This is a genomic window from Pilimelia terevasa (genome assembly GCF_014647915.1).
GTDB lineage: Bacteria > Actinomycetota > Actinomycetes > Mycobacteriales > Micromonosporaceae > Pilimelia > Pilimelia terevasa.
In genome coordinates, this window is sequence record NZ_BMQC01000007.1 from 1 (window position 1) to 225,376 (window position 225,376).

General features: G+C 76.0%; 214 protein-coding genes, 3 tRNA genes and 2 pseudogenes (1 of these 219 cut by a window edge). 150 read left to right on the forward strand and 69 right to left on the reverse strand.

The genetic code is table 11. The annotated features are described in order from the left end of the window. On the forward strand, nt 1-381 hold a 381-nt coding region (locus tag IEY75_RS20870; protein ID WP_229789564.1), incomplete at its 5' end, for an amidase domain-containing protein. Between the two features lie 25 nt (nt 382-406). Next, the gene (locus IEY75_RS11170; RefSeq protein WP_189114227.1) at nt 407-838 is read left to right on the forward strand and encodes a hypothetical protein; all 432 of its coding nucleotides are present in this window, start codon (nt 407-409) and stop codon (nt 836-838) included. A gap of 149 nt (nt 839-987) precedes the next feature. Here the strand turns inward: IEY75_RS11170 and cofC are convergent, their stop codons facing one another. Then, nucleotides 988-1,653: a 2-phospho-L-lactate guanylyltransferase gene (gene cofC / locus IEY75_RS11175; protein WP_189114228.1), complete on the reverse strand. Its 666-nt coding sequence runs from the start codon at nt 1,651-1,653 to the stop codon at nt 988-990. After that, entirely contained in the window at nt 1,544-2,341 is a 798-nt protein-coding gene (locus tag IEY75_RS11180; protein ID WP_189114229.1) for a dTMP kinase, read from the reverse strand. The genes cofC and IEY75_RS11180 overlap by 110 nt, the downstream gene beginning before the upstream one ends. A 169-nt stretch (nt 2,342-2,510) precedes the next feature. Between IEY75_RS11180 and IEY75_RS11185 the strand changes: the two genes are divergently transcribed. From IEY75_RS11185 to IEY75_RS11195, 3 genes are all read left to right on the forward strand, one after another. Further along, entirely contained in the window at nt 2,511-3,914 is a 1,404-nt protein-coding gene (locus tag IEY75_RS11185; protein WP_189114230.1) for a class II fumarate hydratase, read from the forward strand. Continuing rightward, nucleotides 3,911-4,603: an HAD family hydrolase gene (locus IEY75_RS11190; RefSeq protein WP_189114231.1), complete on the forward strand. Its 693-nt coding sequence runs from the start codon at nt 3,911-3,913 to the stop codon at nt 4,601-4,603. Before IEY75_RS11185 ends, IEY75_RS11190 begins: the two co-directional genes overlap by 4 nt. Before the next feature lie 114 nt (nt 4,604-4,717). After that, a complete protein-coding gene (locus IEY75_RS11195) occupies nt 4,718-5,503 on the forward strand; it encodes a sulfite exporter TauE/SafE family protein (protein WP_189114232.1) in 786 nt (261 codons plus the stop codon). A gap of 68 nt (nt 5,504-5,571) precedes the next feature. Here the strand turns inward: IEY75_RS11195 and IEY75_RS11200 are convergent, their stop codons facing one another. Continuing rightward, nucleotides 5,572-6,222: an IclR family transcriptional regulator gene (locus IEY75_RS11200; RefSeq protein ID WP_189114233.1), complete on the reverse strand. Its 651-nt coding sequence runs from the start codon at nt 6,220-6,222 to the stop codon at nt 5,572-5,574. Nucleotides 6,223-6,351: 129 nt separating this feature from the next. Between IEY75_RS11200 and cysS the strand changes: the two genes are divergently transcribed. The 4 genes from cysS (at nt 6,352) to IEY75_RS11220 (ending at nt 9,594) form a co-directional block, all read left to right on the forward strand. Beyond that, complete coding sequence (gene cysS / locus IEY75_RS11205; protein ID WP_189114234.1) at nt 6,352-7,764, forward strand: cysteine--tRNA ligase; 1,413 nt, start codon at nt 6,352-6,354, stop codon at nt 7,762-7,764. After that, the gene (gene rlmB, locus IEY75_RS11210; protein ID WP_189114235.1) at nt 7,764-8,891 is read left to right on the forward strand and encodes a 23S rRNA (guanosine(2251)-2'-O)-methyltransferase RlmB; all 1,128 of its coding nucleotides are present in this window, start codon (nt 7,764-7,766) and stop codon (nt 8,889-8,891) included. The genes cysS and rlmB overlap by 1 nt, the downstream gene beginning before the upstream one ends. Before the next feature lie 12 nt (nt 8,892-8,903). Next, nucleotides 8,904-8,980, forward strand: a tRNA-Thr gene (locus tag IEY75_RS11215). A 107-nt stretch (nt 8,981-9,087) separates the two neighbouring features. Next, entirely contained in the window at nt 9,088-9,594 is a 507-nt protein-coding gene (locus IEY75_RS11220) for a hypothetical protein (protein ID WP_189114236.1), read from the forward strand. A gap of 61 nt (nt 9,595-9,655) precedes the next feature. Here IEY75_RS11220 and IEY75_RS11225 read toward each other — a convergent pair whose 3' ends face one another. After that, nucleotides 9,656-10,192 carry a hypothetical protein gene (locus tag IEY75_RS11225; RefSeq protein ID WP_189114237.1) on the reverse strand — a complete coding sequence of 179 codons (537 nt, stop codon included), beginning with the start codon at nt 10,190-10,192 and terminating at the stop codon, nt 9,656-9,658. Between the two features lie 139 nt (nt 10,193-10,331). Here IEY75_RS11225 and IEY75_RS11230 point away from each other — a divergent pair, with 139 nt between their 5' ends. From IEY75_RS11230 to paaN, 9 genes are all read left to right on the forward strand, one after another. Next, a complete protein-coding gene (locus tag IEY75_RS11230; protein ID WP_189114238.1) occupies nt 10,332-12,116 on the forward strand; it encodes an NAD-binding protein in 1,785 nt (594 codons plus the stop codon). 41 nt (nt 12,117-12,157) lie between these two features. Next, nucleotides 12,158-13,207 carry a glycerophosphodiester phosphodiesterase family protein gene (locus tag IEY75_RS11235; RefSeq protein WP_189114239.1) on the forward strand — a complete coding sequence of 350 codons (1,050 nt, stop codon included), beginning with the start codon at nt 12,158-12,160 and terminating at the stop codon, nt 13,205-13,207. A 35-nt stretch (nt 13,208-13,242) separates the two neighbouring features. Next, complete coding sequence (locus IEY75_RS11240; protein ID WP_189114240.1) at nt 13,243-14,013, forward strand: phosphatase PAP2 family protein; 771 nt, start codon at nt 13,243-13,245, stop codon at nt 14,011-14,013. A 207-nt stretch (nt 14,014-14,220) separates the two neighbouring features. Beyond that, complete coding sequence (locus IEY75_RS11245; RefSeq protein ID WP_189114241.1) at nt 14,221-15,006, forward strand: DeoR/GlpR family DNA-binding transcription regulator; 786 nt, start codon at nt 14,221-14,223, stop codon at nt 15,004-15,006. Between the two features lie 77 nt (nt 15,007-15,083). Next, nucleotides 15,084-16,121: an ABC transporter ATP-binding protein gene (locus IEY75_RS11250; RefSeq protein WP_189114242.1), complete on the forward strand. Its 1,038-nt coding sequence runs from the start codon at nt 15,084-15,086 to the stop codon at nt 16,119-16,121. After that, nucleotides 16,118-17,125: an ABC transporter permease subunit gene (locus IEY75_RS11255; RefSeq protein ID WP_189114243.1), complete on the forward strand. Its 1,008-nt coding sequence runs from the start codon at nt 16,118-16,120 to the stop codon at nt 17,123-17,125. The genes IEY75_RS11250 and IEY75_RS11255 overlap by 4 nt, the downstream gene beginning before the upstream one ends. Then, a complete protein-coding gene (locus IEY75_RS11260) occupies nt 17,122-17,541 on the forward strand; it encodes a DUF3263 domain-containing protein (RefSeq protein WP_189114244.1) in 420 nt (139 codons plus the stop codon). Before IEY75_RS11255 ends, IEY75_RS11260 begins: the two co-directional genes overlap by 4 nt. A gap of 372 nt (nt 17,542-17,913) precedes the next feature. Further along, the gene (locus IEY75_RS11265) at nt 17,914-19,023 is read left to right on the forward strand and encodes a GNAT family N-acetyltransferase (protein ID WP_189114245.1); all 1,110 of its coding nucleotides are present in this window, start codon (nt 17,914-17,916) and stop codon (nt 19,021-19,023) included. A 34-nt stretch (nt 19,024-19,057) separates the two neighbouring features. Next, nucleotides 19,058-20,743: a phenylacetic acid degradation protein PaaN gene (gene paaN / locus IEY75_RS11270; protein WP_189114246.1), complete on the forward strand. Its 1,686-nt coding sequence runs from the start codon at nt 19,058-19,060 to the stop codon at nt 20,741-20,743. Between the two features lie 63 nt (nt 20,744-20,806). Here the strand turns inward: paaN and IEY75_RS11275 are convergent, their stop codons facing one another. Together IEY75_RS11275 and IEY75_RS11280 are read right to left on the reverse strand one after the other, a co-directional pair. Then, entirely contained in the window at nt 20,807-21,367 is a 561-nt protein-coding gene (locus IEY75_RS11275) for a GNAT family N-acetyltransferase (RefSeq protein WP_189114247.1), read from the reverse strand. A gap of 145 nt (nt 21,368-21,512) precedes the next feature. Then, nucleotides 21,513-22,406 carry a hypothetical protein gene (locus IEY75_RS11280; RefSeq protein ID WP_189114248.1) on the reverse strand — a complete coding sequence of 298 codons (894 nt, stop codon included), beginning with the start codon at nt 22,404-22,406 and terminating at the stop codon, nt 21,513-21,515. A gap of 380 nt (nt 22,407-22,786) precedes the next feature. Here IEY75_RS11280 and IEY75_RS11285 point away from each other — a divergent pair, with 380 nt between their 5' ends. From IEY75_RS11285 to IEY75_RS11300, 4 genes are all read left to right on the forward strand, one after another. Then, nucleotides 22,787-22,990 carry a cold-shock protein gene (locus IEY75_RS11285; protein WP_121157415.1) on the forward strand — a complete coding sequence of 68 codons (204 nt, stop codon included), beginning with the start codon at nt 22,787-22,789 and terminating at the stop codon, nt 22,988-22,990. A gap of 175 nt (nt 22,991-23,165) precedes the next feature. Beyond that, entirely contained in the window at nt 23,166-24,356 is a 1,191-nt protein-coding gene (locus IEY75_RS11290; RefSeq protein WP_189114249.1) for a hypothetical protein, read from the forward strand. 342 nt (nt 24,357-24,698) lie between these two features. After that, nucleotides 24,699-26,321: a chaperonin GroEL gene (groL, locus tag IEY75_RS11295; RefSeq protein ID WP_189114250.1), complete on the forward strand. Its 1,623-nt coding sequence runs from the start codon at nt 24,699-24,701 to the stop codon at nt 26,319-26,321. 214 nt (nt 26,322-26,535) lie between these two features. Then, nucleotides 26,536-27,777, forward strand: coding sequence for a dipeptidase (locus IEY75_RS11300; RefSeq protein WP_189114251.1), 1,242 nt, complete (start codon nt 26,536-26,538; stop codon nt 27,775-27,777). On the opposite strand, the gene IEY75_RS11305 is transcribed toward IEY75_RS11300, so the two are convergent. Next, a complete protein-coding gene (locus tag IEY75_RS11305) occupies nt 27,764-30,163 on the reverse strand; it encodes a S8 family serine peptidase (protein ID WP_373290256.1) in 2,400 nt (799 codons plus the stop codon). The genes IEY75_RS11300 and IEY75_RS11305 overlap by 14 nt on opposite strands. A 125-nt stretch (nt 30,164-30,288) precedes the next feature. Between IEY75_RS11305 and IEY75_RS11310 the strand changes: the two genes are divergently transcribed. From IEY75_RS11310 to IEY75_RS11320, 3 genes are all read left to right on the forward strand, one after another. After that, entirely contained in the window at nt 30,289-32,076 is a 1,788-nt protein-coding gene (locus IEY75_RS11310) for a glycerol-3-phosphate dehydrogenase/oxidase (protein WP_189114252.1), read from the forward strand. 38 nt (nt 32,077-32,114) lie between these two features. Next, nucleotides 32,115-32,636, forward strand: coding sequence for a hypothetical protein (locus IEY75_RS11315; protein WP_189114253.1), 522 nt, complete (start codon nt 32,115-32,117; stop codon nt 32,634-32,636). Nucleotides 32,637-32,707: 71 nt separating this feature from the next. Further along, nucleotides 32,708-34,054, forward strand: coding sequence for a PrsW family intramembrane metalloprotease (locus IEY75_RS11320; protein ID WP_189114254.1), 1,347 nt, complete (start codon nt 32,708-32,710; stop codon nt 34,052-34,054). Nucleotides 34,055-34,087: 33 nt separating this feature from the next. Here the strand turns inward: IEY75_RS11320 and IEY75_RS11325 are convergent, their stop codons facing one another. Then, a complete protein-coding gene (locus tag IEY75_RS11325) occupies nt 34,088-34,426 on the reverse strand; it encodes a GroES family chaperonin (protein WP_189114255.1) in 339 nt (112 codons plus the stop codon). Nucleotides 34,427-34,639: 213 nt separating this feature from the next. Here IEY75_RS11325 and IEY75_RS11330 point away from each other — a divergent pair, with 213 nt between their 5' ends. Next, the gene (locus IEY75_RS11330; RefSeq protein WP_229789602.1) at nt 34,640-35,785 is read left to right on the forward strand and encodes an AI-2E family transporter; all 1,146 of its coding nucleotides are present in this window, start codon (nt 34,640-34,642) and stop codon (nt 35,783-35,785) included. A 99-nt stretch (nt 35,786-35,884) separates the two neighbouring features. Here the strand turns inward: IEY75_RS11330 and IEY75_RS11335 are convergent, their stop codons facing one another. Beyond that, a complete protein-coding gene (locus tag IEY75_RS11335) occupies nt 35,885-37,795 on the reverse strand; it encodes an ATP-dependent DNA helicase (protein WP_189114436.1) in 1,911 nt (636 codons plus the stop codon). A 272-nt stretch (nt 37,796-38,067) separates the two neighbouring features. On the opposite strand from IEY75_RS11335, the gene IEY75_RS11340 reads away from it, so the two are divergent. From IEY75_RS11340 to IEY75_RS11360, 5 genes are all read left to right on the forward strand, one after another. Continuing rightward, nucleotides 38,068-38,607 carry a DUF402 domain-containing protein gene (locus IEY75_RS11340; protein WP_189114257.1) on the forward strand — a complete coding sequence of 180 codons (540 nt, stop codon included), beginning with the start codon at nt 38,068-38,070 and terminating at the stop codon, nt 38,605-38,607. Nucleotides 38,608-38,790: 183 nt separating this feature from the next. Further along, nucleotides 38,791-39,417 carry a DUF47 domain-containing protein gene (locus IEY75_RS11345; protein WP_189114258.1) on the forward strand — a complete coding sequence of 209 codons (627 nt, stop codon included), beginning with the start codon at nt 38,791-38,793 and terminating at the stop codon, nt 39,415-39,417. A 4-nt stretch (nt 39,418-39,421) separates the two neighbouring features. Beyond that, nucleotides 39,422-40,426, forward strand: a complete 1,005-nt coding sequence (locus tag IEY75_RS11350) for an inorganic phosphate transporter (RefSeq protein WP_189114259.1) — start codon at nt 39,422-39,424, stop codon at nt 40,424-40,426. A gap of 61 nt (nt 40,427-40,487) precedes the next feature. Further along, entirely contained in the window at nt 40,488-41,333 is an 846-nt protein-coding gene (locus IEY75_RS11355) for an NUDIX hydrolase (protein ID WP_373290257.1), read from the forward strand. A gap of 270 nt (nt 41,334-41,603) precedes the next feature. Continuing rightward, nucleotides 41,604-42,011 carry a hypothetical protein gene (locus IEY75_RS11360; protein WP_189114260.1) on the forward strand — a complete coding sequence of 136 codons (408 nt, stop codon included), beginning with the start codon at nt 41,604-41,606 and terminating at the stop codon, nt 42,009-42,011. 9 nt (nt 42,012-42,020) lie between these two features. Here IEY75_RS11360 and pstB read toward each other — a convergent pair whose 3' ends face one another. The 6 genes from pstB to IEY75_RS11390 form a co-directional block, all read right to left on the reverse strand. Next, entirely contained in the window at nt 42,021-42,785 is a 765-nt protein-coding gene (gene pstB, locus IEY75_RS11365; protein ID WP_229789604.1) for a phosphate ABC transporter ATP-binding protein PstB, read from the reverse strand. Between the two features lie 126 nt (nt 42,786-42,911). Further along, nucleotides 42,912-43,811, reverse strand: coding sequence for a phosphate ABC transporter permease PstA (pstA, locus tag IEY75_RS11370; protein WP_189114261.1), 900 nt, complete (start codon nt 43,809-43,811; stop codon nt 42,912-42,914). Then, the gene (pstC, locus tag IEY75_RS11375) at nt 43,808-44,854 is read right to left on the reverse strand and encodes a phosphate ABC transporter permease subunit PstC (protein WP_229789565.1); all 1,047 of its coding nucleotides are present in this window, start codon (nt 44,852-44,854) and stop codon (nt 43,808-43,810) included. Before pstC ends, pstA begins: the two co-directional genes overlap by 4 nt. Before the next feature lie 130 nt (nt 44,855-44,984). Beyond that, nucleotides 44,985-46,043 (reverse strand): phosphate ABC transporter substrate-binding protein PstS, encoded by a 1,059-nt coding sequence (gene pstS / locus IEY75_RS11380; RefSeq protein ID WP_189114262.1) that lies wholly within the window; start codon nt 46,041-46,043, stop codon nt 44,985-44,987. Nucleotides 46,044-46,727: 684 nt separating this feature from the next. Continuing rightward, the gene (gene mshD / locus IEY75_RS11385) at nt 46,728-47,618 is read right to left on the reverse strand and encodes a mycothiol synthase (protein WP_189114263.1); all 891 of its coding nucleotides are present in this window, start codon (nt 47,616-47,618) and stop codon (nt 46,728-46,730) included. Nucleotides 47,619-47,640: 22 nt separating this feature from the next. Continuing rightward, nucleotides 47,641-48,348, reverse strand: a complete 708-nt coding sequence (locus IEY75_RS11390) for a winged helix-turn-helix transcriptional regulator (protein ID WP_189114264.1) — start codon at nt 48,346-48,348, stop codon at nt 47,641-47,643. Nucleotides 48,349-48,454: 106 nt separating this feature from the next. Between IEY75_RS11390 and IEY75_RS11395 the strand changes: the two genes are divergently transcribed. From IEY75_RS11395 to IEY75_RS11405, 3 genes are read left to right on the forward strand one after another with little or no spacing between them, the layout of a single operon-like run. Next, entirely contained in the window at nt 48,455-49,474 is a 1,020-nt protein-coding gene (locus IEY75_RS11395) for a hypothetical protein (protein WP_229789566.1), read from the forward strand. Nucleotides 49,475-49,506: 32 nt separating this feature from the next. Continuing rightward, nucleotides 49,507-50,283, forward strand: coding sequence for an LmeA family phospholipid-binding protein (locus tag IEY75_RS11400; RefSeq protein WP_189114265.1), 777 nt, complete (start codon nt 49,507-49,509; stop codon nt 50,281-50,283). A gap of 25 nt (nt 50,284-50,308) precedes the next feature. Beyond that, nucleotides 50,309-50,821 carry a hypothetical protein gene (locus IEY75_RS11405; RefSeq protein WP_189114266.1) on the forward strand — a complete coding sequence of 171 codons (513 nt, stop codon included), beginning with the start codon at nt 50,309-50,311 and terminating at the stop codon, nt 50,819-50,821. A 31-nt stretch (nt 50,822-50,852) separates the two neighbouring features. On the opposite strand, the gene IEY75_RS11410 is transcribed toward IEY75_RS11405, so the two are convergent. Continuing rightward, nucleotides 50,853-51,215 (reverse strand): DsrE family protein, encoded by a 363-nt coding sequence (locus tag IEY75_RS11410; RefSeq protein ID WP_189114267.1) that lies wholly within the window; start codon nt 51,213-51,215, stop codon nt 50,853-50,855. Nucleotides 51,216-51,281: 66 nt separating this feature from the next. Between IEY75_RS11410 and mtfM the strand changes: the two genes are divergently transcribed. Together mtfM and IEY75_RS11415 are read left to right on the forward strand one after the other, a co-directional pair. Further along, complete coding sequence (mtfM, locus tag IEY75_RS21270) at nt 51,282-51,383, forward strand: small membrane protein MtfM (RefSeq protein ID WP_268244346.1); 102 nt, start codon at nt 51,282-51,284, stop codon at nt 51,381-51,383. Nucleotides 51,384-51,438: 55 nt separating this feature from the next. Further along, complete coding sequence (locus IEY75_RS11415; protein ID WP_189114441.1) at nt 51,439-52,011, forward strand: heme-binding beta-barrel domain-containing protein; 573 nt, start codon at nt 51,439-51,441, stop codon at nt 52,009-52,011. A gap of 45 nt (nt 52,012-52,056) precedes the next feature. Here the strand turns inward: IEY75_RS11415 and IEY75_RS11420 are convergent, their stop codons facing one another. Next, nucleotides 52,057-52,914 (reverse strand): aminotransferase class IV, encoded by an 858-nt coding sequence (locus tag IEY75_RS11420; RefSeq protein WP_189114268.1) that lies wholly within the window; start codon nt 52,912-52,914, stop codon nt 52,057-52,059. A gap of 214 nt (nt 52,915-53,128) precedes the next feature. Here IEY75_RS11420 and ygfZ point away from each other — a divergent pair, with 214 nt between their 5' ends. From ygfZ to IEY75_RS11455, 7 genes are all read left to right on the forward strand, one after another. Beyond that, nucleotides 53,129-54,241: a CAF17-like 4Fe-4S cluster assembly/insertion protein YgfZ gene (gene ygfZ, locus IEY75_RS11425; RefSeq protein ID WP_189114269.1), complete on the forward strand. Its 1,113-nt coding sequence runs from the start codon at nt 53,129-53,131 to the stop codon at nt 54,239-54,241. A gap of 259 nt (nt 54,242-54,500) precedes the next feature. Then, entirely contained in the window at nt 54,501-55,154 is a 654-nt protein-coding gene (locus IEY75_RS11430; protein WP_189114270.1) for a DUF4360 domain-containing protein, read from the forward strand. Between the two features lie 83 nt (nt 55,155-55,237). Continuing rightward, on the forward strand, nt 55,238-56,197 hold the full coding sequence (locus tag IEY75_RS11435; RefSeq protein WP_189114271.1) for an asparaginase: 960 nt from the start codon (nt 55,238-55,240) through the stop codon (nt 56,195-56,197). 94 nt (nt 56,198-56,291) lie between these two features. After that, nucleotides 56,292-56,714 (forward strand): helix-turn-helix domain-containing protein, encoded by a 423-nt coding sequence (locus IEY75_RS11440; RefSeq protein WP_189114272.1) that lies wholly within the window; start codon nt 56,292-56,294, stop codon nt 56,712-56,714. Beyond that, complete coding sequence (locus tag IEY75_RS11445; protein ID WP_189114273.1) at nt 56,711-57,070, forward strand: hypothetical protein; 360 nt, start codon at nt 56,711-56,713, stop codon at nt 57,068-57,070. Before IEY75_RS11440 ends, IEY75_RS11445 begins: the two co-directional genes overlap by 4 nt. Nucleotides 57,071-57,135: 65 nt before the next feature. Next, the gene (locus IEY75_RS11450) at nt 57,136-57,462 is read left to right on the forward strand and encodes a DUF2516 family protein (RefSeq protein WP_189114274.1); all 327 of its coding nucleotides are present in this window, start codon (nt 57,136-57,138) and stop codon (nt 57,460-57,462) included. After that, the gene (locus IEY75_RS11455; RefSeq protein ID WP_189114275.1) at nt 57,459-58,346 is read left to right on the forward strand and encodes an alpha/beta fold hydrolase; all 888 of its coding nucleotides are present in this window, start codon (nt 57,459-57,461) and stop codon (nt 58,344-58,346) included. The genes IEY75_RS11450 and IEY75_RS11455 overlap by 4 nt, the downstream gene beginning before the upstream one ends. 29 nt (nt 58,347-58,375) lie before the next feature. Here the strand turns inward: IEY75_RS11455 and IEY75_RS11460 are convergent, their stop codons facing one another. Next, nucleotides 58,376-59,143, reverse strand: a complete 768-nt coding sequence (locus tag IEY75_RS11460; RefSeq protein ID WP_189114276.1) for a maleylpyruvate isomerase family mycothiol-dependent enzyme — start codon at nt 59,141-59,143, stop codon at nt 58,376-58,378. Nucleotides 59,144-59,248: 105 nt separating this feature from the next. Between IEY75_RS11460 and IEY75_RS11465 the strand changes: the two genes are divergently transcribed. Continuing rightward, on the forward strand, nt 59,249-60,310 hold the full coding sequence (locus IEY75_RS11465) for a UDP-N-acetylmuramate dehydrogenase (protein WP_189114277.1): 1,062 nt from the start codon (nt 59,249-59,251) through the stop codon (nt 60,308-60,310). 54 nt (nt 60,311-60,364) lie between these two features. Here the strand turns inward: IEY75_RS11465 and IEY75_RS11470 are convergent, their stop codons facing one another. Both IEY75_RS11470 and IEY75_RS11475 read right to left on the reverse strand, forming a co-directional pair. After that, complete coding sequence (locus IEY75_RS11470) at nt 60,365-61,159, reverse strand: class I SAM-dependent methyltransferase (RefSeq protein ID WP_189114278.1); 795 nt, start codon at nt 61,157-61,159, stop codon at nt 60,365-60,367. Next, nucleotides 61,156-61,920 (reverse strand): SDR family oxidoreductase, encoded by a 765-nt coding sequence (locus IEY75_RS11475; RefSeq protein ID WP_189114279.1) that lies wholly within the window; start codon nt 61,918-61,920, stop codon nt 61,156-61,158. Before IEY75_RS11475 ends, IEY75_RS11470 begins: the two co-directional genes overlap by 4 nt. Nucleotides 61,921-62,055: 135 nt before the next feature. Between IEY75_RS11475 and mshA the strand changes: the two genes are divergently transcribed. The 4 genes from mshA (at nt 62,056) to IEY75_RS11495 (ending at nt 67,587) form a co-directional block, all read left to right on the forward strand. After that, a complete protein-coding gene (gene mshA / locus IEY75_RS11480) occupies nt 62,056-63,408 on the forward strand; it encodes a D-inositol-3-phosphate glycosyltransferase (protein WP_229789568.1) in 1,353 nt (450 codons plus the stop codon). Continuing rightward, nucleotides 63,405-63,905, forward strand: a complete 501-nt coding sequence (locus tag IEY75_RS11485; protein WP_189114280.1) for a type III secretion system chaperone family protein — start codon at nt 63,405-63,407, stop codon at nt 63,903-63,905. Before mshA ends, IEY75_RS11485 begins: the two co-directional genes overlap by 4 nt. A 668-nt stretch (nt 63,906-64,573) precedes the next feature. Beyond that, a complete protein-coding gene (locus IEY75_RS11490) occupies nt 64,574-65,323 on the forward strand; it encodes a phosphoglyceromutase (protein ID WP_189114281.1) in 750 nt (249 codons plus the stop codon). 458 nt (nt 65,324-65,781) lie between these two features. Then, entirely contained in the window at nt 65,782-67,587 is a 1,806-nt protein-coding gene (locus tag IEY75_RS11495) for an RICIN domain-containing protein (RefSeq protein WP_189114282.1), read from the forward strand. Nucleotides 67,588-67,690: 103 nt separating this feature from the next. Here the strand turns inward: IEY75_RS11495 and phoU are convergent, their stop codons facing one another. Then, nucleotides 67,691-68,383, reverse strand: a complete 693-nt coding sequence (phoU, locus tag IEY75_RS11500) for a phosphate signaling complex protein PhoU (RefSeq protein WP_308425700.1) — start codon at nt 68,381-68,383, stop codon at nt 67,691-67,693. Nucleotides 68,384-68,536: 153 nt separating this feature from the next. Here phoU and IEY75_RS11505 point away from each other — a divergent pair, with 153 nt between their 5' ends. The 3 genes from IEY75_RS11505 to IEY75_RS11515 are packed head-to-tail and all read left to right on the forward strand — an operon-like array spanning nt 68,537 to nt 71,110. Next, entirely contained in the window at nt 68,537-69,823 is a 1,287-nt protein-coding gene (locus IEY75_RS11505) for a sensor histidine kinase (RefSeq protein WP_373290258.1), read from the forward strand. 35 nt (nt 69,824-69,858) lie between these two features. Beyond that, on the forward strand, nt 69,859-70,542 hold the full coding sequence (locus IEY75_RS11510; RefSeq protein WP_189114283.1) for a response regulator: 684 nt from the start codon (nt 69,859-69,861) through the stop codon (nt 70,540-70,542). Between the two features lie 37 nt (nt 70,543-70,579). After that, nucleotides 70,580-71,110 (forward strand): mycothiol transferase, encoded by a 531-nt coding sequence (locus tag IEY75_RS11515; protein WP_189114284.1) that lies wholly within the window; start codon nt 70,580-70,582, stop codon nt 71,108-71,110. 22 nt (nt 71,111-71,132) lie between these two features. Here the strand turns inward: IEY75_RS11515 and IEY75_RS11520 are convergent, their stop codons facing one another. Together IEY75_RS11520 and IEY75_RS11525 are read right to left on the reverse strand one after the other, a co-directional pair. Beyond that, a complete protein-coding gene (locus IEY75_RS11520) occupies nt 71,133-71,342 on the reverse strand; it encodes a hypothetical protein (protein WP_189114285.1) in 210 nt (69 codons plus the stop codon). Nucleotides 71,343-71,345: 3 nt separating this feature from the next. After that, nucleotides 71,346-71,579 (reverse strand): hypothetical protein, encoded by a 234-nt coding sequence (locus IEY75_RS11525; protein ID WP_189114286.1) that lies wholly within the window; start codon nt 71,577-71,579, stop codon nt 71,346-71,348. A gap of 267 nt (nt 71,580-71,846) precedes the next feature. On the opposite strand from IEY75_RS11525, the gene IEY75_RS11530 reads away from it, so the two are divergent. From IEY75_RS11530 to IEY75_RS11545, 4 genes are all read left to right on the forward strand, one after another. Beyond that, a complete protein-coding gene (locus IEY75_RS11530; RefSeq protein WP_189114287.1) occupies nt 71,847-72,662 on the forward strand; it encodes a GntR family transcriptional regulator in 816 nt (271 codons plus the stop codon). A 121-nt stretch (nt 72,663-72,783) separates the two neighbouring features. Beyond that, a complete protein-coding gene (locus IEY75_RS11535) occupies nt 72,784-73,389 on the forward strand; it encodes an HD domain-containing protein (protein WP_189114288.1) in 606 nt (201 codons plus the stop codon). Nucleotides 73,390-74,222: 833 nt separating this feature from the next. After that, nucleotides 74,223-75,440: an NsdA family TPR-like regulatory protein gene (locus IEY75_RS11540; RefSeq protein ID WP_189114289.1), complete on the forward strand. Its 1,218-nt coding sequence runs from the start codon at nt 74,223-74,225 to the stop codon at nt 75,438-75,440. 237 nt (nt 75,441-75,677) lie between these two features. Next, a complete protein-coding gene (locus IEY75_RS11545) occupies nt 75,678-75,881 on the forward strand; it encodes a hypothetical protein (RefSeq protein ID WP_189114290.1) in 204 nt (67 codons plus the stop codon). Nucleotides 75,882-75,949: 68 nt separating this feature from the next. Here the strand turns inward: IEY75_RS11545 and IEY75_RS11550 are convergent, their stop codons facing one another. The 3 genes from IEY75_RS11550 to IEY75_RS11560 form a co-directional block, all read right to left on the reverse strand. Further along, complete coding sequence (locus IEY75_RS11550) at nt 75,950-76,924, reverse strand: restriction endonuclease (RefSeq protein WP_229789571.1); 975 nt, start codon at nt 76,922-76,924, stop codon at nt 75,950-75,952. 26 nt (nt 76,925-76,950) lie between these two features. Continuing rightward, nucleotides 76,951-77,844: a DUF3109 family protein gene (locus IEY75_RS11555; RefSeq protein ID WP_229789573.1), complete on the reverse strand. Its 894-nt coding sequence runs from the start codon at nt 77,842-77,844 to the stop codon at nt 76,951-76,953. Nucleotides 77,845-77,932: 88 nt separating this feature from the next. Beyond that, on the reverse strand, nt 77,933-79,855 hold the full coding sequence (locus tag IEY75_RS11560; protein ID WP_229789574.1) for a polysaccharide biosynthesis protein: 1,923 nt from the start codon (nt 79,853-79,855) through the stop codon (nt 77,933-77,935). Nucleotides 79,856-80,034: 179 nt separating this feature from the next. Between IEY75_RS11560 and IEY75_RS11565 the strand changes: the two genes are divergently transcribed. Beyond that, complete coding sequence (locus IEY75_RS11565; RefSeq protein WP_189114292.1) at nt 80,035-81,468, forward strand: tyrosine-protein kinase domain-containing protein; 1,434 nt, start codon at nt 80,035-80,037, stop codon at nt 81,466-81,468. On the opposite strand, the gene IEY75_RS11570 is transcribed toward IEY75_RS11565, so the two are convergent. Beyond that, the gene (locus tag IEY75_RS11570) at nt 81,452-82,039 is read right to left on the reverse strand and encodes an arsenate reductase/protein-tyrosine-phosphatase family protein (protein WP_229789575.1); all 588 of its coding nucleotides are present in this window, start codon (nt 82,037-82,039) and stop codon (nt 81,452-81,454) included. The genes IEY75_RS11565 and IEY75_RS11570 overlap by 17 nt on opposite strands. Nucleotides 82,040-82,129: 90 nt before the next feature. On the opposite strand from IEY75_RS11570, the gene IEY75_RS11575 reads away from it, so the two are divergent. Genes IEY75_RS11575 through IEY75_RS11585 form a run of 3 tightly spaced genes read left to right on the forward strand, consistent with a single transcriptional unit; the run spans nt 82,130 to nt 84,551 of the window. Next, nucleotides 82,130-83,281 carry a DegT/DnrJ/EryC1/StrS family aminotransferase gene (locus tag IEY75_RS11575; protein WP_189114293.1) on the forward strand — a complete coding sequence of 384 codons (1,152 nt, stop codon included), beginning with the start codon at nt 82,130-82,132 and terminating at the stop codon, nt 83,279-83,281. Further along, nucleotides 83,278-83,904 (forward strand): sugar transferase, encoded by a 627-nt coding sequence (locus tag IEY75_RS11580; RefSeq protein WP_189114294.1) that lies wholly within the window; start codon nt 83,278-83,280, stop codon nt 83,902-83,904. The genes IEY75_RS11575 and IEY75_RS11580 overlap by 4 nt, the downstream gene beginning before the upstream one ends. Continuing rightward, complete coding sequence (locus tag IEY75_RS11585) at nt 83,901-84,551, forward strand: NeuD/PglB/VioB family sugar acetyltransferase (protein ID WP_189114295.1); 651 nt, start codon at nt 83,901-83,903, stop codon at nt 84,549-84,551. The genes IEY75_RS11580 and IEY75_RS11585 overlap by 4 nt, the downstream gene beginning before the upstream one ends. Before the next feature lie 133 nt (nt 84,552-84,684). On the opposite strand, the gene IEY75_RS11590 is transcribed toward IEY75_RS11585, so the two are convergent. After that, complete coding sequence (locus IEY75_RS11590; protein WP_189114296.1) at nt 84,685-85,923, reverse strand: glycosyltransferase family 4 protein; 1,239 nt, start codon at nt 85,921-85,923, stop codon at nt 84,685-84,687. Between the two features lie 178 nt (nt 85,924-86,101). On the opposite strand from IEY75_RS11590, the gene IEY75_RS11595 reads away from it, so the two are divergent. The 5 genes from IEY75_RS11595 (at nt 86,102) to IEY75_RS11615 (ending at nt 91,759) form a co-directional block, all read left to right on the forward strand. Further along, nucleotides 86,102-87,349: a hypothetical protein gene (locus IEY75_RS11595; protein WP_189114297.1), complete on the forward strand. Its 1,248-nt coding sequence runs from the start codon at nt 86,102-86,104 to the stop codon at nt 87,347-87,349. Then, nucleotides 87,336-88,580 (forward strand): O-antigen ligase family protein, encoded by a 1,245-nt coding sequence (locus IEY75_RS11600; protein WP_189114298.1) that lies wholly within the window; start codon nt 87,336-87,338, stop codon nt 88,578-88,580. Before IEY75_RS11595 ends, IEY75_RS11600 begins: the two co-directional genes overlap by 14 nt. After that, the gene (locus tag IEY75_RS11605; RefSeq protein ID WP_189114299.1) at nt 88,577-90,439 is read left to right on the forward strand and encodes a DUF4012 domain-containing protein; all 1,863 of its coding nucleotides are present in this window, start codon (nt 88,577-88,579) and stop codon (nt 90,437-90,439) included. Before IEY75_RS11600 ends, IEY75_RS11605 begins: the two co-directional genes overlap by 4 nt. Before the next feature lie 58 nt (nt 90,440-90,497). Continuing rightward, complete coding sequence (locus IEY75_RS11610; protein ID WP_189114300.1) at nt 90,498-91,034, forward strand: peptidase; 537 nt, start codon at nt 90,498-90,500, stop codon at nt 91,032-91,034. 170 nt (nt 91,035-91,204) lie between these two features. Beyond that, the gene (locus IEY75_RS11615) at nt 91,205-91,759 is read left to right on the forward strand and encodes a TIGR03086 family metal-binding protein (RefSeq protein ID WP_229789576.1); all 555 of its coding nucleotides are present in this window, start codon (nt 91,205-91,207) and stop codon (nt 91,757-91,759) included. Nucleotides 91,760-91,793: 34 nt separating this feature from the next. Here IEY75_RS11615 and IEY75_RS11620 read toward each other — a convergent pair whose 3' ends face one another. Further along, nucleotides 91,794-92,348 (reverse strand): AMIN-like domain-containing (lipo)protein, encoded by a 555-nt coding sequence (locus IEY75_RS11620; RefSeq protein WP_189114302.1) that lies wholly within the window; start codon nt 92,346-92,348, stop codon nt 91,794-91,796. A gap of 208 nt (nt 92,349-92,556) precedes the next feature. Between IEY75_RS11620 and IEY75_RS11625 the strand changes: the two genes are divergently transcribed. Then, nucleotides 92,557-93,498 carry a Ppx/GppA phosphatase family protein gene (locus tag IEY75_RS11625; RefSeq protein WP_189114303.1) on the forward strand — a complete coding sequence of 314 codons (942 nt, stop codon included), beginning with the start codon at nt 92,557-92,559 and terminating at the stop codon, nt 93,496-93,498. A 126-nt stretch (nt 93,499-93,624) separates the two neighbouring features. Further along, nucleotides 93,625-94,353 (forward strand): sugar phosphate isomerase/epimerase family protein, encoded by a 729-nt coding sequence (locus tag IEY75_RS11630; RefSeq protein ID WP_189114447.1) that lies wholly within the window; start codon nt 93,625-93,627, stop codon nt 94,351-94,353. 53 nt (nt 94,354-94,406) lie between these two features. On the opposite strand, the gene IEY75_RS11635 is transcribed toward IEY75_RS11630, so the two are convergent. Continuing rightward, entirely contained in the window at nt 94,407-94,937 is a 531-nt protein-coding gene (locus IEY75_RS11635; RefSeq protein WP_189114304.1) for a CGNR zinc finger domain-containing protein, read from the reverse strand. 98 nt (nt 94,938-95,035) lie between these two features. On the opposite strand from IEY75_RS11635, the gene IEY75_RS11640 reads away from it, so the two are divergent. From IEY75_RS11640 to IEY75_RS11660, 5 genes and pseudogenes are all read left to right on the forward strand, one after another. After that, a complete protein-coding gene (locus tag IEY75_RS11640) occupies nt 95,036-95,956 on the forward strand; it encodes a proline dehydrogenase family protein (RefSeq protein ID WP_189114305.1) in 921 nt (306 codons plus the stop codon). 192 nt (nt 95,957-96,148) lie between these two features. Next, complete coding sequence (locus IEY75_RS11645; RefSeq protein ID WP_189114306.1) at nt 96,149-96,361, forward strand: helix-turn-helix domain-containing protein; 213 nt, start codon at nt 96,149-96,151, stop codon at nt 96,359-96,361. Between the two features lie 294 nt (nt 96,362-96,655). Continuing rightward, entirely contained in the window at nt 96,656-96,757 is a 102-nt protein-coding gene (locus tag IEY75_RS11650) for a 30S ribosomal protein bS22 (protein WP_007465623.1), read from the forward strand. A 76-nt stretch (nt 96,758-96,833) separates the two neighbouring features. After that, a pseudogene (locus IEY75_RS11655) lies at nt 96,834-97,911 on the forward strand (NAD-dependent epimerase/dehydratase family protein); the annotation flags it as partial. Then, nucleotides 97,898-98,767, forward strand: a complete 870-nt coding sequence (locus IEY75_RS11660) for a lysophospholipid acyltransferase family protein (protein ID WP_189114307.1) — start codon at nt 97,898-97,900, stop codon at nt 98,765-98,767. The pseudogene IEY75_RS11655 and the gene IEY75_RS11660, both read left to right, overlap by 14 nt. 25 nt (nt 98,768-98,792) lie before the next feature. Here the strand turns inward: IEY75_RS11660 and IEY75_RS11665 are convergent, their stop codons facing one another. From IEY75_RS11665 to IEY75_RS11680, 4 genes are all read right to left on the reverse strand, one after another. Next, nucleotides 98,793-100,067 (reverse strand): hypothetical protein, encoded by a 1,275-nt coding sequence (locus tag IEY75_RS11665; RefSeq protein WP_189114308.1) that lies wholly within the window; start codon nt 100,065-100,067, stop codon nt 98,793-98,795. After that, nucleotides 100,064-100,912, reverse strand: coding sequence for an HAD family hydrolase (locus IEY75_RS11670; RefSeq protein WP_189114309.1), 849 nt, complete (start codon nt 100,910-100,912; stop codon nt 100,064-100,066). Before IEY75_RS11670 ends, IEY75_RS11665 begins: the two co-directional genes overlap by 4 nt. Nucleotides 100,913-101,083: 171 nt before the next feature. Beyond that, nucleotides 101,084-102,202 carry a DUF5667 domain-containing protein gene (locus tag IEY75_RS11675; protein ID WP_189114310.1) on the reverse strand — a complete coding sequence of 373 codons (1,119 nt, stop codon included), beginning with the start codon at nt 102,200-102,202 and terminating at the stop codon, nt 101,084-101,086. Between the two features lie 172 nt (nt 102,203-102,374). After that, a complete protein-coding gene (locus IEY75_RS11680) occupies nt 102,375-103,229 on the reverse strand; it encodes an ECF subfamily RNA polymerase sigma factor, BldN family (RefSeq protein ID WP_373290264.1) in 855 nt (284 codons plus the stop codon). A gap of 538 nt (nt 103,230-103,767) precedes the next feature. Here IEY75_RS11680 and IEY75_RS11685 point away from each other — a divergent pair. The 8 genes from IEY75_RS11685 to hemB all read left to right on the forward strand — a co-directional run bounded on the left by IEY75_RS11685 (nt 103,768) and on the right by hemB (nt 111,808). Continuing rightward, nucleotides 103,768-104,961: a class I adenylate-forming enzyme family protein gene (locus tag IEY75_RS11685; RefSeq protein WP_189114311.1), complete on the forward strand. Its 1,194-nt coding sequence runs from the start codon at nt 103,768-103,770 to the stop codon at nt 104,959-104,961. A gap of 1 nt (nt 104,962) precedes the next feature. Beyond that, a complete protein-coding gene (locus IEY75_RS11690; protein ID WP_189114312.1) occupies nt 104,963-105,211 on the forward strand; it encodes a glutaredoxin family protein in 249 nt (82 codons plus the stop codon). Beyond that, a complete protein-coding gene (locus IEY75_RS11695) occupies nt 105,208-105,852 on the forward strand; it encodes an HAD family hydrolase (RefSeq protein WP_189114313.1) in 645 nt (214 codons plus the stop codon). Before IEY75_RS11690 ends, IEY75_RS11695 begins: the two co-directional genes overlap by 4 nt. Before the next feature lie 216 nt (nt 105,853-106,068). After that, nucleotides 106,069-106,812 (forward strand): redox-sensing transcriptional repressor Rex, encoded by a 744-nt coding sequence (locus IEY75_RS11700; RefSeq protein WP_189114314.1) that lies wholly within the window; start codon nt 106,069-106,071, stop codon nt 106,810-106,812. Then, on the forward strand, nt 106,809-108,182 hold the full coding sequence (locus IEY75_RS11705) for a glutamyl-tRNA reductase (protein WP_189114315.1): 1,374 nt from the start codon (nt 106,809-106,811) through the stop codon (nt 108,180-108,182). The genes IEY75_RS11700 and IEY75_RS11705 overlap by 4 nt, the downstream gene beginning before the upstream one ends. Beyond that, entirely contained in the window at nt 108,179-109,177 is a 999-nt protein-coding gene (hemC, locus tag IEY75_RS11710) for a hydroxymethylbilane synthase (protein ID WP_189114316.1), read from the forward strand. Before IEY75_RS11705 ends, hemC begins: the two co-directional genes overlap by 4 nt. Beyond that, nucleotides 109,174-110,784, forward strand: a complete 1,611-nt coding sequence (locus IEY75_RS11715) for a bifunctional uroporphyrinogen-III C-methyltransferase/uroporphyrinogen-III synthase (RefSeq protein WP_189114317.1) — start codon at nt 109,174-109,176, stop codon at nt 110,782-110,784. The genes hemC and IEY75_RS11715 overlap by 4 nt, the downstream gene beginning before the upstream one ends. A gap of 4 nt (nt 110,785-110,788) precedes the next feature. Further along, nucleotides 110,789-111,808 (forward strand): porphobilinogen synthase, encoded by a 1,020-nt coding sequence (gene hemB / locus IEY75_RS11720; protein ID WP_189114318.1) that lies wholly within the window; start codon nt 110,789-110,791, stop codon nt 111,806-111,808. Nucleotides 111,809-111,829: 21 nt separating this feature from the next. Here hemB and IEY75_RS11725 read toward each other — a convergent pair whose 3' ends face one another. Next, nucleotides 111,830-112,831, reverse strand: a complete 1,002-nt coding sequence (locus IEY75_RS11725; RefSeq protein ID WP_189114450.1) for a GNAT family N-acetyltransferase — start codon at nt 112,829-112,831, stop codon at nt 111,830-111,832. Between the two features lie 67 nt (nt 112,832-112,898). Then, nucleotides 112,899-113,882, reverse strand: a complete 984-nt coding sequence (locus tag IEY75_RS20875; RefSeq protein WP_189114319.1) for a lytic transglycosylase domain-containing protein — start codon at nt 113,880-113,882, stop codon at nt 112,899-112,901. Between the two features lie 270 nt (nt 113,883-114,152). Between IEY75_RS20875 and IEY75_RS11735 the strand changes: the two genes are divergently transcribed. The 3 genes from IEY75_RS11735 to IEY75_RS11745 are packed head-to-tail and all read left to right on the forward strand — an operon-like array spanning nt 114,153 to nt 119,706. Beyond that, on the forward strand, nt 114,153-116,870 hold the full coding sequence (locus IEY75_RS11735; RefSeq protein WP_229789579.1) for an ATP-binding protein: 2,718 nt from the start codon (nt 114,153-114,155) through the stop codon (nt 116,868-116,870). A gap of 56 nt (nt 116,871-116,926) precedes the next feature. Next, nucleotides 116,927-118,612, forward strand: a complete 1,686-nt coding sequence (locus IEY75_RS11740; protein WP_189114320.1) for a hypothetical protein — start codon at nt 116,927-116,929, stop codon at nt 118,610-118,612. Then, nucleotides 118,609-119,706: a hypothetical protein gene (locus IEY75_RS11745; RefSeq protein WP_189114321.1), complete on the forward strand. Its 1,098-nt coding sequence runs from the start codon at nt 118,609-118,611 to the stop codon at nt 119,704-119,706. The genes IEY75_RS11740 and IEY75_RS11745 overlap by 4 nt, the downstream gene beginning before the upstream one ends. 16 nt (nt 119,707-119,722) lie before the next feature. On the opposite strand, the gene IEY75_RS11750 is transcribed toward IEY75_RS11745, so the two are convergent. After that, nucleotides 119,723-120,781, reverse strand: coding sequence for a 2-oxoacid:ferredoxin oxidoreductase subunit beta (locus IEY75_RS11750; RefSeq protein WP_189114322.1), 1,059 nt, complete (start codon nt 120,779-120,781; stop codon nt 119,723-119,725). Then, nucleotides 120,774-122,597 carry a 2-oxoacid:acceptor oxidoreductase subunit alpha gene (locus IEY75_RS11755; RefSeq protein ID WP_373290265.1) on the reverse strand — a complete coding sequence of 608 codons (1,824 nt, stop codon included), beginning with the start codon at nt 122,595-122,597 and terminating at the stop codon, nt 120,774-120,776. Before IEY75_RS11755 ends, IEY75_RS11750 begins: the two co-directional genes overlap by 8 nt. A gap of 434 nt (nt 122,598-123,031) precedes the next feature. Here IEY75_RS11755 and IEY75_RS11760 point away from each other — a divergent pair, with 434 nt between their 5' ends. Together IEY75_RS11760 and IEY75_RS11765 are read left to right on the forward strand one after the other, a co-directional pair. After that, complete coding sequence (locus tag IEY75_RS11760) at nt 123,032-124,726, forward strand: alpha/beta fold hydrolase (RefSeq protein ID WP_189114324.1); 1,695 nt, start codon at nt 123,032-123,034, stop codon at nt 124,724-124,726. A gap of 97 nt (nt 124,727-124,823) precedes the next feature. Then, nucleotides 124,824-125,198 carry an NADH-quinone oxidoreductase subunit A gene (locus tag IEY75_RS11765; protein ID WP_189114325.1) on the forward strand — a complete coding sequence of 125 codons (375 nt, stop codon included), beginning with the start codon at nt 124,824-124,826 and terminating at the stop codon, nt 125,196-125,198. Nucleotides 125,199-125,249: 51 nt separating this feature from the next. Here IEY75_RS11765 and IEY75_RS11770 read toward each other — a convergent pair whose 3' ends face one another. Together IEY75_RS11770 and folP are read right to left on the reverse strand one after the other, a co-directional pair. Then, the gene (locus IEY75_RS11770; RefSeq protein WP_189114326.1) at nt 125,250-125,846 is read right to left on the reverse strand and encodes a hypothetical protein; all 597 of its coding nucleotides are present in this window, start codon (nt 125,844-125,846) and stop codon (nt 125,250-125,252) included. 139 nt (nt 125,847-125,985) lie between these two features. Next, complete coding sequence (folP, locus tag IEY75_RS11775) at nt 125,986-126,855, reverse strand: dihydropteroate synthase (RefSeq protein WP_189114327.1); 870 nt, start codon at nt 126,853-126,855, stop codon at nt 125,986-125,988. Nucleotides 126,856-126,923: 68 nt separating this feature from the next. On the opposite strand from folP, the gene IEY75_RS11780 reads away from it, so the two are divergent. The 5 genes and pseudogenes from IEY75_RS11780 to IEY75_RS11800 all read left to right on the forward strand — a co-directional run bounded on the left by IEY75_RS11780 (nt 126,924) and on the right by IEY75_RS11800 (nt 130,597). Then, entirely contained in the window at nt 126,924-127,676 is a 753-nt protein-coding gene (locus tag IEY75_RS11780; RefSeq protein ID WP_189114328.1) for a DivIVA domain-containing protein, read from the forward strand. Beyond that, complete coding sequence (locus tag IEY75_RS11785; protein ID WP_189114329.1) at nt 127,676-128,170, forward strand: SRPBCC family protein; 495 nt, start codon at nt 127,676-127,678, stop codon at nt 128,168-128,170. Before IEY75_RS11780 ends, IEY75_RS11785 begins: the two co-directional genes overlap by 1 nt. 101 nt (nt 128,171-128,271) lie before the next feature. After that, nucleotides 128,272-128,919 carry a DNA-3-methyladenine glycosylase I gene (locus IEY75_RS11790; protein WP_189114330.1) on the forward strand — a complete coding sequence of 216 codons (648 nt, stop codon included), beginning with the start codon at nt 128,272-128,274 and terminating at the stop codon, nt 128,917-128,919. Between the two features lie 23 nt (nt 128,920-128,942). Continuing rightward, nucleotides 128,943-129,146 (forward strand): annotated as a pseudogene (locus IEY75_RS11795) (hypothetical protein); the annotation flags it as partial. Between the two features lie 224 nt (nt 129,147-129,370). Continuing rightward, nucleotides 129,371-130,597 carry a S8 family peptidase gene (locus IEY75_RS11800; RefSeq protein ID WP_189114331.1) on the forward strand — a complete coding sequence of 409 codons (1,227 nt, stop codon included), beginning with the start codon at nt 129,371-129,373 and terminating at the stop codon, nt 130,595-130,597. Between the two features lie 131 nt (nt 130,598-130,728). On the opposite strand, the gene IEY75_RS11805 is transcribed toward IEY75_RS11800, so the two are convergent. Together IEY75_RS11805 and IEY75_RS11810 are read right to left on the reverse strand one after the other, a co-directional pair. After that, a complete protein-coding gene (locus IEY75_RS11805) occupies nt 130,729-131,538 on the reverse strand; it encodes an enoyl-CoA hydratase-related protein (protein ID WP_189114332.1) in 810 nt (269 codons plus the stop codon). 1 nt (nt 131,539) lies between these two features. Continuing rightward, nucleotides 131,540-132,340 carry a PaaX family transcriptional regulator gene (locus IEY75_RS11810; RefSeq protein ID WP_189114333.1) on the reverse strand — a complete coding sequence of 267 codons (801 nt, stop codon included), beginning with the start codon at nt 132,338-132,340 and terminating at the stop codon, nt 131,540-131,542. 190 nt (nt 132,341-132,530) lie between these two features. Between IEY75_RS11810 and IEY75_RS11815 the strand changes: the two genes are divergently transcribed. Continuing rightward, nucleotides 132,531-132,698: a DUF3117 domain-containing protein gene (locus tag IEY75_RS11815; RefSeq protein ID WP_189114334.1), complete on the forward strand. Its 168-nt coding sequence runs from the start codon at nt 132,531-132,533 to the stop codon at nt 132,696-132,698. Between the two features lie 211 nt (nt 132,699-132,909). Continuing rightward, entirely contained in the window at nt 132,910-134,292 is a 1,383-nt protein-coding gene (locus tag IEY75_RS11820; RefSeq protein WP_229789611.1) for a leucyl aminopeptidase family protein, read from the forward strand. A gap of 47 nt (nt 134,293-134,339) precedes the next feature. Here the strand turns inward: IEY75_RS11820 and IEY75_RS11825 are convergent, their stop codons facing one another. Further along, a complete protein-coding gene (locus IEY75_RS11825; RefSeq protein WP_229789581.1) occupies nt 134,340-134,957 on the reverse strand; it encodes an O-methyltransferase in 618 nt (205 codons plus the stop codon). Nucleotides 134,958-135,182: 225 nt separating this feature from the next. Between IEY75_RS11825 and IEY75_RS11830 the strand changes: the two genes are divergently transcribed. Next, entirely contained in the window at nt 135,183-136,520 is a 1,338-nt protein-coding gene (locus IEY75_RS11830; RefSeq protein ID WP_229789583.1) for a S1C family serine protease, read from the forward strand. A 92-nt stretch (nt 136,521-136,612) separates the two neighbouring features. Beyond that, nucleotides 136,613-137,074 (forward strand): twin-arginine translocase TatA/TatE family subunit, encoded by a 462-nt coding sequence (locus IEY75_RS21405; RefSeq protein ID WP_189114336.1) that lies wholly within the window; start codon nt 136,613-136,615, stop codon nt 137,072-137,074. A 148-nt stretch (nt 137,075-137,222) separates the two neighbouring features. Here the strand turns inward: IEY75_RS21405 and IEY75_RS11840 are convergent, their stop codons facing one another. From IEY75_RS11840 to IEY75_RS11855, 4 genes are all read right to left on the reverse strand, one after another. After that, nucleotides 137,223-138,365, reverse strand: a complete 1,143-nt coding sequence (locus tag IEY75_RS11840) for an Mrp/NBP35 family ATP-binding protein (RefSeq protein WP_189114337.1) — start codon at nt 138,363-138,365, stop codon at nt 137,223-137,225. A gap of 76 nt (nt 138,366-138,441) precedes the next feature. Next, on the reverse strand, nt 138,442-140,538 hold the full coding sequence (locus tag IEY75_RS21275; RefSeq protein WP_189114338.1) for an MMPL family transporter: 2,097 nt from the start codon (nt 140,536-140,538) through the stop codon (nt 138,442-138,444). 130 nt (nt 140,539-140,668) lie between these two features. After that, on the reverse strand, nt 140,669-141,214 hold the full coding sequence (locus tag IEY75_RS11850) for a DUF1003 domain-containing protein (RefSeq protein WP_189114339.1): 546 nt from the start codon (nt 141,212-141,214) through the stop codon (nt 140,669-140,671). Then, nucleotides 141,211-142,476 (reverse strand): magnesium transporter MgtE N-terminal domain-containing protein, encoded by a 1,266-nt coding sequence (locus IEY75_RS11855; RefSeq protein ID WP_189114340.1) that lies wholly within the window; start codon nt 142,474-142,476, stop codon nt 141,211-141,213. Before IEY75_RS11855 ends, IEY75_RS11850 begins: the two co-directional genes overlap by 4 nt. Nucleotides 142,477-142,520: 44 nt before the next feature. Between IEY75_RS11855 and IEY75_RS11860 the strand changes: the two genes are divergently transcribed. Continuing rightward, on the forward strand, nt 142,521-143,432 hold the full coding sequence (locus IEY75_RS11860) for a PhzF family phenazine biosynthesis protein (RefSeq protein ID WP_189114341.1): 912 nt from the start codon (nt 142,521-142,523) through the stop codon (nt 143,430-143,432). 57 nt (nt 143,433-143,489) lie between these two features. Here the strand turns inward: IEY75_RS11860 and IEY75_RS11865 are convergent, their stop codons facing one another. From IEY75_RS11865 to IEY75_RS11875, 3 genes are all read right to left on the reverse strand, one after another. Then, a complete protein-coding gene (locus IEY75_RS11865; protein WP_373290260.1) occupies nt 143,490-144,026 on the reverse strand; it encodes a hypothetical protein in 537 nt (178 codons plus the stop codon). Nucleotides 144,027-144,042: 16 nt separating this feature from the next. After that, entirely contained in the window at nt 144,043-144,741 is a 699-nt protein-coding gene (locus IEY75_RS11870; RefSeq protein WP_189114343.1) for an HAD family hydrolase, read from the reverse strand. 126 nt (nt 144,742-144,867) lie between these two features. Then, nucleotides 144,868-145,461 (reverse strand): DUF4190 domain-containing protein, encoded by a 594-nt coding sequence (locus IEY75_RS11875; protein WP_189114344.1) that lies wholly within the window; start codon nt 145,459-145,461, stop codon nt 144,868-144,870. Nucleotides 145,462-145,640: 179 nt separating this feature from the next. Between IEY75_RS11875 and IEY75_RS11880 the strand changes: the two genes are divergently transcribed. Further along, the gene (locus IEY75_RS11880) at nt 145,641-146,462 is read left to right on the forward strand and encodes an SDR family NAD(P)-dependent oxidoreductase (protein ID WP_189114345.1); all 822 of its coding nucleotides are present in this window, start codon (nt 145,641-145,643) and stop codon (nt 146,460-146,462) included. A 102-nt stretch (nt 146,463-146,564) separates the two neighbouring features. Here IEY75_RS11880 and IEY75_RS11885 read toward each other — a convergent pair whose 3' ends face one another. Then, nucleotides 146,565-147,479: a hypothetical protein gene (locus IEY75_RS11885; protein WP_189114346.1), complete on the reverse strand. Its 915-nt coding sequence runs from the start codon at nt 147,477-147,479 to the stop codon at nt 146,565-146,567. Nucleotides 147,480-147,613: 134 nt separating this feature from the next. Next, complete coding sequence (gene trxA / locus IEY75_RS11890; protein ID WP_189114347.1) at nt 147,614-147,973, reverse strand: thioredoxin; 360 nt, start codon at nt 147,971-147,973, stop codon at nt 147,614-147,616. Between the two features lie 144 nt (nt 147,974-148,117). Here trxA and IEY75_RS11895 point away from each other — a divergent pair, with 144 nt between their 5' ends. The 9 genes from IEY75_RS11895 to IEY75_RS11935 all read left to right on the forward strand — a co-directional run bounded on the left by IEY75_RS11895 (nt 148,118) and on the right by IEY75_RS11935 (nt 154,421). Continuing rightward, nucleotides 148,118-148,528, forward strand: coding sequence for a thiol-disulfide oxidoreductase DCC family protein (locus IEY75_RS11895; protein ID WP_189114348.1), 411 nt, complete (start codon nt 148,118-148,120; stop codon nt 148,526-148,528). Between the two features lie 507 nt (nt 148,529-149,035). Beyond that, a complete protein-coding gene (locus tag IEY75_RS11900) occupies nt 149,036-149,698 on the forward strand; it encodes a TrmH family RNA methyltransferase (protein WP_189114349.1) in 663 nt (220 codons plus the stop codon). Between the two features lie 128 nt (nt 149,699-149,826). Next, a complete protein-coding gene (locus IEY75_RS11905; RefSeq protein ID WP_373290266.1) occupies nt 149,827-150,474 on the forward strand; it encodes a DUF6758 family protein in 648 nt (215 codons plus the stop codon). A 357-nt stretch (nt 150,475-150,831) separates the two neighbouring features. Further along, a complete protein-coding gene (locus IEY75_RS11910) occupies nt 150,832-150,990 on the forward strand; it encodes a hypothetical protein (RefSeq protein WP_189114350.1) in 159 nt (52 codons plus the stop codon). 6 nt (nt 150,991-150,996) lie between these two features. After that, on the forward strand, nt 150,997-151,956 hold the full coding sequence (locus IEY75_RS11915; protein ID WP_189114351.1) for a PH domain-containing protein: 960 nt from the start codon (nt 150,997-150,999) through the stop codon (nt 151,954-151,956). A gap of 5 nt (nt 151,957-151,961) precedes the next feature. After that, complete coding sequence (locus IEY75_RS11920) at nt 151,962-152,576, forward strand: MarC family protein (RefSeq protein ID WP_189114352.1); 615 nt, start codon at nt 151,962-151,964, stop codon at nt 152,574-152,576. Between the two features lie 183 nt (nt 152,577-152,759). Then, a complete protein-coding gene (locus IEY75_RS11925; RefSeq protein ID WP_189114456.1) occupies nt 152,760-153,596 on the forward strand; it encodes a RecB family exonuclease in 837 nt (278 codons plus the stop codon). Nucleotides 153,597-153,610: 14 nt separating this feature from the next. Further along, nucleotides 153,611-154,087: a DUF2231 domain-containing protein gene (locus IEY75_RS11930; RefSeq protein ID WP_189114353.1), complete on the forward strand. Its 477-nt coding sequence runs from the start codon at nt 153,611-153,613 to the stop codon at nt 154,085-154,087. A 133-nt stretch (nt 154,088-154,220) separates the two neighbouring features. Next, nucleotides 154,221-154,421, forward strand: coding sequence for a hypothetical protein (locus tag IEY75_RS11935; RefSeq protein WP_189114354.1), 201 nt, complete (start codon nt 154,221-154,223; stop codon nt 154,419-154,421). A gap of 79 nt (nt 154,422-154,500) precedes the next feature. On the opposite strand, the gene IEY75_RS11940 is transcribed toward IEY75_RS11935, so the two are convergent. Further along, nucleotides 154,501-154,860 (reverse strand): FmdB family zinc ribbon protein, encoded by a 360-nt coding sequence (locus IEY75_RS11940; RefSeq protein WP_189114355.1) that lies wholly within the window; start codon nt 154,858-154,860, stop codon nt 154,501-154,503. Nucleotides 154,861-154,909: 49 nt separating this feature from the next. Beyond that, nucleotides 154,910-155,566 (reverse strand): 5-formyltetrahydrofolate cyclo-ligase, encoded by a 657-nt coding sequence (locus tag IEY75_RS11945; RefSeq protein WP_189114356.1) that lies wholly within the window; start codon nt 155,564-155,566, stop codon nt 154,910-154,912. A gap of 199 nt (nt 155,567-155,765) precedes the next feature. Here IEY75_RS11945 and IEY75_RS11950 point away from each other — a divergent pair, with 199 nt between their 5' ends. The 9 genes from IEY75_RS11950 (at nt 155,766) to bluB (ending at nt 166,188) form a co-directional block, all read left to right on the forward strand. Beyond that, entirely contained in the window at nt 155,766-157,940 is a 2,175-nt protein-coding gene (locus IEY75_RS11950) for a diguanylate cyclase (RefSeq protein ID WP_189114357.1), read from the forward strand. A gap of 9 nt (nt 157,941-157,949) precedes the next feature. Beyond that, nucleotides 157,950-158,918 (forward strand): UTP--glucose-1-phosphate uridylyltransferase, encoded by a 969-nt coding sequence (locus tag IEY75_RS11955; RefSeq protein ID WP_189114358.1) that lies wholly within the window; start codon nt 157,950-157,952, stop codon nt 158,916-158,918. After that, entirely contained in the window at nt 158,915-160,177 is a 1,263-nt protein-coding gene (locus tag IEY75_RS11960) for a molybdopterin molybdotransferase MoeA (protein ID WP_189114359.1), read from the forward strand. The genes IEY75_RS11955 and IEY75_RS11960 overlap by 4 nt, the downstream gene beginning before the upstream one ends. A 25-nt stretch (nt 160,178-160,202) precedes the next feature. Next, nucleotides 160,203-160,877 (forward strand): GNAT family N-acetyltransferase, encoded by a 675-nt coding sequence (locus tag IEY75_RS11965; RefSeq protein ID WP_189114457.1) that lies wholly within the window; start codon nt 160,203-160,205, stop codon nt 160,875-160,877. Between the two features lie 137 nt (nt 160,878-161,014). Next, a complete protein-coding gene (sepX, locus tag IEY75_RS11970) occupies nt 161,015-161,785 on the forward strand; it encodes a divisome protein SepX/GlpR (protein ID WP_189114360.1) in 771 nt (256 codons plus the stop codon). A gap of 59 nt (nt 161,786-161,844) precedes the next feature. Further along, nucleotides 161,845-161,918: transfer RNA gene (locus IEY75_RS11975), tRNA-Ala, on the forward strand. A 126-nt stretch (nt 161,919-162,044) separates the two neighbouring features. Further along, complete coding sequence (locus tag IEY75_RS11980; RefSeq protein WP_189114361.1) at nt 162,045-162,449, forward strand: MmcQ/YjbR family DNA-binding protein; 405 nt, start codon at nt 162,045-162,047, stop codon at nt 162,447-162,449. A 553-nt stretch (nt 162,450-163,002) separates the two neighbouring features. Beyond that, on the forward strand, nt 163,003-165,405 hold the full coding sequence (locus tag IEY75_RS11985; protein ID WP_189114362.1) for a M28 family peptidase: 2,403 nt from the start codon (nt 163,003-163,005) through the stop codon (nt 165,403-165,405). A gap of 138 nt (nt 165,406-165,543) precedes the next feature. Then, nucleotides 165,544-166,188, forward strand: coding sequence for a 5,6-dimethylbenzimidazole synthase (gene bluB / locus IEY75_RS11990; RefSeq protein ID WP_189114458.1), 645 nt, complete (start codon nt 165,544-165,546; stop codon nt 166,186-166,188). A 286-nt stretch (nt 166,189-166,474) separates the two neighbouring features. Here the strand turns inward: bluB and IEY75_RS11995 are convergent, their stop codons facing one another. Further along, a complete protein-coding gene (locus tag IEY75_RS11995) occupies nt 166,475-167,626 on the reverse strand; it encodes an RICIN domain-containing protein (protein WP_189114363.1) in 1,152 nt (383 codons plus the stop codon). A gap of 410 nt (nt 167,627-168,036) precedes the next feature. Continuing rightward, a complete protein-coding gene (locus IEY75_RS12000; protein ID WP_373290261.1) occupies nt 168,037-169,581 on the reverse strand; it encodes a dolichyl-phosphate-mannose--protein mannosyltransferase in 1,545 nt (514 codons plus the stop codon). Between the two features lie 88 nt (nt 169,582-169,669). Here IEY75_RS12000 and rsmI point away from each other — a divergent pair, with 88 nt between their 5' ends. Beyond that, entirely contained in the window at nt 169,670-170,530 is an 861-nt protein-coding gene (gene rsmI, locus IEY75_RS12005) for a 16S rRNA (cytidine(1402)-2'-O)-methyltransferase (RefSeq protein ID WP_229789585.1), read from the forward strand. Between the two features lie 67 nt (nt 170,531-170,597). Here rsmI and IEY75_RS12010 read toward each other — a convergent pair whose 3' ends face one another. Next, a complete protein-coding gene (locus IEY75_RS12010; RefSeq protein WP_189114365.1) occupies nt 170,598-171,452 on the reverse strand; it encodes a hypothetical protein in 855 nt (284 codons plus the stop codon). Between the two features lie 273 nt (nt 171,453-171,725). Here IEY75_RS12010 and metG point away from each other — a divergent pair, with 273 nt between their 5' ends. Further along, nucleotides 171,726-173,504, forward strand: coding sequence for a methionine--tRNA ligase (gene metG / locus IEY75_RS12015; RefSeq protein WP_189114366.1), 1,779 nt, complete (start codon nt 171,726-171,728; stop codon nt 173,502-173,504). Nucleotides 173,505-173,752: 248 nt separating this feature from the next. Continuing rightward, entirely contained in the window at nt 173,753-176,230 is a 2,478-nt protein-coding gene (locus IEY75_RS12020; protein ID WP_189114367.1) for a carboxypeptidase-like regulatory domain-containing protein, read from the forward strand. Nucleotides 176,231-176,276: 46 nt separating this feature from the next. On the opposite strand, the gene IEY75_RS12025 is transcribed toward IEY75_RS12020, so the two are convergent. Continuing rightward, entirely contained in the window at nt 176,277-177,518 is a 1,242-nt protein-coding gene (locus tag IEY75_RS12025; RefSeq protein WP_189114368.1) for a hypothetical protein, read from the reverse strand. A gap of 140 nt (nt 177,519-177,658) precedes the next feature. On the opposite strand from IEY75_RS12025, the gene IEY75_RS12030 reads away from it, so the two are divergent. The 3 genes from IEY75_RS12030 to IEY75_RS12040 all read left to right on the forward strand — a co-directional run bounded on the left by IEY75_RS12030 (nt 177,659) and on the right by IEY75_RS12040 (nt 180,559). Then, complete coding sequence (locus IEY75_RS12030; protein ID WP_189114369.1) at nt 177,659-178,561, forward strand: TatD family hydrolase; 903 nt, start codon at nt 177,659-177,661, stop codon at nt 178,559-178,561. After that, nucleotides 178,558-179,466 carry a 16S rRNA (adenine(1518)-N(6)/adenine(1519)-N(6))-dimethyltransferase RsmA gene (rsmA, locus tag IEY75_RS12035; protein ID WP_229789587.1) on the forward strand — a complete coding sequence of 303 codons (909 nt, stop codon included), beginning with the start codon at nt 178,558-178,560 and terminating at the stop codon, nt 179,464-179,466. Before IEY75_RS12030 ends, rsmA begins: the two co-directional genes overlap by 4 nt. A gap of 145 nt (nt 179,467-179,611) precedes the next feature. Next, nucleotides 179,612-180,559: a 4-(cytidine 5'-diphospho)-2-C-methyl-D-erythritol kinase gene (locus IEY75_RS12040; protein ID WP_189114370.1), complete on the forward strand. Its 948-nt coding sequence runs from the start codon at nt 179,612-179,614 to the stop codon at nt 180,557-180,559. 79 nt (nt 180,560-180,638) lie between these two features. Here the strand turns inward: IEY75_RS12040 and IEY75_RS12045 are convergent, their stop codons facing one another. Continuing rightward, nucleotides 180,639-182,450, reverse strand: coding sequence for an ABC-F family ATP-binding cassette domain-containing protein (locus IEY75_RS12045; RefSeq protein ID WP_189114371.1), 1,812 nt, complete (start codon nt 182,448-182,450; stop codon nt 180,639-180,641). A gap of 145 nt (nt 182,451-182,595) precedes the next feature. Here IEY75_RS12045 and IEY75_RS12050 point away from each other — a divergent pair, with 145 nt between their 5' ends. The 3 genes from IEY75_RS12050 to IEY75_RS12060 all read left to right on the forward strand — a co-directional run bounded on the left by IEY75_RS12050 (nt 182,596) and on the right by IEY75_RS12060 (nt 184,106). Continuing rightward, nucleotides 182,596-182,919, forward strand: a complete 324-nt coding sequence (locus IEY75_RS12050) for an SCO4225 family membrane protein (protein ID WP_189114372.1) — start codon at nt 182,596-182,598, stop codon at nt 182,917-182,919. 128 nt (nt 182,920-183,047) lie between these two features. Further along, the gene (locus IEY75_RS12055) at nt 183,048-183,476 is read left to right on the forward strand and encodes a DUF4383 domain-containing protein (protein WP_189114373.1); all 429 of its coding nucleotides are present in this window, start codon (nt 183,048-183,050) and stop codon (nt 183,474-183,476) included. A gap of 81 nt (nt 183,477-183,557) precedes the next feature. Next, on the forward strand, nt 183,558-184,106 hold the full coding sequence (locus tag IEY75_RS12060) for a DUF4383 domain-containing protein (protein WP_189114374.1): 549 nt from the start codon (nt 183,558-183,560) through the stop codon (nt 184,104-184,106). A gap of 29 nt (nt 184,107-184,135) precedes the next feature. Here the strand turns inward: IEY75_RS12060 and IEY75_RS12065 are convergent, their stop codons facing one another. After that, nucleotides 184,136-184,741, reverse strand: a complete 606-nt coding sequence (locus IEY75_RS12065) for a TetR/AcrR family transcriptional regulator (RefSeq protein WP_189114461.1) — start codon at nt 184,739-184,741, stop codon at nt 184,136-184,138. Between the two features lie 202 nt (nt 184,742-184,943). On the opposite strand from IEY75_RS12065, the gene IEY75_RS12070 reads away from it, so the two are divergent. The 6 genes from IEY75_RS12070 (at nt 184,944) to IEY75_RS12095 (ending at nt 191,264) form a co-directional block, all read left to right on the forward strand. Continuing rightward, nucleotides 184,944-185,015, forward strand: a tRNA-Gln gene (locus IEY75_RS12070). 122 nt (nt 185,016-185,137) lie between these two features. Continuing rightward, on the forward strand, nt 185,138-186,622 hold the full coding sequence (gene glmU / locus IEY75_RS12075; RefSeq protein WP_308425702.1) for a bifunctional UDP-N-acetylglucosamine diphosphorylase/glucosamine-1-phosphate N-acetyltransferase GlmU: 1,485 nt from the start codon (nt 185,138-185,140) through the stop codon (nt 186,620-186,622). Nucleotides 186,623-186,732: 110 nt separating this feature from the next. Then, complete coding sequence (locus IEY75_RS12080) at nt 186,733-187,713, forward strand: ribose-phosphate diphosphokinase (protein WP_189114375.1); 981 nt, start codon at nt 186,733-186,735, stop codon at nt 187,711-187,713. A 266-nt stretch (nt 187,714-187,979) separates the two neighbouring features. After that, the gene (locus IEY75_RS12085) at nt 187,980-188,576 is read left to right on the forward strand and encodes a 50S ribosomal protein L25/general stress protein Ctc (protein ID WP_189114376.1); all 597 of its coding nucleotides are present in this window, start codon (nt 187,980-187,982) and stop codon (nt 188,574-188,576) included. 97 nt (nt 188,577-188,673) lie between these two features. Next, nucleotides 188,674-189,264 carry an aminoacyl-tRNA hydrolase gene (gene pth, locus IEY75_RS12090; protein ID WP_189114377.1) on the forward strand — a complete coding sequence of 197 codons (591 nt, stop codon included), beginning with the start codon at nt 188,674-188,676 and terminating at the stop codon, nt 189,262-189,264. A gap of 140 nt (nt 189,265-189,404) precedes the next feature. Beyond that, nucleotides 189,405-191,264 carry a sugar transferase gene (locus tag IEY75_RS12095; protein ID WP_308425703.1) on the forward strand — a complete coding sequence of 620 codons (1,860 nt, stop codon included), beginning with the start codon at nt 189,405-189,407 and terminating at the stop codon, nt 191,262-191,264. 10 nt (nt 191,265-191,274) lie between these two features. Here IEY75_RS12095 and galE read toward each other — a convergent pair whose 3' ends face one another. After that, nucleotides 191,275-192,240, reverse strand: coding sequence for a UDP-glucose 4-epimerase GalE (galE, locus tag IEY75_RS12100; protein WP_189114378.1), 966 nt, complete (start codon nt 192,238-192,240; stop codon nt 191,275-191,277). 97 nt (nt 192,241-192,337) lie between these two features. Here galE and trpS point away from each other — a divergent pair, with 97 nt between their 5' ends. The 14 genes from trpS to IEY75_RS12170 all read left to right on the forward strand — a co-directional run bounded on the left by trpS (nt 192,338) and on the right by IEY75_RS12170 (nt 205,164). Further along, nucleotides 192,338-193,363 carry a tryptophan--tRNA ligase gene (gene trpS / locus IEY75_RS12105; protein WP_189114379.1) on the forward strand — a complete coding sequence of 342 codons (1,026 nt, stop codon included), beginning with the start codon at nt 192,338-192,340 and terminating at the stop codon, nt 193,361-193,363. A gap of 214 nt (nt 193,364-193,577) precedes the next feature. Further along, on the forward strand, nt 193,578-194,096 hold the full coding sequence (locus tag IEY75_RS12110) for a 2'-5' RNA ligase family protein (RefSeq protein ID WP_229789589.1): 519 nt from the start codon (nt 193,578-193,580) through the stop codon (nt 194,094-194,096). Continuing rightward, nucleotides 194,093-194,932 carry a YihY/virulence factor BrkB family protein gene (locus IEY75_RS12115; RefSeq protein WP_189114380.1) on the forward strand — a complete coding sequence of 280 codons (840 nt, stop codon included), beginning with the start codon at nt 194,093-194,095 and terminating at the stop codon, nt 194,930-194,932. The genes IEY75_RS12110 and IEY75_RS12115 overlap by 4 nt, the downstream gene beginning before the upstream one ends. A gap of 4 nt (nt 194,933-194,936) precedes the next feature. Further along, nucleotides 194,937-195,845, forward strand: coding sequence for an AEC family transporter (locus IEY75_RS12120; protein WP_189114381.1), 909 nt, complete (start codon nt 194,937-194,939; stop codon nt 195,843-195,845). Between the two features lie 65 nt (nt 195,846-195,910). After that, complete coding sequence (locus tag IEY75_RS12125) at nt 195,911-196,351, forward strand: hypothetical protein (protein WP_189114382.1); 441 nt, start codon at nt 195,911-195,913, stop codon at nt 196,349-196,351. 29 nt (nt 196,352-196,380) lie between these two features. Continuing rightward, nucleotides 196,381-196,629 (forward strand): SCO4848 family membrane protein, encoded by a 249-nt coding sequence (locus IEY75_RS12130; protein WP_189114383.1) that lies wholly within the window; start codon nt 196,381-196,383, stop codon nt 196,627-196,629. Nucleotides 196,630-196,655: 26 nt separating this feature from the next. Continuing rightward, on the forward strand, nt 196,656-197,000 hold the full coding sequence (locus tag IEY75_RS12135) for a hypothetical protein (RefSeq protein WP_189114465.1): 345 nt from the start codon (nt 196,656-196,658) through the stop codon (nt 196,998-197,000). A gap of 125 nt (nt 197,001-197,125) precedes the next feature. Beyond that, complete coding sequence (locus tag IEY75_RS12140) at nt 197,126-198,199, forward strand: BMP family lipoprotein (RefSeq protein ID WP_189114384.1); 1,074 nt, start codon at nt 197,126-197,128, stop codon at nt 198,197-198,199. Nucleotides 198,200-198,208: 9 nt separating this feature from the next. Then, complete coding sequence (locus IEY75_RS12145) at nt 198,209-199,765, forward strand: ABC transporter ATP-binding protein (RefSeq protein ID WP_189114385.1); 1,557 nt, start codon at nt 198,209-198,211, stop codon at nt 199,763-199,765. Next, a complete protein-coding gene (locus IEY75_RS12150; RefSeq protein WP_189114386.1) occupies nt 199,762-201,057 on the forward strand; it encodes an ABC transporter permease in 1,296 nt (431 codons plus the stop codon). Before IEY75_RS12145 ends, IEY75_RS12150 begins: the two co-directional genes overlap by 4 nt. Further along, complete coding sequence (locus IEY75_RS12155; RefSeq protein WP_229789590.1) at nt 201,054-202,325, forward strand: ABC transporter permease; 1,272 nt, start codon at nt 201,054-201,056, stop codon at nt 202,323-202,325. The genes IEY75_RS12150 and IEY75_RS12155 overlap by 4 nt, the downstream gene beginning before the upstream one ends. Before the next feature lie 40 nt (nt 202,326-202,365). Continuing rightward, a complete protein-coding gene (locus tag IEY75_RS12160) occupies nt 202,366-203,094 on the forward strand; it encodes a cytidine deaminase (RefSeq protein ID WP_189114387.1) in 729 nt (242 codons plus the stop codon). Continuing rightward, nucleotides 203,067-204,365 carry a thymidine phosphorylase gene (locus IEY75_RS12165; RefSeq protein WP_229789591.1) on the forward strand — a complete coding sequence of 433 codons (1,299 nt, stop codon included), beginning with the start codon at nt 203,067-203,069 and terminating at the stop codon, nt 204,363-204,365. Before IEY75_RS12160 ends, IEY75_RS12165 begins: the two co-directional genes overlap by 28 nt. A 118-nt stretch (nt 204,366-204,483) precedes the next feature. Then, nucleotides 204,484-205,164 carry a DUF4272 domain-containing protein gene (locus tag IEY75_RS12170; protein WP_189114388.1) on the forward strand — a complete coding sequence of 227 codons (681 nt, stop codon included), beginning with the start codon at nt 204,484-204,486 and terminating at the stop codon, nt 205,162-205,164. Nucleotides 205,165-205,190: 26 nt separating this feature from the next. Here IEY75_RS12170 and IEY75_RS12175 read toward each other — a convergent pair whose 3' ends face one another. Then, nucleotides 205,191-206,084 (reverse strand): putative RNA methyltransferase, encoded by an 894-nt coding sequence (locus IEY75_RS12175; protein ID WP_189114389.1) that lies wholly within the window; start codon nt 206,082-206,084, stop codon nt 205,191-205,193. 72 nt (nt 206,085-206,156) lie between these two features. Between IEY75_RS12175 and IEY75_RS12180 the strand changes: the two genes are divergently transcribed. The 5 genes from IEY75_RS12180 to IEY75_RS12200 all read left to right on the forward strand — a co-directional run bounded on the left by IEY75_RS12180 (nt 206,157) and on the right by IEY75_RS12200 (nt 212,459). Beyond that, nucleotides 206,157-207,332 (forward strand): adenosine deaminase, encoded by a 1,176-nt coding sequence (locus IEY75_RS12180; RefSeq protein WP_189114390.1) that lies wholly within the window; start codon nt 206,157-206,159, stop codon nt 207,330-207,332. 518 nt (nt 207,333-207,850) lie between these two features. After that, nucleotides 207,851-211,048, forward strand: a complete 3,198-nt coding sequence (locus IEY75_RS12185) for a sensor histidine kinase (RefSeq protein ID WP_189114391.1) — start codon at nt 207,851-207,853, stop codon at nt 211,046-211,048. Further along, nucleotides 211,045-211,449, forward strand: a complete 405-nt coding sequence (locus IEY75_RS12190) for a roadblock/LC7 domain-containing protein (protein WP_189114392.1) — start codon at nt 211,045-211,047, stop codon at nt 211,447-211,449. The genes IEY75_RS12185 and IEY75_RS12190 overlap by 4 nt, the downstream gene beginning before the upstream one ends. A 55-nt stretch (nt 211,450-211,504) precedes the next feature. Then, nucleotides 211,505-211,870 carry a DUF742 domain-containing protein gene (locus IEY75_RS12195; RefSeq protein ID WP_189114393.1) on the forward strand — a complete coding sequence of 122 codons (366 nt, stop codon included), beginning with the start codon at nt 211,505-211,507 and terminating at the stop codon, nt 211,868-211,870. Nucleotide 211,871: 1 nt separating this feature from the next. Continuing rightward, entirely contained in the window at nt 211,872-212,459 is a 588-nt protein-coding gene (locus IEY75_RS12200; RefSeq protein ID WP_189114394.1) for a GTP-binding protein, read from the forward strand. Between the two features lie 87 nt (nt 212,460-212,546). On the opposite strand, the gene IEY75_RS12205 is transcribed toward IEY75_RS12200, so the two are convergent. The 5 genes from IEY75_RS12205 to deoC form a co-directional block, all read right to left on the reverse strand. Next, complete coding sequence (locus tag IEY75_RS12205; protein ID WP_189114395.1) at nt 212,547-214,676, reverse strand: amino acid adenylation domain-containing protein; 2,130 nt, start codon at nt 214,674-214,676, stop codon at nt 212,547-212,549. Between the two features lie 60 nt (nt 214,677-214,736). Continuing rightward, entirely contained in the window at nt 214,737-215,654 is a 918-nt protein-coding gene (locus IEY75_RS12210; protein WP_189114468.1) for a SatS C-terminal domain-containing protein, read from the reverse strand. 128 nt (nt 215,655-215,782) lie between these two features. Beyond that, nucleotides 215,783-216,628 carry an aldehyde dehydrogenase family protein gene (locus IEY75_RS12215; protein WP_189114396.1) on the reverse strand — a complete coding sequence of 282 codons (846 nt, stop codon included), beginning with the start codon at nt 216,626-216,628 and terminating at the stop codon, nt 215,783-215,785. Continuing rightward, on the reverse strand, nt 216,621-218,048 hold the full coding sequence (locus tag IEY75_RS12220) for an aldehyde dehydrogenase family protein (protein WP_189114397.1): 1,428 nt from the start codon (nt 218,046-218,048) through the stop codon (nt 216,621-216,623). The genes IEY75_RS12215 and IEY75_RS12220 overlap by 8 nt, the downstream gene beginning before the upstream one ends. A 1-nt stretch (nt 218,049) precedes the next feature. Further along, nucleotides 218,050-219,087, reverse strand: coding sequence for a deoxyribose-phosphate aldolase (gene deoC, locus IEY75_RS12225; protein ID WP_189114398.1), 1,038 nt, complete (start codon nt 219,085-219,087; stop codon nt 218,050-218,052). Between the two features lie 59 nt (nt 219,088-219,146). Here deoC and upp point away from each other — a divergent pair, with 59 nt between their 5' ends. Together upp and IEY75_RS12235 are read left to right on the forward strand one after the other, a co-directional pair. Beyond that, complete coding sequence (gene upp, locus IEY75_RS12230) at nt 219,147-219,791, forward strand: uracil phosphoribosyltransferase (protein WP_189114399.1); 645 nt, start codon at nt 219,147-219,149, stop codon at nt 219,789-219,791. Between the two features lie 115 nt (nt 219,792-219,906). After that, a complete protein-coding gene (locus tag IEY75_RS12235) occupies nt 219,907-220,632 on the forward strand; it encodes a GOLPH3/VPS74 family protein (protein WP_189114400.1) in 726 nt (241 codons plus the stop codon). 54 nt (nt 220,633-220,686) lie between these two features. On the opposite strand, the gene IEY75_RS12240 is transcribed toward IEY75_RS12235, so the two are convergent. Both IEY75_RS12240 and IEY75_RS12245 read right to left on the reverse strand, forming a co-directional pair. Further along, nucleotides 220,687-222,312 (reverse strand): phospho-sugar mutase, encoded by a 1,626-nt coding sequence (locus IEY75_RS12240; RefSeq protein ID WP_189114401.1) that lies wholly within the window; start codon nt 222,310-222,312, stop codon nt 220,687-220,689. Nucleotides 222,313-222,352: 40 nt separating this feature from the next. Then, a complete protein-coding gene (locus IEY75_RS12245) occupies nt 222,353-224,161 on the reverse strand; it encodes a serine/threonine-protein kinase (protein ID WP_189114402.1) in 1,809 nt (602 codons plus the stop codon). A 417-nt stretch (nt 224,162-224,578) separates the two neighbouring features. On the opposite strand from IEY75_RS12245, the gene IEY75_RS12250 reads away from it, so the two are divergent. Then, nucleotides 224,579-225,376, forward strand: partial view of an acyl-CoA mutase large subunit family protein gene (locus tag IEY75_RS12250; protein ID WP_189114403.1) — the 5' portion only. The gene runs 789 nt beyond the window's last position; only the first 798 of its 1,587 coding nucleotides appear in the window; it begins with the start codon at nt 224,579-224,581; the stop codon falls past the right edge of the window.

Genomic DNA, 225,376 nt, shown 5'->3' on the forward strand with positions numbered 1-225,376 from the left:
AAGCCCGTCAAACCTCCAACGACGACACCATCACCTGGTCACGCTGGCGCCGCCGACGACCATGGCAAGCCCGACAATGCCACTACCGGCGACGCGAGGCGATCCCATAACTGCCGTTGCAGTACTAACCCGTGGTCACAATTCGCAATGCGGCGCATGTGGTCGATGAAGAGCGTCTGGGACATGAATGTGGGCGACATCTTGCAGTACGACTACACGGGCGATCGTGACCCCAAGAACCACACCATGTTCGTCACCAAGAAGACGAAGAACGACATCTTCTTGACGTACCACACCAAGAATCGCAAGGACCGCTCACTGCGAGAAATGCTCAAGGAGAACAACCGTGGCTACGTCTGGTACGCGTACGGCTATCGCTAACCGCATCGCACGGCCAGCACTGGGCTTGGCTCTGCTGATGGTGGGAGCTGTCGGGTGCAGCAATGACAACGCGCTCGAAGACCCTGCGGCTCAACAGAAGCCAGTCAAGGCGTACGTTGACGCTGTGCAGGCCAAGGACGTTGACCGCGTATCCGAACAGGCTGAGCCGGGGGTTGATGGTCGAGCCTTCGCTCAGGCGAAGGTGACCGAGTTCGGTGGAAGGTTCACCTCCCACGTGAAGGTCGACGTGAAGCGAGGCGACGCCAACCTGGCCAACGCGACGATCACGGCAACCGACGGTCAGCAGCGGTTCGTAACGGACACGGTTGGACTCACCTACTCCTCATCGGAAAAGAAGTGGTTCGTGGCGATGAACACCGCTCCGCCGAGCAATGACGGCACCGGGCCTAGCCCAGCGGCGTCGGCGTTGCCAGCGAGAAACCCTCCACCTCGATAGAGACGCAATGACCGAACGACGGAGCTGGCCGCGGCGGGCGTGAATGACCCTGTCCGCGAAAGGCGGCGAGCATGTCGGCCCCGCCCGCCGAGTTGGCCGATCTGATCATCGAGGCGGCGAGATGGGCCAAGGAGCACGCTGGCCGACCGCTATCCGCTGGCCGGGACGTCGCGCAGCGGGCCGAGCCGCTCCGCGGGCATCGCACTTGCCGCCGCGCCGCCGGACGCCGCCGCGGGGGCGTCCGGCCACGCCTGGGCCGTCGCCGGCCCGACGCCCAGCGCCACAGCCGCGCGCAGGTCGGCGAGGGTGTCCACGTCGCGGCGCAGGCCGGGTGCGGACAGCCGTGCGGTGAGGTCCGCCGCGCCGGCCGCGCGGTGGCGCAGGCGGGACCGCGCGCCGAACGCCGGCCGCAGGCACCCCGGCGCCGTCGCCGCCAGCAGCGTGGTCCCGTGGCCGGCGGCGTCGGCGACGAGCGCCCACGGGTGGGCGGCCGCCAGCTCCAGCGCCGAGGCCAGCTCGGCCGCGCGCAGGGCCGGCAGGTCACCCACCAGTACGGCCACCGGACTGTCGGCCGACGCGGCGGCCGACGCGGCGGCGTTCAGCCCCGGCGCCGGCTCGGCGCGCACCGGCGCCCCCAGGCACCGCCAGTAGGGGTCGGCGGTCACCACCACCGGCCGGGCGACCGCGGCGACCGCGGCCAGGACGTCACGCAGCATCGCCTCGACGAGGGCGGCCCGCCGGGCCGGCGGCAGCGCCAGCCTGCTCTTGGCGGTCGCGCGGGGCTTCGCCGGTACCCACACCGTCCACGCCGTCACCGGCCCACCCTAGGGTGTCCGCGCCACCGCGGGTCGCGGGCGGCGGGCCGGCGTCCCGCGGGCGCGGGACCGGCAGCGCCTCGGTGATCGCCGCCTGGATCGCGCCGAGCACTTCCGTCGGCGTGCCGTCGGCCGGGACCACCCGGAACCCGGCCGCCTCGGGCAGCGCGCGGTAGGCGGCGTCGAGGGCGTGCAGGTACGCCAGTTCCTCGCTGTCGGTGCCGCGGGCGACGATCCGGGCGTGTGCCGCGGGCGGGCTGACGTGCAGGAAGCACACGAGGTCGGGCTGCGGGAACAGGGCGTAGGCCACCCGGGCGAGCCGGTGCCCGCGGTCGCCGCGCGCCCGCATCGCCGCGTACTGGCAGTACGTGTACCGGTCCATCACCGCGGTCCGGCCGGTTAGCCGGGCGTGCAGCAGCGACCGGGCGATGGCCAGCCCGCGCAGCGTCACCTCGGCGGCGACGAACCCCCGGCGGCCGAGCAGGTGGACGGCGTCGCGGCGGCCCAGGCGCCGGCCGAGCCGGCCGAGCGCGACCCGCCCGCCGGGGTTGCGGCAGTGCGCCGCGGGCACGCCCCGGTCGCTCAGCCAGCGGGAGAGCGCGGCGGCGTGGCTGGTCTTGCCCGCGCCGTCGATGCCCACGAGGGCGATGACGGGAGGGCGCCGGCGCGCGACCGGGGGGCGGTCCATGCGCCGACCATAGCCAGCGCGGACCACGGGCGGCACCTCCGCCCGGCCGGGACCGGTCCGCGGCCGGGCGGAGGTGCCGCGGGTCCGCCGGCCAATCCGGGCCACAGGCCAACCTGGTCGCCGGCCAATCCGGGCCACCGGTACCGGCGGCCGCCCGCCACGCGGCAGGATGGGGGGCGTGACGACAACCGAGCAGTACCGCGTGGAGCGGGACACGATGGGCGAGGTCCGGGTGCCGGCGGCGGCCCGCTGGCGCGCCCAGACCCAGCGGGCGGTGGAGAACTTCCCGGTCTCCGGCCGCGGGCTGGAGCCGGCGCACGTACACGCGCTGGCCCGGATCAAGGGCGCGGCCGCCCGGGTCAACGCCGACCTCGGCGTGCTGGAGGCCGACGTCGCCGCGGCGGTCGCCGCGGCCGCCGCCGAGGTGGCGGCCGGCCGGCACGACGACCAGTTCCCGGTCGACGTGTTCCAGACCGGTTCGGGCACCTCGTCGAACATGAACGCCAACGAGGTCATCGCCACCCTGGCCAGCGCGGCCCTGGGCCGGCCGGTGCACCCGAACGACCACGTCAACGCGTCCCAGTCCAGCAACGACGTCTTCCCGTCCTCGATCCACCTCGCCGCCGCCGCCGCGGTCGTCGGGGACCTGACGCCCGCCCTGGCCGGCCTCGCCGACGCGCTGACCGCCAAGGCCGCCGAGTTCGCGCAGGTGGTCAAGTCCGGCCGGACGCACCTCATGGACGCCACGCCGGTCACCCTCGGCCAGGAGTTCGGCGGGTACGCCGCGCAGGTGCGGTACGGCGTGGAGCGGCTCGACGCCGTCCTGCCCCGGCTGGCGGAGCTGCCGCTGGGCGGCACCGCCGTCGGCACCGGCGTGAACACCCCGCCCGGGTTCGCCGCCGCGGTCGTCGCCGCCCTGCGCGCCGAGACGGGGCTGCCGCTGACCGAGGCGCGCGACCACTTCGAGGCGCAGGGCGCCCGCGACGCGCTGGTCGAGACCTCCGGCCAGCTCCGCACGGTCGCCGTGGGGCTCTACAAGATCGTCAACGACATCCGGTGGATGGGCTCCGGCCCGCGCGCGGGCCTGCGCGAGCTGCGCCTGCCCGACCTCCAGCCCGGGTCGTCGATCATGCCCGGGAAGGTCAACCCGGTCGTCCCCGAGGCCGTCCGGCAGGTCTGCGCGCAGGTGATCGGCAACGACGCCGCCGTCGGGTTCGCCGGCACCCAGGGCGACTTCGAGCTGAACGTCATGCTCCCGGTCATGGCCCGCAACCTGCTGGAGTCCATTCGGCTGCTGGCCGCCGCCGCCCGGCTGCTCGCCGACCGCTGCGTGGCCGGCCTGGTCGCCGACGCGGACGTGTGCCGGGCCTACGCCGAGGGCTCGCCGTCGATCGTCACGCCGCTCAACCGGTACCTCGGCTACGACGAGGCCGCCGCCGTCGCCAAGGAGGCGCTGGCCAGCGGCCGGTCCATCCGCGCCGTGGTCGTCGACCGCGGCCACGTCGCCGCCGGCACCCTGACCGAGCGGCAGCTCGACGAGGCACTGGACGTCCTGCGCATGACCCGGCCGTGAACCGGATCCGCGCGGTCGTCTTCGACGCCGACGGCACCCTGCTGGACCTGCTCCCCGGCATCCGCGGCGCCGAGTCCGCGGTGGTCGCCCATGCCGCCGCCCTCGGCCTCGCCCTGTCCGCCGCCGACCTCGCCGCCGACGCCCGCGCCGAGTGGGCGGTCCGGCACGGGGAGCCGCCCTGGCAGATCCGCCGGCACGCGCTGCGCCGCTCGCTGGAGCGGGTCGGCCGGGCGGACCTGCTGGACGAGGTCACGGACGTGTACTTCGCGCACCGGCTGCGGCTGACCCGGCCGTACCCGGAGGTGCCGGGCGCGCTGGCGGCACTGCGGGAGCGGTACGTCCTGGGCTACGCCACCAACGGCAACAGCCGGGCGTACCGCTGCGGGCTGGCCGACCAGTTCGGCTTCGAGCTGTACGCGCACATCAACGGCCTCCCGCCGAAGCCGTCGCCGGCCTTCTTCGCGGCGGTCCTGGCCGCGGCCGGCGGGCCGGACCCGGCGAGCGTGCTGTACGTGGGGGACGAGTGGGCGTACGACATCGCCCCCGCCCGCGACGCCGGCCTGCGCACCGCCTGGCTGCGCCGCACCGCGCCCGCCTCCGTCGCCGACCCGGCGGCGCCGCCGGAGGCCGCGGCCGACCTGCTGCTCACCAGCCTGGCCGAACTGCCCGCGGCGCTCCGCGGCGGATAGTTACGATCATCACTGCGATGCGCGGCCGCCCCGCGCGCGACCAGCCGCCGAGGAGCGACCCGTGACCCGCAGCCCCACCGGCCAGGCCACTCCCGCCGACGGCGCGGGCCGGCGGTGATCGCGGCCTGCGGGCTCGGCGCGCTGATCGGGGTACTCCTGGGCCTGCTCGGCAGCGGCGGCTCGATCCTGGCCGTGCCGGCCCTGCTGTACGGCGCCGGTATGCCGCTGTCGGCCGCGATCCCCAGCTCGCTGGTGGTGGTCGGGGCGTCGGCGGCGACCGGACTGCTCCCGCGGCTGCGCAGCGGCCTGATCCAGTGGCGCATCGCGGGCGTGGTCGGCCTGGTCGGCGGGCTGGCGGCGTTCGGCGGCGCGGCGGTCAACCGGCTCCTGCCGCCGACCGCCGTCCTGGTCGGGTTCGCGGCCGTGATGGCCGCCGCGGGGGTGCGGATGCTGCGCGGCGGCGCCGCGTCCGGGGCCGCCGGCTGCTACCGGCCCGACGGGCGCGTGCGCTGGCGCTCCTGCGCACCGCGCTCGGCGGCGACCGGCGCCGGGGTGGGCTTTCTGACCGGCCTGTTCGGGGTGGGCGGCGGATTCCTCATCGTGCCGGCGCTGGTGCTGCTGCTGGGCCTGTCGATGGAGATGGCGGTGGCGACGTCGCTGGTGGTGATCGCCCTGAACTCGGCGGCCGGGTTCCTCGCCCACGCGCCGACCGGCGACCTGGACTACCCCGTGGTGGGCATGTTCACCGCCGCGGCCGTGGCCGGGTCGCTGGGCGCGGCCCGCTTCGGGCGCCGCCTGCCGGCCGATCGGCTGCGCCGCTGGTTCGCGTACCTGGTCCTGCTGGTCGCGGCGGCGGTCGCCACCCAGGCGCTTCTCTTCCCCCACCTCGCCGACCACTGACCCACCCGGGCCGGCCCCGGCGAATGTGGACGTGTGCCGGCCGGGCGGGGCGGGTTACCGGGTCGGGGTCAGCTCAGGGCGGCGGCGATCGCCGCGGCGGCGGCGCGGACCGCCTGCCCCGCCGCCCGCGGGTCCAGCGGACCGAGCGCGACCACGCCGACGCTCGCCTCCAGCGCCTCCACGCCCAGGACCGGGGCCGCGACCCCGTACGCCTCCGCCTGCAACTCGCCCGCGGAGGTGACCGGACCGGCGAGCCCCGCGCGGCCGGCGAGGATCGCCTGGCCGGCGGCGCCGCGGTCCAGCGGGTGCCGGGTGCCGCTGCGGTACGCCACGTGCATACTCGTCCAGCTCGGCTCGACGACCACCAGCGCCGTCGCCTCGGCGCCCTCGGCCACCGTCAGGTGCGCGGTCGCCCCGACCTCCTCGGCCAGGCGGCGCAGGGCCGGTCGCGCGGCGTCGGCGATCAGCGGGCGGGCGCGCCGGGCCAGGTGCAGGATCCCGACGCCCAGGCGCAGGCCGCCGTCGCGGTCGCGGCGCAGCAGGCCGTGGGCGGTCAAAGTGCCGATCAGGCGGTACACGACGGTCCGCCCGACGCCCAGCCGGGCGGCCGCCTCGGTCACGCTGAGGCCGGGCACCTCGCCGACCAGCGCCAACAGCCGCAGGCCGCGGTCCAGGGTCTGGGCGGTCTCCCCGCCGCCCCGCGCGCCCGCCCCGCTCATTCCGGCAGCGTATCGGCCGCGGGGCCGCGGCCGGCCGGGACCTCGAACGCGGGCGCGCGGGCGGGGTCGGCCGGAGAGCGGGACCTCCCGGGGGAGGGTCCGGGGCCGCGGAATCGGTACGCTGTGGGCGTGGCTATGCGGTTGTACGACACAGCGGTACGCGCGGTGCGGGATTTCGTCCCGCGTGTCCCGGGACAGGTGGGCATCTATCTGTGCGGATTGACCGTGCAGGCGGGTCCGCACATCGGGCACCTGCGGTCGGCGGTGAACTACGACGTGCTGCGGCGGTGGTTCCTGCACCGCGGGTACGCGGTCACCTTCGTCCGCAACATCACCGACATCGACGACAAGGTGCTGGCCAAGGCCACGGCCGCCGGCCGCCCGTACTGGTCGATCGCCTACGCCAACGAGATCCTGCTGGCCGCCGACTACCGCCGGCTCGGGGTGCTCCCGCCGACGTACGAGCCGCGGGCCACCGGGCACGTCCCCGAGATGCACGCCCTGATCGCCGAGCTGATCGCGGCCGGCCACGCGTACCCCGCCGCCGACGGCTCCGGGGACGTCTACTTCGACGTGCGCTCCTTCCCGGCGTACGGCGACCTGTCCGGCCAGCGGCCCGAGGACATGCGCGGGACGCCGGACGGCCCGGCCCGCGCCAAGCGCGACGCGCACGACTTCGCCCTGTGGAAGGGCGTCAAGCCGGACGAGCCGGGCGACGCCTACTGGACCAGCCCCTGGGGTCCGGGCCGGCCCGGCTGGCACATCGAGTGCTCGGCCATGGCCCGCCGGTACCTCGGCGCCGAGTTCGACATCCACGGCGGCGGGCTCGACCTGACCTTCCCGCACCACGAGAACGAGATCGCCCAGTCCCGGGCCGCGGGCCTGCCCTTCGCCCGGTACTGGGTGCACCACGCGCTGCTGAATCTCGGCGAGGCCAAGATGAGCAAGTCGCTGGGCAACGTGGTGGACCTGGAGTACGTGGCGTCCCTGGGCGTGCGGTCCGCCGAGCTGCGCTACTACCTGGCCGCCCCGCACTACCGGTCCCGGATCGACTACTCCGACGACGCGCTGCGCGAGGCGGCGGTGGCGTACCAGCGCCTGGAGAACTTCGTCCACCGGGCGGCCGAGCGCGTCGGCCCGGGCGCTCCCGGCGAGCTGCCGGCCGACTTCGTGGCCGCGATGGAGGACGACCTGAACACCTCGGCCGCGCTGGCGGTCGTGCACGAGTCGCTGCGCACCGGCAACAGCGCACTGGCCGCGGCCGACGACGCCACCCTGCGTGCGGCTCTGGCCGCGGTCCGTGGGATGCTCGACATTCTCGGCGTCGATCCGCTGGCCGCGCCCTGGCACGACGGGAGCACCGGCGGCGACCTCAGGGGCGTGGTCGACGCACTGGTCGCCCTGGCGCTGGAGCAGCGGGCGCAGGCCCGCAGCCGCAAGGACTGGGCCGCGGCCGACGCCGTGCGCGACCAGCTCAAGCAGGCCGGAGTGGTCGTCGAGGACACCGCGCACGGCCCCCGATGGACGGTAGGCGAGCAGTAATGCCGGGCAACTCCCAGCGACGCGCCAAGCGCACCACCAGCAAGAAGGGCGCCGTGGGCGGCTCCGGCGGCAAGAACAAGAGCGGCCTCAAGGCCCGCGGCCGGACGCTGCCGGCCGACGAGCGGCCGTGGCACAAGGGCTACTCCGGCACCGAGAAGCTGCCGATGAAGACGGCCTGGAAGCAGGACAAGGAGCGCCGCGCGGCGGAGGCCGAGGGGCGCGCACCGAAGATCGGCAAGCCCGGCACCAAGGACACCACCTGGGGCCGCGGCGGTGGCCGCGACCCGGACGCGCCGCGCGGCGGCGGCGGTCGCGGCGCCCGACCGGGCGCCCCGCGCGGCGGCCCGCGGGTCGCGCCGGGCCGGCGCTCCACCCCGCCGCGCGACGCCCCTGAGCTGATCGTCGGCCGCAACCCGGTCGTCGAGTCGCTGCGGGCGCACGTGCCCGCCACCGCGCTGTACCTGGCGCACGGCATCGAGATCGACGACCGGGTCAACGAGGCGGTCCGCACCGCCGCGGACAAGGGCATCGCGATCCTGGAGATCGGCCGCGGCGAACTGGACCGGATGACCGGCGGCGTCCTGCACCAGGGCATCGGCCTCCAGGTGCCGGCGTTCGCGTACCAGGCGTTCGACGACGTCCTGGCCGCCGCGGCGGAGCAGGCGGCGCCGCTGCTAGTGGCGCTCGACGGCGTCACCGACCCGCGCAACCTCGGTGCCGTCATCCGGTCCGCGGCGGCCTTCGGGGCGCACGGCGTGTTCCTGCCGGAGCGGCGGGCGGCGGGGATCACCGCGACCGCCTGGCGCACCTCGGCCGGCGCGGCGGCCCGGGTACCGGTGGCGCAGGTCACCAACCTGACCCGGGCGCTGAAGGCCTGCCAGCGCGAGGGCTGGACGGTCGTGGGCCTGGACGCCGACGGCGAGGTCAGCGTGTACGAGCTGGCCGTGTCCGTCGGGCCGACCGTGCTCGTGGTCGGGTCGGAGGGCCGCGGGCTGTCCCGCCTCGTGGGCGAGACCTGCGACCTGCTGGCCGGCATCCCGATGTCGTCCGAGGTGGAGTCGCTGAACGCGAGCGTGGCGGCGGCGGTGGCGCTCGCCGAGATCACCCGGCGGCGCGCGACCGGGTAGGCTGGCGGCCGCGCCCCTGTAGCTCAGTTGGCTAGAGCACCCGTCTTGTAAACGGGAGGTCGCCGGTTCGAGCCCGGCCGGGGGCTCCACCGCACAGCCCGCTGACCGGGTGATCGCAAAGCTATCTAAACCGGACAGGTGACCTGCCCGTCGCCGGCCGCGTCGTTGTCCCTGGCATCCGATGCCGGGAGGTCCGATGCAGCCAGATGTGCAGGAACAGCCGCTACCGACAGCGCCGCCGCACCCCTACCCCCGGCACGCGCGGCCGGGCGCGGGCCGGCTCGGCTGGCTGATCCCGCTGCTGGTGGCCGGGGCAGTCCTGGCTGTCCTGGCGGTCGCGGCGGTCACCGTGCTCGTGCTGGTCCTGCGTACGCAGTCGCCGCCCCCGCCCGTGCAGCTCACCGTCAGCGGGACGATGCTCGTGCGCAAGTCGTGCTTCGCCATCGAGGTGCTGGACAGCACGGGCTACGGGGACGTTCCCGGCTCGCAGGTGCGGATCACCGACGGCGCGGGCAACCTGCTCGGGATCGGCGACCTGCCCCGCTCGGGTACGCCCAGCGGGGGCGCCTGCGCCTACCCGTGGTCGGTCTCGGGCGTCGACCCCGGGCACGAGTTCTACTCCGTCGAGGTCGGCCGGCGCGGGAAGCTGAGCTACCCGCGCGCCGACCTCGACCGGCCGGTCAGCACCTCGCTGGGGAGCTGACCGGCCGGACCGGCCCCGCACCGCCGCCCGAGGCGGCGCGGGGCCGGTCCGCGTCCCCGGTTCAGGCCGCGGCGCCGTGGCCGTCCTCGTCGAACAGCTCCGGGTGCGCGGCGGTCAGCTCCTCCCAGATCACCGCGGGCAGCGGGGCGTGCCGGTCGCGGGCGTGCCACACCCCGAGCAGGTCCACCCGCATCCCCTCGGGCTCGCGCATCCGCGGCACCCGGGCCCGCCCGCGGGCCGGCGCGGGGTCGGCCAGGGGCGCCAGCGGTACCGGCCGCAGCAGCGTCTCCGCGGCCGCGGGGGCGCCGTCCCCGCCGCCGTGCCGGTCCGGGGCCGGGCGGTCACTGATCGCCAACGGGCGGCGTCTGGTCGTCGGTTCGCTCATGGCCACCTCCGGGTGCGCGTGCGGACGGGTCAGGACGGGCGTGGCGGCCACCGCGCAGGCGCCGCCGTGGTACGCCCGGGGCGCGGGCGCGCCGGGCAGGCTGTCGGGGAGCCGGTGGGCGCCGACCGGGCTGAGGAGGGCGTGGAGGATGTCCGGTGTGTGGTCGCCGGGCGCCGGGGCCGGGCGGTCCGTGCGCGCGAACTTCTTGTCCATGCTGGATCCATTCGAATCTACGTACCGGTGAACGCCGGGCCAGCTTCGCGCCAACGCGGCAGGAGAACTCGTCTATTTCGGTCAACGAGCCACTGTGGATCCTCGTTCCGCCCGGGCGGCCGGAACATAGAATCCGTCCATGTCCACAGACGACGTCCGGGACCGGGGGCTGCGGGCGCTGGCCGACCGGGTGACCGCCGGCCTGTGGGGCCCGCCGGGAGTCGGGCCGCGGCTGGTGGTCTGCGGCGACACGAAGCTGGCCCACGAGCTGATCCGGGAACTGCAGCGCGGCGACGCCCGGGTCACCGCGGTCGTACCGCGGCAGAAGGGTCCGCGCTCGGCGGACGTCCGCGGCATCCGCGGCATCCGGGTGGTGGCCGTCGACCGGCTGGACGCGGCGGCCCTGCGGCTGGCCGGCGTCGCCGAGGCGGAGGCGCTGGCGCTGACCGACTCCGACGACGTGGCCAACCTGCACGCCGCGTTCTGCGCCCGCGAGGTGAACCCGCGGGTCCGGCTGGCGATCAGGATGTTCCACTCCCAGCTCGCCGCCGGTACCCGCAAGCTGCTGGCCGACTGCGTGGTCCTGTCCGACGCCTCGATGGCGGCCCCGGCGTTCGTGGCGGCGGCGCTGGGCGCGGTGGTACCGGAGCACTTCCGCCTCTCCGGGCGCACGCTCACCGTGGCGCGCCGGGTCGACGTCCGGCCGGAGGACGTCGTCTGCGGCCTGGCCGGGCCTGGCCCGGACGGGCGCACCGCGTTGCTGCCCGCCGACGAGTCGCGGGCCGACCTGGTGCTGGCGGAGGCCGGCGGCGGGCGGCCCGGCGGCGCGGAGCGGGAGGTGCGCCGGCTGGCCCGGATCGGCCGCTGGCGGCGGCCGTTCGCCGACGCCTGGTGGACGGCGCGCGGGGTGCTGCGCCGCGGGACGACGGTCGCGCTGCTGACCTGCGTGCTGGCGGTCGCGGTGGCGAGCTGGGTGCTGGCCCGCGCCCAGCCGGGACCGCACGACTTCCTGCCGTCGCTGTACCTGGCCCTGCTGACCACGGCCGGCAACGCCGAGATCGACCCGGCGGCGACGGGCGCGACGAAGGCGGCGCAGGTGGTGCTGGCGCTGGCGGGGCTGGCGTTCGTCCCGCTGCTCACCGCGGCGATCGTGGACACGCTGGTGACCGTCCGGCTGGCCCGCGAGTCGCGCCGCCTGCGGCACCCGTGGCAGGACCACGTCGTCGTCGTCGGGCTCGGCCACGTGGGCATCCGGGTGATCCGCCAGCTCCACGACCTCGGGGTGGAGCTGGTCGCGGTGGAGAAGGACCCGACAGCGCACGGTGTCGAGGTGGCCCGGCAGCTCGGCATTCCGGTGATCATCGGTGACGCGTCGCAGGAGGAGGTACAGCGCTCGGGGCGGGTCGCCGAGTCCCGGGCGCTGGTCGTGCTGTCCACCGACGACGTCGCCAACCTGGAGACCGCCCTGGTGGCCCGCGCCGCGCGGGCCGACCTGCGCGTGGTGCTGCGGCTGTACGACGGGGACTTCGCGACCCGGGTGCAGCGCACCTTCCAGATCGGCATCTCGCGCAGCGTGTCGATGGTGTCGGCGCCGATGTTCGCGGCGAAGCTGCTGGAGCGGGAGGTGTTCGCCACGATCCCGGTCGAGCGGCACGTGCTCCAGGTCGCATCGGTGACCGTCGAGCCGGGCGCGGCCCTGGCCGGGGCGGGCGTCGCGGCGGCGGCGCGGCCCGGCGCCGTACGGGTGCTGGCGGTCGCCCGCGGCACCGAGCGGTGGTGGAACCCCGACCCGGGCCTGCGGCTGCAGGTCGGCGACCGGGTGGTGGCGGTCTGCCGGCGGGCGGGGCTCGCCGAGCTGGCCGGCCGGGCGCAGGCGCCGCCCCCGCTGCCCGAACTGCACGTCGAGCGGCGCGGGGGAGCCTGACGGAGGGCCCGCGGCCGGCCGCACTGTGGCACCCTGCCGGGATGACCGACGAGCCCGCACCGCCGGCGGACGAGCCTGCCCCGCCGGCCGGCGAGCCCGCCCCGCCCGCGGGCGCCCGTCGCCGATTCCGGCGGCGCACCGTGATCCTGGCCGTGCTCGCCCTGGCCGCGGCGGGGCTGTACGCCGGCAACAGCTCCCGGCTGGCCGGCCCCGGCACCGGGCGGCCGTTCCTGCTGGCGCACCGCGGCCTCGCGCAGACGTTCGACCTGGCCGGCGTCACCGACGACACGTGCACGGCCGGGCGGATCCACCCGCCGCGGCACGCGTACCTGGAGAACACGCTGGCCGGGATGCGGGCGGCGTTCGACGCGGGCGCCGACGCGGTCGAGTTCGACGTCCAGCGCACCGCCGACGACCGGCTGGCCGTGTTCCACGACGCCACGCTCCAGTGCCGCACCGACGGGCGCGGGAAGGTCCGCGACCACCCGCTGGCCGCGCTGCGCCGGCTGGACCTGGGCTACGGGTACACCGCCGACGGCGGCGCGACGTTCCCGCTGCGCGGCCGGGGCGTGGGGCTGCTGCCCACCGTGGAGGAGGTCGTCGCCGCGTTCCCCGGCCGGGAGCTGCTGCTGCACGTCAAGGGCGCCGACCCGGCCGAGGGCGAGGCGGTGGCCCGGTACCTGGCCACCCTGCCCGCCGACCGGCTGGCCACGATCACGGTGTACGGCGGCGACGCGGCCGTGGACGCGGTCGCCGCCCGCCTTCCCGGGCTCCGGGTCACCTCGAAAAGAATCATGGTCGCCTGCCTGGGCCGGTACCTGGGGACGGGGTGGAGCGGGTACGTCCCGGACGCCTGCCGGCACCGGCAGCTCCACCTGCCGCACGTGTACGGCCGGTGGCTGTGGGGGTGGCCGCACCGGTTCGCCGCCCGGATGCACGCCGTGGACACCCGCGTGGTGATGGTGGCCGGCTCCGGTGGCTTCTCCGCCGGTTTCGACCGGCCGGCGGACCTCGCCGGCCGGCCCGCGGGCTACACCGGCGGCGTCTGGACAAACCAGGTGGACGTCGTGGCCCCCCTGCTGCGCCGCTGACACCCCGACTGGTGGTCGGCGGCTACGGTGGCCGCATGGCGGAGGAGACGCGCGCAGGGGACAGGCCGCGCGGCGGCTGGGCGGTCGACGGGGCGCTCGTCGCGGTCCTGTGCGGCGGTACCGCGCTGCTGGCCACCGGCCACCTGGTCCCGGTCGACCTGGCCGTCCGCGGGTGGGTGTCGGCCCACCAGGTCGACCCGGCGTGGTGGGCGGCGCGGATCCTGAACTTCCTCGGCCAGGGCGGCCCGCTCACCGTGCTCGCGCTGGCCCTGGCGGGCTGGCTGGCGTGGCGCCGGGGGTCGGTCCGGCCCGTGCTGCCGGTGGCGTTCGTGTACCTGGCGCTGGTCCTCACCGTGGGGCCGGTGAAGGTGTGGACGCGGCGGCCGTTCCCCCGCGAGGACCAGGTGGCGGACCCGGCGGCCTTCTTCAGCGACGCGCAGCACCGCCTCGCCTACCCGTCCGGGCACACCGCCAACGCGGTCGCCTGGATCGGCGTACTGGTGCTGCTGGGACTTGCCCTGCGGCGGGCGTACGGCGCGGCGGCTCCACCGGCCGGGGCCGTCCGGGCGCTGCGGGTCGGGGCGCCGCTGGTCGTGCTGGTGACCACCGTGTACCTCGGCCACCACTGGCTGAGCGACTCGGTGGCAGGGGTGCTGATCGGGGTGCTGGTCGACCGGCAGCGGCGGCGGATCCCGTGGGACGCCCTGCCGCTGCCCGGCGTCCCGGCCCGCTGGCGCGGCCCCGGCCTGGCGGAAGCCGCCCGTGCGCCGGCCCCGGCGCCGACCCCGCTGGGCGGCCGCGCCTGACCGCCCACCCGCCGCGCGCGGCCCGACCTGGCCCGCGGCGGTCGCCCGGGGGCGGGTCGGCCGAACGGGCGGGGCTGCCGGGAAATGAGCGCCACGCGCGCCGACGTTTGCCAGGCGCCGATTTCGCGCACTAGGGTGCGCGCATCAACCGTGTTTCGCGCAGCAACAGGGCGCGAAACTACTCGGCGGTACGGGCAGGGGAGGCACGTGGACCGGTACGCGCGGTGGAACGCGCTCCTGGAACTGCTCGCCGAGTCCGGCCGGACGACGGTCGAGCAGGCGGCGGAGCGGCTCGCCGTGTCGCAGGCCACGATCCGGCGCGACTTCGACCAGCTCGCCCAGCAGCAGATGATCACCCGTACCCGCGGCGGCGCCGTCGCCAACGGCGTCTCCTACGACCTGCCGCTGCGGTACAAGACGGCCAAGCACTCGGCCGAGAAGCAGCGCATCGGCGCGGCCGCGGCGGCGCTGGTCGCCCCCGGGATGGTCGTCGGCCTCAACGGCGGTACCACCACCACCGAGGTCGCCCGCGCCCTCGCCGCCCGCGCCGACCTGGCCAGCGGCGCCGAGCACACGCCGCTGACGGTCGTCACCAACGCGCTCAACATCGCCAACGAACTGCTCGTCCGCAGCCGGATGAAGATCGTGGTGACCGGCGGCGTGGTCCGGCCGCAGTCCTTCGAGCTGGTCGGCCCGCTCGGCGGCGGGATCCTGCGGGAGGTCACCCTCGACCTCGCGCTGCTCGGCGTCGACGCCCTCGACGTGCGCCTCGGCGCGGCCGCCCACCACGAGGGCGAGGCGGCGATGAACAGCCTGATGGTGCAGCGCGCCCGCCGCGTCGTGATCATCGCGGACTCGTCCAAGCTGGGCGGACACGCCTTCGCCCGGATCTGCCCGGTCGACCGGATCGAGACCCTGGTGACCGACTGGGGCGCCCCGGAGTCCGTGGTGGCCACGTTCCGTGAGGCCGGTGTGACGGTGGTCCAGGCCTGAGTGACCCGCGCGTCCGGTGCACCCACGAGACGGGCGTCGATGGGTAGGGTGGCCAGGATGAGGCGGAGCGGGGTCGCATGACGGCCGTGGTGGAGATCGACGGGCTGCTCAAGACCTACCGGCGGCGAGGCCGGCGGCACCGCGCGCTCGCCGGCTTCACCATGACCGTCGAGCAGGGACAGGTGCACGGCTTCCTCGGCCCCAACGGCTCGGGCAAGACCACGACACTGCGCGCGCTGCTGGGCCTCATCCAGGCCGACGGCGGCGCGATGCGGATGTTCGGCCGGCTGGTCCCGGGCGCGCTGCCCGACGTGGTCGGCCGCGTCGGCGCGGTCGTCGAGAACCCGCGGTTCTTCCCCGGCTTCACCGGCCGGGACACCCTGCGCCTGCTCGCCGACGCGGGCGGCGTGCCGCCCGGCCGGGTGGACGCGAAGCTGGAGCTGGTGGGCCTCGCCGACCGCGCGCGCGACCGGGTGCGCACGTACTCGCTCGGGATGCGGCAGCGGCTCGCCGTCGCCTCCGCGCTGCTCAAGGACCCGGAGCTGGTGATCCTCGACGAGCCGGCCAACGGGCTGGACCCGGCCGGGATCCGGGAGATGCGCCAGCTCATGCGGGACCTGGCCGACGGCGGTACGACGGTCCTGTTCTCCAGCCACCTCCTCGCCGAGGTCCAGCAGGTCTGCGACGCCGTCACGATCATCGCCGGTGGCCGGCGGGTCGCCGCGGGGCCGGTGGAGGACGTGCTCGCCTCGCACACCGAGGACGCGGTGCGGGTGCGGCTGGCGGCCGGCGAGCTGGCCCCGGCGGCGCAGGTGCTCGTCCGGGCGGGGGCCACGGTCCGGCAGGAGGGCGGCCACCTGCTGGTCGGCAACGTGCAGCGCCCGGCCTGGGTCACGTACGTCCTGGCCGAGCACGGGCTGTTCCTGGAGGAGCTGGTACCGGCGAAGGTGGACCTGGAGAGCGTCTTCCTGGCGCTGACCGGGGCCGGCCCCGACGGCCCGCCCGCGCGCGCGGCGGGCGGCCCCGCCGACCGCCGCGCCGGTGAGCCCGAACCCGGCAGCGGCGACCGCGACGGGGACGCCGCGGACCGGGCGCGCGCGGAGGTGGACGCGTGAGACTCCTGCGCGCGGAGGTGCGCCGGTTCGCCAAGCGCCGGCTGATCCGCTGGACGGTCGGCGTCTTCGTCCTGCTCCTGGGCCTGGTCCTGGCCGGCGCCAGCTACCAGAGCCGCCCGGTCACCGCCGCCGCGCTGGCGACGGCGCAGGCGCGGGCCGGTACGCAGCTCGCGGAGGCCCGGGCCGCACACGCCGAGCGGGTCGCGCCGTGCGTCGACGCCGTCCGGCAGGGCCGGCCGCCGCCGCCGGAGTTCACCGCCGACTGCGACGCGGCCGCCGCGCCGTCGCCGGACTGGTACCCGGTCGCGGAGTTCCTGCCGTACCAGCTCAGCTTCCGCGACGAGGTCGACGGGTACCTGCTGCTCTACGGCGCGCTGCTGGCCCTCGTCGCGCTCCTGGTGGGCGCGTCCTTCATCGGCGCCGAGTGGAGCTCCGGGGCGCTGGCGAACCTGCTGGTGTGGCGCCCGCAGCGGGGCCGGGTCCTGCTGACCAAGCTCGTGGTCGCCGTCGGCGCGATCCTGGCACTGGGTACCGCGACCGCCGCGCTCTGGCTCGGCGGGGTCTACGCGGTTGCCCGGTTCGACGGCACGGTGCAGGGCACGACGGCGGGCCTGCTCCAGTCGGCCGGGCTCGGGGCCGTCCGGGCGGTGGGGCTCGCCGCGCTGGTCGGCGCGTTCGCGTTCGCCCTGGCCTCGATCGGGCGGCACACGGCGGCGGCGTTCGGCGCCGTGATCGGCCTGGCCCTGGTCTCCGAGGTGGGAATGGCGTTCGCCGGTTCGGTGCTGCGGCTGCGGTACCCCGGGGCCTTCCAGCTCTCCACCTACGGCCAGGCGTGGGTGACCAGGAGCGTCACCCTGGACCCGGTCGTCTGCGCCATGGGCGCGACGTGCCGGGCCGACGCCCGCGACATCACGTGGCTGCACGCCCTGGGTGTGTTCGGCGCGGGCACGGTGCTCGCGCTGCTGGTGGCGTTCGTGGTCCTGCGGCGGCGGGCGATCACGTGACCGCGACGGGGGAGGGTACGACCGGCGCGCGGGCCCCGGCACCGCAGCCGCGCGCCGGGGCCGGCGCGGACAGCGGGCTGTTCCCCGCCCCGTCCCCGCCGCCGGCCGCCGGGGACGAGGACGGCACGGGCGACGGCGCCGCGCGCCTGGCGGACGGCGCGCCCGCCGGGGAGCTGACGCCCCGGGAGCGGGAGATCCTGGACTTCGAGCGGCGGTGGTGGCGCAGTCCCGGAGCCAAGGAGCAGGCGATCCACGACGCGTTCGGGCTGTCGGCGACGCGGTACTACCAGGTGCTGCGCGGCCTGCTCGACCGGCCGGCCGCGCTCGCCCACGACCCGGTGCTGGTCGGCCGCCTGCGCCGGCTGCGCGGCCGGCGCGGTCGGGGGACCGCCGTACCGGTGACACGCGAGCGCTGATGCCCCGCTACGGGCGCTTCATGCCTGATTGTGGGGTAACAACCCCCGAACGGTCCGGCTTAACGGGCCCGAACCGCTGAGCCCTCGTTGCACTCGGTGAGGGTGAATTTGCCGTGCGTTGAGGAATGCCCTCCAAAAAGTCTTGACGCACCGTTTCTCTCCGGCGCACCATTTCAGTGCGGGGGGATGCACCGCCGTTAAGACCAAGAGCCGCAAGACTCACCAGTCCTCGCGTACCCAGCACCGACGTGCGTCGAGCCGAAGGTGCTGAGCGGGCATCCCTCCGACCAACGTGCGCGGCACGGTCCCTCCTCTCGCGCGGCCGCCGAAATCCGGTCGCGCGAACCGTGTGCCCGGACGCACCCTGGGGTCATGCCTCTGGAGATCACCCCGGCCGCGCCGGCCGACGACGCGCTGTACGCGCTGTACGAGCTGGACGAGGCCGTCGACCGCGGCGCCGACCTGCCCCTGTTCACCCGCCCCGCGCACCTCGCCTACCACCGCCACCCCCCGCCCGCGCAGGAGGTCCGGTACGGCCTGGCCCGCCTCGACGGCGAGCTGGTCGGCTACACGACGCTGCTGTTCCCGCAGCGCGACAACCTGCGCACCGTCGAGGTCGGCACCGTGGCCGTGCACCCCGAACACCGCCGCCGCGGCATCGGCCGGGCGCTGGCGGACTTCGCCGTCGCCGAGGCCCGCCGCCGCGGGCGGAGCACCCTGATCGGCGCGTCGGCGCGCGCGCTGCCCGGCGGCCCGGCGCGCGACCCGGCCGGCGGCGCCTTCGCCCGGGCGCTCGGCGCCACCTGCGCGCAGACCGAGGTCCGCCGCCGGCTCGACCTGACCGCGGCCCCGGACGCCGCGCCTGCGGCCGCCGCGACCCGGGCCACCACGGCCCCGGACAGCACGGCCCCGGACGGCCTGGCCCCGGACGGCGCCATCGCGGACGGCGCCGCCCCGGACGGCGCCCGCGGCGGGGCGCGGGCGGGCAGCGCCGGCTACTCGCTGGTCCGCTGGGCGCTGCGGGCGCCGGCGGACTGCGTCGACGACGTCGCCTACCTGGACGGCCGGCTGCTCGTGGACGCCCCGCTGGGCGACCTCGCCTGGGAGCCGCAGCGCCTGGACGCCGCCCGGGTGCGCGCGAACGAGCACCGGCTCGCGGCCGCCCTGCGCCGCCCGTACAACGTCGCCGCCCGGCACGACGCCACCGGCCGGCTGGTGGCCTGGACGCAGATCCTGTGCGCGGACAACGCCGACGGGCACGCCTGGCAGCAGATCACCATCGTCGACCCGGCCCACCGCGGCCACGGGCTGGGTCTGCTGGTCAAGGTGGCCAACCTGCGGTACGCGCGGGCACACGAGCCGGGCCTGCGGGTGGTGGACACGTTCAACGCGGCCGAGAACGGACACATGATCGCCATCAACGAGCGGATGGGCTACCGCCCGCTGGACGCCTGGGAGAACTGGCAGCGGACACTCGACTGACCGCGCCCGGCGGCGGGTGCGGCATGATGGCGACATGACGCAACCGCCTGCCCCGGCCGCCGACTTCAGCACGGCGCACGCCGACACCCTCCAGCGCGCTCTGACCGCGATCACCGAGCGGTCGTACTGGTCCCAGTACCCGGAATCGCCGAGCCCGCGGGTCTACGGCGAGAGCGCCGCCGCCGACGGCCAGGCCGCCTACGAGGCGCTGCGCGGCGCGCGGTTCGCCCTCGACGGGCAGCCCGCCGACGGGACCTGGGTCGCCACCGAGCGCAGCCCGTTCGGCGTGGACCTGGGGGTGGAGTACCCGCACGCGGGCGCCGACGCCCTCGTCGCCGCCGCCCGCGCGGGCATGACCGCCTGGCGCGACGCCGGCCCGCGCGCCCGGGTGGGCGTCTGCCTGGAGATCCTCGACCGGATCCACCGGCACGTGTTCACGCTGGCCAACGCGGTGCAGTTCACCACCGGCCAGGCGTTCGTGATGGCCTTCCAGGCCGGCGGCGCGCACGCGCTGGACCGGGCGCTGGAGGCCGTCGCCTACTCCTACGCGGAGATGACGCGGCACGCCGCGACCGCCGACTGGGACAAGCCGGCGGGCAAGGGCGCGACGCTGTCCATGACCAAGACCTTCCACGTCGTACCGCGGGGCGTCGCGCTCGTCGTCGGCTGCCGCACCTTCCCGACCTGGAACTCCTACCCGGGCCTGTTCGCCTCGCTCGCCACGGGCAACCCGGTGCTGGTCAAGCCGCACCCGGGCGCGGTGCTGCCGCTGGCGCTGACGGTCCGGTACGCCCGGGAGGTCCTCGCCGAGGCCGGCTTCGACCCGAACCTGGTCCAGCTCGCCGCCGAGGCGCCGGGGGAGGGCCTGGCCACGACGCTGGCCACCCGGCCCGAGGTGCGGATCGTGGACTTCACCGGCTCGTCCGAGTACGGCGACTGGCTGGAGGAGCACGCCCGCCAGGCGGCGGTCTACACGGAGAAGGCCGGCCTCAACACCGTCGTCGTGGACTCGACCGACGACTTCGCCGGGATGTGCCGCAACATCGCGTTCTCGCTGACCCTGTACTCCGGGCAGATGTGCACCACCTCCCAGAACCTGCTGATCCCCGCCGCCGGCATCGAGACCGAGGCCGGGCACAGGTCGTTCGACGAGGTGGCCGGGGGCATCGCCGGTGCCGTGGCCAAGCTGACCGCCGACGACGCCCGCGCGGTCGAGCTGACCGGCGCCATCGGCGACGAGCGGGTGCTGGACCGGATCGACGCCGCCCGCAAGGTCGGCGCGGTGGTGCTGGACTCGCGCACCCTGACCCACCCGGCGTACCCCGACGCGGTGGTCCGCTCGCCGCTGCTGGTCCGGCTCGGCGCCGGGGACGCCGAGGTGTACGGCAGCGAGTGGTTCGGCCCGATCACCTTCCTCGTGGCGGTGGACTCCACCGACGCGGCGATCGACGTCTTCCGCCGGACCGTCGGCGAGCGGGGCGGCTTGACGGCCGGGGTGTACAGCACCTCCGAGGCGGTGCTGGCGGCGGTCGAGGAGGCGGCGCTGGAGGTGGGCGTGCACCTGTCGGCGAACCTGACCGGCGGGGTGTTCGTCAACCAGTCGGCGGCGTTCAGCGACTTCCACGGCAGCGGCGCGAACCCGGCCGCCAACGCCGCGCTGACCGACGGCGCGTACGTCGCCAGCCGGTTCCGCATCGTCCAGTCCCGCCGCCACCGCTGACCCGCGCCCGGCGACGCCCGGCGCGGTGGGGCGGGGGTGCCGCGGGTGCGGGGCGCCCCCCGCTCAGCGTGCCGGGACCGGGCGGCGCAGCCGCAGCTCGGTCTCGCCGGGCTTCGTGGGGTGGGGGAGCAGCTCCAGCGGGGTGAAGCCCAGCCGCCGGTACGCCCGCAGTGCCCGGTCGTTACCAGTGATCACTTCGAGTTGGAGCAGGGTGGCGCCGCGGCCGCCCGCCCAGTCCTCGACCGCCCGCATCAGGGCCGCGAGCACGCCCGTGCCCCGGTGCGCGGGCGTGACGTAGACGCCGTACACCCCGACGGTGTCCGCGGGCGCGTCGACGAAGCCCGCCGTGGCGATGCCGGCGAACGGGCCCCCGGCGGCGTCCGCGGCGCGGGCCACGAACTGCGCGACGCGGTCGCCCCCGGCCCGCTCGGCGAGCGCCGCCGCGAGGTCGGCCCGGGGCCGGGCCGCGAAGTCGGCGGCGGTCTCCAGGTAGGCGTCGGGGCTGTCGGTCAGCATCTCCAGCCGGATCGCCCGGGTGCCCTCCAGGTCCGCCGGGGTGACCCGGCGCACGTCGAATGCGGACCCGGTGCGCGGCGGCGCGCCGCCGCCGGTGCCTGCGCTCATCCCGGCATCGTGCCACCCGCGGCACGCACCCGCCGCGGGACCCGGCGGGCGGGACTCATGCGAGACCAACGGGACCCGGCGCGGCCGGCGGGACTCATGCGAGACCCGGTGGGGACCCGGCGAGACCGGCGGGACCCGGCGAAACTCAGCGGCGGACCAGCGCGGCGCCGACGGTCCGACACAGCTCCTGGCCGTGCGCGAGGCCGAGGTGGCGCGGGTAGCGGGTCAGGACGCCGAGTACCCAGTCCGGCGCGACGGCCAGGCAGGTGACCTGCCAGACGCCCTCGTCCTCGGCGAGCAGCCAGCCGTTGGCGATGCCGACGCCCGTCGCGGCGCCCGCGGGCAGGGCCGCCCGGATGCCGAAGTCGCCCAGTCCGCGCACGCCGCGCATCTGCGCGAGAACCCACCCGGTCCAGCGCGGGCCGGCCGCCCGGCCGTCCGCCACGCACAGGCCGATGCGGGCGGCGTCGCGGGCGGAGGTGACGGTCGCCCGCCAGCGGCCGGCCGCCGGCCAGGTCTCGGTGAGGCCGCAGGCGGCGATCATCCGGCGCAGCGACGCGTCCCGCCCCAGGGTCGCGTACAGCTCGTCGGCCGGCGCCTCGGTGGCGGCGGTGGCGTCGCGCAGCATCGTGCCGAGGCGCGCCAGGCGCGCCGCCCCGGGTTCGCGCGCGCGGGCGAACTCCCGGCGCAGGAAGTCCGCCGCCAGCCAGAGCCGGACCAGGGGCGGGGTGACCCGGGTGCTGGCCTGCCGGGGTGAGGTGGTGAGCCGCCCGCTGTGCCGGTCGATGTACGTCCACGTGGTACTCCCCGGGCCGTCCGCCCCGACCGGGGGCGGGGCGGGTGTCGCGTCGGTCCCGCCCGCCGGGGTCGGGGCTACGACGATCCGGGGCACTCGTTCGTCGTCACCCACCACGGCGTAGACGGTGGCGCTGAGTCCGATCACGACCAGCAGCGCGCCGGCGGCGTAGAGGACCTGGCGCAGGTGGGCAGGGGTCTCAAGAGGACGCCGGTGGGCCGGTGAGTGCAGAAGCGGGGACACGGGGGCCTAACGAGCACGCGTCGAATACGGCCACGGTGTCCGCTTTGGGGCTGTGCGGGCCTGAGTTGCTCGTGTAGCGTGCGTGGTCTGCCGCCGCCGCGTCGCGGAGGGGCGACAGGGAGTGATGTGACAGTGGAGTGAACCGGGCGGTTCCGGGGTACGAACCGCACAAGCAGCGACTGTGTTCGATGCGGCCGGCAGCGTCGGTCCTATGTGGACGCAGGGTGGAATGGGTAGTTTCGATGCGGGGCAGTGTCGGGGCGGGTGTACGCGTCGCGCCGGCACGCGGCGGGCGCTCAGGCGAACGGGCGGCCCCGGCGGGCGGCGGCGCCCGTTGGGTGGTACCGCGGCCCGGCACCATCACAGTGAGGAAGTGCACCGTGGCACAGGGCACCGTTAAGTGGTTCAACAGCGAAAAGGGCTACGGCTTCATCGCGGTCGACGGCGGCCAGGACGTCTTCGTCCACTTCTCGGCGATCGAGATGGACGGCTACAAGGCGCTGGACGACGGTCAGCGGGTGGAGTTCGAGATCGCCCAGGGACAGAAGGGCCCGCAGGCCGAGAAGGTGCGGCTCCTCGCCTGAGCCGGTGCCTGCCGCGCCAGGTGCGCCGGGACGGACGTGCGACGGGGACGTCGGTGGGCCGCCGCCGACGTCGTCCCACCCCGCGCCGCGGTCCGCAGGCGCCGGGGCGTGAAACCGGGCGGGTGCCGGTGCCGCGTTACCCCTTGCGGCGGCGCGGCTCTTGTTAGATGGGGCCATGACGACACCGCCGCCAGACCCCGGCCCGCCGCCGTCCGAGCCGCCGGCCGACCGGCCGCAGCCGGTCCCGCCCCCGCACCCGGGGCACCCGCCGAACGGCTCCGCCGACCCGGCCTCCGCCGCCCCGGGCGCGGACGCGCCGCCCGGCACTGCCGGACCATCTGCGGACTCCCCCGGCCACCCCGGCGCGGTGCCGGCCCCCGGCCAGCCGCCCGCCGGTTATCCCGTTCCGGGGTTCGGGGCCCACGGCTACCCGCCAGCGGGCTACTCCGGCCCGGGCGTCCACGGGTACGGCGACCCGGCCTCCGGCGCGCCGGTCGGCTACTGGCCCGCCGGCCCCGGGGACGCACTGGTGAATCCGCCCCACGCCGGCTTCGGCGGCTGGTGGGCGCGCGTGGTCGCCGTGTGGCGCGGCACCCTCGGCCGGCTGCTCGCCATCGCCGCGCTGACCCAGCTCCTGCCGCTGGCGGTGTTCGGCGGGATCGGCGTGGTGCTGGTGCTGCCGCGCCTCGACGCGCTGCCGGTCCGCGGCGACTCGGTGGCCGCCGACCCGACCGAGGTACTGACCGCGTTCCTGCCGCTGCTGGGCCTGGGGGTCGTGGCCGGCATCGGCTTCCTGCTGGCCGGCGCGGTCGCCACCGGCGCCACCATGCGGCTCGTCGTCGGCTACGCGGCGGGGCAGCAGTGGGGGGTCGGCGACGCCGTGCGGTACGGCGTGCGGCGGATGTGGGGCGTGCTCGGCTGGACGGTCGTCGTCGGTCTGGTGAACCTCGGTTTCGCGCTGCTCTGCCTGGTGCCGGTCCTCTACTCCGCGTTCGCCACGAGCCTGGTGATGATGGCGTACCTGTGCGAGCGGCACAGCCCCGTCGGGCGGTCCTGGAAGCTGACCCACGCGCGGTTCGGGGACGTCCTGGGGCGCGTGGTCGTGGTGGTCGCCGTACTCGTGGCCGCCAGCGCGGTCGTGGGCATCATCGGCACGGTGCTGTCCCTGCCCTTCTCGTGGACGCCGGGCGACCGCCCCGACGCCGTCGCGGTCCTCGGCCAGGCCGGGGTGTACTTCGTGCAGCAGGTGCTCGCCCTTCCGGCGGGGACGTTCGCCGCGGTGGCCATCGCCGCGGTGTACGCCGAGGCCCGCGCCGCCGAGGCGCCCGTCTCGGCGGCCTCGCTCGCCGCCGAGATGGACCGCTGAGGGCGCCCCGCCGGGACCGTGAGCCGCCCCACGTGTGGCCCGTACGGGTTCCCACCCGCTTGCACTCGACCAGGGAGAGTGCTAAACAAGGTACTGGCACTCAATGCTGTCGAGTGCCAGTTCTGAAGACCGTACAGTTCTGAAGACCGCACTACTCATGGTCGGGACGGTGGGGCCACCGCCAGGCGTTCCACGCCTCGCGGCGGCCGGTCGTCGCGGGCTATCCGGCCCGGCCGACGGCCCGTCGCCTGTACGGCGACGCGGTCGAAGGTGAGCGGAGCGTCGCCCACATCCGGGCGGCGCGGTCCGCAGTGTCGTTGATGTCCAGGAGGACAACGCCAGATGGCCAAGATCATTGCGTTCGACGAGGAGGCCCGCCGCGGCCTCGAGCGGGGTATGAACCAGCTCGCCGACGCCGTCAAGGTGACGCTCGGCCCGAAGGGCCGCAACGTCGTGCTGGAGAAGAAGTGGGGCGCCCCCACGATCACCAACGACGGTGTGAGCATCGCCAAGGAGATCGAGCTGGAGGACCCCTACGAGAAGATCGGCGCCGAGCTGGTCAAGGAGGTCGCCAAGAAGACCGACGACGTCGCCGGTGACGGCACGACGACGGCGACCGTCCTGGCCCAGGCGCTGGTCCGCGAGGGCCTGCGCAACGTCGCGGCCGGCGCGAACCCGATGGCCCTGAAGCGGGGCATCGAGGCCGCCGTCGCCAACGTCGCCGAGGAGCTGGCCAAGCTCGCCAAGGACGTGGAGACCAAGGAGCAGATCGCCTCCACCGCCTCCATCTCCGCCGGTGACTCCACCGTCGGCGAGATCATCGCCGAGGCGATGGACAAGGTCGGCAAGGAAGGCGTCATCACCGTCGAGGAGAGCAACACCTTCGGGCTGGAGCTGGAGCTCACCGAGGGTATGCGCTTCGACAAGGGCTACGTCTCGGCGTACATGATGACCGACGCCGAGCGCATGGAGGCCGACCTGGAGGACCCCTACATCCTCATCGTCGACTCCAAGATCTCCTCGGTGAAGGACCTGCTCCCGATCCTGGAGAAGGTCATGCAGGGCGGCAAGCCGCTGCTGATCATCGCCGAGGACGTCGAGGGCGAGGCCCTGGCGACCCTGGTCGTCAACAAGATGCGCGGCACCTTCAAGTCCGTCGCCGTCAAGGCCCCGGGCTTCGGCGACCGCCGCAAGGCGATGCTGAACGACATGGCCATCCTGACCGGCGGCCAGGTCATCAGCGAGACCGTCGGCCTCAAGCTGGAGAACGTCGGCCTGGACATGCTGGGCCGCGCCCGCAAGGTCGTCATCACCAAGGACGAGACCACCATCGTCGACGGTGCCGGCGACGCCGAGCAGATCCAGGGCCGGGTCAACCAGATCCGCGCCGAGATCGACAACAGCGACTCGGACTACGACCGCGAGAAGCTCCAGGAGCGCCTCGCCAAGCTGGCCGGCGGCGTCGCCGTCATCAAGGTCGGCGCGGCCACCGAGGTCGAGCTGAAGGAGCGCAAGCACCGCATCGAGGACGCCGTGCGCAACGCGAAGGCGGCCGTCGAGGAGGGCATCGTGCCCGGCGGCGGCGTCGCGCTGGTGCAGGCCGGCAAGACCGCGTTCGACAAGCTGGACCTGGTCGGCGACGAGGCCACCGGCGTCAACATCGTCAAGGTGTCGCTCGACGCCCCGCTGCGGCAGATCGCCGTCAACGCGGGCCTTGAGGGCGGCGTGGTCGTCGAGAAGGTGCGCAACCTCCAGGCCGGCCACGGCCTGAACGCCGCCAACGGCGAGTACGTCGACATGCTGGCCGCGGGCATCATCGACCCGGCCAAGGTCACCCGCTCGGCGCTGCAGAACGCCGCGTCGATCGCCGCGCTGTTCCTCACCACCGAGGTGGTCGTGGCGGACAAGCCGGAGAAGACCCCGGCGCCGGCCGCCCCGGGCGGCGACGGCGGCATGGACTTCTGATCCGCCGCTGAAACACCACGCCCCTCAGGGCGACGGACGGCCGGGCACCCCTCCAGGGGCGCCCGGCCGTTCCGCGTTCCCCCGGACCTGCCGACCCCCGCCCCGCCGATCCGCCGCCGCAGGTGCGGGCCGGCGGCGTACCTCCACGAGTCCGTGGGGTCGCGGCGCGGGTCCGTCCCTTCAGGTCGGAGGCGGACGGCGGTAGCGTCGGAGGATGACCCTTGAGCGGATCCGCGCGCTGCTCGCCGCCGCGCCCGTCCTGGACGGCCACAACGACCTCGCCTGGGAGATGCGGGTCCGGGTCGGGTACGACACCGGACGGATCGACCTCCGCCGCGACCAGCGCGCCACCGGCCTGCACACCGACCTGCCCCGCCTGGCCGCGGGCGGCGTCGGCGCCCAGGTCTGGTCCGTGTACGTGCCCGCCGAGCTGCCGCCCGGGCGGCACGTCGCCGCGACCCTCGAACAGGTCGACTTCGTCCGCCGGTGGGTCGCCGCCAACCCCGACCGCTTGGCCCTGGCGACCACCGCCGACGGCGTCGAGGCGGCGCGGGCCGCCGGCCGCGTCGCCGCGCTGCTGGGTGCCGAGGGCGGCCACAGCATCGGCAACTCGCTGGCCACCCTGCGGATGCTGGCGGAGCTGGGGGTCCGGTACCTCACCCTCACCCACAACCGCAACGTGCCCTGGGCCGACAGCGCCACCGACGTGCCGGCGACCGGCGGGCTGACCGCGTTCGGCCGCGAGGTCGTCGGCGAGCTGAACCGGCTCGGCCTGCTCGTCGACCTGTCCCACACCGCCGTCGGCACCATGCACGCCGCCCTCGACGCCAGCCGCGCACCGGCGTTCTTCTCCCACTCCAACGCCCGGTCCCGCTGCGGCCACCCGCGCAACGTCCCCGACGACGTGCTCGTGCGGGTGCGCGACAGCGGCGGAATCGTCATGGCCACGTTCGTCCCCTGGTTCCTCACCGAGGAGTGCCGGGACTGGGCGCGCGAGGCGCTGCCGGCCGCCGACCGGGCGGCCGCCGGCCACACCGAGGGCACGGCCGCGCACCGCGCCGCCCGCGACGCCTGGCTGGCCGCGCACCCGATGCCGCCCGTCGGCCTCGCCGACGTCGCCGACCACCTCGACCACCTGCGCGAGGTGGCCGGCGTCGGCGCGGTCGGGCTCGGCGGGGACTTCGACGGCACGCCGGTGACGGTCGCCGGCCTGCCGGACGTCGCCGCGTACCCCGCGCTGCTGGCTACCCTCGCCGACCGCGGCTGGTCCGACGCCGAACTGGCGGCGCTGACCTGGCACAACGCCCTGCGGGTCCTGCGCGAGAGCGAGTCGGTGGCGGCCGCGCTCCAGCGCGAGCGCGGCCCGTCGCTGGCGACCTTCGAGGAGTGCGACCGGCCCGCGCGGCCGGACCCGTCGGGTCGGGGCGGGAGCGCCCGCCGGCTCAGGTCGCGCTGACGGCGGCCAGGGCGTCCACCAGACCGGCCCCGGTCGTGTTGCCGGCGGCGCCGCAGGTCGGGCTGCCGGCGGAGATCGGGGCCGCGGTGCGGGCCAGCAGCGCGCGGGTGCCGGCGATGTCCCCGATCAGCGCCGGCCGGGCCGACCACAGCAGTGCCACCACACCGGCCACGTGCGGCGTGGCCATCGACGTGCCGTCGTGCGCGGCGTAGCCGCCCCCGGGCGCCGCCGAGACGACGTCCGCGCCGGGGGCCAGCACGTCGGGCTTCACCCGGCCGTCGGGCGTGGGGCCCCGGCTGGAGAAGTCGGACACCCGGCGCTGCCGGTCGACCGCCCCCACGGTGAGGCTGTCGGCGTAGGGGGCCGGCGGGTCGTCGAGGCTGCCGCAGCGGGGACCCTCGTTGCCCGCCGCCACGACGAAGAAGATGCCGGCCGCGGTCAGGGCGCGCACCGCCGGTACCAGGGACGCCTGGTCACAGCCCTCGGTCGGCGGGCAGCCCCACGAGTTGGTCAGCACGTGCGGCGCCCGCGCCGGCCGCCCGTCCCGCCACGGGTCGCCGCCCGGCGGGAAGGGCGCGAGCATGTACTGGAGGCAGTCCAGGTACCGGGCCGGGTTGCCCAGGTTGCGGTCCAGGTTGACGCAGCCGACCCAGGTGGCGCCGGGCGCGACGCCGATGTTCGCGCCGCCGACCGCGGTACCGAGGGTGTGGGTGCCGTGGCCGCCGTGGTCGGTCGGGGCGCGGCTGCCGTTCCACGGGTCGTACCACGAGTCGTCGCCGCCGCGGTAGCGCGACGCCAGCGCCGGGTGGGCGCCGTCCACCCCGGAGTCGGAGGTGCCGACGGTGACGCCCGCGCCGGTCACGCCGCGGGCCCACATCTTGTCGGCCCCGACCATGGCGACGTTCCACACCGGGGCACGCGGGGCGGGCGCGTCGCCGCGGACGGTCGGCACCGGCGCCGGCAGCGGGCGCAGCCGCGGGCTCAGCAGTACCCGCGCCACGTCGGCCCGGCGCTCCAGCACGGGGCGCAGGGCCGGGCCGGCGTGTACCTCCACGGCGTTGACCAGGTAGTACGGCGTGTACGCGACGCCCCAGCCGGCCAGGGTCCGCCGCAGGCCGGCCTGGCTGCGGGTGGCGTGGGCGACCAGCGCGTCGCGCACCGCGCCGACCCGGGCGGGGCGCGCCGCGGGTCCGGTCGCAGCGGTCACGCCGCTCAGGTCGGCCTGGTCGCGCAGGACCACGAACAGCCGGTCGCCGTGGAAGCCGGGCTGCCCGAGTCCCAGGTGGACGCCGGCCGCGCCGACCAGGGCCGCGACCGCGAGGACGGCCGCGGTCACCGGCCGCGGGGACGGCGCCGCCAGCCCGGCGCACAGCCCGCCCGCCAGCCAGGCGGCGACGACGGCCGCGCCGGTGGCCACCAGTGCCCAGAACGGGACGTCGCGGTCGAGCAGGAACAGCGTCACCTCCTCGCCGTCCACTCCGGCCAGCGGGCCGCACGCCGCCAGGGCGACGACGGCCGTGACCGCGCCGCGGGTGCGCAGCGCCGCGGCGGCGAAGCCGGCGGCGGCGAGGACGGGCAGGACGGCGAGGTGCGGCCCGGCGGTACCGGCGCCGGCGCCCAGCACCAGCAGCGCGACGCCGGCCACCGACCCGGCCGCCAGGACGCGGCGCGCGCGCCCCCCGGCGTCGTACGCCGGCCACAGCCGCAGGTGCAGCAGCCCGGCGGCCAGCACGCCGACGGCGAGCGCGGCGAGCGCCGCCAGCCCGGTCTCCAGCGGGCCGCCCGCGGCGCCGAGCCACAGCCACGGCAGCAGGATCAGCAGCCCGGCCGCCACCCCGAGCAGCGGACCGGCGACGCCTGCGGCCGCGCCGCGGGCCGCACCGGCCGCCGACGGGCCGCCGGCAGGCGCGTCCGCGGGCGCCGCGGGGCGGAGCCGCCGCAGCGCCAGGGCGGCCGCGGCGGCCAGGGCGGTCAGCAGCAACAGGTAGCGCTCCGCCTCGGCCGGCGGCACCAGGCGGGCCAGGCCCAGCCAGGCCAGCAGCGCCGCGGCGGCGGTCCAGGTCCAGCCGGCGGCCCGCGCCCACGCCGGCCGGGCCAGCGTGGCCAGCAGGACCGCCGGCACCGCCACCAGCAGCGCGGTGCCCAGCGCCCCGCCGGCCCACAGCGGGTACGGCAGCGCGAACCCGGACGCGAGCGACGCCTGGTCGACGAACCAGCCCACCGCCTGCCCACCCGCGACGACGCCGACGGTCCAGAGGGCGACGAGCACCGTCCCCACCACGCCGCCGGCCCGGCCCGGCGACACCGGCGGCGGCGTCACGTACCGGGGCGGCCCGTACCCCGGCGGCGTCGAGATGTGCGGCGGCTGGCTCCACGGTGCGCTCACCCGACCGACCCTACGCGGCGGCGTCCGCTGCCGGGCGCCGCCCGCGGCCGGCCGTCGATCGGCGGCCGGCCGCCTCGACGGGAAGATCGAGGGCGGCGCGGGCCGGCGGTCGCTACCGTGGGGGCGTGCGGGCAGCCACCGAGTCGCGGACCACGGCCAGCGCCCTGTCGCCCCAGCGGCGCCGGGCGGACCTGCGGCGCCTGGGCGAGGAGGAGTACGACGTCGTCGTGATCGGCGGCGGCGTCACCGGCGCGGGGGCGGCGGTCGACGCGGCCTCCCGCGGCCTGCGGGTGGCGCTGGTGGAGGCGCGCGACTTCGCCGCCGGCACGTCGAGCCGGTCGAGCAAGCTGATCCACGGCGGACTGCGCTACCTGGAGCAGTTCGAGTTCGGGCTGGTGCACGAGGCGCTGACCGAGCGCGGGCTGCTGGCGACGCGGCTGGCGCCGCACCTGGTCCGGCCGGTGCCGTTCCTGGTGCCGCTGGCGGCCCCGCCGGGCGTGCGGGGCTGGCCCGCGCGGGTCGGCCGGCGCGCGTACTACGGCGCCGGCCTGGCCCTGTACGACGCGTTCGCCACCGCGTTCGGCTCCGGCCGCGGGATGCCCGTGCACCGGCACCTGTCCCGCGGCGCCGCCCGGCGGCTGATGCCGAGCCTGCGCCCGGACGTGCTCACCGGCGCCATCCGGTACTTCGACGCGCAGATGGACGACGCGCGGATGGTCGTGGCCCTGGCCCGGACGGCGGCGTCGCTGGGCGCGACCGTGCTGACCAGCGTCCGCGCCACCGGAATCGACCGGACGGCGCGGGAGGTCACGGGCGTGCGGGTGCGCGACGTGGAGACCGGCGTGGACTACGCGGTCCGCGCGCGGACCGTCGTGGCCGCCACGGGCGTGTGGAGCGACGACATCTCCGGCCTGCTGCGCGACATCGGGGTCCGGCCGGGGCTGCGGGTGCGGGCCTCCAAGGGGGTGCACCTGGTGGTGCCGCGGTCGGCGATCTCCGGTACCGCCGGCCTGATCCTGCGGACGCCGCGCTCGGTGCTGTTCGTGATCCCGTGGGGCGGGCACTGGATCATCGGCACCACCGACACCGACTGGACCTTCGACCGCGAGCGCCCGGCCGCCACCGCCCGGGACATCGCGTACCTGCTGGACCAGGTCAACCCGGTCCTGGACCGGCCGCTGACCACCGACGACATCGAGGGCGTGTACGCCGGCCTGCGCCCGCTGCTCAGCGGCGACTCGGAGGCGACCTCGGCGCTGTCGCGGCGGCACGCGGTGGTCGAGCCGATGCTCGGCCTGCTGCTGGTGGCCGGCGGCAAGTACACGACGTACCGGGTGATGGCGGCCGACGTCATCGACCGGGCGGCCCGGCGCCTGCACCGGCCGGTACCGGCCTCGCGCACCGACCAGCTCCCGCTGCTGGGCGCCGACGGGTACGCCGCCGCCTGGCGGGACCGGGCCGACCTGGCGCGGCGGTACGAGGTCAGCGTCGGGGTGGTGGAGCACCTGCTGGAGCGGTACGGCGCGACGACGCCGGACCTGCTGCGGATGGTGGTCGGCGACCCGACACTGGGGCTGCCGCTGCCGGGCGCGCCGGAGTACCTGGGGGCCGAGGTGGCGTACGCCGCCGCCGCGGAGGGCGCCCTGCACCTGGACGACGTGCTGACCCGCCGGACCCGGATCGGCATCGAGACCGGGCACCGCGGCCTGGCCACCGCCGAGGCCGCGGCGGAGCTGATGGGCGGCGTGCTCGGCTGGGACGCGTCGGCCCGCGCCCGCGAGGTCGCCTGCTACCGCAGCCGGGTGGACGCCGAGCGGCGTTCGCAGACGATGCCCGACGACGCGGCGGCCGACGCGGTCCGCCGGACCGTGGCCGACGTGCGGACCCCGGCGGGGAACCCCGGCGACGGCTGAGCCGTCGCATAGACATGAATCGAACAGTTGCTACCGTCGTGGCTGTCGCGGCCCTGACGGCGACCGCGGCCGCGGCCGGCTGCGACGACGGCGCGGCGCCCGCGGCCCGCAACGTCGCCGCGACCGGCGCGCCGCAGCCCGCACCCACCGGCTCCGGCGGGGGGCCGGCCGGCGGCGCGGCCCTGCCGGCGCCCGGGGACCCGGCGGCGACCCCCGGCCGGCTGCGCGCGGGCGTCACGCTGCGCCGCTCCGGCGGCTTCGCGGCGCACGACGACACGCTGGCGGTCGGGGCCGACGGCGCCTGGACCTTCACCTCCAACCGCCGCCTCCAGGAGGGCCGGCTCACCGCGGCCCGGGTGGACCGGCTGCGGGACCTGCTGGCGACACCGGCGTTCGCGGCGGAGGCCGCGCGCGTCTTCCGGGAGTCCTGCACGGACGGACTGGAGCTGACGCTGACCACCGGCGACCGCACGGTCACCTGGCGCGACTGCGGCCAGGCCGGCCGGCCCGGGACCGCCGCGGCGATCGTGGACCAGCTCGGCGCCTGGACCCCCTTCTGACCGGCCCGCGGCGGCCGGCGGGCCGGCACCAGGGCCTACGCGCGGGGCACGCCGCCCTCTAGGCTGGCGGGGTGGTCGATCACGCTGCCCCCGCGCCGCTCCCGCCTCCGCCGCAGGAGTGGGCGCCGCGGCGCGGCGGCTGGCGGCGGGCGCTGCTGCTCGCGGCGGTCGTCGGCGGCATCGCGCTGTGCGCGGTGGGGATCCTCGGGTACCTCGGGCTGCGGATCGGCCCCGGCGCGCTGGCGATCGGCGTCGGCGCGGCGGTCCTGCCGGTCCCGGTGCTGGTGGCCTGCTTCCTGTGGCTGGACAGGTTCGAGCCGGAGCCCGTGAAGTACCTGGCGTTCTGCTTCTGCTGGGGGGCCTTCGTCTCCACCGGCGCGTCGCTGGTGGTCAACAGCGGGGCGAGCGCCCTGCTCGGCCGGGTCGACCTGCCCGACTCGCTGGTGGCGGTGCTGGTGGCGCCGTTCATCGAGGAGCTGACCAAGGCGCTGGGGCCCCTGCTGCTGCTGTGGCGGCGGCGCCGCGAGATCTCCGGGATCACCGACGGCATCGTCTACTGCGGACTCGCCGCGACCGGCTTCGCCATGGTCGAGAACATCCTCTACCTGGGCGGGCACGGGTACGCCAGCAACGCCGACGAGTACGGCCCCGCCTCGGGCGCGCAGGCCGTGCTGGCGATGTGGATCGCGCGGATCCTGTTCACCGGCTTCGCCCACCCGTTGTTCACGGCCATGACGGGCGTCGGCGTGGGCCTCGCGGCCCGGACCCCGCACCGGTGGACGCGGTGGACCGCCCCGGTGGCGGGCCTGCTCGTGGCGATGATGCTGCACGGCGCCTGGAACCTCATGGCCACGCTGGCCGCCGACTCGGCGGAGCCGGCGTTCCTGCTCTACGGGTACGTCGCCGTCATGATGCCGATCTTCCTCGGCATGGTCGGCTTCGCGCTGACGCTGCGCTCGTGGGAGGGGCGGCTCACCGAGCGGATGCTGCCCTACTACGTGCGGTCGGGCTGGCTGAGCCCGCCGGAGGTCGCCGCCCTCAGCACCCTCGCCCGCCGGCACGCCGGCCGGGTGTGGGCGCGCCGGGTCGCCGGGGAGCCGGGGCTGCGGGCGATGCGGGCGTTCCAGTACGCGGCGGTCCGGCTGGCGCTGCTGCGCGACGGCGTCCAGCGCGGGCTGGACGCGACACCGGCCCAGGCCGCCGCGACCGCCCGCGAGGAGAGCACGCTGCTGACCACGATGATGGCGTACCGGCAGGTGTTCACCGGCCGCGACCCGCTGGCCCCGCCGGCCCGCTGGGACGGCGCCCGGTACCTGATCGAGTTCCCCGACGGGGTCGCGCGGACGGTCGACCCGCCCGCCGAGCCGGTGGTGCCGCTGCCGATGGTCCCGGTGCCCCCGCCCCACCCGTACCGCTGACCGCCGCGGCCTGCCTACAGGTCGGCCGCGGGCCTACAGGTACAGGCCGGTGGCGTCCGGCTCGACCCGGCTGGCGGCGACGGCGTGCACGTCCCGCTCGCGCAGCAGCACGTACTGCCGCGCCTGTAGTTCGACCTCGGCCTTGTCCTCGGGGTCGAACAGCACCCGGTCGCCGTTGACCACGGCGCGCGCGTGCGGTCCGACGCCGACCACCGTGGCCCACGACAGCCGCCGCCCGACCGAGGCGGTGGCGGGGATCACGATCCCCGCCGACGAGCGGCGCTCGCCCTCGGCGCCGTCCAACTGGACCAGGACCCGGTCGTGGAGCAGTCGGATCGGCAGGCCCGAGTCGATCTTCGCATGGGTGGTCACGCGAAAGACGGTACATTGCGGCGCCGCGGCCGGCCGGGGGAGTCGCGCACGACTACGGTGGAGGACGGCGGAACCAGGTGGGAGGACAGCGACGTGGGCGCACTCGGGGACCGGTGGCGACGCTGGCGCGAACACCTCGGCAGGACCGGCGACACCGACCCGGACTACGGCGACGCGCCCGACGGTCCCGCGGTCACCGACCGGCCGCGCGCGCTGGCGCAGGAGCGGGCGGCCGCCGTCGGGCCGGCGCAGGTCGATGCCGCGCTGCCGTACGCCCACCTGCCGTACGGCCTGCGGGTCGCCGGCGCCTGGGCCTGGCGGCTGCTGGCCATCGGCGTCGTCAGCTTCTACGTGCTGGACCTCATCGGCGTGCTGCGCATCGTCGTCATCCCGCTGGTGGTGGCGCTGCTGCTGACGGCGCTGCTGGCGCCGGCCGTGCGCGCGCTGCGCGAGGTGCGGGCGCCCCGGTCGTTCGCCGCCGGCATCGTCCTGGTCGGCGGCCTCAGCACCGTGGTGGCGACGCTGACGGCGGTGGTGACCCAGTTCGTCCGCAACGTGCCGGCGCTCAGCCGCAACGCCGCGGCGGGCGTCGACGAGATCCGGGAGTGGCTGCGCTCCGGGCCGCTGCACCTGTCGGACCGGCAGCTCGACCAGGCGATCGACACCGGCCAGGAGTGGCTGGACAAGAACACCGCCTCGCTGACCAGCGGCGCGGTGTCCACGGCGGCGACGCTGTTCGAGATGCTCACCGGCGCGGTGCTGGTCCTGTTCGCCACGTTCTTCTTCCTGCGCGACGGCGAACGGATCTGGGCGTTCCTCGTGCGGCTGTTCCCCCGGGCCGCCCGCTCCCGGGTCCGCACCGCGGGCGACGCCTCGTGGGTGAGCCTGGGGGCGTACGTGCGCGCGACCGTCCTGGTCGCCTTCATCGACGCGATCGGCATCGGGCTGGCCCTCTCCCTGCTCAAGGTGCCGCTGGCGTTCCCGCTGGCGGCGCTGGTGTTCCTGGGTGCCTTCGTGCCGATCGTCGGCGCGGCGCTCTCCGGTACGGTCGCCGTCCTCGTCGCGCTGGTCGACGCCGACGGCGGGCCGGTGAAGGCGCTGCTGGTGCTCGGCGCGGTGATCCTGGTCCAGCAGTTGGAGGGCCACGTGCTCCAGCCGCTGATCATGGGCAAGGCCGTGGCGCTGCACCCGCTCGCGGTGATCATCGCCATCGCCGCGGGCGTGGTCCTGGCCGGCATCGTCGGGGCGCTGATCGCGGTACCGCTGGTGGCGGTCCTGAACACCGGCGTGCGGCAGCTCGTCCAGCGGCACCCGGCCGCGCCCCCGGACGCGGTGGTGGTCAAGGCACCCGCGAACTGACCGCGGCGCCCGCCGAACCTGACCGGGGCGGCCGCGTGAGTTGACCGCGGGGCCTGCGTGACCTGACCCGGGAGCGCCCGGGACCGGGGCGCCGTCGGGTCAGGTGCCCGCCAGGCGCTCCAGCGCGGCGCGGGCCACCTCGGCGCGGGTCGTGTACCAGAAGGGCGGCAGCGACCCGCGCAGGAACCCGCCGTACCCGCGCGCCGTCTCCAGCCGCGAGTCGAGCACGGCGACGACCCCGCGGTCGCCGCCGGCCCGGATCAGCCGGCCGGCGCCCTGGGCGAGGCGGATCGCCGCGATCGGCACGCTCACCGACGCGAACCCCGAGCCCCCGGCGGCGTCCACCGCGGCCGCGCGCGCCGCCGCCAGCGGCTCGTCCGGGCGGGGGAACGGCAGCCGGTCGATGACCACGAGCTGGCACGCGTCGCCGGGTACGTCGACGCCCTGCCACAGCGACATCACCCCGAACAGCGAGGTGCGGCGCTCGGCCCGGAACCGCTTGACCAGCAGCGGCAGCGCCTCCTCGCCCTGGAGCAGCACCGGCAGGTCGGTCCGGGCGCGGACCGCGTCGGCGGCCTGCTGGGCGGCCCGCCGCGAGGAGAACAGCCCCAGCGTCCGGCCGCCCAGCGCGCCCATGAGCGCGATCAGCTCCTGCGCGCCGGCCTCGGACAGGCCGCTGGCCGTCGGCCGGGGCAGGTGCGCGGCGACGTACAGGATGCCCTGCTTCGGGTAGGCGAACGGCGAGCCCACGTCCAGCGACCGCCACGGCGGACCGGCCGGCGCCGCGCGTCCGGCGGCCGCGTCGACCGGCTCCGGCGGCAGGCCCAGCGACCGCGCCACGACGTCGAACCGCCCGCCCAGGGTCAGCGTCGCCGAGGTCGCCACGACGGTCCGGTCGGTGTACAGGTGGCCGCCGAGCGTGCCGGCGACCGACAGCGGCGCGACCACCAGCGCCTCCCGGCCGCCGCCGTAGCTGGCCCGCTCCACCCAGGTCACGTCGTGCGCGTCGGCGGCGAGCAGCCGCTGGGCCGTACCCGACAGCTCGTCCAGCGCGGCGCGGGCCGCCTTCTTGCGCAGGGCGTCGGCGTCGTCGGCCTTGATGTCGCCGAGGTCGTCCAGCGCGGCCCGGGTGGCGGAGTCCAGCAGGGTGCACGCCCCGGCGAGCGCGGGGGGCAGGCCCCCGGTGAGCCGGCCGGCGGCGGTCTCGGCCAGGCCCAGGGCCAGCGCGTCGCCGGCCTCGACCAGCGCGTCGCCGGCCTGTCCGGGCACCACGGGCCGGACCCGCCGGGCCGCGCGGGCGACCGCGTCGGGCGTCACCTCCGCCTGCGCGGCCGAGGACACCCGGTCGGCCAGTTCGTGCGCCTCGTCGATCACCAGGAGCCGGTGCGGCGGGATGATGTGGCCCTCGGCGATCATGTCCACGGCGAGCAGGCTGTGGTTGGTGACGACGATGTCCGCCTCGCGGGCGCGGGCGCGCGAGGCCTCCGCGAAGCACTCGTCGCCGAACCCGCACCGGCTGGCGCCGACGCACTCGCGCGCCGGCATGGAGACCAGCCGCCACGCCTGGTCGTCCACGCCCGGGTCGAGTTCGTCGCGGTCCCCGCGGGTGGTGCGCCCGGCCCACTCGCGCAGCCGCTCGACCTGCTTGCCGAGGCGGCCGGCCTGGCCCAGCCACTTCGTGGCGCCCGCGGTGGCGGCGTCGAACAGGACGTCGTCGGGCTCCTCCTCGGCCGAGGACTCCAGCCGGGACAGGCACAGGTAGTGGTGTCGTCCCTTGAGGACGGCGAAGGTGGGCCGGCGGCCGAGCACCGGCTTCACCGCGTCGGCGAGGCGGGGCAGGTCGTGGTCGACGAGTTGGGCCTGGAGCGCGAGCGTGGCGGTGGAGACGACGACCGGGCCGTCCACCAGCAGGGCGGGGGCGAGGTACGCCAGAGACTTGCCGGTGCCGGTGCCCGCCTGGACCAGCAGGTGCTCGCCGCGGTCGACGGCGGCGGCGACGGCCCGGGCCATCGCCTGCTGGCCCGGCCGGGCCGCGCCGCCCGGTACGGCCCCCACGGCCGCGGCCAGCACGGCGTCGACCTTGCCGGTGTCGACACCGGCGGCATCGACAGCGGCGGTGCCGACCCCGCCGGTGTCGGTCCCGTCCGGCGGGTTGACCGCGCGCGCCTCGACAACCACGCCACGACGCTACCGACCGCCGCCGACACCGCCGCCCGCGCCCCGGGCCGGCCGCCGCGGCGTGGGGACGGGGGACGGCAGCCGGCGCGCGGTTAGATGGAGGCATGGGCGACGTGGTGCGGGTGGTCTACACCAAGTACGACGGTGGGGCGCACCGGGACTACCCGGCGCGCCGCCTGGCCGAGGACGACCACGGCACCTGGCTCGGGATCAGCGCCGGCACCGCCTCGATCTACCACGGCCGCCCGCTGCGCCAGCAGTACCCGTACGTCGTCCTGGTCCCCCGGGAGCGCTGGTGGACGGCCATGTTCAACCCGCCGCCGCGCACCGCGGAGGTGTACTGCGACATCACCACCCCCGCCCGGTGGATCGGCCGCGACGAGGTGCACCTGGTCGACCTGGACCTCGACGTGGTGCGCCGCCGCGGCACCGGCCTGGTGCAGTTGCTGGACCAGGACGACTTCGCCGATCACCTGGACGGGTTCGGCTACCCGGCGGACCTGGTGGTGGCCGCGCGGCGGGCGGCGGGGTGGCTGTTCGGGGCGCTGGGCGACGGCACGGAGCCGTTCGCCGCCGGGTACCGCCGCTGGCTGGAGCACCTGGCGAACCCCGGGCGCGCCCCCGGCGGCGGTCGGGGCGAATAGCGCAGTTCGGCCGGCGGCGCACGGTTCCGGTGTGAACCTTGGGTGAACAGCGCGTGAAGGTGGGCGGCGGTCGGGGTCCTGGCTGTCCAACGCCCGCCGGGGTTACCTAGCATTCGCGGTGAGTTCATCCGACCTTCGCGCCCGGCCGGGCGCGGGACCCATCCCGCTAAGAGGTGCCCTGCGGTGAAGTTCTCCTTCCGTCCGTCCGAGGGCGTCTTCTACGAGCTGTTCACGAAGGCGGCGCACAACCTCGTCCGGGGTACGGACCTGCTGCTGGAGCTGGCCCTGCCCGGCGTCAACGTGCAGTCGGTGAGCGAGCGCCTGGTCGAGGTCGAGCACGACAGCGACGAGATCACGCACGAGCTGTACAACAAGATCAACTCCACCTTCATCACGCCCTTCGACCGGGAGGACATCTACCGGCTCGGCTCGCTGCTGGACGACGTGATGGACCACATGGAGGCCGCCGGCAGCCTGATCTACCTGTACGGCCTCACCGACCTGCCGTCGCTGCCGCGCGAGCTGCACGAGCAGGTGAACGTCCTCGACCAGTGCGCGAAGATCACCGCGCAGGCGATGCCGCGGCTCAAGTCGATGAAGCAGCTCTCCGACTACTGGGTCGAGATCAACCGGCTGGAGAACGAGGGCGACCGGGCGTACCGGATGCTGCTGGTCCGGCTGTTCTCCGGCGAGTACGACGCGCTGACCGTCCTGAAGATGAAGGAGGTCGCCGACGAGCTGGAGGCGGCCTGCGACGCGTTCGAGCACGTGGCGAACACCGTCGAGACCATCGCGGTCAAGGAGTCCTGACCCCGTGAGTCCCGAGTTCATCGCGGTCGGGGCGGTGATCCTGGCGGCGCTGGTGTTCGACTACACCAATGGCTTCCACGACGCCGCCAACGCGATCGCCACGTCGGTGTCCACCCGCGCCCTCACGCCCCGGGTGGCGCTGGGCATCGCGGCGGTCGGCAACCTGGCCGGCGCGTTCCTCGGCGAGCACGTCGCCAAGACCGTCGGCAGCGGGATCGTCGGCCTGCCGGCGGGCCTGGAGAGCCTGGGCATCGTCCTGGCCGGTGTCGTCGGCGCCATCGCCTGGAACCTCATCACCTGGTACTTCGGCCTGCCCTCCTCCTCGTCGCACGCGCTCATCGGCGGCCTCGTCGGCGCGACGATCTTCGCGTCGTCCGGCGAGGTGAAGTGGCCGGGCATCGTCGAGAAGGTCGTCGTCCCGATGGTCGCCTCGCCGCTGGTCGGCGTGGTGCTGGGCGCGGCGGTCATGCTGGCGATCATGTGGATCTTTCGGCGCGGCAACCCGACGAAGCTCAACCGCGGCTTCCGGGTGGCGCAGTCGCTGTCGGCCCTGGCGATGGCGTTCGGCCACGGTATGCAGGACGCCGCCAAGACCATGGGCATCGTCGTCCTCGCGCTGTTCGTGGGCGGGTACCAGACGAGCGACTCGCACATCCCCGTCTGGGTGATCGTGAGCTGCGCGACCGTCCTGGCGCTGGGCACGTACGCGGGCGGGTGGCGGATCATCCGCACCCTCGGCCGCCGGGTGATCCACCTGGGCCCGCCCGAGGGCTTCGCCGCGGAGGCGGTGGCCGCCTCGGTGCTGTACACGGCGGCGAGCTTCGGAATGCCGATCTCCACCACCCACACGATCACCTCGGCGATCATGGGGGTCGGGGCGACCAAGAAGTTCTCCGCGGTCCGGTGGGGCGTGGCCGGCAACATCGTGACGGCCTGGGTGCTGACGATCCCGGGCGCCGCGCTCATCGCCTGCCTGGTCCACCTGGCCATCGCGCCCCTGTACTGCTGACCCCGCCCGGCCCGCGACCCGGCGGGCGGGGGCGGGGGACGGACGACGAGGAGGAGCGCCCGTGGGCAACGAGGTGTCGGCACTGCGGTGGCCGCTGCCGGCGGCGCTGGCGGCGAAGGCGGCCGAGTTCGCCGCCAGCGGCGCCGCCCCGGCCGTGCCGCGGGTGGCCGCGACGGTCGTCCTGCTGCGGCCGGCGGAGTCCGGCGGCGGCGTGGAGGCCTACGTCCTGCGCCGGGCGGCGAGCATGGCGGCGTTCGCCGGCATGTACGCCTTCCCGGGCGGCGGCGTGGACCCGGCGGACGCGGACGCCGAGGTCGGCTGGGCCGGCCCCGACCCGGCGCGGTGGGCGCGGCGACTGGCGCTGCCCGAGCCGCAGGCCCGCGCGGTGGTGGCGGCGGCGGTGCGCGAGGTCTTCGAGGAGGCGGGCGTCCTGCTCGCCGGGCCGGACGCGCACGCGGTCGTGGCGGACGTGGACACCGCGGCCTGGGAGGCCACCCGGCAGGCGCTGCTGCGCCGCGAGCGCAGCCTCACCGGCGTCCTGGCCGACGCCGGCCTGGTGCTGCGGTCCGACCTGCTGGTGCCGTGGTCGCGGTGGATCACCCCGGACTTCGAGCCGCGCCGGTACGACACGTACTTCTTCGTGGCCGCGCTGCCGGCCGGGCAGCAGCCCCGGCACGTCTCCGACGAGGCCGACCGCGTGCACTGGGTGACGCCCGGGTCCGCGCTCGCCGCCTGGCACGCCGGCACGATGGCGATGCTGCCGCCGACGGCGTCCACGCTGGAGTCGCTGGCCGAGGCCCCCTCGGTGGCCGCGGCGCTGGCGGCGGCGCGGCACGGGGACCCGTCGCGGCCCGTGATCCCGCGGCTGGAGACGGTGGACGGCCAGCCGTACGCCGTCGTCGACTGACCTTTGATCCGCACCGACCGGCGGTTCTTTGTTGGCAATGGATGTCGTTAACTCTAAGGTGGGTGGCGCGGGCGGTTCGGGGGGAGCGTCCGCACCCGGGATCGTGGGCCGGCCGGCGAGGGGTGCCGCCCGGCCCGCGACCCCGCCCGGGCCTCGCGGTGGCCCGGCCGCGCTAGGCTCGGCCCGCCCGCCGTACCGGCGCCGCCGCGCCCGCCCCGGGTCGCGCCCGGCCCGTCGCCGGCCCGTCCCCGACCCGCCAGGAGCGCCGCGATGCCCCCCGCCGTCAAGACCGTTCGGACGATGCTGTGGTTCCAGTGCGGGCTGTACCTGCTCGGCCTGATGCTCGCCCTCGTGGCGCTGTTCGCGCTCGGTGACGCCGGTGCGAGCCCCGCCCCCGCGATCGGCCTGGCCGTCGTCGCCGCGCTGACCACGGGCCTGCTGGCGTTCCTCGCCTCCCGGGTGCCCGGCCGCGCGCCCTGGGTGTTCTGGGCGGTGCTGGGGGTGGAGCTGTTCGTGATCGTCGACCGGGTGGTCGGCGTGGCCACCGGCGGCGGCCCCGCCGGCCTGATCGGCGCCCTCCTGGCCGTCGTCGTGGTCGTCAAGCTGGCCGGTGCCGAGGGCCGGGCGTGGTTCCGCCCCGCCGCCCGGGCGGGTGCCGCGGGCGACGGGGCGGTGTAGCGGGGCGGATCAGCCGAAGCGGCCGGTGATGTAGTCCTCGGTGCGCTTGTCGACGGGGTTGGTGAAGATCCGGCCGGTCTCGCTGAACTCCACCAGGCGCCCGTGCCGCACGCCGTTGGCGTCCACCTCGGCGGTGAAGAACGCCGTGTGGTGGCTGACCCGCGCCGCCTGCTGCATGTTGTGCGTGACGATGACGATCGTGAACTGGCCCGCCAGCTCGTGCATCAGGTCCTCGACCTTGCTGGTGGCGATCGGGTCCAGCGCCGAGCACGGCTCGTCCATCAGGATCACGTCGGGCTGGACGGCGATGGTCCGGGCGATGCACAGGCGCTGCTGCTGGCCGCCGGACAGCGCCAGGCCGGAGGTCTTCAGCTTGTCCTTGACCTCGTCCCACAGGGCGGCGCCGCGCAGGGCCTGCTCGACGCGGCCGGCCACGTCGTCCCTGATCTGGTTGACCTTGAGCCCGTAGGCGACGTTGTCGAAGATGGACTTCGGGAACGGGTTGGGCTTCTGGAACACCATGCCGATCCGGCGGCGGACCTGGATCGGGTCCACGTCGCGCTCGTAGATGTCCTGGCCGTGGTACGTCACGCCGCCGGCCACCCGGGCGCCGGGGATGAGGTCGTTCATCCGGTTCAGCGAGCGCAGCACGGTGGACTTGCCGCAGCCCGACGGGCCGATCATCGCGGTGATCTGGTGGGTGTGCACGGGCATCGTGGTGTTGCGGACCGCCTCGTAGCTGCCGTAGAAGACGCTGACGTCGGTCAGGTTCATGACCGGCGCGGCGGCCGGCGCCTGGCGCGGGTCGGGGACGAGGCCGGCGCCCTGGGGCGCGGTCGTGAGCGGCCGGTGGTCCGGGAAGGTCATCTGGTTCACCTGTGTTTCCTCCTGCCGACCGGGTCAGCGGTCTTTGACGGCGAAGCGGCCCGAGATGAGGCGGGCGATGACGGTGGCCGCGAGGACGAGCACCACGAGGGTGATGGCCGCACCCCAGGCGCGGCCGTTCGCGGCGGCGAACGGCTCCGAGGCGTTCTTGAAGATCAGCGCGGGCAGTGCGGTGTTCGCGCCGGACAGCGACCAGTTGGACTGGTACACGATGCCGGTGGTGAAGATCAGCGGCGCCGTCTCGCCGGCCGCGCGGGCGACGGCGAGCATCGCGCCGCTGGTGATCCCCGAGACGGCCGCGGGCAGGACGACCGTGACGATCGTGTACCACCGCCGCGCGCCCAGTGCCGCGCTCGCCTGCCGCAGGTCGTCGGGGACCAGCCGCAGCACCTCCTCGGTGCTGCGGATGACCACCGGCAGCATCAGGCAGGCCAGCGCCAGCGCCCCGGCCAGCCCGGACTGCTGCTGGAGCGGGATCACCATGATCACGTAGATGAACAGGCCCATCACGATCGACGGGACGCCGGTCATGACGTCGGCCATGGTGCGGATGAACTTCGCCAGCGGCCCGGACTTGCCGTACTCGTTGAGGTAGACCGCGCCGAGTACGCCCAGCGGGATCGCCAGCAGCGCGGCCGTACCGGTGATGACCAGCGTGCCGACGATCGCGGGGGCGATGCCGCCGCCGGCCCGGCGGGCCGAGTTCGGGATGTCCTCGGTCAGGAACTCCCAGCTGATCGACCCGGCGCCCTTGAGCAGCACCTGGTAGCAGATCAGCGCCAGCGGTACGGCGGCCAGCGCCAGCGCGGCGACCATGCCGCCGGTGGCGACGGTGTTGCGCCAGCGGCGGGTCGCCGGCAGGGCGGCGCGGGTCAGGTCCAGCGGCGCGGTCGGCCGCGGCGGTGCGACCGTCATGCGGCGGCCCCCCTCATGCGGATCTCCGCGCGGCGGACGAGGAAGCGCGCCGCGACGTTGATCAGGACGGTGATGACGAACAGGACCACGCCGAGGCCGATGAGCGACGCGCGGTGCAGCGGCCCGGACTCGCCGAACTGGTTGACGATGACCGCGGGCAGCGCGTCACCGGAGGCGAACAGGTTGGCCGTGACCTGGACCGAGCCGCCGATCACCAGCGCCACCGCGATCGTCTCGCCCAGCGCCCGCCCCAGGCCCAGCATCACGGCGCCGACGAGGCCGCCGAAGCTGTGCGGCAGGACGGCACCCTTGATCATTTCCCAGCGGGTGGCGCCGAGGGCGTACGCGGCCTGCATGTCCGCGGCCGGGACGGTGGTGAAGACCTCCCGCGCCAGCGAGGTGATGATCGGGACGATCATGATGGCGAGGATGAGGCCGGCGGTCATGTAGCCGCGGCCGGTGCTGACCGGCTCGCCGAACAGCGACCCGAGCCCAGGGATGCCGCCCAGGGCGCCGTGGATCCCGTCGTACACCGGGGCCAGGGCGGGCGCGACGACCAGGATGCCCCACAGGCCGAAGACGACCGACGGGATCGCGGCCAGCAGGTCGATGACGGTGACGGCGGGGCCGCGCAGGCGCCGGTGCGCCACCTGGGTCAGGAACAGGGCGATCGCCACGGCCACCGGCACGGCGAAGACGAGCGCGATCGCCGAGACGACCAGCGAGCCGTAGATGAACGCGAGGGCCCCGAAGGTCGCCTTCCGCGGGCCGGGCCCGTCGGGGTCGTTCGGGATCCACGCGCTGTCGGTGAGGAAGCCCAGCCCCGACTCGCGCAGCGCGGGCCAGCTCTGCTGGAGCGTGGAGAGCAGGATCAGGACGAGGGTGGCCAGGACGGCGCAGCCGGCGGCCAGGCAGAGGTAGCGGAACAGGCGGTCGCCGAGTACGTCGCGGCCTCGGCTGGCCAGGGTCGGGCGGGGGGTCGGGTCGCTCCGCTGGTGCCGACCCGGCGCGGTCGGGCCGGGCGGTGCAGGGGGACTGGTCACAGGACTGGCTCCATCGGCGTCGCGCTCACCAGCGGCGGGCCGGGCCGCTGTGGGGTGTGGTGTGGTGGCCCGGGCGGGGGCGGCCGGCCGGCCACCCCCGCGGTGCGGAAAACCTGTGCGGCGGTCGCCGTCAGATCTTGTCGAGCTGGGCGAGCGCCTTGGCCTTCAGCGCCTCGGGCAGGACCGCGAAGTGCACCTCGGCGGCGGCGGCGCGGCCGTCGGTCAGCAGGTACTTCACGAAGCCCTTGACGAGCTTGGCCTTCTCCGCGTCGGCGTACTTGGCCTTGACCAGCAGGAAGGTCGGCGCGGTGATCGGGTAGGCGCCGGCGCCGGCGCTGTCGAGCGGGCTGTAGCTGAGGTCGGCGGCCACCGTCGCGCCGCCGAGCGCGGCGGTGGCGCCGGCCAGCGTCGGGGCCACGAACTCGCCGGCCTTGTTCTTGACCGAGGCGAACGTCAGCTTGGTCTCGGTGGCGTCGCTGAGGTCGACGTACCCGATCGCGCCCTTGCCCTGCTGGATGAGCTGGGCGACGCCGGTGTTCTTGTTGCCCGCCTGGGTGTCGGCCGGCCACGCGACCGTGTCGCCGCTGCCGAGCTTCCACAGTGGCGAGGCCGCCGCCAGGTACTTGGTGAAGTTGCTCGTCGTACCCGAGCCGTCGGCGCGGTGCACCACCGTGATCGGGGTCGCCGGCAGCGTGACGCCCGCGTTGTCGGCGGCGATCTCCGGGGCGTTCCAGACCTTGACCGTCCGCTGGAAGATCTTGGCCAGGGTGTCCGGGCTCAGCTTGAGGGCGGCGACGCCGTCCAGGTTGTACGAGACGGTGATCGGGGCGGCGACGGTCGGGACGTACAGGAACTCGCCGGGCTTCGGCCCCTGCCCGTCCTTGACCAGGCTGTCGGTGCCCGCGAAGTCGGTCAGGCCCTTGCCGAACTCCTCCTTGCCGGTGCCCGAGCCCACCGCGTTGTACGTGACGGTCACCTTGGGCGCGGCGTCCTTGAACGTCGCGATGACCTCCTGGTAGTACGCGTCCGGGAAGCTGGCGCCGGAGGCCTTCAGCTCGCCGGTCAGGTCGCCGTAGCCCCCCGTGGCCGCGTCGCCCTTGGCGCTGTCGCCGTTCGCGCAACCGGTCAGGGCCAGCGCGGCAAGCGCGACGCCGGCCAGGCCGGCGCGGTAGCGCGTGTTGCGGTTCACCTCGGTGTGCCTCTCTGTCAGGGAGAACCAGCGTGTTCACTGGCCCATCGAGAGCGAACGTAGGGGCGCGAGATGGCCGGCGAAGCCGTCGAGAATGAACTGGCGGTTAACAGCCGAAACCGTGTGTGTTGCCTGGTCACGAGGCGTATGTGTCCGTTACGTGAACCGATTCCCGACATCATTGTCAACGGGTAAATCGGTCATCCACCACGTCGGTGCGGTGAAGGGAACGCCACTGATCGGCGAATGGTTACGGCACGCGCGGACGTAATAGGGAAAAGGCGTCGGGCGGACCCCGAAAGCGGGTCCGCGCGACGCCGTGCGGCGGGTGCGCGGGGTGCCGGCCGGCGGCGGGCGGCCGAGTGCGGCCGGGGAGCGGTCCGTGTCAGGCCGCTCCCCGGCCGCTGGTGGCACGCGAACCGGCGTGCGGCTGACACCTCCGTCGTCGCGGCCGCCGGGACCTGGCGGCGGGTGAACGGGCGCCCGGCCCGCGGGTTGACCATCCGGGACCAGGTATCACCAGGTTAGGCAAATAACAGCAAATCGGACAGTCGGCGGATCGTGCACCGATCCACGCCGGCCAGCGCCGACGCCCCGCCACGCGGACTAATCCCTGCGGGCACCGCGAAACCGTGCGGCGCGCGAAACCGTGCGGGCACCCCGGATCCGCCCAGGGGAGCGGCGTCAGCGGCGGTACTGCACGTCGGTCGTGTGCCGCGCGAAGCCCAGCCGCGCGTACAGCGCCGTCGCCGCCCCGTTGGACTCGTCCACATAGAGCATCACCTGCGCGACCCCGCGCCCGCGCAGGTGGCGCAGGCCCGCCAGGGTCAGCGCCCGCCCCAGGCCCCGGCCGTGGCCCGCCGGGTCGACGCCCAGCACGTACACCTCGCCCAGCGGCGGCGCGCCCGCCCGGGTGTGCACCTTGGTCCAGTGGAAGCCCAGCAGCGCCCCGTCGGCCACCCGCTCGGCCAGCAGCAGGCCGGCCGGGTCGAACCACGGCTCGGCGCGGCGGCGCAGCAGGTCGGCGGCCGTCCAGCGGCCCTGCTCCGGGTGGTCGGCGAAGGCCCGCGCGTTCAGCCGCAGCCACGCCTCGTCGTCGGCGTCCGGCCGGAACGCGCGCAGCCGCACCCCGTCGGCCCAGCGCGGCGCCTCGACGTCGTCGGACAGCGGCCGGCGCATCTGCCACAGCTCCCGCACCCGGGCGAAGCCCAGGCGCAGGGCCAGCGCGCTCGCCGCCGGGTGGTCGCCGTGCGCCCACACGGCCAGCCGCGGCCCGGCGTCCCCGCCGGATGCCGCGAGCGCCGCCTCGGCCAGCCCCCGGCCGATGCCGCGGCGCCGCCAGGCCGGGTGTACCACCCACTCCGCGCCCCCGCCGGCCAGGTGGGCGTACCCGACCAGGTCGGCGCCGGACCGGGCCACCAGGTGGGCGCCGTCGCCGTGGCGCAGCGCGAGGAGCGTCGCCTCGCTCAGCGGGGCCACCCCGTCGGCGGTGTCGGCGGCCTCGGCCAGCGCGGTGACGGCGGCGACGAGGTCGGGTGCGGGGCGGTCGGCGGGCTCGACGGCGAAGGCGCTCACCCCGACACCGTAGCGCCCGCGCTCAGGCCCGGGCCGGCTCGCCGTCGGCGAGGGCCCGCGGCGGCGGGGTGACGAACTTGTACCCGACCTGCCGGACCGTCCCGATCATCGACTCGTACTCCGGCCCGAGCTTGGCGCGCAGCCGCCGCACGTGCACGTCCACCGTCCGGGTACCGCCGAAGTAGTCGTACCCCCACACCTCGCGCAGCAACTGCTCCCGCCCGAACACCCGGCCCGGGTGCTGGGCGAGGAACCGCAGCAGCTCGAACTCCTTGTACGTCAGGTCCAGCGGGCGCCCCCGCAGCCGGGCGGCGTACGTCTGCGGGTCGATGGTCAGCTCGCCCGCCCGCACCGCCGCGTCTTCGGCGCCGGGGCCGGCGACCTCCTCGCCGCGGCCGGCGGCCAGCCGCAGCCGCGCCTCCACCTCGGCGGGACCCGCCCCGGCGACCAGCACGTCGTCGACGCCCCAGTCGGCCTGGACGACGGCCAGCCCGGCCTCGTCGAACACCGCCACCAGCGGCGCGGCCAGCCCGGTGCTGCGCAGCATCCGGCAGGTCGCCCGGGCCTCGGCCAGGTCCGCGCGGGCATCGAGGAGGATGACGTCGGCGTCCGGGTCGGCCAGCAGCGCCCGCACGTCGCGGGCGGCGGTGCGGACCCGGTGCGCCAGCAGATCCAGGGCCGGCAGCACGGCGGCGCCGTCGACCGCCGCCGTCAGGACCAGCAGCCGCACCCGTCACCACCTCCGTCTCCCGCGCCGGTGGCCGGAAGCTCAGACGTCGAGAATAGCCGCCGCGCCGCTACCGGCCCGCCGCCGCGCGTCTGGCACCATCGACGGTGTGACCCCCCCGAGAAGTGGCGACGCCGACGCAGATCCCTGGACCGAGGACGACAGCGGACGGGCCGGCGCGCCCGGCGGCGGGGCCGGCCGGGGCGGCGCCGCGGAGGATCCGCGGGTGACGGCCGAGGCCGCCCGGGTCGAGGCCGCGCAGCAGGCGCGGACCGCCGAGGCGGTGCCGGTGGACCGGGCGCTGTCGGTCTCGGTGGCCGGGTTCGCCGCCCTGCTCGCGGTCGGGCTCGTGCTCGGCGCCCAGGGGATCGGGCTCGGTGCCGGGCGGCTGCCGTACGTGGCGGTCATCCTCGGCGTCCAGCTTCTGTTCATCCTGGCCTCGACGATGGCGATGCGGCCGCCGGCGATGCCCGCCGTGGCGGGCGTCTCGGTGCTCGTGGCGCTGGGCGCCGACCTGGCCGCCGTCCTGCCCGACGAGGCGTCGCTGGCCAAGCTGGGCCTGGTGGCGGCGGCGGGCTTCGGGCTGTCGGTCCTCGCCCAGCTCCTGCGGCCCAGCGACCGGGAGCGGGTCACCGAGTCCCTCGGCGCCACGCTGATGATCGTCATCGGCGTCGTGGCGTTCGCCACGCTCGTGGTGCTCACCCGCAAGCCCGGCGGCACCCAGACCCTCACGCTGTGCCTCACCGCGGCGGGCGTCGCGCTGGTCGTGGCGCGCCTGGTCGACCCGGTCTCCGCGTCGCCGCGGCTGGCCCCGCAGGTGCCGCGCGGCGCGCTCGGCGTCGTGCTCGGGGCCATGCTCGGTACCGCGGCCGGCGCCGTGCTCGGCAGCAGCCTGGTGGCGCCCTTCACCCCGACCAACGGCGCGGTGCTCGGGCTGCTGTGCGCCTGCGCGGCGGTCCTCACCGACCTGGGCGCCAACTATGCCGAGGCGGGCCGGCTGATGGCCGGGGACCCGCCGACGTTCTGGATCGCCCGGCACATGCAGGGGCCGATCGCCGGGCTCGCCCTGGCCGCTCCGGTGGCGTACGTGGGGAACGTCCTGTTCCTGGTCCCGTTCGGGGGAGTGTAGGACGGCCACCGACTTCGATATGCTGCGCGGCGATGTCTGACTGGAACCCGCCCCCGCGCCCCGGCCGGAAGCGCCGCCGGGGCGGCAAGCTCCTCGTCGTCCTGCTGCTGCTGGGCGGCTCCCTGATCGGCCTGGACCGGTTCGGGGTGATGGTCGCCGAGGAGCAGATCGGCAAGACCGTCCACGACCAGCTCGTCGCGCGCGAGGTCGCCGCCACCGACCCCGACGTGGACGTGCGCGGCTTCCCGTTCCTGTGGCAGGCCGTCACCGGGGACTACCGGCGGGTGGACATCCTGCTCTCCGACGTGCAGGCCCAGGGCGGCGGCGGCGCCGACGGGCAGCGGGTCCGGCTGTCCCAGGTCCGGGTGCGCGCCGAGAACGTGCGGGCCACCCTGGCCGACGTGCTCAACGGCGGGAACATCGTCGCCCGCCGCCTGACCGGCACCGCCACCCTCGACTACGCCAGCGTCCAGACGCTCGCCCGCCAGCCCGGGCTGCAGCTCTCGGAGGCCGACGGGCGGCTGCGCGCGCGGCTGCCGGTGACCCTGCTCGGCCGCCAGTTCACCGTCGTCGGCGTCGGCCGGGTCGAGCCCGCGCAGAACGTGGTCCGGCTGCGCTTCGACGAACTCGACGCCGAGGGCGCCGACGTGCCCGAACAGATCCGCCGGACCCTGAGCCGGTACGGCGAGCAGATGGCCGTCGACATCCCGCTGCCGCCGCTGCCGTTCCCGCTGACGATCGCGCGCGTCGACCCCGGCCCCGCGGGCCTGACGGTGACGGGTACGGCGGCCGACGTCCCCCTGCGCTGACCTGCGCGCCCACTACGATGGCCCGATGACCGAGGGCGGCCCGCGGGCTCCGCGCCGATCCCGGCGCGCCGTGCTGGCCGCCGCCGTCGCGGCGTGGGCGCTGCTGCTCGGCTGGCTCGGGTACCGGTCGGCGCGGGAGGACCCGCCGACCGCCCGGGAGCAGCGCACCGCCGAGGCGGCGGCCCCGGTCGTCGACGGCGCCGCCGCCGAGATCGCCCGCGCCGCGGCGCGGCTGGCCGCGACCGTCGCGCCGGCCGCCGACCGCCGCGAACCGTGCGAGATCACGCCGCTGCGCCCAGGCGACGAGGTGAGCAGGACGCTGGTCGTGACCTCGCCCGCCGCGGACGGGCCGGCGCTGCTGCGGGCGCTGGCCGCGGAGCTGCCCGGCGCCTACGGCGTGACCGTGTACAGCCGCGACGGCGTGGCCCGCCGGTTCACCGCCGACGCGGGCGAGTTCGTCGCCGTGCGCGCCGACGCCGGCCCGCGGGCGCTGTCGGTCACCATCGCCACGGGCTGCCGCCCGCGCGCCGGCCGGTAGGACCCGGCCCCCGGCGGTCGCGGGGGCCCCGTCAGTACACGAGGGCCTGGACGCCGTCGGCCAGGCACTCCTCGACGAACACCGCCGCGCCCGCGATCCGCACACCGGGCAGCAGGTCCGCCCCGGTCAGGTCGCGGCGGGCGGCGCACTGGGTGCACACGGTGACCTGGCCGGACCCCAGGACCGCGGCCAGCAGCTCGGCCAGCGGCGCGGAGTGCGGCAGGTCGAACTCCGCGGCCCGGCCCGGTACCGCGAGCCACGAGGACTCGCCGGTGAGCCAGAGCGAGACGGCGACGCCGGCCGCGGCCGCGGTCGCCGCGACGGTGAACGCCTGCGCGCACCGCTCCGGTGCGTCGGTACCCGAGGTTGCCTTCACGACCAGTGTGGAAGCCATGCCGACAGCCTAGGATCGGGGGCGCGGTGCGGCGGCGACGGGTGGGCCGCCGACGAGGGGGGCGGCATGGTCACCGAGATCGGCTTCGTCAGCCTGCTCGTCGCGGCGTTCGGGGCGCTCGCCGGCGGGCTGGGGTACCTCGTGGTGCGGCTGGTCCGCCAGCGGTAGGGCCGCGGCGGCCCCGCGGGGGCCGCAGTATCCTCGCCGGGTGAGCGAGAACCCGATGCAGCCGCCGTGGCTGAACGCCCCGCCGGTCGACCCGTACCCGTTCGAGGAGACCTACGACCTGCGCACGGGGCCGGACCTGCACCCGTCGCTGCTCGGCCTCCTGCCGTACGTCGGGCTGTGGCGCGGGCGCGGCCGGGGCGGGTACCCGGGCATCGAGGACTTCGACTACGCCCAGGAGATCAGGGTCACGCACGACGGGCGTCCGTTCCTGTCCTACGAGTCGCGCGCGTGGATCCTCGACGACGCCTCGCGGCCGGTCCGGCCGGCGTACCGCGAGGTCGGCTGGTGGCGCCCGGTGATCGTGGACGACCGGGCCACCGACGAGGTCGAGGCGCTGCTGACCGCGCCGACCGGGGTCATGGAGCTGTACGTCGGCCGGCTCGACGGCGTGAAGCTGGAGCTGGCCACCGACGTGGTGATCCGCACGGTGACGGCGAAGGAGGTCACGGCGGGGCAGCGGCTGTTCGGCATCGTCGAGGGCGCCCTGCTGTACGCCCAGGAGATGGCCGCGCAGGGGCACCCGCTGAGCCCGCACCTGTCGGCGCGCCTGGTCCGCGTCGGCGGCTGACCGCCCCCGCGCGCCGGGACCGCCCGCCCACGCCGGACGGCCGCGTCAGGGGGCCGGGAAGCCCAGCAGGTCCCGCAGCGCCGCGGTGTGCCGGGAGGCCGGCAGCGCCGCGCCGTCCAGCGCGCGGACCTCGGCCAGGCCGCGCACCGAGGACGCCAGCCACACCCCGTCGGCGGCCGCGAGCGCGGCCGGCCGCACCATCCGCTCGGCGGCCGCGAACCCCGCCCCCGCCGCGTGGTCGAGCAGGTACCGGGCCGTGCAGCCGGGCAGCACGCCGGTGTCCGCGGCCGGCACGGTGCACAGCGCACCGCCGTCGGCCCAGACCAGCGTCGAGGTCGGCCCCTCCAGGGCGTACCCGTCGGCCGACACCCACAGCACGTCGTCGACCCCGCGGCCGGCGGCCCAGCGCAGGGTCGCCATGTTCGTCGCGTACGACAGGCTCTTGACCCCGCCGAGCAGCCACGGCGCGTCGCCCCGGGCCGCCGCGGCCACGCCGAGCGAGGCGGTCGCCACGGCCAGCCCGGCCCGCCGGGCCGCCCGTACCGCGTCGGCGACGGCGCTGACCAGCGCGTACGTCGTGGGCGGCCCGCCGGTCTCCGGCCCGCGCGTACAGACCAGGCGCAGCGCGCCCTCCACGTCCGCCGGCCAGGCCGCGCACGCCTGCGCCGCGAGGCGGGCCAGCGCGGCGGCCGCCGGCAGCGGCAGCTCCAGCCGCGCCGCGGACCGCGCCATCCGGGCCAGGTGGGCCTCGACCAGCCACGGCGCGCCCGCGCGGACGTGCATCGTCTCGAACACCCCGTCGCCGCGCAGCGCGCCGAGGTCGTCCGCCCGCAGCAGGGGCGCCTCGGCGGGCACCACCCCGCGACCCAGTACCGCCACCACCCGCCGCGCCCGCTCCGCCATGCGCGCAGCGTAACCACCGCCACCCGCGCCCCGGACGCCGCCGCCCGCGCCGCGGCCTACGATGGGCGCAGCGGCGGCGAGGAGGCTACGTGACCGGCTGTTCTGGTGTGACGGGTAGACCCGGTGCGGACCGGCCCGGTGGTCCGGCGGGCCGGGGCGGCGGCGCGCGGGCGGCGGCGGCCCCGCGTCCGGTGCCTGCGCGCGGGCGGGTGCGGTGATCGCCCGGGACGGGGCGGTACCCGTCGACGCCCTCGACCCGGCCACCCCCGACCAGCCCGACCCCGCCCACCGGGCGGCGGGCGTGGGCGCGGTGGCAGCGCACTACGGCGACCCGGCCCGGGAGCAGCGGGTCCTGGAGCGCGCCGCCGGCCTGGTCGACCGGTCCCACCGGGGCGTCCTGACGGTCACCGGGCCGGAGCGCCTGAGCTGGCTGCACAGCATCACCACCCAGCACCTGAGCGCCCTCGCCGGCCCCGCGGGCACCGAGCTGCTCGTGCTGTCGCCGAACGGGCACATCGAGGGGCACGCGTCGGTCGCCGAGCTGGACGGCACCGTGTGGCTGGACACCGAGCCCGGCGCCGCCGCCGGGCTGCTGGCGTTCCTGGAGCGGATGCGCTTCCTGACCCGGGTGCAGACCCGGGACGAGACCGCCGGGTGGGCCGTCCTGTCGCTGGTCGGCCCGGAGGCGCCGCAGGCGTCGGCGGCCCTGGGCGCGGCGCTGGCGGCACCGCCGCGGGTGGCCCCCGTGCCGGGCCCGAAGTTCCCCTCCGGCACCGTGCCGCCGACGGCCACCAGCGCGTACCCCGTCGCGCCGCTGCCCGGGGGCGGCTTCGCCCGCCGGGGCCGGCTCGGCGTCGACCTGGTCGTACCCCGGGACCGCGTCGACGCGGTCGCGGACACGCTCGGGGTGCCGGTGTGCGGGCTGTGGGCGTACGAGGCGGTGCGGGTCGCCGCCCGGATCGCGCGGGTCGGCCCGGACACCGACCACCGGACGATCCCCGCCGAGGTCGACCTCGTCGGCCCGGCCGTACACCTGGACAAGGGCTGCTACCGCGGCCAGGAGACGGTCGCCCGCGTGCACAACCTGGGCCGCCCGCCGCGGCGGCTGGCGCTGCTGCACCTGGACGGGGTCGCCACCGACCAGCCGCCGGCCCCGGGCACCCCGGTGACGAACGCCGACGGCCGCGCCGTGGGCTTCGTCGGCACGGCCGTGCGCCACCACGAGTGGGGGATGGTGGCGCTCGCCGTCATCAAGCGGTCGGTGGCCGACGACGCGCCGCTGCGGGTCGGGCCGTCGGCCGCCGCGGTCGAGCCGGCCGCCGTCTGAAGTGGACCGCCCGTTCCGGCGGGCGGGACCACCGGTGGGGTGGCGCCGGGTCGGGCCGCGGGCCGCGACACTGCCCGGTCAGCTCGCGCGCATCGGACATCCGGTCAGTTCAGGCGCGCGCCCGTTGGTCTCAGGCATCGACAGCGATACCTTCATGGCACGCCCCGGCCCCGGCCGGTGCGGCGCGCCGGCGCAGCCGGGGCGCGGCTATTGGTGGCGGGCGCCCACTTGCCCGCACCGATGTTGGGGAGTGATGGACATGGCAGTGCGGACGACGCTCGGAATCGCCCTTGCCGCGGGTCTGCTCGCGACGGCGGGGACCGCCGTCGCCGCGGTCGGCGACGCCGGACCCGCGGTGTTCGCCGAGCCGGCGCTGACCGTGAAGGGCCTGATCGGCCACGGCGGCGCCTGCTCGGCCGACAAGCCGAAGCTCGTCGGCGTGGCCGACAACGTGGTCGCGGTGGCGATGCCCGCGATGACGGTCCGGGTCGGCCAGGTGGACAGCGGCGAGCACGTGGCCGAGGCGCGCAGTACGTGCAGCCTGAGCTTCCGGGTGGTGGTGCCCGCCGGGCAGACGGCCCTGCTGCGGCAGGCCACGTACCACGGTGTCGCCGAGCTGACCGCCGGGGCGACCGCCGTCAGCGAGATCAACTACCTGCTGCCGGGCAACGCGGGGGCGTACGTCACGACGCGCAGGCCGTTCACCGGCCCGACCGCGGGTCCGTGGTCGTACTCCGACGAGGTGGCGGCGCCGGCCGGCAAGGCACAGGGGCAGTCGGTGTCCCTGGACGTCGCGCTCTCGGCCAGGGCCGGCGCGGGGGACCCGGGGGCCAGCGTCCTGCGCTGGGCGACCGACGCCGGTGGCGCGACCATGTACCTGCGCTTCACCGTCCAGCCGGCCCGCCAGGGGTGAGCCCGACCCGGTGGCGCCGGCCCGGACCGAACTCCCGTACCGTTCAGGCGGTCGATTCGTGATCAACTAGGTACGGTCAATACATGGGCAAAGCGTATGAGGGCGGTGCGCCGCTCGTCGAGGTCGTGCGGTCCGGCTTCGCCGAGGGCGTGCACCGGGGTTCGGTCGTGGTACTGGACGCCGCCGGGGCGGTGCTGGCCGCCGCGGGGGACACCACCGGCGCCGTCTTCCCGCGCTCGTCCAGCAAGCCGATGCAGGGCATCGGGATGCTCCGCTCCGGCCTGCGCCTGGCCGACCCGGCCGACCTGGCGCTGGTCTGCGCCAGCCACCTCGGCGAGGACTTCCACGTGGCCCGGGTCCGCGCGCTGCTGCGCAGCGCCGGGCTGGACGAGACCGCCCTGCGCTGCCCCCCGGCCGTCCCGGGCGGCGAGGCGGCCAAGGCGGCCGTCTACGCGGCCGGCGGCGGCCGCGCGCGGATCTACATGGACTGCTCCGGCAAGCACGCCGGGATGCTGCTGACCTGCCGGGAGAACGGCTGGCCGCTGGAGGAGTACTACGACCGGGAGCACCCGCTCCAGGAGCGGATCGCCCTGACGATCGAGGAGTTCACCGGCGAATACCCGGCCGCCACGGGCGTGGACGGGTGCGGGGCGCCGGTCCTGGCGGTGTCGCTGACGGCGCTGGCGCGGGCGTACCTGCGGATCGTGCACGGCGAGCCGGGCACCGTGGAGCGGCGGGTGGCCGACGCGATGCGCGCGCACCCGGAGCTGGTCGCCGGTACCGGGGCGGAGGACACCGCCTTCATGAGCGGCGTACCGGGCCTGCTGTGCAAGGTCGGCGCGGAGGCCGTCTGGGTCGCGGCGGTACCGGAGGTCGGCGCGGTCGCCATGAAGATCGACGACGGCGGGGCGCGGGCGCGGCCGCCGGTGCTGGTGTCCGCCCTGCGCCGGCTCGGGATCGGCGGCGAGGTCCTGGACCGGTACGCCGAGCCGCCGCTGACCGGCGGCGCCGCGGTGGTCGGCGCCCTGCGCCCCCTGTGGTGACTCCTGAGGCCGGCGGGGCGCCCGTGACGGGTGTCGCTAACTTTTGCAAGCGTTCTGCTTGCAGGTGCTAGCGGCCGGGACTAGCGTCGGCACCGTGACCGACGCCAACGACCCGCCCCGCGACATCGGCGAGTTCATCCGGGACCTGCGGCGCAACGCCCGGATCTCCCTGCGCCAGCTCGCCCAGCAGGCCGGCGTCAGCAACCCGTACCTCAGCCAGATCGAGCGCGGGCTGCGCAAGCCGAGCGCCGAGGTGCTCCAGCAACTGGCCGGCGCGCTGCGCGTGTCGACCCCGCTGATGTACCTGCGGGCCGGCCTGCTCGACGGCCGGCACGACGGCGGCGTCCTCGCCGCGGTCGCCGCCGACCCCGACCTGAGTACCGCCCAGAAGCAGTCCCTGACCCAGATCTACGAGACGTTCCGCCGGGAGAACGCGCGCCAGCGCGACTCCGGCGAGGCGCCCGCACCGCCCGCACCGCCCACGCCAGCCGCCAGCATCCAGGAGGAGCAGACATGAGCACCGACACCCGCAACCGTATGCCGAACCCGCTGTACGCCGCCGCCGGCGCCGGGGACCTGGCCTTCCAGCAACTGCGCAAGCGCCTGCCGGCCGCCGTCGACGGGATCCGCGACCGGGCCACCACCCTGCGCGCGCGGTCCGGGGACCTGGACCACCTGCGCGCCGAGGCGCGGACCGCGTTCGCCACCGCCACGGTCCGGGCCGGCGAGATCTACCGCGACCTCGTCGTCCGCGGCGAGCGCGTCGTCGGCCACGTCGACACCACGCCGGGGAAGGCCACCGGCGTGGCGACCGTCCGCCCGGTCCGCCGCCCGCGCGGCGGCGCCGCGGCGTCGACCCCGACCGGCCGCTGAGGCGGCCGCGCCCGGCTGGGGTGTGCGGCCGGCACACCCCGCCGCGGGCGGCCTAAGCTGGGGTCATGGCCCTTTCCGCGCCGCTCTTCTACCAGACGGTCGTCCTCGTGCTCGACCTCGTCGTCGGGCTGATCGCCTTCGGGCTCACCGTCGTGTCCTTCGGGCACTGCCTGATCCAGCGGGCGGACGCGTTCACCGCCATCGGCACCCTGCCCAAGCCGGGCTGGCTCGCGCTGCTCGGCGGCACGGCGCTGCTCGGCCTGGTGCACATCGTCTACAGCCTGCCGTTCGGTCTGCTCGTCCAGATGATCGGCGCCGCCGCCGGCCTCATCTACCTGCTGGACGTCCGGGCCGGCCTGCGCGGGCTCACCGACGGCCGAGGCGGCTGGTGAGGGATTTCCGCTGGCCGCCGCCGCCCGAGGGCGGCCCCCGGATCTCGGGACCGGGGCCGACCGCGCCGCGCAGCGGCCGCCCCACCCTGCCGCAGCCGCCGACGACCGTGGTGCGCACGCCGCACGGCGTCGCGCTGGAGCGGCTCACCACCGGCGCCGGCGCGCCCGTCACGGTCTTCGCCCACGGCCTGGGCAACGGCATCGCCGAGACCCGGCCGCTGGCCAGCGGCGTCGCGGGCCGGCGCGAGTTCTTCCACTTCCGCGGCCACGGGCGCTCGGCGTCCCCGCCCGGCCCCTGGACGTACGCCGACCTCGCCCGGGACCTGCGGGCCGTCGCCGACCTGACCGGCGCCACCCGGGCCGTCGGGGTCAGCCTCGGCGCCGGGGCGCTCACCCGGGTCCTGGCCGAGAGCCCCGAGCGGTTCACGCACGCGGTGTTCTTCCTGCCCGCGGTCCTCGACCGGCCGCGCGGCCCGGTGGCCCGCGCGCGGCTGGACGCGCTGCTGGCCGCCATCGAGTCCGGCGACCCCGCCGCGATCGCCGACGCCGTCGCCGTCGACATCCCGGCCGCGGTGCGCCACACGCCGGCCGGCTGGGCGTACCTGCGGCAGCGGGTCGAGCAGCTCGGCGGCGAGGGGCTGGCCCCGGCGCTCGCCGCGCTGCCCGGGGAGGTGGCCCTCGCCGACCGCGCCGCGCTGGCCCGCGCGGCCGCCCGGTGCCTGGTGATCGGCGCGCAGGGCGACGACCTGCACCCGGTCGCGGTGGCCGAGGAGCTGGCCGCGGCCCTGCCGGACGCGGCCCTGCACGTGTACGAGCGGCCCGGCGTGCTCTGGACGGCCCGCGCCGACCTGCGCGAACGGATCTCGCGCTTCCTCAACGACTGACGCCGACGCGCGGGCACCCGGCCCGGCGGTCAGCCGGTGCGCAGGGCGGTCAGCAGGGCGGGGTCGCCCGCGCGGGCCAGGGCGTCGAACGGGATCCGGCCCCACAGCGCCAACTGCAGGTCGCTGGCCGTACCGACGGCGTGGGCGGTCTCGTGGTGCGCCTCGTCGTCGTCCAGGAGCGTGTCGGTGTCCAGCAGCGCGACGTTCTCGTCGCGCAGCCGCACGTACCACTCGGTCTCCAGGTCCGTCGCCGACAGTCGGACCACTCCGGTACGCGGCTGCGGCGCGAACCGGCGGCCCGCCGGCAGCCAGGTGTCGAGCACCTCGGTGACCCCGTCGGCGGCGAGCTTGGCCTCGATCGGGGTCGGGGTGCCGACCGCGGCCTGGGCGTCCCAGCGGTGTACGGCCGCCTCGTGGGCCGCCCGCCGGAACCAGAAGGCGGCGGTCTTGGTCTGCGGCGCCCAGTTCCAGGCGGGCATCCCCGGGTCGAGGTGTTCGAGGGTGGCCAGCAGCAGGTCGTGCCGCTCGGCGCACCACTGCGCGGTCCGCGGCCAGGGCGGGATCTCGACCGCGTGCGCGGCGACCGGCTCGGGGGCGGCGATGACGCCGCGGTCGACGTGGCCGCGGATCCAGGAGTACGCGCCGCCGAGGTGCGCGGTCAGGCTCTCGACCGTCCACCCGGGACAGCTCGGTACCGGGGCGTCCGCCCGCGCCTGGGCGACCGCCCCGTCGAAGGCGGCCCCCTCCTGGCGCAGCGCGCCCAGCCAGAAATCCCTGCCGCCGATGACCCGGTGCATCCGGAACCCCCTCGCCGTTCGCTCGCCGGCCGGCCGGGCCGCGCGGGCCGCCGCCCCGGGCGGGGCGGCGCCCGGAGGCGGTGCGGCCGGCCCTAGGGTGGTGGCGTGTCCGACGATAACGCCGATGTGCCGGCGACGGCGGGTGTGCCGCTCGCCGCGCACACCACCTTGCGCCTGGGTGGTCCCGCGCGCGAGTTGGTTATCGCCTCAAATGATGACGAAATCATCCAGAGTTGCCGGCAAAATTCCCCCGCTCTCATCCTTGCCGGCGGCAGCAACGTCGTGATCGGTGACGCCGGGGTCGCCGGCCGGGTACTGCTGGTGCGCAGCCGCGGGATCGCCGCGGAGCCGGCGGGCGACGGCCACGTCCGGGTGACGGCCGCGGCCGGCGAGCCCTGGGACGACCTGGTGGCGGCGACCGTCGCCGCCGGGTACCGGGGGCTGGAGTGCCTGTCCGGCATCCCGGGCAGCACCGGCGCCACCCCGATCCAGAACGTCGGCGCGTACGGCCAGGAGGTGGCCGGGACCGTCGCGGGCGTGCGGGTGTACGACCGGGCCGCCGACGAGGTCCGCACGCTCGACCCGGCCGCGTGCGGCTTCGGGTACCGGCACTCGGTCTTCAAGCGGCACGACCGGTACGTCGTGCTGGGAGTGGCCTTCCGGCTGCGGGTCTCGGGGCTGTCGGCGCCGTTGCGGTACGCGGAGCTGGCCGCCGCCCTCGGCGTCGCCCCGGGCGGGTCGGCGCCGCTGGCGGACGTCCGGGCGGCGGTGCTGGCGCTGCGCGCGGGCAAGGGGATGGTGCTCGACCCGGCCGACCGGGACACGTACTCCGTCGGCTCCTTCTTCATGAACCCGGTGCTCGACGCCACGGCGTACGCCGCCCTGGCCGCCCGCTGCCCCGACGGCGCGCCCCGCGGCTGGCCCGGCGCCGACGGCGCCGTGAAGCTGAGCGCCGCCTGGCTGATCGAGCGGGCCGGGTACGCCCGGGGGTACACCCGCGGCGGCGGTGTCGCGGTGTCGGGCAAGCACACCCTGGCCCTCACCCACCGCGGCGGCGGCAGCACCGCGGCGCTGCTGGACCTGGCCGCGGACATCCGCGCGGGCGTCCAGGACCGCTTCGGCGTCCGCCTCGACCCCGAGCCGGTCCTGGTCAACTGCGCCCTGTGACCCGGCCCCGGCGCCGCGGGGAACACCGCGGTCAGGTCGCGCGGACCGCCGCGGTCAGTCGCGCGGCGACGGGTCCACGACGGACCACGGGACCGTGACCACGCCGCGCCGGTGCTCGGCCGCCCGGGAGAGCAGCGGCACCGACCCGGCGAGCGCGGCCACCGCCTGCCGCCAGCGCTGGCGCGGCCCGAACGCCGCGTAGGGCGCGGCCACGCGCCAGGCGTCGTCCAGCGTGGACAGCAGCCGGTGCACGCCCTGCCCCGGCACGTTGTGGTGGATCAGCGCCTTGGGCAGCCGCTCGGCCAGCGTCGCCGGCCGGTCGAGGTGGCGCAGCCGCACCGCCAGCGTCAGCGACGCCGGCCGGCCCCCGACCACCGCGACCCAGGTGGCGTACCGGCCCAGCTCGTCGCACGTGCCCTCGACCAGCAGCCCGCCGGGCGCCTGCGCCGCGGACACCGCCGCCCACGCCCCGGCCACCGCCGACTCGGGGTACTGGCGCAGCACGTTCGCGGCCCGGACCAGCACCGGCCGCAGCCCGGCCAGCTCGAACCCGCCCCGCCGGAACTCCAGCCCCGGCGGGTCCGCCGCGTGCGCCGCCTCGGCCACCCGCGCCGGGTCGATCTCCAGCCCGACCACCCGCACATCCGGCCGGACCGCCGCCAGCCGCGCGCGCAGCTCCACGGTCGTCACCGGCGACCCCCCGTACCCGAGGTCGACCACCAGCGGGTCGGCCGCGTCCGCCAGCAGCCGGGCGCACCGGGCGGCGAGCCAGCCGTCGATCGCGCGCAGCCGCTGCGGGCCGGTGGTACCGCGGGTGACCACCCCCCGCGGCCGGGGCGGGCGGCTCACGACTCCCGGTGGACCCTGTGCTGCGCGGCCTGGGCCAGCGGCCGGACGACCAGCCGGTCGATGTTGACGTGCGGGGGCCGGGTGGCGCACCAGGCCACGCAGTCGGCGATGTCGTCGGCCACCAGCGGGGCCGCGACGCCCGCGTAGACGGCCGCGGCGGCCGCGGCGTCGCCGCGCATCCGCACCACGGCGAACTCGTCGGTGCGCACCATGCCCGGGTCGATCTCCACCACCCGGACCGGCCGGCCGCACAGCTCCAGCCGCAGGGTCTCGGTCAGCGCCCGCTCGGCGTGCTTGGCGGCCGTGTACCCGCCGCCGCCCTCGTAGGTCACCAGGGCGGCCGTGGAGCCGATCACCACGACGGTGCCCGCGGCGGCCTCCAGCGCGGGCAGCAGCGCCTGGGTGACGTGGAGCGTGCCCAGCACGTTGACCTCGTACATGCGCCGCCAGTCCGCGGGGTCGGCGGCCGCGACGGGCTCGGCGCCGAACGCGCCCCCGGCGTTGTTGACCAGCAGGCGGACGGGGCCGCCGACCTCCCCGGCCGCCCGGGCCAGGCCGGCGACGGCGGCCGCGTCGGTGACGTCGCAGGGGACCGCGGTCGCGGTGCCGCCCGCCCCGGTGATCTCGGCGGCCAGCGCGGCGAGGCGGTCGGCGCGGCGGGCCGCGGCCACGACGTGGAAGCCCTCGGCGGCCAGCCGCCGGGCGGTGGCGGCGCCGATCCCGCTGGAGGCACCGGTGACGACGGCGATGGGGGTAGTCATGCACCCATTGTGTCGCGGGTACCCGGCGCGGGGAGAGGTAGGTCACTGGTTGATTCACTTCCGTCGCTGGCCGGGGAATGATGTGCGCCGGTACTGGTGTTCCCACCGCTTGGGTACGGCCGGAGGGAGTACACGGTGGCGGAACGGTCAGTCGGGCAGGGTGCGGACACACTGCCGGTACCGCGGCGGGTCGCCACCCTCTCGGTGCACACCTCCCCCCTGCACCAACCGGGCACCGGGGACGCGGGCGGGCTGAACGTCTACGTCGCCGAGGTCTCGCGCCGCCTGGCCGCCCGCGGCGTCGAGGTCGAGGTGTTCACCCGCGCGACCGCGAGCGGGGTGCCGCCGGTGGTCGAGCTGGCACCGGGGGTCCGCGTCCGGCACGTCGTGGCGGGCCCGTTCGAGGGCCTGGCCAAGGAGGACCTGCCCGCCCAGCTCTGCGCGTTCGCCACCGGGGTGCTGCGGGCCGAGGCCGGGCGCCCGCCGGGGTGGTACGACGCGGTGCACTCCCACTACTGGCTGTCCGGGCAGGTGGGCTGGCTGGCCCGGGACCGCTGGGGCGTACCGCTGGTGCACACCGCGCACACCCTGGCCAAGGTCAAGAACGCGCAGCTCGCGGCCGGGGACCGGCCCGAGCCGCTGGCCCGGCTGATCGGCGAGGAGCAGGTGGTCGGCGAGGCCGACCGGCTGGTGGCCAACACCGCCGCGGAGGCCGCCGCGCTGGTCGACGGGTACGGCGCCGCGGCCGACCAGGTCGCCGTCGTCGCCCCGGGCGTGGACCTGGACAGGTTCCGCCCGCCGAGCGTCGGCTGCGCGCAGACGGTGCGGCGGCGCTCGCGGCGCGAGTGCGGCCTGCCGCCGGACGGCCCGCTGGTGGCCTTCGTCGGCCGGATCCAGCCGCTGAAGGGGCCGGAGGTCCTGCTGCGCGCGGTGGCCGCGCTGGCGCGGCGCGACCCGGCTGCGGTCGCCGGGCTCACCGTCGCCGTCGTGGGTGGACCCAGCGGCAGCGGCCTGGACCGGCCGGCCGGCCTGATCGAGCTGGCGCACCGGCTCGGCATCGCCGACCACGTCCACTTCCTCGCGCCGCTGCCCCCGCCGCGGCTCGCCGTCCTGTACCGGGCGGCGGACGTGGTCGCCGTGCCGTCGTACAGCGAGTCGTTCGGCCTGGTGGCGCTGGAGGCCCAGGCCTGCGGTACGCCGGTGCTGGCGGCCGCGGTCGGCGGCCTGGTGACCGCCGTCCGCGACGGCGTCAGCGGGGCCCTCGTCGAGGGGCACGACCCGCAGCGGTGGGCGGCCGCGCTGGCCCGGCTGCTGGGCGATCCGGCCCGCCTGGCGGCGCTGGGCGCCGGGGCGGCCGCCCACGCCGAGCGGTTCTCCTGGGACCGCACGGTCGACAGCCTGCTGACCGTCTACGGTGAGGCGATGCGCCGTAACCAGCACCGCCTGCGCGCCCGCCTGGCCGCGACCGCCGGCCGGGCCGCCTGGTGAGCGACCCGGCCGTCGTCGCCGACCTCATCGCGCGGTTCTGCGCCGAGGGGGAGCTGGCGTGCGAGGCGACGGGGCCGCGGTCGTTCGCGGTGACGCTGCCCGGTACGCACAAGCTGAAGACCGTCTGCAACCTCATCGTCGGCGAGCACGCGCTGCGGGTCGAGGCGTTCGTGATGCGCCAGCCGGACGAGCGCCGCGAGGACCTGTGGGCCTGGCTGCTGCGCCGCAACGCCCGGCTGTACGGCGTGGCGTTCTCCATCGACGGCGCCGGTGACGTCTACCTGACCGGCCGCGTGGGCCTGGGCGCCGTCGACGCCGACGAGCTGGACCGGCTGCTGGGCGCGGTCCTGACGTACGCCGACGAGTCCTTCGACATGCTGCTGGAGATCGGCTTCGGGGAGGCGATCCGGCGGGAGTGGCGGTGGCGGCGCAGCCGCGGCGAGTCGGTCGCCAACCTGCGGGCGTTCGCGCACCTGATGCCCGCGGAGTCCGACTAGCGCGGTTCGCGGCGTGACCCCGTTCACTGGTCGTGATGTTCCGCGACCACATTGTGACCGTCCCGACATGTGCGGGCCGTTGTCCCCGGGTGTGCCGACCTCCTAGAGTCGACGGCGGCACCGGTTGTGGGACCGGGTGCCGACCAGACTCCGGGCCGCCTGGCGGCGTCGCGTCCGCGGCGTCCGCGCGACGGGGGAGTGCTGGGGTGGGGTAAAAGGGGCGGCGCGCCGCCTCGCCGTTGGGGAACGGCCAGGGAAGCCGGCAGGCTCCGACCACGACAGTGGCGGAGCACGCCGGCTTCATCCGTTCCCCCCGGTGCGGGGCGGCCCGCGGCCCGGTCGCTCCCCCTCACCGCGGTATGACCAGAATGAGTTTCACGAACCGTTGTCCCCGGCGCCCGGGTTCCCTACAGTCGATGTCGGCACCGCGGTGGGACACGGTGCCGAACCAGGCTCCGCCACCGGCGGCGCCGCCCCCCGGGGCGGTGCCGCCGCCGTGCGGAGCGCTGGGGGTGGGATCGACGGCTCGGCCGTCACGCCGTTGGGGAACGGCCCTGGAACCGGCGGACCGCCGGCCGCCGCGCGCGGTCGGGTCCGCCGGTTCCTCGTCGGCGGCGCGGCGCCGGGGCAGCGTCGCCGCGTGCCCCGCGGTCGGGCACTATGAGGCCATGACTGTGGGTACCCTCGTGCTGCTGCGGCACGGCGAGAGCGAGTGGAACGTCAAGAACCTGTTCACCGGCTGGGTCGACGTCGACCTGACCGCCCGGGGCGAGGACGAGGCGCGCCGGGGCGGCGAGCTGCTGGTCGCGCAGGGCATCCTGCCCGACGTGGTCCACACCAGCCTCCAGCGGCGGGCCATCCGCACCGCGCAGCTCAGCCTGGAGACGTGCGACCGGCACTGGATCCCGGTGCGCCGCTCGTGGCGGCTCAACGAGCGCCACTACGGGGCGTTGCAGGGCAAGGACAAGAAGCAGACGCTCGCCGAGTACGGCGAGGAGCAGTTCATGAAGTGGCGGCGCTCGTACGACACGCCGCCGCCGCCGCTGCCCGACGACGCGGAGTTCTCGCAGGTCCACGACCCGCGGTACGCGGAGCTGCCGGGCGAGCTGCGCCCGCGCAGCGAGTGCCTCAAGGACGTCGTGGCGCGGATGCTGCCGTACTGGTACGACCGGGTCGTCCCGGACCTGCGCGCCGGCCGCACCGTCCTGGTGGCCGCGCACGGCAACTCGCTGCGCGGCCTGGTCAAGCACCTGGACGGGATCTCCGACGCCGACATCGCGGCACTGAACATCCCCACCGGGATGCCGCTGCGCTACGACCTGGACGCGGACCTGCGCCCGACCAACCCCGGCGGTACCTACCTGGACCCGGCCGCGGCCACCGCCGCCGCGGCCGCCGTGGCGGCCCAGGGGCGCTGACGGAGCGCCCGTGCGGCCCCCGCGGGGGCCGCACGGGCCCTCTGCGATGCATCGCCTGTGCCGAGTTCGGGCACAGCACGGTCACTGACGTTCACGGGAGTCGTTCTCCGGTTCACCGTGAACGTCCCGCGTGATTGCCTGAGGCCCAGCCCACGACCGGCTCCGCGTCCCCGGCGTCCCAAGGTCTTCCCACCTGCTTGTCCGCTCCTGGTGACTGCCCCAACGTTGGTGCAGCAAACGGAAATGGATCGCACCGATCACGTCCGCCCGCTGCCAACGCCGAGCGCGCCGCGCCGCACCTGTTGTCGCGTACCCATGAGTGGACCCACATAGGGCCAATCTTCGTGCTTTCCATGTCCTGCAAGGCCCCACTCGGCCGTGCTGCAGGAGCGATGTGTTCGGCGCCGGGGCAGCGCACACCGCGTCCTCGTAGCGAGGACACAAGGAGAGGAAACACGATGCAGACAGCGATTGCCACAATGGCCGTTCTGTTGGCGGCGGCTGCCCTGCCGGGGTCGGCCGCCGGCCCGACAACGCCCGCCGAACGCACGACCAGCGGCCCGCACGCCCCGGCACTGGAGGCGCTGCTCGGGGGGCGCGTGGGCGTGCCCACCGGCCCGCTGCCCACGTCGACGCCGCCGACGACGTCGCCGACAGACGGCGCCGACATGACCGGCTTCGTCTGCGATGGCAACGGCGGCGCCCGCGCCGAGGTGCTCTACGTGCGGGAGGCCACCATGCCCGACCGCCACGCGGCGATGCAGCCGGTGCTGCAAGCGTGGCTGGTGAACGCCGACGCCGCGTTCAACGACGGCGCGGCGCGGCAGGGGCAGAGCCGGCACCTGCGGTTTCTGACCGAGAAGGTCGGCGACGGCTGCCGGGCGGTGGTCAAGCACGTGGTAGTGCCGGAGGGTTCCCTCAAGGACTTCGAACAGTCGGTGGACGCGGTCCGCGCCCTCGACTACGACCAGAATGACCGCAAGTATTTGATGATCACTGAGTCCACGGAGGTCTGCGGCATCGCCGGCTACTCCAGTGACGACTCGCCCGGCCCCGGCAACGCCTCGAACACCGGCACCAGCTATCTGCGGGTCGACGCCACCGCCGGCTGCCTCGGCGCCAACGCGATCGCCCACGAGATGGGGCACGCGCTGGGTGCGGTGCAGGACTCTGCCCCGCACGCTGACGACGGGCACTGCACGCAGGCGCTCGACATGATGTGTCACGACGACAAGACGCCCACGCCCGACTGCCCGGAGTGGGACTCCAAGCGGCTACCCGACTGCGCCGGCGACGACTACTTCAACGTCGCCCCGCCAGCGGGCAGCTACCTGGCCACCCACTGGAACCTCGCCCGGTCGCGGTACTTCTACGCCAGCGACGCTCCCAGCAACGCCGACTACCCCCGGCCTGGTTTCACCTACCTGGTGACGAACGCGGCGTCGGGCGCGGCGTTGGACATCGACCCCGCCGACGGCTCCACCAACGACCCCAGGCGCTACCTGTCCGCCGCCCCCGCCGACAGCGCCTCCGCCACCCAGAAGTGGCTGGTCGGTTACGACCTGGGCATCCAGCTCATGAACAACGACAGCCTCCTCTGCCTCGACTCCGCCAACCGTAGCCAGAAGCCCGGCACCCGTTCGTACCAGGTTGAATGCGCCGGTGAGGATGGACAGCGCTGGGCCTACCTGCCGCACACCGACGGTTCGTTCAGCATCCTGAACTGGCTGACGGGCCTGGCGCTGACCCAGGGTCGTCCGGACAAGCCGCTGGTGAAGCAGCAGGTGTACTCGGGCGCGGCGAACCAGCGGTGGCACGTCAAGCGGATCGCCGACCCGGCGCCGCTGGGCAGCTCCGGCACCTACCACCTGGCCGCCCTCAGCTCCCGGGACGCGGTGTCCGCTCCGGCCCCCAGCCTGCCCGGCACCGTCGTCACGCACAGCCCCCGCAGCAACGCGACCAGCCAGCAGTGGCGGCTGACCGCCCGGGGACAGTACTGGCAGCTCAAGCTCTCCTCGACGGCCCTGTGCGTGAGCAACAACCGCGCCACCACGGTCGGCGGCGAGCTGACACTGCGCCCCTGCGCCATCACGGGCACCGACCAGCAGTGGAGCCTGACGCGCATCGCCGACGGCCGGTACCAGTTGGTCAACCGCCTCAGCGGCCTGGCCATGGCCATGACCGACGGCGACCTGTCCGCCCTGCAGCAGCAGCCCGCCGATGCCAAGAACCGGGCGCAGGTCTTCGCGTTGACGCTGGACTGACCACGGAGACGGCGCCGCCCGTCCTCCCAGCGGCAAGCGGACGACGGCACCGCCGAGATCGTGAGGATCGGACCCGCGCAGACCGCGTCGGGTCCGATCCCGCTCAGATCGCGGTCGGCGCCGGGCCGGCCGCCGCCGCGGGACCGGCCGGGGCGCCGGTGACCAGGTAGACCACGTGCCGGCCCGCGTTGACCGCGTGGTCGGCGTACCGCTCGTAGAAGCGGCCCAGCAGCGCCGCGTCGACCGCGGGTTCGATGCCGTGCGGCCAGCCCGGCCCCAGGACCACCTGGAGGAGCTGGCGGTGCAGGGCGTCCATCGCGTCGTCGGCGTCGTCCATCCGGGCGGCCCGGGCGGCGTTGGGGGCGGACAGCACCGTGGCCATCTCCCCGGCGAGCTTGTCGGCGACGTTGCCCATCTGGCGGAACACGCCCACCAGCTCCTGCGGCAGCGCCGGTGCCGGGTGCCGGCGGCGGGCCGTCCGGGCGACGTGGGTGGCCAGGTCGCCCATACGCTCGATGTCGCCGGCGATGTGCAGGGCGCTGACCACGGTCCGCAGGTCGCTGGCGACCGGTGCCTGGCGCGCCAGCACCTGGTGCACGGTGCGCTCGACCTCCTGGTACGTGGTGTCGACCTCGGCGTCGCGGGCGACCACGCCCTCGGCCAGCGCCAGGTCGGCGTCGATCAGCGCGTCCGTGGCCTGGCTCATCGCCGTGCGGACGGCCTCGGCCATGGACACCAGCAACCGGCCGATCTCCAGCAGGGCGGCGTCGAACTCCTCGCGCATGTAGCTCCTCACCTCGGTGTACGGCCACGGTAGGGCGCGGGAGGCGGCTCCCAGGTGAACTGCGGTGAACGCTTCCCGGCGCCGCCGTGAACTCTGCCTTGCCGCCGCCGCTTTCGTCACGATCACTGCCCGGCTGGGGTGAACAATCGACCGTACGATCAAGTAGTGAACTCGGCGGTGGTACCAGCGCTGACCGACGCTGCGGTGCTCAGCGCGGTCGCCGGCTTCGTCGGCGGCCTGGCCGCCGCGTACGTCGTGCGCCTCCTCCACCGCCGTTCTTCGCCGGCGCCGACGCCCGACGGGGGTCGGCGCCCGGCCCTGGGGAGGTCGGCCATCAGCCTGTCGCAGCTACCGCTCACCGCGGACGTCCACCGCCGCAGCCTCGACGCGCTGCGTGCCGGCGTCGTCGTCCTGGACACCGACGACGAACCCGTGCTGGTCAATCCCGCCGCCCGGGCCATGGGCCTGCTGCGCTCCGGCGGCACGCCCGGCTCCGTCGTCGCCCACCCGATCATCCGCACGCTGGCCGGCCAGGTCCGGCGGACCGGGGTGCTGCGCGAGGTCGAACTGGACCTGCCGCGCGGCCCCGACCGCACCCAGGACCCGCTGGGCATCCACCTGTGCGCGGTGTCGCTGGGCGGCGGGTACGTGGCCGTGGAGGCCGCCGACGTCACCGAGGCGCACCGGGTCGCGCGGGTCCGCAAGGACTTCGTCGCCAACGTGAGCCACGAGCTGAAGACGCCGATCGGCGCGCTGCAACTGCTGGCCGAGGCGCTGCTGGGCGCCACCGACCCCGACACGGTCGCCGAGGACCCGACCGAGGACATGGCGGCGGCGCGGCGGTTCGCCGAGCGGATCCAGGTCGAGTCGACCCGGCTGGGCCGGCTGGTCAACGAGCTGCTGGAGCTGTCCCGCCTCCAGGGCGGCGAGCCGCTACCCGACCTGCTGCCGGTCCCGCTGGACTGGGTGCTCGCCGAGGTCGTGGACCGCTCGCGCACCGCGGCCAACGCCAAGCGGATCGAGGTGGTGGTCCGCAGCGACAGGGGCCTGACCGTGTACGGCAGCGACTCCCAGGTCGCCACCGCGGTGGCCAACCTGGTCGAGAACGCCATCGCGTACGCGGGCGAGAACACCCGGGTGACGGTCCAGGTGCGACCGGAGGGCGAGTACCTGGCGATCGCCGTGAGCGACCAGGGCATCGGGATCGCCGCCGCGGACCTGGACCGCATCTTCGAACGGTTCTACCGTACGGACCAGGCGCGTTCCCGGACCACCGGCGGCACCGGGCTGGGGCTGGCGATCGTCAAGCACATCGCCACCAACCACGGGGGCCGGGTGGACGTGCGCAGCACCCTGGGTGAGGGGTCCACGTTCACCCTGCGGCTACCGGCCAGCCCGCCGGACGAGTCGTCCGGGACACCGCTCCCCGGTGGGATCGGCGGCGGACAGTGAAGGCGGCGTTGGCCGTGCAGAGGGAGGAAGTTCAGTTGGCCCGGGTTCTGGTCGTGGAGGACGAGGAGTCGTTCTCCGACGCGTTGTCGTACATGCTGCGCAAGGAGGGTTTCGAGGTCTCCGTCGCGGCTACCGGCACGGCGGCGCTGACGGAGTTCGACCGGACCGGGGCCGACATCGTGCTGCTGGACCTCATGCTGCCGGAGATGGCCGGCACCGAGGTGTGCCGGCAGCTCCGGCAGCGCTCCGCGGTACCGATCATCATGGTGACCGCGCGCGACAGCGAGATCGACAAGGTGGTCGGGCTGGAGATCGGCGCCGACGACTACGTGACGAAGCCGTACTCGCCCCGGGAGCTGGTCGCCCGGATCCGTGCGGTCCTGCGCCGGCAGTCGGCGGAGCCGGTCGAGTCGACGGCGGGCACGCTGTCGGCCGGGCCGGTGCGGATGGACGTGGAGCGGCACGTGGTGACCGTGGACGGCGGGCCGGTCCAGCTCCCGCTCAAGGAGTTCGAGCTGCTGGAGCTGCTGCTGCGCAACGCCGGCCGGGTGCTGACCCGGGGCCAGTTGATCGACCGGGTGTGGGGCGCGGACTACGTCGGGGACACCAAGACGCTGGACGTACACATCAAGCGGCTGCGCTCCAAGGTGGAGCCGGAGCCGTCGGCGCCGCGGCACATCGTCACCGTCCGCGGCCTGGGCTACAAGTTCGAGCCGTAGGCCGGGTGGATCGCCGCCGCACCGGGGGGAGTCGCCGTTGAGACAGGATCAGGATCCGGGGCTGTCCGGGCCGGGGCTCGCGGTGGCCGAGCCCGGCGAGTTGCTGGTCGGGTACCTGCGGTGGTACCGGGAGGCGCTGCGGCGCAAGCTGGCCGGCCTGGGCGAGGAGCAGTTGCGCACCCCGCTCGCCGCGACGGGCTGGGCGCCGCTGGCGCTGGTCCAGCACCTGGGCTGGATGGAGCACCGCTGGCTGCGCTGGGGCCTGCGCGCCGAGCAGGTCGACGCCCGCCCGCCGGGCGGCCTGGTCGCCGAGTGGCGGGTCGACCGCCCGACCGCCGACATCTGGGCCACCTACGACGCCCAGACCGCCGCCGCGGACGAGATCCTCGACGGGCTCGCCCCGTGGACCGCGCTGGCGACCCGTGCCGCCGTCGGCGGCCGCTTCACCCGCCCGGACACCGCGCCCCCGCTGTCGCGCATCCTCGTCCACCTGCTCCAGGAGTACGCCCGCCACCTCGGCCACCTGGACATCGCCCGCCAACTCCTGGACGGCCACACCGGCGAGTAGCCCGCCCGACCGGGCGACAGCGTCAGTCGGCTCGCGGCGGCGGCGGGTAGCCGGCCTGGGCGAGGCAGCGTCGGTAGTGGGCGCGGTGCCGCAGCAGGGTTTCGGCATGGGGGCAGGGGTCGGGGCGTCCGCAGGCGCAGCAGGCGCCGCCGCCCGGGCCGTGTCGGGCGAGGATGGCGGCGATGTCGGCGAGCTGCGCGGCGGCGTACGCGGCGAAGGCGGTGGCGTCCACGGCTCAGCTCCGGATGAGGCGCTCGGCCTCGGCGAGCAGGACGTTCAGCCGTCGTAGGGCTCGCCGGCCGAAGTCGAGGACGCCGTCCGCGCGCAGGGCCACGACCGGTTCGGTCGCCCCGGGATACTGCTGGATGCTGATCCGGACGCGGGTCACCTCGGCGTGGTCGGGTGCGATCGGCACCTCGCCGACGAGCCGGTAGTGGACGCGCGTGCGCGGCGTCGCGTGCGTGGTCATGTCACACCACTCAGGACACTGGCTCCGGTCGTGCGTCGCGCTGTTCACTCTCAACCTCCGGGTTGGTCGGTCGGCCCGGAACTGGTGCCGGTCGCCCGCGAACCTGGCACCGCACCTCACTAACTGGACGCGTCTCGGGTGCCAGGTGGATTAAGTATAGGTACTCACGTCCACTTGTGTCTACAAGTTCACCTAGAGATGCGGGCGGAGAACTCATGTCAGTGAGCACACAAGTAGACTGGCCTGCGCAAACGAGTGGAGGTGACCATGAGCCAGCCCATCGACCGGCGAGCCGACCGACCGGTATACAAACAGCTTGCTGACGACCTGCGGCGACGCATCCTCGCCGGGGAGTTTCCGCACGGCGGGCCACTGCCGTCGGAAGCGCAGCTCAGCCTGGAGTACGACGCCGTCTCGCGCACGATGGTCCGGCAAGGTCTCACGCTGCTCAAGAACGAAGGACTGGTCAGCTCCCAGCACGGGCGCGGTTGGTATGTCCGCAGGCATCGCGAGGTGCGCCGGATGGCCTCGACCCGCTATCAGGCCGAGCTGGATCAGGTCGCCCGGGCCGCGGAGACACGCGACTCGACGCCCTTCCACTACGACCACAGGGACTTCGAGAGGTTCACGCTCGACAAGCGCGGCGAGGACGTACCCGCTGACGCGGAGCTTGCCGAGGTCTTCGACGTACCCGAGGGCACGGTCCTGTTCCGGCGGACGTTCACGTTCCACTTCGACGGGGAGCCGCACCGCCGTTCGTACAGCTACCTGCTGCGCGACATGTTCGACGGGACGGCCGTCCTGGACGTGGCGAACGAGCCGTGGCCGGGCGGCACGATGGCGCAGCTCGACCTTGTCGGTGTCCGCGTGACAGCGGTGGACGAGATTGTCAACGCCCGGATGCCGACCCCCGAGGAGTCCAGGGCGCTCCAGATTGATGACGGCGTCCCGGTCCTGGCGGTGCGCCGCCTCATGTACGCGGGCGAACGCGTCGTCGAGGCGTGTGTCGACATCGTGATCCCGGCCGACCGTGTGAGCCTGCACTACCGCACCGAGCTGTCCGACCCGCGTCCGCCTGCCTAGATGGTGGAGGGGCTGGGCCGTACTCCGCGCGGCGCGCCTGCGCACACACCACGGCCGGGGCGAACCTGAAGAGACGGGTGGTCGCGCGGAAGAATCGCCAGGTCTACGTAGGGAGCCGACCGTGTCCAAATCGCACTCCGCCGACGACGGTGGAACCATCGCGTTTCTGTACGAGGCTGGATATCTGAAGCATCTGCCGCGGACCGGGTGGCAGATTGTCGGGGTGCCGCAGCCCGAGTCGGTGGCAGAGCACTCCTACCGGGTCGGCCTGGTCGCGTTCGTGGTCGCGACCATGGAGGGCTGCAACGCCGACCGCGCGGCGACCCTCGGCATTCTGCACGACATCCCGGAGTGCCGCATCGGGGACGTGCCGCTCATCGGCAAGCCGCACGTGAGTACCCGCGACGCCGTCGAGGTGCTCGGCCTCCAGACGGAGCGGATGAGCGAGCCGGCACGCGCGGCGGTGCGGGGTGCGCTGGCGGAGTACGAGGGCCGGGCGACGCCGGAGGCGCAGTGCACGAAGGACGCGGATCGGATCGAGTGCCTGCTCCAGGCGCGCGAGTACGGCGCCCGGGGCAACCCGCTCGTCCAGCCGTGGATCGACTCCTGCCTCGCGGGCGTGCGAACCGAATCGGGCAAGCGGCTCGCGGCTGCGGCCCTCGAAATCGACCCCAACCAGTGGTGGCGCGACGCACGCATCGCCCCACGCCCCGCGCCGTCGGAGTGATCCTCGTCGACCTGATCGGGTGAGGTCGGACGGCGAGGCCGCTGGTTCGGCGCCGCCTGGGGTGAGGAGGGGGCGCGGGGCGGCTGTGGTCGCCGGGTGGGCGCCAGGGGTGGTGCTCGCCCGCGAACTCCTCGACGGCCGCACCGGCGAGTAGATCACCGCAGTACCACGCGGCCGTCAGTCGACTCGCGGTTGTGGTTGGCGGGTCTGGGTGAGGCAGCGTTGGTAGTGGGTGCGGTATCGGAGGAGGGTTTCGACGTGGGGGCAGGGGTGGGGTCGTCCGCAGGCGCAGCAGGCGCCGCCGGCCGGTCCGTGTTGGGTGAGGATTGCGGCGATGTCGGCGAGTTGTGCGGCGGCGTATGCGGCGAAGACGGTGGCGTCCAATGGTTCAGTTTCGGAGGAGGCGTTCGGCCTCGGTGAGTAGGTTGTTCAGTCGTCGTAGTGTTCGTCGGCCGAAGTCGAGTACGCCGTCGGTGCGTAGGGCGACGATGGGTTCGGTGGTGTGGGGGTGTTGTTGAATGGTGATGTGGACGCGGGTCACCTCGGCGTGTTCGCGCGGGACTGGTACCTCGCCGATTAGGCGCCAGTGGACATGCTTGTGCGGCGCCGTGTGGGCTGTTGGCGCGTCGCACCACTCGGGACATTCGTCATTGCCGCTCACTGCTCTACTCACTTCCGACCCCCATTTGGCTTGATCCCAGTCAAGACGTCAGGGTGCCGGTCAGTCCACGAACCGGTACCGCACCGCGACCGAACCAGCCCTGCACTCCCTCCCTCCGGACTGCCCGGACGCCGCTAAGGTTTGCCCGCAGTGGGGCTCCCGGAGGTGGCGTGTGTCGGTCGTGATGGCCTCGTGGAGCGGTCGCAGTGCGCGTGCACTCCGGCTCGCCCTCCGGCTGAGTGGCGACGACTTCGCCGCGATGCTCGGCGTCTCCGGGCGCGGTGTGAGCAAGTGGGAGGCGTCCCCGGCCACCGAGTTGGCGTTGCGGAGTCAGCAACTACTGGACACCGCGCTCTCGCGCGCCGATGCCGACGTCCAGGCGAGGTTCGGAAAACTGGTCGCGGTAGCCGAATCCACCGCTCTACCAACCGGTTCCGTCGACACCGCGACCGCCGATTGCGGGGCCGTGCTTCCCGACGACGACGCGTACCATCCGGGTCCGCAGTTGGTCGCCAGCCTGCGCCAGTCACTCCACGACTATTATCTGGCTGACAATCTGCTCGGGCCACGGGTCCTGATGCCGGTGGTCCGGGTCTTCACCGGAACCGTCGAGCACGTCCGCCGGGGCGTTACCGGCCGGGTGCTCGACGAGCTGCTCCGCGTCGGCGCGAGGTACGCCGAGCTCACCGGCTGGCTTGCCCACGACGCGGGCGACGCCTCCGCCGCCACCGGTTGGTACCGGCAGGCGCTGGAGTGGGCGCAGTGCGGCGGCGACCTGCGGATGGCGTCGTTCGTGCTCGTCCGGCGATCTGTCCAGGCGGCCGGCCAGCGCGACGGCGGTCTCGCCGCGCGGCTGGCAATCGCGGCGCAGCGTGACGCCTCGCCAGGCGCTGGCCGGGTCCAGGCGATTGCCGCCCAGGCCGAGGCGGTGGGGCACGCGATTGCGGGTAGCGAGCGCGAAACCGCGGCCGCACTCGGCCGCGCCACAACTCTGGCGGAGTCCGCTGTCGATTCCACCGCGGACGACCCGGCCACGGGTAGGTACTGCGAGATGCCGCTCCACCTGGCGATCACGCGAGCGACGTGTCATCTCGAACTCGGGCGGCCGACCGCGGCGATCGAGGGATTCACCGCGGTGCTCGCTGTGCTGCCGCCGCACTACCACCGGGACCGCGGGCAGTACCTCGCGCGGCTGGCGCACGCCCACGCCCTGGCGGGGCAGCCTGACGAGGCGTGTCGTCGTGCGGAAGAATCGTTGGCGATCGCCCTGACTACGGGGTCGTCGCGGACGGTCACCGACCTGCGCGAGACCGCTCGGCAACTTGGTCCGTGGGCGCGGCACGCGGCTGTCGCAAACCTCCGTGCGGCGCTGACTCTCGACGGGAGGTGAGCTGGTGTGCGCGATCGCCACCGATGGTGCTCCGGGTCGACCCAATGAGGACTTCGTCGTCGCGACAGCCGATCTGGTCGTGGTGGTGGACGGCGCGGGAATTCCCCACGGCGGATGCCATCCCGGTACGCCGTGCGCGGCGGTGGGAATCCTGCGGGTCAGCGCCGCGACCGCGGACACGCTGGCCCTCACCGACGTCACGATCGTCGTGGAGACCGCCGACGGACCGCAGGTCACATGCGACCTGGCGATCGAGCCGGAACGGGACCGAACCGGACTCGCTGCGACAAGCTCGGCCCGGTCGAGCGCATCGGCCAGGTACGGACGATCGAGAACGCCGACCCCAGCGGCGCGCGGTACCCCAGGACCAAGCGGCACGACGGCGCCACGGTCGCCTGCGCGCTGCCGGGCGCCACGCCCGCGTACGGGAGCCGGCCGTGATCACGCCGCGCTCCGCGGCGACAGCTCGTGACCGCCCGGGACGTAGCCGAGTACTCGAACCTTGTCGATCAGTCGAAGTAGTCGTCGTCGACCTCGATCAGGTCGACGGTCTGGCGCACCTGGACGCCGACACTGAATTTGATCATCAGGTTGGCGAGCTGCGGTCCGTCGACGACGACCATTCCACCGCGCATGGCCGCACCGTACTCGCGGGCCTGGGCCGTGAACGTGGAGGTGGTCAGGAACACGCCGCGATCCGCGGCATGCCCGTTCAGCGCGCCGACGAATCCCTGCAGCTCCGGCCGGCCGACCGCGTTACCCTCGGCGTACCGCTTGGCCTGGACGTAGATGGTCCGCAGGCCGAGGGCGTCCTGTTCGATGACGCCGTCCACGCCGCCGTCGTGCGTCTTGCCGAGATGCCTCGCGCGGCCGCTGGCGCCGCCGTAGCCCATCGCGATGAGCAGGTCCAGCACAGTCCGCTCGAAGAACTCCGGCGAGGCCGCGCGCAGCCGGGTGAGCAAATCGGCGGCGGCTTCGGCCCGGTTTACCGCCACTGCCGCTTCAACGACCTCGTCCGGGCTCGCGTCGGTGGCGACCGCGTCCGCCACGTCTTCCAGATTCATCTGTACCCCCGACGCGGCGGCCGGCGCCTTGGGGGCCTCCGCGCGCTGGGCGCGCAGCCCTTCCTGGTAGGCGTCCCACGCCGGCAGGCCGAGGAGGTCACGCTCCCTGATCGGTTCCGGACCGCGGGCGGCGAACTGGCGACCAGTATCGGTGATGCGGTAGAGGCCCTTGGCCAGCCGCTGCAGGACGCCCGCGTGGTAGAAGCTGCTGACCGCCCACGCGATCCGGTTGTCGGCGCGCAGTTCGCCGCTGGCCATCCGCTCCGCGCGTTGGTCGTCGGTCAGGCCGGCATGCTGCTTGACCGCCTCGCGGATGTCGCGAATGTGCCAGGTCTGCCCGTCCGTGACGACGGCGAGAACCACCGGCCGAAACTCGTCAATTTTTGGCACCTGCGAAACGGGTCCGGACAGGACGATCACCCCTTAGCTCGCGACAACCGCCGAGTTTACCGACGCGGAGTGCGCGAAGGACGCGGACCGGATCGAGTGCCTGCTCCGGGCGGTGGCGCTGGTCGCCAGATCGGCGGGACCGCCGGCCCGGCGCCGGCCGCGGTGGTGGCCGGGTGCGGGGCCAGGGGGGCGGTGCCGGCGCGGGCGGCGCAGAGGCGGGCGAGTTCGTCGTAGGCGGGGCGGCCGATGAGCGCGGTCAGCTCGGGGGCGTACGACAGGTACATCGGCTCGGCGCCGACGTGGGCCTCGGGCGAGGACGTGCACCACCAGTGCAGGTCGTGGCCGCCCTCGCCCCAGCCACGCCGGTCGAACTCGCCCAGCGTGGTCACCAGGATCCGGGTGCCGTCGGGCCGGTCGACCCAGTCCTGTTCCCGGCGGACCGGGAGCTGCCAGCACACGTCCGGCTTGTACTCCAGCGGGTGGGCGCCGTCGCGCAGCGCCTGCCCGTGCAGCGCGCAGCCGCCCCCGCCGGGGAAGTCGGCGTCGTTGAGGAAGACGCACGGGCCGTCGTCGCGGGTGGCGGTGCGTCGGGCGGGGGACTCGCCATCGACGCTGTCCATCTCGGTGTAGTTGGCGAAGCCGCGGCGGTAGTGCTGCCAGGTGGCCCGGGTGAGCCTGGCCGCGGCGGCGCGGGTCCGCTTCTCGTCGTCGGCGTCGGTGAAGAAGGCGCCGTGCGAGCAGCAGCCGTCGGCGGCGCGCCCGGCCACGATGCCGTGGCAGCCGCGGCCGAAGATGCAGGTCCAGCGGGACAGCAGCCAGGTCAGGTCCGCGCGGACGCGGTGCTCGCCGTCGGCCGGATCGGCGAAGTCGAGCCACTCGCGGGCGAAGTCGAGCCCGACTTCGCGGTCGCGGGGGCTGATCACGACCGGGACGGGAGCACGGGTAGGCACCCCGTGAGGGTAGGGGAGGCCGGGCACCCGGCGGGTGATCCGCGCGGTATGTCGCCCGGGAGCCGGGGGACGGGACCCGGCGGGGCGGTCAGGCCCGGGTGCTGTCGGCCGAGCCGACCAGCCGGACCCCGTCGTGGACGAGCGCGGCGGCGGCCGCCGCCGCGGTGCGCGGCGCGGCGGGACCCGCGGCGGCGTGGTCGGCGGCCGCATGGTTGACGGCGGCGCGGCCGGTGGCGTGGTGCGGGCTCGCGGGGTCCGGCGCGGCCGGGTCGGGGACCGCGCACAGCTCGGCGAGCACGGCGCGCAGGTGCGCCTCGTCGCCGTACGGGTCGAGCAGGCGCAGCAGCGCGGGGTCGAGCGCGGGTACCGCGACGTGGGACACCATCGGGTGGATCGGCCGGACGTCGCGCTCGCCCGCCCCGAACAGGTCCTCGTGGATCTTCTCGCCCGGCCGCAGTCCCGTGTAGACGATGTCGGGCTGGCGGCCCATCATCTCGCCCATCTGCCGGGCCACGTCCACGATCCGCACCGGCGGCCCCATCTCCAGGATCAGCGCCTCCCCGGCCCGGCCGATCTCGGCGGCCTGGATGACCAGGCCGACGGCCTCCCGGACGGTCATGAAGTAGCGGGTGACCTCGGGGTGGGTGACGGTGACCGGGCTGCCGGCCCGCAACTGCGCCCGGAAGGCGGTCAGCACCGAGCCGCGGCTGCCCAGGACGTTGCCGAAGCGGACGGACAGAAACGTCCCGCCGGCCTCCCGCGCGGCGTGCGCGGTGAGCCGCTCGGTGATCCGCTTGGACCACCCCAGCACGCTGGTGGGGTTGGCGGCCTTGTCGGTGGAGATGTTCACGAACCGGGCCACGTCGGCGCACGCGGCCAGGACGTTGCGGGTACCGAGGATGTTGGTCTTGACCGCCTCGGCGGGGTGGGTCTCCAGCATCGGCAGGTGCTTGAGCGCGGCGGCGTGGAAGACGACGTCGGGCCGCCGGTCGGCGACGACGCGCCGCAGGCCGGCGGCGTCGCGGATGTCGGCGAGGATGGTCTCCCGGCCGTCCAGCAGGGCCCGCCCGGACATCGAGAGCTGGGTGGCGTGCAGCGCGGACTCGTCGCGGTCCAGCAGCATCAGCTCGGCCGGGTCCAGCCGGGCGATCTGCCGGCACAGCTCCGCGCCGATCGAGCCGCCGGCCCCGATGACCAGGACCCGCTTGCCGGTGAGGTAGTCGGTGCCGCCGGCCAGGTCGGTGTGCACGGGCGCGCGGCCGAGCAGGCTGGTCACGTCCCAGGCGCCCGGCTCGTCCGCGCCCTCGATGAGCAGGTTCGTCTCCGGCAGCGGCTGGACCGCGGCGCCGGCCGCGCGGGCCCGCCGGCACAGGGCGTCCAGCCGGTCCGGGGGTACCGGGGAGGTGAGGACGACCAGGCGGGCGCCGGTCGCCGCGAGCGCGGGGCCGACGTCGGCGCGGTCGCCGACGACGGGCAGCTCGGCGTCGACCGCCGCCACGTCGACCGGGTGGTCCGGCACCAGGCCGACCGGGCGGTACCGGCACGCGGCGTCGGTGCGCATGAGCCGGGCGAGGGCGGCGGCGCTGGCGGCGGTGCCGTAGAGCAGGACGGGTGTGCGGGCCGAGGGGGCGCCGCGGCGGCGGTACCGCCAGCCGGCCCGGCCGCCGAGCATGAGGGCGGCCGCGACCGCGCAGCCCAGGCCCACGGCGCCGGGGTCCAGCAGCGCGCCCGCCGGGGGGAGCGCCAGGGCGACGAGCAGCGCGGCGGTGACCAGCAGGGTCGCGCCCAGCCAGGCGGCCTCCCGCGCGGCGGTGCGGCGCAGCCGGGGCGGGGGCAGGGCCCGGAGCAGGACCTGGTGCAGGCCGAAGGCGACGGCGGCGGTGACCACGAACGGGTCGGGGTGGTGGGGGAGGTCCAGGGCGGCGCCGAGGCCGAGGCCGGCGGTCCAGGCGAGCGCGTCGGGGATCACCCAGCCGGTCGCGGGGGCGGCGGTGGGTTCGCGGACGCTCACGGCTCGGCCTGCCCTCACTCGTACCGACGGGCCCGCCGGTGCGGGCGGTGTGCGGGGGTGCATCGAGCCTAAAGCGCTGAAAGCGGCTTCTTTGGTGATTTCGCCTAATCGGTCCGCTCAGGTTATCTGTGCTCATATAGTCAATAAATACGTTTTGTCCGAGACTGCGGGGTGGTCGGATGAATGTCCGCGACGTGCTGCGGGTTCTGCGCAAGCGCTGGTGGTGGGTACTCGGCGCGGTCACCGCGGCGCTGTGCCTGGCCGCGCTGATCACGGTGAAGACGACACCGCGGTACCAGACCAGCGTCACCTTCTTCGTCACCACGCCGAACTCCGGCGTCGGCGAGGCGTACGAGGGCGGCCTGTTCTCCCAGGCCCGGGTCAAGTCCTACGCGGCGCTGCTGACCAGCGACCGGCTCTCGGCGGCCGTCAGCCGCAAGTCCAACACCGGCCTCACGCCGGCCGAGGTCCGCGACCGGGTCCGGGCCGAGCCCAACCCGGACACCGTGCTGCTCGACGCGACCGTCACCGACGAGTCCCAGCAGCGGGCCCGGCTGCTGGCCACCCACGTCGCGGCGGAGTTCAAGGCCCTGGTCGAGCTGCTGGAGACCCAGCCCGGGCGCCCGCAGTCCTCGGTCAAGGTCGAGGTGGTCGCCGGACCGACCGTCAACGACACCCCGGTGGCCCCGCAGCCCGTGCGCAACTTCCTCGTCGCCGGGCTGCTCGGCCTCCTGCTCGGGGCCAGCGCCGCCACCATGCGCGAGCTGCTCGACACGACCGTCAAGACCAATGACGCGCTCGCCGAGGCGGCCGGCGCCCCGGTGCTGGCCGCCGTGCCGGTGGAGAGCGCGCTGCGCGACACCCCGCACCGCCTCGTCACCGCGATGGCCCACACCCCCCGCGCCGAGGCGCTGCGCCAACTGCGCACCAACCTCCAGTTCGTGGACGTGGACCGGCCGGTGCGCACGGTCGTGGTGACCAGCGCGATCGCGGGCGAGGGCAAGTCCTCCACGGCCTGCAACCTGGCCACCCTGTTCGCCGAGGCCGGCAAGCGGGTGCTCCTCGTGGACGCCGACCTGCGCCGGCCGCGGGTGGCCGAGTACCTCGGCATCGAGGGCGCCGCCGGCCTCACCACGCTGCTGGCCGGGCAGGCCCGGCTGGACGACGTGGCCCAGGAGTACGGCACCGGCATGTGGGTGCTGCCCTCGGGCTTCCAGCCGCCGAACCCCAGCGAGCTGCTCGGCTCGGCGCACATGGCCGACCTGCTGGAGGACTTCCGGGAGCGGTACGACCTGGTGATCGTCGACTGCCCGCCGCTGCTGCCGGTGACCGACGGCGCCGTCGTGGCCGCCCGCGCCGACGGGGCGCTGCTGGTGACCCGGGCGCGGCAGACGACGCAGGCGCAGGTGCACGCCGCCGCGGGGGCACTGCGCTCGGTGGACGCGCGGCTGCTGGGCTGCGTGTTCAACATGGTCATGCGCAGCGACGGGGACCCGTACCAGTACTACGGCTACGGCTATGGCGCGCCCGGCCAGGCGGGGGCCCGGTCGCTGGTGGACGACCTGTCCGCCCCCGAGGAGCCGCGCGGGGTGCCCGTCAGCGCGGGGCGATGACGGTGGCGAACTCCTCGACGGCCGTGCGGATCCGGTCCGCGCACGCCGCGAAGTCGGCCAGCGGGCCGGTCACCGGGTCCCGCAGGTCGTCGTCCTCGGGCATCCGGGGCGCCGCCTGCGCCCGCAGCCGCGGGACGGCGCCGACCAGCCGGTGCAGCCGCTCGCCCGGGTCGGCCTCCTCACCCAGTTCGTCGGCCGGGAGCACGGCGGCCAGCCGGGCGAACTGGAGCAGCGTGAACGTCCGCCCGACCGCGGCCGGCGCCAGCCGCGCACACTCGGCGCGGTGGGCCCGCGAGGCGGTGAGGACGAGCTGCGCCCGGTGCAGCAGCTCGGGCGTGAGCCGGCGGCTGCGAAAGTCGCCGTCGACCAGCCCGTGCGTGCGCAGGGTCTCGGTCGCGTGCGGGTGCATGGCCGCGCCGTCGCGGGCGTGGGTGCCGGCGCTGGCGACCGCCAGCCCGTGCCGCCGCCCGGCCGTGCGGTCGCGCAGGATGCCCGCGGTCAGCCGCTCGGCCATCGGCGAGCGGCACAGGTTCGCGCGGCAGACGACGAGGATGTGGAACTGTCTGGCCACGGTCGGCGGCCCTCCCTCCGTGCCGGCGCCGCCCCCCGGTACGCCGGTCGCCCGCCACGATATCCCGCGCCGCCCGGCCAGGAGGCGATCATGACCGGCCGCGTCCTGCTGTCCCCTCCCGACATCGGGGCGCTGGAGGAGGAGTACGTCCTGCGGGCGCTCCGCTCCGGCTGGCCCGCCCCCGGCGGCCCCGAGGTCGCCCTGTTCGAGGCGGAGCTGGCGGCGGCCGTCGGGGTGCCGCACGCGGTGGCGGTCAGCTCCGGTACCGCGGCCCTGCACCTCATCCTGCGCGCGGCCGGCGTCGGCCCCGGCGACGAGGTGGCCGTGCCGACGCTGACCTTCGCCGCCACCGTCAACGCCGTCCGGTACGTCGGCGCCACGCCGGTCCTGGTCGACGTCGACCCCGGCGACGGCACGCTGGACGTCGACCTGCTCGGCGCCGCGCTCGCCGCCCGGCCGGCGCTGCGCGCGGTGCTGCCCGTAGACCTGTTCGGCCGGTGCGCCGACCACGCCCGCGTCGCGTCGCTGTGCGCGCGGTACGGGGTGGCGCACCTGGTGGACGCCGCCGAGTCCCTCGGCGCGCGCCGCGACGGCGTGCCCGCCGGCACCGCCGGGCGCGCCGCCGCCCTGTCGTTCAACGGCAACAAGATCCTGACCACCTCCGGCGGCGGCGCGGTCGTCTCCGGCGACGCCGCGCTCGCCGAGCGCTGCCGCCACCTCGCCAACCAGGCCCGGCTGCCGGGCGCCGAGTACGCCCACGACGAGGTCGGCTACAACTACCGGCTCAGCGCCCTGCTGGCCGCGCTCGGCCGCGCCCAGCTCCGCCGGCTCCCGGCGCTGCTGGAGCGCCGCCGGACGGTCCGCGCGCGGTACGTCGCCGCGTTCGCCGGCCGGCCGGGCGTGCGGCTGCCCGGCGCCGGGGACCCGGACGCCAACTGCTGGCTCACGCCGCTGGCGGTCGACCCGGCGGCGGCGGGCTGGTCCGCGGGCGAACTCGGCGCCGCGCTGGCACTGGCCGACGTGGAGACCCGCCCGATGTGGCGGCCGATGCACCGGCAGCCGGCCTTCGCGGACTGCCCGGCGCACCTGTCCGGCGCGGCCGACGCGCTGCACCGCGACGGCCTGGTCCTGCCCAACGGCTCGGCGACCGACGACGCGGCGTTCGGGCGGCTGTTCGACCGGCTGCACGACTTCCTGGACCGCCGCGGCGCACCCGCCGGCCGGGCCGCCGCCGGCCGGTGAGGGCCGACCCGCGCGGCAAGCGCGCGCTCGACGTCGCCGCCGCGGCGGTGCTGCTGGCGGTGGCGGCGCCGCTGTACCTGGCGGTGGCGGTCACCGTCGCGGTGGCACTGGGCCGGCCGGTGCACTTCACGCAGTGGCGGCCCGGGCGGGGGGCGCGGCCGTTCCGGCTGGTCAAGTTCCGCACGATGCGGCCCGTCGCCCCCGGGCGCGAGAGCGACGCCGACCGGCTGACCCCGTGCGGCCGGTGGCTGCGCCGGTGCAGCCTGGACGAACTGCCGACCCTGTGGAACGTGCTGCGCGGCGACATGAGCCTGGTCGGGCCGCGCCCGCTGCTGACGGCCTACCTGGACCGGTACACCCCGGCGCAGGCCCGGCGGCACGAGGTGCGGCCGGGCGTGACCGGGCTCGCCCAGGTCCGGGGCCGCAACGACATCGCGTGGTCGCGGCGGCTCGCGCTGGACACCTGGTACGTCGAGCACCGCAGCCTGCGCCTCGACCTGCGGATCCTCGCCGCGACGGCGACGGCGGTGTGGCGCGGTACCGGGGTGGCGGCGCCCGGGGAGGCGACGATGGCGGAGTTCCGGGGCACGGCGGGCGCCGCTCCGGCGCAGGCCGGGCGATGACGCCGCGCGGGGTGGTCGTGGTCGGGGCCGGCGGCTTCGGGCGGGAGGTCGCGCAGTACGCCGCGCAGCGCTGGGGCGAGGGGGTCGTGCGGGGTTTCCTCGACGACCGGTACCCCGGCGGCGGGGACATCGGGGCCGGTGCGCCCGTCCTCGGCGGCCTGGCGCGGGTGGCGGCGGGCGTCGACCACGTCGTCGCCGTCGGGCACGCGGGGGTCCGCGCCGCGCTCGCCGGGCGGGTGGCGGCGGCCGGGGGGCGACTGGTGACGCTCGTCCACCCCGGGGCGCACGTGGCGCCGACGGCCCGGCTGGGGGAGGGGTGCGTGCTGTGCCCGTACGCGTTCGTCGGGGCGGGCGCGGTGCTCGGCGCGAACGTCGTCCTCAACACGTACGCCTCGGTCGCGCACGACGCGGTGGTCGGCCGGGACACGGTGCTCTCCCCGTACGCGACCGTCAACGGCGCGGTGCGGGTGGGCGCCGCGGTGTTCCTCGGCACCCGCGCCACGGTCACCCCCGGTCACGCGGTGGGCGACGGGGCGGCACTGAGCGCGGGCGCGGTCGCCTTCCACGACGTGCCCGCGGGCGCGACGGTGGCCGGGAACCCGGCGGTACCCCGCCGCTCCCTGCGCCTGGCCGCCGCCACCCGCTGACCGGCTCCGACCACCCGCCTCCGCCGGACCGCTCCGCACCCGACCCGCTCCGCACCCGACCCGCTCTCCTTGACCCGCTCTGCTTGACCCGCTCTGCCTGGCCCGCTCTGCCTGGCAGGTCTTGCCGGTGGGGTCAGATCGAGGGTGTCGGGGTGGCGGTCCGGGTGGGGGCGGCGGCGTCGCGCAGGACGTCGTGGAAGCGGGAGAACAGGGCGTCGCGGCGGAAGTGGCGGTCGGCGACCTCCGCGGCCGCGCGGCGGGCCGCCGCCAGCCGGTCCGGGTCGGCCAGCCAGCCCGCCAGGGCGCGGGCGGCGGCGTCGGGGTCCCCGGGCGGCAGGTACAGGCCGGCGCCCGCAGCCACCAGGAGGTCGGTGAGCCAGCCCCCGTAGTTGGCGGCCACCGGCCGGCGCGCGGCCAGCGAGTCGAACACCTTGTTCGGGGCGCTGCCCTGGAGCGAGGGCAGGTCGACCAGGGTGGACACGGTGAGCGTGCTCGCCCCGAACCAGGCCGCCGCCTCTTCCTTGCCGACCGGGTCGCGCAGGTAGAGGTTGCGCTCCAGCACCCCGGCCGCCGCCGCGGCGGCGCCCACGTCGGCGCGGCGGTTGCCGGTGCCGAGGACGACGACGCAGGCCCGCGGCGCGTGCCGCGCCAGGGCGGCGGCGAGCCGCACCAGGTAGTCGACGCCGTTGGCCAGGCCGACCGTGCCGGCGTACAGCAGCATCGGCCGCTCGCCCAGCCACGCCTCGCGCGCCCGCAGCGCGGCCCCGCGCGCGTCGGCGTCGGCAAACACGTCGGCGTCGGCGCCGTTGGGGACCAGGTGCACCGACGCACCCGGGAAGCGGTCCCGGATGCTGTCGGCGATCCCCGGGGTCAGCGCGACGATCTCGTCGGCGTGCCGGTACGCCCACCGCTCCAGCGCGAACCCCGCCCGCCGCGCCGCGGGGGACCGCAGCGCGCCGAAGTCGATGGGGAGCTGGGGCCACAGGTCGCGGATCTCCAGGACCACGGGCGCCGCCCAGCGCCGGGCGACGGCCACGGCGGGCACGGCGACGGTCAGCGGGGTGCTGGTGGCGAAGACCAGGTCCGCCGGCACCCGGCGGCCCCGGGCGGCGGCGCCGCACGCGTACGCGCCGAACGCCCCCAGCCGCCGCCGGAAGCCCATCCGGTTGTCGCAGGCTACCGGCAGCCAGACGACGCGGGCCCCGGCCGCCTCGGCCGGCAGCGCCCCGCCGGCCGACCCGGCCGGGGGCAGCCCGGTGAGCACCGTGACGTCGTGGCCGGCGGCGACGAGCCGGCGGGCGAACTCGTAGGCGCGGGTGCCGCCGCCCATCGGCGGGGTTCGGAAGTACTGGGTCAGGTACGTGATCCGCACCCGCCCATCAAGCCGCGCCGCCGGCCCGCGGGACCGGCCTTTCCGCAGACAATCACCCGGCGAGCCGGAAAACGGTCATTTTCCCGCGAGCGAATCGGGCTATTCAGTACCGTCTACGCCAGATGGGCGACTCCACCCGTGCGACGGTGGCGCTTGCCGGCGGGGGGAAAGGCCAGTGATGTCCGCGGCGGGGAAGACGACCGGGTACCTGCTCGCCGGCCACGGCGTGGTCCTCGGCGTCAGCCTCGCCGTCAACGCGCTCTCCGCCCACGCCCTCGGGCCCGACGGCCGCGGGGCGCTGGCCCTGGCGTTGCAGTGCGCCTACCTGCTGCACCTCGTCGTCGTCGCCGGGGTCGACCGGGCCTACCCGCTGGCGCTGCCGGCGCCCGCGGCGGTCGGGCCGGCCGCCCGCGAGTGCGGGCGGCTCGTCGTCCCCGGGGCGGTGGCCGTGGCGGTCCTGGGCGCCGCCGTCGGCGCGCTGCTGGCCGCCCGCGGCGGCGGCGCGGCCGCGGGCGCACCGCTGCCGGTGCTCGTCGCCGCGGTGGCGGTGGCCTCGGTGGGGCTCACGGCGGTCCGCACCGCGGCGGTGACCGTCGGCGACGGCGCCACCTACCTGCGGGCGCACCTGCTCGGCCAGGCGACCGTGCTGTGCGGCGCCGTCGTCCTCGCGGCCGCCGGGCAGGGGGCGCCGACGGCGTGGCTGGCGCTGTACGCCGCCGCGCCCCTGGTCGTGGTGGGCGCCGGATACCTGCGCGGCCGGGGCGGCCCCGCCCCCGACGCCGGCCCGGCGCGGGCCGGCCGGATCCGGTCGGCCGGCCGCCGACTGCTGCCCGGCGCGCTTGCCGCCTTCGGCACCCTGCGCGCCGACCGGCTGCTCCTGCCGCTGCTCGCCTCGGTACCCGCCCTCGGCCTGTACGCGGTGGCGGCCGCCTTCGCCGAGCTGTGCGTCGTCCCCGTCCAGAACTACGTCGACGCCCACCTCCCCCGGTGGCGGGACGGGGCGGTACCGCCGCTGGGCCGCCTGTTCGGCGCCGCCGCCGCCTACGCGCTCGCCGCCGCCGCCGCGGTCGCCGTCGCGGGGGCGGCGTTCATCCGCGTCGCGCTGCCCGCGGCGTTCGCCGAGTCGGCGCGGGTGCTCCCGGTGCTCGCGGCCGCCGCGGGCGCCTGGGCGTTCTCCCGCGTCGCCGCGGGCGTGGTGACCGCCGCGCGCCCGCCCGGCGCGGTGTCCGGCGCGGACGCCGCGGTGCTCGTCCTGACCGTGTCGGCGCACCTGGCGCTGATCCCGCGGTACGGGCTGTGGGGCGCGGCCGGCGCCGCGCTGGGCGGCTACCTGGCGGCCGCCGTCCTCATGGCCTGGCTCGCCGTGACGGCGGCCCGGCCGCCGCGCCCCGACCGACAGGCGGTGACCGCCCGTGCGGCGCGCTGACCGGATCCCGGCCGCCCCGCCGCTGCTCGTCGGCGCGCTGTTCCTCGTCGTGCTCGGCGGCCGGTTCGCGCCCGTCGGCGGCGCGGACGGCATCGCCGGCCTGGACGTGCGCACGCTCGCCTGCCTCGTCCTGCTGCTCGTGGCGACCACCTGGTCCTTCGCCGGGCCGGCGGCGCGGCTGCCGCTGCGGCCCGTCGGCGGCGTGCTGCTGCTGTGCGGCTACCTGCTGCTCGCCGCGCTCTGGGCGCCGCCGTCGGCCCGGCTCGGCTCCGCCGCCACCGACATCGCCATGCTCGTCGCGCTGATCCTGACGACCGCGCTGGTCGCCGCGCGCGACCCGCAGCGGGTGGTGCGGTGGTTCTTCCTGTGCAGCCTCGCCGCCGCCGTGGTCTTCGCCCTCGGCGCGTGGTGGGCCGGGCCGGGCCTGCAGGGCCGGTACGCCGCGTTCGGCGGGGGGCCCAATGTCTTCGTCCGCATCCAGTGCCTCGGCGTCATCGCGGCGGTGGCCCTGGCGGTGCGGTCGCGGCGGCTGCGCTACCTGCTGCCGACGCCGCTGCTGCTGTACTCGGCGTTCCTGTCCGGCTCCCGCGGCGGCCTCGCCGCCCTCATCGTGGCCGGGGCGCTCGGCCTGGTCCTGGCCCGCCGGCTGCGGCTGGGGCACGCGGTCGGGGTACTGGCGGTGTCCGGCGGCCTCGCGGTCGTCGCCTACGTCGCCGGTAACCGGGCGGTCGGCGGCGTGTACCGGCGGTACTCGCTCGCGCAGCTTGAGGACAGCGACTTCTCGGTCCGCCCCGAACTGCTGCGCCGGGCCTGGCGGGTCTTCCTCGACGACCCGGTGGCCGGCGCCGGGCTCGACGGCTTCCAGGCGCTCTCGGGCCGGTACATCGGCATCGACTACCCGCACAACGTCGTCGCGCAGATCGGCGCCGACGGCGGCCTGGTCGGCCTGGCCCTGCTCGCGGGCGCCCTCTGGTGGCAGTTGCGCACCACCGGCGCCGGCCGGAGCCTGGCGAGCTGGGACCGCGGCGGCTGCGCGGTCGCCGCCGCGTACGTCGCCGCGGCGAGCATGTTCTCCGGCAGCTACTACGACACCCGGCAGTGGTGGGTGTACCTGACACTCCTGGCCGCGCTCGCGGTCGGGGGCGGCGCGGCGCCGGGTGCACCGCCGCCGGCCGCCGCGCGCGCGCCGACGCCCCGCGCCGGCACCGACCGGAGGGAGCTGGTCCCGTGACCGTCACCGTCGACGCCGCGACCCGGGAGGCCCGCGCCGCCGCGGCGCGCGCCAGCCGGGTGGCCGCCAGCCGCCGCCGACGCGGCCGGCGCCCGCGCCGCGGGCTGCGCCGGCCGGGCGCCGCCCTGCTGGCCTGCGCCGCGCTGCTGCTGCCCGGCCTGGTCTGGACGGCCAGCCGCGGCTGGATGGTCCGCGAGCACCTCACCGCCGCCGCGGGCCTGGTCCGGACGCTCAACGGCCAGTTGCGCGGCGGCGACCTCGACGCCGCCGCCCGCACGCTCAGCCAGCTCCAGGTGCACGCCGACGCCGCCCGCGCGTACGCCGACGACCCGCTGTGGCGCGGCGCCGGCCACACGCCCGGACTGGGCGACGACGTGCGCGCCGTCTCCGCCGTCAGCCGGACTGTCGACGAACTGGCCAACGTCGGCCTGCCCGCCCTCCTGCGGTCGATCGGGCAGGTGCGGTGGGAGCGGTTCGCCCCGGTGGGGGGCCGGCTGCCGCTGACGCCGCTGGCCCGGATCGCCCCGGACCTGGCCACCGCCGACGCCGCGTTCGCCGCGGGCCGGTCCCGGATCGCGGCCGTCGACCGCCGGGGGCTGGTCGGCCCGGTGGGGGCCGCGGTCGCCCAGCTCGGCGCGGAGCTGGCCACGGCCTCCCGCGACCTGGGCACCGCCGCCCGCGCCGCCGCGCTGATCCCGGCGCTCGCCGGGGCCAGCGGGCCCCGCACGTTCCTGCTCGTCTTCCAGAACCTGGCCGAGGTCCGCGCCACCGGCGGCCTGCCCGGCGCGTACGCCGTGGTCGAGGCCGACCACGGCCGGCTGCGGGTCCGGCACCAGGGCAGCGCGTCCGGCCTGCGCCCCTTCCCGCGCCCGGTGCTGCCCCTGGACCCGGCGCAGCAGGCCCTGTACAGCGACCGCTTCGGCACCTACCCCGCGGACGTGAACCTGACCCCCGACTTCCCGACCGCCGCCGCCACGCTGCGCGAGATGTACCGCCGCCGGACCGGCCGGACCGTCGACGGCGTGCTGGCCACCGACCCGGTCGCGCTGTCCTACGTGCTGCGCGTGCAGGGCCCGGTCCCCGTCCCGGGCGGCCCGACCCTGACCGGCGCCACCGCCGTGCGCACCCTGCTCTCGGACACCTACCGCCGGGTCGTCTCGCCGACCACCCAGGACCGGTACTTCGCCGCCGCGGCCCGGGCGACCTTCGCCGCGCTGACCGGCCGGGCCGCCCGGCCGGTGGCCCTGGTCCGCGCGCTGGGCCGGGCGGCGGGCGAGCGGCGGCTGCTGGTCTGGTCCGCGGACCCGGCCGAGCAGCGGCGGCTGGAGGAGACGGTGCTCGGCGGCCGGCTCCCGGCCGACGACGGGCGGGAGCCGACGGTCGGGGTGTTCCTCAACGACGGCAGCGGCGCCAAGCTCGGCTACTACCTGCGGCAGCGGGCGGCCCTGGACACCCGGCCCTGCGTGGCCGGCCGCCGCGAGTACGCCCTGCGGGTGCGCCTGTCGTCGCTGGCCCCCGCCGCCGGGCTGCCGAAGGCGGTGACGGGGCTGGCTCTGGCCGGCGACCCGTTCACGCTGCGGACCAACGTCGTCGTCCTCGCCCCGACCGGCGGCTCGCTCGTGACGATGCGCCTGGACGGCCGGCCGGTGCCCTACGGCGCGGGCAGCGACCGGGGCCGGCGCGCCGGCAGCCTGCTGGTCGACCTGCCGCCGGGCGGGTCCGCGGACCTGGAGGTGGTGGTCCGGGCGGGTACCGCGGTCAGTGCCTTCCGGCACGTTCCCCGGCTGTGGGTCACGCCGCGCGTGACGGACTGGTCGCTATCCACCCAATCGACTGACGCGTGCCCTCCTGGCCAGTAGGTTCAGGAAAAGGAGGCCTATACGAAAAAGTGCCTTACCACGTTCATGGGGGGTCATTGTGCGTTTCCTGCGAGTCCTGCTGCCCGCGCTGGCGGTGTTGGCGTTCGCCGCGCCGGCCGCGGCCGCGCCCTACCCGGCGGAGCCGCCGCCGGCCCAAGTCTCCACCAGCACGATCGGTTCCGGCGGTACCGTCACGTTCAGCGCGAGCGGCTTCCTGGCCAACGAGCGGGTATCGATCACCGTGACCTACCGGCGGTTCGCGCTGCGCGCCACGAACCTGGAGCTGACCTCCGCCCGCCGCGACGTCATCGACACCGTGATCGCCAACGGCAGCGGCTCCATCTCCGTACCGGTCACGCTGCACACCCCGGGCACCGCCACGATCACCGCGACGGGCCTCGTCTCGGGGGTCACCGTGAGTACGACGGTGACCGTCCTGGGCGGGGCCGGCGAGGCGGGCCTGCCGGTGACCGGCGGGACCCCGGGCGGGCTGCTGCGCAACCTGCTGCTCGGCGGCGTCGGCGCGGTCCTGCTGGGCGCCTGGCTGGTCGCCTGGATGCTGCGCCGCAGGCGGACCGTCCACGCACCCGCCTGAGCGCGCCCGGTGAACGGCCCGGCCGGCCCGGGCCGTTCACCGTGTCCGGCCCGCCCGCACCGGCGCTACCGTGGCGGGAGCGGCGCCGCCGCCGCGCCCCCGCGGGGCCGCCACCCACCCGGCCGCGACCCACCGCCCGAGCCGCGACCCACCGCCCGAGAGGAGTGCGCGTGTCCGACATCGCCGAGGCGCACCGCACCGCCGCCGCCGCCTTCACCGACCGCGTGCGGGGTGTCGCCCCCGACGCCTGGGACAACCCCGCGCCGTGCGCCGGCTGGGTCGCCCGCGACGTCGTCCGGCACCTCGTGGAGTGGCTGCCCGGCTTCCTCGCGGCCGGCTCGACGGCGACCCTGCCCGCCGTCCCCGACGTGGACGCCGACCCGCTCGCGGCGTGGACCGCGCACCGCGACGCCGTGCAGGCGCTGCTGGAGGACCCGGCCCGCGCGGCGGCCGTCCTGCACAACCCGCACCTGGGCGAGCTGCCGGTGGCCCGCGCGGTCGACATGTTCTACACGACGGACGTGTTCCTGCACACGTGGGACCTCGCCCGCGCCACCGGCCAGGACGAGCGCCTCGACCCCGACCGGTGCGCGGCGCTGCTCGCGGGCATGACCGGTATGGAGCAGGCGATGCGGGCCAGCGGGCAGTTCGGCCCCGCGGTGCCGGTCCCCGCCGACGCCGACGCCCAGACCCGCCTGCTCGGCTTCATCGGCCGCCAGCCCTGACGCACCCCGGTCCCGCGGGCCGGGAGGCGGCGGGTCAGCGGGGCCAGGCGTGCAGGACGTCGAGGATGATCCGGCTGTCCCCGCCCGGCCCGGCGGCGGTGAAGACGCGGAACGGCAGCCGCGCCCGCACCCCCACCGCGAACGTCGACTGACCCTCGAAGCTGCCGCCGAACACCCCGTCGCGCAGTGTCCGGTACCGGATCGCGTTCACCGCGTGCGCGCCGGTGCCGACGGTGAAGCCGGGCGGCTGCGCGGGCGCGAGCAGCGTCACGTTCAGCAGCGCCCCGCCGGCGGTGTACGGCGACAGGGCCCGCCCCTCGCCCTCGGTGTACGTCTCGCCGTACCGCACGCGGTACCCGTTCACCGACCCGGCGAAGGTGAAGGTGAGCCGGTCCCAGCACGCGGACGTCGACGGGATGACCCGGAACAGGCCGGGCAGGTGCATACCGCCGCCGGACTTCGGGGCGCTGCCCCAGTCGTGGGCGCAGGCGGCGGCGCTGGCCGGCGCCGGTACGACCAGGTAGGCCCCGAGCAGCAGGGCGGTCAGTGCGGCGCGGTGCAGCGTGCGGGTGCCGTGGATGCGTGTCATGGCGGTACCTCCGCGATCGGCCGCGCCGGTCCGCGCCCGGCCGGCCACCGCGGGGTGCCGTCGCCGGCATCGGGCGGTCGCCGGGATCAATGGCCCCCCTGGCCCCGCGGCCGGCGTCCCTGGGGCGAGCCTACGCCCGCCGCCGCCCGCCCGGATCCCGCCGGGGGACTACTGCCCGATGATCGGTTGATGCCCTAGGGTGCCTGGCATGCGACTCGGTGTGCTCGATGTCGGCTCCAACACGGTGCACCTGGTCGTGGTGGACGCCCACCGGGGCGGTCACCCGTGGCCCGCCCACTCGGAGAAGACCCCGGTGCGGCTCGTCGAGCGGCTGGACGCCACCGGGGCGGTGAGCGAGGACGGCGCCGCGGCGCTCGTGGAGGCGGTCGGGCGCGCGCGGGCGGCGGCCGAGGAGCACCGGGCCGGCGAGCTGCTGGCGTTCGCCACCTCGGCGCTGCGCGAGGCCGGCAACGGGCCGGCCGTCCTGGAGCAGGTCCGGGCCGAGACGGGCGTGGACCTGCGGGTCCTCTCCGGGGCGGACGAGGCCCGGCTCACCTTCCTCGCCGTCCGCCGGTGGGTCGGCTGGTCGGCCGGGCGGCTGCTGGTGCTCGACATCGGCGGCGGCTCGCTGGAGCTGGCCGCGGGCGTGGACGAGGAGCCGGCCGAGGCGCTGTCGGTACCCCTGGGCGCCGGCCGGCTCACCCGCCAGTGGCTGGGCCTCACGCCGGCCTCGCGCACGCCGCCCGACGAGGAGGCCGTCACGCGGCTGCGGGCGTACGTCGAGGAGCTGCTGGCCCCCGCCGTGCGCAAGCTCGGCGAGGCCGGGTGGGACCGCGTGGTCGTCACCTCGAAGACGTTCCGCACCCTGGCCCGGCTGTCCGGCGCCGCCCCCTCGTCGGCCGGCCTGTGGGCGCCCCGCCAGCTCAGCCGGACCGGGCTGCGGCAGGTGCTGGGCTTCGTCCGGCACATCCCGCCGGCCGCCCTCACCCAGTTGGAGGGCGTGAGCCCCGCGCGGGCGCACCAGCTCCTCGCGGGCGCGGTGGTGGCCGAGGCGGCCCTGCGCGCGCTGCGGATCGAGGTGGCGGACGTCTGCCCGTGGGCGCTGCGCGAGGGAGTGATCCTGCGCCGCCTCGACCGGGAACGCCGCTAGATTCCTCCCTCTTTGGGATGGTCTCCGCCTGCCCGGTCGGCGTGGCGGTTATACCCTGGCACCGTGGTACCGGTATTGCTCTCCAGCAGCTCGGTCTTTCCCGAGCCGACCGCCGCCGCCTTCGAGATGGCCGCGACGCTGGGCTACGACGGCGTCGAGGTGATGGTCTGGACCGACCCGGTCAGCCAGGACGCGGGCGCCCTGCGGGGCCTGTCCGCGCACTACGGCGTACCGGTCGGCTCCGTGCACGCCCCCTGCCTCCTGGTCACCCAGCGCGTGTGGAGCCCCGACCCGTGGGAGCGGCTGCGCCGGGCCGCGCGGCTCGCCACCGACCTGGCGGCGCCGACCGTCGTCGTCCACCCGCCCTTCACCTGGCAGCGCGACTACGCGCGCGGCTTCGCCGACGGCCTGGCCGACATGACGGCCGAGTTCGGCCACCTGCGCTTCGCCGTCGAGAACATGTACCCGGTCCGGCTGGGCCGGCGCGAGTTCGTCCCGTACGTGCCCGGCTGGAACCCGGTCGAGGCCGGCTACCCGGCCTACACCCTGGACATCTCCCACTGCGCCGCCGCCCGGACGGACCCGCTGGCGATGGCCGACGCGATGGCCGGCGGGCTGGCCCACGTGCACCTCGGCGACGGGACCGGCGAGGGGCGCGACGAGCACCTGGTCCCGGGGCGCGGGGCCCAGCCGTGCGCGGACCTGCTGGGGTCCCTGGGGCGGCGCGGCTTCACCGGCGCCGTGGCCGTGGAGGTGGCCACCCGCCGGGCCCCGACCCGCGCCAGCCGCGAGGCGGACCTGGCCGAGTCCCTGGCCTTCGCCCGGCGCTACCTGCCCGCCGCCCAGCACGCCTGACCCGGGGTCGCCACCCGCCCGGGAGACTCCTCGCCGGGGGGGGGGGCGAACGGTCAGGCCGGCGCGGCGGCGCGCTTGCGGGCGCGGTGGGCCGCCACGTGGGCGCGGGTGGCGCAGCGCTCGGAGCAGAAGCGGCGGCAGCGGTTGGAGGACGTGTCGAGGTACACGTTCGGACAGCGGGCGTCCGCGCAGGCGCCCAACCGGGAACTCCCGTGCTCGCACAGCCACACCGCCAGCCCCCACGCCGCCCCGGCCAGGAACTCGGCCGCCGCCGACGCCCCGCGCCCGGTGACGTGCATGTGCCAGTCGCTCGCGTCGTGGCCGGAGATGCGGGGGCGGGCGGGGAAGTCGTCCAGCAGCGCGTTGACCAGGGTGACGGTCTCCGGGTCGCGGCCGGAGGTGCCGAGGGCGAAGACCTCGCGGAAGCGCGGCTGGGCCCGGCGCAGGGCGGCGAGGTCCCGGTCGTCGGCCTCCTCGCGCATCCAGCCGAGGTCGCCGGTGAAGATGTCCGCGGCGGCGTCGAGGTCGGTCAATGTGCCGTTGGCCAGCGACACGGCCGTCTGCGCATAAGCGGCGAAGTCCACAGCATCACCCTAAACGCGGAGCGGGTCCGCGCCCATAGCAGGTTACGGCTTGATATGCGGCCGGAGTACGAGCGTACGGGGGCGGTAGTCTCTGCGCCATGCTGCGGAAGTTGATCCTCGCCGCCTCGCGCTCGCCCAAGGTCGAGCAGGTGGTGGTCGGTGCGCCGGTGAGTCGGGACGTGGTCCGGCGGTTCGTCGCGGGATCGACGATCGACGACGCCCTCACCGTCACCCGGGAGCTGGTGGACGAGGGCCTCACGATCACGATCGACAATCTCGGCGAGGACACCACGAACCTCGACCAGGCCGCCGGGGTGCGCGAGGAGTACGTCGCCCTGCTGGCGGCGCTGTCGGCCGCCGAGCTGACGCCGGCCGCCGAGGTGAGCGTGAAGCTCTCCGCGCTCGGCCAGCTCGTGGACGAGAAGGCGGCGCTGGAGAACGTCCGCGCGATCTGTACCGCGGCGACCGAGGCCGGTACGACGGTGACCCTCGACATGGAGGACCACACCACCACCGACTCGACGCTGGAGATCCTCGCCACGCTGCGCAAGGACTTCCCGACGACCGGCGCGGTGCTCCAGGCGTACCTGCGGCGCACCGAGGCCGACTGCCGGGAGCTGGCGGGCGCCGGCTCGCGGGTGCGGCTGTGCAAGGGCGCCTACAAGGAGCCGGAGTCGGTCGCCTATCAGGACAAGCTGGATGTCGACAAGGCGTACGTCCGCTGCCTGAACATCCTGATGGCCGGCGACGGCTACCCGATGCTGGCCACCCACGACCCCCGCCTGGTGGCGATCAGCCAGGACCGGGCGCGCTGGTTCGGCCGCAGCCAGGACCGGTTCGAGTTCCAGATGCTGTACGGCATCCGGCCGCACGAGCAGCGCCGCCTGGCGGCCGAGGGCTACACGACGCGGGTGTACGTGCCCTACGGCTCCGACTCCTTCGGCTACCTCATGCGCCGCCTCGCCGAGCGCCCCACCAACCTGATGTTCTTCGCCCGCGCGCTGGCCAGCCGCGGCTGACCGCGGCCCGGCGCCGGCCCGCGGCCCCGCGCCACGCCCGCCACGCCACGCCGACCGGGCGACCCGTCGGCGTGTCGCCTTGACGATCACCGAAAGTCGCCACGCCCCCACAGCGGTCTCGCTACCGTGCAGGTGACACGCAGGTGACGCGCGGTGCCGCCGCGCCGGGCGCGGACGGGTTGGGGTGATCACGTGGCCAGGACGCCGCAGGTCGACGGCGAGCTCGCGGAGGTCAGGTTCCTCACCGTCGCCGAGGTGGCCACGGTGATGCGCGTGTCGAAGATGACCGTGTACCGGCTGCTGCACGGCGGCGAGCTGGCCGCCGTGCGGGTGGGCCGCTCCTTCCGGGTGCCCGAGCACGCCGTGCACGAGTACCTGCGCGGCGCGTTCTCCGAATCGGCGTGACCGGGGCCGGGTTGGTCGTGGCCCGCGGGGTTCGTTACGCTGAGGCCCGACCGCTGACCGCCATGTCCCCACCGGGTACCCCAGGGACGGCCATGAGCACTCCGGGTGGCCCGCTCCGTGCGGGTCTGTCGCGTGGTGGGTGAACCCCCGCGCCGCGACGTCCGGCGTGCAGGGCCATCCTGACGCCCGGTGCCCGCGGACGCGACGTGTCGCCGGTCCGGTGTCCAGTTTCTGGGGTCGCACCGTGCCGGGCGTCGCGCCCGGTACGCCGACCCGGGTAGGGAAGGCTTTCGTATGGGCTCGGTGGTCAAGAAGCGCCGCAAGCGTATGGCTAAGAAGAAGCACCGCAAGCTGCTGCGCAAGACCCGCGTCCAGCGTCGTCGTCTCGGCAAGTAGCCACGACCGGTCGACCGCTCCACGGTGAGGGAGGTGTCATGCACCCGTCCCACCGTGGCGCGGCGGCCGACCGTGCCCCGCGGGCGGCTCCGGTCGCCCAGGCTGTGGTCGTCACCGGCGTCAGCCGGTACCTGGCGGCCACCGTCGCCGCCCGGCTCGCGGCGGACCCGCGCGTCGGCCGCGTCGTCGGGCTCGACGCCGCCGCCCCGCCGGCCGACGTCGCCCCCCAGCTCGACGGCGTCACCACGGTGGTCGCCGAGCCGCACCGCGCCGCCGACGTCCTCGCCGACCTGCGCGCCGACGTGGTCGTGCACATGGCCGTCACCAGCCGCCCGCCCCGGGCCGACGACGCCGACGACGACGCCAAGGAGCGCAACGTCATCGGCACGATGCAGCTCCTGGCGGCCTGCCAGCGCGCGCCGCTGCTGCGCAAGCTGATCGTCCGGTCCTCCACCGCCGCCTACGGCGCCTCGTTCAAGGACCCGGCGGTCTTCACCGAGGAGACCGCGCCCCGGGCCACCCCGCGCGGCGGCTTCGCCCGCGACATCCTCGACATCGAGGGCTACCTGCGCGGCTTCGCCCGCCGCCGCCCGGACGTGCTGGCCACGGTCCTGCGGTTCGCGCCGATCATCGGCTCGGCGGCCGACACGACACTGACCCGGTACTTCGCCAGCCCGTTCGTGCCGACCGTGCTGGGGCGGGACCCGCGGCTGCAGTTCGTCCACCTCGACGACGTGCGGGAGATCCTGCACGAGGCGGTCGTCGGCGCCCACCCCGGCACGTTCAACGTCGCGGGCGCCGGGGTGCTGACGCTGTCCCAGGCGATCCGGCGGGCGGGCCGGATCCCGGTGCCGGTACCCGAGCAGGGGCTGTCGGCGGCCGCGGCGCTGGCCCGCGGGCTCGACCTCGGCGGGTACGGCTTCGACCAGCTCGACCTGTTCGTGCACGGCCGGGTGGTGGACACCGCCCGGCTCGTGGCCGAGTTCGGCGTCACCCCCCGCACGACCGCCGAGGCGTTCGACGACTTCATCCGCGCCCACCGCGGCGGCACCGTCCTGCCCGCCACCCAGGTCGCCGCCGTGGAGCAGGCGCTGCTGGACGGCATCCGGCGCATCCGCGCCGCCCGCCCGGAGGCCGCCGATGTCGCCGGTTGACCCGCCCCCGGCCACCGACCCGTGGGACCGGCGGGTCGCCGACGCGCTGGCGTTCCTGCGCGGCCGGCTGACCGGCCAGTACGAGGTCGACGAGTTCGGCTTCGACGCGCAGCTCACCGAGCGGGTGTTCCTACCGATGCTGCGGCGGCTGTACCAGGACTGGTTCCGCACCGAGGTGACCGGCCGCGAGTTCCTGCCCGAGAAGGGCGGCGCCCTCGTCGTGGCCAACCACGCGGGGACGGTCGCGCTGGACGGGCTGATGCTGTCGGTGGCCGTCCACGACGCCCACGACCCCGCCCGGCACCTGCGGCTGCTCGGGGCGGACCTGGTGTTCACCACGCCGGTCCTGTCCGAGCTGGCCCGCAAGATGGGCACCACGGTCGCCTGCCACGCCGACGCCGAGCGCCTGCTGCGCACCGGGGAGCTGGTCGGCGTGTTCCCGGAGGGCTTCAAGGGCGTGGGCAAGGGCTACGCCGAGCGGTACCGGCTCCAGCGGTTCGGGCGCGGCGGATTCGTGGCCTCGGCGCTGCGCACCGGGCAGCCGATCCTGCCGGTGGCGATCGTCGGCGCCGAGGAGGCGTACCCGATGCTCGCCGACATCCAGCCCCTGGCCCGGCTGCTCGGCCTGCCGTACTTCCCGGTCACGCCGACCTTCCCGGCGCTGGGGCCGCTGGGCCTGCTGCCGCTGCCCAGCAAGTGGCTGATCGAGTTCTGCCCGCCGATCTCCACGGCCGGCCGGTCGGAGGCCGCCGACGACCCAATGGTGGTGTTCGACCTCGCCGACGAGGTCCGCGAGACGATCCAGTCCACCGTCGACCGACTGCTGGCCCGCCGCCCGGACCCGTTCGGCCCGTGACGGGCCGGCCGCCGCGCCGGCCGGCTCAGGCGAGCGCGCGCAGGTCGAGGGTGTGCCACCGGGTGTTGCCGGTACCGCCGGTGGACCACCACAGCCACCCGTCGCGGCTGTTGACCAGCCCGACACCCTGCGCCACGACCAGCATCCGGCGCCGCGCCAGGTCGTACAGCAGCAGCTCCTGCTGACTGTCGGCCGCCCCCTGCTCACTGGCCCGGGTCAGCACCTCGAACCGGTCCAGCACGGCCACGTCCGTGACCGCCGCGCTGGTCCCGGGCCCGGCGATCTCGCGGCGGCCGCCGCCGTCGGGCCGCATCGCGTCCAGCCGGGACGGGCCGGCGTCGCCGAGGACCTGCACCCGGCACCACTGCGGGCCGCAGGCGACCAGGTCGCTGGTGCCGGCCGGTACCTCGGCGCGCTGGTTGGTGGCCAGGTTGAACCGGGCCGGCTGGCCGTGGTCCTCGGCGGCGCTGACCAGCCACGGCCAGGCCGACTGGGTCCACTGGCCGGGCAGGTCCCGGACCGTGACGGCGCCGCCGGTCAGCGGTACCGACCGCAGTTGCGTCACCGGGGTCGCCCCGGCGCCGACGGCGACCCAGCGCAGCCGGTCCTCGGCGACGACCAGGTCGTACGCGGAGTGGAAGAAGGCCAGCGCCCCCGTGTCGGCGGTCAGCCGGACCGGCTCCCCCGCCCCGCGCGCCGCCGCCGTCCACAGGCTGCTGGACGCCGCGCCGCCGGTGCCGCTGACGGTCTCCGCCCAGATCAGCGTGTCCCCGGCGACGGTCAGGCCGCCGAACAGCGGGTCGGCGCCGACCGGCAGCGCGCGCAGCGTCCGGGCCTGGCCGCCGCGGTGCAGGACGAGGCGCAGGGTGCGGCCGTCGGGGGTCGGCGCGGTGCCCACCGAGGTGTCGGCGTCCAGCAGCAGGGCCGGGTCGTAGGCCGGGCCGTCGGGCAGGTGCGCGGGCAGCGCGCCGGTCCGGGCCGCGGGGTACGCCTCGCCCAGGGGTACCGGGCGGCCGGTGTCGCGCTCCCGCCAGCGCGGGCCGAGCAGCAGCAGGCCGGCGGCGGCGACGGCGAGGGCCAGGACGGCCACGCCCGGCGACCACGAGCGCAGCGGCGACCGGCGGCGCCGCCCGCCGGACTCCGCCGCCGCGGACTCGCGGGCGGCGGCGGCCGCGGCGGCCCGCCCGGCCGACCCCGGCCCTTTGCCGACCGGCCCGCCCGGGTCGTCGTCGGGCGCCGCTCCGCGCGCCCGCGCGATCGCCCGGGCCCGCCCCGCCGCGCCGGGGCCGTGGTCGGTCAACGGGTGGCCGCCCGGCGCCGGAACACCGCCATGCCCGCCGTGACGCCGCCGACGACGGCGCCCGCCGCGAGCGCGGTGGGGATGGCCAGCCGGGCGGCCTTGCGGCCGGTGCGGAAGTCGCGGACCTCCCAGCCGCGGTGCCGGGCCTCCCGGCGCAGGGCGCTGTCGGGGTTGACGGCCACGGCGCGGCCGACCGCGCTGAGCATCGGGATGTCGTTGGCGGAGTCGCTGTAGGCGGTACAGCGGGCCAGGTCCAGCCCCTCGGCGGCGGCGATCCGGGCGATGGCCTCGGCCTTGGCCGGGCCGTGCATGAGGTCGCCGACGAGGCGTCCGGTGTAGACGCCGTCCTCGATCTCCGAGACGGTGCCGATGGCCCCGGTCAGGCCGAGCCGCCGGGCGATCATCCGGCCGATCTCCACCGGCGCCGCGGTGACCAGCCACACCCGCTGCCCGGCGGCGAGGTGGGTCTCGGTCAGCGCGCGGGTACCGGGCCAGATCCGGTCGGCCATCAGCTCGTCGTAGATCTCCTCGCCGATGACCTCCAGTTCGGCGACGCGCCAGCCCTCGATGAACGCGAGCGCCATCTCGCGGGCGCGGTCCATGTGGCCGGCGTTCTCGGTGGCCAGGACGCGGAAGCGGAGCTGCCCCCAGGCGAACCGGGCCAGGTCGCCGGCGGTGAAGTAGCTGCGCGCGGCGAGGCCGCGGGCGAGCCAGTAGATCGAGGCGCCCTGCATGATCGTGTTGTCGACGTCGAAGAACGCCGCCGCGGCGGGGTCGGGCGGCATGGCCGCCGCGTCCGGGTCGACCGGCAGCATCGGGAGCGGGTCCTGCCCCTGTCTGCCCATCCGCGTCCCTCCTCGCCCGCCGCCGCGCCCGGCTCCGCCCGTCCCTGCGAGCGTATCGGCCCGCGCGGGCCGGGGACCGCACGCGGTGCCGGCGCGCCCCGGAGCGCGGCGGGCCGGCACCGCGTGCGCTCCGGTCGCCGGTGGGTGGCACGCGCCGCCGCGGGCGGCGGTTCAGTCGCGGGCGGCCGCGGGGGCGGGGGTGGTGAGCAGGTTGGGCAGCTCCAGCGACGGCGGCGGCAGGGGGAGCCCGCCGTCCTCCGGGGGCGGCGTCGTCTCGTCGGCGGTCGGCTCGGGCGTCGGGCCGCCGCGCGGCTGGGCGGTGGCCTCGTCCGGCGGCGTGGTCCCGCGGGTCCGGCCGTGCGGGGTGGCGCTGCGCTCGGGGGCGGCGGTGGTGGCCCGCGCCGAGGGCGTGGCCGCCACCCCGCACGGCCGCGGCTGCGGCTTGGGGCCGAGGTTGTCGGTACCGGCCAGGTCGGCCCCGCAGCTCAGCGCGTTGTTGAGGCTCTGGGCCCGCTTGGCCACCGAGTCCAGCAGCAGCAGCGACCACAGGGTGCGGCTGCGGTTGTTGACGCTGACCTGGCCGATCAGCCCGCCGAGTGCCATCCGGTGGCTGGTCACGAACGCGTCGATCGCCTGCAGGGGCGCCGGGTTGCGCTCCTTGACCGCCGCCGTGGTCAGCAGCCGCACGCCGTCGCGGACGTCGTTCTCCATGTCGGTGAGGACGCGGTCGTAGCTGGCGACGTTCTGCCGGACGGCCATCGCCTCGTCGACCCGGGTCTTGGCCAGCGCCAGGTGCCGCTCGCCACGCTCGACGTCGGAGGTGGTCAGGCCGATCGCGGCCCGCTCGGTCACCCGCTTGACCGAGTACAGGACGTCGCCGGGCATCGCGCTGTCGCTGGCGGCGGACATGCCGGAGAGCACGACGGCGCCGACGGTGACGCCGACCAGGGCGCTGATCCGGGCCTGGGTCCGGCTCAGGCGGGGCAGGAGGCGCCGCTGGCCGACGGCGACGACCGGCTCGGGGTCCGGCTCCTGCGCGGTGACGCCGATGCCCTGCCGCTCGGCGGTGGCCACCAGCAGGGCGCGCAGCCCCGTGCGGAACTCCTCCTCCGGCCCCGACCGGGCCGTCAGGGCGTCGCCGAGGTGCGCGGTCCGGCGGCTGAGACCGACGAGCGCGGTCAGCTCGTCGTCGGCGGGCGTGCGGGAGCGGCGCCGGCGGCTGACGGGGGGGTCCTCGGTCAGCTCGTGGAACCGTTCGGCCCGCAGCCGGCCGAAGAGTGTCGATCTCACCGCGGGCACCTGCTTTCGTCGAAAGCTGCGGTGGCGGCGGGTCGGCCGCTGTGCAGTCCGGGAGTGGCGAGGAGTGTCGGTACTCCGGTCAACGGGCGGCGGACGTCGATGGTTACGGCTTTCGGGGTACGGGAGTCCGGTTCGGAGGGTGCGGCGGCGAGGGGGGTAGGGATCACGGTCGGAAACCGTCCGGGAGTAGTCGGTTCAGGGCGCGGACAGCACGGTACTGGAGAGCCTTGATCGCGCCCTCGTTCTTGCCCATCGCCCGGGCGGTCTCGGCCACCGAGAAGCCCTGGAGGAACCGCAGGACGATGCACTCCTGCTGCTCGGGGTTGAGCTGCTTGACGGCGGTGAGCAGGGCGACGTTGGTGATGTGGTCGACGACGGCGGCCTCGGGGCTGCCCTCGGGGCCGTACTCCGGCTTGTCGGCGTCCATGACGTCGCCGGTGGTGACCTCCAGCCGGTACCGGCCGGACTTGAAGTGGTCGGCGACCAGGTTGCGGGCGATCGTCACCAGCCAGGCGCCCAGGTCGCGCCCCTGCCAGGTGAAAGAGCTGATCCGCTTCAGCGCCCGCAGGAACGTGTCCGAGGTGAGGTCCTCGGCGAGCTGGCGGTTACCGACCCGGAAGTAGATGAACCGGAACACCGTGTCCACGTACCGGTCGTAGATCAGCCCGAACGCCTCGGCCTCGCCGGCCTGCGCCCGCTCGACCAGCGCCCACACCTCGGCGGCCGGGTCGCCGCGCTCCGGCCGGCTCGGCGGCGGGGGCGGCGCGGCCGGGGGCGGCGGCCCCTCGGCGGTCTGCTCGGCGACGCGGGCGGTGCCGACGGCCGGGGCGGGCTCGGCCGGCTGCTCGGCCGGTCCGGGCTGCTGGGGCATCGGCGGGCGGGCCGGGCTGGGCACGCGCGCCCCGAGCGGCTTGGCGCTGTTGCTCGCGCCGGGCCGGGTGTGCGGGTCGGTGTGCGGCCGGTTGCGGGTCCGCTTGACGCTGTCGCCGCCGCGCACGGCGACACTGAGGCTCACCATGTCGTGCAGGGCCGCGCCGAGCATGGAGAGCCCGTCGGCCAACGCCTGCCGGGCCGGGGTGCCGGGGCGGAGTCCACCGGTGTGGGCGTACCCGGTCATGCATTCACCTCGCTGATCCGCTGGGTGGGTGTCCGCCGCTGCGGTGGGCGGTGCGACGCCGCCCGGCGAATGGCGATGGGTGGGTCGTTCGCGTCCGCACACCGCGGGGCGCGGTGGGTGGGGGGCGCGAAAACGGGCACAGCGGCCTCCTCAGGATGAGGGGTGGCGACTCGATACGAAAACGGACGAGTCAGCCTGAACCCGATGATAGGTCACTGTCCCCGGGTGTGCTGATTCTCTTTCTGGGAGTGGAATTCTTCCCTTGATCCCGCAAATGAAGTCGCACAGATTGTCCGTCCCGTGTGTCGCCACGCGGCGGCGCGCGGAACTTTCGGGGTACACACGGTGCTGGTGTCCTGTGCCACACTTTGTGGCCGTGGAGGAGTCCCGCGAACCATTGCGCCGCCATCCTGCCTCGCCGTCCGAGAGTCCCCGTGCCGTGCCGGATCATCGAGATTTAGCCGAATATGTACGCACAGCGGCGGCCCATTCGCCGGGCCGGCCGGCCTTCCGCACCGCGAGCCGGCTTCTCACCTGGGGGGCGCTGGACGCGCGGGTCGAGGCGCTGGCCAGCGAGTTCGCCGCCCTGCGGCCGGCGGCGCCGGCGGCCGGGGGCGGCGGCTGCCCGCCCCGGCTCGTCCTCGCCCTCGCCGACGGGCTCGACTTCGCCGCCGCCTACTTCGGCTGCCTGCGCGCCGGCCTGGTGGCCGTGCCGGTCGACCCCCGCGCCCCGGCCGGCTGGCGGGCGCACGTCCTCGCCGACAGCGGCGCCGCGGCCGTGCTCGACGCCGACGGGATCCGGCACACGTCACCCGTACCGGGGTCCTCCCCAGGCGGGGCCGAGGCGCCCGCCCTGCTGCTGTACCCCCCGTCGGGGTCGGCCGTGATGCTGCCGCACCGCGCGCTGCTCGCCCACCACGCCCAGCTCTCGCAGGTGGAGCCGCCGCTGGTCCGCGGGGACGACACGGTCCTCGTCGCCGCCCCGCTGCACCAGGTGTACGGGCTCAACTGCGGCGTCGGCGCCGTCGCCTACCACGGGGCGTGCGGCGTGCTGGCCGACCACACCGACCCGGCCGGCGTCCGGGAGCTGGTCGCCGCCCACCACGTGACGACCGTGCTCGGGGTCCCGTCGCTGTACGCCGGCTGGGCCGGGCTGCCCGGGGTGGACGCCGACCTGGAGACCGTCCGGGTGGCCGCCTGCGGGCCGGTCCCGCCGGAGCCGGGCGTGGCGGCGCGGTTCACCGCCCGCACCGGCCAGCCGATCTTCTCCGGGTACGGCCTGGCCGAGGCCGGCCCGGTGGTCACCACCACGCTGGTCGACGCCGGGCGCCGCGCCGCCGCCGCGGACGGCGGCGTGCGGATCGGCTCCCCGCTGCCGGGCGTCCGGGTGGGGCTGCGCGCCCCCGACGGCCGGCTGGTGCCCGTCGCCCCGCACGCCGACGCCGCCCCGGCGCGCGGCGAGCTGGCCGTCAGCGGACCCAACCTGTTCACCGGCTACTGGCCCGACAGCCGCGGCGGCCCGGACCGGGACGGCTGGTGGGCCACCGGCGACCGCGCGTACGCCGACGTCAACGGGGTCCTCTACCTTGAGGGGCGCGGCGGCCCCGGACCGCGGGCCGCGGAGGGGGAGTGACGTGGGCGAGCCGCGGCTGACGCTGATCACCCGGGCCGGCTGCCACCTGTGCGACGAGGCGAAGGCGACCCTGGCCCGGGTCGCCGCCGACACCGCCGCCGGCTGGTGGGAGGTCGACGTGGCCGCCGACATCGAGCTGGAGCGCGAGTACGGCGACCGCGTCCCGGTCCTGCTCCTCGACGGCCGCGAGCACGGCTACTGGCGGGTGGAGGAGGAGCGCCTGCGGCGCGACCTGGCGGCCCCCCGGTGAGCCGCCCGCACCTGGTCTGGGACTGGAACGGCACGCTGCTCGACGACCTGGCGCTGGTGATCTCGGCCACGAACGCCGCGTTCACCAGCGCGGGCGCCGGGGCCGTGGACCCCGACACCCACCGCCGCCGGTTCCGCCGCCCGATCGTCGACTACTACGGCGAGGTGCTCGGCCGGGAGCTGAGCGCCGCGGAGTTCGCCGGGCTCGACGCGGTGTTCCACGAGGCGTACCGGCGCGGGCTGGTGGACGTGCGCCTGGCGGCCGACGCCGAGGCCGCGATGCGCGCCTGGCCCGGCGGGCAGTCGCTGCTGTCCATGTGGTTCCACGACGAGCTGGTGCCCGCGGTCCGGGGGTACGGGCTGGACGGCCTGCTGCGGCGGGTCGACGGGCTGCGGCACGAGGTCGGCGGCGGCTCCAAGCACGCCCACCTGGTCGCCCACCTGGCCGCGCTGGAGTTGCCCGGGTCACAGGTGGTCCTCATCGGCGACACCGTCGACGACGCCGAGGCCGCCGCCGCGGTCGGCGCGGCGTGCGTCCTGTACACCGGCGGCCTCACCGATCCGGACCAGCTCCGGGGGGCCGGCGTCCCCGTCGCGGACACCCTGCTGGCGGCCGTGGAGCTGGCCCGCGCGACGGGCTGAGCGAGCCCGACACCCGTCCCGACCTGCCAAGATCGCGATTTGTGCGTGCGTTCACAAGCGCCTACGCTGTGCTCGTCAGACCGTGGCGCCCGGGGTCCCTCCCGTGTCGCCGCGCCGCCTGACCAGCATCGGGAGACCCGCCCCGCGGGCCGGCCCGCAGACCAGCCGCGGGCCGCCGCACGTGTCGGCGCCACCGCGTTTCAGCGTCGGAGTCAGATGAGCCAGGCAACTTCCGGGGTCGGGTCGGGGACGGGTGCCGCCGCCGGCGCCACCACCCCGTCGGACTTCCCGGACCTGCCCGAGGCCACCGTCGCCCGCCTGCCCGAGTACCTGCGGGCGCTGCACCAGCTCGCCGACACCGGCCACGACACCGTCTCCAGCGAGGCCCTGGCCGCGGCCGCCGGGGTCAACTCGGCCAAGCTGCGCAAGGACCTGTCCCACCTGGGCTCGTACGGCACCCGCGGCGTCGGCTACGAGATCAGCCTGCTGATCGCCCAGATCGAGCACGTCCTCGGGCTCACCCAGCGGCGCGGCGTCGCGCTCGTGGGCGTCGGCAACCTCGGCCACGCGCTGGCCGGGTACGCGGGCTTCGGCAGCCGCGGCTTCCGGGTGGTCGCGCTGTTCGACGCCGACCCCCGGCTCGTCGGCAAGACGATCAACGGCCTCGTCGTCCGGCACGTCGACCTGCTGGTCGAGTTCGCCCCCGCCGAGGGCGTGGCGATCGGCGTCATCGCCACGCCGGCCTCGGCCGCGCAGGCCGTCGCCGACATGCTGGTCGCCGCGGGGGTGACCAGCATCCTGAACTTCGCCCCCTGCGTGCTCGCCGTGCCGGATGGTGTGGACGTGCGTAAGGTCGATCTCGCCATCGAACTCCAGATCCTCTCCTTCCACGAGCACCGCAAGTCGGCCGCGGGCGGCGCGGTCGCGGTCGGTGCCGGAGCGGAGGCACTGCCCCGATGAACCTGCTCGTGGTCGGACTGTCCTTCCGCACCGCGCCGGTCGCGCTGCTGGAGCGGCTCGCCGTACCCGCGGACGAGACGGCCGGCGTGCTGCACCTGCTCGTCGGCCAGCCGTACGTCGGCGAGGCCGTCCTCGTCTCGACCTGCAACCGCGTCGAGGTGTACGCGGCCGTCTCCGGCTTCCACGGCGGCCTGGACGACATCTGCGCGGTACTCGCCGCCCGGGCCGAGGTGGCGCCGGCCACGCTCGCGCCCCACCTGTACGTGCACTACGCCGACGCCGCCGTCCGGCACGCGTTCCGGGTCGCCTGCGGCCTGGACTCGATGGTCGTCGGCGAGGCGCAGATCCTCGGCCAGCTCCGGACCTCGTACGACGCCGCCGCGGCCTGCGACGCCACCGGCCGCCTGCTGCACGAGCTCATGCAGCAGGCGCTGCGGGTGGGCAAGCGGGCGCACTCGGAGACCGGCATCGACCGGGCCGGCCAGAGCGTCGTCAGCGCCGCGCTGGAGGTCGCCGCCGCCACCCTCGCCGACCCGGCCCGCCCGGCGCCGCCGCAGGACGCCGCGGCCGGGCCGGCCGGGGTGGTCGGGCTGGCCGGTCGCCCGGCGCTGGTCGTGGGTGCCGGCGCGATGGGGGCGCTGGCCGTGGCCACGCTCAGCCGGGTCGGCGCCGACCCGATCCGCGTCGCCAACCGCGGCGAGGCGCGGGCCGCCCGCCTGGCGGAGTCCTACGCCGCGCACGTCCTGCCGTACGCGGGGGTGGGCGCCGCGCTGCGCGAGGTGGACATCGTCGTGACCGCCACCGCCGCCGCCGAGCCGGTCCTGGACGCGCCGGCCGTCGCCGCCGCCGTGGCCGCCCGCCCGGCCGGCGCGGCGCCCCTGGTGCTGCTCGACCTGGCCGTCCCCCGCGACGTGGACCCGGCCGTCGCGGCGCTGCCCGGCGTCCGCCTGGTCGACATCGAGTCGCTCAGCCACCAGCTCCGCGGCGGGCCGGCCGCGGCCGACGCCGCCGCGGTCGACGAGATCGTCGCGGCCGAGGTGGAGTCCTTCCTGAGCTGGCTGCGCGGCGCGGACGTGGCGCCGACCGTGGCGGCCCTGCGCGCCCGCGCCGACGACGTGGTCAGCGCCGAGCTGGCCCGGCTGGGCCAGCGCCGCCCCGAACTCGACGAGGCGCAGCGGGCCGAGGTCGCGCACGCCCTGCACCGCGTCGTCCAGCGGCTGCTGCACTCCCCGACGGTCCGGGTGCGGCAGCTCGCCGCCGCGCCGGGCGGCGACCAGTACGCCTCGCTCCTGCGCGAACTCTTCGACCTGGACGTGCCGCACACCACCTCCGCGGGCTCCGTCCCCTCCCTGGAAGGTGGTGACCGATGAGCGCACCCCTGCGGCTGGGCACCCGCGGCAGCGCCCTGGCCCGCGCCCAGTCCACCCACGTCGCCGACGCGCTGCGCGCCCGGACCGGCCGGCCGGTCGAGCTGGTCGAGATCGCTACGACCGGCGACCGGACCGACCGCCCCGTCAGCGAGCTGGGCGTCGGCGTGTGGGTGTCGGCGCTGCGCGAGGCACTGCTCGCCAAGGAGATCGACTTCGCCGTCCACTCCTACAAGGACCTGCCCAGCGCGCCCGCCGACGGCCTGGTCGTGGCGGCGGTACCGCCGCGGCAGGACCCGCGCGACGCCCTGGTGGCCCGCGACGGCCTGCCGCTGTCGGCCCTGCCGCCGGGCGCCCGCATCGGCACCGGCGCCGTCCGGCGGATCGCCCAGCTCCACGCCCTCGGCCACCAGCTCGACGTGCGCCCGATCCGCGGCAATGTGGACACCCGGCTGCGCAAGGTCGCCGACGGCGAGCTGGACGGCGTCGTCCTCGCCCGCGCCGGCCTGGCCCGGCTGGGCCGTGCCGGCGAGATCACCGAGTCGTTGGATCCCATGCTGATGCTGCCGGCCCCCGCCCAGGGCGCGCTGGCGGTGGAGTGCCGCGACGGCGCCGTCACCGACGACGACGCCGCGCTCAGCGAACTGCTGCGCGGCCTCGACGACCTCGACACCCGGCTCTGCGTCGCCGCCGAGCGCGCGCTGCTGGCCACCCTGGAGGCGGGGTGCAGCATGCCGATCGCGGCGCTCGCCGTCCTGGCGGAGGACGAGGACGGCAGCCTGGAGCTGTACCTGCGCGGTGCGGTGATCAGCCCGGACGGTGCTCAGGCCATCCGGCTGTCCCGCAGCGCGACCCTGCCCGCCACCGACCCTGAGCCCGCGGCCGCCGACATCGGCCGTGACCTGGCCGCCGACCTGCGTGAAGCCGGGGCCGACGACCTTCTCGCGCCGCCCCGCGGCGGCGCGGGAGCTGACGATGTTGCTGGGAGAGCACGATGAGTCGCAGCCGTAAGCCCACTGGGCGGATCTCCTTCGTCGGGGCCGGACCCGGCGACCCGGGGCTGCTGACCCGGCGGGCGCATGACGCGCTCGTGGGGGCCGGCCAGGTGGTCTACGACCGTTCCCTGCCCGCCGCGCTGCTGGACGCGCTGCGGGCCGACGCCGCCGCGGCCGTGGCCGACGGCAGCCGGAGCGAGGAGCCGCAGTTCAGCGTCGCCGAGGGCGGCCCCGGCGACATCGCCAAGGTGCTGCTGTCCGCGGCGAAGGCGGGACAGCCGGCGGTGCACCTGGTCGCCGGCGACCCGTTCGGGCACGACTCGGTGGTGCGCGAGGTCCAGGCGGTCACCCGGACGGCGGTGCCGTTCGAGGTCATCCCCGGCGTGGGGCAGGCGGCCGGCGTCGCCACCTACGCGGGCGTGCCGCTGAGCGGCGTGCGGACCGCCGCCGACGTCGAGGACGTCCAGGCGCTCGACTTCGCCGCGCTGACCACGGCCGCCGCCCGCGGCCCGGTCGCCCTGGCCGTGGACGCCGCGGACATCGCGGCCGTCCAGGACGGCCTGCGCGCGGCCGGCGTCCCCGCCGACCTGCCGGTCGCGGTGACCGGCGACGGCACGGGCGAGACGCAGTACACCACCGGCGCGACGCTGGACAGCGTCGTGAACTCGGCGCTGGGCTTCACCGGCCGGGTCGTGCTGACCGTCGGCCGGGCCGTCGCCGACCGGGACGCGCTCGGCTGGTGGGAGTCGCGCCCGCTGTACGGCTGGAAGGTGCTGGTCCCGCGGACCAAGGAGCAGGCCGGCGCGATGAGCGCGCTGCTGCGCGGGTACGGGGCCATCGCGTGCGAGGTGCCGACGATCGCCGTCGAGCCGCCGCGCACCCCCGCGCAGATGGAGCGGGCGATCAAGGGACTGGTCGACGGCCGGTACGCCTGGGTCGTCTTCACCTCGGTCAACGCGGTCCGCGCGGTCTGGGAGAAGTTCGCCGAGCACGGCCTGGACGCCCGGCACTTCGGCGGCGTCAAGATCGCCTGTATCGGGCCGGCGACGGCCGACGCGGTGCGCGCCTTCGGCATCCAGCCCGAGCTGGTACCGGCCGGCGAGCAGTCCAGCGAGGGCCTGCTGGCCGAGTTCTCCCCGCACGACGAGGTCCTCGACCCGGTCGGCCGGGTGCTGCTGCCGCGCGCCGACATCGCCACCGAGACGCTGGCCGCCGGCCTGACCGAGCGCGGCTGGGAGGTCGACGACGTGACGGCCTACCGGACCGTCCGGGCGGCGCCGCCGCCCGCGGACATCCGCGACGCGATCAAGTCGGGCGGGTTCGACGCGGTGCTGTTCACCTCGTCCTCCACCGTGCGCAACCTGGTCGGCATCGCCGGCAAGCCGCACGCCCGCACGGTCGTGTCGGTGATCGGCCCCAAGACCGCCGAGACGGCCACCGAGTTCGGCCTGCGGGTCGACGTGCGCCCGGAGCACGCGAGCGTCGCCGACCAGGTGGAGGCGCTGGCGGCCTACGCGGTGGAGCTGCGGGAGAAGCTGGCCACGATGCCGCCCAAGCAGCGCCGCGGCGCCAAGGTCCAGGGTCCGACCGCGCTGCGCTACCGGGCCTGAGGACATGCCGGCGAACGGGGGAGCCGACGGTGGCGGCGCGGGCCGGGGGAGCTTCCCCGCGGTCCGGCCGCGGCGACTGCGTCGGACGGCGGCCCTGCGCCGCCTGGTGGCCGAGGTCCGGGTGGACCCGGCGCAGCTCGTGCTGCCGCTGTTCGTCCGCGAGGGCCTGGCCGCGCCGCGGCCGGTGGAGTCCCTGCCGGGCGTCCTCCAGCACACCCGGGACTCGGTGCGCAAGGCCGCCGCCGAGGCCGCGGCGGCGGGGCTGGGCGGCGTGATGCTGTACGGCGTACCGGAGCGCCGCGACCCCGCGGGCTCGGCCGGCGCGGACCCCGACGGCGTGCTCAACGTCGCCATCGCCGACGTGCGGGCGGAGGTCGGCGACGACCTCGTGGTCATGTCCGACCTGTGCCTGGACGAGTTCACCTCGCACGGCCACTGCGGCCTGCTCGCCCCCGGCGGCGACGTCGACAACGACGCCACCCTCGGCGCGTACGCCGCGATGGCCCGCGCCCAGGCCGCCGCCGGGGCGGACCTGCTCGGCGCCTCCGGCATGATGGACGGCCAGGTCGGGGCGGTCCGGGCGGCCCTGGACGCCGCCGGCCACGCCGACACCGGCGTGCTCGCCTACGCCTGCAAGTACGCCTCGGCCTTCTACGGGCCGTTCCGCGACGCGGTCGAGTCCACGCTCGTCGGCGACCGCCGCACGTACCAGCAGGATCCGGCCAACGCGGTCGAGTCGCTGCGCGAGGTGCGGCTCGACGTCGCCGAGGGCGCCGACATCGTCATGGTGAAGCCGGCGCTGCCGTACCTGGACGTGCTGGCCGCGGTCCGCGCCGAGGTCGCCGTACCGGTGGCCGCCTACCAGGTCTCCGGCGAGTACGCGATGGTCGAGGCCGCCGCCGCCCGCGGCTGGATCGACCGCGACGCCGCGATCGTGGAGTCCCTGACCTCGATCGCCCGCGCGGGCGCCGACATCCTGCTCACCTACTGGGCGCTGCCGGCGGCGCACCTGCTGCGCCGCTGAGCCGGCCGCCCGGCCGGCGCCTCACCGGGCCAGGCGGGCGACCAGCGCGGGCACCTCCGCCTCGTACTCCAGCCACGGCCGGTCGGTGCGGAAGCCCATGTCCGCGTTGATGTTGATCAGGTGCCGGTCCTGCGGGTCGTTCCAGGTCTGCACCTCGCGCACCCGCGGGGCGGCCGCCCGCAGCTCGAACAGCATCCGCGCCTTCATGGCCCGGTCGATGCCGTAGCCGCGGTGGTCGGGGACGACGACCGTGTCGTACTGGTCGGCGCGGCTCGGCCGCTGGGCGGGCACCACCACCTCGGTCAGCCCGGCGACCTCGTCGCTGCGCTCGTGGACCGCGACGATCACGTGCGGCGACATGCCCCGGCGCTCCAGGCAGGCGAGGCTCTCGGTCAGCCGCTGCGGGTCGTACGAGCCGGGCCGCAGCTCCAGGTCGCCGTCGCCGCCCGCGTTGCGCATCTCGGCCTTGGCCAGCGTGTAGGAGGCCAGCAGCTCGGCCGGCGGGCCGCCGCGGTGGTACGCCAGCCGGTACCCCGAGCCGATCCCGCGGGCCATCTCGCCCAGGGCCAGCCAGTCGACGCTGCCCAGGTCCAGGACGCTGCGCACCTCGGCGTACGCCTGCCGGAAGCCCAGCCCCCCGTAGAAGGCCACGCCCGGCGTGTCGCCGGGCACCTCCACCCCGACGGAGGTGTACCCCTGCGCGTGCGCCCAGCGCACCGCCCGGCCGAGCAGCCGCCGGCCCAGCCCGCGGCGGCGGTCCGCCGGGTGGACGAGCAACTCCACGACGCCGGTGTCACCCATCAGGAGCATGTTCACGTGGCCGCACAGCCGGCCGTCGCCGTCGTGCGCCGTCCACGCCTGGCGGCGCTGGCCGGGTACGAGTTCGGTGATGCACTCGCGGAACCGGTCGTTGCGCCACAGTGGATCACCGGGCTGGTCCGCGGCGAGGGCGGCGTTGAGCATCGCCAGCAGGGCTTCCACCTCGGCATCCGGCGCGGTACGGGCGTCCCACTCGCGAAACAGCACGCGTACAGCTTGCCCCGTGCCGACTTCCGACGGAAGCGCCGGACCGACCCCGGCGCGCATCGTCCTAGCTGCGGCTGAGCACGCCGTAGTCGTTCGCGTGTCGGTACACGTCCTGGGCGTACCTTCCGACGTTGTTGTAGCTGAGGATGGCCTGCCACCACTGGGTGATGTCACCGAGGTCCCGTCCGTTGGCGCACAGGTACTGGCCCGCGCTCACCGCCGCGTCGTCGATGTCGCTGGGGTCCGTCGCGCCGTCGCCGTCGGCGTCGACGCCGTGCTTGCGCCAGGTCCCCGGGATGAACTGCATCGGCCCGACCGCCCGGTCCCAGACGCGGTCGCCGTCGATGACGCCGCGGTCGGTGTCGGGGATGCGGGCGTTGCCCTTCGTCCCGTCCAGCGGGGCACCGTAGATGGTCGGCAGCGCCTTGCCGTTGCGGTCCAGCGTCGCCTGGTGGGAGCCGTGCCGGGACTCCACCTGGCCGATCGCCGCCAGGGTGGTCCAGCTCAGATGGCAGGCGGGCCGGTCGCGGGCGACGGCGAGTTCGGCGTACCCGTAGGCCTCCAGCGCCGTGGGCGGGACCTTCACCCGGGCGGTCAGGCCGGCGGCCCACCCGCGCAGCGCGTCGGCGGGCCGGCCGGTGCCGGGCGCCCCGCCGCCCGGGGCGCCGCCGGTGAGCTGGCCGGCGGTCGGGGTGCCGGCCCCGGCGGTCGGCACCGGCAGGCCGCCGGACAGGCTGGGTGTCGGGTCCGGCGGCAGCGGGGCCGACGCCGCCGTGCGGTGCAGGGCGGGCAGCAGCCCGCCGGTGACGACGGCGGCGCTCATCAGGGTGACCATCACCAGGTACGGCGCCGCGAGCCGGACCCCCGGGTGGCGGATCCAGCCGCCGAGCGTGCGGTGCGGCGGCGGGAGGGCGGCGTCGCGGTGCCGGCCCGCGTCGGCGCCCGGCGTACCGGGGCGCAGGGCCGGGCGCCCGGGGCTGACGGTGGGCGCGGCGGCGCGCAGGCGGGGGGTGTCGCGCTCCGGGTCCGGTCCGCTGGTCGGGCTCACCCGTCCAGTATCGCGCAGGTGGCCGACGCGGTCCGCCCGGACTCCCGATCGCCGGCTGGCGGGACCCCACTAGGCTCGGTCCAACTCGGAGAACCCGTCCGGCCCGACCCGCCGGGGCGCCGCGGACCGCACTGCGCGTGTGGTGCGCTGTCAGGGTCCGGCGCTACCGTCACAGGCGCCGGCCGGGTATCGCGTGACGGTCGGTCTACGCAGGGTCAGCGACCGGATCAGCCGGTGTGCCGCGATGGCGACATGTGATCTGCTGACGGGGTGACGAGCGGGGCGGAGGTCCACCGGGTGCCGGCACAGGGGCAGGGGGTGTTGCCCGGCGGCCCCGCCGTGCCCAGTGGACAGGTCACCTTCGTCTTCACCGACATCGAGGGCTCCACCCGCCTCGCGCACCTGCTCGGCAACCGGTACCAGGCCCTGCTCGTGGCCCACCGGCGCCTCCTGCGCGCCCACCTGACCCGGCACGGCGTCGAGCTGTTCACCGAGGGCGACTCGCTGTTCCTGGCCTTCACCGACGCGCGCGCCGCGGTCGCCGGCTGCCTCGCCGCGCAGCGGGCACTCGCCGCGGCCGCCTGGCCGCCCGGCGCGCGGCCGCGGGTGCGGATGGGGCTGCACACCGGCTACGCGGAGCCCACGGCCGGCGAGTACGCCAGCCCGGAGGTCCACCGGGCCGCGCGCGTGGCCTCGGCGGCCCACGGCGGCCAGATCCTGTGCTCGGCGGCCACCGTCCGCGAGGCCGGCGGGCTGCCGCCGACCGTGGACGTGCGCGACCTGGGCCTGCACCGGCTGCGCGGGTTCGACGGGCGGACCCGGCTGCTCCAGCTCAGCGGCGACGGCGTGGCGCACGAGTTCCCCCGGCCGCGGACCTCCGGCGTCGTCCGGCACAACCTCCCGGCGGCGGTGACACCGTTCGTGGGCCGGGAGCGGGACCGGGTGGAGCTGCGCGACCTGCTCGGCGCGCACCGGCTGGTCACCGTCGTCGGCGCGCCCGGGGTGGGCAAGACGCGGCTGGCGGTCCGGGTGGCGCAGGCGCAGACGGAGCGGTTCGCCGACGGCGTCTGGTACGTGGACCTCGCCGCGCTGGGCCCGGCCCGGGTGGCCGACGCAGTGGCCGCGGGGCTGGGCGTGCGCTGGGACGCGGACATGGGGCCGCCCGCGGCGGCGGTCGAGCTGGCCGGGGCGCACGACGTCCTGCTGGTCCTCGACAACAGCGAGGTGGCGCCGACCGAGACCGCGCAGGTGGCCCAGCGGATCCTGGCCGGCTGCGGGGGCGTCCGGCTGCTCGTGGTCGGCCGCCGCCCGCTCGGCGTGCCGGGGGAGTGCGTGTGGCGGGCGGCCCCGCTGAAGTGCGACCCGGGACCGGGCGGCGAGGTCAGCGAGGCGGCGGCGCTGCTGCTGCGCCGGGCGGAGGCCGCCCGCGGCGGGCAGCCGGTGGCGCCCGCCGACCTGCCGGTGCTCCAGGAGGTGGCGGCGCGGCTGGAGGGCCTGCCGCTGGCGCTCGAACTGGCCGCGGCGCGGCTGCGCTGCGTCCCGGTGCCGGACCTGCCGGCCGAGCTGCCGACGCTGCTCGCGGCGGCGCCGGGGGAGGCCGGCGCCCGGTCCGCGGCCGCGGACCGGGCGGCCAGTCTGGCCGCGAGCGTCGAGTGGTCGTACCAGCTCCTCGCCCCGCGCGCCGCGCGGCTGCTGCGCACCCTGTCGGTGTTCGCCGGCCCGGTGACCGCCGCCGCGATCCGGTGGGTCGTCCAGGACGACCCGTCGGCGGACCTGGCGGCGCTGGTGGACGCGTCGCTCGTGGAGACGCTGCCGGACGCGGGCGGGGTGCGGTACCGGCTGCTCGGCCCGGTCCGGGCGTACGCCGGCCGGCGGCTCGCGGCACTCGGCGAGGTGGCGCTGGCCCGCGGCCGGCACGCGCGCTGGGTCGCCCGGGAGCTGGCCCGGCTGCACGTCGCCGCCGACGGCCGCCCGGCGACCTGGGCGCTGTCGGAGATCGACCCGCTGCGCGCCGAGGTGGAGGACGCGCTGGCCTGGACGGTCACCGCCGGTGACCCGTGGCAGGGCCTGCACCTGGTGCGTGCCCTGGGCTCGTGGTGGATCGAGCGCGGCGCCACGGCGGCGGCGCGCGCCTGGCTGGGTCGGCTGTACGGCCGGCTCGGCGGCCCGGACCGCCTCACCGGCGCCGTGCCCGCCAGCCGGGCGCCGCTGGTGACCGAACTGTTCCTGCTGCACAGCCGCTTCGCGGCGGCCAGCGCCGACCTGCCGGTCCAGGCGGTCTTCGCGGCCCGGGCGCGGCGCGTGGCGGCCGTGGTGGACGACCCGGCGCTGAGCCTGCGGGTGGACGCGCGGGCGCCGCTGGACGGCTCCGAGGAGGGGCTGCGCGCGCTGCTGGCCCGCGCGGCGGCGCTGCGGCTGTCCGGTCACGTGCTGGCCGCGGTGTCCGCCCTCGCCCGCCTGCTCTGGCGCCGCGGCGCGTGGGGCGAGCTGACGGCGCTGCTGCACGAGGCCCGGCCGGTCGAGGCGTCCCGCCCGGCGTGCCGGGGGCGCCGGTCGGTGGACGCCTGGCTCGGCTTCGTGGCGCTCGCCCGGGACGAGCCGGCCGTCGCGCACCGGCACCTGACGGCCGCGCTGCGCGGGCAGGTGGCGTTCGGGTACGACCTGGCGGCCTGCGACACCGTCGCGGGTCTGGCCGCCTGCCGGGCGGCGGCCGGGGACGTGCTGACGGCGGCGCGGCTGTTCGGGGCGGCCGACGCCAACCGCACCGCGCGGCACGCGCGCGCCGACGAGCTGGCCCTGTTCTTCGCCCAGCGCGAGGAGGGCGTGCGGGCCGGCGGGGACGCGGCGTTCGATGCGGCGTACGCGCACGGGGCCACGTGGAGCCTGGGCGAGGCCGCCGACGTGGCGCTGGCGCTGCCCCGGCCGGAGGTGCCGGACACCCCGCGGTACCGCCCGTCGCCGGATCCGGCGATGCTGCCCCACCGCTGACGGGTAACTCTGTCCGAAATGCGTGTCTTTATGTGATTCGTATAGTTATCTCGGACGTGTGGGGTGATGTCGATCAGGTGACGTACCAGCGCTTCCTCGACGAGGCGCACGTCTACTGGCGCGGCCATCTCGCCCCGGCCCACGGCGACCAGCTCGTCGTCGCCGACGGCAGCCACCGCGACCCCCGCGCGCTGATCCGGGTCCTCACCCTCGCCAACGCCGTCCGCCGGCTGCACCCCGCCCGGCTGGTCCTCATCGGCCCGGCGCCCGCCGACGGCGCCGAGGCCGACGCGGCGCCGCTGGCCGCGCTCGCCGCCGCGTACGCCGTCGACGAGGTCGTCGACCTCGCCGGCCGGACCGACCGGCAGGTCACCGCCCTCGCCGCGCGCGCGGCCGGCGCCGCCGCGCCGCCGGTCGAGGTGCACGGGCTGACCCCGTACGTCGACACCGGCTACCGCCGCCGCGGCGGCGGCCCGCTGACCCCGCTGCGCCGCACCGCCCCCGAGTACCAGCTCGCCGCCCTGCGCGCCCGCGCCCGCGCGGCCGTCTACGACGAGATCCTCGCCGCGGGCCGCCCGGTCGCGCTCGTCGCCGTCGACCCGACCGACGACCACGCCGGCCTCGCGGTGCGGGCCGCCCGGCGCGCCCACGTCCCGGTGCTGACCGTCGTGCCGCGCGGCGGGCTGCGGGCGTACTGCCTGTTCCCGGGTCACGGCGACCCGGCGGTCCCGTACGCCGAGGCGCTCCAGCCGCTGGTCGGCGAGTTCTTCGGCCGCCACGTCTGGTCCCGGCGCGCCGAGCTGGCCGAGGCCGCCGACCGCACCGTGTGGCGGGTCGGGCGCGGGCTGGACCGCCCGGTCGGGCGCCGCCCCGACGCCGTCGAGCTGGCCGACCCGGCGGCCCGCCGGCAGGTGCGCGCGCACGTCGCCGCCCGGTACGGCCTGCGCCCCGACCGGCCGACCGTCGTGGTCGCCCACCGGCCGGTCACCGAGGCGCCGACCGGCATCGCCGACGAGGTCGCGGACTGGTACGCCCGGACCGCGCAGTACGCCCACGAGCTGCCCGCCGCCAACTGGCTCCTGCTCGACCACCCCGCCCAGGACGACCGCACCGGCAGCGTCGCCGCGCTGGCCGCGTACCACTCCGACGCCGGCCACCTGCGGTTCCTGCCCGGCGGTACCCTCAGCCGCAACGCCCTGCTCAGCCTCGCCGACCTGGCCGTCGTGCTGCACGGCCGGCTGCCGGCCACGCTCGCCGGGTACGGACTGCCGGTCCTCGCCGCCGGGCGCGGCCCGTGGGGCGACTGCGGCTTCACCACCGCCGTCGCCGACCCCGCCGGGTACGCCGACCAGCTCGCCGACGGCGTGACCGCGCTGACCGCCGGCCATCCGCCGGTGCGGGGCGGGCAGGTGGCCCGCGCGCGGCTGTGGCGCTGGCTGACCGAGGCCGGCGCGGACGTGGCCTCCGGGCTCGTGCCGCACTGGGACCTGTGGCCCGCCGAGCACCTGCTGCGGGCGATGACCGTCCACCTGCGCCAGGTCGAGCCCGACGGCGAGCCGGTGTTCGCCGCCGTCGCCCGGATGTTCGCCCAGCGCCAGCCGATGCTCACCCGGCTGGACCTCGCCGCGCCGGGCCAGTCCCGGCGCGCGGCGGCACCCGCGGTGCCGCACACCCGGGCCCCCGACCCGGGACCGGTGGCCGGCACCGCGCACCGGGCCGGGGCCGCGGCGGTGGCCGAGTGAGCGCCCGCGGCGCGGCCGGCGCCCACTTCGCCACGCGCTTCGACGGTCCGGTCGCCGCGCTGGCGGTACCCGGCGCCGTGGGCTCCGGCGACGCCGGGGCGCTGGCCGTGGTGGACCAGGTGGTCCGCGGGCGTACGGTGGTCGGTCGCTGCCTGGCGGCGGGCGCGCTGGTCGGCGTCCGGGTCGCCGCGGCCGACCGGCCGCTGCAGGTCACCGTCGCGCTGCGCTGGGACCGCGGCGCGGCGGACTGGACCGACCCGGCCGGCCGCGACGCCGACCTGCCCCGGCTGCTGGTGGTCGGCGCCTCGGGCGGCGCGCGGCGCGGGGTCCTGCTGTCGCGGTACCGGCGCGGGGCGGCCGAGGTGCGGGCGCGGGTCCGCCTCGGGGTACCGGCCGGCGCGGTCCCCGACGACGGCCTCCTGGTGATCGACTTCACCGACGGCGCCGCGCGGCTGCCGGCGGCGCTCGCGCCCGCCTTCGCCGCCGCCGGGCCGGTCGGCGTGCGGATCGACCGGGTGGACGTCACGCCCGGCGGCCCCCACGCCGCCGATACCCGCGCCGCCGCAGCCCGCGACGCCCGCGACGCCGCCCTCGCCGACGCCGCGGCCGACGCCGACGCCGGTCCCGTGGACGGCCGGTCCGCCGAGTGGTCCGGCCTGGTCAGCTCCGGCGGCCTGCGCGGCGAGGCGACCCAGCGCACCGGCGCGGCGCACAGCCCGTACCTCGTCGTGAACCCGCCGCCCGGCCGGCCGCTGCGCTGCCGGCTGCGCGGGGCGCTGCTGCCCTCCCGGATCGGCGGCGGCACGGCGCCGGCCCGGGTCGCCCAGGCCGTCGAGGGCGCGCTGCGGCGCGCCCTGCCGGCGGCCGCCCGACCGGTGCCGGCCGCGGACCTGGTGGTCCGCGCCGTCGGCCTGGGCGACGGCGCGGCCGTGCCCGTCGAGCTGGTTGCCGACGGCGGCGACCTGACCGCCGTGGTGCCGGCGACCGACTCCGGGCCGGTCCTGCTGGCCGCCGGGCTGCGGTACGAACTGCCGCGCCGCACCCGCCTGGTCACGGAGCTGGTCGACTGCGGCACCGACGGGCCGGCGGCGTAGCGCCGGCCCGGTCACCTCAGGTCAGGGTCCAGGTGTCGCCGGCGTGCAGCAGCGCGGTGAGCTGCTGCCGCGGCGTGCTGGTGACCGGGATGCGGGCCTCGGCCACCTGCTGCCGGACCGTGTCGTCGTAGGTGGGCCGGGGCACGTCCCGGAACACCCCGACGGGCGTGTGCCGCAGGTCCGGCCGCGGCAGCCGGGACAGCGCGAACGCGTACGACGGGTCGGCGATCCCGGTGTCGTGGACCACGATGTCGGCCTCGGCGACCGCCTCGGTGGGCCGCACCTCCAGCCCGAACCCGCCCGCCGTGCGCGCCACGCACCACTGCCCCTCGGCGCCGAACACCAGGGGCCGGCCGTGCTCCAGGCGCAGCAGGAAGTCGTCCCGGGTGTCGGCGTCCTTGAGCGGCTCGAACGCCCCGTCGTTGAAGATGTTGCAGTTCTGGTAGATCTCCACCAGCGCCGAGCCCGGGTGCGCGGCGGCGGCGCGCAGCACGCTCTGGAGGTGTCGGCGGTCGGAGTCGATCGTCCGGGCGACGAACGACGCCTCGGCGCCCAGCGCCAGCGACACCGGGTTGAACGGGGCGTCCGCCGAGCCGGCCGGCGTCGACTTGGTGATCTTGCCAGCCTCGGAGGTCGGCGAGTACTGGCCCTTGGTCAGCCCGTAGATCTGGTTGTTGAACAGCAGGATCTTCAGGTTGACGTTGCGCCGCAGCGCGTGGATCAGGTGGTTGCCCCCGATCGACAGCGCGTCGCCGTCGCCGGTGATCACCCACACCGACAGGTCGGGCCGGGTGACCGACAGTCCGGTGGCGATCGCCGGGGCGCGGCCGTGGATCGAGTGCATCCCGTAGGTGTTCAGGTAGTACGGGAACCGCGACGAGCAGCCGATCCCCGACAGGAAGACGATCTTCTCCCGGGCGATCCCCAGCTCGGGCAGGAAGCCCTGGACGGCGGCCAGGATCGCGTAGTCCCCGCAGCCGGGGCACCAGCGGACCTCCTGGTCGCTCTTGAAGTCCTTCATGGTCAGCGTGACCGGCACGGGCGCCGCGCCGTTGACCCGGGTCGACTCAGACATCGGCGACGACCTCCAGCAGCGCGGTCTCCAGCTCGGCGGCGGTGAACGGCAGCCCGCGCACCTGGTGGTACGGAACCGTGTCGACCAGGTACCGCGCCCGGATCACCGTGGAGAGCTGGCCGAGGTTCATCTCCGGGACCACCACCTTGTCGTACCGCCGCAGCACGTCGCCCAGGTTGCCCGGCAGCGGCGCCAGGTGCCGCAGGTGCGCCTGCGCCACGGCGTGGCCGCCCTGGCGCAGCCGCCGGCAGGCGGCCCCGATCGGCCCGTACGTCGAGCCCCAGCCCAGGACGAGGACCCGCGCGGCGGCGCCCGGGTCCGCCACCTCCACGTCCGGTACCCGGATCGCCTCGATCCGGGCGGCCCGGGTGCGGACCATGTGGTCGTGGTTGGCCGGGTCGTACGAGATCGCCCCGGTCTTGTCCGCCTTCTCCAGCCCGCCGATGCGGTGCTCCAGGCCGGGCGTGCCCGGCACGGCCCACGGGCGGGCCAGCGTCACCGGGTCCCGCAGGTAGGGCAGGAAGGTGCCGTCCGGGCCGTTGGGCTCGGTGGCGAAGGCGACCCGCAGGTCGGGCAGGTCGGCGACCTCGGGCAGCCGCCACGGCTCGGACCCGTTGGCGACGTAGTTGTCCGACAGCAGGATCACCGGCGTGCGGTGGGTCAGCGCGATCCGGCACGCCTCGATCGCGGCGTCGAAGCAGTCCGCGGGCGAGCGCGGGGCGATCACCGCCACCGGCGCCTCGCCGTGCCGCCCGAACAGCGCCATGTGCAGGTCCGCCTGCTCGGTCTTGGTCGGCAGGCCGGTGGAGGGGCCGGCCCGCTGGACATCGACGATGACCAGCGGCAGCTCCAGCATCAGCGCCAGGGAGATCGTCTCGCCCTTGAGCGCCACGCCCGGGCCGCTGGTGGTGGTGACCCCGAGAGCCCCGCCGTACGCGGCGCCGACGGCCGCGCCGACCGCGGCGATCTCGTCCTCGGCCTGCATGGTGACGACGCCCAGGTCCTTGTGCCGGCTGAGCGCGTGCAGGATGTCCGAGGCCGGGGTGATCGGGTACGCGCCCAGGAACAGCGGCAGCTCCGACTGGACCGAGGCGGCCACCAGCCCGAGGGCGAGCGCGGCGTTGCCGGTGATGTTGCGGTACGTGCCGGCCGGCAGCGGCGCGGGCGCCACCTCGTACCGGACACTGAAGCTCTCCGTCGTCTCGCCGAAGTTCCAGCCCGCCTTGAACGCGGCGATGTTCGCCGTCACCAGGTCGGGCCGCTTGGCGAACTTGCGCTCCAGGAAGCGCAGCGTCGACTCGTAGGGCCGCGAGTACATCCACGACAGCAGCCCGAGGGCGAACATGTTCTTGGCCCGCTCGGCGTCCTTCTTCGACACCTCGTGGACGGCCAGCGCGTCGATCGTCATGCTGGCCAGCGCCGCGCCGTGCACGTGGTACGACCCGAGCGAGCCGTCCTCCAGCGGGTTGGCCGCGTAGCCGACCTTCTTGAGGTTGCGCGGGGTGAACTCGTCGGTGTTGACGATGATCGTCGCGCCGGGCTCCAGGTCGTCGATGTTGGCCTTGAGGGCGGCCGGGTTCATCGCCACCAGCACGTCCGGCTTGTCGCCCGGGGTGAGGATGTCGTACTCCGCGAAGTGCACCTGGAAGCTGGACACCCCGGGCAGGGTGCCGGCGGGCGCCCGGATCTCGGCGGGGAAGTTCGGCAGGGTCGAGATGTCGTTGCCGAGCTGCGCGGTCTCGGAGGTGAACCGGTCGCCGGTGAGCTGCATACCGTCGCCCGAGTCGCCCGCGAACCGGATGATGACCCGCTCCAGCCTGGCGACCGGTTTGGCGGCCCGTCTGGCGCCGGTGGCCGGTTCGCCGCTGATGTCCGATACCTGTGTCACCGGTACCCGCGCCTCCTGCCTTGTGGCTCCCCGACCACGCCGGACCGGGGGTCCCCGGCCGCGCGGGCTGGGGCGCGGTCGGGGGCTTCTTAGGAAAGCCTACGTCGCCGCCGCCCGCCGCGGTCGTCCCGGGTGTCCGCCCCCGCACCTGCCGCTGTTCGCCCCGGAATCCGCCCGTGACCCAGGTCACCGCGCCCGCACGCCCGGCCGGTCCGGCGCCGCGATCGAGTGGCGAGCGTCACGGGTCGGGTTGTCGCGGGACGGCCGCCGGGTGGCGCGGGCGTGGTCGAGTGAGGAGGAGTCGGACGTTCGCCTGTGGACTACGGCGGCGGTCGGCCATCCCCTCACCGAAAGGTTGTGGAATGCGAAGAAAATCAGTTCTTGTCGGCGTGGTCGGCGCGGCGCTGGTGTGCGGCACCCTCGCCGGTCCCTCGGCCGCGGGCGCGGCCCCCGCCGCCGGTGCGCCACCCGCTCGCCCGTCGGCCGCGGGCGGCCACGACACCACCAGTCCGGCCGAGGCGCGCCGGGTCGACGGCGTGGCGACGCCGCACGTGCGCTGGCAGCCCTGCCGCGAGTCCTTCGAGTGCGCCCACGTCGCCCTGCCCGCCGACTACGACCGGCCCGGCGGCCCGCTGGTGAAGGTCGGCCTGCTGCGGTCGCCCGCCACCGACCCCGCGCGGCGGATCGGCTCACTGTTGATCAACCCCGGCGGCCCGGGCGGCTCGGGCATGGACATGGCCCAGGTCCTGACCGGGATGCTGGCGCCGGAGATGAGGGCCCGCTTCGACCTCGTCGGCTTCGACCCGCGCGGCGTCGGCGAGAGCGAGCGGCTGGACTGCCTGCCCGACGACGCCGCCCGGGACAAGATTCTCGCCGCCTACGTCGCCGCCCCGGTGCCCGTCACCGACGCCCAGCGCCGGAGCCGGACGGGCGCCGCGAGGGCGATCGCCGCCGGCTGCGCCGAGGCCGGCCGGCGGACCGTCGCCGGAATGCACACCGCCCAGGTGGCCCGGGACATGGACGTGCTGCGCCGCGCCCTCGGCGACGCCAGGCTCAACTACCTCGGGTTCTCCTACGGCTCGATCCTCGGCCAGTACTACGCCGCGATGTTCCCCGACCGGTTCCGCGCGCTGGCGATCGACGGGGTGGTCGACAGCCGGGACTGGATCGGCGTGGGCGGCCAGCGCCGCCGGCCCGTGTTCGACCGGATCGGCAGCGCCCCGGCCTCCGAGCGGGCCGTCCAGGAGTTCCTGCGGCGCTGCCGCGCGGCCGGGGCGGCCCGGTGCCCGCTGGCCGGCGTCGGCGACCCCGCCGCGGTGTACGAGGACATCGCCGTCCGCCTGCGGGCCAAGCCCGTCGAGGTGGGCGGGGCGCCCTTCGGCTACCAGGAGTTCGTGCAGCTCGCCGTCATGGTCGCCTATGCCCCGGAGTTCCTCCAGCAGTACGACACGGCGCTGCTGGGCCTGTACCACCTGACCCACCCCGCCGACGCCCGGACCCGCGCGGCCGCGTCGACGGCGCTCGACGCCCTCGTCCGCCGCACCGGGCTGCGGGACACCCCCGACTTCCGCGGGCTGGAGGCGACGTACGGCGTGATGTGCGGGGACGCCGGGCACACCAGCGACCTGCGCCGGTGGCCGGCCCTGGCCGACGACGCCGCGCGGCGGGCCGGCCACACCGGCCGGTTGCGGGCCTGGCAGGACGACATCTGCGCCGCCGACGTGTGGGCGGCGCCGGCCCGGGACCGGTACACCGGAGCGCCCCACCGCCGGACCGCCGCGCCGGTCCTGGTCTCGGGCAACACCTGGGACCCGGCCACGGCGCGCGAGAACGCCTTCACCGTCGCCCGGGAACTGGCCGGCAGCTACCTGCTGGACACTGACGCCTGGGGGCACCTGTCCTACCTGGCCTCGGGGTGCGCGCGCGAGGCGATCGACGCGTACCTGCTGACGGGCGCCCGCCCGCCGGCCGCGCAGTGCCGGGACGCCTGGCAGCCCTTCCAGGACCGCCGCGCCGCGACCCCGCCCGCCCCGTTCGCGCGGACGCCGCTGCTCTGACCCGACTGCTCTGACCCGACTGCGCTGACCCGACCCACGCGCCGCCCCGGCGCCGCGGACACCGCGGCCCGGGGCGGCCGCGGGTTACGCTGCGCCCGTGACGTACCTCGGCAGCTACGCGACCCTGGGCCTGCTGCTGGTCGTCGGCGCCGCGGCGTTCGTGGGCGCCTTCGCCCTGAACCGGGTGCTCCGGCCGGCCCGCCCCGCCGAACCGGCGGGCAAGCGCACCCCGTACGAGTGCGGCCTCGACCCCGTCGGCGGCGACTGGGCGCAGACGCAGATCCGCTACTACCTGTACGCCTACCTCTACGTCCTGTTCGCCGTGGAGAGCGTCTTCCTCTTTCCCTGGGCCGTCGTGTTCGACCGCCCGGGGTTCGGCGGCCCGGCCGTGGCCGAGATGGGCCTGTTCGTCGGCATCCTGGCCCTCGGCCTGGCCTACGCGTGGCGCAGGGGCGCACTGCGCTGGCAGTGAGCCCCTGCGGTCCGACCTCGGCCGGCGGCGGTCCGTCGACCGGGCGGCGTTTCAGTCGATCAGGTAGATCGTGAACAGCTCGCGGCTCTGCTGGGTGCGGGCGGCCCGGACCATGTTCTGGGCGTTGCGGGGGTAGCGGGTCTCGACGCCGAGGTACTTGCCGGTGTGGGCGGACTGGAGCGCGACCAGGCCGGCCTCGTCCTTGAAGTAGAAGACGAACGCGGTGTCGTCGCCGAGCTTCGGCGCGGCGGCGCGGACCATGCCGGCGAGCTTGTCCTTGGCCCGCGGCTCGGTGCGGACGTACTGGCCGACGGCCGTCGAGCGGATGTACCCGTGGACCTTCGTGGCGGTGTCCCCGTCGACCGGTTCCAGGCAGATCTCGAAGCGCTGCCGGGAGTTGGTGGTCTTCTGGGTGGCGCGCAGCATGTTCTTGGTCGAGCCCTGGAAGCTCGTCTCCGGGACGACGAACTTCTTCGTGGCGTTGTGCCGGATGTAGAGGTTCTTGGTGCACGCGTCGCCGCTGTGCCGCAGCATCTCGGCCGTGAGGGGCCTGAGCTGGGGGGCGGCCGAGGCCGGGGCGCCCGCGAGCGCGCCGGTCGTGGTGGCGGCGGCGACGATGACCGCGGTGGCGGCGTGGCGGAGGTTCACGGGGGTGGCGCTCCATTCTGGAAGGTCGGGTCACCCGTACGGGTGTGGCCGTGCCCGACCACCCAACCAAGCCGCCGCCGCCTTGTCCAACGGATCGACATGTTCGTCGGGTTTCGGACAGTGGTCGCCGCCCAGGCGGTCAGGCCAGGGCGCGCCGGGCCACCGCCGGCTGGCGGTCGCCGCGGATGGCCGCCACCAGGTCCAGGACCTCGCGCGTCTCCCTGACCTGGTGGGCCCGGACGACCCGCGCCCCCAGCCACACCGACACGGCCGTCGCCGCGACGGTACCGGTCAGCCGCCGGTCGACGGGCCGGTCGAGGGCCTCGCCGATGAAGTCCTTGTGGGACAGTGCGACCAGGACCGGCCAGCCGGTCGCGACGAGTTCGCCGAGGCGCCGGGTCAGCTCCAGCGAGTGGCGGGTGTTCTTGCCGAAGTCGTGCGCCGGGTCGATCAGGATCCCGTCGCGCCGGACCCCGAGGGCGAGTGCCCGCTCGGCCAGCCCCAGCACCGTCCGCCGGACGTCGGCCACGACGTCGTCGAACGCGGCGCGGTGCGGCCGGGTCCGCGGCCGCAGTCCGCCGGCGTGGGAGCAGACCAGCCCGGCGCCGGTGCGGGCCGCGACGGCGGCCAGGTCCGGGTCGGCCCCCGCCCAGGTGTCGTTGATCAGGTCGGCGCCCGCGGCGACCGCCTCCGCGGCCACCTCGGCCCGCCAGGTGTCGATCGAGATCACCACGTCGGGGAAGCGCGCCCGGACGGCGGCGACGGTGGCCACGGTACGGCGGATCTCCTCGGCGGCGTCGACGGCGGCCCCGGGGCCGGCCTTGACCCCGCCGATGTCGATGATGTCGGCGCCCTCGGCCACCGCCGCCTCGACCGCGCGCAGGGCCGCGTCGTCGGCGAAGGTCGCCCCGCGGTCGTAGAAGGAGTCGGGCGTCCGGTTCACGATCGCCATCACCGCCAGCTCCGCCGGGCCGAACGTGCGCCGGCCGAGCCGCAGCGGTTCCCCCATGCGATCTTCTCCTCATCCAGTCGGGTGGCGCGGTCGCCGGGACGCGGCGCTCGTGCCACGATCAGCCTATGGGTCAGTATCTGCTCGGAGTGGTCGCGGCGTTGACGGTGGGCGCCATCGTGTTCGCGGTGGCGGCGATGGTGACCGGCTCCGACCCGGGGCTGGGCGCGGCGGAGCCCGACGGCCGGGCGGTCCCGCTGCCGACCGACCGCCCGCTGGCGGAGGCGGACCTGGGAGCCGTCCGCTTCGACACCGCCCCGCGCGGCTACCGGATGGCCCAGGTCGACCGGGCGCTGGCGCGGGCGGCCTACGACATCGGGTACAAGGACGAGATGATCGGCATCCTGGAGGCCGAGGTCGCGGCCCTGCGCGACGGCCGCGGGGCGGAGGCCGACGCGCTGCGGGAGACTCGCGACGGGGCGCAGCGGGCCGCGGCGGCGGCCGCGGGGCTTCCGGCGACGGTCCCGGCCGCGGTGGTGCCGGCGGCCGCGGCGTCCCCGGCGGCGGGAGCGCCGGCCCCCGCCGCGCCGGCCGTTGCCGGGCGGGTCGCCGAGGCGGCGACGGCTGAGACTCCGACCGCTGAGATTCCGACCGCTGAGATTCCGACGGCTGAGGTCCCGGCCGCTGAGATTCCGGTAACGGAGACCGCGACCGCCGGGGCGCCGGCCGGCGCGGCGCGGGCTGGGGCGCCGCCCGGTACCGGGGCAGCCTCCTCCGGCGGCGCCGCCGCGCCGGGCGGGGACGGCGGTCCCACGCCGGGCGCCGCACCGGCCGGCGGCGGGTCCGCCGCGCGCTCCGGCGGCTCGGCGGGGCCGGCCTGATGGCCGCCGCGGAGGACCTGGGGTCGGCGGCGGCGCCCGGCGGCGGGGAGGTCACGGCGCGGGCGATCGTGCGGGCGCCGGCCGCGGTGGTGTTCGCCGCGTTCGTGGACTGGGAGCGGCAGAGCCAGTGGATCCCGTTCACCCGGGTGCGGGTGGTCGACGGCGACGGCGGCGAGGGCAGCGAGGTGGAGGCGGTCACCGCGGTCGGGCCGGCCGTGCTCCGGGACCGGATGCGGGTGGTGCGCCTGGACCCGCCGTACGAGGTACGGGTGGTCCACTTCGGGCGGGTGCTGCGGGGTCCGGGCGTGTTCCGCTGTACGCCGATGCGGGACGACCGCACGCAGATCGTGCTGCACGAGTGGTTCCACCTGCCCTCCTCGGTGACGCGGGTGCTCTGGCCGGTGGCGTGGCCGGTCTCGAAGCTGTCGCTGGCGCAGGCGCTGTCCCGGTTCGTGCGCAACGTCGAGGCGGAGCACGGCGGGCCGGCCCGCTGATCACGGACCCGCGGACCGGATCCGGCCGCGGCGCGGTCCGCGGGTGCGTGATCGGCCGTAACAGGCCGCGGACTGTCGGCGGACGCGGCTAACCTGCCGCCATGACCGAGGAAGAACCGCCCCGCCCGGCCGCGTCCCGCCCGGCCGAGGCCCGTCCGACGGCGGCGCGCCCCGCCGAGGTCGTCGTCGGGGCCGACGGGCGGCCGCGCTGCCCCTGGGGCTCCCGGCCGGCCGCCTACGTCGCATACCACGACGAGGAGTGGGGCCGGCCGCTGCGCGGCGACGACGCGCTGTTCGAGCGGCTCGCGCTGGAGGCGTTCCAGGCAGGGCTGTCCTGGCTGACGATCCTCCTGCGCCGGCCGGCGTTCCGCACGGCCTTCGCCGGGTTCGACCTCGCCGCCGTCGCGCGGTTCGGCACCGAGGACGTCGACCGCCTCCTCGCCGACCCGGGGATCATCCGCAACCGGGCCAAGATCGAGGCGACCGTCGCCAACGCGCGGGTCGCGCTGGCCCAGCCGGAGGGCCTGTCGGCGCTCCTGTGGTCGTACGCCCCACCGGCCCGGCCGCGCCCGGCGGCGCTCGCCGACGTGCCGGCGGTGACGCCGGAGTCGACGGCGTTGGCCAAGGAGCTGAAGCGGCGCGGCTTCCGGTTCGTCGGCCCCACGACCGCGTACGCGCTGATGCAGGCCACCGGCATGGTCGACGACCACCTGGCCGCCTGTCACGTGCCGCCCGGGACCGTGGTGTGATGGCGGACATGGCCACAGGCGCACCATCCCGTACCTGGCTCGTCAGCGTCGACCTGCCCATCGAGGCCGCGTCCCCGACCGAGGCGGCGCGCCAGTTCTGGCAGTACGTCGCCGAACTCGGTCCGGCGCAGCTACCGGTCTTCGTCGCCCCCAGTGACGACGAGCTGTCGCTGCGGGCCTACGTCGCGGGCGCGGAGGTGAACCTCGACCCGGAGGAGGACGACTGACCCGGCGTGAGCCGGAGAGCCGTCCGGGCCGGACGCGGGCGGGCCAGGCCGGGCGGCCGCGCGGGCCGCGCAGCGGCGGGTCCCGCACCTGGTGCCACGACGGTGGCGCCACGCTATGCAGCGGACGACCAGGGATCGTATGGTGTCAATGTCCTGGTGCCGCGCGCGCCGACAGCGCCAGCGCACGGAAGGACCCCACCCACCGCTCCCGGAGGTACTGGCACATGACGCTGCCGCGCACCCGTCGGATCCTGTCCGCACTCGCCGCCGCCGCACTCGCCGCGGCCGCCCTCACGACTCCCGCCCTCACGACTCCCGCCCACGCCGCGACCGGGGGCACCTTCGTCGCCACCGGCGACCACCTCATCGCGGGCGACTACGTCGTCGCCCTCGACGACGCCGCGGCCCGCCGGGCGCCGGTCCCCGCCACGGCGGCCCGGCTCGCGGCGGAGTTCGGCGGCACCGTCGGCTTCACCTACGAGCACGGCCTGCGCGGGTTCCAGTTCCGCGGCGACGCCGCGGCCGCCCGCCGCCTCGCCGCCCGGCCGGGCGTCCGGTACGTGGCGCAGAGCCACCTGATGCGGGCGGCCGGCGGCGGTTCGCAGAGCAGCCCGGTCTGGGGCCTGGACCGCACCGACCAGCGCAAGCTGCCGCTGGACAAGAAGTACAGCTACCCGACCGACGGCACCGGCGTGACCGCGTACATCGTGGACACCGGCATCCACTTCACGCACACGGAGTTCGGCGGCCGGGCCGTCAAGGGACTCGACGTCATCACCGAGGGCGGCGACGCCAAGGACTGCCACAGCCACGGCACGCACGTGGCCGGCACCGTCGGCGGCAAGACGTACGGCATCGCCAAGAACGTCAAGCTCGTCGCCGTCCGCGTGCTCGACTGCAACGGCTCCGGTCCCGACGCGGGCGTGGCCAAGGCGATCGACTGGATCACCGCCAACGCCACCGGCCCGTCCGTCGTGAACATGAGCATCGGCGGCGACCCGTTCGCGCCGATCGACGACGCGATGACGGCGGCGATGGCCAAGGGCGTCCACTTCGCGGTGGCCGCCGGCAACGGCGACGCCGCGGGCCGCCCGCAGGACGCGTGCAACTACACCCCCGCGCGGGTCGGCGGCGCCGTGACGGTGGCCGCGAGCGACACCCGCGACCGGTCGGCGAGCTTCACCAACTACGGCAAGTGCGTCGACATCTACGGCCCCGGCGTCGGCGTGAAGTCGGCGACCCACACCAGCAACACCGCCACCGGCACCAAGGACGGCACCTCGATGGCCACGCCGCACGTCGCCGGGGTGATGGCGGCGATGCTGGAGAAGGAGCCCACGCTGACCCCGCAGCAGCTCCACGACGCGGTCGCCGCGGCGGCCACGCCGGGCGTCATCACCGGCGCCGGCAGCAACACCCCGAACAAGCTGCTCTACCTCGGGGCCCGCTGAGCGCCCGGACGCACGCAGAAGCGCGGCCCACCGCCACGGTCGGCCGCGCTTCTCCGTACCACCCCACCGGCGTCTTCACCACCGTCGCGGTCCATCATCCCCGCGGCGGCCGATCCCCAAACCCGGACCGGTCAGCGGCCCTCGAAGGTCGGCTTCCGCTTCTGGACGAAGGCCTCGGTGGCCGCCCGGTGGTCGCCGGTCGCGCCGCAGATCATCTGCGCCTGCGCCTCGGCGGCCAGCGCGTCGGACAGGGTGCTCGTGTCGCCGACGGCGAGCTGCCGCTTGATCGCCCCGTACGCGATCGTCGGGCCGGCCGCCAGCCGCGCCGCGAACTCCTGGGCCATCGGCAGGACCTCGTCGTCGCCGCCGACCAGCTTGGTGAGCAGGCCCAGCCGGTGGGCGTCCACGGCGTTGACCGGCTCGGCGAGCATCAGCAGCTCGGTGGCCTTGGCGTGGCCGACCAACTTCGGCAGCGACCAGGAGATGCCGGTGTCGCCGGCCAGGCCGACGTTGGCGAACGCCATCAGGAACGAGGTCGACGGCCCGCCGATGCGGAAGTCGGCGAGCAGCGCCAGCGACGCGCCCGCGCCCGCGGCCATGCCGCGCACGGCGGCGACCACGGGCCTGGGCAGGTTGCCCATCTCGTGCGCGATCGGGTTGTAGTGCTCGCGGACGGTGGCCAGCGGGTCGCCGTCCGCGCGGCCCAGCGTCTGGGCGTGCTCGCGCAGGTCCTGGCCGACACAGAACGCCCGGCCGGTACCCGTCAGGACGACGGCCCGGCACGACCGGTCGGCCGCGATCTCGTGCAGTGCCTCCCGCAGGGCGAGCTTGAGGGAGACGTCGAGGGCGTTCATCGAGTCGGGGCGGTGCAGCGTCAGGGTGGTGACCCCGTCGGTGCGCTCCACGAGCAGCGGTGCGGCGTCCTGCGCGGCAGCAGTCATGTCACGGTCCTTCCGAGCGAGTCAGACAGGTCCCAACGTACCGGTCCGCCGCACCTCGCAGGCGTCCGGCGTGTGCGTCGAAGAAGCGCGCCGCGGCGGTTCCGGGCCACGGTCGGGGGAGCAGGTCGGCCGGCAGCGCCGGGTCCCGGAACAGGAAGGCCCGCCACGCGTGCACCAGGCGGCAGCGCGCGGCGTAGGCCGCTTCGTCCGGCCCGTCGGCGCCGACGGCCGTCACGACCGGTGTGAGCGAGGCCACGAAGCCGTCGTACGCGGCGGCCAGCGCGGCCAGGTCCCACGCGTCGCGGACCAGGCCCGCCGCCCCGGCGGCGCCGCCGGTGTGGGCGGCGCGCAGCCGCTGGTGGCCGACACCGGCCTCGGCGAGCACGACGTCGACCTCGTCGCCGGGCCGGGCCGCCACCCAGGTGAGGTCGGCCAGCGGCGCGTACCCCTGGAAGGCCAGCGCGGCACCGAGCCGGCGGCGCACCGGCCGGGTGACCGGCCCGGCGACGATCACCAGGTCGAACGCGCCGTCCCAGCCGGGGTCGGCGGTGCGGTAGATCCGGGCGGCGGCCTCGTCGAGCCGCCGGGTGCCGCGCGGCGTGAGCGCGTACCCGGGCCCCTCGGCGAGCCGGACGGGCGCGAGCCAGCCCTGCCGGACCATCCGGGAGACCCCGGTGCGCACCGCCGGGCCGGACACCCCGAGAGGGGCGAGGAGTCGCACGAGCGCGGCGACCGCGGCGCGTCCGCCGCGCGGTCGCAGATAATCGCCGTACACGTCGAACAGCGCCGAACGTGCCTGCATGAGCGCAGATTGTGACAGCCACGCCGGAATTCCGCTACAAGCCGTGACCAGATCGGCCCGCCGGTTTGGGTGTGCGGGCAGTCATCAGGGAAAATCATGGGTCGATGCGCGCTCGACCAGTTCGGTGCGGGTCGCGACACGGGCGTCTGGGGCCGGCCCAGGCGTCCGGTACAGGTGAGGGGAGACACGGATGGCGGCGATGAAGCCGCGGACGGGCGACGGTCCGCTGGAGGTCACCAAGGAGGGCCGGGGCATCGTCATGCGGGTGCCGCTGGAGGGTGGCGGCCGGCTGGTGGTCGAGATGACGCCCGACGAGGCCACCGCGCTGGGCGAGGCGCTGCGCGAGGCCGTGCACTGAATCATCGGCGGCTCCGGGCCGCCTGAAACGCATGGTCGCCTGACCGGGTGGTTGCCGCCCGTACCGCAGGCGTGGCTCGCCGGTGCGCCCGAGTACCGGCGAGTCTGTCTCCGTGTCCGGGTGCCCTCGGGGCGGGCCGAAATCCACGAGTGAAGCGGGAGTTTGCTGGGTGCTCACCATTCGTACGGCGCCGCCGCGCGCGGTCAGCGGAGTGCTGGCGGTCACCGTCGGCGGGGACGGCGTCGACCGCGCCGCCCTCCCGGCGGACCTCGCCCACGCGGTCCGGGCGCTGCTCGACGGCGCCGACCAGCCCGGTCGGGCCGGCGCGGTCCAGCGGCTTCCCCGGCCCCTGGCGCGGCCGGCGACGCTGCTGCTCGCGGGGGTCGGCGACGGTACCGAGGCGGACTGGCGGGCGGCCGGGGCCGCCCTGGCCCGCACCGGCGCGGCGCCCTTCACCGTGGCGGTGCCGGCGGACGCGCCGGCCGAGGCGGTCCGGGGCCTGGCCGAGGGCCTGATGCTGGCCTCGTACCGGTTCGTGGCCGAGAAGCGCGCGCCGAAGGACGCGGCGGTCACCCTCGCGCTGGCCGACCCGGACCGGTACGCCGACGCGCTGGCGACCGCCGCGGCCACCGCCGCGGCGACGGCGCTGGCCCGGGACCTGACCAACACGCCGTCCTCGCGCAAGAACCCCGCGTGGTTCGCCCAGCAGGCGCGCCGCGCGGCGGCGGACGCGCCGCACACGCAGGTCCGGGTGTGGGAGCCGGCGGCGCTCGCCGAGGAGGGCTTCGGCGCCCTGCTGGCCGTCGGCGGCGGCTCGGCGACCCCGCCGCGCCTGGTGGAGGTGCAGTACCGCCCGCGCGGCGCGAAGACCCACGTCGTGCTCGTCGGCAAGGGGATCACCTTCGACACCGGCGGCTTGTCGATCAAGCCGGCGGACGCGATGAAGCTCATGCGCAAGGACATGGGGGGCGCGGCGGCCGTCCTCGGCGCCACGGTCGGCGCGGCCGCGCTGCGGTTGCCGGTGCGGATCACGGCGGTGCTCCCGCTCGCGGAGAACGCCGTCAGCGGCGACGCCTACCGGCCCGGCGACGTGCTCACCCACTACGACGGCCGGACCAGCGAGATCACCAACACCGACGCCGAGGGCCGGCTCGTGCTCGCCGACGCGCTCGGCTACGCGGTCCGCCGGCTGCGGCCCGACGTGCTCGTGGACCTGGCCACCCTGACCGGCGCCAACGCGATCGCGCTCGGCAAGCGGCACGCCGCGCTGTACAGCGACGACGACGAGCTGGCCGGGGCGCTGGCGGCGGCCGGCGCGGCGGCCGGGGAGCGGGCGTGGCGGATGCCGCTGCCCGCCGACTACGTGGAGTACCTGAGCAGCGACCTGGCCGACCTGTTCCCGGCGCCGGAGCGCGGGGCGGGCTCGGTGGTGGCGGCGCTGTACCTGCGCGAGTTCACCGGCGAGCTGCGCGACCGCTGGGCGCACTTCGACATGTCGGCGCCGTCCTGGTCGGACGCGGCCGAGGGCGAGCTGACCAAGGGCGCCACGGGCTGGGGCGTGCGTACCCTGCTGCGCTGGCTCGCCACCGCCTGAGGCGGCCGCCCCGGCGCGGGGCCGCCTCAGGCGGCGCCCGGCGGGCGCTAGCGGTCCTCGCGGCGGACGGCCGTGAGTAGGCCCGCGCCCAGCGGGAGCAGCGCCGGCACCCACACGTCGGAGTCGCGCACGGCGCGCAGCAGTTCGCGCAGGGCCACCGTGTCCGGGTCCCGGGCGGTGGGGTCGTCGACCCGCCCGCCGACGAGGACACCGTGGACGGCCAGGATGCCGCCGGGGCGCAGCAGCCGCTCGGCGGCGCCGACGCCGGTGACCGTCTCGGTGGGCTCGGCGTCGAGGAAGACCATGTCGTACGCCCCGTCGGCCAGCCGGGGCAGCACGTCCTGCGCCCGACCGGTGATCATGCGGGTGCGGGACGGGGCGTAGCCCGCCTCGGCGAACAGCCGCCGGGCCAGCCGCTGGTGCTCGGACTCCAGGTCGATAGTGGTCAGTACGCCGTCGGGGCGCATACCGTGCAGCAGCCAGAGGCCGCTGGCGCCGGTACCCGTGCCGATCTCGACCACTGCCCGGGCCTCGCGGACGGCGGCGAGCAGGCGCAGCACCGCCCCGACGTCGGCGCCGATCGCGGGCGTGCCGATCTCGTCGGCGAGCAGCCGGGCGGTCTGCCGCACCGCGTCCTCTGTGGCGTACGCCTCCACGAATTGCACCCGCCGAGCCTAGTGCACGCCGGCACCGGCCAGGACATGTGGATCTTGATCGGGGTGCGCCGCCGACGATCCATCGGACAAAAAGAACGAACGTTGCGAAAGTGGTCGGTGGGGGTGGCGTGGCCAGTGAGGCGCACGGCCCCGGCGGAAGGCCCGCCCCGCGCCCGGCCGCCGTGCCACCATGGTCCCGGGCCGGCAGTCGACGGGGAAAGGGCGGACCGGCAGGTGACTGATGTCGATCGCGCCGACGCGCCCCCGCGTCCGGGGGCGCTGCCGTCGGCGGACCCGGCGGACGCCGCGGCGGGTGCGTCTGCGGCGCCGCTGCCGGACATTGCCGGGGCACTGCCGCTGTTCGCCGAGTTCCGCGCGCTGACCCCCGGAACCCCGCCGGCCGGCCCGACGGTCGACCTGCGCCCCACCGCGGACGCCACCGACCCACCAGCACCCGCGCTCCCCGACGGCGGCGCCGCGCCGGCCGCCGCCCCCGCACCCGCCGCCACCGGTGCCGCCGCGCCGGCCGGCATCGCGCCGGCCTGGCTCGGGGCCGTGGTCGTCGTCGCCCTGGCGGCCGGGTTCGTCGGCGGCGCGGCCGGCTACCTCGGCGCCCGCGGCGCCACCGGCGCCCTGCTGGGTGACCGCAGCCGCGCGAGAACCCCGGCGCCCGGCAGCGTCGCCGCCGCGGTCGCGGCGGTCCGGCCCAGCGTCGTCACGGTGCGGACCACGGACGCCGACGGCGCCAACGTCGGCTCGGGCTTCCTGCTCAGCGGCGCCGGCCACGTGCTGACCAACGACCACGTGCTCGGTACGGGGGCCGGCACGGTCCAGGTCACCCTGGCCGGCGGCGCGGTCACCGGCGCCCGGGTGGTCGGGGTCGACCGCGAGGCCGACCTCGCCGTCCTCCAGGTCCAGGACGCCCGGGGCCGCCGGCCGGCCCGGCTCGGCGACCCGGCCGCGCTGGCCGTCGGGGACCCCGTCCTGGCCTTCGGCTCCCCGCTGGCGCTGACCGACACCGTCACCGCGGGCATCGTCAGCGCCCTGGACCGCCCGCTGCGCACCGGGGGCGACGCCGGGGAGCAGGTGCGCTACTACGCGGCGATCCAGACCGACGCCGCCGTCAACCAGGGCAATTCGGGTGGACCGCTGGTGGACGCGGCCGGCCGGGTGGTCGGCGTCAACGCGGTGATCCAGTCCGTGGCCGGGCGGCAGGAGGCCGGCAGCATCGGCCTGGCGTTCGCGATCCCGATCGACCAGGCGCGCCGGGTGGCCGGGGAGATCATCGCCTCGGGCAGCGCCCGCCGGACGGTGTTCGGGGCGGACGTGACCGACGTCGTCGGCAGCCCCGGCGTCCAGCTCGGCGCGGTCGCCGCGGGCGGCCCGGCGCGGCGGGCGGGCCTGCGGGCGGGCGACATCGTGACCCGGCTGGACGGCCGGGCGCTGGAGGGTGCCGTCGACCTGATCGCCCTCGTCCGCCGCCGGGCGCCGGGCGAGGCGGTGTCGGTGGGGTACGACCGGGGCGCGCTCGCCCGTACCGTCTCCGTCCGGCTGGCCGCCGGCCGCGGCTAGCCTGCCGGGTCGGGCGATCGCCGCGCCGGGTGCCCCCGTGGTGAGATGGGTGGGAGCGGACGGCCGGTCACCGGCCCGGGGGAGGACGGCGCGTGTTCGAGAACCTGAACTGGTGGGAGCTGCTGGCGCTGCTCGTCCTCGCCTTCCTGATCTTCGGCGAGAAGCTGCCCAAAGTCATCGGGGACGGCCTGCGGATGGTGCGCAACCTGCGCCAGATGGCCCGCAACGCCACCGGCGACCTGGGGCGGGAGCTGGGCACCGACCTCACCCTGGAGGACCTGCACCCCAAGACCCTGATCCGCAAGCACCTGCTCAGCGAGGAGGACGAGCAGGCGCTCCGGCAGCCGCTCGACGGGCTCGTCAAGGACCTGCGCGGCCACGGCGGCGACGTGCGGGACACCATGGAGGGTGCCCGCTCGCACCTGCGCGACGCGGTCGAGGAGGCACGCCCGCGGTCGGAGGCGACGGTCCGCACGGTCCCCCCCGCCGACCCGGCGGGCACGTCGCCCGGGTCGGCGGCGGCGCCGCGGGCGCGGGACTTCGACGCGACCTGAGCGGGCGACCGCCTGTGGCCGGGGCGGCCGAAGTAAGGGCGGCCGGCTGGAGTACAGGGCGGCCGGCTGGAGTACAGGGCGGCCGGCTGGAGTACAGGGCGGCTGGAGTACCGGGCGGCCGGAGTACGGGGCGGGCGGCGCGGGCCGGTCAGGCCGGGCGGAGGCCGAGCGGCTTGCCGACCAGCGACTCGCGCCGGACCGCCAGGCGGTCCGCGACCGCCTGGAGCGCCACGGCCGCCGGGGCGTCCGGGACGTCGAGCACGATCGGGCGGCCGGCGTCGCCGCCCTCGCGGACCCGGGTGTCCAGCGGGATCCGGCCGAGCAGCGGCACCGGCGCGCCGATGGTGCGGGTGAGCGAGTCCGCGACCGTCTGGCCGCCCCCGGCCCCGAAGACCTCCAGGCGCTCGCCGGTGGGCAGCTCCAGCCAGCTCATGTTCTCGATGACGCCGACGATCCGCTGGTGGGTCTGCAGGGAGATCGCCCCCGCCCGTTCGGCCACCTCCGCGGCGGCCTGCTGCGGCGTGGTGACGATGAGGATCTCGGCGTTGGGCAGGAGCTGTGCCAGCGAGATCGCCACGTCGCCGGTACCCGGGGGGAGGTCCAGGAGCAGGACGTCGAGGTCGCCCCAGTACACGTCGGCGAGGAACTGCTGGAGCGCCCGGTGCAGCATCGGGCCGCGCCAGACGACGGCGGCGTTGCCGGAGGTGAACATGCCGATCGAGATGACCTTCACGCCGTTCGCCTGCGGCGGCATGATCATTTCTTCGATCCGGGTGGGCCGGCCGTCGGCGCCGAGCATCCGGGGGACCGAGTGGCCGTAGATGTCGGCGTCGACGACGCCGACGGCGAGCCCGCGGGAGGCGAGCGCCGCCGCCAGGTTGACCGTGACGCTGGACTTGCCGACGCCGCCCTTGCCGCTGGCCACGGCGTACACCCGGGTCCGGGAGCCGGGCTGGGCGAACGGGATCACCGGCTCCTCGGTGCCCCCGCCGCCGCGCAGCCGGCTCTGCAGGTCCTTGCGCTGCTCGGCCGTCATCACGCCGAAGTCGATCTCGACGCCGCGGACGCCGGGCACCGCGCCGACCGCCGCGGTGATGTCCGCGCGCAGCTTGTCCTTCAGCGGGCAGCCGGCGACCGTGAGCAGGAGCGCGACCGTGACCACGCCGTCGGCGCCGACCGCGACGTCGGCGACCATCCCGAGTTCGGTGATCGGGCGGCGGATCTCGGGGTCGTCCACCGTCGCCAGGGCCGCCCGGAGGGCGGCCTCGTCGATGGTCCGGGTCGATGGCATGGGGTCCATGCTACGTCCCGCGCGGGTACCGCCACCCGGCGCCCGAGCGGCGGGCGGGCGGCGGTACCCGCGCCGGTCAGCGGCCGACGCCGGTCCGGCGCGGCCACCAACTGACCGGGCCGGTGTCCAGCAGCAGGGCAGGTACCAGCACCGACCGGACCACGAGCGTGTCCAGCACCACCCCGACCGCCACGACGAGCCCGATGCCGAGCATGGTGACCAGCGGCAGCGTGGCCAGTACCGTGAACGTCGCCGCCAGGACCAGGCCCGCGCTGGTGATCACGCCGCCGGTGGCGGTGAGGCCGCGCAGGACCCCGGCCCGGTGGCCCACCCGGCCGACCTCCTCGCGGATCCGGTGCGCCAGGAAGATGTTGTAGTCCACGCCCAGGGCGACCAGGAACACGAAGCCGAGCAGCGGCGTCGAGTGGTCGAAGGCGCCCAGGTCGAAGACGCCCCGCAGGAGCAGCGCGGCGGCGCCCAGCGCGGCGGCGTAGGAGAGCACGACGGTGGTGATCAGCAGCAGCGGCGCGACGAGGGCGCGCAGCAGCAGGACCAGCACCAGCAGGACGGCGGCGAGGACCAGCGGGATCACCAGCCGGCGGTCGTGGTCCGCGGCGGCCTCGATGTCGATCTTCTGCGCCGTCGGGCCGCCGACCACCGCGCCCGGGATCCCGCCGGTGGCGGCCCGCAGTCGGCGGACCGTGTCCGCGGCCGCCGGGCTGTCGGGGGCGTCGGCGAGGACCACCGGTACCGACACCAGGGCGCCGTCGGTGGACACGGCCGGCGGCCGCAGCCGGACGACGCCGGGCACGCCGCCCGCCGCCGCCGCGACCCGGCCCCGGGCCGCGACCGGCGCGACGATCTCGGCGGGGGCGCCGCTGCCGGCGGGGAAGTGGGTGGCGATCCGCTCCTGCGCGGTGACCGACTCGGGCGTGGTGGTGAAGGACTCGGCCTGGGTGGTACCGATCTTCACGCCGGCCACCCCGAAGACCAGCGCGCCGAGGGCCACGGCGGTGGCGGCCCAGACGAGGCGGGGCCGGGCGGCGACGCCCTCGCCCAGCCGGGTCCAGCCGCGGGCCGGCCGGGCCGGTACGCCCGGGCGCGGGACGAACGGCCAGAAGACCCAGCGCCCGGCCGCCACCAGCAGCGCCGGCAGGAGCATCAGCGTGGTGGCGGCACCGGCGAGGACGCCGAGCGCGCCGACGGCGCCGATGCTGCGGTTGGAGTTCAGGTCGGCGACCAGCAGGCAGAGCAGGCCCAGGACGACCGTGCCGGCGCTGGCCAGGATCGCGGGCGCGGAGCGGCGCAGCGCCACGAGCATGGCGTGCCGGCGGTCGGGGTGCCGGCGCAGCTCCTCGCGGTACCGGGCGAGCAGGAGCAGGGCGTAGTCGGTGCCGACGCCGAAGACCAGGACCGTGGTGATGCCGGCGCTCTGCCCGTCGACGGGCAGCGCGAACTCCTTGCCCAGCAGGTAGATCAGCGCCTCGGACACCTGGGTCGCGGCGCCGACGGCGAGCAGCGGCAGCAGCCACAGCACCGGGCTGCGGTAGATCAGCAGGAGCAGGACCGCGACGACGGCGCCGGTGATGGCGAACAGGTCGGTGTCCAGGTCGCTGAAGACCTTCACGGTGTCCACGAGGCCGGCGGCGGGACCGCCGACGGCGCCGGTCAGGCCGGGCGGCAGCCCGTCGCGGGCCAGCGCCCGCAGGCCGTCGATCCGGTCGAACAGGCGGTCCTCGCGCGCCATCATCGCGGTGACGGTGGCCGCGCGGCCGTCGACGGCGTACTCCACGGGCGCGACCCGGCCGCCCAGCGCGAAGGCCGCCGCGGCGGTCCGCTTCGCCTCGATGGCCGCCCGGTCGGCGGCGGTGAGCGCGCCGTCGCGGGTGAACACGGCGACGGCCGGCAGCGCGTCGGCGGCGGGGAACCGGGCCGCGTACGCGGCGACCCTGGTGGCGTCCGCGCCGCGCGGCAGCATCGAGACGGCATCGTTCTTCTGGACGTCGTTGACCTTCGCGGCCAGGGGCGAGAGCCCGGCGAGGACGGCGATCCAGGCGCCGATGATCAGCCAGACGGCGAGCCGGCCGCGCAGCAGCCGCGGCAGCTTCTCGGGCGGGTCCGCGGCGGCGGCGTCGGCGGGCGCGTCGTGGGGCGGAGCGGGAACGGTGGACATGGGCATCCTCGGGCCGGGGAGGGCCGGCCGGCCGGTACGCCGGCCAGAAGCCTCAGGTTTCATGTGTAAGGAAAGGCTGACACATGAAAACAGACAAGGTCAACCCTGAGATTCCTCGGGGTCGGCCTGGTCAGCGGGGTTTGCGGCCGCCGCGGCGGGTGTCCTCGCCGCCCGGGTCCGCCGGGTGCTCCCGCTCGTACCGGCGCTGCGCCGCGTCGTCCAGCTCCTCGGCCAGCCGGGTCAGCTCCGAGCGCAGGAAGTCCCGCGTCGCGACCTCGCCGAGGGCGATCCGCAGCGCGGCGATCTCCCGGGCCAGGTACTCGGTGTCGGCCTTCTGCATCGCCGCCCGGCGCCGGTCCTCCTCCATCGTCAGGCGGTCCCGGTCGGCCTGCCGGTTCTGGGCGAGCAGGATCAGCGGCGCGGCGTAGCTGGCCTGCAACGACAGGACCAGCGTCATGAACTGGTACGGGTACGGGTCGAACCGCCACCCGAACGGGGTCAGCGTGTTCCAGGCGAACCAGATGCCCACCACGACCGTCATGTAGACGATGAACCGGGCCGTCCCCATCGACCGGGCGAACCCCTCCGACCAGCGGCCGAACGCCTCGGGGTCGAACCGCGGCAGGGACAGCCGGTCCGTCTCGCGCGGCTGGTCCAGCCGCCGCGGCTCCGTCATCCGCCCGACCCCGGCGCAAGATCCTGGCTGTCCCGGTCCCGCCAGTCGTGCGGCAGCAGGTGGTCGAGCACGTCGTCCACGGTGACCGCCCCCACCAGCCGGTCGGCGTTGTCCACCACCGGCATCGAGACCAGGTCGTAGGTCGCCATCCGGCGGGTGATCTCCGGCAGCGGCGTTTCCGGGTCCAGCGGGTCGATGTCGTTGTCCACGACCCCGCCGAGCAGCTCGGCCGGCGGCTCCCGGAGCAGCTTCTGGAAGTGCGCCATGCCCAGGTAGCGACCCGTCGGCGTGGCGGTGGGCGCCCGGCTGACGAAGATCTGCGCGGCCATGGCGGGGGAGAGCTGGGGCGCGCGGATCCGCGCCAGCGCCTCGGCGACCGTGGCGTCCGGCGTCATGATCACCGGCTCCGAGGTCATCACCGAGCCGGCCGTCCCGGGCAGGTACTTCATCAGCGCCCGGACCGGCTCCGCCTCGTCGGGCTGCATCAGGTCCAGCAGCACCTCCTGCTCGACCTTGGGCAGCTCGGCCAGCAGGTCGGCGGCGTCGTCGGGGTCCATCTCCTCCAGTACGTCGGCGGCGCGCTCGCGGTCCAGCGCGGCGAGGATCTCCACCTGGTCGTGCTCGGGCAGCTCGCCCAGGACGTCGGCGAGGCGCTCGTCGTCCAGGGCGGCGGCGACCTCGTTGCGCCGGGTGTCCGACAGCTCCTGGAGCACGTTGGCCAGGTCCGCGGGGCGGAGCTGGTCGAGCATGGCCAGCAGGCTGGCCGTCCCCTGCGCCTCGGGCTGGCCGACCAGGCCGGCCAGTTCGCCCCACTCCAGTTGGCGCAGGTGGCCGCGGCGGGTCAGCCGGCCGGAGAGCTCCCGCACGGCGACCCGGTGCAGGGTCCACTCGCCCAGCCGGTTGGCCTCCATCGCCACGTCGACCACCGTCGCCGCCCGCCCGGCGGCGCTGATCGTCACCCGGCGGTCCAGCAGCTCCTCCAGGACCAGCAGCTCGTCGGGCCGCTTGGAGAAGCGGCGCAGGTTCAGCGTGCCGGTGTTGAGGACGACCGCGTCGGCGTCGACCGAGGTGATCCGGCCGATCGGCAGGAAGATGCGGCGGCGCATGGCGATCTCGGCGACGAGACCGACCACCTGGGGCGGCCGGCCGCCCATCCGGAGCCGGGCCACCGCGTCGCGGACACGGCCGACCTGGTCCCCGTTGGGATCGAAGACGGTCAGCCCGGCGAGCCGCGCTACGAAGACCTTGGTCGCGGTGGTCACGCGATCAGCCTAGTGCGCGCACGGATCGTCTAGCGTGCAAGGCCATGTCCAACCTCACCGCACCCGGACGCCTCCCGTACGAGGTCGTCGACGTGTTCACCGACCGGCCGTTCGCCGGCAACCCGCTCGCCGTCGTGCTGGACGCCGACGGGCTCTCCGGCGACCAGATGCAGGCCCTGGCCCGGGAGTTCCACCTGTCGGAGACGGTGTTCCTGCTGCCCGCGCGCAGCCGGGACGCCGCGTACCGCCTGCGGATCTTCACTCCCGAGGCCGAGCTGCCGTTCGCCGGGCACCCCAGCATCGGCGCCGCGGTGACGGCCGTGCGCCTCGGGCGGGCGCAGCCGGACACCGAGGGCACCGTGGTGCAGGAGTGCGGCGCCGGCCTGCTGCCGCTGCGGATCGGGGGCGACGGCCGCGGCGCCCGCCTCACCGGCGGCCGCCCGGCGGTGGGGGCGCCGCTGGACCCGGCGCCGCCGCGCGCCGTGGTCGGGCTGCCGGGCGCGGCGGGCGGCGGCGACCCGGTGCCCGCGCCGCGGGTGGCGGGCTGCGGCCTGGACTTCCTGTACCTGGCCGTCGCGCCCGCGCAGGTCGCCGCCGCGGCGCTGGACACCGCCGCGGCGGCCCGGCACGGGGTGCCGGAGCTGTGCGTGTTCGGCTGGGACCCGGCCACCCGCACCGCCCACTCGCGCGTCTTCTGCCCCGGCTCGGGGGTGCCGGAGGACCCGGCCACCGGCTCGGCGGCCCTCGGCCTGGGCGCCTACCTGGTGGCCACCGGCCTGCTGCCGCCGACCGGCGAGTCCGCGTACACCGTGCGCCAGGGCCTGGAGCTGCACCGGCCGTCCACGTTGCACTGCACGGTCGAGGCGCGCGACGGCGCCGCCGCGACGGTGACGGTGGCCGGCGCCGTCGTCCCGATCGCCACGGGCGCGATCGCGGTACCGCCGTTCGTCGGCTGACGCGGCGCCAGCGGCGCCCCGATCGTCAGGGCGACCCCCACCGGGTCGGCCGCGTGGTCAGCCGCGGGGCGGGCGGCGGACCCGGTGCAGCCGGAACGGCCGCCGGGCCGGCCGGGTCGCGGGCGTGTCGCGCGGCGGCGCCGCCTGCGCGCCGGCCGGCAGGTCCGCCCCGCCGGCCGGCGGGGCCGGCGTCGGGGCGAGGCACAGGACCGCCACCCCGTCGGCGGCCCAGCGCGCGACGAGGTCCGCGGCCGGGCCGCCGCCGTTGAGGCGCTTGGCGGCCAGCGCCGCGGCCGCCTCCGCCCACCGCGGCCCGTCGGGGGCGATCCGGTCGACGGCTGCGGTCCAGGTGGCGATCCGGCCGCCGTGGTCCCCGCGCGCCGTCACCTCGGCGGTGGCCGCGCCGGCCAGCCCCGGTGCGTCCTGCTCGCCGGGGCCGGTGACGACGTACAGGCCGTCGGCGAGGGGCAGGCACCACAGCGCGGCGGCGGGGCGGCCCGCGGCGGCCACCCATACCAGGGCCGCCCGGCGGGAGGCCTCGGCGACCAGCGGGTGCGGCGGCGCGGGTTCGGTCACCGGTCCATCCTGCCGCACCGGAGCGGCCGGCGCGCTAGGGCGCCGCCGCGGGCGCGCGGTCCAGCAGGGCCGGTACCTCGCTGAGCGCGCCGACGGCCGGCCCGGCGAAGTCGTCCGGCTCGAACACCAGGTGGCCGCCGAGGTCCGGGGCGGCCAGCCGCACGGCCGTCATGCCGAACGCCGCCGCCCCGGTCAGCTCCCGGCCGCCCCCGTCCCCGACGTACAGGCACTCGCCCGGGCGCACCCGCAGCCAGGCGCACGCGGCCGCGTACATCGCCGGGTCCGGCTTGCACCGGCCGACGTGGACGGAGTAGACGGTCGCCTCCAGCAGGGGCGCGACGGGCAGCCCGGGCAGCAGTACCGGCAGCTCGTACCCGCAGTCGCTGACCACTCCGGTGCGCAGCCCGCGGCCCCGCAGCGCGGCGAGGGTCGCCACGGCGTCGGGGCGCAGCCGCAGGTCGGCGGCCAGCGCCGCCCGGCGGGCCGGCAGCGCGGCGGCGAGCCGGGCGTCGCCGGGTGCGCCGCCGGCCAGCCGGCAGACCTCGCGCAGGGCGCACAGCTCGTCGCCGTACGCCCCCCGCGCCCGCTCGCGGAACGTCGCGTCGAGCGCCGCCGTCATCAGGGCGGGGTCGCACCCGAGGTCCCGGGCGATCCGGCCGTGCGCCGGACCGCGCCGCACCGCCTGGGTCAGGGTGCCGAAGAAGTCGAAGAGGACCGCACGGTACCGGGACATGACAGGGCACGACCTCCGAAACGGGGCGGGAACACGCCGCGAAAGGAAATCATGTCCTTCGTGCTCTTTCGCTCCCGGGGTCAGCGGCCCCGGCAGGTGTCGACGGCGGCCCGGCGGGCGCCGCGCTCAGCCGGTCAGGGCCGCCAGCGCGTCGTAGGAGCCCGAGTCCCCGGCGCCGCCGCCGCCGTCGGTGGTCGCCACGTACACCCCGATCACGATGATGACGACCAGCGACAGCACGGCGATGGCCGTGGTGATCCAGCCGATGATGATCGCCGCCTTGGCCAGCCCGGCGCCGTTCTCGCCGCGCTCGTTGATCTGCCGCTTCGCCACGTGGCCGAGGACCGCGCCGACGGCGCCGATGATGCCCCCGACGCCGTACGCGCAGAGGCTGAACACGCCGAGGACCGACGCGACGATGGCCGCGATGGCCAGGGTGTTGTGCGGCATCGGCGTCGCGTAGCCGGGGTACTGCGACCCGTACCCGTACTGCGCGTAGCCGGAAGGGCCGTACGGGGCCGCCGGCCCGGCCGGCGGGTAGTAGGGCTGACCGGGCGCCGGCTGCTGGCCCAGGTGCTCCCCGGGCGACGGGGCGGCCGGCGGGGGAGTGGCCGGCGGGTACGGGTACGGCTCGCCGTAGGCCGGTGGGCTGGCGGTCGGGTCGGCGGGCGGCGGCCCCCCGGACCCGGGGTTCCCGGGCCAGTTTTCCGGCTGCGTCATGCGTGCTCCGATCGCAAGGTCAGTACGGCCACCCTATCCGCTCGCCGGGGCCCCGCGAAGCGGCCGGGCGGGCGCCCCCGGGCGCGCGGCCGGGCAGGCGGCCGGGTCGCGGACCGCCCGTCCGGGCAGGAACAGCGGATGCCGTTGCCGGTCCCTGCGCCAGCGGGCAGGATCGTCGCATGGGTATCCACGTATCAGGCGCCGCCGACGACGAGACCGGGTCGGCCGGCCGCTCACCCGACCGGCTCGATGGCCGGGTCGCGCTCGTCACCGGCGCCGGCTCCCCCGAGGGCATCGGCTACGCGACCGCGCACCGCCTGCGGGCGCTGGGCGCCACCGTCGCCATCGTCTCGACCACCCGGCGGATCCACGACCGGGCCGCCGAGCTGGGCGACGGCGTCACCGGCTTCGTCGCCGACCTCACCGACGAGGCGGAGGTGGGGGCCCTGGCCGACGCGGTCGCCGACCAGTTCGGCCCGGTGGAGATCGTGGTGAACAACGCCGGCCTGGCGAGCAAGGCCAGCCCGGAGGTGCTGCGCCCGGTGGCGCAGTTGACGTACGACGAGTGGAAGGCCGAGATCGACCGTAACCTCAGCACGGCCTTCCTGGTCAGCCGGGTCTGCATCGCCGGCATGGCCGAGCAGGGCTGGGGACGCATCGTCAACCTCTCCGCCACGGCCGGGCCGATCAACGCGCTGCCCGCGGAGGCCGGCTACGCCGCGGCGAAGGCCGGCGTCGTCGGGCTCACCCGGGCGCTGGCGATGGAGCTGGTCGCCGACGGCATCACGGTCAACGCGGTGGCCCCGGGCACGATCCACACCAGTGCCTCGACCCTGGTGGAGCTGAAGCAGGGCTTCGGCACCCCGATGGGCCGCCCGGGCCAGCCCGAGGAGGTGGCCGCGGCGATCGGGTTCCTGTGCACCCCGGCGGCGTCGTACATCACCGGCCAGATGCTCGTCGTCGACGGCGGCAACAGCGTCGCGGAGGCCGCCTTCCGCTGACGGCCTGTGTCCGCCTGACGGCCCGTGTCCGCTGACGGCCCGCCGCGGCGCCCCGGGCCGGTACCGGCGGTCCCGGGCAGCCCCGCCCGCCTGGCCGCCCGCTCAGCCCGCCAGCCGGTCGTGCTCCCCGGCCGCCTCCCGCTGCCGGGGGATCCGCGCCGCGGGCCGGTCGTCGGCGGCGGCCAGCGCGGCGCGCAGCCGGATCAGCTCCAGCGGCGTACCGATCGCGGCCCGGTGCTCGGGGTGCGCGGCGTAGTGGCGCACCGCCCGGGCCAGGAACAGCGGATCGACCCACAGCCAGCTCAGCGGCACCTCGACCCCCGGGGCCAGGGGCAGCGCCCGGCGCCGCGGGCCGGCCACGCCGGACAGGTCGACGTCCGCCCAGGGCACGAGCCGGCCCTGCGGGCCGCTGCGCGCCCCCCGGAGCAGGACGCCCTGCGGCGTCAGCGCGAGCTGCGGCCCGCGGGCCACGTACCAGGCCACGGCCGCCAGCGGCGGCTGCACCAGGGTCAACCCCGCCAGCAGCGCCGCCGGGCCGGCCGCCAGACGGCCGTCCGCGTGCATGGTCAGGGGAAGGGTGCCGGTCGCCCAGGACAGGTACAGCAGCAGCGGCACGCCCAGCCACGGCGTCGGCGCGACGGGGAAGCCCCGCCCCCGCAGCCACCAGCGCGGCCGGACCTCGGGCGCGGCGAGCAGCCCGCGCGGCGGCGACTGCGCCCGGATCAACCGGGCCAGCAGCAGTACCGGCGCCGCCGCGGCCGCGGCGGTGGCCAGGGTCAGCACGGGCAGCGCCAGCCAGGCGGGCAGGGTCCAGGCGTACGGCTGGACGAGGACCGTGACCCACAGCCGGAAGGCGACGGCGGCCAGCGCCAGCGCCGCGACGGCGCCCCAGAGCTGGCCGGCGCGCACGGCGATCGCCCGCGCCTCGGTCAGCGCGGGGGCGGGGCGGGGCGCCAGCAGCCTCCCGAGGAGGCCGCGGCGGTCCGGCCCGGGCGGAGGAGCCATGGTCGGGGCCACGTCTCAGACCGTACTCAATCGGGCGCCGCCGGGGCGACCGCCGGACGGTCAGAGTCCGGCCGGCGACCGGCCTCGGTCCCTGGCGGCGACCTTCGGTCCTCGGCGGTGACCCCTCAGTCCTTGGCGGTGACCCCTCAGTCCTTGGCGGCGATGCGCTCGCGCACGGCGTCCATGTCGAGGGCGCGGACCTGGCCGACCAGATCCTCCAGCGCCTTCTCCGGCAGCGCACCGGCCTGGGAGAACACCATCACGCCGTCCCGGATCGCCATGATCGTGGGGATCGAGCTGATGTTGAACCGCTGCGCCAGCTCCGGCTGCGCCTCGGTGTCGACCTTGCCGAAGGTGACGTCGGGGTGCTTCTCCGACATCTTCTCGTAGGTCGGCGCGAACCGCAGGCAGGGACCGCACCAGCTCGCCCAGAAGTCCACGAGGACGATGCCCTCGCCGCGCGTGGTCTCCTCGAACGTCGCGGTGGTGAGCGCTACGGTCGCCATGATGTGAATCTCCCATCGGCCAGGTGGTCCAACAAGTGGGGAAACCGTACCGAGGCGCGGACCATTCCCCTAGCCGGACGGGGCGCGGGCCACAGTCGCGCGGCTCACGTTGGCCGGCCCCCCGGGCAGGAGGAGGATGGCGGCGTGGCCCCCGACCTCGCGCTGCTGGTGTACGACGGCGACTGCGGATTCTGCACCCGCTGCGTGGAGTTCGCCCGCGCCCAGGTCCGGCCGCAGGTCCGCATGGCGCCCTGGCAGCAGCTCGACCTCGCGGCGTGGGGCCTGACCCGCGCCCAGTGCCTCGCGGCGGCGCAGTGGTGCGGCACCGACGGCGGCCGGGCGGCGGGGCCGGTGGCGATCGCGCACGCCCTGCGCACGGCGCCGAACTGGTGGCGGCACGTCGGCGCGCTGCTCGCGGCGGCGCCGGTGCGCTGGCTGGCCTGGCCGGTGTACCGGGTGGTCGCCCGGCATCGCCACCGGCTGCCCGGCGGCACAGCCGCGTGCGCCCTCCCGGAGCGCGACAGTGCCGGTCCGCCTGGGGCGGACCGGCACTGAAACCGTCGGGCGCGAAGCCATCGACGGAGGTGAGTCACTCTCCGTTATCTGTTGGTACGGCTGGGGGAAACCTTGCTCACGTTTCGGTAACTGTGTGTCGGATATCTAACTCATGCATTGGCGTACGTCGCTGCGTGCGGCAGAATCTTCCCTACCAGAGCGTGGGCGGCGGGTGCCGGGGAGGGCCCCGCCGCTCATTGCGTCCCGACTCTGTCGGCGCGCGTCTCCGCCTGCGGGCGTCGTCCGCGTCGCGTGGACACTGGTTCGCGGAGGAGGAGTGTCTCCGTGAACGATCCTCGCGCCCGTCGGGTTCCGCTGCCCGCGTCGTGTCTCCCTTCCGTCGTTGCTGCGCCTGCTTCTTCCGCGTCCGTCGTGTCCTGCGCGTGAGTCTCCGTGTCCGTCGCTGGTCCGCTGCCCGCCGGCCGTACCGTCCTGTCGGTGTCCGCCGTCGTTCTGTGTGGCCGGGTGCTGAAATAGACGCCGGGTGGCCGCGTTAGGTTCCCTGCCATGACGCCGTCCCCGGAATCCGTCCCCGACGCGCCCGCCGAGCCGCCGCCGGCGGACGGGGTCGGCGTCGGGCCGTGGCCGGGTCCGCCCCCGGCGGACCCCCGGCTGGACCCGGCGCTGCTGGCGGCCGGCGACCGCCGCAACGTCGTGGACCGGTACCGGTACTGGCGGCACGAGGCGATCGTCGCCGACCTCGACAGCCGCCGGCACGACTTCCACGTCGCCATCGAGAACTGGCAGCACGACCTCAACATCGGGACCGTGGTCCGCACGGCGAACGCGTTCCTGGCGGCGGCGGTACACATCGTCGGCCGCCGCCGCTGGAACCGCCGGGGCGCGATGGTCACCGACCGGTACCAGCACGTGCGGCACCACCCCGACCCGGCCGCGCTGCGCGCCTGGGCGACGGGGGCGGGGCTCGCCGTCGTCGGGGTGGACAACCTGCCGGGCAGCCGCCCGCTGGAGACCGCGGTCCTGCCCCGCCGCTGCGTGCTGCTGTTCGGGCAGGAGGGCCCGGGACTGTCCGATGCCGCCCGCGCCACCTGCGACGCGCTGTACTCCGTCGCGCAGTACGGCTCGACCCGGTCGATCAACGCGGGTGTCGCCAGCGGCATCGCGATGCACGCCTGGATCCGCGCCCACGCCGCCCCGCCGACCGCCTGAGGGCCCCGGCAGGAGCCTTCGGGACCCGGCCGGGGCGCCCCCGCGCGGCGTGCGGGGGGCGCGGGAATCTCGCGGTTCCGCTTGACGGCGGTGGCGGGGCGGCGCACCGTGGCTGTGTGGCCGTGACAGTGAGTTGCCCGCGGTGCGGCGGGTCGGTGAGAGAGCCGGACCTCATGCACAGCGAGTGGCGTTGTCAGGACTGCGGGCCGGTCGCCCCGCTGCACGTCGCCGAGCACATCAACACCGACGTCGTGGCGGCGGCGAGCCACGCCGTGCGCAGCGGCGGCGGGCGCACGCCCCTGTGGTGCCTGTGGCCCCTGCCCACCCACTGGACGGTCACCGGTGTCGGCTGGGCGGGCGACCAGCGCACGGGCGCCCGCGCGGCGGCGGTGGCCGTCAGCGGCCCCACGCCGCTGGGCGGCGGGCCGGCCGACATCATCTTCGTCGCCGAGGAGCCCGGCCTGGGCCTGGGCACCCGGTTCGCCGGCATCCCGGGACCCGACCCCGGGACGTCGCTGTCCGAGGTGATGGCCGAGGTCCCGCACGCCAAGGTGAAGGCCGGCGGGCACCCGGCCCCGCTGTGGTCGGTCAAGTCGCCCGCCGACCGCAGCGCGTACGCCGGGGAGGCGCGGGGGATGTGGCTGTACGCGGTGGCCTGGCCGGCGAGCGCCGGCTACCTGCTCGCCGAGAACGTCGTCCTGCAGGACCTGGCCGAGTGGACGCCGCCGGAGCTGGTGTTCGGCGCGCCGTCGCCCTATCTACACGGTCGCGGCTGATCGCGGAAGGGCAAACGGGCGCACGCGGCATGGGTCACTCATTATGTTGATCAAGCCCCATCTGGTCGCACAGTTGGTAGGCTCACTGTCACCGGGCGCACACTAACTGGGTGATTCGTAAGTGTTGACCGGTGTGTACCGGAACAGGCACCAGCAGGGCGGGCCGGTACCCGTGGGCGCGCGTCACACGCCCGCGACAGATGTGGCAGTCTGGGGCAGACCGTTCCGGGCCGTCGCGGACCGCCGGGAGCTGGTGACGTGCATCGCCATCGATGTACGGGTACGGCTGAGTTGGGATCTGCGCACGACGGGGTCAGCCGCCCGGTCGTAGCCAGTCGCGGAAGGGGTTGGACCGCAATGGTCAGAAAGGTCCTCACCTGGGGCGGGCTCGCCTTCCTGCTGTTCTTCGTCGCGTTCCGGCCGGAGTCCGCGGCCAACGTCTTCCGGGCGATCGGCGCCGGGATCGCCGACGTGGCCCAGGGGCTCGGCGAGTTCTTCACCAACCTGGTCGCCTGATCGGCCATGGCCACCCCCTCGGACGGTCCGCCGTCCAACCCGGACGGCGATCCGCACCCGGGGGAAGGCGGGCGGCGTCCTGAACCCGCCCGCGGCGGCGACCCGACGGCGGACACCGGCGGCCACCACCCGGACGGCACCGACCCGCTGACCGCGCCCGGCGGCAGCCCGGGCGGACCCCGGCCACCCGGCCCGGAGCCCTCCGGCGAGCCGGCACGCGGGCCGCACGGCGGCGACGAGGGCGGGCGCGGCGGCGACAGCACCTGGTTCTTCGGCCCGGAGTTCGGGCACGAGGAGTCCTCGGTGCGCGGCACGGCGAGCGTCCGCAGCCGGGCCTCGGTCCGGCCGCAGTTCTCGCCCGAGGAGCTGGCCGGGCTCGCCGACGGCCCCACCGTCGCCCCGCGGCGGGTCGTACCCCTCGACGACGAGCCCTCGGCGCTGGTCGGCCGGTACCTGTTCCCGACCGAGCGGTACCGCGGCGAGTGGAAGCGGCACCCCGTCCACCTGGCCCGGCCCCTGTTGATCGCCGCGGGCGCGACTGTCGGCCTGGGCATCGTCTCCGGCATGTTGGCCGGCAACAGCACCGGCGAGGGCGCCACCGCGCTGCTGTTCCTGGCCTGGCTCGCCGTGATGGTCTGGGTCGGCTGGGAGGTCGCGGACTGGTTCTGCGACCGGTTCATCCTGACCAACAAACGGGTGATGGTCGTCAGCGGCATCGTCACCCGGAAGGTGGCGATGATGCCGCTGGCCCGGGTGACGGACATGAAGTTCGAGCAGTCGCCGCTGGGCCGGCTGCTCAACTACGGCACCTTCGTGCTGGAGTCCGCAGGCCAGGACCAGGCACTGCGCGAGGTCATCCACCTGCCCAACCCCAACGAGCTGTACCTGCGGGTGGTCGAGGAGATGTACGAGCCGGCGGCGGTCGAGGCGCGGCTCAGCGCGGGCGACGACGAGGACGACGCCTGACCCCCATGGACCTCAAGGTCTTCGGCGAGGCTTTCGTCACTCTCATGGTCATCATCGACCCGCCCGGGATGGTGCCGATCTTCCTGGCGCTGACCAAGGTCCTGACGCTGCGCGACCAGCGGCGGGCGGCCTGGCAGGCCGTGGCGCTGGCCTTCGGCGTCATCGTGGTGTTCGCGGTCGGCGGGCAGACCATTCTCGACTACCTGCATGTGGACCTGCCGGCGCTCCAGGCCGCCGGTGGGCTCCTGCTCGTGCTGGTCGCGCTGGAGCTGCTGACCGGCAAGGCCGACGAGAGCGCCGCGCAGGCGACCTCCAGCGTGGCGCTGGTCCCGCTGGGCACGCCGCTGCTCGCGGGGCCGGGCGCGATCGTGGCGACGATGCTGTTCGTCCAGCGGGCCGACGGCGCCGCCGACTACGTCGCCATCGGGGCGGCGATCGTGGCCTCGATGCTCGCCGTCTGGCTGGTGCTGCGGTACTCCTCGCTGGTCGTCAAGCTGCTGCGCCCCGGCGGCATCGAGGTGCTCAGCCGGATCGCCGGCCTGCTGCTGGCGGCGATCGCGGTGCAGTTGATCGCCGACGCGGTGATGGAGTTCGTCAGCGCGTACGACGCGACGCACTGAGCGGGGTCGCCGTCCGTCGTACCGGGCTGTCAGGATGGACGCGTGCCTGAATCCTCCCCCCGCGACCCGTACCCGCGCCGCCCGCCCTACCGCGCCGCCGGAGGCGGGCAGCGGCCCCGGAGCGCGGCCCGACCGGCGCCGCGGCCGCGGGCCGACGCCGGCGAGCAGCTCGGGTTCGGCGGGATGCCGGAGAAGCTGTTCGTCTGCACGCCCAGCAAGCTGGGCGCCTACACCGACTGCCCGCGCCGGTACCGGTTCACCTACGTGGACCGGCCGCGGCCGGCGAAGGGTCCGCCGTGGGCGCACACGTCGCTGGGCGCCAGTGTCCACCTGGCACTGCGCGCGTGGTACGACGTGCCGCCGGGCCGGCGGGCGCCCGAGGCCATGGCCGCGCTCCTCAAGGCCGGCTGGGTGACCGAGGGCTACCGGGACGCCGCCCAGGAGCGGGCCGCCTACCGGATGGCGCTCGGCTGGCTGGAGGGGTACGCGGCGGGCCTGGACCCGGCGCAGGACCCCGTCGGCGTCGAGCGCACCGTGGCGACGACCACGGCCACCCTCAGCGTGCAGGGCCGCGCCGACCGCATCGACGAGCGGGCCGGCCCCGACGGCCCCGAACTGGTGGTCGTCGACTACAAGACGGGCCGGACCGGCCTGGACGCCGACGACGCGCGCGGCTCGACGGCGCTGGCCCTGTACGCCGTCGCCGCCCGCCGCACGCTGCGCCGGCCGTGCACCCGGGTCGAGCTGCACCACCTGCCGACCGGTACCGTCGCCGCGCACACCCACACCGACGAGTCCCTGGCCCGGCACGTGCGCCGCGCGGAGGAGACGGCGGCCGACATCGTGGCGGCCGAGCGCGCCGTCGGCGGCGGGACCGACCCGGACGAGGCTTTTCCGGCCACTCCGGGCACGCTCTGCCGCTGGTGTGACTACCGTCGGCACTGTCCGGCCGGCGCGGCGACGCCGGGGGGCGAGCCCTGGGAGGCGGTGGAGCGGGTCCTGCGCGAGCAGCCCGCCTGAGGCAGGAGGCGGCCGTGTTCGACGAGGTCCTCGGCATTCCGGCGCACCCGCTGATGGTGCACGCGGCGGTCGTCTTCGGGCCGCTGTTCTGCCTGGCGGCGATCGGTTATGCGGTGCTCCCGCGGTTCCGCGCCCACCTGGGTTGGCTGGTGGCGCTGCTCGCGGTGGGCTCGCCGGTGACGGCGCTGACCGCGGTGCTGTCGGGCAACGCGTTCCTGTCCCGGCTGCCGGCCGGGCCGGCCCGCGACCGGATGCTGGACCACCAGCAGTTCGGCGTCCTCTCGCTGTGGTCCAGCGTGCTGCTGGCGCTCATCGTCGCGGGCCTGCTCCTCCTGCACCGCCGGTGGGCGGCGGCGCCGCAGGGCGGGCCGCCGCGCTGGCTCGCCCACGTGGGCACCGCGCTGGTGGTGGTCCTGGCGGCAACGTCGCTGTACTTCTTCGTCCGCGCCGGCCACTCCGGGGCCGAGGCGGTCTGGGGCGGGGCGGGCTGAGCGGCGCGGCCGCACCCGTCCGGGGCGGCGTGGCCCGCCCACCGGGGGCGGTGCTGTTGCGCCCATCAGGGGCGGCGCGGCTGCGCCCATCGGGGCATGTGCCCCGGTGACGCGCGCCGGTACGCTGACGCCCGTGGAGTACACGGATGCGGCCGGTGTCCAGGGCGGCGGTCTCGACGCGGGTGGCGATGCCGACCGGGTCGTCGACCTGGTCGACGACGACCTGCCGCTGCTGCCCGAGCAGACCGGCGACGACACCGACCGCGGCTGGGGCGACTTCCACCGCGGCGACGACGCCTGGCTGCTCGCCGAGCGCCCCCCGCACTGGGACTAGCCGCAGGCGGATCCGGCCCCACCGGGCGGCAGTCGCCCGATCAGACGCCGCCGTAGTGCACGGGGTCAGGTCGCCCGGGTCAGGACTTCGCGGTCTTCGCGGCGCCGGAGCCGGCCGTGCCGGAGCTGGCGGCGCCGGAGGACGTGCCGGCCTTCGAGGTGGCGCCGTCACCGGACTTGGCCGGCTTGTCCGCGGGCTTGGCCCCCTCGGACTTGCCGCCCTCGGACTTGCCGCCCTCGGGCTTCGCCTTCGACCCCGTGCCCGCCCGCGCGTCGTTGCGGTAGAAGCCGGAGCCCTTGAAGACCACGCCCACCGCCGAGAACAGCTTGCGCAGTTTTCCGGCGCACTCCGGGCACTGCGTCAGCGCCGCGTCGCTGAAGGACTGGACCGCCTCGAACTGGTGGCCGCACGCGGTGCAGGCGTACTGGTAGGTGGGCACGATTCCTCCGTGTTCCGCGGGCGTCCGGCGCCCACCGGGACGGGCCGGTTCACCGCCCGTCCTGGCACTCCTCGTCGTCGAGTGCCAATAGTGCGCCATCGGCGCGGCTTCCGTCCAGCCGGGTCACGCCGTCCGACGGGGTGATCGCCGCGGTGACGGGCCGGTCGTGCGGCTCGCGCGGGAGGCGCGCGCGCAGCTCGCCGTCGTGCAGCAGCGCGACGGTCGGGGCGGTCACCCGCGCGAGTGCCCGGTCGTACGAGCCGCCGCCGCGGCCGAGCCGGTACCCGTGCCGGTCGACCGCCAGCGCGGGGACGACGACCAGCGCGGCGGCGCGGATGCCGGCCGGCCCGAGGCGGGTACCGGCGGGCTCGCGCAGTCCGCGGGCCGCGGCGGACAGCGGGTGCCCGTCCCAGGCTGCCCAGTCCAGATCGAGGTCCGGCAGCAGGACGGGCAGCAGCACCGTCGCGCCCGGCAGCGCCGCCCGGACCGCGTCGAGCAGGCCCGGGCCGCCGGGCTCGCCGCCCAGCGGGGCGTACGCGGCGACACACGCGGGCCGGCGGGCGGACAGCAGGGCGGCGAGGTGCCGGCCGACCGCGGCGTCGGCCGCCGCCCGCGCGCCGGGGGACAACGCGCGGCGGCGCGCCAGCAGTGACGTACGAAGCGTAACCTTCGCCGTTAAATCCGGTTTATCTGAAAAGTCAGACACGGAACACTCCTGTCCGAAGACGGCCAGATGCCGTCCTCTGTGCAAGCATCACTGCCGACCCACGGGCGGACCTCCCCCGGCCGCCCCCTGACCACGCTGCCGTGGCGGGCGGGTCGCGCCCGGATCCCGACGGGCGCAGCCTACGGCGACGCGGCCGGACCGGGTCGGCCCCGCCGTCGCTCCTGCGGAGGTCTGGGCCATGAGCCTGCGAACGCGGTTGACCACGGCGTTCCTCGCGGTCGTGCTCGGCCCCGTGCTGCTCGGCGCGCTGGTCGCCGCCGCGACGGTCGGGGCGGTCGCCAGCCAGCGCGGCACCGAGCAGCTCGACCGGGCCACCGGCGCAGTCGTGACCTCGGTGCGCGCCATGTGCCGCCAGCTCTACGCCGCCGCCAGCGCCGTCGCCATCGTCCCCGACGCCGACTCCCGCGCCGCCGCCGCCGAGCAGGTGCTCGGGGCCGGCCTGGGCAGCGCCGTACAGGTCAACGACGCCACCGGTCTGGTCACCCTCAGTACCCCGCAGCCGCCCGCCCAGCCGTGGGTCGCCTGCGCCGGCAGCGACGGCGAGCCGGCCGCCGGGGCGGCCGTGTCCGGCGGGTACGCCGCGCTGGCCGCGCAGGTCGAGCTGCGGGCCCACAGCGGCGCCGCCCTCGGCACGGTCACCGTCGCCGCGGCGGTCGACCGGGACTTCGTCGCCCGGCTGGCCGCGGCCAGCGGCGCCGCCGTCACCCAGCTCCGCCTCGACGCCGCCGGGGGTGCGGGGGCCGGGCACAGCACCGAACCGACCGGCGCCCGCCGCGGCGTCCTGGCGGCGGGGGAGCGGTACACCGGCGACCGCGACGCGTCCACCGCCGACGGGCAGCGGTACGTCCGGCGGGTCGGGCCGGGCGACGGCCAGCCGCTGCACCTGCTCCTGTCGGTCCCGCGGGCCAGCCCCGCCGGCACCTACGCGGCCCTGGTCGGCGTCGTCGTCCTGACCGCCGGCCTGGCCGTCGCGCTCGCCGCCTGGCTCGCCCGCAACACCACCCGCCCGCTGGCGACCCTCGCGGCCGCGGCCGACCGGTTCGCCGACGGCGACCTCGCCGCCCGGGTGCCGGCCGGCGGCTCCGACGAGGTCGGCCGGCTCGCCGCCACCTTCAACCGGATGACCCGCGAGACCCAGGCGTACGTCCAGGCCCTCACCGCCAGCCGCGACCAGCTCCGGGGCCACCTGGAGATCCTCGGCGACACCCTGTCCAGCACCCACGACCTGGACCGGATCCTGCGCGTGATCCTCCAGACGGCGATGGCCGCGACCAGCGCGCAGGCCGGCGTGGTGCTGCTCGCCGACGACGGGGACACCCTGCTCGGCAAGTGCGGCGAGGGCCTGGCCACCCGGCTGCCCGAGGCCGTCGCCGACGGCGTCGCCGGGCTGCGGGTCAGCCCCGGGGCCGGGGTGCTGGGCGTCGTCGCCGCCACCGGCGTCCCCCGCCGCGGCCGGGTGGCCGGCGGGGTGCCGGCGCTGTCGCCGACCGAGCCGCGCTGCCGCAGCTACGTCGCCGTACCGTTCGCCCTGCGCGCCACCGTCGGCGACGAGGCGGCCGGCGCGGCCCCGGCCCGGCGCACCGCCGGCCTGCTCGCGGTGTACGACCGGCTCGGCGCGGAGGAGTTCGACGACGCCGACCTGAGCACCCTGCGCACGTTCGCCGGCCAGGCCGCCGTCGCCGTCGACAACGTCCGGGCCCACGAGGAGGCGCACCGGCTCTCCCTGACCGACCCGCTGACCGGCCTGTGGAACTACCGGTACCTCCAGGAGGCCGCGCACCGCGAGGTCGAGCGCGCCACCCGCTTCGACCGCACGCTGACGGCGCTGGCGCTGGACATCGACCGGTTCAAGCGGATCAACGACACGTACGGGCACCGGGCCGGCGACGCGGTGCTGGTGGAGTTCGCCCGGCGGCTGCGGCTCGGCGTGCGCGAGGTGGACGCGGTGTTCCGGCAGGGCGGCGAGGAGTTCGTCGTCCTGCTCCCCGAGACGGACCGGGCCGGCGGCGAGGTCGTCGCCCAGCGCCTCGGCGCGCTCATCCGCGACACCCCCGTCACCGTCGCCGGCCGGACCCCGGGCAGCGCGGTCCGGATCCCGGTGACCACCTCCGTCGGCATCGCCGTGTTCCCCGCGCACGCCGCGTCCACCGGCGAACTGCTGGACGTCGCCGACCGCGCCCTGTACGCCGCCAAGTCCGGCGGGCGCGACACGTACCGCCTGGCCGGGGCCGCCCGCCCGGCCGTGCCGGCCCGGCCGCGGCGCCCCGCGGGCGAGGAGCCGGCCGCGGCCGCCGCCGGCGGGCGCGGCGCGCCGGGCGAGCCACACCCGGCGACGCCGCCGCCCGGCCGATAGTCTCGGGGCATGTCGGAGCACAGCACGGACGTCAGCGCAACGGAAACCGCCGGCGCACCCGCCGCCGCCGGGCGGCCGGCGGTCAAGGCCGTCATCCCGGCCGCGGGGATGGCGACGCGGTTCCTGCCGACGACCAAGGCCGTGCCCAAGGAGCTGCTGCCGGTCGTCGACCGGCCGGTCCTCCAGTACATCGTGGAGGAGGCCGCGGCGGCCGGCCTCGCCAACGTCCTGCTGGTCACCGGCCGCGGCAAGACCTCGATGGTGGAGCACTTCGACCGCCAGCCGTACCTGGAGTCGCGGCTCGCCGACAAGGGCGACACCGCCCGGCTCGACGCCGTCCGCGCGACCAGCGAGATCGCCGACATCTTCACCTGCCGCCAGGCCGAGCCGCTGGGCCTGGGCCACGCCGTGGCCTGCGCCGAGTCGCACATCGGCGACGCGCCGTTCGCCGTCCTGCTCGGCGACGAGTTCGTCGCCAAGGACGACCCGCTGCTGCCCGACATGCTCCAGATCCAGGCCCGCACCGGGGGGATAGTGCTGGCCTTCATCGAGGTGCCGCAGGAGGAGACCGACCGGTACGGCATCGCGTCGGTCACCGAGCCCGAGGCGGGGCTGGCCGAGGGCCGCGAGGTGGTCCGGGTGACCGGTCTGGTGGAGAAACCGCACCCCGAGGAGGCGCCGAGCAACCTGGCCGTCGTCGGGCGTTATGTGCTTCCTGCCGGAATTTTCGACGCAATCCGCCGCACCAAGCCCGGCAGCGGTGGTGAAATTCAACTGACGGACGCGATGGCGTTGATGCTGGCGGAAGGGGCACCGGTGCACGGGATCGTCTACCGCGGCCGGCGGTACGACACCGGACTGCCGCTGGGGTACCTCCAGACGGTGGTCGACCTGGCCTGCCAGCACCCCGACCTCGGCGGCGAGTTCCGCGCCTGGCTGGGCGACTTCCTGGCCCGCGACGCGGGGACCACCGGATGACGTCGACGGCCGAGCCCGCGCTCGCCGCCACCGAGCCGACCCCGCTCGCCGACTACCTCGGCAGCGTGCTGCGCCAACTGCGCCCCCTGCCGCCCCTGGACCTCGACCTCACCCAGGCGTACGGCAACGTGCTCGCCGAGGACGTCCTCGCCCCGCACGACTACCCGGCGTTCGACCACGCCGCCATCGACGGGTACGCCGCCCGGCTGGAGGACCTCAGCGGCCCGCAGCGGGTGCGGCTCAACGTCGTCGGCGACATCGGCGCCGCAAGCTGGCGGCCCGTCCGGCTCACGCCCGGCACCTGCTTCTCCGTCGCCGCGGGCGCGCCGCTGCCGCACGGCGCCGACGTCGTCGTCCCCGCCGGCTGGACCGACCAGGGCATGGCCGCCGTCGAGATCCGGCAGATCCCCAAACGCGGCCACGGCATCCGCCGCGCGGGGGAGGAGTTCGCCGCCGGGACCAGGCTCGCGCGGGCCGGTACCGAGGTCAACTCGGCGCTCGTCGCCGTCCTCGCCGCCACCGGCCTCGGCCACGTCGTCGTCCGCCCCAGCCCCCGGGTGGTCATCATCGCCACCGGGGACGAACTCGTCGACGTCGGCCGGGTCAGCCAGCCCGGCCAGGTCGTCGACGCCAGCTCCCACGCCCTGGCCGCCGCCGCTGTCGAGGCCGGCGCCATGGCGTACCGGGTCGGCATCTGCGACGACGACCCCGAGGCCCTGCGCGGCCTGCTGGAGGACCAGACCCTGCGCTCCGACCTGATCGTCACCACCGGCGGCACCGGTACCGGCCCCGGCGACATGGTCCGCCGGATCCTCTCCCGGTGGGAGGGCAACCGCGGCGACGTCTCGTTCACCGACGTCGCGCTGTTCCCCGGCACCGCCCTGGGCTTCGGCACCGTCGGCGCCGAGGAGGTACCGGTCATCTGCCTGCCCGGCGACCCCGGCACCGCGCTGGTGGGCTTCGAGGTCCTCGCCCGCCCCGCGATCCAGCTCCTCGGCGGCGCCGAGCCCGTGTTCCGGCCCAGCGTCCGCGCCCACCTGCTCGACACCCTGTCCTCGCCGCCCGGCCTGCGCGAGTTCCGGCCCGCGCACGTCGCCGAACGCCGCGGCGGCGGGTACACCGTGCAGCCCCTGGCCGGCGGCCCGTACACGCTGGCCGGCCTGGCCGAGGCCAACGGGCTGCTCGTCCTCGGCGAGCGGGTCACCAGCGCCACCGCGGGCTCCACCGTGGACGTGCTCCTGCTCAACCGCCGCCGGTGACCTGACCGGCGGTGGGTGGAGCATGATGATGGTGCGTCGGCGCCCGGTTCCCGGCTGGCCCGCCGTGCTGGGCGCCGACGGGGTGCTGCTGCGCCCCTACCAGCGCGCCGACGCCGACGCCTGGGTCGCGCTGCGCCGCCGCAACGAGCAGTGGCTCACCCCGTGGGAGCCCACCCCGCCCCGCTCCTGGGCGGACGCCAACTCGGCCGCCGGCTTCCGCCTCGTCCACACCGCGCAGCGCCGGGCCGGCCTGCGGGGCGACGCCATGACCTTCGCCGTCTGCCTCCGCGAGGACGGCGGCGAGCGCCTCGTCGGGCACCTCAACCTCGGCAACATCGTCCGGCGGGCGTTCTGCTCCACGTTCGCCGGGTACTGGGTCGACCACCGGGTCGCCGGGCGCGGCGTCATGCCGACCGCGCTGGCGCTCGCCGTCGACCACGCCTTCGGCCCGGGCGGCCTGCACCGCGTCGAGGTCAACATCCGCCCCGAGAACACCGCCAGCCGCCGCGTGGTGGAGAAGCTGGGTTTCCGCGAGGAGGCGCACCACCCGCGGTACCTGCACATCGACGGCGCGTGGCGCGACCACGTCGGCTACGCCCTCACCACCGAGGACCTGCACGACGAGGGCGGACTGCTCGCCCGCTGGCGCCGGACCCGCGACCGGGCGGACACCGGACCGGGTCCCGCCGAGATCAAATGATCACGGCGACCACCGCGTGGCGCCGGGCGGGCACCGGCGGCCGGCCGTAGCCTCGCACCTGACGGGTGATTCGCCGACGCGCCGTCGCCGCCTCCCGCGGCCGGGCGCCGGTGGACGATACGGGTCGAACGGAAGGGGTGAGGGTGCCGACCTCGGTGCTCCTCGCCGTCCTCACCGCGGCCGGCCTGCTCGCGCTCGCCCCGGCCCTGGTCCGCCGGTACGACGCCACCGAGCGGCTGGTCGCGGAGCGGGCGCTGTCGACGGCGCGGGTGCTGGACCGCCACCGCCGTCGGCGCACTGTGCCCGGCCGCCTCCCGATCAACCCGCCGCGGTGGCTGGCGGTGACGGCAGGTCACCCGGGCGGGGGGTCCGGCGCCACCCGTACCGGTCTGCGCCTGCTCGCCCGCCTGCGCGCACTCCCGGCCCGCCGCCGCACCCGCCACCGGCCCCCGCCGGGCGACCGCGCGATGTACCGGCGCCGCCGCGTCCTGGCCGTCCTGGTCGGCCTCAACATCGTGGAGGCCGTCGGCGTGGCCACGGTCGGCCCCGGCTTCTGGGTCGGCCTCGGCGCCACCGGCGCGCTGCTGGGCGTGTACCTGGCCCACCTGCGCAACCGCGCGCTGCGCGAGCGCCGCCGCCGCCGGGCCGCGGCGCGCGAGGCCGCGTGGCTGGCCGCCCGCCAGGCGGAGGTCCGCGAGGAGCAGGAGCGCCGGGCGGCCGAGCGCCGGGCGGCGGCCAAGCGCGCCGCGGCCCGCCGCGAGGCGATGCGGCGCAGCGCCCTGGGCGTGGCGGCGCCGGAGCTGCCGGCCGCGGTGGGGGAGACGGTGTCGTACCGGCCGCCGCCGCACCGCAGCGGGGTGCGGGGGCAGGCGTACGAGGCGCGCCGGGCCGGCGGGCGGCTCGGCTGAGCCACCGAGGGGTGGTGCCGGAGGGCGGGGGCGGCGCCTGTTACGATTTCGTCGTTCCAGGGGCTGTGGCGCAGACCGGTAGCGCACCTCGTTCGCATCGAGGGGGTCAGGGGTTCAAATCCCCTCAGCTCCACTTTTACCCGGTCAGGGGTCTGTCGAGATCCACTGGGCCACATCGTGACCAAGGCGCGCGAAGCGGTTCAGGCTCGCCCGACTCTCCTATGGCCTTCCGACGGCAGCCCTGTGCTTATCCTCGGGCATGGCGCATCCCCTCATGTTCGATGACGCGGACCCGCTGCTGGCCCGCGTCCGCGCGCTCGCGCACGGCTTCCCCGGCGCGGCGGAGAAGATCTCGCACGGGCATCCGGCCTTCTTCACGACGAAGGTGTTCGCCTACTACGGCGGGTCGGTGAAGGTCGACGGGACCTACCGGCAGCACGAGCAGTCGGTGCTCGTCCTGGTCGAGCCCGGGGAGCGCGCGGTCCTGCTGGCGGACGAGCGCTGCTACGTGCCCGCGTACCTGGGCGCGTACGGCTGGATCGGCCTGGACCTGACCGCGGACACCGACTGGGACGAGGTCGGCGAGCTGCTCGACGCCAGCTACCGGCGCACCGCGGGCCCGCGCAGGGTCGCCGTCCTCGACGCCCGCGGCGACGGGGACTGACCCCGGCACCCGGACATCCGCCGCGATCACCTGGCGTCGGCGGGGGATCCCGATCGTCGCGCGACGGGGCATTCGCCCCGCGGGCGAGGGGGGCCGTTCGGACCGGATCAGCCGCCGCGCGTACCCGATGCGGCTCGCCGGACCGGGCAGGACGGTGCATCGATGATCTTCTGACCGCTTCGACGAGTGTGCCCAGGTTGCGGGCCGTCTGAGGTGTGATGCAGGTCGCACACAGTTCGCGGTCCGGCACGGCGGGTAGGGCCTGCGGCGGAGCATTGCTGCATCGGCAACTTTCTCTATCGACAGGGTTGACTCCCGGTTAGCGATCGCCTTTACTCCGAGTTACTCGGCCACCGAGTGTTGGTTGCCTCACATCGCGGAGGCGGCCGGCCCGCGGCGACCGGCGGCAGTACCCCAATTCCGCGCCGGAACGGCGGGGCGCCCCGGCGCCCGGCACGCAGCGCGGATCCGCTGTCGCCCATCGGAGCGGGACGACCACCTCGGTGGCGCCCCGGCCCTCCGGTGGGAACTCCACCCCCACGAAGGAGCGCCCGTGAAGCGCAAGGTCGCGTGGGCTGCCGGAGCGGCTGTCGCCGTTACTGGCGCCGTCGCCCTCACCGCCCAAGCCGGCTACGCCGACACCCTCGGCGTCGCTGCACCCACGTCCCCGCCGCCCGCGCTGGTGGCCGCCTCCGCGGCGGACCAGCTCATCTCGAATGACCCCGACACGTTCTTCAAGTCGGACGACGATGTCTTCGCGCAGCAGTCCGTACTGCCGGGCGCCGAGCTCCAGTACGTCGCCTACGAGCGGACCCACAAGGGCCTGCGCGTGCTCGGCGGCGACTCGGTCATCGTCACCAACAGCAAGGGCGAGGTGCTGAGCACCTGGGTCGCGCAGAAGTCGGAGCTGTCGGTCCGCTCGACGCGCGCCGGTGTCTCCGCCGCCGCGGCCGTCGGCACCGCCCGGCGCCAGCTCGCCAAGGTCGACGCGGCCGGCAAGGCCGAGCTGGTCGTCCTCGCCGACGGCGCCGGCCGGCTGGCCTACGAGGTGCTGGTCGAGGGCACCACCGCCGCGGGCGCCCCGTCCCGCCTGCACGTCCTCGTGGACGCCAGGTCCGGCCGGGTCCTCAAGGACAAGAGCTGGGACGAGGTCCGGGAGGCCACCGGCACCGGCGCCTACTACGGCAAGCAGGACCACGCGGGCATGTCCAGCTCGGTCACCGACTCCAAGCGCAGCGGCCTGGCCTGCGGCGGTCAGGGCGGCCAGCCGTTCTCGATCAGCGGCGGCAACTTCGGCAACGGCGGCGGCATGGACGGCCCCTCGGGCTGCTCCGACGCGATGTTCGCGGCGGCCAAAGAGTGGGACATGCTCAAGGAGTGGCTGGGGCGCGACGGCATCAACGGCAGCGGCCGCGGATTCCCGGCGCGGGTCGGCCTGTCGCAGGTCAACGCGTTCTGGAACGGCCAGTTCACCAACTTCGGCCACTCGCAGGACAACAAGCGCCAGCTCACCAACATGGACGTCGTCGGCCACGAGTACGGCCACGGCATCTTCCAGAACACCCCGGGCGGTTCGGGCAGCGGCAACGAGTCCGGCGGCCTGAACGAGTCGACCGGTGACATCTTCGGCGCGCTGACCGAGCACTTCGCCAACCACGCCGGCGACAAGCCGGACTACGAGGTCGGCGAGCTGCCGGACCTGGTCGGCAAGGGCCCGATCCGCTACATGTACGAGCCGTCGAAGGTCGGCGACCCGAACTGCTGGACCGGCAACGCCCCCGAGGTCCACAAGGGCGCGGGCCCGCAGAACCACTGGTTCTACCTGCTCGCCGAGGGCTCCAGCCCGACCAACGGCCAGCCCAAGAGCCCGACCTGCAACAACTCGACGCTCACCGGTATCGGCATCCAGAAGGCCGGCAAGATCTTCATGGCCGGCCTGATGCGCAAGACCTCCGGCTGGAGCCACGCCAAGGCCCGCGCGGCGACCGTCGCGGCGGCCAAGGAGCTGTTCCCGGGCGGCGCCGAGTGCAAGGCCACCCAGGCGGCCTGGGACGCGGTCACGGTCAAGGGCAGCGACTCCTGCGGCGCCACCCCGGGCAACTCCGGCGGCGTCGGGGACATCCCGACCGTCGACCCCGCCAAGGTGAAGGCGCACCTGCAGGCCTTCCAGGGCTTCGCCGACCAGAACGGCGGCACCCGCCGCTCCGGCAAGCCGGGCTACGTCGCCTCGATGAACTACGTGGCCGACAAGCTCAAGGCCGCCGGCTACAACGTCGTCATCCAGCCCTGCACCTCGGGCTGCACCGGCGGCTCGAACATCATCGCCGACTGGCCGGGCGGCAACGAGAACGAGGTCCTGATGCTGGGCGCCCACCTCGACAGCGTGTCGGCGGGTCCGGGCATCAACGACAACGGCTCGGGCTCGGCCTCCATCCTGGAGACCGCGCTGACGGTGGCGGCGAACAAGCCCGCCATGGCCAAGCACCTCCGCTTCGGCTGGTGGGCCGACGAGGAGCAGGGCCTGAACGGCTCGAAGTTCTACGTGAACCAGCTCGGCGCCAGCAAGTCGAAGATCAAGGCCTACCTGAACTTCGACATGGTGGCCTCGGTCAACGGCGGCTACTTCATCAACAACATCAACACTGAGGCCGCGAAGGCGCTCAAGGCGTACTACGACAGCAAGAACATCCAGACCGAGGAGAACACCGAGGGTGCCAACCGCTCGGACGACGCCTCGTTCACCCGGGGCGGTGTGCCGGCCAGCGGCGTCGCGGCCGGCGCCAGCGCCAAGCTGACCGCCGCGCAGGCGCAGAAGTGGGGCAAGAAGGCCAACGCCCCGCGGGACCCGTGCTACCACCAGGCGTGCGACACGATGAAGAACATCGATGACGTGATCCTGGGCCACGCGGTCAACGCGCAGATCACCGCGATCTACAAGCTGGCGGTCCAGGGCTGATCGACGGCCCGGTGCACCAGTAGAAAGCGCACGGCCGGGAGAGCCCGGCGGTCCACCCCCCGGTGGCCGCCGGGCTCTCCTGCGCGGTGCGTCGGGCCGGGGTCCGTATAGTGGCCCGGCTCGATGAGAGGCGGGTCGATGGGCGACTTCTACGACGTACTGCACCGGCGCCGGGACGTGCGGCGCGAGTTCACCGGCGCGCCGGTGTCCGACGAGGTGCTCGGCCGGGTGCTCGGCGCCGCGCACGCCGCGCCCAGCGTCGGCCTCACCCAGCCGTGGGACTTCGTCGTCGTCCGCGACGCCGGGATCCGGGCCGACTTCCACCGGCACGTGAGCGCCGAGCGGGAGGTGTTCGCGGCGACGCTGACCGGCGCCGACGCCGAGCGGTTCGGCCGGATCAAGATCGACGGCATCCGCGAGTCCACGCTCTCCGTCGTGGTCACCTACGACCCCGCGCGCGGGGCGCCGGCCGTGCTCGGGCGGCACGCGATCGCCGACACCGGGCTGTACTCGGTCTGCCTGGCGATCCAGAACCTCTGGCTCGCGGCCACCGCCGAGGGCCTGGGCGTCGGGTGGGTGTCGTTCTACCGCGAGGGGTACCTGCGCGACCTGCTCGGCATCCCGGCCGGGGTCCGCCCGGTGTCCTGGCTCTGCCTGGGGCCGGTGAGCGCCCTGGCCGGGGCGCCGGACCTGGAGCGGCACGGCTGGCGCCGGCGCCGCCCGCTGGCCGCGGCCCTGCACGCCGACCGCTGGGGCGGCGGCTACCCCCTCGCACCCGCGTAGCGACCCGGCCGGTCCGGCGGGCCGGGCTCCCGGCGGGCGCGCAGCGGCCGGGTGCCGGATTGCGCGTCGGCCACCCGGTGGTCGTTGGGGAATTGGCTCAGCCGGGGGCGGCCGGCTCCGATGGGTCCGGTCGGCAACGCACGGCCCCACAGACGGCCGTCGGGCGCCTGACCGCCGGGTGGTGGCGGTTACGGGCGAGTCCGACGGCGCCTTGGCCGGCGGGTGTGGGCGGACGCGTACGCCCCACCCGCCGGCCATCCAGGCCGCGCCGCCCCGACAGCCCGGCTCAGGCGCCGACGAGCTGCCAGCTCTGCGCCGCCGTGCTGTTGCAGGCCACCTGGACCAGCACCAGCCCGTCGATCGCGGCGCCCGCCGGTACGTCGAGGCACTGGTCCGTGGCCACGTTGGCCATCGCGAAAATGGTGCCGTCGATCCCGAGCCGCCAGCGCTGGGCGTCGTCCTGCCCGCACCGGACCAGCGTCACCGAGGCGGCTCCGGCACGGGTCGCCAGGCAGCGGGCGCTGCGCTCGTGGACGATCGAGAACTCGCCGTCGCTCTGGGTCAGCCGCCACTGCTCGCCGCCGTCGTCGCACCGGTTCTGCAGGACCAGCGGCTGGCCGAGCTGGCTCTGGCCGGCGCGGGCGCAGAGCTGGGTGGCCACCGAGCGCAGCGCGCCCGTGCGGTCGGCGTCGCGGCGCGGCGGGACGGCGGTGTCCCGGCTCGGCGAGGCGGTGGGGCTCGGGGTGCGGGTGGTGGCGGACGGCGTCGGCCGGGCCGCGGACCGGTCCGTGCCGGCCCGGGTCGGGACCGCGGTCACCGGTGTGGTGGCCGCCGGCCGCGGCGGCGGCGGGGTGTCGTCGCCGGCCGCGATCGGCTGGATGTCGACGATCCCGGCGGCCAGCGTGACGCCGACGACCATGCCCAGCAGGCAGAGCCCGCCCAGCAGCCAGACCACCGTGTTCCCGCGCCCGGCCCTGCCCCTGCTCCCGGCGGCCGCGCGGCGGCGGCGCGGGGGCGGGGCGACCCGGGACTCGTACAGCGTCGTCGCGGTCGCCGGATCCGCCGGCACGGCCGGCAGTTCGCTGGTGGAGGTGGGGTCGCCCGCGGCCGGGGGTGCCGGTACGGCCGCCCGCCCGATGTCGCCGCCCGCCCCGGCCTTGGGCAGCGGGAGACCGGACCACCCGAGCGTCGACGGCCACGGATCGGTCCCCCCCGTCGCCGACGGCTCGGGATCGGGCGCCTCCGAGGTCGACGGCTGAGGCGAGGACGCCTCCGGCGGCGTCGACGGCTGCGGGTCGGGCGACCCGGGCGCCGAGGGCGGGGAACCGGAAGGCCCGGACGCGGCCGGCGGGGGATCGGACGGCCCGGCCAGGCCCCGGGGCGCAGCCTCGGGCAGCCGCTCCGGGGGAGTGGGGGACGTCGGTTCCTGGCTGGCCATGGCGCCCATAGTGGTGCACCGCCCACCGCCTCACAACGGCGGAACGCGCCGGCTTCGCCCCGCGCACCGTCAGCCGGTGCCGCCGGCCGGGCGGCGCCGGCCGCCCCGTGGCCGACAGCGACCCGGGCGCCGCCGGGCAATCGGCCCGACCCGCCGCGGATCGACGGTCCCGCGGCGCCGCCCAACCCCGCGGTTGTGAACGCTGCCACCCGCCGCTACACTAGCTAGGCGCGCCCCTATCGCCCGCTTCCCCCGTGGCTGGCGATCGGGGCGCGTCTTTATGTCCGCCCGCTTTCTCCACGGTGGACGGGTCGCGCGGCTCGACGCGCCGCGACCGATCGGCTGGCCGTGCCCGGTGACCTCCGCCCGGTCCCCTGAGATGCGGCGGCCTCCCAGGATCCGCCGGTGCCTCAGATCCAGCGGTTGCCCAGCAACATGCGGAGCTGCCAGTCGTCGTACGGGATGGACGTGCCGACGTACAGCGGGTAGTACCAGGCGAAACACGCCGCCACCAGCAGGGTGTACGCCGCCACCGCCCCGATCGCCACCGCCCGGCGCGTACCGGGCGCCCCCGCCGGCCGCGGCCCCACCCACGCCCCCAGGGCGTAGCACAGCGCCAGGACCAGGAACGGCTCCGCGGGCAGGGCGTAGAAGGCGAACATCGTCCGGCCCTGGACCGCGTAGTAGAACCAGGGCAGCATCCCCGCCGCCACGCCCACGAGGATCGCGCCCGCCCGCCAGTCCCGGCGGGCCACGCCGAGCCAGGTCGTCGCCGCCAGCGCCGGCAGGAACGCCCACCACAGCACCGGCGTACCCAGCAGCAGCACCTCCGCCGCGCAGTTCGACGCGCCGCACGCCGCGTCGCCCGACCAGTAGAAGGCGACCGGCCGGCCCAGCAGCAGCCACTGCCAGGGCCAGGACTGGTACGTGTGGTGGCTGGTGAGTCCGCTGTGGAAGCGCAGCGCCTCGGAGTGGTAGTGCCACAGGTTCTGCAGGGCGCCCCACAGCGGCGGCTCGGGCCGGCCCTGCTGGGCCAGCCAGTGCCGGAAGTACCCGTCGTCGGTGAGCAGCCAGCCGGACCAGGCCAGCAGGTACACACCCGCGACGGCCGCCACGCACCACGGCAGCCACACCAGCCCGTCGCGGACCAGTGCCCGCCGCCACGGCCGGTCCTGGCCGGCGCTGCGCCGGGCGCCGGCGTCCCACCACACGACGAGCAGCGCGAACGCGGGGGCGAAGAACAGCCCGCTCCACTTCACCGCCGTCGCGGCGCCGAGCAGCCCGGCCGCCAGCAGCAGCCAGGCGCGCACGGCCGGTTCGGGCCGGTCCGCGCCGCGTTCGAGGGCGGCGAGCCAGCGGGCGCGCCGGGCGTCGCGGTCGCGGACCAGCGCCGCGAAGGCGGCGAGCAGGAACAGGCCCAGGAAGATGTCCAGGAGCGCCGAGCGGGACAGCACCAGGTGGAAGCCGTCCAGGGCGAGCAGGAGGCCGGCGAGGCAGCCCAGCACCGTGGAGCGCAGCATCCGCCGCGCCACCCGCACCAGCAGCAGGACCGACAGGGTGCCGGCGGCGGCGGCGGCGATCCGCCAGCCGAACTCGTCGTACCCGAACAGGCGCTCCCCGACCGCGATCAGCCACTTGCCCAGTGGCGGGTGCACGACGTACGCGGCCTTGTTCTCGTCGAAGTTCCACTCGACGCCGTACGTGAGCAGGCCGTGCGCCTCGGTCGCGTAGTACGTCTCGTCGAAGATCTTGCCTTTGGGCGTGGCCAGCCCGACCGTGCGCAGCAGGCCCGCGACCAGCACCACGAGCAGCGTGGGCAGCCAGGACCAGGCGTACCCGCGGTCACCGGTCAGGTAGGGGGTCAGCCGCCGCCGGGTGATCTCCGGGACCGCCGGCCGGTCGTCGGGTACCGCCGCCGCGTCGTCCTCCGGGTCCACTGCCTCATCGGGTGCCACCACGAGATCGTAGGCTGCCGGACGGGCCGGACGGCGCACGTGCGGTCCCCGGGGCGTCGCCGGGCGGCGGCGGGAGGCGGAGGCGACCGTGGACGACGCGCAGGGTACCGGCGGTCCGGGGCGGCTGGTCCTGCTCGGCGCGCCGCTGGGCAACCCGGCGGACGCCTCGGCGCGGCTGCGGGAGGTGCTGTCGCGGGCGCAGGTGGTGGCGGCCGAGGACACCCGCCGGCTGGTCCGGCTGGCGCGCGACCTGGACCTCACGGTCGCCGGCCGGATCGTGTCGTACTTCGAGGGCAACGAGGCCCGCCGGACCGCCGACCTGGTCGCGGCCGTGGCCGACGGCGCCGAGGTGGCGCTCATCACCGACGCGGGGATGCCGAGCGTGTCCGACCCGGGGTACCGGCTGGTCCGGGCGGTACTGGACGCGGGGCTGCCGGTGGCGGCGGTACCCGGCCCGTCGGCGGTGACGACGGCGCTGGCCCTGTCCGGGCTGCCCTGCGACCGGTTCTGCTTCGAGGGCTTCCTGCCGCGCAAGGCGGGCGAGCGGCGCGGCCGGCTGGCCGAGCTGGCCGCGGAGCCGCGGACCCTGGTGCTGTTCGAGGCCCCCCACCGGCTGGCCGCCGCGCTGGCGGACCTGGCCGCCGCGTTCGGCGCGGACCGGCCGGCGGCGGTCTGCCGGGAGCTGACCAAGACGTACGAGGAGGTCCGCCGCGGGCCGCTCGACGCGCTGGCGGCCTGGGCGGGGCAGGGCCAGGTGCGCGGCGAGGTCACGGTGGTGGTCGGCGGGGCGCCCGCGCGGGCGTGCGCGCTGTCGGCGCCCGAGATCCGCGCCGCGGTGTCCGCGGAGCAGGCCGGCGGCCTGTCGCGCCGGGACGCCGTGACGGCGGTGGCCGCCGCGACCGGGCTGCCCCGCCGGGAGGTCTACGCGGCCGCGGTCGCGCCGCAGTGAACCTCCCATGCGTCCCCGCGGGCCGGAATGTCACCGCGGCGGGCCGGCACTCACCGGCGGCGGCGCTCTACCAGTGGTAGAGCGCGAAGCCGCACATCAGGGCGACTGGGCTGAGCAGGCACGCGAGCATGGCGGTGCGGCGGCGCCGCGGGTCCGGGAGCAGGCGGGTGCCGGTGGCGCGGGCGATCGCCGCGCCGCAGCCCAGCGCGGCGAGCAGGCCGAGCAGCCAGCGCAGGTGCAGGGCGGGGGCGTCGCCGACGTACGCCAGCCGGCCGTCGGCGTCGACCATCCGCGCCGGGACGGCGGTGCCGGGCGGCCGGCGGTCCCGGGACACCCCCAGCAGGGCGACCTTGTCGACCGCGAACGCCCCGTCGGCGGCGGCGAACCGGGCGACGCACCGCTGCCCCAGGTTCCGGCCGGCGCAGTGGGTCACCGTCGCCGTACCGGTGGCGCCCCCGCCGGTGGCGAGGACGAACGCGCCGCCGCCGACCCAGCCGAAGAACGCGGCGAGCAGCGCCAGCGGTACCAGCGCGGCCAGGCCCGCGGCCGGCGCGCGCGGCGGCCGGACCGGACCGGTGCCGGGGGTGGGCCGGCGGGTGTCGGGCGGCGCGGGCGAGACGAGGGTGAGCAGGCTCCCGGCGGCCTCGACGACGGGCTCGGTGCGCGCCAGCCAGCGCGGCCGCGGGCGCCGGTGGGCGCGCGCGGCCGGCTCCCCGGCCGTGGCAGGCGCCGGGCCGCCCGCCACCGTGGGGGTGTCGTCGGGCGGCAGGTCGGGTTCCCCCGGCGGGCCGTCGCCCTGCCACCAGGCGTCCCGGCCGGCCCACGGCCCGGACGCCTGGACGGGCATCGCGGCGGCGCCCGGACCCCCGCGCCCCGCGGGGGAGCCGGGCGGTTCGTCGGCGGGCTGCCTCGATGTGTCCACGGACCGATTCCACTACGCCGCGGGGTCCGCGGGCGGCATTCCGGGCGCGTGTCGCGGTAAACCACGCGACCACGCCGCCCCGGATGGCGCGGCGTATCCCCGGGGTCTGCGCAGGTGGGAGGTAGGGCGGGCTGGTGGGGCCGGAGCGCCGCGACCGGCGCCGGGCCGCCGTGCGGCTCCACTCTGGAGCGCACCCGGCGCCGCCCGCCGGCACCGCGGGCGCCCTCCGATCTCGGCGCCGGTGCCGCGCGCGGTCGACTACGCTGACCGGTCATGAGCAACGTTCTCGCCGCCGTGGCCTGGCCCTACGCCAACGGTCCGCGGCACATCGGCCACGTCTCCGGCTTCGGCGTCCCCTCCGACGTGTTCAGCCGGTACATGCGGATGGCCGGCCACGACGTGCTCATGGTCTCCGGCACCGACGAGCACGGCACCCCGATCCTGGTCCAGGCCGACGACGAGGGCCTGACCCCCCAGCAGGCCGTCGACAAGTACCACCGGGTCATCGCCGGCGACCTCGTCGCCCTCGGGCTGTCCTACGACCTGTACACGCGCACGACGACCCGCAACCACCGCGCGGTCGTGCAGGAGCTGTTCGAGACGCTGGACCGCAACGGCTACATCCGCACCGAGACCACGATGGGCGCCATCTCCCCGTCCACGGGCCGGACGCTGCCCGACCGGTACATCGAGGGCACCTGCCCGATCTGCGGCGCCGCGGGCGCGCGCGGCGACCAGTGCGACACCTGCGGCAACCAGCTCGACCCGGCCGACCTCGTCGACCCGCGCTCGAAGATCAACGGCGAGGTCCCGGAGTTCCGCGAGACCGAGCACATGTTCCTGGACCTCTCGGCCTTCTCCGGCGCCCTGCACGACTGGCTGGACACCCGGGAGGGCTGGCGGCCCAACGTGCTGCGCTTCTCCCAGAACCTCGTCGCCGACCTGCGCCCCCGGGCGATCACCCGCGACCTGGACTGGGGCGTGCCGATCCCGCGCGAGGGCTGGGACACCAAGCGCTTCTACGTGTGGTTCGACGCGGTCATCGGGTACCTGTCGGCGTCGGTGGAGTGGGCCCGCCGCAGCGGCGACCCGGACGCGTGGCAGCGGTTCTGGAAGGACAAGTCGCAGGCGTACTACTTCCTCGGCAAGGACAACATCGTCTTCCACTCGCTGATCTGGCCCTCGATCCTGTTCGGGTACAACGGCGGCGGCAGCCGCGGCGGCGAGCCCGGCCCCCGCGGCGCGCTGAACCTGCCGACCGAGGTCGTCTCCAGCGAGTTCCTGACCATGGAGGGCCGTAAGTTCTCCTCGTCCCGGCGCGTGGTGATCTACGTGCGGGACTTCCTGGAGCGGTACGACGCCGACGCGCTGCGGTACTTCATCGCCGTCGCCGGCCCGGAGTCCACCGACACCGACTTCACCTGGGCGGAGTTCGTCCGGCGCAACAACGACGAACTCGTCGCCGGCTGGGGCAACCTGGTCAACCGCTCCGTGTCGATGGCCGCCAAGAACTTCGGCGCGGTCCCGCCGGTGGACCCCGCCGGCCTGACGGCCGCCGACGAGGCGCTGCTGGCCGCGGCGCGCGCCGCCTTCGTGACCGTCGGCGACCTCATCGCCCGGCACCGGCACAAGCAGGCCGTCGGCGAGGCGATGCGGGTGGTGGCGGAGGCCAACCGGTACCTGTCCGAGCAGGCGCCGTGGAAGCTCAAGGACGCCGCCGACAAGCCGCGGATGGGGACGGTCCTGCACGTCGCCCTCCAGGTGATCAGCGACGCGAACACGCTGCTCACGCCCTTCCTGCCGCACGCCGCGCAGCGGATCCACGAGGCGCTGGGCGGCACCGGCGTGCACGCGCCGATGCCGGTGCTGACCGAGGTGGACGACCTCGACGGCGGCCCCGGCTACCCGGTGATCACCGGCGACTACGCCGTCGGCGCGCGCTGGGAGTCGGTGCCCGTCGCCGTCGGCGCGGCGCTCGCCGCGCCGACCCCGGTGTTCCGCAAGCTGGACCCGTCCGTGGTCGAGGAGGAGCTCGCCCGCCTCGGCGGGTGAGCGCCGCGGCGGGTCACCCGCCGCGGCGCCAGAGCCGACCGGAGCGCGGCCCACGCCGACCGGTCGCCCCGCCTCCGCCGGCCGGCACCGCGCCGGGACCGAGGCGGCAGCGCGGCCTCGGCCGACCGGCTGACAGGGTGTGCGAACGCTGACCTGCGTCGATATGATCCGCGCCTGACCACCTCATGGCGGCACCCGCCGGCTCCCGCTGCCGGCCGCCGCCACGCACAACCCGGGGGACGGCGAGTATGCGGCGTCACGGCACTTCGCGGTACGGCCTCCTCGCGCTCGTGGCGCTGCTGCTCGCGCTGGCCGGCGCGCCGGGCGCCGCCGCGCAGAGCGCCGCCGGCACCATCGCGGTCACCCTCCGGGACACCGACGGCAGCCCGCTCACCTACGCCGACGTCAAGGTCTTCGACGAGAAGGCCCAGCTCGCCGAGTACGAGGGGTACACCGACGAGGAGGGCCGGGCCGTCTTCGAGGACGTGCGGCCGGGCCGGTACGTCGTGTTCTTCACGGTCGAGGGTCTGAAGATGTGGGCCGACTCGACCGACTCCCGCCAGCGCGCCACCGTGTACCCGGTCGCCGCGGGGGCGCGGGTCGACGTCGCCCCGACGCTGCTGCCGCACGCGCGGATCGCGGGCACGCTGACCGACGCCGACGGCGGCGTGTCCCGCGGGACGATGATCGCCCACCCGGTCGGCCGGTTCGGGGAGCGGGTCGAGGACGTGACCGACAGCGAGGGGCGCACGGCGCTGCGGGTCTCCCCGGGCACCTACCGGGTCGAGTTCGCGGCCGGCACCGTCAGCCAGTGGACGCCGGGGCGGCCCAGCGCGCACGGCGCCACGGAGTTCGCCCTGCCGGCCGGAGAGCGGATCAGCATCAGCGAGTCGCTGCCGGAGACCGGGCAGGTGCACGGGACGGTCGTCGACGCCGCCGGTGCGCCGGTGCGCGGCGCGACCGTGCGGCTGCACGCGGGCGAGTACGAGACGAACCGGGACCGGAGCAACGTGCGCGGCGAGTTCGCGCTGCCGCGGGTCCGCGCGGGCACGTACCGGGTCTCGGTCACCTCGCCGCGCGGCTGGCAGCAGTGGCTGCCCGGCGTCACCGACCCGGCGCAGGCCGGCACGATCACCGTCGAGCGCGACGCCGACGTCCCCGTCGCGGCGACGCTGCTGCCCACGGGCGGGATCGGCGGGACCCTGTACGGGGCCAACGGCGCGCCGACCTCCCGCGGCTGGATCTTCGCCCGACCGGTTCCGGACTCCGGCTCCGAGGTGCTGCTCAGCGCCACCCCCGACAGGCAGGGCCGGTACGAGCTGCCCGACCTGGCCGTCGGCCGGTACCTGGTCGGGTTCGAGATCAACGGCCGCCGGCAGTACCTGGGCGGCAAGGGCGCGGCCGCCGCCAGCGAACCGGTGACCGTCGTCGCCGGCCGGACCCTGGTCCTGGACGAGCGGGCGGCGACCGGCCAGCCGGTGACGCTGCGCGCCCGCGACGGCGACAGCGGCGACCCGGTGGCCGACTTCTGCGCGGTGCTCGTCGGCCCGGACAGCGAGCGGCTGCCGGACTCCGACACCGACAAGTACCCGCACGGCTGCACCGACAGCGGCACGCTGACCGTCCCGGACGTGCTGCCCGGCCGGTACGAGGCGCACCTGCGCACGCCCACCGACAGCAACTACCTGCCCGGCACCGAGCGCCTCGCGGTGCCGGCCGACCAGCCCGCCGAGGCCGACTACGTCCTGGACCGGGGCGGCTCGGTCAGCGTGCACACCGTCGCGCGCGCGCCCGGCGACTCCATCGGCCGCCCCCGCCGCCCCCCGCGGCGCACCGAGGCGTCGGTGGCGGACACGGTCGTGTACCTGGTGCCGGTCCGGCCCGAGCAGCCGGCGCCGGAGCCGCTGCGCACCGACGCCAACGGCGCGGCGACGTTCGTCGGGGTGCCGAAGGGCTCGTACCGGATCTTCGCCGAGCCGCCCGGGCGCGGGCTGGGCCGGCAGTGGCTCGGCCCGGCCGGCGGCGTCGGCCGCGAGGCGGATGCGGTGGTGGTCACCGTCCGCTCGGGGCGCACGACGTTCCCGCCGGCGGTCCGGCTGGACCCGGCCGGCGCGATCTCCGGCACCATCACCGCCGCGGCCTCGGGCCGGCCCGTGCGCACCGAGGTGTCCTGGCTGCCGGCCCGCGTCGGCAACCCGCCCGCCGCGGCGTTCACCGACGTCAGGGGGAACTTCCTGGCCGGGGGGTTCGGCCCGTACGCGTGGCCACTGCGCTTCGACGACGGCGCCCACCCCAGCCAGTGGTCGGGGCAGCAGCCCGACGCCCAGACGGCCGCGACCGTGCGGGTGCTCTCCGGCGCGGTGACGGTCGTGCAGACCACGCTGACCCGGGGGGTGGCGCTGACCGGTACCGCGGGCGGCCAGTGGCACGAGGGCACGATCACCGCCGTGGGGCCCGACGGCAGCGACCTGGCACAGGTGCCGGTGGACCCGCTGACGCGGCGGTACCGGCTGCCGGTGCTGGCCGGCAGCACCGTGCGGCTGCGCTACGAGTTCCAGACCGGGCGCGGGCCGCGCACCGGCTGGTACGAGGACGCCGAGGTGTTCGACGCCGCCCGGCCGGTGCTGATCCCGCCGGGCAGCGGCGGGGCCGCGGTGGACTTCGCGCTGCCCCCGCTGCGCGGCGGCGACCCCGACCTGCGCCGCGCCCCGCGCCGGGGCCGGTAGCGGTAGCGGCCGGGTCCGGCCGCTACCGCCGGTCCGGCCGGCGCGGTCAGAGCCGGTACGGCTGGTCCACGGTGCGGTAGTCGGCCAGCTCCTCCGCGGGGGCCCACGCCTCGTACACGCCGCGCTCGTGGCACTGCGCCCCGATTGCGACCACCTGGTCGGCGTCGGGCCGGCACAGCCGCAGCCGGACCCAGGCGCCCTCGACGCCGACGACGCTGCACGCCGCGCCGCGCCAGGTGGCGAACCGGGTCCGCCGGGCCAGCGTCTCCACCGGGTACCGGGCCGCCCGCGACATCGCCAGCACCCGGAACTCCTCGGGCGGATCGGCGACCGTGTCGTGCTCGACGCCCTGGTGCCGGCCGACGAGCCGGCTCGTGCCCCGGTCGCCCGAGGGCACCGGCAGGTACTCCTGGTCCGCCGCCGACCCGAGGCCGGCCAGCAGGTGCCGGGCCGCGGGGCCGGCCATCCGCAGCCAGCCGCGCTGCTCGGGCTGGAAGGTGAACAGCACCACCTCGGTGCCGTCGCCGGGGTACGCCAGCAGCGCCGTGTTGGCCGGCAGCGGGATGTCGGTCAGGTTCGCGGTCACGAACTCGGGGATGACGTGCTGGGCGCTGGGGGTGAAGCCGGTCCCCAGCAGCGGCGGCCCCACGCGGTACCCCGAGGGCATGGACACCAGCCCGGGGTAGGCGGCCCCGGTCGGCACCTCGTAGTCGCACGGGTCCACCGCCCGCCAGCGCAGCGCGTACGCCACGTCCGGGCTGTCGGCGTGCCGGTCATCGTCGGTGCGCAGGACGCGCAGCTCGCCCGCGGTGCGCAGGTGGGCGACGTCCCACTCGCGGTAGCAGAAGCCGGCCGGCAGCCAGCCCTTGAGGTAGCCGCCGACCTGCCGGGCGGACAGGACCTTGATCATCCGGGTGCCGCGCCGGACCGCCGCCGTGGCGCGGATGTCGGCCAGCTCGGGGGAGTACCGCGGGTCGGGCGTCTGGCTGAGCCGGTGGAAGTCGTCCCAGGTGCGCCCGCGGCTGAGCGGCACCATCAGCGGCGTCTCGTGCTCCCGGCCGGCCGCCGGGCCGCGGGGGCCCGTGACGTCGGCCGCCGGCACGAACAGGTGCCAGGGCGCGTCGGGGCGCGCCGACGGGGTGAAGCCGGGCGCGGCGCGGGTGCTGAGCAGCTCGTACGCCGCCCCGCGGGCGATCTCGTTCGCGGCGTAGGGTACGCCGCCGTAGGTGACCTGGGTGTCGGCGACGAGGGCGCCGACGGGGGCGACGGAGCTGGCCGGGTTCCACACGAAGGGCACCCTAAGCCGGGGAGGGGGCGCCCGCGTGAACAGCGGGTGCACGACGCGTGCGGCACACGTGGCCGAGCGACCGCCGCCGATGGAATCGCCCCGGTTCCGGCCCGCCGTTGCCTTGATCAACTTCGTTGGGGATGCTGGACGCGATGAGTGATCCCGCCACGAGCCGGCGCGAGCGGGCCGCCCGCCGGGCCGGCGAGTTCCCGCCGCCGCCCCCGCCGCTGCCGCTGCCCGTCCCCGACAGCCACACCCACCTCGACATCACCTGCGCCGAGCACGCCGCCGCCCCGCTGCCCGGGCGCGCCGCCGACCCGGTCCGCGCGCTGGTCGACGCCGCGGCCGCGGTCGGGGTCGACCGGCTCGTCCAGGTGGGCGTCGATGTCGCCTCCTCCGCCTGGGGGGTCCGGCTGGCCGAGACCCACCCCGAGGTCGTGGCGACCGTCGCCGTGCACCCCAACGACGCCCCGCTGCTGCCGGACCTCGACGGCGCGCTGCGCGAGATCGAGGCGCTCGCCGCCCACCCGCGGGTGCGCGGCGTCGGCGAGACGGGGCTCGACCACTTCCGCACCGGCGGGGAGGGCCGCGCCGCGCAGGAGGCCAGCTTCCGCGCGCACGTGGCGATCGCCAAGCGGTACGGCAAGGCGCTGGTCATCCACGACCGCGACGCCCACGCCGACGTGCTGCGGGTACTGGACGCCGAGGGCGCCCCCGACACGGTGGTGCTGCACTGCTTCTCCGGCGACGCCGACTTCGCCCGCGAGTGCGTGCGGCGCGGGTACGTGCTCAGCTTCGCCGGTACCGTCACCTTCGGCAGCGCGGGCGCCCTGCGCGAGGCCGCCGCACTCACGCCGCTGGACCAGATGCTGGTGGAGACCGACGCCCCGTACCTGACCCCGGCTCCGCACCGCGGCCGGCCCAACGCCTCGTACCTGGTCCCGCTCACCGTCCGCGCGATCGCCGCCGTCCGCGGCGCCGACGAGGCCGAGGTGTGCGCCGGACTGGCCGCGACCGGCGCGCGGGTGTTCGGGCCGTGGTGAGCGCCGCCGGAGCGCCCGGCGCCGCGCTGCTCGGCCCGGCCGAGGTGCGCCGGATCGCGGCCCGCCTCGGCGTCACGCCGACGAAGAAGCTCGGCCAGAACTTCGTCCACGACCCGAACACCGTCCGCCGCATCGCCGCCGCCGCGGCCGTCGCCGCCGACGACGTGGTGATCGAGGTCGGGCCGGGGCTCGGCTCGCTGACCCTGGCGCTGCTGCCCGCCGCGGCCCACGTCCACGCCGTCGAGCTGGACCCCGTGCTGGCCGGCGCGCTGCCCGGCACCGTCGCCGAGGTGGCCGGGCCGGCCCTGGCGGCGAAGCTGACCGTCCGGCACGCCGACGCGCTGCGCACCGCCGCCGCCGACCTGCCGGGGGCGCCGCCGACCGCGCTGGTGGCGAACCTGCCGTACAACGTGGCCGTACCGGTCGTGCTGCACCTGCTGGCGGTCCTGCCGAGCCTGCGGCACGGGCTGGTCATGGTGCAGAAGGAGGTCGCCGACCGGCTGGTGGCCGGGCCGGGCTCGCGGGTGTACGGGGTGCCGAGCGCCAAGCTCGCGTGGTACGCCGAGGCCCGCTCAGCCGGCCGCGTACCGCCGAACGTCTTCTGGCCGGTCCCGCGCATCGACTCTGGCCTGGTCGCCTTCACCCGCCGCGACCCGCCGCCGGACGCCGACCGCCGCGCGGTCTTCGCCGTCATCGACGCCGCGTTCGCGCAGCGCCGCAAGACCCTGCGCGCGGCCCTGGCCGGCTGGGCCGGGAGCCCCGCCGCCGCCGAGGCGGTCCTGCGGGCCGCGGGCATCGCCCCGGGCGCGCGCGGCGAGCAGCTCGCCGTGGCCGACTTCGCCGCCGTCAGCCGCGCGGCGGCGCGGGCGGACGCGCCCGCGGGTGCGGCGGCGCCTCGGGAGTGAGCCCCGGTTCGTTAGGGTGGGGCGGTCCGGTGAGGAGGTGGGCCGTGAACGAGTCGCAGCGCAGGCGTGCGGTGGACCCGCGCCGGGAGGTGCCGTGCCGTCCCCGCGGGCGGACCGCTCCGGCGCCGTCCGCGGAGGTCCGCCCGTGACGGAGGCCTGGCGACCCGACGACGACCGGACGCGGCCCGCGTCGGGGCCGGTCCGGGTCCGGGTGCCCGCCAAGATCAATCTGCACCTCGCCGTCGGCCCCGCCCGCGCCGACGGGTACCACGACCTGACGACCGTCTACCATGCGGTCTCCCTCTGCGACGAGCTGACCGCGCGCCCCGGCGACACCCTCACGCTGACGATGGCCGGGGAGGGCACGGGCCAGCTCGCCCTCGACGACAGCAACCTGATCATCCGGGCCGTCCGCGCGCTCGCCGCCCACACCGGCCGGCCCGCGCAGGCGCGGCTGCACCTGCGCAAGCAGATCCCCCTGGCCGCCGGCCTCGCCGGGGGCAGCGCCGACGCCGCCGCCGCGCTGATCGCCTGCGACGCGCTGTGGGGCACCGGGCTCACCCGGGACCAGCTCGGCGGGGTCGCGGCACAGCTCGGCTCGGACGTGCCGTTCCTCGTCCACGGCGGCACCGCCCTGGGCACCGGCCGCGGCGAGGTCGTCAGCCCCGTCCTGGCCCGCCCCACCACGTGGCACTGGGTCCTGGCGGTCGCCGACGGCGGCCTGGCCACCCCCCGGGTGTACGCGGCCCTGGACGACCTGCGCGCCGCCGGTACCGCCCCGGCCCCGCTGGCGGCGCCCGACGACCTGCTCGGCGCCCTCCGCCAGCGCGACCCCCGGGTACTGGCCGGCACCCTCGGCAACGACCTGGAGGCGGCGGCGCTGTCGCTGCGGCCGGCGCTCGCGGCGACCCTGGCCGCCGGGACCGCGGCCGGGGCGCTGGCCGGCCTCGTCTCCGGCAGCGGCCCCACGTGCGTCTTCCTCGCCGGCGACGCCGCGCACGCTGCCGCGCTCGCCACCCGGCTGGAGGCCGACGGCGGCTGCCGCTACGCGGTGCCGGTACACGGCCCGATGCCCGGCGCCCGCATCGCCTGAGTCGGGCGGAGTACCCACGCCACCGGGCGGAGTACCCGCGGCACTCCGGCGGCGCCCCGCCGACCGTCGCGCGGGCGGCTCAGGCGTCCGGCAGGCGCTCGGCCAGCGCCATCCACTGCTCCTCGGCGGCGGTCCGCTCGGCGACCAGTTCCTTGAGCTGCGCGTCCAGCGTGCCGAGCCGGGCGAAGTCGGTCGCGGCGTCGGCGAGGCGGTCGTGCAAAGCGCTCTCGCGCTGGGTCAGCTTGCCGACCTGCCGCTCCAGCCGGGCCAGCTCCTTGCGCGCCTCGCGCACCTCGGCCGGGCTGAGCCCGGCGCCGGCTCCCGCGACCGGCGCCGCCTCCCCGGGCGCCGCCGCGGGCGCCGCCGGCCGGTCCGGGGCGGCACCGGCACGGCGCAGGTACTCGTCGATCCCGCCGGGCAGGTGCGTCACCGCGCCGTCGCCGAACAGCGCGTACACCTGCTCGGTCACCCGCTCGATCAGGTACCGGTCGTGGCTGGCCACGACGATCGTGCCGGGCCAGGAGTCCAGCAGGTCCTCCAGCGCGGCCAGCGTGTCGGTGTCCAGGTCGTTGGTCGGCTCGTCCAGCAGCAGCACGTTCGGCTCGCCGGCCAGCAGCCGCAGCAGTTGCAGCCGCCGCCGCTCGCCGCCGGACAGGTCACCCACCGGGGTCCACAGCCGACGGTCGGTGAACCCGAACATCTCCGCCAACTGCGCGGCCGACATGTCCCGGTCGCCCACGGTGACGCGCCGGGCCACCTCCTCGACGGCCTCCAGCACCCGCAGGTCCGCGGGCAGCTCGTGCAGCTCCTGGGACAGGAACGCCGCCCGCACCGTCTGCCCGACGGCGCAGCGGCCGTCGCGGGGCCGGCCCAACCCGGCCAGCATCCGCAGGAGGGTGGTCTTGCCCGCGCCGTTGGCGCCGAGCAGGGCGATCCGCTCGCCCGGGCCGACGCTCCAGGTCACCCGGTCCAGGATCCGCTTCGGGCCGGCGTCCAGCACGACGTCGGCCAGGTCGTACACCTGCCGGCCCAGCCGCGCGGTCGCCATCCGCTGCAGCGACACCGTGTCGCGCACCGGCGGTACGTCGGCGATCAGCGCGTTCGCCGCGTCGATCCGGAACTTCGGCTTGCTCGTCCGGGCCGGCGGGCCGCGCCGCAGCCAGGCGATCTCCTTGCGCAGCAGGTTCTGCCGCCGCGCCTCGGTGGCGGCCTCGACCCGCTGCCGCTCCACCCGCGCCAGGGTCCACGCCGCGTAGCCGCCCTCGTACGCCCGGACGGTCCGGTCGGCGACCTCCCAGGTCACCGTGCAGACCTCGTCCAGGAACCACCGGTCGTGGGTCACCACCAGCAGGGCGCCGGCGCGCGAGCGCAGGTGCGCGGCCAGCCAGGCGACGGCGGCCACGTCCAAGTGGTTCGTCGGCTCGTCCAGGATCAGCAGGTCGCACGCCCGCACCAGCAGCGCTGCCAGGGCCACCCGCCGCCGCTCGCCGCCGGACATCGACCCGACGGCGCTGTCCAGGCCCAGGTGCCCCATCCCCAGCCCGGACAGGATCGTGCGGACCCCGGCGTCGCCCGCCCACTCGTGCTCGGCCCCCATCGACTCGCCGAGCCACGCGGTGCCCAGCACCACCTCCCGGACGGTCGCCTCCCCGGCCAGCTCCAGCGTCTGCGGCAACCACAGGACCCGCAGGTCCCGGCGGTGCGTGGCCCGGCCCTCGTCGGGCTCCTCCTGCCGGCTCAGCAGGCGCAGCAGGGTGCTCTTGCCCGCCCCGTTGAGGCCGACCACGCCGATGCGGTCGCTGTCGCCGACCCCGAGGGAGACGTCGGTGAGGAGTGCGCCCACGGCCCCGTAGCCCTTGGACACCCGGTCGAGGTTGATGATGTTCGCCATAGCGCCCCCAGCCTAGGCGCCCGCGGACGCCGGCCGGCGTCCGCGGGCGGGGGATCCGGTCCGGTGGCGGCGGCACGGCCCCGGCTCTATGGTTCGGGCGGGCGCCACTGCCGGGCGCTCGCTGTCTGTCCGGATCTGGTGACTGGTGAACCTCAAGACCCTTCGCGCGGCGCTGCGCACGCGCTCCGCCCTCGTGTACCTGTGCGTGACCGCCGTCCCCCTCGTCCTGTTCGGCGCCGCCTCCCTCGACTCCGCCGCCGACAGCCCGCTCGCGGCGCTGCCCGCGTTGGTCCTCACCGCGCCGCTGTCCTTCCTGCTGGTCGCGGCCGGCCAGGCGGTCGCCGGCACGCTGTCCGACGCGGGGTACCACGTGCTCGTGGTCCTGTCGTGCGCAGTGGCGGGCGCGGCCAACGCGGTCGCCGTCGGCCTCCTCGCCGCGGCCGTCCGGTCCACCCGGTCGGCGCGCTGACCGGGGCGGGCCGCTCAACTGGGCCCCGCGGCTGCCGAACGGAACGCGTGGCGCCCGCCGTCGCGCCACCGGGGCCGGTACGACAGAATTGGCCACCGCAGACCCCCTGACCCGTTCGGGAGAACCGCATGTCGTCACACTCCGCAGTCGAGAATCACCCGCTGCGCCCCCTGCACCGGACGCTGGCCGGGCTCACCGGCGGCTTCCTCGCCGTGTTCGGGGTCCTCGGCCTTGTCGAGACCGGCGACGCGGGCGCGTTCGACCGGCTGTCGGCGACCGTGCTCGGCATCAAGACGAACGTGGCCTTCTCGGTCGTGGCGCTGCTCGTCGGGCTCGTCGTGCTCGCCGTCACCGCGATCGGCCGCAACCTGGACGCCCGGGTCAACACCTGGCTCGCCTACCTGCTGTTCGTCCTGGGCTCGGTGATGCTGGCCCTGATGCAGACCGAGGGCAACGTCCTCAACGCCACCATCACCTCCACCGTGGTCGTGTACCTCGCCGGCTGCGTGCTGCTGACCGCCGGCCTGTACAGCCGCGTGTCGACCGCCCGCGCCTGAGCGCCCGCGGCACCCCGCGGCGGGGTTGAGGCCCCGCCGCGCGGGTACCCCTCCCCGTAGCCGCCTACGGGGAGGTCAGCCATGCTGCACATGCCGATCAACCACCCGCTCAGCCCCCTGTTCCGCACCGTCGCCGGCCTCGTCGGCGGGTACGTCTTCGCGTTCGGGACGGTCGGGGTGTTGATGAGCTGGGGTACCCCGTTCTTCGGCCGGGAGGACATCTGGGCGCTGGGCCTGCGGACCAACCCGGCCTTCGCGGTCCTGTCCCTGTTCGTGGGCGCGGTCGTCCTGGCCGGGGCGGTGCTCGGCGGGCAGTTCGCGCACTGGGTGAACCTGGCGGGCGGTGCGGTGTTCCTGGTGGCCGGCGTGGCGATGCTCGGCTTCATGCAGACTTCGGCGAACCTGCTCAACTTCTCCGTCGGCACCTGCGTCGTGTCGTACCTGGTCGGGATGGCCATGCTGCTGGCCGGCCTGTACGACCGCGTGGGCAGCCCGACCGAGGCCGCCGCCGAGGAGGCGTTCCGGCAGCGCCGGGGCATGGACCACTCGGTGCACCCGTGGACGACGGGGGAGTACCCGCACCGCCCCACCGACGGCGCCCGCCCCGACGGCAGCCACCGCTTCGCCTGACCCCGCCGCCGCGACCGGACCGCGCGGGGTCAGCGCTGCTGTCGGGTGTGGAGCGTGCTCGGGGTGGCCTCCAGGTGGCTCAGGCCGTTCCAGGCCAGGTTGACCAGGTGCGCCGCGACGGCCTCCTTGCGCGGCTCCCGCGCGTCCAGCCACCAGCGGCCGGTGAGCGCGACCATCCCGACCAGCGCCTGCGAGTACAGCTCGGCGAGCTTCGGGTCGTACCCCCGGTTCTTGAACTGGGCGCCCAGGATGTGCTCGGCCTGGCGGGCCACGTCGTTGAGCACCGAGGAGAAGTTGCCGGACCCGGCACCGATCGGCGACTCGCGGACCAGCACCCGGAACCCGTCGGCCTCCTGCTCGATGTAGTCCAGCAGGGCCAGCGCCGCCTGCTCGACCAGCTTGCGCGGGTGGCCGCCGGTCAGCGCGTTGGTGATGCGCTCCAGCAGGGCGCGGATCTCGCGGTCGACGACGACGGCGTAGAGCCCCTCCTTGCCGCCGAAGTGCTCGTAGACCACCGGCTTGGACACCGTGGCCCGGGCGGCGATCTCCTCGACCGAGGTGGCGTCGAAGCCGCGTTCGGCGAACAGGCCGCGCGCCGTGCGGATGAGCTGTTCGCGGCGCTGGGCCGCCGACATGCGGACCCGCGGCTCGGGCTTGCGCGCCGGGGTCCGCGCCCCGCGGCCGCGGCCGGTGGCGTCGTTGCGGGTGTCGGTCACGCCGCCATCCTGCCAGCCCGTTCACCCGTACGCCGGACCCGCCGTGCGGTCCGGGCGCCGCAGGTCGGGCCGCCGGGGTCGGCGTACCCCGGCGCGCAGGCGCTAGGCTGAGTGACGCCGATCGGCCGTGGTGTAATTGGCAACACGCGGGTCTTTGGAACCCGTTTTCCAGGTTCGAACCCTGGCGGCCGAGCTCCCTCCCCCCAGCCCTGAAGCCCAGTCCGGCGGCGCCCGCGCCGGTCAACCGGCTCCAGCCTGGCGGCCGCCCTGAACGAGTGGCCTGCGCGCGACCGCGCGGCCCCCTGAGGTGATGGCGTGAATCAGCGTACGGTGATCGTCCTGGCCGCCGGCCAGGGCAAGCGGATGAAGTCCGACGTGCCGAAGGTCCTGCATCCGCTGCTCGGCCGCAGTCTGGTCGGCCACGTCCTCGCGGCGACGGCCGCCCTGCGCGCCACCCGGACCGCCGTCGTCGTCGGCCACGGTGCCGCGCAGGTCACGGCCCACCTGGCCGAGGTCGCCCCGGCCGCCACCACCGTGACCCAGCAGGAGCAGAACGGCACCGGGCACGCCGTGCGGGTGGCGCTGGGCGCGCTGCCGCCCCTGACCGGCACGGTCGTCGTCCTCAACGGGGACACCCCGCTGCTGCGCGCCGAGACCGTCGCCGACCTGGTGGCCACCCACGAGGCGGCCGGCGCCGCCGCGACTGTCCTGACCGCCGAGGTGGCGGACCCGCACGGCCTCGGGCGCATCCTGCGCCGCCCGGACGGCGCGCTGGACTCCATCGTCGAGGAGCGCGACGCCACCGACGCGCAGCGGGCGGTCCGGGAGATCAACTCCGGGCTGTACGCGTTCGACGCCGCCCACCTGGGCCCGATGCTGGGCAAGCTGACCAGCCAGAACGACCAGGGCGAGGAGTACCTGACCGACGTGCTGGGCCTGCTCGCCGCGGCCGGCGAGCAGGTCGCGGCGTACCGCGCGCCCGACGCGACCGACGTCCTGGGCTGCAACGACCGCGCCCAGCTCGCCGACCTGCGCGCGCGGATGCGCGACCGGGTCAACCACGCCTGGCTCACCTCCGGCGTGACCCTGCTGGACCCGGCGACCACCTGGATCGACGTCACGGTGACGCTCGGCCGCGACGCCGTCGTCGAGGCGCAGACCCAGCTCTACGGGCAGACCCACGTCGGCGCGGGTGCCCGGGTCGGCCCGGACACCACGCTGGTCGACACCGTCGTGGGCGAGCGGGCCGCGCTGGTCCGCACCCACGCCACCGGGGCCGAGGTCGGCGACGAGGTGTCGGTGGGGCCGTACGCGTACCTGCGGCCCGGCTCGGTGCTCGGCCGCCGGTCCAAGGTCGGCACGTTCGTCGAGACGAAGAACGCCCGGCTCGGCGAGGGCGCCAAGGTGCCGCACCTGTCCTACGTCGGCGACGCCACGATCGGCGAGTACACCAACATCGGCGCGGCGACGGTCTTCGTCAACTACGACGGCGTCGCCAAGCACCACACCGTCATCGGCCGGCACGCCCGCACGGGCGCCGACAACATGTTCGTGGCGCCGGTGCGGGTGGGTGACGGTGCGTACACGGCCGCCGGCTCGGTGATCACGGCCGACGTACCCCCGGGGGCGCTCGGGGTGAGCCGGGCGGCGCAGCGCAACATCGACGGCTGGGTGGCCCGTCGGCGGCCGGGCACCGCGGCCGCCGACGCGGCGGACCTGGCCCGCGCCGGCACCGGGCCGGAGGCGGACCCGGCGACGGGCGGGGGCCCGGCCCAGGGGGCGGACCCCACCGCTGAGTGACCCATGACACATCGACGAACCGCCCTGTCGATCATGGTCTTGGCCAGGGCAGACTTCGGTGCGCGCCGCGCGCAGAACCCCCGACGCGTTGAAGGAGTGGGACACACCTGATGGGCAGCATCGTCGCGGAGAACCGCAAGAGCCTCATGCTCTTCTCAGGCCGGGGCTTCCCCGAGCTGGCCGACGAGATCGGCGAGGTGCTGGGGGTGGCCCCCACCCCGACGGACGCGTACGACTTCGCCAACGGCGAGATCTTCATCCGGTTCAAGGAGTCGGTGCGGGGGTCGGACGCCTTCGTGGTCCAGTCCATCACCCACGGTGTCAACACGTGGATGATGGAGACGCTGATCATGGTCGACGCGCTCAAGCGCGGCTCGGCCAAGCGGATCACCGTCGTGCTCCCCTTCTACCCGTACGCCCGCCAGGACAAGAAGCACCGGGGCCGCGAGCCGATCTCGGCCCGCCTGGTCGCCGACCTGCTCCGGACCGCGGGCGCCAACCGGATCCTGACCGTCGACCTGCACACCGCGCAGATCCAGGGCTTCTTCGACGGCCCGGTCGACCACCTGTTCGCGATGGAGACCCTGGCCTCCTACGTCGAGGGCCGGTACGCGGGCCGCAAGCTGACCGTCGTCGCCCCGGACTCGGGCCGGGTCCGCGTCGCCGAGCGGTGGACGGACCGGCTCGGCGGCTCGCCGATGGCCTTCATCCACAAGACGCGCGATCCGCTCAAGCCCAACCAGGTCGTGGCGAACCGGGTCGTCGGCGACGTCGAGGGCCGGGTCTGCCTGATCGTCGACGACATGATCGACACCGGCGGCACCATCGCCAAGGCGGCGGACATCCTGTTCGACTCCGGCGCCGCCGACGTCCTGGTCGCCTCCACCCACGCCGTGCTGTCCGACCCGGCCACCGAACGGCTGAAGAACAGCCGGATCTCGGAGATCGTGGTCACCAACACGCTGCCGCTGCCGTCGGAGAAGCGGATGGACAAGCTCACCGTCCTGTCGATCGCCCCGCTGCTGGCCCGGGCCATCCGCGAGGTCTTCGACGACGGTTCGGTCACCACGCTGTTCGGGGGCCTCAGCTAGCTCGGGCGGCGTTCGGGGGTTGGTGTCGGCGGCGAGGTGGGGGTCGGGTACGCTGGGTCGGTTGCCACGGCGAGGGTGCCCCTCGCGGGCCGCGCTAACGCCCACCCCGACGGATCCGCCACTGCGCGGGCGGTGTCGGCGGCGGGCGCCAGCCCCGCGAGGAGCACCGTGATCGACGCGGTGCTCCGGGCTGTCTGCCCTGCGCGCCCTTGCCCGGCACCGCCACCGACCTCAACGCAGCCCGAATCAGCATCAGGAGTTCTCCCGTGTCCGAGGTAAAGATCAGCGCCGAGCTTCGCACCGAGTTCGGCAAGGGCGGTGCCCGCCGCACGCGCCGGGCCGGCAAGGTGCCCGCCGTGCTGTACGGCCACGGCGCGCAGCCGAAGCACATCGCGCTGCCGGCGCGGGAGTTCGCGGCCGCCATCCGCCAGGGCGGCATGACCCAGGTCCTCCACATCGACGTCGACGGCGACGCCACGCTGGCCCTGCCCAAGGCCATCCAGCGCGACCCGGTCAAGGACACCTACGAGCACGTCGACCTCGTCATCGTCAAGCGCGGCGAGCGGGTCACCCTGGACGTCCCGGTCCAGCTCACCGGCGTCTCCAAGAGCGGCACCCTGGTCGTCGTCGAGAACGCCAGCGTCTCCGTCGTCGCCGAGGCGCTGCACGTGCCGGAGCACCTGGACGTCTCCATCGCCGGTGCCGAGGCCGGCACCCGGGTGACCGCCGGCCAGCTCACCCTTCCGTCCGGCGTGGAGCTGGCCGCGGACCCCGACCTGGTCCTCGCGATGGTCACCGCGGCCCAGACGATGGCCACCGAGTCGGGCGAGTCCGCCGAGGCCGAGGCCGGCGCCGAGGTCTGACCGACCCGTCGCCCGGCGCGCCGGGCCACGCACGCGTACGCAGAGGGCAGGCTTCCCGCGGGGGTCTGCCCTCCGCGGCACCCACGGGAGGTAGCAGATGACCGACGCAGCGTGGCTGGTCGTGGGCCTGGGCAACCCCGGCCCCGAGTACGCCGGCCACCGGCACAACGTCGGCTTCCTCGTGGTCGACGCGCTCGCCGCCCGGCTGCGGGTCCGCACGGGCCGGCACCGGCGCGCGGTCGCCGACGCGGCCGAGGGCCGGCTCGGGGTCGGCGCGGACGCCCCCCGGCTCGTCCTGGTCAAGCCGTTGACGTACATGAACCTCTCCGGCGGGCCGGCCGCCGCGCTCGCCCGCTTCTACGGCGTGACCCCCGACCGGGTCATCGCCGTCCACGACGAACTGGACGTGCCGTACGGGCAGGTGCGGGTCAAGGGCGGCGGCGGCGAGGGTGGACACAATGGACTGCGGTCGATGTCCAAGAGTCTTGCCACGCGGGAATACCTGCGGGTACGGTGCGGCATCGGCCGGCCGCCGGGCCGGCAGGACCCGGCGGACTATGTTCTGTCGAACTTTTCCCCGGTCGAGCGTAAAGAGCTGGAACTACTTATCGATCGTGCGGCCGATGTGGTGGAGTCGCTGGTGACCAAGGGGTTGGAGCCCACGCAGAACGTGTTCCACGGCCTCTAGCCGGTACGCCCCCCGCGCCCCGATCCGCGCAGGAGTCGGCCGTACCCCGGAGCGCCGCGGCACGCGCCTGGCGGACCGCGTTAGTCGCGTGAAGCGCCGGTGACGCAGCGCGCAGGGGATGGCGCGCGGGGGAGGCAGCAGTGAGCGGTCGGACCATTGACGACGATGCCGTACCCGCGGCCGACATCGGCGCCGCCCCCGACGAGGACACCTTCCTGCTGGCCGCGATCCGCGGCACCCACCCGCCCGGCGGCGCCGGCCTGCCCGGCCCGTTCGCCCACCCACCCGCGCCGCCGGACGCCGTGCCGTCGCTGCTGCGCCAGGCGACGGACCGCGCCCGGGCGCTGCTCGACGCCGCCGACATCGGCACCGTGGACACCCGCCCCGCCACCGTCGGGCCGACCGGCGCCGGCACCGCCAACGCACTCTCCGACACTGTGGACGGTCGCGCCGCCGGGCTGCGGGCCACCCCGGCCGACCTCCCCACCGCCCCGGACGCCGCGTCGGTGCTGGAGCCGCCCGTCCGGCGCCCGGCCGCCGCGTCCCGGCCGCCCGGGCCGCTCGACCCCGCCCTGCCGCGCCGCGCCGGGCCGCCCCCGCACGACCGCCGGACCCGCTGGCAGCGCCGGTACGTGGCCGCACTGGTCGGCGGCGACGCCGCCGTCGGCCTGCTCGCCGGGCTGCTGGCCTTCGGGCTGCGGTTCGGCGGCGACGTGACCGCGTACAACCGGCCGTACGTGCTCGTCTCGCTGCTGCTGCCCGCCGCCCTGGTCACCGTCATGGCGATGGCGCACGCCTACGAGCGCCGCTTCCTCTACGTCGGCAACGACGAGTACCACCGCGTCATCCGCGGCGGCCTGGGCCTGACGGCGGCCGCCGCGATCGTCTCCTACGCGTTCGAGATCCAGCTCGCGCGCAGCTACGTGCTGGTGGCGCTGCCGGCGGCGACGCTGGCGGTGGTGCTGTCCCGGTTCGGCTTCCGCAAGGGGCTGCACCGGTACCGGGCGCGGGGCCGGTGCCTGCGCCGCGTCGTGGTGGTCGGCCACGAACTGGCCGTCATCCACCTGACCCGGCAACTGCGCCGGGAGCGGTTCCACGGGCTGAAGGTGGTCGGCACCTGCCTGCCCGCGCGGCACGACGGGCAGGTCGGGCTGCCGGTGTACGGCACGTTCGACGACGTCGCCGAGGCCGTCGAGAGCGCCGGGGCCGACACCGTCATCGTCCTGTCCTGCCCCGAGCTGGACGGCCAGGCGCTGCGCCGGCTGGCCTGGCAGCTCGAACGCGACGACGTCGAGCTGATCGTCGCCAGCGCCCTGATCGACGTGGCGGGCGGCCGGACCACGATCCGCCCGGTCGACGGCCTGCCGATGCTGCACGTCGACCACCCCCGCCTCGACGGCGGCGCCCGGGTCGTCAAGGAGATCGTCGACCGGGTCGGCGCCGCGGTGCTGCTGGCGGTGTCCGCGCCGCTGCTGCTCGGCGTCGCGCTGGCCATCCGGTGCCACTCGCCCGGGCCGGCGCTGTTCCGGCAGGTCCGCGTCGGCCGCACCGGCCGGACCTTCCGCATCTTCAAGTTCCGCAGCATGTACACCGACGCCGAGGCGCGGCTGGCCGAGGTCCGGCACCTGAACGAGTACGACGGCGTCCTGTTCAAGATGCGCGAGGACCCCCGGGTGACCCCGGTCGGGCGGTGGCTGCGCCGGCTGTCCCTGGACGAGCTGCCGCAGCTCCTCAACGTCCTGCGCGGCGACATGTCCCTGGTCGGGCCACGCCCGCCGCTGCCGGAGGAGGTGGCGGTCTACCCGGACGACATGCGCCGCCGGCTGGCGGTCAAGCCGGGCATGACCGGGCTGTGGCAGGTGTCGGGGCGCTCGGACCTGCCGTGGGAGGAGGCCGTGCGCCTCGACCTGCGGTACGTGGAGAACTGGTCCCTCACCCTGGACCTGGTGATCCTGCTGCGCACGGCCACCGCCGTCATGCGCTCGTCCGGCGCCTACTGACCCGGCGGGCTCAGCGCCGCAGGTACGCCCAGGCGTCGCCGATCATGTCGTGCAGCGCCGGCCGGGCCGGCGTCCAACCCAGCTCGCGGCGGGCCAGCACCGACGAGGCGACCAGCGCCGCCGGGTCGCCGCCCCGGCGCGGCGAGACGCGCACCGGCACCGGGTGCCCGGTGACCGCGCGGACGGCGTCGACCACCTGGAGGTTGCTGAAGCCGTTGCCGTTGCCCAGGTTGTAGACGCGGTGCTCCTTCGGCGTCGCCGCGTCCAGCGCCAGCAGGTGCGCGGCGGCGAGGTCCGCGACGTGGATGTAGTCGCGCACGCAGGTGCCGTCCGGGGTGTCGTAGTCGTCGCCGAAGACCTCCAGGTGCGGCCGGCGCCCGGCGGCCACCTCCAGCGCGATCGGGATCAGGTGGGTCTCCGGGTCGTGCCGCTCGCCGATCATCGCGTCGTCGCGGACCAGCGCGCCGCACACGTTGAAGTACCGCAGCGACACCGCCGCCAGGCCGTAGGCGTGCACCTCGGAGGTCAGCGCGTGGTCGAAGGCCAGCTTGGTGGCGCCGTAGGTGTTCGTGGGGGCGGTCGGGGCGGTCTCGGGCACCGGGATCCGCGCGGGGTTGCCGTAGACGGCGGCGGTCGAGGAGTACACCATCCGGGGCACCCCGGCGGCGCGGGCGGCGTGCAGCAGCGCCAGCGAGCCGACCACGTTGACGTCCCAGTAGATCTCCGGCCGGACCATCGACTCACCGGCGGCGATCAGGCCGGCGAAGTGCAGGACCGCGTCGAACCCGCTGCCCGGGGTGAGGACCCGCGCCGCGTCGGCCAGGCCCGCGGTCACCAGGGTCGCGCCGCGCGGCACGGCGTCGGCGTGCCCGGTGCGCAGGTCGTCCAGGACGACGACCTCGTGGCCGGCGTCGAGCAGCAGCCGGGTCACGACGCTCCCGACGTACCCCGCGCCGCCGGTGACCAGCAACTTCACGACGATCTCCCCTCGCTCGGCAGGCCCACCCTAGCGGCCCGCGCGCCCCGGCGGTGACGGGCGTGAGCCGGGCGGGCCGGCCTGGTTGAATGGGCTCATGGAATCTGCTGCGGCGCCGCGCAATCGCCTGCTGTCGGGCATCCAGCCGACGGCGGACTCGTTCCACCTGGGCAACTACCTGGGCGCGGTGCGGCACTGGGTGTCGATGCAGGACGACCACGACGCGTTCTACTGCGTCGTCGACCTGCACGCGATCACCGTCGCCACCGACCCGACGGTGCTGCGCGACCGCACGCGCCGCGCCGCGGCCCAGCTCCTGGCCGTCGGGCTGAACCCCGCGCGCTGCACGCTGTTCGTCCAGTCGCACGTGCCCGAGCACACCCAGCTCGCCTGGGTGCTGAACTGCCTCACCGGGTTCGGCGAGGCAAGCCGGATGACCCAGTTCAAGGACAAGTCCGCCCGGCACGGCGCCGACCGGGCCAGCGTCGGCCTGTTCACGTACCCGGTCCTGCAGGCGGCCGACATCCTGCTGTACCGCGCCGACGCCGTCCCGGTCGGCGAGGACCAGCGCCAGCACCTGGAGCTGACGCGGGACCTCGCGCAGCGGTTCAACCGGGAGTACGGCCCGGCGTTCACGGTCCCCGCCCCGCACATCGTCGGGGACACCGCCCGCATCCTCGACCTCCAGGACCCGACCTCGAAGATGTCGAAGTCCACGTCGTCGCCGGCCGGCGTGGTGGACCTCCTGGAGGACGTGGCGAAGGCGGCGAAGAAGTTCCGCTCCGCCGTCACCGACACCGGTCGGGAGATCGCCTTCGACCCGGCGGGCAAGCCCGGCGTCAGCAACCTGTTGACGATCTACTCGGCGCTGTCCGGGCGGCCGGTGGCCGAGCTGGTCGCGGCGTACGAGGGCCGCGGCTACGGCGACCTGAAGAAGGACCTCGGCGAGGTGTTCGCCGAGGTCGCGCGGCCGGTCCAGGAGCGCTTCCGCGGGTACCTCGACGACCCCGCCGCGCTCGACGCCGTGCTCGCCGCGGGGGCGGCGAAGGCCCGCGCGGTGGCCGCGCCGACCCTCGCCGACGCCTACGACCGGATGGGCTTCCTGCCCTCCACCCGCGGCTGAACCGCGCCGGGGCCGCCCCCAGGCGCGGCGGTCGGCGCGGGGGACCGCGGCGCCGGCCCGGACGTCGACCGACCGGAGCCTGTGCCGCGCGAGGCGGTGCCTGGTTGAATAGCGGGATGGAAGCGGTCGACCTGCACGCGACACCCGCCGTGCGTGCCGGGGCCAGGCCGCCGGCCCGGCCCGGTCGTCCCGTGCCGGCGCGCGGCTGAGTCGCGTGGCGGTCCGGGTCGGCGTCCTCGTCGACGTCCCCCCGCCCTGGCGGGACGTCCTGCACCGGCACCGGGTGGCGGCGGGCGACGCGCTGGCGGCCGAGGTACCGCCGCACCTGACCCTCCTGCCGCCCGCGCGCCTGCCCGCGGAGGCGCTCGACGCGCTGGACGCGCACCTGGCCGGCGTCGCCGCGCGGACGGCGCCGTTCACCCTCCGGCTGGCCGGTACCGGCACGTTCCGGCCGGTCACCGACGTGGTCTACGTCCGCGTGGCCGACGGCGACCGCCATGCGCGGGCGCTCGCGGGGGCGGTCGCGGCCTTCGCCGCGCTGGAGCCGGAGTCGGCCTACCCCTACCACCCGCACGTCACCGTCGCCCACCAGGTGCCGCCGGCCGCGCTGGACGCCGCCGCGGCGGCACTCGCCGCCTTCGCGGCCGCGTTCCCGGTGACCGGGTTCGCCCTGTACGTACAGGATGCCGGCGGGGCCTGGCGCCCCCGGCGCGACTACGGGCTGGCCGGGTGAGCCTGCGCCTGCTGCGCGCGCTGGTCCGCGTGCGGCGCCGCTGGAGCTGGTGCGACCATCTGTGGCGGGCCGCGGTCCGGTACGACGACGTACTCGCCGGCCGGCTCGCCGCGGCGATCGCCTACTACGGCTTCTTCGCCTGCTTCGCCCTGGCCCTGCTGGCGTACTCGCTGCTGGGCTACCTGCTGGCGTACGACGCGGACGTCTTCCGGGTGGTGGACGACTTCCTCGGCCAGAACCTGCCGTGGCTGGAGCCGCAGGCGATCGAGGCCGGCCGCGGGCACACCGGCATCGTCGGCGCGGTCGGCCTCGTGGTGACCGGGGTCGGCTGGATCGAGACGATCCGGTCCTCGCAGCGGCAGGTGCACGGGGTGCCGCAGCAGCCGGGCAACCTGGTCCTGCGCTGGCTGGTGGACCTGGGCCTGCTGGCCGGGCTGATCGTGCTCGTGGGCGTGTCGATGACCGTCTTCTACGCGCTGGAGAGCCTCGTGCGCTGGCTCGGCGGGCCGTCGGTGTCCCTGACGGCGCTGGGCTGGCTGTCGGCGGCGGCGCTGAACGTGCTGCTGGCGGCGGCGCTGCTCGGCGGCGTCGCCCGGGTGCGGCTGAGCCGGCGCCGGCTGCTGCCGGCGGTCGCCCTGGTGGCGGTGGGCATCACGCTGCTGAACACGGCCGGGCAGCTCGTGATCGCCTACGTCCGGCACAACCCCGCCTACAGCGTGGTGACGGGCGCGGTCGGGCTGCTGCTGTACCTGTACCTGTTCAACCAGATCCTGCTGTTCGGCGCGGCCTGGGCCGCGACGGCCGGGGGCCGCCGGCCGAAGGCCGCGGACCGCTGAGCCGGTGGTCGACGCCTTCGCCCTGATCTGGCTGCTCGTCGCCGTCGGCGTCCTGGCCCGGCGCGCCAGCCTGCTGGACGCGCCGGCCGAGCGGGCGCTGAACCGGTTCGTGTTCCACCTGGCGATGCCCGCCGCGCTGCTGCCCCGGGTGGCGGCCTCCGGGGTGGACGCGGGGACGTTCGGCGCCGCGCTGGCGTGTACGGCGGCTGCCGTCGCGGTCGGGCTCGCCGGCTACTGGGCCAGCGGCCGGCTGGCCGGGCGGGGGACCGGCGGGCGGACCGTCGCCGGGATGGCCGCGGGCTACGTGAACTCGGCGAACCTGGGCATCCCCGTCGCCCTGCACGTGCTCGGCGGGACGACCCTGGTGGTGGCCGTCGTCGCCGTGCAGGTGCTGGTGCTGACGCCGGTGATCCTCGCCGTGCTGGACCACGCCGCGGGCGACGGGCGGGTCCGCTGGCGGCGGCTGGCGACGCTGCCGCTGCGCAACCCGATCATCATCGCGTGCGCGGCGGGGGCGGTGCTGGGGTACGCGGGGTGGGAGCTGCCGGCGCTCGCGGGGACGTTCCTGGACACGCTCGGGGCGGCCGCCGTGCCGGCCGCGCTGGTGGCGCTCGGCCTGTCGCTGGTGGCGCCCGCGCCGCCGGGCGCCGCGGACCGGCGGGAGCTGGCGGCGGTCGCGGCGCTCAAGCTCGTGGCGCACCCGGTGCTGACGTACGCGCTGGCCCGGTACGCGCTGCACCTGCCGCCGCCGGACGTGCGCGCGGCGGTGGTGTTCGCGGCGCTGCCGACGGCGCAGGTCACCTACGTCTTCGCGGCCGAGCACGCGACCGCGGTCCACCTGGCCGGCCGGGCGGTGGCGGTGACCACGGCCGCGGCGATGCTGACCGTCTGGCTCGCCGCGCTCCTGGTCTGAAGGGCCGCCCCCGAACGGGTGTACCTGCGCGCGCATGGGCGGCCGGGAACGGGGCAGCCGGTGGGATGGGTGCGCTGGTGACGGTCCAGGTGGCGGCGGGCTCCGCCGAGGACGGGCTGCCCTGGCTGATCACGTTCGGGCCGCTGGGCGACGAGGGCGCGTGGGAGCCGGTGGTGTGCGGGCCGTACGAGCGGCGGCACGCCCTCGGGCTGGCCGGTGCCGTCGCCGCGGATGACGACGTGCTCGCCGTCGTCGAGCCGATGTGGCCGAAGGTGTCCGTGGCCGAGATCCGCGCGGAGGTCGCCGCGTCGCAGGAGTGGGCGGCCGCCGACGGTTACGCCGGGGACCCGCTCGACGGCGACTTCGCGCCGACGGCCGCGGGGGAGTCCGCCGACGCGCCGGCCGAGGCCCCGGACGGCGGCGCCACCGGCGACATCCCGGCGCCGGACCCGGGCGAGGTACGGGCGGCGTTCGCGCGGATCTTCGGGCGCCTCCCCGGCGGCTGAGCCGCAGGCCGGCTGGCATACTCGCGATCGTGGTGCTCACCCGAGGCTGGGCGGTGTTCCTGACCGCCGTCGGCGCCTGGACCTGGCTGATCTGGCCCCGGTTCGCCGTGGCGATCTGGCGCGACGCCCGCGCGTGGACCGGCGGCGGCGCCGGCCTGGGGGCACCCACGTCCTTCCTCTGGGTGCACGCCGCGCTCATCGCCGCCTCGCTCGCCGTCGGTACCGCCGTCGGCGTGCTGGGGATCCGCGCGTGGCGGGCATCCCGCGCGCCGACCTGAGCGGCGCGCCGACGAACGGAGTCGCCGTGGACCTCCTCCTGCACGTCCTGCGCTACGCCCACCTGGTGGGGTTCGCCCTGCTGCTCGGCGGCGCGGTCGCCCAGCTCACCGCCCCGCCGCTGCGGATCAACCGCGCGATGCTCTGGGGGGCGATCGTGCAGGTCGTCACGGGGCTGGCCCTGGCGGCGCCGCTGCGCGACGAGGGCGACGAGCCCGCCCCGGCCAAGCTCGCCGTCAAGGCGGTGATCGCGGTACTGATCTTCATCATGGTCTTCTTCTCCCGCAAGCGGGACGTGGTGGCGCGCGGCCACTTCCTGGCCATCCTCGGCCTGACCTTGCTGAACGCCGCGGTGGCCACCTTCTGGCGCTGACCCGGACACCGGGGCACGGAACGATCACGATTGCCCTCGGCGCCGCAAAACACCCCCGTGCGGGTTACGCTCGGGCGGCCGGCACGGGACGGGGGGTGACGTGCCGCCGAGCGAAGGAGTGCGCGATGCCTCGACCCACAGCCACCCGACTGCTCGCCACCCTTGCCGTCGCCGGCCTCGCCGCGGCCACCTCCGCCTGCGGCCGCGCGCCCGAGGAGCAGGCCGCCGGGCCGGCGGGTGCGCGGTACACGGCGTGCATGGTCACCGACCTGGGCGGCATCGACGACCGCTCCTTCAACACCTCCGCCTGGCGGGGCATCGAGAACGCCGCCAAGGAGCGGACGTCGATCGAGAAGAAGTACGTGGCGTCCACCGCGGAGTCGGCGTACGAGCCGAACCTGACCGGCTACGTCAACCAGGACTGCCGGTTCGTCCTGGCCGTCGGCGGGCTGATGGCCGACGCCACGACCAAGGTCGCCCGGGCGCACCCCGACCGCCAGTTCGGCATCGTGGACGCCCGGCTGGACGCGCCGAACGTGTACGCGATGCAGTTCGACACCGCGCAGGCGGCGTTCCTGGCCGGGTACCTGGCCGCGGCCTACACCCGGACCGGCAAGGTCGGCACGTACGGCGGCATGAAGATCCCGCCGGTGACGATCTTCATGGACGGCCTGGCCGACGGGGTGGCCCACTACAACAAGGTCAAGGGCAGGAACGTCCAGGTGCTCGGCTGGAACAAGGCGAGCCAGACCGGTTCGTTCACCAACGACTTCGTCAAGCAGGACGTCGGCAAGAAGGTGAGCGACGCGCTGGTGGCCGGCGGCGCTGACGTGGTGATGCCGGTGGCCGGCCGGGCCGGCCTGGGCACGGCGGCCGCCGCGCAGGACCGGTACGCGGTCATCTGGGTCGACGTGGACGGCTGCGAGAGCGCGGCCCAGTACTGCCGGTCGTTCCTCACCACCGTGGTCAAGAACATCCCGGACGCGGTCCGCGACGCGGTCCTGCGGGGCAGCCGCGGCGAGTCGCTGACCGGCGCCCCCGGCTACCTCGGCACGCTGGCCAACAACGGGGTGTCGCTGGCGCCGTACCACCAGTTCGAGGACCGGGTGCCGGCCGCGGTCAGGGACGAGGTCGAGGCGCTGCGCGGGCAGATCGTCGCCGGCACCGTGAAGGTCACCTCGGCCGCCCAGCCCCGGTGAGGCGCCGACATGCGGCTGGAGCTGCGGGGGATCACCACCCGCTTCGGTGACGTCGTCGCCAACGACGGCGTCGACCTCACCGTCGAGCCCGGCGAGGTCCACGCCCTGCTCGGGGAGAACGGCGCCGGCAAGTCCACGCTGATGCACGTCCTGTACGGACTCGTGACCCCCGACGCGGGCGAGATCCGCATCGACGGGGTGCCGCGGCGGATCCGGTCCCCGCGCGACGCCATCGACGCCGGGATCAGCATGGTGCACCAGCACTTCATGCTGGTACCGGTCTTCACCGTCGCCGAGAACGTCATGCTCGGCGCGGAGCCGACCCGCCGCGGCGGGCGGCTGGACCGGGAGCGGGCGCGCCGCCGGGTCGCGGAGGTGTCCCGCCGGTACGGGCTGGACGTCGACCCGGACGCCGTCGTCGAGGACCTGCCGGTCGGGGTCCAGCAGCGGGTCGAGATCGTCAAGGCGCTGGCCCGGGACGTGTCGCTGCTGGTACTGGACGAGCCGACCGCGGTGCTCACCCCGCAGGAGACCGACGCGCTGCTGGCGGTGCTGCGGGCGCTGTGCGCCGACGGTACGTCGGTCGTGTTCATCACCCACAAGCTGCGGGAGGTCCGCGCGGTGGCCGACCGGCTGACGGTGATCCGGCGCGGCCGCACGGTCGGCACCGTGGCGCCGGACACGCCCGCCGACGCCCTGGCGGAGCTGATGGTCGGCCGGGCGGTGTCGCTGGCCGTGGAACGGGCGCCGGCCGCCGCCGGTGCGCCGGTGCTGGAGGTGTCCGGCCTGGTGGTGGTCGACGACCGCGGGCACCGGGCGGTCGACGGCGTCGACCTGAGCGTGCGGGCCGGCGAGGTGCTCGGCGTCGCCGGGGTCCAGGGCAACGGGCAGCGCGAGCTGGTCGAGGCCGTCCTGGGCCTGCGCGCCCCCGCCGCGGGGCGGGTGGCGCTCGCGGGCGCGGACGCGACCGGCTGGCCCACCCGGCGGATCCTCGACGCGGGCGTCGGCTACGTACCGGAGGACCGCAGCGTGGACGGGCTGGTGCAGGAGTTCCCGGTGGCGGAGAACCTGGTGCTCGACGCCTACCACCGGCCGCCGTACGCGCGCGGGCCGCTCCTGCGGCCGCGGGAGATCGCGGCGGCGGCCGCCGCCCGGCTCGCCGAGTACGACATCCGGGCGGCGGGGCCGCAGGCGCCGGCCGGCACGCTGTCGGGGGGCAACCAGCAGAAGGTGGTCATGGCGCGGGAGCTGTCCCGGCCGCTGGCGCTGCTCGTCGCCGCCCAGCCGACCCGGGGCGTGGACGTGGGCGCGATCGCCCTGCTGCACCGGCGGATCGTCGCCGCCCGCGACGCCGGTACCGCGGTGCTGCTGGTCTCCAGCGAGCTGGACGAGGTGCTCGGCCTGAGCGACCGGGTCGCGGTCATGTACGGCGGCCGCATCCAGGCCGTCGTGCCACCGGACACCCCGCGGGCGCGGATCGGCCTGCTGATGGCCGGCGCCGACCCGTCCGACCGTGGCGGCGCGTCCGGCGCCGGCCCGGCCGGCGGACCGGGGGAGGGGCCGTGACCGCCAACCGGGACGACGCACCGCCCGCCGGGACTCCGACCGGGACCTCGGGCGCCCCGGACCCGGCGCCCGCGGAGGGCTTCGGGCGGCGGTTCCTGCGGCACGCCTGGTCGGCGAACCCGGTCACCGTCACCGCGCTCGCCCTGCTGCTGGCGCTGGCGGTCGGCGGCGTCCTCGCCGTCCTGGCGGATCCGGCGGCCCGGGCGGCGTACGGTTACCTGCTCGACCGGCCCGGCGACGCCCTGGGCCGCACCGGCGCGGTGCTGGGCGGCGCGTACGGCAGCCTGGCCCGGGGCGCCCTGCTCGACCCGGCCGTCCTCGGGCGCTGGTGGGACGGCGCCGCGACCTGGCAGCAGGTGCTGTACCCGATCTCGGAGACGCTGGCCTACGCCACCCCGCTGATCCTCACCGGACTCGCCGTCGCCCTGGCGTTCCGGGGCGGCCTGTTCAACATCGGCGCCCAAGGCCAGGCCACCCTCGGCGTCCTGGGCGCCGGCCTCGCCGGCATCCTGCTGCCGCTGCCCGCCGGCCTGCACCTGGTCGCCGCGGTGGCGGCCGGCGCCCTCGGCGGCGCGGCGTGGGGGTGGGTGGCCGGCCAGCTCAAGGCCCGTACCGGCGCCCACGAGGTGATCACCACGATCATGCTCAACTACGTCGCGTTCGCGCTGCTGACCTGGGTCATCCACCAGCCGGGCGTGCAGGACCCGGCCCGCACCGACCTCGTCTCCCGCCCGGTGGCCGGCGGCGCCCAGCTCCCCCGGCTGTCCGGGCCGGAACTGCGCTGGGACGTCGGCCTGCTGGTGGCGCTCGCGGCGACCGCCGGGGTCGCCTGGCTGCTGCGCCGCTCGACCGCCGGCTTCGCGCTGCGGGTCGTGGGCGCCAACCCGGATGCCGCCCGGACCGCGGGGATCGGCGTGGGCGGCACGTACGTCCTGGTGATGGCGCTGGCCGGTGGGCTGGCCGGGCTCGGCGGGGGGCAGATGGTCCTCGGCGCGACCGCCAGCGCGCTGACCCCGGCGGTGGTGGCCCAGATCGGATTCGACGGCATCCTGGTCGCCCTGCTCGGGCGGGTGCGCCCCTGGGGCGTGGTGGCCGCGGCACTGCTGTTCGGCGCGCTGCGCGCGGGCGGCAACGCCATGCAGTCGGTGTCGGGGGTGTCGCTGGAGCTGGTCACGGTCCTGCAGGCGCTGATCGTGCTGTTCATCGCGGCCCCGGCGCTGGTCCGGGCGCTGTTCGGGCTGCGCCGCGCCGCGGCGGGCGGTCCGGCCGCGACCCTGGCGAGGGGCTGGTGACCGGCGTGGCCGCCGGGCCGGCGGGCGCCGGCCCGGCGGCGGGCCGGCGCCGGACGCGGCGGATCGGCGCCGGGCTGGCGGCGGCCGGGCTGGTCGCGGCGGCGGCCTTCGGCGCGGCGGCCGGCCCGGCGGCGGCCCGGTTCACCTTCGGCGAGGGGGCGGGCGGCGCCGGGATCACGCTGCCCGGGCGCGCCGGGGCGGTCGGCTTCGGCCTGCTCGCCGTCGCGGCGGGCGCGCTCCTGTGCGGACCGCGGCCCCCGCGCCGGGCGGCGGCGCTCGGCGTCGGGGTGGTGGCCGTGCTGCTGTCGTTCCTGTGCTGGCAGGTCGCGCAGGCGCCGCCGGGGCAGAACTTCCTGCCGCTGGGCAGCACGCTGCGGGGTACGTTCCTGCTGGCCCTGCCGCTGGTGTACGGGGCGCTGGCCGGCGTCCTGTGCGAGCGCTCCGGGATCGTGAACGTGGCGATCGAGGGGCAGTTGCTGGCCGGGGCGTTCGCCGGCGCCCTCGTCGGTACCGTCACCGGCAGCCCCTGGGCGGGCCTGGTCGCGGCCGCGCTCGGCGGGGTCCTGCTCTCGGCGCTGCTGGCGGTGTTCGCCATCCGGTACCTGGTCGACCAGGTGGTCCTCGGCATCGTCGTGAACCTGCTGGCCATCGGCCTGACGGGTTTCCTGTACGAGGCGCTGATGCAGCCCGACCAGGCCCGGTACAACGAGCCGCCCAAGTTCGCCGAGTGGTCCCTCGGCCCGCTCGCCGACCTGCCGGTGCTGGGGCCGGCGCTGGGGCGGGGGACGCTGTTCCTGTACCTGGCCGCCATTGCGGTGCCCGCGACGGCGTACGCGCTGGGGCGGACCCGGTGGGGGCTGCGCACCCGAGCGGTCGGCGAGCACCCGGGGGCGGCGGACACCCTCGGGGTCCGGGTGCGGCGGCTGCGGTACCTCAACGTCCTGCTGGCCGGTGCCGTGGCCGGCGTCGGCGGCGCGTCGTACACGCTGGTCAGCTTCTCCTTCAGCAAGGACATGATCGGCGGCAAGGGCTTCATCGCCCTGGCCGCGCTGATCTTCGGCCGGTGGACGCCGACCGGCGCGCTGCTGGCCGCGCTGTTCTTCGGCTTCGCCGACCAGGTGCAGACCTACCTGGGCACGGTCGAGTCGGCGATCCCGACCGAGTTCCTCCAGATGCTGCCGTACCTGGCCACGATCCTCGCGGTGGCCGGCCTGGTGGGCCGGGTCCGGGCGCCGGCCGCGGACGGCAAGCCGTACCTCGGCCGCTGACGGCGGCGCCCCGCCGCCGCGGCGGCGCTAGAGTCGGTGGATGGGGATCGACTGGGCGGACCTGCGCGCCGCGGCCACCGCGGCGATGCGCCGGGCGTACGCGCCGTACTCCCGCTACCCGGTCGGCGCCGCCGGCCTCGTCGACGACGGCCGGGTCGTTGCCGGCTGCAACGTGGAGAACGCCAGCTACGGCCTGACCCTGTGCGCGGAGTGCGCCCTCGTCGGCGCGCTGCACACCGGGGGCGGCGGCCGGCTCGTCGCCGTCTCGTGCGTGGACGGCGCGGGGGAGCCGGTGATGCCGTGCGGCCGCTGCCGCCAGCTTCTGTGGGAGCACGGCGGCGCGGCCTGCCTCGTGGACGCGCCGACGGCACCGCGGGCGCTGGGCACGCTGCTGCCGCACGCCTTCGACGTCGCCGACCTGGACGCCGGCCGGCCGGACGCCGACCTGGCGCCGGTGGTGCCGGGCCGGCTCGCGGCCTGGCGCGGCCAGGGCACCGCCGTCATCCACCCGGACCTCGTCCACGGCGTCGAGATGTGGACCGGGTACTGGGAGCGCGACGAGCCCGGGCAGCCGCCGCAGAAGACGGGCCCGCGGATCATCGAGGAGGCGCCGAACTGGGGGAACATCGCCGACGCGGTGGCCTGGGGCAGGGCGCGCACCCCGCGGGTCGTGGTGATCGACGACCTCGGCGCCGCCCGCTGGGCCGGCGACGGCCCGCCCCCGCCGGAGGTGCCGCAGGCGTGGACCTCCACCGGGGCCGTCCGGTGACCGCCGCCGTCGACGTCATCCGCGCCAAGCGCGACGGCGCCGTCCTGACCGACGCGCAGATCGACTGGGTCGTCGACGGCTACACCCGCGGCGCGGTCGCCGAGGAGCAGATGGCGGCGCTGGCGATGGCGATCCTGCTGCGCGGGTTCACCCCCGGCGAGCTGCGCCGGTGGACCGCGGCGATGATCGCCAGCGGCACCCGGCTCGACCTGTCGGGCGTCGGCCGCCCCACCGTCGACAAGCACTCGACGGGCGGCGTCGGCGACAAGATCACACTGCCGCTGGCGCCGCTGGTGGCCGCGTGCGGGGCGGCGGTACCGCAGCTCTCCGGCCGCGGCCTCGGCCACACCGGCGGCACCCTGGACAAGCTGGAGTCGATCCCGGGCTGGCGGGCGGCGGTACCGGCCGAGGCGTTCCTCGCCCAGCTCCGCGACGTCGGCGCCGTGGTCTGCGCCGCGGGGGAGCGGCTCTGCCCGGCCGACCGCAAGCTGTACGCGCTGCGCGACGTCACCGGCACCGTCGAGTCGGTACCGCTGATCGCCAGTTCGATCATGAGCAAGAAGATCGCCGAGGGGGCCGGCGCCCTGGTCCTGGACGTCAAGGTCGGCAGCGGGGCGTTCATGCGGGAGCGCGCCGACGCCCGCGCCCTGGCCCGGACGATGGTCGACCTCGGCACCGCGGCCGGCGTCACCACGGTCGCCCTGCTGACCGACATGTCCACCCCGCTCGGCCACGCCGTCGGCAACGCCCTGGAGGTGGCCGAGTCGGTCGAGGTGCTGGCCGGCGGCGGCCCCGCCGACGTGGTGGCGCTGACGCTGGCACTGGCCCGCGAGATGCTCGACGCCGCCGGCCTGCTAGACGCCGACCCCGCGGCCGCCCTGCGCGACGGCCGGGCGATGGACCGCTGGCGGCGGCTGGTCCGCGCCCAGGGCGGCGACCCCGACGCCCCGCTGCCGCGCGCCCCCCACGTCGCCCACGTCCGGGCCGACACCGACGGCGTGGTCGGCGCCGTGGACGCCGCGGGGATCGGCCGGGCGGCCTGGCAGCTCGGCGCCGGCCGCGCCCGCCGCGAGGATCCGGTCAGCCCCGCCGCCGGGGTCCTGCTGCGCCGCCGGCCCGGCGACCGCGTACGCGCGGGCGACGTCCTGGCCGAACTGCACGCCGACGACCCGGCCCGGTTCGCCGGACCGGCCGGGTGGGTCGCCGAGGCGGTGCGGGTCGGCCCGACGGCCCCGCCGCCCGCGCCGCTGGTCCTGGAGCGGATCACCTGACCGGTGCGGGGACATCGACGATCGTCTGGAGATCATGCGTTCGGCTGAGGTCGGTCGGCCCTTCGCGCGGATAGGCTCGCCGCCTATCTCGACCCACCAGCGGCAGGCGACCATGACGATGCCCGTACCTGTACACCACCCCCGGGCTGTACGCGCCGCCAGCCAGTCCGAGCTGCGTCGGCTGTGCCTGCCCGCGCCCCCGGCGCACTTCCCCCTGGTCTGGGAGCCGGGCGACACCGTGGAGCTGCGCCCCGCGGCCGAGATGGAGGCCCGGCTCGCGGTCCTCAACGTCGTCCTCGCCCGCTGCTTCGGCCTGCCCCAGGAGGCGGCGATGGGCTGGCTGCTCGCCTCCCACCTGATGGACGCCGTCACCGAACCGGAGTGGCACTTCCTCGCCGCCGGCATCGGCGACCACCGGGCGTTCGTGCTGCACCTGGAGGCCGTCTACGGACTGGCCTGGCTGCTGGGCATCTGCCAGCACCTCGACCCGGCCCGGCCCTCGGACAACCAGCTCGTCACGCTGCTGCCCGACCTGCGCCAGGGCGAGTCGTACAACCAGTGGCGCTCGCGGACCCTGCTGGCCCCCCGCCACCCGGCCGAGGTCGCGGCGGTGCTCGACCTGTACTACTGCCTGGACTGGGGCTACCTGGAGGCCGAGCGGATCGGCGCCCGGCTGCCCGGGATGATCGACGCCAACACGATCGGCCAGCGCCGGTGGGCGCTGGAGTGGGCGGTCATCTTCCACGGCCCGTACCACGACGGCCCGGCCGGCTGGGAGGAGGTCGACCTGTCCACCTGAGCCCCGGGTGCCGCCACACCGGCCGGTCACACCGGACGGAAGGCGGTGAGCCGGACCGACGCGCGGGTGTGGACGGTCGGCGGCAGCGCCGCCAGGCGGGCGGCCCGCGCGGCGGGGTCGGTGTGCCAGGCGCTCGGGCCCATCGCCACGAGCGCGGCGACCTCGGCGTGCGTCAGCGCCAGGTCGGCGGTGTGGACGGTACCGGCCCCGACCGCGAAGCCGGGCAGGCCGGCGACGAGGCGGGCCGGCTTGTCGGGGTCCACCCGCAGCAGGTCCAGCGCGGCCACCACCTCGGCGAGGTGGGCCGGTTCGGGCGTCACCACCAGCAGGGTTCCGCCCGGCGCGAGGACCCGGCGGAACTCGGGGCCGTTGCGGGGCGCGAAGACATCGAGCAGCACCGCGGCGCAGCCGTCGGCCAGCGGCAGCCGGCCCCAGGTGTCGGCGAGGGCGGCGGCGGCCCGCGGGTGCGCGCGCGCGGCGCGGCGCAGCGCGGGCTTGCTGGCGTCCAGGGCCAGGCCCCGCGCGGCGGGGACCGCGTCCAGGACGGCGGCCAGGTGGTGCCCGGTCCCGGCACCGGCGTCCACCACCAGCGGCGGCGCCACCCGGCCGCCGCCCGGGGCGCGCGGTGCCCCGGGCGCGGCGCGCAGCTCGCCGACGGCGCGCGCGGCGGCGGCGGCCAGGGCGGCGGACAGGTGCCCGAAGTGGCCGGCGCGCAGGAAGTCGGCGCGCGCGGCGACCATCGCGGCGGTGTCGCCGGTGTGCGGGGCGCGGCCGGCGGTCAGGTTCGCGTAGCCCTGGCGGGCGAGGTCGAAGCGGTGCCCGGCCGGGCAGCCCAGCGCGGCGGACCCCGCGGCCGGCCCGGCGGCGAGTTCCCCGCGGCAGACCGGGCAGCGCAGGTGGGCCGTGATGTCGGGGTCCATCGTCCTCCGCCGGATCGGGTTCCCGGCCGCCGATCGGGCGGCCGGCGGCGGTTCTGCGTCTACGCTCAGCCTATGGTCGCAGCCTCCCCCGCGGGCGCTCCGCGGACCCGTCCCCCCGCCGCCGCGCCCCCGCCCGGCGCCGCCCGCCCCGCCGACGGCGCGCCGATCGCGGGCGCCGACGTCTCGTACGCCGACATCGTCGCCGCCCCGAAGGTGCTGCTGCACGACCACCTCGACGGCGGCCTGCGCCCGGCGACCGTGCTGGAGCTGGCCGACGCCATCGGCCACCCGCTGCCGGCCGCCGACCCTGCGGCGCTGGGCTCCTGGTTCGTGGCGGCGGCCGACTCCGGGTCGCTGGAGCGGTACCTGGAGACGTTCGCGCACACGGTCGCCGTGATGCAGACCGAGGAGTCGCTGTACCGGGTGGCCGCCGAGTGCGCCGCCGACCTGGCGGCCGACGGCGTGGTGTACGCCGAGGTGCGGTACGCGCCCGAGCTGCACCTGGAGACCGGACTGCGGCTGGAGGAGGTCGTCGAGGCGGTGCTCGCCGGCTTCGCCGCGGGCGCCGCGGGCGCGGACCGGCCGGTCCGGGTGGGGACGCTGCTGACCGCGATGCGGCACGCGGCCCGGTCGCAGGAGATCGCCGAGCTGGCCGTCCGGTACCGCGACGCCGGGGTGGTCGGCTTCGACATCGCGGGCGCCGAGGCGGGCTTCCCGCCCACCCGGCACCTGGACGCGTTCGAGTACCTGCAGCGGGAGAACTTCCACTTCACGATCCACGCCGGGGAGGGCTTCGGCCTGCCCTCGATCTGGCAGGCGATCCAGTGGTGCGGCGCGGACCGGCTGGGGCACGGGGTGCGGATCGTGGACGACATCGCGGTACCGGCCGAGGGCGGGGTGCCGGCGCTGGGCCGGCTGGCCGGGTACGTGCGGGACAAGCGGATCCCGCTGGAGCTGTGCCCGTCGTCCAACGTGCAGACCGGCGCGGCCGGCTCGATCGCCGCGCACCCGATCAAGCTGCTGCACGACCTGCGGTTCCGGGTGACGGTGAACACCGACAACCGGCTGATGGGCGGGACCACGCTGTCGGGGGAGTTCGCGCTGCTGGCGGAGGCGTTCGGCTGGGGCTGGTCGGAGCTGCGCTGGTTCACGATCAACGCGCTCAAGAGCGCGTTCCTGCCGTTCGACGAGCGGCTCGCGCTGATCGACGAGGTGGTCAAGCCGGCGTACGCCCGCCGGGCGCACTAACGCGCCGGCCGGCCCGGGGTTACGGGCGGGCGGGGCGACCGTTCGGTGACGATCTGCTGCCCGTCCGGTGGTCGGCGGATGACTTTACGGTCCGAACGCGCCGGCCCGGTCGCGCCGCCGGTCGCCGCTGAGGGTTGTCGGGTGGACACGGTGCGTAGGTTGCCCTCGTCATTGGTCCGTTATGGCGGCGAGTGTCCTGGACAGAGGGTGGCGTGCCAGATGACATATCTGATTTAGACGGTAAATGGGGAAGTATCTGTGGCGTCCGCGCTTCCCGCTGCCGTGGACTTTCTCTTTGGCAGGTGACGTGGTGGAATTCCTGGGTCCGGCGCCCTCATGCCGGTCGATCTTCATGCCCCGCGGCGGGCGTCGGGACCACCGGCCCCGCCCCGCGCGGCGGACCACGCGGTGACAACGCGGTACGGAAACGACGTGCCCGGCGACGGGTGCGCTCGGTCGGCCCGGGCGGGCCGGGCCAGCCGGCCAGGGAGGGCGGTGACGTGAGCAGGGAGCCGACGGTGTCCGACACCGGAAGGTCGCGGCTTCGCCGGCCGATGAGCAGGCTGCGCGACGCCCCCATCTGGGCCAAACTCGGGCTCATCATGATCGTGCCGACGATCGCCACCGTGGTCGTGGGCACCGCGGGGCTCATCGGCCACATCGAGACGCAGACCACCGCCGAGCGCGCGCGCAACCTCGCGGCGCTCTCCGAGGCGGCCGGCCGCCTCGTCCACGACCTCCAGCACGAGCGCGCCATGGCGGCGATGCTGATGTCCACCCGCGACGCGGCCGCCAAGACCCGCAACCAGCAGGCGTACCAGGCGGCCGGTGAGGCCGTCGGCGCCGCGACGACGCCGTACGCCCAGCGCCGCAACGCCGTCAGCGGCGTCCCGGCCAACGTCCGCGGACTGCTCGACCAGATCGACGCCGAGGTCGGCGCGCTGGCGTCCCTGCGGACCAAGGTCACCGCGGGCGCGCTGCCGCTCAGCTCGGCCGAGCAGGACTACGAGGAGCTGCTCAGCTACCTCATCGCCATCCGCGACACCGGCGCGCACCTGGCCGGCGACAACGAGCTGAACGACCAGATGCGCGCGGCCGCCGAGGTCTCCCGGATCAAGGACTTCGTCTCGCAGCGCCGGGTCGTCGTGCACCAGATCCTCGGCCAGGGCGTCCTCACCCCGCGCCTGCAACTGGAGTTCCTCAGCACCCAGACGGGCGAGGAGCAGGCGGCCGCGACGTACAAGACGATCGCCTCGCGGGCCGAGAAGGACCTGTTCGACCGCACCGTCTCCGGCTCGGGCCTGCGCAAGGCCGAGCGCTACCGGGGGTACCTCAACAGCCAGCGCGCCGACTCCCGCCTCCCCGACCGCGACTTCACCTCCGACGAGTGGGACGCCGCGATGCGCGAGCAGGGCGAGCTGCTGCGCACGGTGGAGACCGAGCTGGACGCCAACGCGTTCGTCGCCGCCACGGCGATCCGCGACGACGTCCGGCAGCGGGTCCTGCTGGAGACCGGCCTGCTGCTGGGGATGCTGCTGCTGGCGGTCCTGTTCGCCTGGCTGGTCGCCCGGTCCATGGCGCGCTCGCTGCGCGAGCTGAAGCACGGCGCCCTGGCCATCGCCGAGAGCGGCCTGCCGCAGGCCGTCGCGCGGCTGCGCGACCCGTCGGTGTCGGCCCACCTCTCGCCCGCCCAGGCGGCGCTGCAGATCGCCGAACCGCTGCCGGTGCGCAGCCGGGACGAGTTCGGCCAGGTGACGGAGGCGTTCAACGCGGTCCACCTGGAAGCCGTCAAGACCGCCGCCGAGCAGGCCGCGCTGCGGGCCTCGGTGGCGACGATGTTCGTCAACCTGGCCCGCCGGTCCCAGACGCTGGTCGACCGGCTGATCGGCCAGCTCGACCGGCTGGAGCGCAGCGAGGAGGACCCGGACCGGCTCTCGGAGCTGTTCCAGCTCGACCACCTCGCCACCCGGATGCGCCGCAACGACGAGAACCTGCTCGTCCTCGCCGGTGCCGACTCCACCCGCGTCCAGCGGGAGGCCGCGCCGCTGACCGACGTGCTGCGCGCCGCCCAGTCCGAGGTCGAGCACTACACCCGGATCGACATCGCCGACGTGGACACCGAGGCGCGGGTCGCCGCGCACGCCGTCAACGACGTCGTGCACCTCGTCGCCGAGCTGTTCGACAACGCCACCGCCTTCTCGCCGCCGGACTCCCAGGTCGGCGTCGAGGCGCACAACCGGGGCGAGGACGTCGTCGTCCTGGTCACCGACAAGGGCATCGGGATCAGCAGCGAGCAGCTCACCGACCTCAACCGCCGGCTCGCGGCGCCGCCGCAGGTGGACGTCGCGGTGTCCCGGATGATGGGCCTCGTCGTGGTCGCCCGGCTGGCCAACCGGCACGGCGTCCGCGTACAGCTCCGCAAGGGCGAGCAGCGCGGCACCGTCGCCGAGGTGCTGGTGCCGGCGGCCCTGCTCAAGGGCGGGGGCGAGCACCGGATCCCGGCCAGCTCCGCGGCCGCCGCCGCCTCGCGCGGCCGGGCCGAGGCCGCCGCGCGCCGGGCCGACGGCCCGACCGTGCCGGCGCAGTCCGCCGGCCCGGCACAGCCCGGCGGCCCGGCGGCTCCCGCCGCGTCGCCCAGGTCGCCGGCCGAGGTCGCGCAGCCGCCGTCGCGGGTGCCGGCCTGGGCCGACCTGACCGGTGCCGCGCCGCCCGCCACCAGGCCGCCCGCCCTCCAGCCGGCCGCCGCGCTCAACGGCGGGGCACTGCCGCAGCGCACCGTGCCCTCCGGCGGCGGGCCGCTGATCCCGCGCCAGGCCGGCTCGCCGGAGGCGCCCGGCGCTGGGGCGCCGCCGCCGATGGTGACGCCGCCGCGGCTGTCCGCCCCGCCGGCCCCCGCGGCCGAGCCGGGCCCCCGCCCCGCGCCGCGCCGCCCGGACCACACCGGACCGTCCACCACGGACGACGCCCGCCGCAACGGGCACAACGGGCACTCGCCGGAGCGCGAGGAGGAGCGGCCGCCGGTGTGGCCGCCGCTGCCCGCCTCGGCGACGGCTGCGGGTACAGTGCCCGGTGGCCCGCCCGCGACGACCGCCGCTGGTCGGGGGGCGGTGCTGGAGCACACGTCCGAGCTTCCCCGCCTGACGGCCCCCGCGGGGGTACCCGCGCTGCCGGTGGCCGAGGAGACCGTGGAGTTGCCGATCTTCCGCGAGCTTGAGTCGGTGTGGTTCCGTACCCACCCGGACGGCCCGGACGGCGCGCTCGCCCTTCCCGCCTCCACCGAGGACGCCGGCCCGCTGCCCGACCCGTACCCGCAGGAGCAGCCGGCCGAGGTCCCCGAGCCCGAGTCCGCGCCCGCCGCGGGGTGGGAGGAGTCGAGCCCGGCGCCGCCGCGGCCCGAGCAGCCGGTGTGGCGCACCGCCGCCGACGACGGCTGGCGCGCCGCCGAGGCGGTCAACGAGCCCCCGGCGGCCGAGACCACCGACGCCGGGCTGCCCAGGCGCACGCCGATGGCGCAGCTCGTGCCCGGCGGCATCGAGGCCGACAGCGCCGCGGCGCAGCAGCAGCGGCGGACGCCGGAGGGGGTGCGCGGGCTACTCTCCGCATACCACCGCGGCGTCCAGCGCGGTCGCACCAAGCCCACCGACGAGTTGACGACACCCAGCCCGCCGAACGCCGGGCCGCAGTCCGGGAAGTCTGGCAAGGAGCGTGACGTATGACATCGACGCAGGACCTGAGCTGGTTACTGGCGAACTTCGCCGACCGGGTGGCGGGCGTGGCCCACGCGGTCGCGGTCTCGGCCGACGGGCTGCTGCTGGCGGCCTCCCGTGACCTCCCGCGGGACCGGGCCGACCAACTGGCGGCGATCGCCTCCGGGCTGGTCAGCCTGACCCAGGGCGCCGCCCGCTGCTTCGAGGGCGGCGCGGTGCTCCAGACCGTGGTCGAGATGGACAACGGCTTCCTGTTCCTGATGTCGATCTCCGACGGCAGCTCGTTCGCGGTCCTCGCGGCCCGTAGCTGCGACGTCGGCCAGGTCGGCTACGAGATGGCCCTGCTCGTCGACCGGGTGGGCGAGGCGCTGACGCCGGCGCCCCGCCCGGCCGCCGGGATGATGGGCTGACATCCGCCGGAGGCGCGGATGACACGCGGAGGGTGGGGAGGAGGTGACGGCAGCCATGGACGACCGCGGTGAGCCGACCGGTGCGCTGGTGCGCCCGTACGCCGTCACCCGGGGCCGCACCCGCCCGCGCCTGGAGATCGCCCTGGAGGCGCTCGTCGAAACCACCCAGCGCGGCCGCAACGGCGGCGGGCGGGGCGGGGAGCACCGGGTCATCGCCGGCCTGTGCGAGGAGCGGGTCCAGTCCCTGGCCGAGGTCGCCGCGCAACTGCGGCTGCCCCTCGGCGTGGCCCGGGTCCTCATCGCCGACATGGCGGCGGAGGGACTGGTGGCGGTGTACGAACCGACCTCGATCGAGGAAGGGAATGACGCGGTGGGCACGGAACTGCTGGAGAGGGTGCTGAGTGGACTACGCAGACTCTGACATGGCCCGTCGCCCGAGTGCGAGCCGGGTGACGTCGGCCAAGATCGTTATCGCGGGCGGCTTCGGTGTCGGCAAGACGACGCTGGTGGGCTCCGTCTCCGAGATCACGCCGTTGACCACCGAGGCGGTCATGACCGCCGCGGGCGTCGACGTCGACGACACCAGCGACGTGCCGGGCAAGACGACCACCACCGTCGCCATGGACTTCGGCCGGATCACGATCGACCGCGACCTGATCCTGTACCTGTTCGGCACGCCCGGCCAGACCCGCTTCTGGTTCATGTGGGACGAACTGGTGCGCGGCGCGATCGGCGCCATCGTCCTCGTGGACACCCGCCGGCTGGCCGACTGCTTCGCCGCGATCGACTTCTTCGAACACCGCCGGCTGCCGTACCTGATCGCCATCAACTGTTTCGACGGGATGCAGCACCACGACCCGCGCGACGTCCGCGACGCGCTGGCCGTGCCGTCGGAGGTTCCGGTGGTCGCCTGCGACGCCCGCAACCGCGAGTCGACCAAGCAGACCCTGATCTCGCTGGTGGAGTACGTCCTGAGTATGCGCCGCTCGCGCGCCGTCTCGCACGCCTGACGACCCGCCGGGCGCCGCCACCCGGGCTGCTGCACCCAGCCTGGACCGACGGCCCGGCGGGGAGTGCGGCTCCTGTGACCGGGCGGCTCAGCGGTAGGCGCTGATGTCCGGCCCGCCCTCGTCCCCGTGCGGGGCGCGGCTGAAGTCCCAGCCCTCGGTGTTGTCCCGGCCCGGCCGGCCGCCGACCGCGTAGCCGCCGATCTCCTGGCCGCGGCGCCAGCCCTGGAAGTAGCCCGTGGTGTGGGCGGCGATGCTCGACGCGTCCCGCACGATGCGCAGCGGCCGCTCCTCCTGCAACGGGGAGCCCGGCACCAGGTTGGCCGCCGGCACCCGTCGGGGCAGGCCCGCCGAGGTCTCCGCGCCGGTCGCCGGCTCGGCTGCCTCCTCGGCCGCCCGCCAGCCGGTGTCGGCCATGAACGACCAGCTCACGTCACTGGCCGTCGCGTCCCGCCCGGTGAACCAGGCGGACCGGGTGGCCGCGAAGATCAGCAGGTCGCCGTCGCCCTCGCCGCCGATCGCCGCCGCCAGCTCGATCGGCGGCGGCGGGGGCGTCACCACCCGCAGTCCGGCGCTGTCGGCGGCGCGGGCCGGCAGGTACGCGGCCCCCAGTTCGATGCGCTGGGTGGCGGCCGGCCCCTCCCGGTGCAGGGCGCTGTCGTCCAGCGGGGCGGGCTCCACCAGCCGCAGCGACGGCGGCTCCGGCGGCAGGTCGTCGGCCTGCCACGGCGGGGTCACCCGGCCGGTGAAGGTCGGCTGGCGCGGCGGGGCGGGAGCGCTCGGCGGCGGGGGAGGCGGCGGCGCGGGCGCGGTGAACGGCCGCGCGTAGTCGTCCTGCGGGTCGCCGGAGCCGACCAGCGGCCAGTTGGCGCGGTCCACCAGGGAGCGTTCGCGCGCGGGCGGGTCGGCGGGGCGCCCGTGGGGCACCGGTGCGACCGAGGGCCGGGCCAGCGGTGCCGGGCCCGGCGGCAGGGCCGGGGGCGCGGGAGCAGCCGCGTCGTCGTCCGCGTCGAGCGGCCGGCGGTCGGTCCGGGAGCGGGCGATCGCCGCGCGGGTGAGCCGCGGCTGGAACGGCTGCTCCGGCTCGGCCGGTCCGAGGTGGGCCGCGGGCGCCTCCTCGGCCACCCGGCGCGGCACCGGCGGGGGCGGCGGGACCGCGCTGCCCGTCCCGCGCTGGGTGGGTACCGGCCCCGAGACGTCGATCGCCGCCGCGGCCGGACGGAACTCCGCCGGCGCCGCCCCGCGCGTCGGCGGCGTGGTCAACCGGCCCGCCCGGCCGCCGCGGCCCGACAACTCGGCGGCCGGCGCGCGGCGCGGCGCGTTGAGCGCCTGGCGCCGCACCTGGAACCGGGCACCGGCGACGTGCGCCCGCAGCGTCCCGACCGCCGCCTGGCGGGCCTCGTCGTAGGCCCGGACCGCCGACACGGCCTGCCGGACCATCAGCGCGGCCGTCTCCGCGCCGGTCGCGTCGCCGCGCTCGGCCTCGGAGACCGCGACCCGCAGCGCGGTCACGGCGGCCTCAAGGGCGGAGGGGTCCACGCCCTCCGCCGCGCCGAGCCGGGCGAGCGCCGCCTGGCCGGCCCGCCCGCCCACGGCGGCGGCCCGGGCGATGCTCGGCTCGGGCAGGACGTCGAGGACGGCCAGGCAGGCCGGCGCGGCCGGGTCGGGGAAGGCCCGCAGCGCGGCGGGGAAGAGCTGCCGGAGCAGTTCGCGCAGCGCCTGGCTGGCGGACTGCCGGGCGGCCACGAGGACGGCCTGCGCCTGGAGCAGCGGGGCGGCGCCGGCCAGCTCGGCCGGCGGCGGCAGGTGGGCGACCCACAGGGCGCCGGCCTGGACGGCGCGGGCCAGGCCGACGGCCCGGCGCTCGCCGTCGGCGGCCCCCATCTCCGCGACCGAGTCGTCGTCGGCGAAGCGCTCGGCGTGGTCGCCTGTGGCCTCGTCACCGGCGACCGCGACGGGCTGTCCGGCGGCGCTGAGCAGGCCCGTGAGCAGGAACTCGCCCCGCTGGGCGGCGACGGCCAGCTCGGCGCTGCCGGCGGTGCGTACCGCGAGCAGCGCCGTCAGCCCGGCGTAGCCGTCCGTGTCGTCGGCGACCTCCACGAGGTCGAGGAGGCGCCCGGAGGCGTCGACCACGGCGGCGGTCAGGGGGGTGTCGGCGGGGGACTCGCCCCCCGCGCCGTCGGTCGCGGCCAGGCCGCAGTACACCCGGACCGTTGCCACGCCCTCGCCTCCTCCCCGACACCCCGTTCGTGCCGACGATTGATGCTGCCTGGTGTGGGGTCAGTCGCGCCAGTCCACAACGGCCGAGATCTTGCCGATAATCGTGCGCCAGCCGAGACTTGCCTGCTGTGCCCCGATTTTCCGCATCCGTCGGCGCCCGAAGTAGCCGCGCATCCCGCCGTCGGAGGCGGCCCGCATCGCGTCGTCCAGGTCGTCCAGCGGCGAGCCGGGCGACAGGGCGGTGAGGACGGGGCGCAGCCGCAGCGCGTACCCGAGATCGCGCGCCACCTCGCCGGAGCGGATGAGCAGGTCGAGGTCCCAGGTGTCGTGGCCGCCGCGGAGATTCTCCACAACCAGGTCTAATTCGTACATGTCATCGCGACCGACGACAATGTCCTCCGGCGTGACGCCCTCGGCCATGTCCGCCCACGTGCCCAGGTCGCTCAGGTCGTGCGGGGCACCCGAGCGGATAAACGAGACGAGGGCCTCGGGGGTTTTGAACAGCAGCAGAGAACCACGGTGCGTGAGGAAGAACGGGACCTCCTCGTCGCCGCCCGGCTCCTCCTCGGCGTCGTCGGCCCCGGCGTCCCCGGCCTCGTCAGCGCCCTCCGCGGCGGCGGGCTCGGCGTCCTTCGCCGCGTCCTCGCCGGCCTTGGACTTCCTGCCCTTCGGGTCGGCGTCGGCCGCCTCGGCGGCCTCCTCCTCGGCGAGCGCGGCGGCGAACTCCTCGTCCAGGATGACGACTTCCTCGTCGTCCTCCTCGGGCGCGCTGAACAGGTCCTCGTCCAGTTCGCGGCCCTCGACGTCCGTGCCCGGCAGGCTGGCCGAGGGCTGGTACGTGCGCAGGGTGTACCCGGCGCCGGCGGGCAGCGCGATCTCGACCGGGGTGAGGCCGCTGGCGGTCCACAGTGCCCGTGGGGTGTCGTCCGCGCGCACGTCCTCGGCCGGTGCCCCGGACTCGTCGGCGTCGGACCTCATCGGCGACGTGTCGGCCACGGTGACCTCCGTTAGATCTGCGATTGGGGCCCGGCGGGCCGCACGTGATACGTCGCACACACCCTAGTAGCCGCGGGCCGCCCCCGGGTGGCCGCCCCGAGGATCACCGGTCACCGGCCCTTCGGGTGCCAGACCGTCTTCGTCTCCAGCCAGGCGGCCAGCCGCCCGGTGCCGGGGTCGGCGGCGAAGTCCTCGGGGGCGGGGCGGCGGACCCGGGTCAGCGTCTCGGCCGCCGCGGACTCGCACTCCCGGGCCAGGTCGGCGTCGGTCAGGCCGGTGAGGTCGAGGCCGTCGACGTCGCGGTGCGCGGCCAGCCACGGGGCGGTCTCCGCGGCCCGGCCGGTCAGCAGGTTGACGACGCCGCCCGGTACGTCGGCGGTGGCGACCGCCTCGGCCAGGGTGAGGGCCGCCGCCGGGTGCGCCGCGGCGGCCAGGACGACGGCGGTGTTGCCGGTGACGACCGCCGGCGCCAGCACGCTCGTGAGCGCCAGCAGCGGCCCGTCGGCCGGGGCGACGACCCCGACCACGCCCAGCGGCTCGGGGACGGACAGGTTGAAGTACGGCCCGGCGACGGCGTTGGCGTTGCCGCGCACCTGGGCCACCTTGTCGGCCCAGCCGGCGTACCAGACCCACCGGTCGACGGCCGCCGCGACCTCCGCCGCGGCGACGCCCAGCGCGCCGAACTCCGCCGCCCGCGCCTCCAGCATCTCCGCCACCCGGTACAGGATCTGGCCGCGCAGGTACGGCGTCGCGCCCGCCCAGCCGGGCTGGGCGGCCCGCGCGGCGACGACGGCGTCGCGCAGGTCCTTGCGGGAGGCCAGTGCCACGTTCGCTCCCCGCACCTCGTAGGTCCGCCCCGACTCGCTGCGCGGGAAGGCCCCGCCGACGAACAGCTTGTACGTCTTGCGCACCGCCAGCCGGCCGGCGGGCACCCCCGGCTCCGCCGACTCAGGCAAGGTAGCTCTCCAGACCGTGTCGGCCGCCCTCGCGCCCGTAGCCGGACTCCCGGTACCCGCCGAACGGCGAGGCCGGGTCGAAGACGTTGAACGTGTTGGCCCACACCACCCCGGCCCGGAGCCGGTCGGCCATGGCCAGGATCCGCGAGCCCTTCTCCGTCCACACCCCGGCCGACAGCCCGTACGGCGTGTTGTTGGCCTTGGCGACCGCCTCGTCGGCGGTGCGGAAGGTGAGGACCGACAGCACCGGCCCGAAGATCTCCTCGCGCGCGATCCGGTGCGCGGTGGACACCCCGGTGAAGACCGTCGGCGCGAACCAGTACCCCCGCTCGGGCAGCGCGCAGGGCGGGGACCAGCGCTGCGCGCCCTCCGCCTCGCCGGCCTCGGCCAGGGCGGTGATCCGGGCGAGCTGCGCGGCGGAGTTGATCGCGCCGAGGTCGGTGTTCTTGTCCATCGGGTCGCCGACGCGCAGCCGGGCGACCCGCCGCCGCAGCGCGTCCAGCACCTCGTCGTGCACCGACTCCTGGACCAGCAGCCGGGAGCCGGCGCAGCAGACGTGCCCCTGGTTGAAGAAGATGCCCTGCACGATGCCCTCGACCGCCTGGTCGACCGGGGCGTCGTCGAAGACGATGTTGGCGGCCTTGCCGCCCAGCTCCAGGGTCAGGCGCCTGGTCGTGCCGGCGAGCGCCCGGGCGATCTGCCGCCCCACCGCCGTCGACCCGGTGAAGGCGACCTTGTCCACGCCCCCGTGCGCGGCCAGCGCCGCCCCGACCGCCCCGTCGCCGGTGACCATGTTGACCACGCCCGGCGGCAGGTCCGCTTGCCGGCACACCTCCGCGAACAGCAGGGCGGTCAGCGGGGTCGTCTCCGCCGGCTTGAGGACGACGGTGTTGCCGCAGGCCAGCGCGGGCGCGATCTTCCAGGCGAGCATGAGCAGCGGGAAGTTCCAGGGGATCACCTGCGCGGCCACGCCCAGCGGCGCCGGGGCGTCGCCGAACCCGGCGTACCGCAGCTTGTCGGCCCAGCCCGCGTGGTAGAAGAAGTGCGCCGCCGCCAGGGGCACGTCGGTGTCCCGCGACTCGCGGATGGGCTTGCCGTTGTCCAGCGTCTCCAGGACGGCGAACTCCCGCGCCCGCTCCTGCAGGATCCGCGCGATGCGGAACAGGTACTTGGCCCGCTCGGCGCCCGGCATCGGCCCCCAGACGGCGGCGTACGCGGCGCGGGCGGCCCGGACCGCCCGGTCGACGTCCGCGGCGTCCGCCTCGGCGACCTCGGCCAGGACCTCCTCGGTGGCCGGGTTGACCGTCTTGCGGGACCCGCCGGCCGCGGGCGCGACGAACTCGCCGCCGACGAACAGCCCGTAGTGCGACCGCAGGTCGACGACGGCGGGGGACTCGGGGGCGGGCGCGTACGCGAACATGTCAGTCCACCGTCACGTAGTCGGGGCCGTGGTACGCGCCGGTGGCCAGCTTGGCGCGTTGCAGGAGCAGGTCGTTGAGCAGGCTGGAGGCGCCGAACCGGAACCAGCGCGGCGACAGCCACGGCGCGCCGACGGTCTCCTCGACCAGCACCAGGTACCGCAGCGCCTCCTTCGTGGTGCGGATGCCCCCGGCCGCCTTGACGCCGACCTGCCGCCCGGTCGCCGCGCGGAAGTCGCGGACGGCCTCCAGCATCACCAGCACCGTCGGCGTCGTGGCCGCGGGCGAGATCTTGCCGGTCGAGGTCTTGACGAAGTCCGCGCCCGCGAGCATCGCCAGCCAGGAGGCGCGCCGGACCTGGTCCAGGGAGCCGAGTTCGCCGGTCTCCAGGATCACCTTCAGGTGGGCCGGGCCGCACTCGCGCCGGACCGCGGCGATCTCGTCGTGCACCTGCGCGTACCGGCCGGACAGGAAGGCCCCCCGGCTGATCACCATGTCGATCTCGTCGGCGCCCGCGGCGACGGCCGCGCGGGTGTCGGCCAGCTTCACGGCCGTCGGGGCCTGCCCCGAGGGGAAGGCGGTGGCGACACTGGCCAGGTGCACGTCGGTACCGCGCAGGGCCGCGGCGGCGGTGGCGACCATCGACGGGTACACGCACACCGCGGCGACCGGCGGGCAGCCGGGGTCGGCCGGGTCGGGGCGCCGGGCCTTGGCACACAGCGAGCGCACCCGGCCGTCGGTGTCGGCACCCTCCAGAGTGGTGAGGTCCAGCATCCGGATGGCCAGGTCGACCGCGTACGCCTTGGCGGTCGTCTTCACCGACCGGGTGGCGAGCTGCGCGGTGCGCCGGGCGGCGCCGACCTCGTCCACGCCGGGCAGGCCGTGCAGGAAGCCGCGCAGCGCCCGGTCGGTGCGGCCGACGTCCGCGAGCACCGGCCCGTCCCCGCCCACCGGTCGGCCCCTGCCCACCGGCCCGGCGTCGCCTGTCGGCCCGTCCCCGCCCACCGGTCCGGCGCCGTCCGCGGACTGTGTGGCCACCATGCCGGGAAGTCTACGCCCGCCGCCGCGCCGGGCCGGGGCGGCGGCGGTAGCGTGGCCGGGTGGACGTACAGGTGGTGGACAATCCCCTCGCGCAGGCCCGGCTGACGGTCCTGCGGGACGCCCGGACCGAACCGGCGGCCTTCCGCGCCGCCCTGACCGAGCTCACCACGATGCTGGTGTACGAGGCGGCGCGGGCGTTCCCGTTCTCCACCTATCCGATCCGGACCCCCGTCGCCCCTACCGAGGGCACCCGGCTGGCCAGGCCGCCGCTGCTGGTACCGGTGCTGCGGGCCGGGCTGGGGATGGCCGACGCGGCATTGGCGCTGCTGCCGGGCTGCCAGATGGGCTTCGTCGGCCTGGCGCGGGACGAGGAGACGTTCGCGCCGCGGGCGTACCTGGAGAGCCTGCCGAGCGACCTCACCGGCCTGCCGGCGCTGGTCCTGGACCCGATGCTGGCCACCGGCGGCTCGCTGGAGCACTGCTGCCGGCTGCTGGTGGCGCGCGGCTGCGCCGACATCACGGTCCTGTGCGTGCTGGCCGCGCCGGAGGGCATCGCCCGGCTGACGGCCGCGGACCTGCCGCTGCGCCTGGTCACCGCCGCCGTCGACGACCGCCTCGACGCGCGCAGGTTCATCGTCCCGGGGCTCGGCGACGCGGGCGACCGGCAGTTCGGGTTGATGCCGCCGGCCCTTCCGGACCGCTGACGGCGGAGACCGGCCGGCCCCGGACGGCGCATCACGGAAGATTTGTTGATCAACCGGGCCGTCGGAGGAGGGCAGGGGTGGGAGACGGCGGCCGGGCCGCGTAGCGTAGGCGGACATGGAGCGGGTTGCGCTGGCCGAAGAGCTGCTGTTACTGGCGTACGACGACGAGACCGGCAAGGCGACCGGCTCGCGGATCGGACTGGACCTGGGGATGTCGGCGGCCGTCCTGGTCGACCTGGCCCTCGCGGGCCGCCTGGCCCTGGACGGGCCGCGCCTGCGCACGGTCGACGACGCCCCCACCGGCGAGGCGATCGCCGACGGCGTGCTGCGGCGGATCGCGGCCGACGCCCCGCAGACGCCGGCCGGTTGGCTTCAGCGGCTGCGCCACGGCCTGCGCGACGCGCTGCTCGGCGACCTGTGCGCCCGCGGCGTCGTGCGCGACGTGGACGAGACGGCCATGGAGGTCATCCACCTGCACCGGTACCCGGTGGTCGACACGACCGTCGAGCGGGACGTGCGGTCCCGGCTGACCGCCGCGCTGACCAACGCCGACGTGTCGGTGGACGAGCGCACCGCCGCCCTGGCGGCCCTGGTCGCGGCCACCCGGATGGAGCCGGTCCTGCACCTGCCGGCCGGCGAGGTCCCCGCCGCGCACGCCCGGCTGGAGGAGATCGCCGCCCGGGCCGGGTTCGCCGACTCCGCGCCGGCCGAGTCGATCGTCCGCCCGTCCGTGGCGGCGCTGATCGGCGCGCTGTGCCGGGCCATCGACACCGCGCTGGGCCGCCCGCCGGCCCAGCGCGCCGCGGCCGACACCCCGGCCCCGGCCGACCGACCCGGCTGAGCCTCCGGCCCGTCGCCTGCGCCTGCGGCCCGCGGGAAGCGGGTCGGCGACGCCTCAGGCCCGCGGGAGCAGGTCGGCGACCTCGCGGCGCAGGTCGGCCAGTGCCACCGCCGCCGCGGCCCGGGCCGCGGCGAGGCCCTCGCCGCCGACCGGGACGACCACTTCGAGGTACGCCTTGAGCTTGGGTTCGGTGCCCGAGGGGCGGACGACCACCCGCAACCCCTCGGCCCGCCAGCGCAGCACGTCGGCGTCCGGCGCCAGGTCCTCGGCGGCGACCGCCCGGCCGCCCAGCCGCGTCGGCGGCGCCGCCCGCAGCGCGGCCATCCCGTCGGCGATCACCCGCGGGTCGGCGACCCGGACGGAGAGCTGGTCGGTGGCGTGCACGCCGTACGCGCGGGCCAGGTCGTCCAGCCGGTCCAGCAGCGTGCGGCCCTGGGCGCGGAGGGCGGCGGCCAGCTCGCACACCAGCAGCGCCGCGGTGATGCCGTCCTTGTCCCGGACCGCCTGCGGCGCCACGCAGTACCCCAGGGCCTCCTCGTACCCGTAGGCCAGGCCGGGGGCGCGGACGATCCACTTGAACCCGGTCAGCGTCTGCGCGTACGGCTGCCCGTACGCGGCGCACAGCGTGCCGAGCAGCGACGAGGACACGATCGTCGTGACGAAGGTGCCGGTCACGCCGCGGCGCAGCAGGTGGTCGGCCAGCAGTACCCCCAGCTCGTCGCCGCTCAGCGCCCGCCAGGCGCCGCCGTCGCGGACCGCGACCGCGCACCGGTCGGCGTCCGGGTCGTTGGCGAGCGCGAGGTCCGCGTCGACGGCGGCGGCGTGCGCCAGCAGCAGGTCGGTGGCGCCCGGCTCCTCGGGGTTGGGGAAGGCGACGGTCGGGAAGGCCGGGTCGGGGGCGGCCTGGGCCGGTACGACGTGCGGGGCCGCGAAGCCCGCCCGCAGCAGCGCGTCGGGCAGGACGGCGCCGCCGACCCCGTGCAGCGGCGAGTAGGCGACGGTCAGGGCCCGCGGCCCGGCCGGGTCGACGACCGCGGCCGCGGCGGCCAGGTACCCGTCCACCGGGGACACCGCCGTGCCGGGCGGCCCGAGCGGCACCGCGGCCAGCGGCCCGACGGCGGCGATCCGGGCGGCGATCGCGGCGTCGACCGGCGGCGCGATCTGGGCCCCGGTACCGGCCTCACCCCCGACCGCCCCGAGGTACACCTTGTACCCGTTGTCCTGCGCCGGGTTGTGGCTGGCCGTCACCATGACGCCCGCGGCGGCCCCGTACTCCCGCACCGCCCACGCCAGCACCGGCGTCGGCAGCGGCCCCGGCAGCACGAGCGCGGCCCGGCCCGCACCGGTGGCGACGGCGGCGGTCCGGGCGGCGAACTCCGCCGACCCGCGGCGGGCGTCGTAGCCGACGACCAGCGGGCCGGCCGCGCCCGCGTCCGCCAGCCAGCGCACGAGGCCGGCCGCGGCGGCGGTGACGACGGCCAGGTTCATCCCGTGCGGACCGGCGCGCAGCACCCCGCGCAGGCCGGCGGTGCCGAACTCCAGCGGCCCGCGGAACCGGTCGCGCAGCGCGGCGGCGCTGCCGGGCCATGCCGCGAGCAGCGCGGCCAGCTCCGCCCGGGTCGCCGGGTCGGGGTCGTCGGCGATCCACGCCTCGACCTCCGCGCGCAGGTCGTCGCCCATGCCACACCTCCGTGCCGTCCAGCGTGGCACCGCGCGCGGCTCAGCCGAGGCGGAACGTCCGCGTCATCTCCTCGAAGATCCGCCGGCTCTCGGCGAACCGCGCCTCCGGCACCGTCAGGTAGAAGGAGTACGCCTGCCCGTCGGCGGTGACCGCCCGCCACAGGCCGTGCCGCATCCGGTCGCCGCTGCCGCAGGTGTACTCCAGGTCGGCGGCCTCCCGCCGGCCCTGGCTGGCGCGGCGCAGCGAGACCCGGGCGTACGGCGCGGCGCAGGTCCCGGCGCGGCGCAGGCCCGACTCGGCGATCTCCATGAACCGCCGCGGGTCCGCCTGCGCCCGCTCGACGAGGATCCGCACCCGGCGTTCGCCGTCGCGCGGGTCGACGAAGTCCACCCAGTTGCCCGAGCCGCTGCGCCGCCAGCCGCGCGGGACCTGGACGCTGACGCCCCGCGCGTCGTACCGCTGGGTCGCCACCTGCGCCGCGACGGGCGCGGGGCGCTCCTCCCGCGGCGGCGGGGGCGCGGTACCGCCGCCGGAGAGCCCGAGCGCGGCGAGGACCAGGACCGCGGTCCCGACGCCGCCGGCCGCGGCGTACCGGGTGCGGCGGGGCCAGCCGCGGACCGCGCCCACCGCCCCCGCGACGCCCGGGCGGGCGCGGTCGGCGAGCCGGCGGGCGGCCGAGGGCCGGGCGGGCCGGCCGCGGGCGATGGTGTGCAGCCGGCCGGTCGTGGCCGTGCCCAGGGTCCGGGTGATCGAGTCCGGGCCGGGGGCGGGGTGGGCGCCGGTGGGCACGTCGACCGTGCCGACGCGGGGCGCGGGGCGGGGCGGGGCGCCGCGCAGCCGGTCCCGCGGCGACTCGCCGGGGCCGAGCATCGCCCGCCCGCCGATCTGGCCGGCGGCCGGAGCCGCGGGCTCGGGCCGGGTGCGGGGGATGCGGGTCATCCGCTGCGCCGGGACCACCGCGTACGGGTCGGTCTGGGCGTAGGTCGGCGCGGTGCTGGCCAGCGGGCCGGCGAGCAGCGCGCGCAGCCGGGTGCGGGCGCCGTCGACGCTGATCCGGTGGCGCGGGTCCTTCTCCAACAGGGCGAGCAGGACGTCGGCGAGCGGCCCGGCGCGCAGGACCGGCGCGGGCGCCTCCTCCACGACCGCGTGCATCGTCTCGATCGGGTCGCCCCGGTCGAACGGCGGCCGCCCCTCCACCGCCGTGTACAGCGTGACGCCGAGCGAGAACAGGTCGCTGGGCGGCCCGAACGCCTGGCCCATGGCGCGCTCCGGCGAGATGAAGTGCGGGGAGCCGAGCACCATCCCCGGGGTGGTGAGCTGCGCGCCGCTGGGCATGTGCGCGACCCCGAAGTCCGTGAGCACGCACCGGCCGTCGGCGGCGATGAGCACGTTGGCGGGCTTGACGTCGCGGTGCAGGATCCCGGCCGCGTGCGCGACCTCCAGGGCGCCGAGCAGCGCCACGCCGGCCTTGGCCACGGCGCGCGGGGCGAGCGGGCCGTCACCGACGATCATGTCGGCGAGGCTGCGCGCCTCCAGCAGCTCCATCACGATCCACGGCCGGCCGTGCTCGGTCACCACGTCGTAGACCTGGACCACCGAGGGGTGGGACAGACAGGCCGCGGCGCGGGCCTCGCGCAGCGTGCGGGCGTACATGGCCTCGCGGTCGCTGACGGCCATGCTCTGCGGCGGGACGACCTCCTTCACCGCCACGTCGCGGTGCAGCAGGTTGTCGGTGGCCTGCCAGACCGTGCCCATGCCGCCGTGGCCGACCACCGTCCGCACGGTGTACCGGCCGCCGATCGTCGTGCCGGGCGCGGTGCGCCCGTTCCAGGTGGGGATCTGTGTCAAGGAGAACGCCGCCGGTTCACGAGTGAGTAACGGAGGGGTCGACCGCCGTGGTGCCGGGTGCACACCTTAGCGAGGGTGGCCGGAGGCGGCCACCCGGAGCGCGGACCGGCGAGCGCCCGGGAGCGCGGCGCGGCGCGGAGGTGCGGGGAGCGGGGGAGGGGTACCGAAAGTCGAAGAACCGGACCGCTGGTCGGGAGACCGCACAGGTGGTCGGAGGGCACAACCGGTGGTCAGGAGGCCGGACCTGGGGGTCGGGAGGCCGGAACTGGTGGTCAGGAGGCCGGAAATGGCGGTCGGGAAACCGATTGGTGACACCGGACACACGCACAGTGTACAACCGGCCCCACAACGGACGGGTGACGCACGCCGCCGGAGGCATCGTCGCCGGCCGCGCGCCGCTGGCCCTACGATCACGGCATGAGCAGTGGTACCCCGCAGCGCGTCAGCGAGTCCGGTTTCCCCATCGCGCCGGTCTACACCGCCGACGACGTGCCGGCCGGGCTGTCCCTCGGCGCCCCGGGGGAGTACCCGTTCACCCGTGGCGTCTACCCGACGATGTACACGGCGCGCCCGTGGACGATGCGCCAGTACGCCGGCTTCGGCACCGCGGCGGAGTCCAACGCCCGGTACCGCCAGCTCCTGGCCGCCGGCACGATGGGCCTGTCGGTGGCGTTCGACCTGCCGACGCAGATGGGGTACGACAGCGACGAGGCGATCGCGCACGGCGAGGTCGGCAAGGTCGGCGTGGCCATCGACTCCGTCGACGACATGCGGGTGCTGTTCGACGGCATCCCGCTGGACCGGGTTTCGACGTCGATGACCATCAACGCCCCCGCCGCCGTGCTCCTCCTGCTCTACCAGTTGGTGGCCGAGGAGTCCGGTGTGTCCGGTGCGCAGCTCTCCGGGACGATCCAGAACGACATCCTCAAGGAGTACATCGCCCGGGGCACCTACATCTTCCCGCCCAAGCCGTCCCTGCGCCTGGTCGCGGACACCTTCGCCTACTGCCGGGCCGAGATCCCCCGCTGGAACACGATCTCGATCTCCGGCTACCACATGGCCGAGGCGGGCGCCTCCCCCGTGCAGGAGATCGCGTTCACCCTGGCCAACGGCGCGGAGTACGTCCGGGCGGCCCTCGCCGCGGGGCTGAAGGTGGACGACTTCGCCCCCCGGCTGTCGTTCTTCTTCGTGGCCCGCACGACGCTGCTGGAGGAG

What these genes read in the sequence shown, in the direction of transcription:
- IEY75_RS11220 (WP_189114236.1), top strand. Translation starts at nt 9,088, where the DNA reads ATGCAGCCAGATGTGCAGGAACAGCCGCTACCGACAGCGCCGCCGCAC.
- IEY75_RS11545 (WP_189114290.1), top strand. Translation starts at nt 75,678, where the DNA reads ATGCGACCTGGCGATCGAGCCGGAACGGGACCGAACCGGACTCGCTGC.
- groL (WP_189114250.1), top strand. Translation starts at nt 24,699, where the DNA reads ATGGCCAAGATCATTGCGTTCGACGAGGAGGCCCGCCGCGGCCTCGAG.
- IEY75_RS11785 (WP_189114329.1), top strand. Translation starts at nt 127,676, where the DNA reads ATGGCCGCCGCGGAGGACCTGGGGTCGGCGGCGGCGCCCGGCGGCGGG.
- IEY75_RS11565 (WP_189114292.1), top strand. Translation starts at nt 80,035, where the DNA reads ATGAATGTCCGCGACGTGCTGCGGGTTCTGCGCAAGCGCTGGTGGTGG.
- IEY75_RS11680 (WP_373290264.1), bottom strand. Translation starts at nt 103,229, where the DNA reads ATGGTGAGCCTCAGTGTCGCCGTGCGCGGCGGCGACAGCGTCAAGCGG.
- IEY75_RS11405 (WP_189114266.1), top strand. Translation starts at nt 50,309, where the DNA reads ATGACCGAGGGCGGCCCGCGGGCTCCGCGCCGATCCCGGCGCGCCGTG.
- IEY75_RS12125 (WP_189114382.1), top strand. Translation starts at nt 195,911, where the DNA reads ATGGGTGCGCTGGTGACGGTCCAGGTGGCGGCGGGCTCCGCCGAGGAC.
- trpS (WP_189114379.1), top strand. Translation starts at nt 192,338, where the DNA reads ATGGAATCTGCTGCGGCGCCGCGCAATCGCCTGCTGTCGGGCATCCAG.
- IEY75_RS11705 (WP_189114315.1), top strand. Translation starts at nt 106,809, where the DNA reads ATGAACCTGCTCGTGGTCGGACTGTCCTTCCGCACCGCGCCGGTCGCG.
- IEY75_RS11660 (WP_189114307.1), top strand. Translation starts at nt 97,898, where the DNA reads ATGTCGCCGGTTGACCCGCCCCCGGCCACCGACCCGTGGGACCGGCGG.
- IEY75_RS11180 (WP_189114229.1), bottom strand. Translation starts at nt 2,341, where the DNA reads ATGGACCGCCCCCCGGTCGCGCGCCGGCGCCCTCCCGTCATCGCCCTC.
- metG (WP_189114366.1), top strand. Translation starts at nt 171,726, where the DNA reads ATGAGCAACGTTCTCGCCGCCGTGGCCTGGCCCTACGCCAACGGTCCG.
- IEY75_RS11200 (WP_189114233.1), bottom strand. Translation starts at nt 6,222, where the DNA reads ATGAGCGGGGCGGGCGCGCGGGGCGGCGGGGAGACCGCCCAGACCCTG.
- paaN (WP_189114246.1), top strand. Translation starts at nt 19,058, where the DNA reads ATGACGCAACCGCCTGCCCCGGCCGCCGACTTCAGCACGGCGCACGCC.
- IEY75_RS11805 (WP_189114332.1), bottom strand. Translation starts at nt 131,538, where the DNA reads ATGACTGCTGCCGCGCAGGACGCCGCACCGCTGCTCGTGGAGCGCACC.
- IEY75_RS11230 (WP_189114238.1), top strand. Translation starts at nt 10,332, where the DNA reads ATGTCCACAGACGACGTCCGGGACCGGGGGCTGCGGGCGCTGGCCGAC.
- IEY75_RS11955 (WP_189114358.1), top strand. Translation starts at nt 157,950, where the DNA reads ATGTCGGAGCACAGCACGGACGTCAGCGCAACGGAAACCGCCGGCGCA.
- IEY75_RS12170 (WP_189114388.1), top strand. Translation starts at nt 204,484, where the DNA reads ATGCCCGTACCTGTACACCACCCCCGGGCTGTACGCGCCGCCAGCCAG.
- IEY75_RS11840 (WP_189114337.1), bottom strand. Translation starts at nt 138,365, where the DNA reads ATGCCATCGACCCGGACCATCGACGAGGCCGCCCTCCGGGCGGCCCTG.
- IEY75_RS11850 (WP_189114339.1), bottom strand. Translation starts at nt 141,214, where the DNA reads ATGACGGAGCCGCGGCGGCTGGACCAGCCGCGCGAGACGGACCGGCTG.
- IEY75_RS11235 (WP_189114239.1), top strand. Translation starts at nt 12,158, where the DNA reads ATGACCGACGAGCCCGCACCGCCGGCGGACGAGCCTGCCCCGCCGGCC.
- IEY75_RS11265 (WP_189114245.1), top strand. Translation starts at nt 17,914, where the DNA reads ATGCCTCTGGAGATCACCCCGGCCGCGCCGGCCGACGACGCGCTGTAC.
- IEY75_RS11415 (WP_189114441.1), top strand. Translation starts at nt 51,439, where the DNA reads ATGCAGCCGCCGTGGCTGAACGCCCCGCCGGTCGACCCGTACCCGTTC.
- IEY75_RS11460 (WP_189114276.1), bottom strand. Translation starts at nt 59,143, where the DNA reads ATGCACCGGGTCATCGGCGGCAGGGATTTCTGGCTGGGCGCGCTGCGC.
- IEY75_RS11920 (WP_189114352.1), top strand. Translation starts at nt 151,962, where the DNA reads ATGGACCTCAAGGTCTTCGGCGAGGCTTTCGTCACTCTCATGGTCATC.
- IEY75_RS21275 (WP_189114338.1), bottom strand. Translation starts at nt 140,538, where the DNA reads ATGTCCACCGTTCCCGCTCCGCCCCACGACGCGCCCGCCGACGCCGCC.
- IEY75_RS11790 (WP_189114330.1), top strand. Translation starts at nt 128,272, where the DNA reads ATGACCGAGGAAGAACCGCCCCGCCCGGCCGCGTCCCGCCCGGCCGAG.
- folP (WP_189114327.1), bottom strand. Translation starts at nt 126,855, where the DNA reads ATGGGGGAACCGCTGCGGCTCGGCCGGCGCACGTTCGGCCCGGCGGAG.
- IEY75_RS11910 (WP_189114350.1), top strand. Translation starts at nt 150,832, where the DNA reads ATGGTCAGAAAGGTCCTCACCTGGGGCGGGCTCGCCTTCCTGCTGTTC.
- IEY75_RS11640 (WP_189114305.1), top strand. Translation starts at nt 95,036, where the DNA reads ATGCTGCGGAAGTTGATCCTCGCCGCCTCGCGCTCGCCCAAGGTCGAG.
- deoC (WP_189114398.1), bottom strand. Translation starts at nt 219,087, where the DNA reads ATGGTGGCCACACAGTCCGCGGACGGCGCCGGACCGGTGGGCGGGGAC.
- mtfM (WP_268244346.1), top strand. Translation starts at nt 51,282, where the DNA reads ATGGTCACCGAGATCGGCTTCGTCAGCCTGCTCGTCGCGGCGTTCGGG.
- IEY75_RS12160 (WP_189114387.1), top strand. Translation starts at nt 202,366, where the DNA reads ATGGGGATCGACTGGGCGGACCTGCGCGCCGCGGCCACCGCGGCGATG.
- IEY75_RS12045 (WP_189114371.1), bottom strand. Translation starts at nt 182,450, where the DNA reads ATGGCGAACATCATCAACCTCGACCGGGTGTCCAAGGGCTACGGGGCC.
- IEY75_RS11965 (WP_189114457.1), top strand. Translation starts at nt 160,203, where the DNA reads ATGATGGTGCGTCGGCGCCCGGTTCCCGGCTGGCCCGCCGTGCTGGGC.
- IEY75_RS12210 (WP_189114468.1), bottom strand. Translation starts at nt 215,654, where the DNA reads ATGAGGTCCGACGCCGACGAGTCCGGGGCACCGGCCGAGGACGTGCGC.
- IEY75_RS11815 (WP_189114334.1), top strand. Translation starts at nt 132,531, where the DNA reads ATGGCGGCGATGAAGCCGCGGACGGGCGACGGTCCGCTGGAGGTCACC.
- hemC (WP_189114316.1), top strand. Translation starts at nt 108,179, where the DNA reads ATGAGCGCACCCCTGCGGCTGGGCACCCGCGGCAGCGCCCTGGCCCGC.
- rlmB (WP_189114235.1), top strand. Translation starts at nt 7,764, where the DNA reads ATGCCGGGCAACTCCCAGCGACGCGCCAAGCGCACCACCAGCAAGAAG.
- IEY75_RS12055 (WP_189114373.1), top strand. Translation starts at nt 183,048, where the DNA reads ATGTCGTCACACTCCGCAGTCGAGAATCACCCGCTGCGCCCCCTGCAC.
- IEY75_RS11335 (WP_189114436.1), bottom strand. Translation starts at nt 37,795, where the DNA reads ATGGCCCGGGCCGTCGCCGCCGCCGTCGACCGCGGCGAGCACCTGCTG.
- IEY75_RS12220 (WP_189114397.1), bottom strand. Translation starts at nt 218,048, where the DNA reads ATGTTCGCGTACGCGCCCGCCCCCGAGTCCCCCGCCGTCGTCGACCTG.
- IEY75_RS11995 (WP_189114363.1), bottom strand. Translation starts at nt 167,626, where the DNA reads ATGGCCAGCCAGGAACCGACGTCCCCCACTCCCCCGGAGCGGCTGCCC.
- IEY75_RS11810 (WP_189114333.1), bottom strand. Translation starts at nt 132,340, where the DNA reads ATGCAGGCACGTTCGGCGCTGTTCGACGTGTACGGCGATTATCTGCGA.
- IEY75_RS11800 (WP_189114331.1), top strand. Translation starts at nt 129,371, where the DNA reads ATGACGCTGCCGCGCACCCGTCGGATCCTGTCCGCACTCGCCGCCGCC.
- IEY75_RS11780 (WP_189114328.1), top strand. Translation starts at nt 126,924, where the DNA reads ATGGGTCAGTATCTGCTCGGAGTGGTCGCGGCGTTGACGGTGGGCGCC.
- IEY75_RS11950 (WP_189114357.1), top strand. Translation starts at nt 155,766, where the DNA reads ATGAGCCTGCGAACGCGGTTGACCACGGCGTTCCTCGCGGTCGTGCTC.
- IEY75_RS11530 (WP_189114287.1), top strand. Translation starts at nt 71,847, where the DNA reads ATGAGCCAGCCCATCGACCGGCGAGCCGACCGACCGGTATACAAACAG.
- IEY75_RS12190 (WP_189114392.1), top strand. Translation starts at nt 211,045, where the DNA reads ATGACATCGACGCAGGACCTGAGCTGGTTACTGGCGAACTTCGCCGAC.
- IEY75_RS11925 (WP_189114456.1), top strand. Translation starts at nt 152,760, where the DNA reads ATGCCGGAGAAGCTGTTCGTCTGCACGCCCAGCAAGCTGGGCGCCTAC.
- IEY75_RS11240 (WP_189114240.1), top strand. Translation starts at nt 13,243, where the DNA reads ATGGCGGAGGAGACGCGCGCAGGGGACAGGCCGCGCGGCGGCTGGGCG.
- IEY75_RS12030 (WP_189114369.1), top strand. Translation starts at nt 177,659, where the DNA reads ATGCTGGACGCGATGAGTGATCCCGCCACGAGCCGGCGCGAGCGGGCC.
- IEY75_RS11700 (WP_189114314.1), top strand. Translation starts at nt 106,069, where the DNA reads ATGAGCCAGGCAACTTCCGGGGTCGGGTCGGGGACGGGTGCCGCCGCC.
- IEY75_RS11870 (WP_189114343.1), bottom strand. Translation starts at nt 144,741, where the DNA reads ATGTCCCGGTACCGTGCGGTCCTCTTCGACTTCTTCGGCACCCTGACC.
- trxA (WP_189114347.1), bottom strand. Translation starts at nt 147,973, where the DNA reads ATGGCGACCGTAGCGCTCACCACCGCGACGTTCGAGGAGACCACGCGC.
- IEY75_RS11980 (WP_189114361.1), top strand. Translation starts at nt 162,045, where the DNA reads ATGGCGCATCCCCTCATGTTCGATGACGCGGACCCGCTGCTGGCCCGC.
- IEY75_RS11880 (WP_189114345.1), top strand. Translation starts at nt 145,641, where the DNA reads ATGGGTATCCACGTATCAGGCGCCGCCGACGACGAGACCGGGTCGGCC.
- IEY75_RS12180 (WP_189114390.1), top strand. Translation starts at nt 206,157, where the DNA reads ATGGTCGCAGCCTCCCCCGCGGGCGCTCCGCGGACCCGTCCCCCCGCC.
- IEY75_RS12200 (WP_189114394.1), top strand. Translation starts at nt 211,872, where the DNA reads ATGGCCCGTCGCCCGAGTGCGAGCCGGGTGACGTCGGCCAAGATCGTT.
- IEY75_RS12145 (WP_189114385.1), top strand. Translation starts at nt 198,209, where the DNA reads ATGCGGCTGGAGCTGCGGGGGATCACCACCCGCTTCGGTGACGTCGTC.
- IEY75_RS11445 (WP_189114273.1), top strand. Translation starts at nt 56,711, where the DNA reads ATGAGCACCGACACCCGCAACCGTATGCCGAACCCGCTGTACGCCGCC.
- IEY75_RS11760 (WP_189114324.1), top strand. Translation starts at nt 123,032, where the DNA reads ATGCGAAGAAAATCAGTTCTTGTCGGCGTGGTCGGCGCGGCGCTGGTG.
- IEY75_RS11420 (WP_189114268.1), bottom strand. Translation starts at nt 52,914, where the DNA reads ATGGCGGAGCGGGCGCGGCGGGTGGTGGCGGTACTGGGTCGCGGGGTG.
- IEY75_RS11860 (WP_189114341.1), top strand. Translation starts at nt 142,521, where the DNA reads ATGTCCAACCTCACCGCACCCGGACGCCTCCCGTACGAGGTCGTCGAC.
- IEY75_RS11250 (WP_189114242.1), top strand. Translation starts at nt 15,084, where the DNA reads ATGACGGCCGTGGTGGAGATCGACGGGCTGCTCAAGACCTACCGGCGG.
- IEY75_RS11715 (WP_189114317.1), top strand. Translation starts at nt 109,174, where the DNA reads ATGAGTCGCAGCCGTAAGCCCACTGGGCGGATCTCCTTCGTCGGGGCC.
- bluB (WP_189114458.1), top strand. Translation starts at nt 165,544, where the DNA reads ATGGGCGACTTCTACGACGTACTGCACCGGCGCCGGGACGTGCGGCGC.
- IEY75_RS12140 (WP_189114384.1), top strand. Translation starts at nt 197,126, where the DNA reads ATGCCTCGACCCACAGCCACCCGACTGCTCGCCACCCTTGCCGTCGCC.
- IEY75_RS11620 (WP_189114302.1), bottom strand. Translation starts at nt 92,348, where the DNA reads ATGACACGCATCCACGGCACCCGCACGCTGCACCGCGCCGCACTGACC.
- IEY75_RS12195 (WP_189114393.1), top strand. Translation starts at nt 211,505, where the DNA reads ATGGACGACCGCGGTGAGCCGACCGGTGCGCTGGTGCGCCCGTACGCC.
- IEY75_RS11400 (WP_189114265.1), top strand. Translation starts at nt 49,507, where the DNA reads ATGTCTGACTGGAACCCGCCCCCGCGCCCCGGCCGGAAGCGCCGCCGG.
- pstA (WP_189114261.1), bottom strand. Translation starts at nt 43,811, where the DNA reads ATGACGGTCGCACCGCCGCGGCCGACCGCGCCGCTGGACCTGACCCGC.
- IEY75_RS11450 (WP_189114274.1), top strand. Translation starts at nt 57,136, where the DNA reads ATGGCCCTTTCCGCGCCGCTCTTCTACCAGACGGTCGTCCTCGTGCTC.
- IEY75_RS12175 (WP_189114389.1), bottom strand. Translation starts at nt 206,084, where the DNA reads ATGGACCCCGACATCACGGCCCACCTGCGCTGCCCGGTCTGCCGCGGG.
- IEY75_RS12240 (WP_189114401.1), bottom strand. Translation starts at nt 222,312, where the DNA reads ATGGGCGACGACCTGCGCGCGGAGGTCGAGGCGTGGATCGCCGACGAC.
- IEY75_RS11670 (WP_189114309.1), bottom strand. Translation starts at nt 100,912, where the DNA reads ATGGGCAGACAGGGGCAGGACCCGCTCCCGATGCTGCCGGTCGACCCG.
- IEY75_RS12060 (WP_189114374.1), top strand. Translation starts at nt 183,558, where the DNA reads ATGCTGCACATGCCGATCAACCACCCGCTCAGCCCCCTGTTCCGCACC.
- IEY75_RS12235 (WP_189114400.1), top strand. Translation starts at nt 219,907, where the DNA reads ATGGAGCGGGTTGCGCTGGCCGAAGAGCTGCTGTTACTGGCGTACGAC.
- IEY75_RS11430 (WP_189114270.1), top strand. Translation starts at nt 54,501, where the DNA reads ATGGCAGTGCGGACGACGCTCGGAATCGCCCTTGCCGCGGGTCTGCTC.
- IEY75_RS11900 (WP_189114349.1), top strand. Translation starts at nt 149,036, where the DNA reads ATGACGCCGTCCCCGGAATCCGTCCCCGACGCGCCCGCCGAGCCGCCG.
- IEY75_RS11875 (WP_189114344.1), bottom strand. Translation starts at nt 145,461, where the DNA reads ATGACGCAGCCGGAAAACTGGCCCGGGAACCCCGGGTCCGGGGGGCCG.
- IEY75_RS12080 (WP_189114375.1), top strand. Translation starts at nt 186,733, where the DNA reads ATGGGCAGCATCGTCGCGGAGAACCGCAAGAGCCTCATGCTCTTCTCA.
- IEY75_RS11915 (WP_189114351.1), top strand. Translation starts at nt 150,997, where the DNA reads ATGGCCACCCCCTCGGACGGTCCGCCGTCCAACCCGGACGGCGATCCG.
- IEY75_RS11475 (WP_189114279.1), bottom strand. Translation starts at nt 61,920, where the DNA reads ATGACTACCCCCATCGCCGTCGTCACCGGTGCCTCCAGCGGGATCGGC.
- pth (WP_189114377.1), top strand. Translation starts at nt 188,674, where the DNA reads ATGACCGACGCAGCGTGGCTGGTCGTGGGCCTGGGCAACCCCGGCCCC.
- IEY75_RS11410 (WP_189114267.1), bottom strand. Translation starts at nt 51,215, where the DNA reads ATGGCTTCCACACTGGTCGTGAAGGCAACCTCGGGTACCGACGCACCG.
- IEY75_RS11290 (WP_189114249.1), top strand. Translation starts at nt 23,166, where the DNA reads ATGACGACACCGCCGCCAGACCCCGGCCCGCCGCCGTCCGAGCCGCCG.
- pstB (WP_229789604.1), bottom strand. Translation starts at nt 42,785, where the DNA reads ATGAACCTGACCGACGTCAGCGTCTTCTACGGCAGCTACGAGGCGGTC.
- IEY75_RS11360 (WP_189114260.1), top strand. Translation starts at nt 41,604, where the DNA reads ATGCCCCCCGCCGTCAAGACCGTTCGGACGATGCTGTGGTTCCAGTGC.
- IEY75_RS11585 (WP_189114295.1), top strand. Translation starts at nt 83,901, where the DNA reads ATGACGCCGCGCGGGGTGGTCGTGGTCGGGGCCGGCGGCTTCGGGCGG.
- IEY75_RS11960 (WP_189114359.1), top strand. Translation starts at nt 158,915, where the DNA reads ATGACGTCGACGGCCGAGCCCGCGCTCGCCGCCACCGAGCCGACCCCG.
- IEY75_RS11435 (WP_189114271.1), top strand. Translation starts at nt 55,238, where the DNA reads ATGGGCAAAGCGTATGAGGGCGGTGCGCCGCTCGTCGAGGTCGTGCGG.
- IEY75_RS11185 (WP_189114230.1), top strand. Translation starts at nt 2,511, where the DNA reads ATGGGGGGCGTGACGACAACCGAGCAGTACCGCGTGGAGCGGGACACG.
- IEY75_RS11575 (WP_189114293.1), top strand. Translation starts at nt 82,130, where the DNA reads ATGACCGGCCGCGTCCTGCTGTCCCCTCCCGACATCGGGGCGCTGGAG.
- IEY75_RS11625 (WP_189114303.1), top strand. Translation starts at nt 92,557, where the DNA reads ATGCGACTCGGTGTGCTCGATGTCGGCTCCAACACGGTGCACCTGGTC.
- IEY75_RS11630 (WP_189114447.1), top strand. Translation starts at nt 93,625, where the DNA reads ATGGCCGCGACGCTGGGCTACGACGGCGTCGAGGTGATGGTCTGGACC.
- IEY75_RS11595 (WP_189114297.1), top strand. Translation starts at nt 86,102, where the DNA reads ATGTCCGCGGCGGGGAAGACGACCGGGTACCTGCTCGCCGGCCACGGC.
- IEY75_RS12020 (WP_189114367.1), top strand. Translation starts at nt 173,753, where the DNA reads ATGCGGCGTCACGGCACTTCGCGGTACGGCCTCCTCGCGCTCGTGGCG.
- IEY75_RS11750 (WP_189114322.1), bottom strand. Translation starts at nt 120,781, where the DNA reads ATGTCTGAGTCGACCCGGGTCAACGGCGCGGCGCCCGTGCCGGTCACG.
- IEY75_RS11340 (WP_189114257.1), top strand. Translation starts at nt 38,068, where the DNA reads ATGGGCGACGTGGTGCGGGTGGTCTACACCAAGTACGACGGTGGGGCG.
- IEY75_RS12065 (WP_189114461.1), bottom strand. Translation starts at nt 184,741, where the DNA reads ATGTCGGCGGCCCAGCGCCGCGAACAGCTCATCCGCACGGCGCGCGGC.
- hemB (WP_189114318.1), top strand. Translation starts at nt 110,789, where the DNA reads ATGCCGGCGAACGGGGGAGCCGACGGTGGCGGCGCGGGCCGGGGGAGC.
- IEY75_RS11525 (WP_189114286.1), bottom strand. Translation starts at nt 71,579, where the DNA reads ATGACCACGCACGCGACGCCGCGCACGCGCGTCCACTACCGGCTCGTC.
- IEY75_RS11650 (WP_007465623.1), top strand. Translation starts at nt 96,656, where the DNA reads ATGGGCTCGGTGGTCAAGAAGCGCCGCAAGCGTATGGCTAAGAAGAAG.
- IEY75_RS11275 (WP_189114247.1), bottom strand. Translation starts at nt 21,367, where the DNA reads ATGAGCGCAGGCACCGGCGGCGGCGCGCCGCCGCGCACCGGGTCCGCA.
- IEY75_RS11490 (WP_189114281.1), top strand. Translation starts at nt 64,574, where the DNA reads ATGACTGTGGGTACCCTCGTGCTGCTGCGGCACGGCGAGAGCGAGTGG.
- IEY75_RS11495 (WP_189114282.1), top strand. Translation starts at nt 65,782, where the DNA reads ATGCAGACAGCGATTGCCACAATGGCCGTTCTGTTGGCGGCGGCTGCC.
- IEY75_RS11300 (WP_189114251.1), top strand. Translation starts at nt 26,536, where the DNA reads ATGACCCTTGAGCGGATCCGCGCGCTGCTCGCCGCCGCGCCCGTCCTG.
- IEY75_RS11225 (WP_189114237.1), bottom strand. Translation starts at nt 10,192, where the DNA reads ATGGACAAGAAGTTCGCGCGCACGGACCGCCCGGCCCCGGCGCCCGGC.